Annotated in this window: 209 protein-coding genes (2 of these 209 cut by a window edge); 125 read left to right on the top strand and 84 right to left on the bottom strand. The window is 68.1% G+C overall.

The window, feature by feature from the left end; translation table 11 throughout:
* From hemL to hemE, 7 genes are all read right to left on the bottom strand, one after another.
* Positions 1–1,143: the 5' portion of a glutamate-1-semialdehyde 2,1-aminomutase gene (gene hemL, locus PU630_RS15140; RefSeq protein ID WP_275277888.1), read on the bottom strand. It extends 171 nt beyond the left edge of the window; only the first 1,143 of its 1,314 coding nucleotides appear in the window; the start codon lies at positions 1,141–1,143; its stop codon lies off the left edge, out of view.
* Positions 1,140–2,126 (bottom strand): porphobilinogen synthase, encoded by a 987-nt coding sequence (gene hemB / locus PU630_RS15135; protein WP_275277887.1) that lies wholly within the window; start codon positions 2,124–2,126, stop codon positions 1,140–1,142. Before hemB ends, hemL begins: the two co-directional genes overlap by 4 nt.
* 36 nt (positions 2,127–2,162) lie before the next feature.
* Positions 2,163–3,083, bottom strand: coding sequence for a hydroxymethylbilane synthase (hemC, locus tag PU630_RS15130; RefSeq protein ID WP_275277886.1), 921 nt, complete (start codon positions 3,081–3,083; stop codon positions 2,163–2,165).
* The gene (locus tag PU630_RS15125; protein ID WP_275277885.1) at positions 3,080–4,171 is read right to left on the bottom strand and encodes a ferrochelatase; all 1,092 of its coding nucleotides are present in this window, start codon (positions 4,169–4,171) and stop codon (positions 3,080–3,082) included. Before PU630_RS15125 ends, hemC begins: the two co-directional genes overlap by 4 nt.
* Positions 4,168–4,881, bottom strand: coding sequence for a hydrogen peroxide-dependent heme synthase (gene hemQ, locus PU630_RS15120; protein ID WP_428981963.1), 714 nt, complete (start codon positions 4,879–4,881; stop codon positions 4,168–4,170). The genes PU630_RS15125 and hemQ overlap by 4 nt, the downstream gene beginning before the upstream one ends.
* 97 nt (positions 4,882–4,978) lie before the next feature.
* Complete coding sequence (locus PU630_RS15115) at positions 4,979–6,361, bottom strand: protoporphyrinogen/coproporphyrinogen oxidase (protein WP_275277883.1); 1,383 nt, start codon at positions 6,359–6,361, stop codon at positions 4,979–4,981.
* 142 nt (positions 6,362–6,503) lie between these two features.
* Positions 6,504–7,634, bottom strand: coding sequence for a uroporphyrinogen decarboxylase (gene hemE / locus PU630_RS15110; RefSeq protein ID WP_428982010.1), 1,131 nt, complete (start codon positions 7,632–7,634; stop codon positions 6,504–6,506).
* A 114-nt stretch (positions 7,635–7,748) separates the two neighbouring features.
* Here hemE and PU630_RS15105 point away from each other — a divergent pair, with 114 nt between their 5' ends.
* Positions 7,749–9,068, top strand: a complete 1,320-nt coding sequence (locus tag PU630_RS15105) for a glutamyl-tRNA reductase (RefSeq protein ID WP_275277881.1) — start codon at positions 7,749–7,751, stop codon at positions 9,066–9,068.
* A gap of 31 nt (positions 9,069–9,099) precedes the next feature.
* On the opposite strand, the gene PU630_RS15100 is transcribed toward PU630_RS15105, so the two are convergent.
* A complete protein-coding gene (locus tag PU630_RS15100) occupies positions 9,100–10,971 on the bottom strand; it encodes a CocE/NonD family hydrolase (RefSeq protein WP_275277880.1) in 1,872 nt (623 codons plus the stop codon).
* Between the two features lie 248 nt (positions 10,972–11,219).
* On the opposite strand from PU630_RS15100, the gene PU630_RS15095 reads away from it, so the two are divergent.
* Complete coding sequence (locus PU630_RS15095; RefSeq protein WP_275277879.1) at positions 11,220–11,639, top strand: hypothetical protein; 420 nt, start codon at positions 11,220–11,222, stop codon at positions 11,637–11,639.
* 92 nt (positions 11,640–11,731) lie between these two features.
* Here PU630_RS15095 and PU630_RS15090 read toward each other — a convergent pair whose 3' ends face one another.
* Both PU630_RS15090 and PU630_RS15085 read right to left on the bottom strand, forming a co-directional pair.
* Positions 11,732–13,114, bottom strand: a complete 1,383-nt coding sequence (locus tag PU630_RS15090) for a DUF2252 domain-containing protein (protein ID WP_275277878.1) — start codon at positions 13,112–13,114, stop codon at positions 11,732–11,734.
* 73 nt (positions 13,115–13,187) lie between these two features.
* Entirely contained in the window at positions 13,188–14,081 is an 894-nt protein-coding gene (locus tag PU630_RS15085) for a formylglycine-generating enzyme family protein (protein WP_275280118.1), read from the bottom strand.
* 73 nt (positions 14,082–14,154) lie between these two features.
* On the opposite strand from PU630_RS15085, the gene PU630_RS15080 reads away from it, so the two are divergent.
* Positions 14,155–15,243 (top strand): AI-2E family transporter, encoded by a 1,089-nt coding sequence (locus PU630_RS15080; protein WP_275277877.1) that lies wholly within the window; start codon positions 14,155–14,157, stop codon positions 15,241–15,243.
* Here the strand turns inward: PU630_RS15080 and PU630_RS15075 are convergent, their stop codons facing one another.
* On the bottom strand, positions 15,244–15,828 hold the full coding sequence (locus PU630_RS15075) for a hypothetical protein (RefSeq protein WP_275277876.1): 585 nt from the start codon (positions 15,826–15,828) through the stop codon (positions 15,244–15,246).
* 141 nt (positions 15,829–15,969) lie between these two features.
* Between PU630_RS15075 and PU630_RS15070 the strand changes: the two genes are divergently transcribed.
* Positions 15,970–17,151 carry a glycosyltransferase gene (locus PU630_RS15070; RefSeq protein WP_275277875.1) on the top strand — a complete coding sequence of 394 codons (1,182 nt, stop codon included), beginning with the start codon at positions 15,970–15,972 and terminating at the stop codon, positions 17,149–17,151.
* Positions 17,151–18,251: a glycosyltransferase family 4 protein gene (locus tag PU630_RS15065; protein ID WP_275277874.1), complete on the top strand. Its 1,101-nt coding sequence runs from the start codon at positions 17,151–17,153 to the stop codon at positions 18,249–18,251. The genes PU630_RS15070 and PU630_RS15065 overlap by 1 nt, the downstream gene beginning before the upstream one ends.
* Before the next feature lie 136 nt (positions 18,252–18,387).
* Here the strand turns inward: PU630_RS15065 and PU630_RS15060 are convergent, their stop codons facing one another.
* Together PU630_RS15060 and PU630_RS15055 are read right to left on the bottom strand one after the other, a co-directional pair.
* The gene (locus PU630_RS15060; RefSeq protein ID WP_275277873.1) at positions 18,388–18,801 is read right to left on the bottom strand and encodes a type II toxin-antitoxin system VapC family toxin; all 414 of its coding nucleotides are present in this window, start codon (positions 18,799–18,801) and stop codon (positions 18,388–18,390) included.
* The gene (locus PU630_RS15055; protein ID WP_275277872.1) at positions 18,798–19,061 is read right to left on the bottom strand and encodes an AbrB/MazE/SpoVT family DNA-binding domain-containing protein; all 264 of its coding nucleotides are present in this window, start codon (positions 19,059–19,061) and stop codon (positions 18,798–18,800) included. Before PU630_RS15055 ends, PU630_RS15060 begins: the two co-directional genes overlap by 4 nt.
* A gap of 163 nt (positions 19,062–19,224) precedes the next feature.
* Here PU630_RS15055 and PU630_RS15050 point away from each other — a divergent pair, with 163 nt between their 5' ends.
* Positions 19,225–21,423, top strand: coding sequence for an ATP-dependent Clp protease ATP-binding subunit (locus tag PU630_RS15050; protein ID WP_275277871.1), 2,199 nt, complete (start codon positions 19,225–19,227; stop codon positions 21,421–21,423).
* A gap of 360 nt (positions 21,424–21,783) precedes the next feature.
* On the opposite strand, the gene PU630_RS15045 is transcribed toward PU630_RS15050, so the two are convergent.
* On the bottom strand, positions 21,784–23,157 hold the full coding sequence (locus PU630_RS15045; protein ID WP_275277870.1) for a glucose-6-phosphate dehydrogenase: 1,374 nt from the start codon (positions 23,155–23,157) through the stop codon (positions 21,784–21,786).
* A gap of 63 nt (positions 23,158–23,220) precedes the next feature.
* Here PU630_RS15045 and PU630_RS15040 point away from each other — a divergent pair, with 63 nt between their 5' ends.
* Positions 23,221–25,017 (top strand): glycoside hydrolase family 15 protein, encoded by a 1,797-nt coding sequence (locus PU630_RS15040; protein WP_275277869.1) that lies wholly within the window; start codon positions 23,221–23,223, stop codon positions 25,015–25,017.
* Between the two features lie 255 nt (positions 25,018–25,272).
* Here the strand turns inward: PU630_RS15040 and PU630_RS15035 are convergent, their stop codons facing one another.
* The 4 genes from PU630_RS15035 to PU630_RS15020 form a co-directional block, all read right to left on the bottom strand.
* Positions 25,273–26,364, bottom strand: coding sequence for an ABC transporter permease (locus PU630_RS15035; protein ID WP_275277868.1), 1,092 nt, complete (start codon positions 26,362–26,364; stop codon positions 25,273–25,275).
* Positions 26,361–27,245 carry an ABC transporter ATP-binding protein gene (locus PU630_RS15030; protein WP_275277867.1) on the bottom strand — a complete coding sequence of 295 codons (885 nt, stop codon included), beginning with the start codon at positions 27,243–27,245 and terminating at the stop codon, positions 26,361–26,363. The genes PU630_RS15035 and PU630_RS15030 overlap by 4 nt, the downstream gene beginning before the upstream one ends.
* A 106-nt stretch (positions 27,246–27,351) precedes the next feature.
* Positions 27,352–28,095 carry a response regulator gene (locus PU630_RS15025; protein ID WP_275277866.1) on the bottom strand — a complete coding sequence of 248 codons (744 nt, stop codon included), beginning with the start codon at positions 28,093–28,095 and terminating at the stop codon, positions 27,352–27,354.
* The gene (locus tag PU630_RS15020; RefSeq protein ID WP_275277865.1) at positions 28,082–29,329 is read right to left on the bottom strand and encodes a sensor histidine kinase; all 1,248 of its coding nucleotides are present in this window, start codon (positions 29,327–29,329) and stop codon (positions 28,082–28,084) included. Before PU630_RS15020 ends, PU630_RS15025 begins: the two co-directional genes overlap by 14 nt.
* 160 nt (positions 29,330–29,489) lie before the next feature.
* Here PU630_RS15020 and PU630_RS15015 point away from each other — a divergent pair, with 160 nt between their 5' ends.
* Both PU630_RS15015 and PU630_RS15010 read left to right on the top strand, forming a co-directional pair.
* On the top strand, positions 29,490–30,074 hold the full coding sequence (locus PU630_RS15015) for an NADPH-dependent FMN reductase (protein ID WP_275277864.1): 585 nt from the start codon (positions 29,490–29,492) through the stop codon (positions 30,072–30,074).
* Between the two features lie 279 nt (positions 30,075–30,353).
* Positions 30,354–31,250, top strand: coding sequence for a LysR family transcriptional regulator (locus PU630_RS15010; protein ID WP_275277863.1), 897 nt, complete (start codon positions 30,354–30,356; stop codon positions 31,248–31,250).
* 26 nt (positions 31,251–31,276) lie between these two features.
* Here PU630_RS15010 and PU630_RS15005 read toward each other — a convergent pair whose 3' ends face one another.
* The 4 genes from PU630_RS15005 to PU630_RS14990 form a co-directional block, all read right to left on the bottom strand.
* Complete coding sequence (locus PU630_RS15005) at positions 31,277–32,119, bottom strand: exodeoxyribonuclease III (RefSeq protein ID WP_275277862.1); 843 nt, start codon at positions 32,117–32,119, stop codon at positions 31,277–31,279.
* 178 nt (positions 32,120–32,297) lie between these two features.
* Complete coding sequence (locus PU630_RS15000) at positions 32,298–32,867, bottom strand: YbhB/YbcL family Raf kinase inhibitor-like protein (protein ID WP_428981962.1); 570 nt, start codon at positions 32,865–32,867, stop codon at positions 32,298–32,300.
* A 142-nt stretch (positions 32,868–33,009) separates the two neighbouring features.
* Positions 33,010–34,422 carry a Re/Si-specific NAD(P)(+) transhydrogenase subunit beta gene (gene pntB / locus PU630_RS14995; protein WP_275277861.1) on the bottom strand — a complete coding sequence of 471 codons (1,413 nt, stop codon included), beginning with the start codon at positions 34,420–34,422 and terminating at the stop codon, positions 33,010–33,012.
* Positions 34,419–35,966: a Re/Si-specific NAD(P)(+) transhydrogenase subunit alpha gene (locus PU630_RS14990; protein WP_275277860.1), complete on the bottom strand. Its 1,548-nt coding sequence runs from the start codon at positions 35,964–35,966 to the stop codon at positions 34,419–34,421. Before PU630_RS14990 ends, pntB begins: the two co-directional genes overlap by 4 nt.
* Before the next feature lie 240 nt (positions 35,967–36,206).
* Here PU630_RS14990 and pyrE point away from each other — a divergent pair, with 240 nt between their 5' ends.
* From pyrE to PU630_RS14960, 6 genes are all read left to right on the top strand, one after another.
* Positions 36,207–36,785, top strand: a complete 579-nt coding sequence (pyrE, locus tag PU630_RS14985; protein ID WP_275277859.1) for an orotate phosphoribosyltransferase — start codon at positions 36,207–36,209, stop codon at positions 36,783–36,785.
* Positions 36,786–37,087: 302 nt separating this feature from the next.
* The gene (locus tag PU630_RS14980; RefSeq protein ID WP_275277858.1) at positions 37,088–38,122 is read left to right on the top strand and encodes a LacI family DNA-binding transcriptional regulator; all 1,035 of its coding nucleotides are present in this window, start codon (positions 37,088–37,090) and stop codon (positions 38,120–38,122) included.
* A gap of 111 nt (positions 38,123–38,233) precedes the next feature.
* A complete protein-coding gene (locus PU630_RS14975) occupies positions 38,234–39,523 on the top strand; it encodes an ABC transporter substrate-binding protein (RefSeq protein WP_275277857.1) in 1,290 nt (429 codons plus the stop codon).
* Positions 39,524–39,592: 69 nt separating this feature from the next.
* Positions 39,593–40,483, top strand: a complete 891-nt coding sequence (locus tag PU630_RS14970) for a carbohydrate ABC transporter permease (protein ID WP_275277856.1) — start codon at positions 39,593–39,595, stop codon at positions 40,481–40,483.
* On the top strand, positions 40,480–41,415 hold the full coding sequence (locus PU630_RS14965; RefSeq protein ID WP_275277855.1) for a carbohydrate ABC transporter permease: 936 nt from the start codon (positions 40,480–40,482) through the stop codon (positions 41,413–41,415). Before PU630_RS14970 ends, PU630_RS14965 begins: the two co-directional genes overlap by 4 nt.
* The gene (locus PU630_RS14960) at positions 41,412–42,338 is read left to right on the top strand and encodes an ROK family protein (RefSeq protein ID WP_275277854.1); all 927 of its coding nucleotides are present in this window, start codon (positions 41,412–41,414) and stop codon (positions 42,336–42,338) included. Before PU630_RS14965 ends, PU630_RS14960 begins: the two co-directional genes overlap by 4 nt.
* Positions 42,339–42,460: 122 nt before the next feature.
* Here the strand turns inward: PU630_RS14960 and PU630_RS14955 are convergent, their stop codons facing one another.
* Entirely contained in the window at positions 42,461–43,147 is a 687-nt protein-coding gene (locus PU630_RS14955; protein ID WP_275277853.1) for a hypothetical protein, read from the bottom strand.
* Between the two features lie 177 nt (positions 43,148–43,324).
* On the opposite strand from PU630_RS14955, the gene PU630_RS14950 reads away from it, so the two are divergent.
* Together PU630_RS14950 and PU630_RS14945 are read left to right on the top strand one after the other, a co-directional pair.
* The gene (locus PU630_RS14950) at positions 43,325–44,413 is read left to right on the top strand and encodes a sensor histidine kinase (RefSeq protein ID WP_275277852.1); all 1,089 of its coding nucleotides are present in this window, start codon (positions 43,325–43,327) and stop codon (positions 44,411–44,413) included.
* Complete coding sequence (locus PU630_RS14945; protein ID WP_275277851.1) at positions 44,410–45,060, top strand: response regulator; 651 nt, start codon at positions 44,410–44,412, stop codon at positions 45,058–45,060. Before PU630_RS14950 ends, PU630_RS14945 begins: the two co-directional genes overlap by 4 nt.
* A 116-nt stretch (positions 45,061–45,176) precedes the next feature.
* Here PU630_RS14945 and PU630_RS14940 read toward each other — a convergent pair whose 3' ends face one another.
* Positions 45,177–45,953 carry an HAD-IIA family hydrolase gene (locus tag PU630_RS14940; protein WP_275277850.1) on the bottom strand — a complete coding sequence of 259 codons (777 nt, stop codon included), beginning with the start codon at positions 45,951–45,953 and terminating at the stop codon, positions 45,177–45,179.
* A gap of 174 nt (positions 45,954–46,127) precedes the next feature.
* Between PU630_RS14940 and PU630_RS14935 the strand changes: the two genes are divergently transcribed.
* Positions 46,128–47,102 carry an SDR family NAD(P)-dependent oxidoreductase gene (locus PU630_RS14935; RefSeq protein WP_275277849.1) on the top strand — a complete coding sequence of 325 codons (975 nt, stop codon included), beginning with the start codon at positions 46,128–46,130 and terminating at the stop codon, positions 47,100–47,102.
* 100 nt (positions 47,103–47,202) lie between these two features.
* Here the strand turns inward: PU630_RS14935 and PU630_RS14930 are convergent, their stop codons facing one another.
* Complete coding sequence (locus tag PU630_RS14930; RefSeq protein ID WP_275277848.1) at positions 47,203–47,838, bottom strand: metal-dependent transcriptional regulator; 636 nt, start codon at positions 47,836–47,838, stop codon at positions 47,203–47,205.
* Positions 47,839–47,856: 18 nt separating this feature from the next.
* On the bottom strand, positions 47,857–49,125 hold the full coding sequence (locus PU630_RS14925) for an Nramp family divalent metal transporter (RefSeq protein WP_428981961.1): 1,269 nt from the start codon (positions 49,123–49,125) through the stop codon (positions 47,857–47,859).
* A gap of 243 nt (positions 49,126–49,368) precedes the next feature.
* On the opposite strand from PU630_RS14925, the gene PU630_RS14920 reads away from it, so the two are divergent.
* Positions 49,369–49,992, top strand: coding sequence for a TrmH family RNA methyltransferase (locus tag PU630_RS14920; RefSeq protein ID WP_275277847.1), 624 nt, complete (start codon positions 49,369–49,371; stop codon positions 49,990–49,992).
* A gap of 80 nt (positions 49,993–50,072) precedes the next feature.
* On the opposite strand, the gene PU630_RS14915 is transcribed toward PU630_RS14920, so the two are convergent.
* Complete coding sequence (locus tag PU630_RS14915) at positions 50,073–51,395, bottom strand: MATE family efflux transporter (protein WP_275277846.1); 1,323 nt, start codon at positions 51,393–51,395, stop codon at positions 50,073–50,075.
* Between the two features lie 205 nt (positions 51,396–51,600).
* On the opposite strand from PU630_RS14915, the gene PU630_RS14910 reads away from it, so the two are divergent.
* The 3 genes from PU630_RS14910 to PU630_RS14900 all read left to right on the top strand — a co-directional run bounded on the left by PU630_RS14910 (position 51,601) and on the right by PU630_RS14900 (position 55,148).
* Positions 51,601–52,965, top strand: a complete 1,365-nt coding sequence (locus PU630_RS14910) for an ABC transporter substrate-binding protein (protein WP_275277845.1) — start codon at positions 51,601–51,603, stop codon at positions 52,963–52,965.
* Positions 52,966–53,037: 72 nt separating this feature from the next.
* Positions 53,038–54,180, top strand: coding sequence for a carbohydrate ABC transporter permease (locus tag PU630_RS14905; RefSeq protein WP_275277844.1), 1,143 nt, complete (start codon positions 53,038–53,040; stop codon positions 54,178–54,180).
* Positions 54,181–54,182: 2 nt separating this feature from the next.
* Complete coding sequence (locus tag PU630_RS14900; RefSeq protein ID WP_275277843.1) at positions 54,183–55,148, top strand: carbohydrate ABC transporter permease; 966 nt, start codon at positions 54,183–54,185, stop codon at positions 55,146–55,148.
* A gap of 6 nt (positions 55,149–55,154) precedes the next feature.
* On the opposite strand, the gene PU630_RS14895 is transcribed toward PU630_RS14900, so the two are convergent.
* Positions 55,155–55,709 (bottom strand): isochorismatase family protein, encoded by a 555-nt coding sequence (locus PU630_RS14895; protein WP_275277842.1) that lies wholly within the window; start codon positions 55,707–55,709, stop codon positions 55,155–55,157.
* Positions 55,710–55,817: 108 nt separating this feature from the next.
* On the opposite strand from PU630_RS14895, the gene PU630_RS14890 reads away from it, so the two are divergent.
* The 4 genes from PU630_RS14890 to PU630_RS14875 all read left to right on the top strand — a co-directional run bounded on the left by PU630_RS14890 (position 55,818) and on the right by PU630_RS14875 (position 60,994).
* Complete coding sequence (locus PU630_RS14890) at positions 55,818–57,782, top strand: M13 family metallopeptidase (protein WP_275277841.1); 1,965 nt, start codon at positions 55,818–55,820, stop codon at positions 57,780–57,782.
* Between the two features lie 208 nt (positions 57,783–57,990).
* Positions 57,991–58,797 carry a serine hydrolase gene (locus PU630_RS14885; RefSeq protein ID WP_275277840.1) on the top strand — a complete coding sequence of 269 codons (807 nt, stop codon included), beginning with the start codon at positions 57,991–57,993 and terminating at the stop codon, positions 58,795–58,797.
* Positions 58,798–59,022: 225 nt separating this feature from the next.
* On the top strand, positions 59,023–60,507 hold the full coding sequence (locus PU630_RS14880) for an MFS transporter (RefSeq protein ID WP_275277839.1): 1,485 nt from the start codon (positions 59,023–59,025) through the stop codon (positions 60,505–60,507).
* Between the two features lie 58 nt (positions 60,508–60,565).
* Positions 60,566–60,994, top strand: coding sequence for a nuclear transport factor 2 family protein (locus PU630_RS14875; protein ID WP_275277838.1), 429 nt, complete (start codon positions 60,566–60,568; stop codon positions 60,992–60,994).
* 1 nt (position 60,995) lies between these two features.
* Here PU630_RS14875 and PU630_RS14870 read toward each other — a convergent pair whose 3' ends face one another.
* The 6 genes from PU630_RS14870 to PU630_RS14845 all read right to left on the bottom strand — a co-directional run bounded on the left by PU630_RS14870 (position 60,996) and on the right by PU630_RS14845 (position 68,312).
* On the bottom strand, positions 60,996–61,922 hold the full coding sequence (locus tag PU630_RS14870) for a LysR family transcriptional regulator (RefSeq protein ID WP_275277837.1): 927 nt from the start codon (positions 61,920–61,922) through the stop codon (positions 60,996–60,998).
* 77 nt (positions 61,923–61,999) lie between these two features.
* Positions 62,000–63,016 (bottom strand): ABC transporter permease, encoded by a 1,017-nt coding sequence (locus PU630_RS14865; protein ID WP_275277836.1) that lies wholly within the window; start codon positions 63,014–63,016, stop codon positions 62,000–62,002.
* Positions 63,009–64,619 (bottom strand): sugar ABC transporter ATP-binding protein, encoded by a 1,611-nt coding sequence (locus PU630_RS14860; protein ID WP_275277835.1) that lies wholly within the window; start codon positions 64,617–64,619, stop codon positions 63,009–63,011. Before PU630_RS14860 ends, PU630_RS14865 begins: the two co-directional genes overlap by 8 nt.
* A complete protein-coding gene (locus PU630_RS14855) occupies positions 64,616–65,758 on the bottom strand; it encodes a sugar ABC transporter substrate-binding protein (protein WP_275277834.1) in 1,143 nt (380 codons plus the stop codon). Before PU630_RS14855 ends, PU630_RS14860 begins: the two co-directional genes overlap by 4 nt.
* 350 nt (positions 65,759–66,108) lie before the next feature.
* A complete protein-coding gene (locus PU630_RS14850) occupies positions 66,109–66,906 on the bottom strand; it encodes an SDR family NAD(P)-dependent oxidoreductase (protein ID WP_275277833.1) in 798 nt (265 codons plus the stop codon).
* Positions 66,903–68,312, bottom strand: coding sequence for an FAD-binding oxidoreductase (locus PU630_RS14845; protein ID WP_275277832.1), 1,410 nt, complete (start codon positions 68,310–68,312; stop codon positions 66,903–66,905). The genes PU630_RS14850 and PU630_RS14845 overlap by 4 nt, the downstream gene beginning before the upstream one ends.
* A 216-nt stretch (positions 68,313–68,528) precedes the next feature.
* On the opposite strand from PU630_RS14845, the gene PU630_RS14840 reads away from it, so the two are divergent.
* From PU630_RS14840 to PU630_RS14830, 3 genes are all read left to right on the top strand, one after another.
* A complete protein-coding gene (locus tag PU630_RS14840; RefSeq protein ID WP_275277831.1) occupies positions 68,529–69,293 on the top strand; it encodes an SDR family NAD(P)-dependent oxidoreductase in 765 nt (254 codons plus the stop codon).
* Positions 69,294–69,359: 66 nt separating this feature from the next.
* On the top strand, positions 69,360–70,280 hold the full coding sequence (locus PU630_RS14835; RefSeq protein ID WP_275277830.1) for a LysR family transcriptional regulator: 921 nt from the start codon (positions 69,360–69,362) through the stop codon (positions 70,278–70,280).
* Between the two features lie 123 nt (positions 70,281–70,403).
* Positions 70,404–70,823 carry a hypothetical protein gene (locus tag PU630_RS14830; RefSeq protein WP_275277829.1) on the top strand — a complete coding sequence of 140 codons (420 nt, stop codon included), beginning with the start codon at positions 70,404–70,406 and terminating at the stop codon, positions 70,821–70,823.
* A gap of 14 nt (positions 70,824–70,837) precedes the next feature.
* Here the strand turns inward: PU630_RS14830 and PU630_RS14825 are convergent, their stop codons facing one another.
* Entirely contained in the window at positions 70,838–71,761 is a 924-nt protein-coding gene (locus PU630_RS14825) for a LysR family transcriptional regulator (RefSeq protein WP_275277828.1), read from the bottom strand.
* Positions 71,762–71,981: 220 nt separating this feature from the next.
* On the opposite strand from PU630_RS14825, the gene PU630_RS14820 reads away from it, so the two are divergent.
* Genes PU630_RS14820 through PU630_RS14795 form a run of 6 tightly spaced genes read left to right on the top strand, consistent with a single transcriptional unit; the run spans position 71,982 to position 78,434 of the window.
* Positions 71,982–73,001, top strand: a complete 1,020-nt coding sequence (locus PU630_RS14820) for an ABC transporter substrate-binding protein (RefSeq protein ID WP_275277827.1) — start codon at positions 71,982–71,984, stop codon at positions 72,999–73,001.
* Between the two features lie 16 nt (positions 73,002–73,017).
* Positions 73,018–73,839, top strand: coding sequence for an ABC transporter permease (locus PU630_RS14815; RefSeq protein ID WP_275277826.1), 822 nt, complete (start codon positions 73,018–73,020; stop codon positions 73,837–73,839).
* On the top strand, positions 73,832–74,668 hold the full coding sequence (locus PU630_RS14810) for an ABC transporter permease (RefSeq protein WP_275277825.1): 837 nt from the start codon (positions 73,832–73,834) through the stop codon (positions 74,666–74,668). Before PU630_RS14815 ends, PU630_RS14810 begins: the two co-directional genes overlap by 8 nt.
* Before the next feature lie 35 nt (positions 74,669–74,703).
* A complete protein-coding gene (locus PU630_RS14805) occupies positions 74,704–75,537 on the top strand; it encodes an ABC transporter ATP-binding protein (RefSeq protein ID WP_275277824.1) in 834 nt (277 codons plus the stop codon).
* Positions 75,530–77,878: an arylsulfatase gene (locus PU630_RS14800; RefSeq protein ID WP_275277823.1), complete on the top strand. Its 2,349-nt coding sequence runs from the start codon at positions 75,530–75,532 to the stop codon at positions 77,876–77,878. The genes PU630_RS14805 and PU630_RS14800 overlap by 8 nt, the downstream gene beginning before the upstream one ends.
* Positions 77,856–78,434, top strand: coding sequence for a MarR family winged helix-turn-helix transcriptional regulator (locus PU630_RS14795; protein ID WP_275277822.1), 579 nt, complete (start codon positions 77,856–77,858; stop codon positions 78,432–78,434). The genes PU630_RS14800 and PU630_RS14795 overlap by 23 nt, the downstream gene beginning before the upstream one ends.
* 31 nt (positions 78,435–78,465) lie before the next feature.
* Here the strand turns inward: PU630_RS14795 and PU630_RS14790 are convergent, their stop codons facing one another.
* The 3 genes from PU630_RS14790 to PU630_RS14780 all read right to left on the bottom strand — a co-directional run bounded on the left by PU630_RS14790 (position 78,466) and on the right by PU630_RS14780 (position 80,634).
* Entirely contained in the window at positions 78,466–79,182 is a 717-nt protein-coding gene (locus tag PU630_RS14790) for an IMP cyclohydrolase (RefSeq protein ID WP_275277821.1), read from the bottom strand.
* Positions 79,183–79,370: 188 nt separating this feature from the next.
* Positions 79,371–80,339 carry a fumarylacetoacetate hydrolase family protein gene (locus PU630_RS14785; RefSeq protein WP_275277820.1) on the bottom strand — a complete coding sequence of 323 codons (969 nt, stop codon included), beginning with the start codon at positions 80,337–80,339 and terminating at the stop codon, positions 79,371–79,373.
* A 1-nt stretch (position 80,340) separates the two neighbouring features.
* Positions 80,341–80,634: a putative quinol monooxygenase gene (locus tag PU630_RS14780; RefSeq protein WP_275277819.1), complete on the bottom strand. Its 294-nt coding sequence runs from the start codon at positions 80,632–80,634 to the stop codon at positions 80,341–80,343.
* Positions 80,635–80,820: 186 nt separating this feature from the next.
* On the opposite strand from PU630_RS14780, the gene PU630_RS14775 reads away from it, so the two are divergent.
* Together PU630_RS14775 and PU630_RS14770 are read left to right on the top strand one after the other, a co-directional pair.
* On the top strand, positions 80,821–81,060 hold the full coding sequence (locus PU630_RS14775; RefSeq protein ID WP_275277818.1) for a CopG family transcriptional regulator: 240 nt from the start codon (positions 80,821–80,823) through the stop codon (positions 81,058–81,060).
* On the top strand, positions 81,054–81,401 hold the full coding sequence (locus PU630_RS14770; RefSeq protein WP_343075844.1) for a type II toxin-antitoxin system PemK/MazF family toxin: 348 nt from the start codon (positions 81,054–81,056) through the stop codon (positions 81,399–81,401). Before PU630_RS14775 ends, PU630_RS14770 begins: the two co-directional genes overlap by 7 nt.
* 36 nt (positions 81,402–81,437) lie before the next feature.
* Here the strand turns inward: PU630_RS14770 and PU630_RS14765 are convergent, their stop codons facing one another.
* From PU630_RS14765 to PU630_RS14755, 3 genes are all read right to left on the bottom strand, one after another.
* Positions 81,438–82,205: a cyclase family protein gene (locus tag PU630_RS14765; RefSeq protein WP_275277817.1), complete on the bottom strand. Its 768-nt coding sequence runs from the start codon at positions 82,203–82,205 to the stop codon at positions 81,438–81,440.
* A gap of 217 nt (positions 82,206–82,422) precedes the next feature.
* On the bottom strand, positions 82,423–82,842 hold the full coding sequence (locus PU630_RS14760) for a VOC family protein (protein ID WP_275277816.1): 420 nt from the start codon (positions 82,840–82,842) through the stop codon (positions 82,423–82,425).
* Between the two features lie 10 nt (positions 82,843–82,852).
* Positions 82,853–84,469, bottom strand: coding sequence for an FAD-binding oxidoreductase (locus PU630_RS14755; RefSeq protein ID WP_275277815.1), 1,617 nt, complete (start codon positions 84,467–84,469; stop codon positions 82,853–82,855).
* A 181-nt stretch (positions 84,470–84,650) separates the two neighbouring features.
* Between PU630_RS14755 and PU630_RS14750 the strand changes: the two genes are divergently transcribed.
* Complete coding sequence (locus PU630_RS14750; protein ID WP_275277814.1) at positions 84,651–85,340, top strand: TetR/AcrR family transcriptional regulator; 690 nt, start codon at positions 84,651–84,653, stop codon at positions 85,338–85,340.
* On the opposite strand, the gene PU630_RS14745 is transcribed toward PU630_RS14750, so the two are convergent.
* From PU630_RS14745 to PU630_RS14710, 8 genes are all read right to left on the bottom strand, one after another.
* Positions 85,329–86,543 carry a multidrug effflux MFS transporter gene (locus PU630_RS14745; RefSeq protein ID WP_275277813.1) on the bottom strand — a complete coding sequence of 405 codons (1,215 nt, stop codon included), beginning with the start codon at positions 86,541–86,543 and terminating at the stop codon, positions 85,329–85,331. The genes PU630_RS14750 and PU630_RS14745 overlap by 12 nt on opposite strands.
* Before the next feature lie 8 nt (positions 86,544–86,551).
* A complete protein-coding gene (locus PU630_RS14740; protein ID WP_275277812.1) occupies positions 86,552–87,571 on the bottom strand; it encodes a dihydrodipicolinate synthase family protein in 1,020 nt (339 codons plus the stop codon).
* 103 nt (positions 87,572–87,674) lie between these two features.
* Positions 87,675–88,682 carry an ornithine cyclodeaminase family protein gene (locus PU630_RS14735; protein ID WP_275277811.1) on the bottom strand — a complete coding sequence of 336 codons (1,008 nt, stop codon included), beginning with the start codon at positions 88,680–88,682 and terminating at the stop codon, positions 87,675–87,677.
* Complete coding sequence (locus PU630_RS14730; RefSeq protein ID WP_275277810.1) at positions 88,679–89,398, bottom strand: GntR family transcriptional regulator; 720 nt, start codon at positions 89,396–89,398, stop codon at positions 88,679–88,681. The genes PU630_RS14735 and PU630_RS14730 overlap by 4 nt, the downstream gene beginning before the upstream one ends.
* Complete coding sequence (locus tag PU630_RS14725; protein WP_275277809.1) at positions 89,395–90,189, bottom strand: ABC transporter ATP-binding protein; 795 nt, start codon at positions 90,187–90,189, stop codon at positions 89,395–89,397. The genes PU630_RS14730 and PU630_RS14725 overlap by 4 nt, the downstream gene beginning before the upstream one ends.
* A gap of 9 nt (positions 90,190–90,198) precedes the next feature.
* Entirely contained in the window at positions 90,199–90,960 is a 762-nt protein-coding gene (locus tag PU630_RS14720) for an ABC transporter permease (protein WP_275277808.1), read from the bottom strand.
* Complete coding sequence (locus PU630_RS14715; RefSeq protein WP_275277807.1) at positions 90,957–91,790, bottom strand: ABC transporter permease; 834 nt, start codon at positions 91,788–91,790, stop codon at positions 90,957–90,959. The genes PU630_RS14720 and PU630_RS14715 overlap by 4 nt, the downstream gene beginning before the upstream one ends.
* Before the next feature lie 4 nt (positions 91,791–91,794).
* Positions 91,795–92,784 carry an ABC transporter substrate-binding protein gene (locus PU630_RS14710; RefSeq protein WP_275277806.1) on the bottom strand — a complete coding sequence of 330 codons (990 nt, stop codon included), beginning with the start codon at positions 92,782–92,784 and terminating at the stop codon, positions 91,795–91,797.
* Between the two features lie 293 nt (positions 92,785–93,077).
* On the opposite strand from PU630_RS14710, the gene PU630_RS14705 reads away from it, so the two are divergent.
* The 6 genes from PU630_RS14705 (at position 93,078) to PU630_RS14680 (ending at position 99,742) form a co-directional block, all read left to right on the top strand.
* Positions 93,078–94,655, top strand: coding sequence for an ABC transporter substrate-binding protein (locus PU630_RS14705; protein ID WP_275277805.1), 1,578 nt, complete (start codon positions 93,078–93,080; stop codon positions 94,653–94,655).
* Positions 94,656–94,702: 47 nt separating this feature from the next.
* Complete coding sequence (locus PU630_RS14700) at positions 94,703–95,938, top strand: ABC transporter substrate-binding protein (RefSeq protein ID WP_275277804.1); 1,236 nt, start codon at positions 94,703–94,705, stop codon at positions 95,936–95,938.
* Between the two features lie 87 nt (positions 95,939–96,025).
* Positions 96,026–97,276 (top strand): acyl-CoA dehydrogenase family protein, encoded by a 1,251-nt coding sequence (locus PU630_RS14695; RefSeq protein WP_275277803.1) that lies wholly within the window; start codon positions 96,026–96,028, stop codon positions 97,274–97,276.
* Positions 97,276–97,788 carry a flavin reductase family protein gene (locus PU630_RS14690; protein ID WP_275277802.1) on the top strand — a complete coding sequence of 171 codons (513 nt, stop codon included), beginning with the start codon at positions 97,276–97,278 and terminating at the stop codon, positions 97,786–97,788. The genes PU630_RS14695 and PU630_RS14690 overlap by 1 nt, the downstream gene beginning before the upstream one ends.
* A 13-nt stretch (positions 97,789–97,801) precedes the next feature.
* Positions 97,802–98,800, top strand: a complete 999-nt coding sequence (locus PU630_RS14685) for an amidohydrolase family protein (protein WP_275277801.1) — start codon at positions 97,802–97,804, stop codon at positions 98,798–98,800.
* An 18-nt stretch (positions 98,801–98,818) separates the two neighbouring features.
* Positions 98,819–99,742 carry a LysR substrate-binding domain-containing protein gene (locus PU630_RS14680; protein ID WP_275277800.1) on the top strand — a complete coding sequence of 308 codons (924 nt, stop codon included), beginning with the start codon at positions 98,819–98,821 and terminating at the stop codon, positions 99,740–99,742.
* Between the two features lie 41 nt (positions 99,743–99,783).
* On the opposite strand, the gene PU630_RS14675 is transcribed toward PU630_RS14680, so the two are convergent.
* The 4 genes from PU630_RS14675 to PU630_RS14660 are packed head-to-tail and all read right to left on the bottom strand — an operon-like array spanning position 99,784 to position 104,917.
* Positions 99,784–100,590, bottom strand: a complete 807-nt coding sequence (locus PU630_RS14675) for an ABC transporter ATP-binding protein (protein WP_275277799.1) — start codon at positions 100,588–100,590, stop codon at positions 99,784–99,786.
* The gene (locus PU630_RS14670; RefSeq protein WP_275277798.1) at positions 100,587–102,380 is read right to left on the bottom strand and encodes a dipeptide/oligopeptide/nickel ABC transporter permease/ATP-binding protein; all 1,794 of its coding nucleotides are present in this window, start codon (positions 102,378–102,380) and stop codon (positions 100,587–100,589) included. Before PU630_RS14670 ends, PU630_RS14675 begins: the two co-directional genes overlap by 4 nt.
* The gene (locus PU630_RS14665) at positions 102,377–103,324 is read right to left on the bottom strand and encodes an ABC transporter permease (protein ID WP_275277797.1); all 948 of its coding nucleotides are present in this window, start codon (positions 103,322–103,324) and stop codon (positions 102,377–102,379) included. Before PU630_RS14665 ends, PU630_RS14670 begins: the two co-directional genes overlap by 4 nt.
* 42 nt (positions 103,325–103,366) lie before the next feature.
* The gene (locus PU630_RS14660) at positions 103,367–104,917 is read right to left on the bottom strand and encodes an ABC transporter substrate-binding protein (protein WP_275277796.1); all 1,551 of its coding nucleotides are present in this window, start codon (positions 104,915–104,917) and stop codon (positions 103,367–103,369) included.
* 219 nt (positions 104,918–105,136) lie between these two features.
* Between PU630_RS14660 and PU630_RS14655 the strand changes: the two genes are divergently transcribed.
* Entirely contained in the window at positions 105,137–106,096 is a 960-nt protein-coding gene (locus tag PU630_RS14655) for a LysR family transcriptional regulator (RefSeq protein WP_275277795.1), read from the top strand.
* Positions 106,097–106,162: 66 nt separating this feature from the next.
* On the opposite strand, the gene PU630_RS14650 is transcribed toward PU630_RS14655, so the two are convergent.
* Complete coding sequence (locus PU630_RS14650; RefSeq protein ID WP_275277794.1) at positions 106,163–107,575, bottom strand: aminomethyl transferase family protein; 1,413 nt, start codon at positions 107,573–107,575, stop codon at positions 106,163–106,165.
* Between the two features lie 135 nt (positions 107,576–107,710).
* Between PU630_RS14650 and PU630_RS14645 the strand changes: the two genes are divergently transcribed.
* Positions 107,711–108,352, top strand: a complete 642-nt coding sequence (locus PU630_RS14645) for a TetR/AcrR family transcriptional regulator (RefSeq protein WP_275277793.1) — start codon at positions 107,711–107,713, stop codon at positions 108,350–108,352.
* A 49-nt stretch (positions 108,353–108,401) separates the two neighbouring features.
* On the opposite strand, the gene PU630_RS14640 is transcribed toward PU630_RS14645, so the two are convergent.
* The 4 genes from PU630_RS14640 to PU630_RS14625 form a co-directional block, all read right to left on the bottom strand.
* A complete protein-coding gene (locus tag PU630_RS14640) occupies positions 108,402–109,523 on the bottom strand; it encodes an FAD-dependent monooxygenase (RefSeq protein ID WP_275277792.1) in 1,122 nt (373 codons plus the stop codon).
* Positions 109,524–109,586: 63 nt separating this feature from the next.
* Positions 109,587–110,501: an NADP-dependent oxidoreductase gene (locus PU630_RS14635; RefSeq protein ID WP_275277791.1), complete on the bottom strand. Its 915-nt coding sequence runs from the start codon at positions 110,499–110,501 to the stop codon at positions 109,587–109,589.
* 28 nt (positions 110,502–110,529) lie between these two features.
* On the bottom strand, positions 110,530–111,045 hold the full coding sequence (locus PU630_RS14630) for an RpiB/LacA/LacB family sugar-phosphate isomerase (protein WP_275277790.1): 516 nt from the start codon (positions 111,043–111,045) through the stop codon (positions 110,530–110,532).
* A gap of 42 nt (positions 111,046–111,087) precedes the next feature.
* A complete protein-coding gene (locus tag PU630_RS14625; RefSeq protein WP_275277789.1) occupies positions 111,088–112,023 on the bottom strand; it encodes a VOC family protein in 936 nt (311 codons plus the stop codon).
* A gap of 112 nt (positions 112,024–112,135) precedes the next feature.
* Here PU630_RS14625 and PU630_RS14620 point away from each other — a divergent pair, with 112 nt between their 5' ends.
* From PU630_RS14620 to PU630_RS14590, 7 genes are all read left to right on the top strand, one after another.
* Positions 112,136–113,050 (top strand): LysR family transcriptional regulator, encoded by a 915-nt coding sequence (locus PU630_RS14620; RefSeq protein ID WP_275277788.1) that lies wholly within the window; start codon positions 112,136–112,138, stop codon positions 113,048–113,050.
* Positions 113,051–113,154: 104 nt separating this feature from the next.
* A complete protein-coding gene (locus PU630_RS14615) occupies positions 113,155–114,282 on the top strand; it encodes an FAD-dependent oxidoreductase (protein ID WP_275277787.1) in 1,128 nt (375 codons plus the stop codon).
* Positions 114,279–114,932 carry a cupin domain-containing protein gene (locus PU630_RS14610; protein WP_275277786.1) on the top strand — a complete coding sequence of 218 codons (654 nt, stop codon included), beginning with the start codon at positions 114,279–114,281 and terminating at the stop codon, positions 114,930–114,932. Before PU630_RS14615 ends, PU630_RS14610 begins: the two co-directional genes overlap by 4 nt.
* A gap of 2 nt (positions 114,933–114,934) precedes the next feature.
* A complete protein-coding gene (locus PU630_RS14605; protein ID WP_275277785.1) occupies positions 114,935–115,351 on the top strand; it encodes a VOC family protein in 417 nt (138 codons plus the stop codon).
* Positions 115,348–116,127 carry an SDR family NAD(P)-dependent oxidoreductase gene (locus PU630_RS14600; protein ID WP_275277784.1) on the top strand — a complete coding sequence of 260 codons (780 nt, stop codon included), beginning with the start codon at positions 115,348–115,350 and terminating at the stop codon, positions 116,125–116,127. Before PU630_RS14605 ends, PU630_RS14600 begins: the two co-directional genes overlap by 4 nt.
* Before the next feature lie 32 nt (positions 116,128–116,159).
* On the top strand, positions 116,160–117,338 hold the full coding sequence (locus PU630_RS14595; protein ID WP_275277783.1) for an alpha/beta hydrolase family protein: 1,179 nt from the start codon (positions 116,160–116,162) through the stop codon (positions 117,336–117,338).
* 1 nt (position 117,339) lies between these two features.
* Positions 117,340–118,308 (top strand): fumarylacetoacetate hydrolase family protein, encoded by a 969-nt coding sequence (locus PU630_RS14590; protein ID WP_275277782.1) that lies wholly within the window; start codon positions 117,340–117,342, stop codon positions 118,306–118,308.
* A 136-nt stretch (positions 118,309–118,444) separates the two neighbouring features.
* Here the strand turns inward: PU630_RS14590 and PU630_RS14585 are convergent, their stop codons facing one another.
* The 6 genes from PU630_RS14585 to PU630_RS14560 all read right to left on the bottom strand — a co-directional run bounded on the left by PU630_RS14585 (position 118,445) and on the right by PU630_RS14560 (position 126,061).
* Complete coding sequence (locus PU630_RS14585) at positions 118,445–120,154, bottom strand: long-chain-fatty-acid--CoA ligase (protein ID WP_275280114.1); 1,710 nt, start codon at positions 120,152–120,154, stop codon at positions 118,445–118,447.
* A 187-nt stretch (positions 120,155–120,341) separates the two neighbouring features.
* On the bottom strand, positions 120,342–120,947 hold the full coding sequence (locus PU630_RS14580; RefSeq protein WP_275277781.1) for a PadR family transcriptional regulator: 606 nt from the start codon (positions 120,945–120,947) through the stop codon (positions 120,342–120,344).
* Between the two features lie 248 nt (positions 120,948–121,195).
* Positions 121,196–122,599: a vanillate/3-O-methylgallate O-demethylase gene (gene ligM, locus PU630_RS14575; protein ID WP_275277780.1), complete on the bottom strand. Its 1,404-nt coding sequence runs from the start codon at positions 122,597–122,599 to the stop codon at positions 121,196–121,198.
* Positions 122,600–122,650: 51 nt separating this feature from the next.
* The gene (gene purU / locus PU630_RS14570; protein WP_275277779.1) at positions 122,651–123,526 is read right to left on the bottom strand and encodes a formyltetrahydrofolate deformylase; all 876 of its coding nucleotides are present in this window, start codon (positions 123,524–123,526) and stop codon (positions 122,651–122,653) included.
* Positions 123,527–123,538: 12 nt separating this feature from the next.
* The gene (locus PU630_RS14565) at positions 123,539–124,345 is read right to left on the bottom strand and encodes a methylenetetrahydrofolate reductase (RefSeq protein WP_275280113.1); all 807 of its coding nucleotides are present in this window, start codon (positions 124,343–124,345) and stop codon (positions 123,539–123,541) included.
* A gap of 333 nt (positions 124,346–124,678) precedes the next feature.
* Positions 124,679–126,061: an alpha/beta hydrolase gene (locus tag PU630_RS14560; RefSeq protein WP_275277778.1), complete on the bottom strand. Its 1,383-nt coding sequence runs from the start codon at positions 126,059–126,061 to the stop codon at positions 124,679–124,681.
* Between the two features lie 520 nt (positions 126,062–126,581).
* On the opposite strand from PU630_RS14560, the gene PU630_RS14555 reads away from it, so the two are divergent.
* The 6 genes from PU630_RS14555 to PU630_RS14530 are packed head-to-tail and all read left to right on the top strand — an operon-like array spanning position 126,582 to position 131,614.
* Positions 126,582–127,796 (top strand): ABC transporter substrate-binding protein, encoded by a 1,215-nt coding sequence (locus PU630_RS14555; protein WP_275277777.1) that lies wholly within the window; start codon positions 126,582–126,584, stop codon positions 127,794–127,796.
* Positions 127,796–128,557 carry an ABC transporter ATP-binding protein gene (locus PU630_RS14550; RefSeq protein WP_275277776.1) on the top strand — a complete coding sequence of 254 codons (762 nt, stop codon included), beginning with the start codon at positions 127,796–127,798 and terminating at the stop codon, positions 128,555–128,557. The genes PU630_RS14555 and PU630_RS14550 overlap by 1 nt, the downstream gene beginning before the upstream one ends.
* Entirely contained in the window at positions 128,554–129,231 is a 678-nt protein-coding gene (locus PU630_RS14545) for an ABC transporter ATP-binding protein (protein ID WP_275277775.1), read from the top strand. Before PU630_RS14550 ends, PU630_RS14545 begins: the two co-directional genes overlap by 4 nt.
* A gap of 1 nt (position 129,232) precedes the next feature.
* Positions 129,233–130,087, top strand: coding sequence for a branched-chain amino acid ABC transporter permease (locus PU630_RS14540; protein ID WP_275277774.1), 855 nt, complete (start codon positions 129,233–129,235; stop codon positions 130,085–130,087).
* Positions 130,084–131,151: a branched-chain amino acid ABC transporter permease gene (locus tag PU630_RS14535; RefSeq protein WP_275277773.1), complete on the top strand. Its 1,068-nt coding sequence runs from the start codon at positions 130,084–130,086 to the stop codon at positions 131,149–131,151. Before PU630_RS14540 ends, PU630_RS14535 begins: the two co-directional genes overlap by 4 nt.
* The gene (locus PU630_RS14530; protein WP_275277772.1) at positions 131,141–131,614 is read left to right on the top strand and encodes a MarR family winged helix-turn-helix transcriptional regulator; all 474 of its coding nucleotides are present in this window, start codon (positions 131,141–131,143) and stop codon (positions 131,612–131,614) included. The genes PU630_RS14535 and PU630_RS14530 overlap by 11 nt, the downstream gene beginning before the upstream one ends.
* A gap of 357 nt (positions 131,615–131,971) precedes the next feature.
* On the opposite strand, the gene menE is transcribed toward PU630_RS14530, so the two are convergent.
* The 5 genes from menE to PU630_RS14505 all read right to left on the bottom strand — a co-directional run bounded on the left by menE (position 131,972) and on the right by PU630_RS14505 (position 137,124).
* Positions 131,972–133,492 (bottom strand): o-succinylbenzoate--CoA ligase, encoded by a 1,521-nt coding sequence (menE, locus tag PU630_RS14525; protein WP_275277771.1) that lies wholly within the window; start codon positions 133,490–133,492, stop codon positions 131,972–131,974.
* 65 nt (positions 133,493–133,557) lie between these two features.
* Positions 133,558–134,010 (bottom strand): MaoC family dehydratase, encoded by a 453-nt coding sequence (locus PU630_RS14520; protein WP_275277770.1) that lies wholly within the window; start codon positions 134,008–134,010, stop codon positions 133,558–133,560.
* Between the two features lie 32 nt (positions 134,011–134,042).
* Positions 134,043–135,233: an acyl-CoA dehydrogenase family protein gene (locus PU630_RS14515; RefSeq protein ID WP_275277769.1), complete on the bottom strand. Its 1,191-nt coding sequence runs from the start codon at positions 135,231–135,233 to the stop codon at positions 134,043–134,045.
* A gap of 1 nt (position 135,234) precedes the next feature.
* Positions 135,235–136,122 (bottom strand): amidohydrolase family protein, encoded by an 888-nt coding sequence (locus PU630_RS14510; RefSeq protein ID WP_275277768.1) that lies wholly within the window; start codon positions 136,120–136,122, stop codon positions 135,235–135,237.
* 84 nt (positions 136,123–136,206) lie between these two features.
* The gene (locus tag PU630_RS14505) at positions 136,207–137,124 is read right to left on the bottom strand and encodes an SDR family NAD(P)-dependent oxidoreductase (protein ID WP_275277767.1); all 918 of its coding nucleotides are present in this window, start codon (positions 137,122–137,124) and stop codon (positions 136,207–136,209) included.
* A 127-nt stretch (positions 137,125–137,251) separates the two neighbouring features.
* Between PU630_RS14505 and PU630_RS14500 the strand changes: the two genes are divergently transcribed.
* From PU630_RS14500 to PU630_RS14490, 3 genes are all read left to right on the top strand, one after another.
* The gene (locus tag PU630_RS14500; RefSeq protein ID WP_275277766.1) at positions 137,252–137,713 is read left to right on the top strand and encodes a MarR family winged helix-turn-helix transcriptional regulator; all 462 of its coding nucleotides are present in this window, start codon (positions 137,252–137,254) and stop codon (positions 137,711–137,713) included.
* 113 nt (positions 137,714–137,826) lie between these two features.
* The gene (locus PU630_RS14495; RefSeq protein ID WP_275277765.1) at positions 137,827–139,032 is read left to right on the top strand and encodes an MFS transporter; all 1,206 of its coding nucleotides are present in this window, start codon (positions 137,827–137,829) and stop codon (positions 139,030–139,032) included.
* A gap of 61 nt (positions 139,033–139,093) precedes the next feature.
* Positions 139,094–141,007, top strand: coding sequence for a M3 family metallopeptidase (locus PU630_RS14490; RefSeq protein ID WP_275277764.1), 1,914 nt, complete (start codon positions 139,094–139,096; stop codon positions 141,005–141,007).
* 156 nt (positions 141,008–141,163) lie between these two features.
* Here PU630_RS14490 and PU630_RS14485 read toward each other — a convergent pair whose 3' ends face one another.
* Both PU630_RS14485 and PU630_RS14480 read right to left on the bottom strand, forming a co-directional pair.
* On the bottom strand, positions 141,164–142,351 hold the full coding sequence (locus PU630_RS14485) for a 4-hydroxybenzoate 3-monooxygenase (RefSeq protein ID WP_275277763.1): 1,188 nt from the start codon (positions 142,349–142,351) through the stop codon (positions 141,164–141,166).
* 231 nt (positions 142,352–142,582) lie between these two features.
* Positions 142,583–143,329: an IclR family transcriptional regulator gene (locus PU630_RS14480; RefSeq protein WP_275277762.1), complete on the bottom strand. Its 747-nt coding sequence runs from the start codon at positions 143,327–143,329 to the stop codon at positions 142,583–142,585.
* Between the two features lie 268 nt (positions 143,330–143,597).
* On the opposite strand from PU630_RS14480, the gene PU630_RS14475 reads away from it, so the two are divergent.
* The 8 genes from PU630_RS14475 to pcaC all read left to right on the top strand — a co-directional run bounded on the left by PU630_RS14475 (position 143,598) and on the right by pcaC (position 151,231).
* Positions 143,598–145,478, top strand: a complete 1,881-nt coding sequence (locus tag PU630_RS14475; protein ID WP_275277761.1) for an FAD-dependent monooxygenase — start codon at positions 143,598–143,600, stop codon at positions 145,476–145,478.
* A complete protein-coding gene (locus tag PU630_RS14470; RefSeq protein ID WP_275277760.1) occupies positions 145,475–145,918 on the top strand; it encodes a MarR family winged helix-turn-helix transcriptional regulator in 444 nt (147 codons plus the stop codon). Before PU630_RS14475 ends, PU630_RS14470 begins: the two co-directional genes overlap by 4 nt.
* A 395-nt stretch (positions 145,919–146,313) precedes the next feature.
* Positions 146,314–147,072 (top strand): IclR family transcriptional regulator, encoded by a 759-nt coding sequence (locus tag PU630_RS14465; protein WP_275277759.1) that lies wholly within the window; start codon positions 146,314–146,316, stop codon positions 147,070–147,072.
* Between the two features lie 83 nt (positions 147,073–147,155).
* Positions 147,156–147,977 carry a protocatechuate 3,4-dioxygenase subunit beta gene (pcaH, locus tag PU630_RS14460; protein WP_275277758.1) on the top strand — a complete coding sequence of 274 codons (822 nt, stop codon included), beginning with the start codon at positions 147,156–147,158 and terminating at the stop codon, positions 147,975–147,977.
* Positions 147,977–148,531 carry a protocatechuate 3,4-dioxygenase subunit alpha gene (gene pcaG / locus PU630_RS14455; protein WP_275277757.1) on the top strand — a complete coding sequence of 185 codons (555 nt, stop codon included), beginning with the start codon at positions 147,977–147,979 and terminating at the stop codon, positions 148,529–148,531. The genes pcaH and pcaG overlap by 1 nt, the downstream gene beginning before the upstream one ends.
* Positions 148,532–148,740: 209 nt before the next feature.
* The gene (locus PU630_RS14450) at positions 148,741–150,072 is read left to right on the top strand and encodes a lyase family protein (RefSeq protein WP_275277756.1); all 1,332 of its coding nucleotides are present in this window, start codon (positions 148,741–148,743) and stop codon (positions 150,070–150,072) included.
* Positions 150,069–150,848, top strand: a complete 780-nt coding sequence (locus tag PU630_RS14445) for an alpha/beta fold hydrolase (RefSeq protein ID WP_275277755.1) — start codon at positions 150,069–150,071, stop codon at positions 150,846–150,848. The genes PU630_RS14450 and PU630_RS14445 overlap by 4 nt, the downstream gene beginning before the upstream one ends.
* Positions 150,845–151,231 carry a 4-carboxymuconolactone decarboxylase gene (pcaC, locus tag PU630_RS14440; RefSeq protein ID WP_275277754.1) on the top strand — a complete coding sequence of 129 codons (387 nt, stop codon included), beginning with the start codon at positions 150,845–150,847 and terminating at the stop codon, positions 151,229–151,231. Before PU630_RS14445 ends, pcaC begins: the two co-directional genes overlap by 4 nt.
* A gap of 424 nt (positions 151,232–151,655) precedes the next feature.
* Here pcaC and PU630_RS14435 read toward each other — a convergent pair whose 3' ends face one another.
* Positions 151,656–152,879 carry a cobalamin-independent methionine synthase II family protein gene (locus PU630_RS14435; protein ID WP_275277753.1) on the bottom strand — a complete coding sequence of 408 codons (1,224 nt, stop codon included), beginning with the start codon at positions 152,877–152,879 and terminating at the stop codon, positions 151,656–151,658.
* 189 nt (positions 152,880–153,068) lie between these two features.
* Here PU630_RS14435 and PU630_RS14430 point away from each other — a divergent pair, with 189 nt between their 5' ends.
* The 12 genes from PU630_RS14430 (at position 153,069) to PU630_RS14375 (ending at position 163,620) form a co-directional block, all read left to right on the top strand.
* Positions 153,069–153,824, top strand: coding sequence for a 3-oxoacid CoA-transferase subunit A (locus PU630_RS14430; protein WP_275277752.1), 756 nt, complete (start codon positions 153,069–153,071; stop codon positions 153,822–153,824).
* The gene (locus PU630_RS14425; RefSeq protein ID WP_275277751.1) at positions 153,821–154,495 is read left to right on the top strand and encodes a 3-oxoacid CoA-transferase subunit B; all 675 of its coding nucleotides are present in this window, start codon (positions 153,821–153,823) and stop codon (positions 154,493–154,495) included. The genes PU630_RS14430 and PU630_RS14425 overlap by 4 nt, the downstream gene beginning before the upstream one ends.
* 2 nt (positions 154,496–154,497) lie before the next feature.
* The gene (locus PU630_RS14420) at positions 154,498–155,673 is read left to right on the top strand and encodes a thiolase family protein (protein WP_275277750.1); all 1,176 of its coding nucleotides are present in this window, start codon (positions 154,498–154,500) and stop codon (positions 155,671–155,673) included.
* Between the two features lie 96 nt (positions 155,674–155,769).
* A complete protein-coding gene (locus PU630_RS14415; protein WP_275277749.1) occupies positions 155,770–156,072 on the top strand; it encodes a type II toxin-antitoxin system VapB family antitoxin in 303 nt (100 codons plus the stop codon).
* A complete protein-coding gene (locus PU630_RS14410) occupies positions 156,069–156,473 on the top strand; it encodes a type II toxin-antitoxin system VapC family toxin (protein ID WP_275277748.1) in 405 nt (134 codons plus the stop codon). Before PU630_RS14415 ends, PU630_RS14410 begins: the two co-directional genes overlap by 4 nt.
* On the top strand, positions 156,470–157,237 hold the full coding sequence (locus tag PU630_RS14405) for an IclR family transcriptional regulator domain-containing protein (protein WP_275277747.1): 768 nt from the start codon (positions 156,470–156,472) through the stop codon (positions 157,235–157,237). Before PU630_RS14410 ends, PU630_RS14405 begins: the two co-directional genes overlap by 4 nt.
* Before the next feature lie 167 nt (positions 157,238–157,404).
* A complete protein-coding gene (locus tag PU630_RS14400) occupies positions 157,405–158,724 on the top strand; it encodes an MFS transporter (RefSeq protein WP_275277746.1) in 1,320 nt (439 codons plus the stop codon).
* Positions 158,725–158,752: 28 nt separating this feature from the next.
* Complete coding sequence (locus PU630_RS14395) at positions 158,753–159,871, top strand: LLM class flavin-dependent oxidoreductase (protein WP_275277745.1); 1,119 nt, start codon at positions 158,753–158,755, stop codon at positions 159,869–159,871.
* Positions 159,871–160,464 (top strand): TetR/AcrR family transcriptional regulator, encoded by a 594-nt coding sequence (locus PU630_RS14390; RefSeq protein WP_275277744.1) that lies wholly within the window; start codon positions 159,871–159,873, stop codon positions 160,462–160,464. The genes PU630_RS14395 and PU630_RS14390 overlap by 1 nt, the downstream gene beginning before the upstream one ends.
* Complete coding sequence (locus PU630_RS14385; RefSeq protein ID WP_275277743.1) at positions 160,461–161,465, top strand: amidohydrolase family protein; 1,005 nt, start codon at positions 160,461–160,463, stop codon at positions 161,463–161,465. Before PU630_RS14390 ends, PU630_RS14385 begins: the two co-directional genes overlap by 4 nt.
* Entirely contained in the window at positions 161,462–161,965 is a 504-nt protein-coding gene (locus PU630_RS14380; protein WP_275277742.1) for a flavin reductase family protein, read from the top strand. Before PU630_RS14385 ends, PU630_RS14380 begins: the two co-directional genes overlap by 4 nt.
* 176 nt (positions 161,966–162,141) lie before the next feature.
* A complete protein-coding gene (locus PU630_RS14375; RefSeq protein WP_275277741.1) occupies positions 162,142–163,620 on the top strand; it encodes a C-glycoside deglycosidase beta subunit domain-containing protein in 1,479 nt (492 codons plus the stop codon).
* Between the two features lie 60 nt (positions 163,621–163,680).
* On the opposite strand, the gene PU630_RS14370 is transcribed toward PU630_RS14375, so the two are convergent.
* Complete coding sequence (locus PU630_RS14370; protein WP_275277740.1) at positions 163,681–164,625, bottom strand: LysR family transcriptional regulator; 945 nt, start codon at positions 164,623–164,625, stop codon at positions 163,681–163,683.
* 233 nt (positions 164,626–164,858) lie between these two features.
* Between PU630_RS14370 and PU630_RS14365 the strand changes: the two genes are divergently transcribed.
* From PU630_RS14365 to PU630_RS14325, 9 genes are all read left to right on the top strand, one after another.
* Positions 164,859–166,127, top strand: coding sequence for an ABC transporter substrate-binding protein (locus PU630_RS14365; RefSeq protein ID WP_275277739.1), 1,269 nt, complete (start codon positions 164,859–164,861; stop codon positions 166,125–166,127).
* Between the two features lie 67 nt (positions 166,128–166,194).
* Positions 166,195–167,154, top strand: coding sequence for a carbohydrate ABC transporter permease (locus tag PU630_RS14360; RefSeq protein ID WP_275277738.1), 960 nt, complete (start codon positions 166,195–166,197; stop codon positions 167,152–167,154).
* A 3-nt stretch (positions 167,155–167,157) separates the two neighbouring features.
* Positions 167,158–167,994: a carbohydrate ABC transporter permease gene (locus PU630_RS14355; protein WP_275277737.1), complete on the top strand. Its 837-nt coding sequence runs from the start codon at positions 167,158–167,160 to the stop codon at positions 167,992–167,994.
* Positions 167,995–167,998: 4 nt separating this feature from the next.
* Positions 167,999–168,370, top strand: a complete 372-nt coding sequence (locus tag PU630_RS14350; RefSeq protein WP_275277736.1) for a nuclear transport factor 2 family protein — start codon at positions 167,999–168,001, stop codon at positions 168,368–168,370.
* Between the two features lie 11 nt (positions 168,371–168,381).
* Entirely contained in the window at positions 168,382–169,953 is a 1,572-nt protein-coding gene (locus PU630_RS14345; RefSeq protein WP_275277735.1) for a GMC oxidoreductase, read from the top strand.
* 30 nt (positions 169,954–169,983) lie between these two features.
* The gene (locus PU630_RS14340; protein WP_275277734.1) at positions 169,984–170,394 is read left to right on the top strand and encodes a C-glycoside deglycosidase beta subunit domain-containing protein; all 411 of its coding nucleotides are present in this window, start codon (positions 169,984–169,986) and stop codon (positions 170,392–170,394) included.
* On the top strand, positions 170,391–171,515 hold the full coding sequence (locus tag PU630_RS14335; protein ID WP_275277733.1) for a sugar phosphate isomerase/epimerase family protein: 1,125 nt from the start codon (positions 170,391–170,393) through the stop codon (positions 171,513–171,515). The genes PU630_RS14340 and PU630_RS14335 overlap by 4 nt, the downstream gene beginning before the upstream one ends.
* Positions 171,512–172,720, top strand: a complete 1,209-nt coding sequence (locus tag PU630_RS14330) for a Gfo/Idh/MocA family protein (RefSeq protein WP_275277732.1) — start codon at positions 171,512–171,514, stop codon at positions 172,718–172,720. Before PU630_RS14335 ends, PU630_RS14330 begins: the two co-directional genes overlap by 4 nt.
* 30 nt (positions 172,721–172,750) lie before the next feature.
* Positions 172,751–173,752: a sugar phosphate isomerase/epimerase family protein gene (locus PU630_RS14325; RefSeq protein WP_275277731.1), complete on the top strand. Its 1,002-nt coding sequence runs from the start codon at positions 172,751–172,753 to the stop codon at positions 173,750–173,752.
* A gap of 3 nt (positions 173,753–173,755) precedes the next feature.
* On the opposite strand, the gene PU630_RS14320 is transcribed toward PU630_RS14325, so the two are convergent.
* The gene (locus PU630_RS14320; RefSeq protein WP_275277730.1) at positions 173,756–174,364 is read right to left on the bottom strand and encodes a TetR/AcrR family transcriptional regulator; all 609 of its coding nucleotides are present in this window, start codon (positions 174,362–174,364) and stop codon (positions 173,756–173,758) included.
* A gap of 88 nt (positions 174,365–174,452) precedes the next feature.
* Between PU630_RS14320 and PU630_RS14315 the strand changes: the two genes are divergently transcribed.
* From PU630_RS14315 to PU630_RS14290, 6 genes are read left to right on the top strand one after another with little or no spacing between them, the layout of a single operon-like run.
* A complete protein-coding gene (locus PU630_RS14315; protein ID WP_275277729.1) occupies positions 174,453–175,250 on the top strand; it encodes a TIM barrel protein in 798 nt (265 codons plus the stop codon).
* Between the two features lie 24 nt (positions 175,251–175,274).
* On the top strand, positions 175,275–176,243 hold the full coding sequence (locus tag PU630_RS14310) for a sugar phosphate isomerase/epimerase family protein (protein ID WP_275277728.1): 969 nt from the start codon (positions 175,275–175,277) through the stop codon (positions 176,241–176,243).
* Positions 176,240–177,211 carry a sugar phosphate isomerase/epimerase family protein gene (locus PU630_RS14305; protein WP_275277727.1) on the top strand — a complete coding sequence of 324 codons (972 nt, stop codon included), beginning with the start codon at positions 176,240–176,242 and terminating at the stop codon, positions 177,209–177,211. The genes PU630_RS14310 and PU630_RS14305 overlap by 4 nt, the downstream gene beginning before the upstream one ends.
* 1 nt (position 177,212) lies before the next feature.
* Positions 177,213–178,475: an ABC transporter substrate-binding protein gene (locus PU630_RS14300; protein WP_275277726.1), complete on the top strand. Its 1,263-nt coding sequence runs from the start codon at positions 177,213–177,215 to the stop codon at positions 178,473–178,475.
* Between the two features lie 53 nt (positions 178,476–178,528).
* The gene (locus tag PU630_RS14295) at positions 178,529–179,305 is read left to right on the top strand and encodes a nuclear transport factor 2 family protein (RefSeq protein ID WP_275277725.1); all 777 of its coding nucleotides are present in this window, start codon (positions 178,529–178,531) and stop codon (positions 179,303–179,305) included.
* 10 nt (positions 179,306–179,315) lie between these two features.
* Positions 179,316–180,188 (top strand): ThuA domain-containing protein, encoded by an 873-nt coding sequence (locus PU630_RS14290; protein WP_275277724.1) that lies wholly within the window; start codon positions 179,316–179,318, stop codon positions 180,186–180,188.
* Positions 180,189–180,240: 52 nt separating this feature from the next.
* Here the strand turns inward: PU630_RS14290 and PU630_RS14285 are convergent, their stop codons facing one another.
* From PU630_RS14285 to PU630_RS14275, 3 genes are all read right to left on the bottom strand, one after another.
* A complete protein-coding gene (locus PU630_RS14285) occupies positions 180,241–181,239 on the bottom strand; it encodes an apurinic/apyrimidinic endonuclease family protein (RefSeq protein ID WP_275277723.1) in 999 nt (332 codons plus the stop codon).
* The gene (locus tag PU630_RS14280) at positions 181,236–181,610 is read right to left on the bottom strand and encodes a hypothetical protein (RefSeq protein ID WP_275277722.1); all 375 of its coding nucleotides are present in this window, start codon (positions 181,608–181,610) and stop codon (positions 181,236–181,238) included. The genes PU630_RS14285 and PU630_RS14280 overlap by 4 nt, the downstream gene beginning before the upstream one ends.
* Positions 181,611–181,685: 75 nt before the next feature.
* Positions 181,686–182,951 (bottom strand): ROK family protein, encoded by a 1,266-nt coding sequence (locus PU630_RS14275; RefSeq protein ID WP_275277721.1) that lies wholly within the window; start codon positions 182,949–182,951, stop codon positions 181,686–181,688.
* Between the two features lie 116 nt (positions 182,952–183,067).
* Here PU630_RS14275 and PU630_RS14270 point away from each other — a divergent pair, with 116 nt between their 5' ends.
* From PU630_RS14270 to PU630_RS14230, 9 genes are all read left to right on the top strand, one after another.
* Complete coding sequence (locus PU630_RS14270) at positions 183,068–184,111, top strand: Gfo/Idh/MocA family protein (RefSeq protein WP_275277720.1); 1,044 nt, start codon at positions 183,068–183,070, stop codon at positions 184,109–184,111.
* Positions 184,108–184,917 (top strand): hypothetical protein, encoded by an 810-nt coding sequence (locus PU630_RS14265; protein ID WP_275277719.1) that lies wholly within the window; start codon positions 184,108–184,110, stop codon positions 184,915–184,917. The genes PU630_RS14270 and PU630_RS14265 overlap by 4 nt, the downstream gene beginning before the upstream one ends.
* A 108-nt stretch (positions 184,918–185,025) precedes the next feature.
* Positions 185,026–186,042 carry a VOC family protein gene (locus tag PU630_RS14260; protein ID WP_275277718.1) on the top strand — a complete coding sequence of 339 codons (1,017 nt, stop codon included), beginning with the start codon at positions 185,026–185,028 and terminating at the stop codon, positions 186,040–186,042.
* Between the two features lie 67 nt (positions 186,043–186,109).
* Positions 186,110–187,246 carry an FAD-dependent oxidoreductase gene (locus PU630_RS14255; protein ID WP_275277717.1) on the top strand — a complete coding sequence of 379 codons (1,137 nt, stop codon included), beginning with the start codon at positions 186,110–186,112 and terminating at the stop codon, positions 187,244–187,246.
* Entirely contained in the window at positions 187,243–188,253 is a 1,011-nt protein-coding gene (locus PU630_RS14250) for an amidohydrolase family protein (protein ID WP_275277716.1), read from the top strand. Before PU630_RS14255 ends, PU630_RS14250 begins: the two co-directional genes overlap by 4 nt.
* A 148-nt stretch (positions 188,254–188,401) precedes the next feature.
* Positions 188,402–189,910 (top strand): MDR family MFS transporter, encoded by a 1,509-nt coding sequence (locus PU630_RS14245; RefSeq protein WP_275277715.1) that lies wholly within the window; start codon positions 188,402–188,404, stop codon positions 189,908–189,910.
* Complete coding sequence (locus tag PU630_RS14240) at positions 189,907–191,499, top strand: GMC oxidoreductase (RefSeq protein ID WP_275277714.1); 1,593 nt, start codon at positions 189,907–189,909, stop codon at positions 191,497–191,499. Before PU630_RS14245 ends, PU630_RS14240 begins: the two co-directional genes overlap by 4 nt.
* Positions 191,492–191,893 (top strand): C-glycoside deglycosidase beta subunit domain-containing protein, encoded by a 402-nt coding sequence (locus PU630_RS14235; RefSeq protein ID WP_275277713.1) that lies wholly within the window; start codon positions 191,492–191,494, stop codon positions 191,891–191,893. Before PU630_RS14240 ends, PU630_RS14235 begins: the two co-directional genes overlap by 8 nt.
* Complete coding sequence (locus tag PU630_RS14230) at positions 191,890–192,792, top strand: sugar phosphate isomerase/epimerase family protein (RefSeq protein WP_275277712.1); 903 nt, start codon at positions 191,890–191,892, stop codon at positions 192,790–192,792. The genes PU630_RS14235 and PU630_RS14230 overlap by 4 nt, the downstream gene beginning before the upstream one ends.
* Positions 192,793–192,795: 3 nt before the next feature.
* On the opposite strand, the gene PU630_RS14225 is transcribed toward PU630_RS14230, so the two are convergent.
* A complete protein-coding gene (locus tag PU630_RS14225) occupies positions 192,796–192,972 on the bottom strand; it encodes a hypothetical protein (RefSeq protein ID WP_275277711.1) in 177 nt (58 codons plus the stop codon).
* A 73-nt stretch (positions 192,973–193,045) separates the two neighbouring features.
* Positions 193,046–194,509, bottom strand: a complete 1,464-nt coding sequence (locus tag PU630_RS14220) for a peptide MFS transporter (protein WP_275277710.1) — start codon at positions 194,507–194,509, stop codon at positions 193,046–193,048.
* A gap of 231 nt (positions 194,510–194,740) precedes the next feature.
* On the opposite strand from PU630_RS14220, the gene PU630_RS14215 reads away from it, so the two are divergent.
* From PU630_RS14215 to menC, 3 genes are all read left to right on the top strand, one after another.
* Positions 194,741–195,454, top strand: a complete 714-nt coding sequence (locus tag PU630_RS14215) for a GNAT family N-acetyltransferase (protein WP_275277709.1) — start codon at positions 194,741–194,743, stop codon at positions 195,452–195,454.
* Positions 195,455–195,637: 183 nt separating this feature from the next.
* Positions 195,638–196,018 carry a hypothetical protein gene (locus PU630_RS14210; RefSeq protein WP_275277708.1) on the top strand — a complete coding sequence of 127 codons (381 nt, stop codon included), beginning with the start codon at positions 195,638–195,640 and terminating at the stop codon, positions 196,016–196,018.
* A 202-nt stretch (positions 196,019–196,220) separates the two neighbouring features.
* Positions 196,221–197,354 carry an o-succinylbenzoate synthase gene (menC, locus tag PU630_RS14205; protein ID WP_275277707.1) on the top strand — a complete coding sequence of 378 codons (1,134 nt, stop codon included), beginning with the start codon at positions 196,221–196,223 and terminating at the stop codon, positions 197,352–197,354.
* Positions 197,355–197,464: 110 nt separating this feature from the next.
* On the opposite strand, the gene PU630_RS14200 is transcribed toward menC, so the two are convergent.
* A complete protein-coding gene (locus PU630_RS14200) occupies positions 197,465–198,058 on the bottom strand; it encodes a class I SAM-dependent methyltransferase (protein WP_275277706.1) in 594 nt (197 codons plus the stop codon).
* A gap of 152 nt (positions 198,059–198,210) precedes the next feature.
* Between PU630_RS14200 and PU630_RS14195 the strand changes: the two genes are divergently transcribed.
* From PU630_RS14195 to PU630_RS14185, 3 genes are all read left to right on the top strand, one after another.
* Entirely contained in the window at positions 198,211–199,545 is a 1,335-nt protein-coding gene (locus PU630_RS14195; protein WP_275277705.1) for an alpha-hydroxy-acid oxidizing protein, read from the top strand.
* A 186-nt stretch (positions 199,546–199,731) separates the two neighbouring features.
* The gene (locus PU630_RS14190; RefSeq protein ID WP_275277704.1) at positions 199,732–200,052 is read left to right on the top strand and encodes a nucleotide pyrophosphohydrolase; all 321 of its coding nucleotides are present in this window, start codon (positions 199,732–199,734) and stop codon (positions 200,050–200,052) included.
* Positions 200,039–201,802 carry a DUF2075 domain-containing protein gene (locus PU630_RS14185; protein WP_275277703.1) on the top strand — a complete coding sequence of 588 codons (1,764 nt, stop codon included), beginning with the start codon at positions 200,039–200,041 and terminating at the stop codon, positions 201,800–201,802. Before PU630_RS14190 ends, PU630_RS14185 begins: the two co-directional genes overlap by 14 nt.
* On the opposite strand, the gene PU630_RS14180 is transcribed toward PU630_RS14185, so the two are convergent.
* Genes PU630_RS14180 through PU630_RS14170 form a run of 3 tightly spaced genes read right to left on the bottom strand, consistent with a single transcriptional unit; the run spans position 201,790 to position 206,238 of the window.
* Positions 201,790–204,333 (bottom strand): DEAD/DEAH box helicase family protein, encoded by a 2,544-nt coding sequence (locus PU630_RS14180; RefSeq protein ID WP_275277702.1) that lies wholly within the window; start codon positions 204,331–204,333, stop codon positions 201,790–201,792. The genes PU630_RS14185 and PU630_RS14180 overlap by 13 nt on opposite strands.
* A complete protein-coding gene (locus tag PU630_RS14175; RefSeq protein WP_275277701.1) occupies positions 204,326–205,945 on the bottom strand; it encodes an Eco57I restriction-modification methylase domain-containing protein in 1,620 nt (539 codons plus the stop codon). The genes PU630_RS14180 and PU630_RS14175 overlap by 8 nt, the downstream gene beginning before the upstream one ends.
* Positions 205,942–206,238, bottom strand: a complete 297-nt coding sequence (locus tag PU630_RS14170) for a hypothetical protein (RefSeq protein WP_275277700.1) — start codon at positions 206,236–206,238, stop codon at positions 205,942–205,944. Before PU630_RS14170 ends, PU630_RS14175 begins: the two co-directional genes overlap by 4 nt.
* 291 nt (positions 206,239–206,529) lie before the next feature.
* Between PU630_RS14170 and PU630_RS14165 the strand changes: the two genes are divergently transcribed.
* The 4 genes from PU630_RS14165 to PU630_RS14150 are packed head-to-tail and all read left to right on the top strand — an operon-like array spanning position 206,530 to position 212,267.
* Positions 206,530–207,945: a tyrosine-type recombinase/integrase gene (locus PU630_RS14165; protein ID WP_275277699.1), complete on the top strand. Its 1,416-nt coding sequence runs from the start codon at positions 206,530–206,532 to the stop codon at positions 207,943–207,945.
* On the top strand, positions 207,942–209,756 hold the full coding sequence (locus tag PU630_RS14160) for a hypothetical protein (RefSeq protein ID WP_275277698.1): 1,815 nt from the start codon (positions 207,942–207,944) through the stop codon (positions 209,754–209,756). Before PU630_RS14165 ends, PU630_RS14160 begins: the two co-directional genes overlap by 4 nt.
* Positions 209,753–211,858 (top strand): hypothetical protein, encoded by a 2,106-nt coding sequence (locus PU630_RS14155; protein ID WP_275277697.1) that lies wholly within the window; start codon positions 209,753–209,755, stop codon positions 211,856–211,858. Before PU630_RS14160 ends, PU630_RS14155 begins: the two co-directional genes overlap by 4 nt.
* Positions 211,851–212,267, top strand: a complete 417-nt coding sequence (locus tag PU630_RS14150; protein WP_275277696.1) for a hypothetical protein — start codon at positions 211,851–211,853, stop codon at positions 212,265–212,267. Before PU630_RS14155 ends, PU630_RS14150 begins: the two co-directional genes overlap by 8 nt.
* Before the next feature lie 21 nt (positions 212,268–212,288).
* On the opposite strand, the gene PU630_RS14145 is transcribed toward PU630_RS14150, so the two are convergent.
* Positions 212,289–212,930: an NYN domain-containing protein gene (locus PU630_RS14145; RefSeq protein WP_036295197.1), complete on the bottom strand. Its 642-nt coding sequence runs from the start codon at positions 212,928–212,930 to the stop codon at positions 212,289–212,291.
* Between the two features lie 213 nt (positions 212,931–213,143).
* Between PU630_RS14145 and PU630_RS14140 the strand changes: the two genes are divergently transcribed.
* From PU630_RS14140 to PU630_RS14100, 9 genes are all read left to right on the top strand, one after another.
* The gene (locus PU630_RS14140; protein ID WP_269268607.1) at positions 213,144–213,425 is read left to right on the top strand and encodes a helix-turn-helix domain-containing protein; all 282 of its coding nucleotides are present in this window, start codon (positions 213,144–213,146) and stop codon (positions 213,423–213,425) included.
* A 72-nt stretch (positions 213,426–213,497) separates the two neighbouring features.
* On the top strand, positions 213,498–213,878 hold the full coding sequence (locus PU630_RS14135) for a hypothetical protein (protein ID WP_275277695.1): 381 nt from the start codon (positions 213,498–213,500) through the stop codon (positions 213,876–213,878).
* A gap of 47 nt (positions 213,879–213,925) precedes the next feature.
* Positions 213,926–214,333, top strand: coding sequence for a hypothetical protein (locus PU630_RS14130; protein ID WP_275277694.1), 408 nt, complete (start codon positions 213,926–213,928; stop codon positions 214,331–214,333).
* On the top strand, positions 214,326–215,135 hold the full coding sequence (locus tag PU630_RS14125) for a hypothetical protein (RefSeq protein ID WP_275277693.1): 810 nt from the start codon (positions 214,326–214,328) through the stop codon (positions 215,133–215,135). The genes PU630_RS14130 and PU630_RS14125 overlap by 8 nt, the downstream gene beginning before the upstream one ends.
* Positions 215,136–215,183: 48 nt before the next feature.
* Positions 215,184–215,366 (top strand): helix-turn-helix domain-containing protein, encoded by a 183-nt coding sequence (locus PU630_RS14120; RefSeq protein ID WP_275277692.1) that lies wholly within the window; start codon positions 215,184–215,186, stop codon positions 215,364–215,366.
* A 70-nt stretch (positions 215,367–215,436) separates the two neighbouring features.
* Positions 215,437–219,036: a helicase-related protein gene (locus tag PU630_RS14115; RefSeq protein ID WP_275277691.1), complete on the top strand. Its 3,600-nt coding sequence runs from the start codon at positions 215,437–215,439 to the stop codon at positions 219,034–219,036.
* Between the two features lie 44 nt (positions 219,037–219,080).
* Positions 219,081–221,861 (top strand): DUF1156 domain-containing protein, encoded by a 2,781-nt coding sequence (locus PU630_RS14110; RefSeq protein WP_275277690.1) that lies wholly within the window; start codon positions 219,081–219,083, stop codon positions 221,859–221,861.
* Positions 221,862–221,866: 5 nt separating this feature from the next.
* Positions 221,867–225,256 carry a DUF499 family protein gene (locus PU630_RS14105; RefSeq protein WP_275277689.1) on the top strand — a complete coding sequence of 1,130 codons (3,390 nt, stop codon included), beginning with the start codon at positions 221,867–221,869 and terminating at the stop codon, positions 225,254–225,256.
* 68 nt (positions 225,257–225,324) lie between these two features.
* A protein-coding gene (locus PU630_RS14100) for an AAA family ATPase (RefSeq protein WP_275277688.1) crosses the window boundary here: on the top strand, positions 225,325–226,912 show its 5' portion. It continues 431 nt past the right edge of the window; only the first 1,588 of its 2,019 coding nucleotides appear in the window; the start codon lies at positions 225,325–225,327; its stop codon lies beyond the right edge, outside the window.

Genomic DNA, 226,912 nt, shown 5'->3' with positions numbered 1-226,912 from the left:
CGCCTCTTGCCGCTGTACACCCGCGTAGTCGGTCGCACGCGTGGACTGGAATTGGATGCTGAAAAGATTGCCCGCGCGTGAGATGACGTGCTCGACACCCGCCGCGTTCAGCGCCTCATCGACCGCGTTCGAGATCGTATCCGCGACGAGATCGACCCGCTCGTACACGGCGGCATCGGCCGTGCGCAGCGTCGCGAGGCCCGCGGCCACCGCGACCGGGTTTCCCGACAGCGTGCCGGCCTGGTAGACCGGGCCCAGGGGTGCGAGCTGCTCCATGATCTCGCGCCGCGCGCCGAGGGCGGCCAGCGGCATCCCGCCCCCGATCACCTTGCCGAACGTGACGATGTCGGCGGCGACCGGCTCGAGTCCCAGCCAGCCGGCCGCGGACTCGCGGAAGCCGGTGAGCACCTCGTCGACGATGAGCAGTGCGCCGTTGGCGTGTGCGACCGACGCGAGGAACGCGTTGAAACCTTCGCGAGGCGCGACGACGCCCATGTTCGCCGCGGCGGCCTCGACGATGATCGCGGCGATGCGGTCGCCGTACTCGGCGAAGGCGGCGGTGACGGCATCCGGATCGTTGTACGGCAGCACCAGCGTCTGCGCGGCGATCTCGGCGGGCACGCCGGCGGAGGCGGGCAGGGCGAGCGTGGCCAATCCGCTGCCGGCGTCGGCGAGCAGGCCGTCGGAGTGCCCGTGGTAGTGCCCGGCGAACTTGATGACGAGCGAGCGTCCGGTCACGCCGCGCGCCAGCCGGATCGCGGTCATCGTCGCCTCGGTGCCGGTCGAGACCAGGCGCATCTGCTCGACGACGGGGCGGCCCTCGACGGCGACCGGCGCGAGCCGCGCGATCACGGCCTCGGCGAGCTCGGTCTCGGTGGGCGTCGATGCGCCGAACGACAGACCGCGGTCGACGGCGGCATGCACGGCGTCGAGCACCGCGGGATGCGCGTGCCCGAGCAGCAGCGGGCCCCACGAGCACACCAGGTCGACGTACTCGCGGCCCTCGACGTCGACCACGTACGGGCCGTGGCCCGACACGAGGAAGCGGGGCGCCCCGCCCACCGAGCGGAACGCCCGCACCGGCGAGTTCACGCCGCCGGGAATGACGGTGGATGCCGCCTCGAACGCCGTCTGATTGCTCATGCCTGTCCTTCCGATGCGGCCAGCTCGAGCGCCCAGTACGTGAGCACGGCGCCGGCGCCCGCACGCAGGATGCCGGTCACGCTCTCGCGGATCGCCCGGTCGCGGTCGATCCAGCCGTTGGCGGCGGCGGCCTCGATCATCGCGTACTCGCCCGACACCTGGTAGGCCCACACCGGCACCTGCGCGGTCGCAGCCACGTCGGCGAGCACATCGAGATAGCTCATGGCCGGCTTGACCATGAGCACGTCGGCGCCCTCGGCCTCGTCGAGCGCGGCCTCGCGCAGGCCCTCGATGCGGTTCGCCGGGTCCTGCTGGTAGGTGCGCCGGTCGCCCTGCAGCTGCGAGTCGACGGCCTCACGGAACGGGCCGTAGAAGGCCGACGCGTACTTGGCCGCGTACGCGAGGATCGCTGTGTCGGCGAAACCGGCGTCGTCGAGCGCTTCGCGCACGGCGGCGACCTGGCCGTCCATCATGCCCGACAGGCCGAGCAGCTGCGATCCGGCGCGGGCCTGCGCCACAGCCATGTCGCGGTAGCGATCGAGCGTCGCGTCGTTGTCGACCGCGCCGCGCTCGTCGAGCACGCCGCAGTGTCCGTGGTCGGTGAACTCGTCGAGGCACAGGTCGGTCTGCACCACCAACGCGTCGCCGGCCTCGACTGCTGCGACCTCGGTCGCACGGTTAAGGATGCCGGAGGCCGAGGTCGCACCGGAACCGGTGGCGTCGCGGGTCGCCGGGATGCCGAACAGCATGATACCGCCGAGCCCTGCGGCCGCGGCATCCCGCACCGCACCCTTCAGCGAGTCGAGCGTGTGCTGCACGACCCCCGGCATGGAGGTGATCGGCGCGGGCTCGGTGATGTCTTCGCGCACGAACAGCGGCAGGATCAGCTGCGCGGGGTGGATGCGGGTCTCGGCGACCAAGCGTCGCATCGCCGGGGTGGTGCGCAGGCGACGGGGGCGGATGACGGGATGCTGGGTGCTCATCGGTTCACTTCCTCACGCGGGCGGCGGCCCGCGTCATCAGTTGAGTTCGTCCGCGCCGGTGTCACGCAGGGCGGTGACGACCTCGCGGGCCGCGCGCTCGCTCGCGTCGGCGCCGCTCGCGGTCACGGTCGTCGAGATCTGGCGCTGTCCGTCGAGGCTGTACACGGCGGCCGAAAGGGTCAGGGCGTCGCCGTCGACCTGTGCCGTCGCGCCGATCGGGGCCGAGCAACCCGCCTCGAGCCCCGCGAGCACACCGCGCTCGGCGGTGGCGCACGCGGCGCTGGCAGGGTCGGCGATCTGCGCGAGCGCAGTGGCCAGGGGCGTACCGGCGGCGTCGGCCTCGCGCACCTCGACGGCCAGGGCTCCCTGCGCGGGGGCCGAAGGCCAGGAGTCGAGGGGCATGGGCTCGGCCGGAACCTCGGTGCGGCCCAGACGGTTGAGCCCGGCGGCCGAGAGCACGACCGCGTCGAGCCGATCGGCGCCGGCGGCGTGCAGGCGCGCGAGGCGCGAGTCGACGTTGCCGCGGATATCCACGACCTCAAGGTCGGGTCGCACGGCGCGTACCTGGGCGATGCGCCGCGGCGAGCCGGTGCCGACGCGGGAGCCTGCGGGCAGGTCTTCGAGTGGGGTGCCGTCGCGGGTCACGACGACGTCGCGGGCGTCTTCGCGTGGCGGGACGGCGGCGACCACAAGACCCGGCGAAGGCGCCGTGGGCAGGTCTTTGAACGAGTGCACGATGACATCGCACTGGCCTTCACGCAGCGCGTCGCGCAGTGCGGTGGCGAACACGCCGGTGCCGCCCAGGCTCGACAGCGACGCGCGCGAGGTGTCGCCGTGCGTCGTGATGCGGATGATCTCGACGTCCACGCCGCCCAGCGCCGCTGCGAGCGCATCGGCGACCTGCTGCGTCTGGGCGGTCGCGAGGGCGCTGCCCCGGGTGCCGACGCGCAGGGTCATCGGACCACCGCAGGCTCGGCGTCGGCTGTCCCCCGCTGGGACGCGCCGACCGTCGCATGATCGGGCCATGGTCCGAGCGCGGTCAGGTGCGGACGCTCGGCGTCGGGCACGTCGTTCAGGCGCTCCTCGATGAGGTCGACCAGGCCCGACACGAACGCCGGGTGCACGCCCGGGGTCGCGACGCGCGAGAAGCCGATGCCCACTTCGGCGGCGGTCTCGGCGGCCTCGGTGTCGAGGTCCCAGATGACCTCCATGTGGTCGCTGACGAAGCCGATCGGCACGACGACGACGTGCTGCACACCGCTCGCCGCGAGCCGGCGGATCTCGTCGTTGACGTCGGGTTCGAGCCACGGCGTGCGCGGGTCGCCGCTACGCGACTGGTACGCGAGCGAGTACGCGACACCGGGCGCCGCAGACGCGGCGATCACGTCGGCCACGGCGAGGTGCTGGGCGACGTACGCGCCGCCGGGGCCGTGTTCGGGACCGGATGCCTCGGCCGCCGTGTTGGGGATCGAGTGCGTCACGAAGAGCACATGCGTCGGGGTTGCGGCACCTGCACTGAGCGAGCCCGCAGGGCGAGACGAAGTGTCCCGAACCGCGTCGCGCACGCCCTCGATGAAGGGAGCGACGAAGCCCGGGTGGTCGAAGAACTCGCGCAGCCGGTCGATGGTGACGGTGCCCTCGAGGCCCGTGTCGGCCAGAGTCTGCTCGAAGTTCTCGCGGTACTGACCCACGCCCGAGTACGAGGTGTAGGCGCTCGTGACGACGGCCAGCAGCCGGTCATCGCCGGCCGCATGCGCTTCGCGCACGGCGTCGGCGAAGTACGGGTTCCAGTTGCGGTTGCCCCAGTACACCGGCAGCTCGATCTCGCGGGCGGCGAGCTCGGTCTCGAGCGCGGCCTTCAGGGCACGGTTCTGGGCATTGATCGGGCTCACGCCGCCGTTGTGGCGGTAGTGCACGGCGACCTCTTCGAGCCGCTCGTCGGGGATGCCGCGACCGCGGGTGACGTTGCGCAGGAACGGGATGACGTCGTCCTGGCCCTCGGGACCGCCGAAGCTCGCGAGCAGAATCGCGTCGAACGCGGTCACGAGAGCACCTCGGCGACCTCGGCGGTCGAGACGACATGACCGGTGAAGAACGGTGTCTCTTCGATGACGTGGCGCCGGGCGTCGACGTAGCGCAGGTCGCGCATCATGTCGACGAGGTCGACGAGCTCGTCGCTCTCGATCGGCACGACCCACTCGTAGTCGCCCAGTGCGAACGCCGCGACCGTGTTGGTGAGCACGCCGGTGTAGCCGGCGCCGGCACGGCCGTGCTCGGCGAGCATGCGGCTGCGCTCGGAGTCGCGCAGCAGGTACCAGTCCTTGCTGCGCACGAACGGGTAGACGGCCAGCCACGGCTTGGGCTCGACGCCGCGCACGAAGGCGGGGATGTGCCGCTTGTTGAACTCGGCATCGCGGTGCACGGCGACGAAGGTCTGGCGCGGGGTGAGAGCGGCGATCGCGGGCACGCGGCGGAGCGTGCGCAGCGCGGCCTGGAGCTCGCGGGGCGTGGGGCCGTGCAGCCAGAACAGCAGGTCGGCGTCGGCGCGGAATCCTGAGACGTCGTAGGTGCCGCGCACGGTGACCCCGGCGGCCTCGACCTCGGCGATGGCCGCGTCGAGGTCGGCGGCGGCCGTGCTCAGCGCTTCGGTGGGGACGGCGGCGCCAGCGGGGCGCGCGAACGCGGCCCAGAGGGTGTAGACGGTGGGGGCGGATTCGGGGGAGGACGCGACACGATCGGACACGACGTCAATCATCCGTCCGTCGGTTGTGAAACCCCAAAAAAGCTTCAGGTCATCTGCAAGATCTGGCGCGCTTCTGCGCTGGGCGGCTGTGACGTGGCAGCGACGCGGCTCAGCGAGCGACGGCGCGGGATGCCGCGGCCCGCGCGTCGGGCACGACCGAGGCGAGTCCCGTGCCGGCGACCCAGGTGCCGGCGACCTCGAGCCCGGGCACCGCGGCCACGGCCTCGCGCACGGCGGCGACGCGCTCGGCCTGCCCGCGTGCGGCGAGCGAGACGGCGTTCGTCCAGGTCGAGCGGGCGAACCCGGCGAGCTGCGCGGCTTCGAGGCGCACGCCGAGGAGGGCCGCGGCATCCCGCATCGCCAGCTCTTGGAGCGCAGCGTCGTCGATGTCCGCAGCCTGGCTGCGATGCCCGGCCTGGCCGTACGAGAGGCGCACGACGTGGCGGCCGGGGCCGGCCTGCTGGGCGACCCAGGCCCACTTGATGCTCGCGTGGGTCAGGGCCTTCGCCGCGACCACGTCGTGCGCGTCGTCGGCGACGAGCAGTCCGGTGCCACGGGGCGCGGCGTCCAGCGCGGGGGCGTCGAGCACGAGCGTCGCGAGGTCGACGCGGGTGGGTGCCGGCCACTCCGCCGACGGAATCAGCCCACCCAGCAGCCGCACCGCCGCCGACTGAGCGGTCGCGACGATGACCGCGTCGGCGCGCAGGGTCTCGCCGCGATCGACGTCGACCAGCCACGTGTCGCCGTCGCGATGGATGCCGCGGACCGGCGCGTCGACGAGCACCTGGCCGCCGCGCGCGCCGATGTCATCGGCCAGCGCTGACATGAGGGTCCACATGCCACCGCGCAGGCCGCCGGCCGCAGCCCCGGGTTTGGCCGCGATGCCGCCGCGCAGCTCGCGCACGGCCCGCGCGAGCGAGCCGGTGCGGGTCAGGGCCGCGCGCAGCCCGGGGGCTATGGCGTCGACGGCGAGGTCGTCGGCCGGCGTCGAGTACACGCCGTTCGCGACCGGGGAGACGAGCCGGTCGAGCACGGCCTGGCCCATCCGCACGCGGACGAGCGCGCCCAGCGTTGCCGGCGCGAACCCGGCGGGCAGCGGATCGTCGAGGTCATGGGCGGCGCGGGCTGCGGCATCCACTCCGATCGCGGCGACGACTTCCGGCGACTGCGGGTCTGTCGGAATGCCGAGCATCCCGCCCTTCGGCGACGGCACGGTGCGGTCGGGCAGGTGCAGCCACGACCCGGCGATGTGCGGCCAGACGATGCGGTCGGAAAGATCCAGCTCATCAAGCAGCGGGGCGACGGCTCCGCCGCGGGTCGCGAAGCTCTCGGCGCCCGCGTCGAGGGTGAGGGCGGCGACGTCGTGGCGGGCGATGCTTCCGCCGACGGATGACTTCGCCTCGAGGGCGGTCACCTCGGCGCCGGATGCCGCGGCCTCACGCGCTGCGACCAACCCGGCGGCGCCCCCGCCGATGACGATGAGGCGGGTCATCGGGCCGACCCGGTGCGGGCTGGCTGAGGCTCCGGTCGTTGAGCGAGGAGCGGAGCGACGAGTCGAAACGCGTCGGGCATCCCGGAGCGGCGTTTCGACTCGCTGCGCTCGCTCAACGACCGGGGGCCCGCCGTGCGCTCGCTCAACGACCGGCTCCGGTGGCCTCGTCCGCACCGAGCTCGTGGACGAGCGCTGCCAGGCGCGTGAGCACGGCGGGATCCGTGTCGGGCGGCACGCCATGGCCGAGGTTCACGACGTGTGCGGGGGCGCTGCGGCCGCGGCGCACGACATCGCGGGTGTGCTCCTCGAGCACGGCCCAGGGCGCGGCCAGCAGCGCCGGGTCGATGTTGCCCTGCAGCGGCACCGACCCGCCGAGGCGGCGCGAGGCCTCGTCGAGCGGCAGGCGGTAGTCGATGCCGACGACGTCGGCTCCGGCATCCCGCATCTCGGTCAAGAACTCTCCGGTGCCGAGGCCGAAGTGCACGAGCGGGGCGCCGAGATCGTGCGCGTGCGCGAGCGCACGGGCCGACGCAGGCGCGACGTGGCGGGCGTAGTCGGCGCGGCTGAGGGACCCGGCCCACGAGTCGAACAGCTGGCCCGCACTGGCGCCGGCGAGCAACTGAGCGCGCAGGAACGCTCCGGTCACGTCGGCGCACCAGGCGAGCAGGCGCGCCCACGCGTCGGGTTCGCTGTGCATGAGGCGGCGGGCGGCGAGGTGATCGCGCGAGGGGCGTCCCTCGGCGAGGTACGCGGCCAGGGTGAAGGGGGCGCCGGCGAACCCGATGAGCGGCGTCGACCCGAGCTCGGCCACTGTGCGGCGCACGCCCTCGCGGATCGGGTCGAGCGCCGCGTCGTCGGCGCGCAATGTGCCGGTCTCGATGAGCGCGTCGACGTCGGCCGCGCTGCGGACGGCGCGGTCGAAGACGGGTCCGATGCCGGACTGGATCTCGACGCCGATGCCCGCCAGCCGCAGCGGGATGACGATGTCGCTGAAGAAGATTCCCGCGTCGACACCGTGGCGGCGCACCGGCTGCAGCGTGATCTCGCTCGCCAGTGCCGGGTCGAGGCACGTGTCGAGCATGCCGAGGCCGGTGCGCAGTTCGCGGTACTCGGGCAGTGAGCGTCCGGCCTGGCGCATGAACCAGACGGGCAGCGTCGCGCCGCGCACGCCGCGATACGCCTGCACGAGGGGGGAGGTGGATGTCGCCCCCGTCGACAACGGATGGTCGGCGGGCAGCGGGGCGCGGTCGGGCTGAGCACTCACCCGGCCGATTCTCTCAGACCGTGATGAGAACGGCTCTCGGGCGGGCCGTGGCAAAGGCGCCGGCGTGACGCCCCGCGACGCCTCGGCCGGATCGCACAGGTGGGCGGGGTATCCTTCAATCCCGTGCTCCTCTGCTTCTCGTCCAGCCACCGCTCCGCCGCCCTCGACGTCGTCGAGCGGCTCGAGCGTCGTGCCGACGAGGTGACCGCGCGGCTGTCCGATCCGGCACCCGGAGTCGAGGGCAGCGTGATCCTGTCGACGTGCAACCGGTTCGAGGTGTACCTCGACGTGCGGGATGCCGCGACCGACGCGCTGCCGTGGGATGCGGCATCCACTCGTCTGGCCGACACGGTCGCCGCGGCGACCGGACTTGCGCGCGACGAGGTGCGTGAAGCGGGCATTCTGCTGCACGGCGAGGCGGTCGCCGAGCACGCGATCTCGGTGGCCAGCGGCCTCGAGTCGATCGTCGTGGGCGAGGGTGAGATCGCCGGCCAGGTGCGGCGCGCGCTGGAGGGTGCGCGTGAGCGCGGCACCGCGACGCGCGAGCTCGAGCGGGTGTTCCAGCTGGCGTCGCGCACCTCGCGCGGCGTGAAGAACCGCACCGAGCTCTCGAGTGCCGGCCGATCGGTCGTGCGTCTCGCACTCGACATGGCCGCCACGCGCATCACCGACTGGGCGCAGGCCCGTGTGCTGCTGGTGGGGACCGGCCGCTACGCCGGCGCGAGCCTCGCGGCCCTGCGCGACCGCGGCGTCACCGACGTGCGTGTGTACTCACGCACCGGCCGGGCGGCAACCTTCGCCACGAGTCATGGCATCGCCGCGGTGCCTGCCGGTGGGCTTGAGCGGGCCCTCGCCGACAGCGACGTGGTCGTGGCCTGCAGCGTCGCGCCGCAGGTGATAGTGGATGCCGCGATGCTCGCCTCCGCACGCCAACTGCCGGGCGCCCTGGAGCGCCGGCTCATCATCGACCTGGGTCTGCCGCGCAACGTCGCCCCCGAGGTCGCGGCGGTGCCCGAGACCGAGCTGCTCGATCTCGAGACCCTCCGCGCGCACGCGCCGCTGCCCGAGTTGGGTGCGACCGCCGAAGCGCGCACGCTCGTCGACGAGGCGCTCGCGGAGTACCGCCGCGCGACCGCCGAAGACGCCGTGACCCCCGCACTGGTCATGCTGCGCTCTCATGTGTTCGACGTGCTCGACGGCGAGATTGCCTGGGCGCGCAAGCGCGGCGACACGACGCCCGAGACCGAGGCCGCGCTGCGACACCTGGCCGGGGTGCTGCTGCACGGCCCGTCGGTGCGCGCCCGCGAGCTGGCCGCCGACGGTCGCGCCGGTGAGTTCGCCGACGCCGTCACCGCGCTGTTCGGCGTCGAGACCGTCGCAGCGCGCCCGGTGGCCGAGTTGCGGCCCGACGCCCTCGAAAAGGCCGACGAAGCGGCGTCCTGACCCGAGCGGCCGCGCTGCGGCATCCTTCCCGTCACTCCGCGAGCGTCGGCAGTGCGAGCGCCTGGGCCTCCGACCCGGTCGTGACCGTCACCGCGTGCGCGAACAGGCCGCCCCGGTAGTTCGCCGACCCGGCAGCGACCACGACGCGGATGCGGTGCCCGGCCTCGAATCGGTGCACGAGCCCCGGCAGCCGCGTCGTGAACGACTGTGAGACATCGGGAATGCGCGCGGGCGCGACCTGCCGGCCCACCAGGGTGGCGCTGCCGTCGGGCGCGACATCGAGCACCTTGACGAAGAGGACCAGCTGGCCGCGCGTGCCGAGCGCTTGCGTCAGCTGAGCACCGGGCGACGAGACTTTGAGATCGAGGGTCGGCGAACCGGCGATGTCGAGCGGTTCGTCGAGCGTCCGCGTGGTCCACTGCAGGCTGGTTCCCGGTGCGTCGGCCTCGGTTCCGGTGCCGAGGCTGCCGTCGAGCAGATCGTCGAGGATGTCGGTCGGGTCGGCGCTGGTCGGCAGTCCGAGGGCCGGTGTCACGAGCCCCCAGGTGCCGTCGACGATGTCGCGCGGGTCGTTCACGAAATGGCCGCCGCTGGACAGGTACAGCGGGTCGGCATCGGCGACGGGAAAGACGTCGGATGTCGCAAACGCCGTGGCCCCGGTCGGATCGCTGTCGTCGTCGGCCCAGTCGCGGTAGTACGCGAACAGGGGTCCGGTGGCCACGCGGGTGCCGCGCACGTAGCGCTCGATCCAATCGACCATCCGGCCGGTGGCGTACTGGGCGGGATCGGGCGCGCTCCAGTCGATGTCGCCGGGGGCGGGCTCGGAGTCGGTGTGCCCCGAGCGCTGCCAGATCATGGCGGTGGGCGTGCCCTGCGCGCGGAGCGTCTCGAACGTCGCGGTCGCCTCGTTCAGGTTGAAGAGCGTGTCGCGTTCGCCCTGGATCAGAAGCGTCGGGGCGCGGACGTTCTCGAGGTACGACGCCGGCGAGACCTTGCGCAGAGCCGCGAGGTCGCTTGAGGAGGGGTAGCCCTGGACCGCACCGTGAATCAGCGTCTGGCACACCGCCGAGACGGTGTGCTCGCAGCCGAGCAGAGCGACCGGCTGGGTGTCGTCGACGCCGGTCCCGGTCGCCGAAGCCAGCAGCCCGAGGGTGAGTCCCCAGTGGATCTTCATCGCGCCCGGGGTCGAGCTCGTCACGCCGGACGTCGTCGCCGTGCCGTTCGGGAACAGCGAGTAGCCGAGGTCGTTCCAGGTCTCGGCCGGCACGATGGCGTCGATGCGCGGGTCGACGGATGCCGCGGCCAACTGCACGGCGCCGCCGTAGGAGCCGCCCACCATCCCGACCCGCGGGTCGTTCTGGTGCCGGACGCCGTCGTGTGCACGGCGGTCGATGGCCACGGTGTCGAGAGCCGGCGCCGCAACAGTGTGTGCGGCGTCTTCGTACGCGATCCCGTCGGCACCGCCCAGGTAGCTGACGAGGTCTTGGGCCGCCTTCCCGTCGAGCTGCGGATCGTCCATCGAGACCGGGCAGGTCGATCCGCCGAATCCCAGCCCTGAGTACGCGAGCACCGCGTAACCGAGCCCCGCGAACATCGTGGCCATCGGCGCGACACCGTCCTTCGATCCGCCGAAGCCGTCGGTCATGAGCACGGCCGGCACGCGGCTGCTCGACGAAGCACCGGCCGGCATGTACAGGTCGCCGACGACATCGCAGGACGTCGCATCGTCGGCACCGACGGTGACGGCGAAGTGGAGCGTGGTGAGGGATGCTGCGGCCGTGCCGGTCGCCGCGCTCGCGGTCGTCACGGGCGCGGCGTACGCGGGCGCAGCGACGGAGATGACCGTGGCGAGGGATGTGAGCCCGGCGAGAGCGAGCAGACGGGACAGGGGACGAGCAGGCATCGGCACCTCCGGTGATCCGGACCCGCCGCGGTGCGGGCCCCGACGAGCGTAGCGCAAAATAGACCAACTGGTAGATTTAGTGTGCCGCCCGCCTCGATTTCGGTGAAAGTGCAACTGGTCGCCGAGAGAGAGGGAACCAACCGCTCCCTCGTCCACCAGCTGCACTCTCACGGGGCAGGCCGGGCGGGGCGGGTGGGCCGGGCGGACGGACCTGGACGCGGCCGCGGCGCGGGAGGACAATCGCGGGTATGGCGACGCTCGACGATGTGCGCGCGATCTGCGCCGAGTTCCCCGACGTGACCGAGTCCGTGAACGGGCACGGGGGCGGTGCATCCTGGCGCACGAAGGCCGGACAGGTGGTCTGGGAGCGCGGCCCGCGCAAGGCCGATCTCGCCAAGCTCGCTGCCCTCGGCCGAACCTGGCCCGACGGCGTCGTCGTCGCCATCCGCACCGACGGCCTGGACGGTAAGGCAGGGCTGCTCGAGACCTTTCCGAACGCGTTCTTCGACATCCCGCACTTCGAGGCGTGGCCGGCGGTGCTCACCGAGCTCGGCGGCGTCGACCTGCAGCTCCTGCGCGAGACGATCACCGACTCCTGGCTGCTGCAGACCACGGCGACCACGCGCGACGCGTGGCTCGCGGAGCACGGCCCGCCTCCCGCTTCATGAACCGGTGAGAGAACAACTGGTCGCCGAGAGAGAGGGAAATACCCGCATCCTCGTCCGCCAGGTGTTCTCTCATCGATGTGTGCGGGGTGAAGTCAGGGCGCGGACGCCGCGGCCGCGGCATCCAGGAACGCGTCGTAGTCCTCGCGCGAGAGCGCGGCGTACCCGTACGCCCACTCCAGCACAGGCTCGGCGACGGCACGTCCGCCGCCGACGTACCCCGCCACTGCGGCCGCCGCCGGCGACTGCGCGTGTGCGCGAGCGAGCACGGCCGCGCAGGCCTCGGCGTAGCGGGCGAACGGCACGTCGTCGAGCGTCTCCATGTCGATGCCGCCCTTCATGTCGTGGAACTGCCGCACGTACAGGTCGGCACCGCCGCCGAGCGAGTCGGCTGACGACCGCAGATAGCCGAGGAAGGGGTCGGATGCCGCCTGCAGAATCCTCTGCAGGGCGACCACCCGTCCGCCCTGGCCATGCTCAGCCGTGAACGCCTCGACCTCTTCCGGCTGTGCGACGCCGCCGTGCTCGACGAGCACGCTGCGCCCGGCCTCCTTGGCCTGCAGCAGCAGCGTGCCGCCGTCGCCGTCTTCGAGGAGGATCAGGAAGCAGCGGGTGCCGACGCTGCCCACACCGACGACACGGTGCGCGACATCGGCGACGCGGTACCCCTGCAGCAGCACGCGGATGTCGACGTTCGCCGAGTCCACGTACTGGTCGACGAGGGAGTGGATGCTGCGCACCAGCGCCGGCTCGACGTGCGTCAGCGCCGGCGGGTTCTCGACGAAGACGCGTCGTCCGTCGGCGTTGGTCCCGGTGGTCCTCCGGGCGGCGCGCTCGCCGGTGCGCTTGCGCGCATCGCGGGTGGCCGATCGCAGCGCCGTGCGCGATGCCTTGTCGAGTCCGGCGACGGCGGCCTCGGCGGAGAAGTGGGTGAAGTATCGCTGCACGGGGGAGAGCTTCAGCCCTGCGCGCAGTGCGCGTGCATACACGCGGACGGCCCGGCGCGCGGCATCCTGCACCACCTCATCGTCGCGCGCGGTGGCCTGGCCGGCGATCACGACGCTGGCGACGAGGCGCTTCACGTCCCACTCCCACGGCGCCCAGGCCGCTTCGTCGAAGTCGTTGAGATCGAACACGAGCTCGCGCGCCGGAGACGCGTAGAAGCCGAAGTTCGCCACGTGGGCATCGCCGCACGAGGCGACGCGGATACCACTCGAGGGTCCCTGCGCGAGATCGGCCGCCATGAGCGCGGCGGTGCCGCGATAGAACGTGAACGGGCTCGCGCTCATCCGCTCGGTGCGCAGCGGCACGAGGTCCGCGACGCGCGTCTCGTTCTGCCGCGCGAGGATGCCGATCGGATCGCGCGACCCGTCGCCGAGTCGCGCGAGCTCGCGGAGCGGCGTGCGAGCGCGGAGCGCGCGCCCGGCCGCGATGCCTTCGGCAGTGGATGGAGCCTTCGGCACCTCGGAGTGCGTCATGCGCTCATCATGCCACCGAGGTTGCGCCGTCCCCATCGCCGACGCCTCATCCCCAGCGGGTGAGGGCCCCGCGTCACGCGTCGCGGGCGCAACGGAAGCCGATGTGCGACATCCCGGTGTCTTCCGCCTGCGGGGAGCGGGCCGCCGGGCGGAACCGCAGACAATAGTCGGGGGAGCACAGGTGTGAACCGCCTTTGAGCACGCGACGCGGGATGTCGGGGAAGCCCTCCTGCGCGCTCGCACGCGCGAGCAGATTCGTGCGCTTGCCGGCGTCGACGGGTCGATCAGCGAGGCGCAGGTGCCGGGGCGTGTAGAAATCGGTGGTCCACTCCCAGACGTTGCCCGTCATGTCGTACAGGCCGTACCCGTTGGGAGGATACGAGCCCACCGGGGCCGTGCCGCCCACGCCCTGGTTGTCGTACGGGAAGCGCCCCAGCCACGAGTTCGCGAGCGCTGTGGCGCCGGGGTACGGCTCGTCACCCCAGGCGAACTTCGCGCCGACGAGCCCGCCGCGGGCCGCGTACTCCTGCTCGGCCTCCGTGGGCAGGCGCAGTCCCGCCCACGACGCGTAGGCCGCGGCGTCCTCATAGGCGATGTGGACGACGGGATGCCGCAGCTTCTCGTCGATGCTCGAGCCGGGGCCCTCCGGCCGCCGCCAGTACGCGCCGGGTTGCCACCGCCACCAGTTGCGCCAGTCGCTCAAGTCGGTGGGTCCCGCCGTCGGCGTGAACACCATCGACCCGGGGACGAGGTCTGCCGGGTCGGCACCGGGGAACTTCGCCGGATCGAGCTCGCGCTCGGCGACGGTCACGTACCCGGTGTCGTCGACGAACGCGGCGTAGTCCTCGTTGGTGACCTCGTATCGGTCGATCCAGAAGGCTGCGACCTCGTGGTCGTGCGCCGGGCGCTCATCGGGATAGAAGTCTTCGGAGCCCATGCGGAATGTTCCACCGGGCAGCTCGACCATGTTGCGTTCGCTCACACGGCCACGGTAGCGGTGCCAGCGCTGCATGATGAGTGACGCCCGCTACGCTGGCCAGGTGAAATCCCGCGATCAGCCCGCCGTGCCGCCGGCCGCCGCGCAGCCGGCCGCGCTCGGCCCCGCATTGCGCGTCCTGCTGATCCTGGCGGCATCCGTCGTGGCCCTCGCGGGGCTCTGGTTCGCTCGTGATCTCGTCGGCCCGCTCGCACTCGGGGCGGTCATAGTGATCATCTGCCACCCGCTGCGCCATCCGCTGGAGCGCGCCGGCTGGCCGCGATGGCTTGCGACCACGGCCGTGATCGCCGTGGCATACATCGTGCTGATCTTCCTCGTGCTGCTGCTCGTGTTCGCCGGCCTCCAGTTCGCGCACCTGGTCGCGGATTACGCGAAAGACCTGGAGGCCACCGGCGAGAACGTCGTCGCCTGGCTCAGCTCGCTGGGGCTCGACGAGCAGATGTCGGATGCCGCGGGCACCTTCCTCGACGCCTCGAAGATCCTCTCCTACGTGACCTCGCTGGGCGGCACGGTGATCAACGTGCTCATGGCACTGTTCTTCGTGCTCGCCTACATCATCTTCATGGCCGTCGACGGAGCGCGGTACGCGCGCGCCGACGCGGAGTTCGGCCGCAGCATCCGCCCCACCGTCGAGCGCTTCCAGCGCTTCAACATCGGCGTGCGCCGGTACTACATCGTCAACGCGAGCTTCGGCGCCGTCGTCGCGATCCTTGACGGCCTCGCGCTCTGGTGGCTGGGGATCCCCGCGCCGATCGTGTGGGCGATCCTCGCCTTCGTGACGAACTTCATCCCCAACATCGGGTTCATCATCGGCCTCATCCCGCCGGCGCTGCTGGCGCTCGTGGTCGGCGGCTGGCCGATGATGCTCGCCGTGATCGCGATCTACTGCGTCGTCAACGTCGTGCTGCAGGTGCTCGTCCAGCCGAAATTCGTGGCGGACGCCGTGAACCTGAGCCTCACGCTGAGCTTCTTCTCGGTCATCTTCTGGACGTTCATCATCGGGCCGCTCGGGGCGATCCTCTCGATCCCGCTCACGCTGCTCGTGCGCGCCCTCGTGCTGGAAGGCGACCCCGGTGCGCGGTGGCTGCGCTGGCTCTCGGGCGAGGCCGTCGTTGCCGGCACGACGGACTGATCAGCTCGGGTCGAGCCGCAGCACGTTGTTCTCGTCGACGGTGAGGTCGTCGACGACGCGCAGCGTGCGTGCCAGGTCGTCGAGCGAGCCGTCGACCGTACCGAAGCGCTCGCGATCGGCACCGACGGCGGTGAGGATCACGATGTGCGTTCCCAGGTCCCACGTGTACGTGGCGAACGGCGGCTTGGTCGTGTCCTTCGGCACCTTCATGACGAGCTTCTCACCCTCACCGAGATGCGGGTTGCGGAACGAGACGGTGTCGTCGTACTCCATCGGCATCATCGCCCGCGCCGTGCGCATCTGCGGCGTCGCCACCTGCAGCTGCGCCATGGCCACGACGAGGCCGGGGTCGTCTTTCCACATCCACACGAGCACGCGGCCGTCGGCCTTGCGCATCATCGCCGGGGCGGCCTGACTTATCAGCCATGCGAAGACCTTGCCGCCGGTCTGCACGCCGGTCGAACCGCTCGCCTGCTGCATGAGCATGCGGATCGCCGCCTTGCGATGTCGCCGTCCCTTGAACCCGAATGAGCGGGTCACCGGTACCCAGAGAGCGGAGGATGCGTCGGCTTGAAGTCGCGCCATGGCATCAGCGTAGGCGGCGGGGCTGGAGATGCGCCTGGAAGGGCGGCCGGGTTCCCCGGCAACGTCGCAGGGCGGGGTTAGAGTGGTGGACGGCGTGCGGCCACCGCCGTGCGTCAAGCAGAGAGAGGCACCCACTTCACCGTGACTCCCGCCGCACCCGCGCGTCCGCTGACGATCCTGATCGGCGCAGACACCTTCACTCCGCATGTGAACGGAGCCGCCCGGTTCGCCGAGCGCCTCGCTGCGGGGCTGGCCGCGCGCGGTCATGACGTCCACGTCTCCGCCCCCAGCAACGGCCACCGCAACCGCGGCACGTTCGTCGAGCGGATCGAGGGTCAGCCGATCACCGTGCACCGGCTGCCGTCGTGGCGCTGGTATCCGCACGACTGGCTCACCTTCGTGCTGCCGTGGCTGAGCAAGCACTATGCCCGCAGGGTGCTCGACGAGGTCAAACCTGACGTGGTGCACATCCAGTCGCACATCGTGATCGGGCGCGGGCTCGCTCGCGAAGCGCGTAAGCGCGGCATCCCGATCATCGCCACCAACCACGTGATGGCCGAGAACATCATCGACTTCACGACGCTGCCGCCCCTGCTCGACAAGGTGTTCCTCAAACTCGCTTGGGACGACGCCGAGCGCACTCTCAAGATGGCGCGCGCGGTGACCACGCCGACGCGCAAGGCCGCCGACTTCCTCGAGTCGACGATCGACATCCACGGCGTGATCCCGATCAGCTGCGGCATCGACAAGGCGAACTACACCCCTGATCTCAGCCCGCGCGAGCACCGCCGGGTGCTGTTCGTCGGCCGGCTCACCACCGAGAAGCACGTGGATGTCACGCTGCAGGCGATCGCGAAGCTCGTGCCTGAGCTCGACGTCGTGTACGACGTCGTCGGTGGGGGAGACCAGCGGCACCGGCTCGAGCAGCTGGCGGCCAAGCTCGGCATCGCCGACCGCGTGACGTTCTACGGCAAGGTGCCCGAAGACGAACTGCGTGCCGCGTACTCGCGCGCCGATGTGTTCGTGATCTCGTCGATTGCCGAGCTGCAGTCGATCGCGACGATGGAGGCCATGGCCTCGGGCCTGCCGATCATCGGCGCCGACGCGGTGGCGCTGCCGCACCTCATCCATGACGGTGAGAACGGCTATCTCTTCCCGCCCGGCGACGTCGATGCTCTCGCCGACCGCATCCGCACAGTACTCACCGCCGACGATGCCGAGTACCTGCGGATGCAGCGCGCCTCGCTGGACGGCGTCGAGATCCACGACATCCAGAACACGCTCGACACCTTCGAGAAGCTCTATCGGGGCGACCCGCTGTAATGCGCCTGTTCTTCGACGCCCGTTACATCCGCACCGACTTCCATGACGGCATCAGCCGGTACTCCGCCGACCTCGCCGCCGCGGTCTTCGCGCAGGCGCCCGAGCGAGGGGTCGACGTCGTCTTCCTCATCTGGGACGAACGGCAGAGGATGCTGCTGCCCGACGGTGCGCGGGTGTTGAAGATCCATGCGCCCACCGCCCTGCGCGAACCGCTGACCGCGCTGATCCTGAACCGGCACAAGCCCGACGTCGTGTTCTCGCCGATGCAGACGATGGGCACGGTCGGGCGACGCTTCTCGTTGGTCCTCACCCTGCACGACATGATCTACTACCGGCACCGCACACCCCCGCGCGACCTTCCCGCGTTCGTGCGGCTGGGGTGGCGGCTGTTCCACCTGTCGTACGCTCCGCAGCGCCTGACGCTGAACGCCGCCGATGTGATCGCCACCGTCAGCAAGACGAGTAAACGGCAGTTTGCGCAGGTGCGGCTGACCAAACGCCCCGTCGTCGTGGTGCCCGATGCGCCGCAGCAGCTGCGCACACTCCTGCCCGAGGGCGTCCAGACCATCGGTGGAGCTCGCAATCTCGTGTACATGGGCTCGTTCATGCCGTACAAGAACGTCGAGACGCTCATCCGGGGCATGGCGCGACTGCCCGGCCGCACGCTGCATCTGCTCAGCCGCATCACTCCGGCAAGGCGCGCCGAGCTCGAGACGCTCATCCCCGCCGGTGCCGAGGTCGTGTTCCACGGCGGCGTGACCGACGCCGAGTACGCCCGCCTGCTGGCCGACCGCGCGGTGCTCGTGACGATGAGTCTCGACGAGGGCTATGGCCTGCCGATCGCCGAGGCGTTGGCGATGGGTGTGCCGGCGGTGGTCAGCGACCTCGAGATCTTCCACGAGGTCGCCGGACCCGGCGCGCTGTACGTCGATGCCGAAGACCCCGCGGGCTTTGCGACGGCGGTGGCCGCGCTCGACGACGCCTCGGCGCGAGGCGCCATCGTCGCAGCCGGTGCCGATCACATCGCGCAGTTCAGCTGGCCGCGCTCGGCCGAGACGCTGCTCGATGTCGTGACCAAGCTCGGCGCCTCTCGGCGCTGAGCTGCTGCGGGCCGGCTTCGATCAGGTGATCACGAGAGCGAGCCGGTGATGAGCGCGCCGAGTGAGGCGGCCACCACAGCTGGCCTCCTCATGGCTTCGGTCATCGTTCTGAGGCGGTCGACAGACGGCATCGCTGTCAGGCGAGCAGCTCCCAGCCGAGGTGCTGGGCGGCGGCCTTGTCGAAGGTCACGACGCGATCGGTGCCGAACAACGTCATCGTCGTCGCGATCAGGGCGTCGGCGAAGTCCGCGCCGTCTTCGGCGAGGGCGAGTGCACGCACGACGCCCTCGCCGTCTTCGAACTCGATCTCGTCCGCCTGGATCAGAGCGCGCACGATCGCGAGGCGCGCTTCCTTCGACATCTTGTACGTTCGCGCGAGTGTCCACGACAACTCAGCGAGACTCACGTGTGTGACCAGTCCGGGGCTGTCGGGAGTGAGCGTTGCGATGACGGCCGCAGCGGCTTCGTACTGTGCCGGATCGTCGCGAACAAAGAATCGTGCCAGGACATTCGTGTCGAGGCCGGTCAGCGAGGCATCGAGACCGATCACCTCTGCATGCTCCGCATCACGTGCTCCGCTGCAGCATCCGCGATGTCATCGTTCATCTGCTCGATCGAGATGGGCGGCTGGTCGGGGTTGTAGAGCACGCCCGCGAGGTCCATGATCGACCCGGTCTTCGGCACGATCGTGTAGCGCCCGTTCGGCAGCTTGACGAACATCACGCGCGAGCCCGCGACGAGCTTCAAGTCGTCGCGCACCTCCTTCGGAACGGTGATCTGTCCCTTGCTGGTCATTGTGGCAGTAGGCATGAAAATCCTTTCTGGCTCCATTTTTCCTTACCAAATGGGCGAGGACAAGGGAGTTGGAACCGCGTTCGGCACCCCTTGCCGCAACATCCACCCGCTGGTAAACTTGAGCCAGAACGACTCAAGTTTTAAAACGACGTGAGTCCCGCAGGTTTCAAGGAGACACATGAACGCACAAGCCCAGGCCGGACAGGAGGAGCAGCAGAGCCCCCTCGAACAGTTCGGCATCAATCTCACCGACCGTGCCCGCCAGGGCGGGCTCGACCCCGTCATCGGGCGAGACAGCGAGATCCGCCGCGTGAGCCAGGTGCTGACCCGGCGCACGAAGAACAACCCCGTCCTCATCGGCGAACCGGGCGTCGGCAAGACCGCCGTCGTCGAGGGTCTCGCGCAGCGCATCGTCGCCGGCGACGTCGCCGAATCCCTGAAGGACAAAGAGCTGATCGCGCTCGACATCTCTGCGCTCGTGGCCGGTGCCATGTACCGCGGCCAGTTCGAGGAGCGCCTGAAGAGCGTGCTCAAAGAGATCACCGAGTCCGAGGGGCGCGTGATCACCTTCATCGACGAGCTGCACGTGCTCATGGGCGCCGGCGGCGGCGAGGGTTCGGTCGCAGCATCCAACATGCTCAAGCCCATGCTCGCTCGCGGTGAGCTGCGCCTCATCGGAGCCACGACACTCGACGAATATCGTGAGTTCATCGAGAAGGATGCCGCGCTGGAGCGCCGCTTCCAGCAGGTGTACGTCGGCGAGCCCAGTGTAGAAGACACGATTGCGATCCTGCGTGGCCTCAAGGGCCGGTACGAGGCCCACCACGGGGTGACCATCAGCGACAGCGCACTCGTGGCTGCGGCATCCCTCTCCCATCGGTACATCCCGAGTCGCCAGCTGCCCGACAAGGCCATCGACCTGATCGACGAGGCGATGAGTCGGCTGAAGATGGAGATCGACTCGAGCCCTGTCGAGATCGACCAGCTCAAGCGGTCGGTCGACCGGATGCGGCTCGAAGAGCTGGCCCTGAAGAAGGAGAAGGACGAGGCCTCGAAGGAGCGCCTGGCGAAGCTGCGCGAGCAGATGGCGGTGGCCTCGGAAGAGCTCGAGGGTCTCGAAGCGCGCTGGGCGAAGGAGCGTGCGAGCCTGAATCGCGTCGGCGAGCTGAAGAAGCAGCTCGACCAGGCCACGATCGACCGCGACCGCGCCCTGCGCGAGGCCGACTACGCCAAGGCGTCACGCCTGGAGTACGAGACGATCAAGAAGCTGCAGGCGCAGCTGGCCGAGGCGGAGCAGGCCGAAGAGCAGCCGACCGAACCGCGCATGGTCAACGAGCAGGTGACCGACGACGACATCGCCGCCGTGATCGCCTCGTGGACGGGCATTCCCGTGGGGCGTCTGCTGCAGGGCGAGAGCGAGAAGCTGCTGCACCTCGAGTCGGAGCTGGGCAAGCGCCTGATCGGACAGAAGGAGGCCGTGAAGGCCGTCTCCGACGCGGTGCGCCGCTCGCGCGCCGGCATCAGCGACCCGAACCGTCCGACCGGCTCGTTTCTGTTCTTGGGCCCGACCGGTGTCGGCAAGACCGAACTGGCGAAGGCCCTGGCCGAGTTCCTCTTCGACGACGAGCACGCCATGGTGCGCATCGACATGTCGGAGTACGGCGAGAAGCACTCGGTCTCGCGTCTGGTCGGTGCCCCTCCGGGATACATCGGGTACGAGCAGGGCGGCCAGCTGACCGAGGCCGTGCGGCGTCGTCCGTACTCGGTCGTGCTGCTCGACGAGGTCGAGAAGGCGCACCCCGAGGTGTTCGACGTGCTGCTGCAGGTGCTCGACGACGGGCGGCTGACCGACGGCCAGGGGCGCACGGTCGACTTCAAGAACGTCATCCTGATCTTGACCAGCAACATCGGCTCGCCGATCCTCATCGACCCGCTGCTGTCGACCGACCAGAAGCGCGAGCAGGTCATGAACCTGGTGCGCTCGGCGTTCCGGCCCGAGTTCCTGAACCGGCTCGACGACATCGTGATGTTCCAGGCGCTCTCCGAGGACGACCTCGCCCAGATCGTCGAGCTGTCGGTCGACCAGCTGCAGAAGCGACTGCACGAGCGGCGGCTGACCCTCGCGGTCACGCCCGACGCGCGTGCGTGGCTCGCCCGACGCGGATACGACCCGGCGTTCGGCGCCCGTCCGCTGCGGCGGCTCATCCAGAGCGAGATCCAGGATCGGCTGGCCATGGCGCTGCTGTCGGGCAATGTGCACGACGGCGACGTCGTGCGGGTGGATGTCGCGGCCGACGACTCGCAGCTGGTGCTGACGTCGTCAGGTCCGGCCGCGGGGTCGGGCGACGACGTGATCGAGGCTGAGCTCATCGACTGATCCGGGGTGGGCGCGCGGCTCGGGCTTGGGCGCACGGCTCCGGTTTGGGCGCGTGGCTCGGGCTTGGGCGCGCGGCTTGGGCCGCGGCATCCACCCCTCCCCTCCCTCCGCGAGAACACGCTTGTGCACGCCTCAACGCGAAAAATGCGTGCACAAGCGTGTTCTCGCGGAGAGGGCCGTCGCGTCTCGGGCACCAGGGCTCGGGCCCCAGGGCGCGGCGCCGTGCGCGCGACCGCTTGCGGCGCGCAGAACTCAGCTCATCTGCGCGGCGCGCAGTGCGAAGCGGCGGGTTCCTGCGGTAATGCGCACAGATCGGATGAGTTCTGAACGGGGATGCCGGATCCGTGCCGCGCCGGTGGCTCAGATCTGCGATGTCGCCCAATCCGCGGGGCCGGTCGAGCCGGCGGGGTAGGTCTCGAGGGGCACCTCGCCGCGTGCCCATGCGTCGCGGACGGGTTGGATGATGCGCCAGCACTCCTCCGCGGCATCCGCCCGCACCGACAGGGCGACATCGCCGTCGAGCAGCTGCGAGAGCACCTCGGTGTAGGCCAGCAGCGTGCTCTTGCCGATCTTCGTCGACAGCGACTCGCGGCGCAGCGCGAACGGGTCGTCACCGCCGTTGACGTTGAGCACGAGCTCGATGCGGTCAGGGCTCAAACCGATGCGCAGCACGCCGCCGTCGGCCGGCTGGCCGGTGAGCCCGTCGGGGATGTGCCGCACCGGCTTGAAGGTGACGACGATCTCGGCGGTCTTCTCGCCCAGCGCCTTGCCGCTGCGCAGGGTGAACGGCACGCCCGCCCAGCGCGAGGTGCGCACCTCGCACACGATCTCGGCGAGCGTCTCGGTCTCGCGCGACGGATCCACGCCGTCCTCATCGACGTACGACGGCAGCGTCCGGTCGCCGATCGTGCCCGCCGTGTACCGGGCGCGGCGCGAGTTCCTCGCGGCGTTGTCGTCCCAGATGTGCGTCGCGCGCAGCGCCGCGCTCTTGGCGTCGCGCAGGTCGATCTCATCGAGGTCGACGGGCTCCTCCATCGCGAGCACGGCGAGCACCTGCAGCAGATGGCTCTGGATCATGTCGATCATCGCGCCGGCCTTGTCGTAGTACCGGGCGCGGCCCTCGAGCGCGAGCGACTCGTCGTAGCGCACGAGCACCGACGCGACGTGGTCGGCCGACCACACCGGCTCGATGAGCCGGTTCGCGAACCGCACACCCAGGATGTTGAGCAGTGTCGACCGACCGAGGAAGTGATCCACCCGGAAGATGTGGTTCTCAGGCACCAGTGTCGTCAACGTGGCGTTCAGCTCGCGCGCGCCGGCCTCGTCACCGCCGAAGGGCTTCTCGAGGGCGAGCACGGTGTCGTCGGGCAGCGACAGCTGCTGCATCGCTTCGCACGCGGCGACGGTGACCGCCGGAGGCACCGCGAAGTACATGACGAGCGGGCCGTCGATGTCTTCAAGCAGCCTCTTCAGATCGGCGGCCTTGGTGATGTCAGCCTGGGTGTAGGTCGTCGTGCCGAGCCGTTCGACCATGTCGGCGGTGTCTGACGAGGCGAAGGAGTCGTGCACCGTCTTGTTCCAGCGAGTGGTGCTCCACGCGTCGCTGCCGGCCCCGTGCAGGGCCACCTGTCGGTCGGGCTCTCGCTTGAGCAGCTGGCCGAGCGCGGGAAGGAGCAGGCGCGACGTGAGGTCGCCGGACGCTCCGAAGATGAGGAAGGTCGTTGTCTTCGGCATGGCCTTCACGATAATCCGCCTGGGTGCAGACGCAATGGGGGTTGCGGTGACAGACTCGAGACGATGTCGATTCCCATCGAAGATTACGCACTCCTGAGCAATTGCCGCACCGCCGCGCTGGTCTCGCGCGAGGGCAGCATCGATTGGCTCTGCGTGCCCAGACTCGACTCCGGTTCGGTGTTCGGTGCACTGCTCGGTGATGAAGACCATGGATGCTGGGGCCTGCGCCCCGTCGACGCGACGGCGACGGCGACCCGACAGTACGACGGCGACACGCTCCTTCTTGTGACGCGCTGGGAGGGCTCCAGCGGCGTCGCCGAGGTGCACGACATCATGCCGATCGGCAAGCACGGCAGCGTCGGCGAGGATCGCGTCGACATCGTCCGTCGGGTCGTCGGCATCAAGGGACTGGTCGAGTTCGACCACACCCTGCGCATGCGCTTCGACTACGCACGGGCGATGCCGTGGGTGCGCCAGATCGGCACCGACGAGACACCCGAACTGGTGGCGATGGCCGGGCCCGATGCCATTGTGTTGCGCGGGGCGCGGGCCGTGGCATCCGATCACGTCCACACCGGCAAGATCGCCGTCGCCGAAGGGCAGAGCGTCGACCTGATGCTCACGTGGTTCCCATCGCATCACCAGCCACCCGAGAGGCTCGATGTCGACGATGCCGTCGAGCACACGCGCACCTGGTGGCAGGAGTGGGCCGACAAGATCGTGCACGATGGACCGCATCGCCCCGAGGTCGTGCGCTCTCTGCTGATCCTGCGCGGGCTGACCAACCACGTCACCGGTGGCATCGCCGCGGCCGTGACGACGTCGCTGCCCGAGGACTTCGGTGGTGTGCGCAACTGGGACTACCGGTACGTGTGGCTGCGGGATGCCGCGCTGACGCTCGAGGCGCTGCTCGACCACGGCTTCATCAAGGTCGCCGCGCACTGGCGCGAGTGGCTGCTGCGGGCGGTGGCCGGTGACCCCGCCGATCTGCAGATCATGTACGGGCTCGCGGGCGAGCGCGACCTGGCCGAGCGCGAGATGCCGAGCCTGCCCGGATACGCAGACTCGGCGCCGGTGCGCGTCGGCAACGGTGCGGCGCTGCAGTATCAGGCGGACGTGATCGGCGAGGTGCTCGTGACGCTGGCAGCGGCGCGGGATGCCGGGCTCAACGAGTCCGCGTTCTCGTGGCCGCTCGAGAAGAAGCTCGTCGCCGAGGCCGCCCGACAGCTCGATCGGCCCGACAACGGGCTGTGGGAGATCCGCGGCGAGCCGCACATGTTCACGCACTCGCGGGTGATGGTGTGGGCGACGTTCGACCGGGCGGTCCGCGCCGTCGAGGTGCACGGACTCGAGGGGCCGGTCGAGAAATGGCGCGAGCTGCGCACGCGGGTCAAGAACGAGATCGACGAGCACGGCGTGACCGACGGGCACTTCACCCAGTACTACGGCACGACGGAGGTGGATGCCTCGCTGCTCCTCCTGCCCCAGGTCGGGTTCTGCGCACCCGATGACCCGCGCATGCTCGCGACGGTCACGAAGATCGAGAGCGACCTGCTGCAGCACGGACTGTTGCGCCGCTACCGCAACGCGACCGGTGTCGACGGGCTTCCGGGTGCGGAGTATCCGTTCCTCGCGTGCTCGTTCTGGCTCGTCGAGCAGTACGCGGCCACCGGTCGCCTCGACGAAGCGCGTGCGCTGATGGACCGGCTGTGCGGCCTCGTCAATGACGTCGGGATGCTCTCCGAGGAGTACGACATCGAGAACCGCCGGCAGGCCGGCAACACCCCGCAGGCGTTCTCGCACCTGGCGCTGGTGCGCGCCGCCGACGCGCTCAGCCGCGCACGGCACAAGCCGCGGTAGGTCTGCGGCGCGGCGCCGGCGCCGACGGCTGAGCGTTGAGTGGGCTTAGGGGACACCGGCCAAAACGGCATTGAACTTCCGGCTCACATACCGCCGCAGGGGCTGTGTGAGCCGAAAGTTCAATGCGTATTCGGGAGGGTGCGGTCCCGCTTGGGGCGTGCGGTCTCGCCTGGGGGCGTGCGCCGCTCGAGGTGCCGATCTTCCCGGGGGCCGCGCGGCGCCGTGGATGCCGCGCCGACCCGCGGCATCCACTCGCTACGCCTTCAGAGCCTCGCCCAGCTTCACGCGGGCACCCATGCGCAGCAGCGAGTTGCGGTAGATCTTCGACCCGACCAGAACCGCCGCGATACACGTGACGACCAGCAGCACGAGCGACACGAGCGGCTCCCACCACTGCGCCGACCCGAGGTACAGGCGCAACGGCATCGCCACCGGGGCCGAGAACGGCACGTACGACATCACGGTGAGCACGACGGGGTTGTCGTTGAACAGAATCACCAGGATGTACGGCGCGAGGATCAGCATCGTCAACGGCATGGTGGTCGACCCGATGTCCTCCTGGCGCGAGACCATGGCGGCCGCCCCGGCGAACAGCGCCGCCAACAGAATGAACCCGAACAGGAAGAACACCGCGAACCACACCATCGGTCCGCCCAGGCCCGCCAATACCGCGTTCTGACCGCTGACCGACAGGCCGATGATCGCGATCGCGACGAGCACGATGATCTGTGCCATCGCGAGGATAGTGTTGCCGATCACCTTGCCGGCCATCAGGGCCCGCACGGGGATCGCCGAGATGAGGATCTCGACCACGCGGGTCTGCTTCTCTTCGACGACGGACTGGGCGATCGTCGACCCGAACATCGACGCCGACAGCAAGAAGACGATTCCGAAGCCGATCGCGACGAGGTAGCGCAGCAGGGCGTCTTCGGGGCTCGAATCGAGCAGCTGCACGGGCGGCGAGACGCTCAGCGCCGCGACAAGCTCCTGCGGCATGGCGTCCTTCGCCACGATCTTCACCTGCACCGGGCTGTCGGCGTCGGGGACTATGGCGGCATCCACGTCTCCGCTCTTCACGAGCGCAATGGCGGCGTCGGCCGAGTCGGCGGTGGTGACGTCAAGATTCGACATGCCCGAGACGACCGACGCCGACTGGCTCGTCACGGCCACCGGCGTCTGCGACGGATTGGCCGCCGAGAAGCCGCCCCAGATGACGCCCGCCAGGGCGAAGGCGAACATGATCAGCGTCGAGATGACGAACGCCTTGCTGCGCAGTTTCGAACCGATCTCGCGCTCGGCGACGAGCCAGACGCTCTGTGCCAGTGTCGGCGATGCGGGGGTGCTCACTGGATGACCTCCTTGAAGATCTGGGCGAGGGTGGGATGCCGCGGTGCAAAGCTCTTCACGTGCGAGCCGTCGACGGCCCGCCGCAGCACGCGCTGGGCCGTCTCGTCGTCGTCGACGTCGAACACGGCCGACCCTGCAGCGAAGTCGACGACCGAAACGCCCGGCTCGTCGCGCAGCCAGCCGGCATCGCCCGAGGTGTGCAGCTCGTACCGGTGCCCGGCGTGCGCGGCGCGCAGCTCGTCGGCCGAGCCCGCCGCGCGGATGGTTCCCGCCGCGATGATGACGAGGTCGTCGCACAGGCGCTCGACGACGTCGAGCTGGTGCGAGCTGAACAGCACCGCCACGCCCTGCGCTGCGCGCTCCTGCAAGACCCCCGCGACCACGTCGACGGCCAGCGGATCGAGACCCGAGAACGGCTCGTCGAGGATCAGCACCTCGGGGTCGTGCACGAGCGCCGCGGCGATCTGCGCGCGCTGCTGGTTGCCCAGCGACAGCGTCTCGACCTTGTCGTCCAGGCGCTCGCCGAGTCCGAGCTGCTCGAGCAGAGCGGTGGCGTTCTGGTCGGCATCCGCCTTCGAATAGCCGTGCAGGCGCGCGAGGTAGGCGATCTGCTCGGCGACCTTCATCTTCGGGTACAGGCCGCGCTCTTCGGGCATGTACCCGAAGCGCCGCCGGTCGCCGTCGGAGATCGGTGCGCCGTCGAGCTGCACCTGGCCGCCCTCGGACTCGAGCACGCCCAGGGCGATGCGCATCGTCGTGGTCTTGCCGGCGCCGTTGCCGCCGACGAACCCCGTCAGCCGCTTCGGCGCGACGTCGAACCCGACGTCGTCGAGCACCCGGCGGCCGCCGTAGCTCTTGGTGATGCCGCGCAGTTCGAGCATCTGTCCTCCTCGTTCGGTGTGCTTCCACGCTACGGAGGGCGGGATGCCGCGGCATCCCCCGCGCGACGGGTTTCGCGCTCTCCGCCTGGCGGGGGAGGAGCCGCGCTCAGGCGAGCCCGCGCCGATAGGCGAGCACGACGGCCTGCACCCGGTCGCGGGCACCGAGCTTGGCCAGCACGTTCGACACGTGCGTCTTCACCGTGGCCTCGCCGATGAACAGGCGCCGCGCGATCTCGGCGTTGCTGAGCGCATCGGCCATCAGCCGCAGTACCTCGGCCTCGCGCTCGGTGAGGTCGACCGGCGCGGGTGCGGGCCCGGCGTGTTCAGCAGTCGGTTTCTGCGGGTCGCGGGCGGTTGCAGAAGGTGACTGCGGAACAGGGGCGGAGGGGGTGGATGCCGCACTCGCGGCCCCGTCGGCGGTGAAGCGCGCGATCACCCGGCGCGTGACCTCGGGCGAGAGCAGGGCGTCGCCGGCGGCGGCCACGCGCACCGCGCGCACGAGCTCTTCGGGTCCGGCGTTCTTCAGCAGGAATCCGGCCGCGCCCGCCGTGAGCGCCTCGAAGAGGTAGTCGTCGCGGTCGAAGGTCGTCACGATCAGCACGGCCGCGCCGAGCTCGCGGTCGGCCACGATGCGGCGGGTCGCCTCGAGGCCGTCCATGTCGGGCATCTGCACGTCCATACAGATGACATCGGGCTGCAGCCGGGCCGCCGCCGCGACGCCCTCGGTGCCGGTGGAGGCCTCGCCGACCACGTCGATGTCGTCGGCCGCCTCGAGGATCAGCCGGAACCCCGCCCGCATCATGGCATGGTCGTCGACGAGCAGCACGCGCAATGGCTCAGGCACCGGCATCCCCCGTCATCACGAGCTCCCCGGAGACGAGCGGCACCGTCGCACGCACCAGGAACCCACCGCGCTCGCGCGGTCGCGCCTCGACCGTGCCGCCGACCGCGAGGGCGCGCTCGCGCATGCCGACCAGGCCGAGGCCCCGGCCCACGCGGGTGACGCGGCGGCCGGTGTTGGTGATCTCCACCTCGATGCCGGCGTCGTCGTATCGCAGTCGCAGGTCGGCCGTGGCATCCCGCCCCGCATGTCTGCGCGCGTTGGTCAGGGCCTCCTGCGCGATGCGGTAGAGCGAGACCTGCACGGTGTCGGGCACCGGGTGTGGCTCGCCGATCACGGTGAGCGTCGCGGGCAGCCCCGCCGACGCCGACTCGGCGACGAGATCCGCGAGCCCGGCCAGGCCCACGGTGCTGGGCGCGTCGGCGTCGCCGTCCGAGCGCAGGGTCTCCAGCAATTGCCGCAGTTCGCGCAGCGCGTCGCGGGCGGAGCCCTCGACCTGGCCGAGGGTGCGGGATGCGGCATCCCGGTCTTTGTCCATCACGGCGCGCGCGGCCCCGGCCTGCACCCCCATGAGCGAGACGTGGTGGGCGACGACATCGTGCAGCTCGCGGGCGATGCGCACCCGCTCGAGGGCGACGGCCTGCGCCGCGGTGCGTTCGCGCTCGCGCTCGAGTTCGGCCGTGCGCTCCTCGAGGGCGCGGCGCTGCCGGGCGGCCGCCCACGCGCGCTCGCCGAAGAGGTAGGCGCCGCCGAAGTACAGCGCGTTGACCAGGATGTTCAGCAGCGCATACGCGACGAACGGCGAGAACGCTCCGGCACGCGAGAGCGAGTCGTCGGCGGGATGGGTCGACTCGATGAATGTGACCGTCAGGAGCCAGACGAACATGCCGAGCGTGATGCCCGCGCGCACCCAGAAAGCGCGGCGGCGATCGGATGAGATCGCACCGACCGTGTAGAAGCCGATGAACATCGCGATGTTGCCGGCGTACAGCTCGGGCACGTGCCAGGTGACGGCCGCGAAGTACGAGGTCGCGGTGATGACGGCGACCGTGCCGGGCCGGCGACGCCGCACGGCGATGGCCGCGGCGAGCACGACGGCGTAGACCACGGCCGCCCACATCGGCGCCTGCTGGCCGCCGTAGATGCCGGCGACCATGCCGAGCGCCGCGCTGATGATCGTGCCGATGCCGATCGCGGCGGCGAGGGCGATGTCCTGTCGCTGCAGGCGGGTTTCCACGCGCATCCCTCCACCGTAGGAGGGAACCGCCCCGGGTGCCTCCCCCGGCCGGCGGAGATCGGGAACAACACCATTCGCGGGAATACATCATAGGAACATCGGATTGACTGTTCGCGGGGCGCCCGACCCGGGGCGCCCGTTTCCCAGAACAGAAGGACGCTCAACCGTGCCCCAGTACACGATCGGCTACATCGTCGGCAGCATCTCGTCGACCTCGCTCAACCGCAAGCTCGCGAAGGCGCTCGCCGCCCTCGCCCCGGCCGGCGTCGAGCTCGTCGAGATCACCATCAAAGACCTGCCGTTCTACTCGCCCGACCACGACGGCGACTACCCGCAGGTGGCGCGTGACTTCAAGCAGGCCATCGCCGACGTCGACGGTGTGATCATCGTGACTCCCGAGTACAGCCGGTCGATCCCGGGTGTTCTCAAGAACGCGCTCGACTGGGCATCGCGTCCGTACGGACAGGGCTCGTTCGACGGCAAGCCGACCGCTGTCATCGGCACCTCGGGCGGCGCGATCTCGACCGCCGCGGCACAGCAGCACCTCAAGGCGATCCTCAGCCACTACAACGCGCCCACGCTCGGCCAGCCCGAGGGCTACATCCAGGCCGTTCCAGGCCTGTTCGGCGACGACGGCGAGGTCTCGAACGAGGGGACGGCCGCCTTCCTGCGCGCGTACCTCGACGCGTTCGTCGCGCTCATCGACCGCTACGTCGACGTGACCGCGAGCGACGAGTCGGCGGCCGCCTGACGACTGCTTCTTGACAAGGAGGGCCGGGATGCCGCATCCCGGCCCTCCTTCTTTGCGCACCCCACCGACAGTCGCTCTCCACCGCGTGTCCCCGTGCAGGGCGTCGGGGATCTTGCCCGACACGCCGGCGCCCCACCGCCGTGCACGGCCGCGCCCCACCGCCGTGCACGGCGCGTCACCGAAGATCCCCGACGCTGTGCACGCGGAGAGCGCGACCTATCATGAGAATCGACTCCTCGTGGCGGGGATCGTTCGGCATCATCGACGAAAGGCTGACGCGTGTTCGAGCTGCGACGATTGCGTCTGCTTGCCGAACTCGCGCAGCGCGGCACGATCGCCGACGTCGCGGCGCGGCTGTCGTACAGCCCTTCCACCGTCTCGCAACAGCTCAGCGTCCTCGAGCGCGAAGCCGGCGTCCCGCTTCTTGAGCCTGACGGACGGCGCGTGAGGCTCACACCGCACGGGCGACTGTTGGCCGAGCACGCGGTCCGAGTGCTCGAGCTCGACGAGGCTGCCCGCGAGGCACTGCGTTCTGCGCAGTCCGGTCAGGTCACGGTGCGCATCGCCGCGATGGCCACGGCTGCCGAGGCGCTCGTGCCGCGCGCGCTGGCAGAGCTTTCGGCATCCACTCCCGAGATCCGCGTGGAGATGCGCGAGATGTCGCCCGAGGAGGCGCTCGTCGAGCTCGCGGCACGCAGCTTCGACCTCGTCGTGGCCGAGCAGTACCCCGGCCACACGCGCGAGCTGCATGCCACCGTCGACCGCACGCTGCTGGGCACCGATCCGGTGCGGCTCGCCGTTCCTGCCGCATCGACGGCGATGAGCATCGGGGATCTCGCGGACGCGGCCTGGATCATGGAGCCCGCCGGCACCGCCGTGCGCCAGTGGGCGGTGCAGCAGTGCCGTCAGGCGGGGTTCGAGCCCGACGTCCGTTTCGAGGCCACCGACCTGGGCGTGCACATCAGCATGGTCGCCAGCGGTCAGGCCGTGGCGATCCTGCCCGATCTCGTGTGGACCGGCGACCGGCACGGGGTGCGCAGCATCGACCTGCCGGGCTCGCCGGTGCGCGAGCTGTTCGCGGCGACGCGTGCGGCCTCGCGCGGCAGCGAGCCCATCGGACGCGTGCGCGCGGCGCTGGCCGATATGCTCGCCGCCCGGCGGCCCGCGGAGGGGTGAAGGCGGCGGCCGTCAGCAGGCCACCGTCAGCCGAAGATCATCGGCACGTCATCGTCGTCGTCGGCCCGGAAGTCGGTGTCGACGACGACCGGCACGTGGTCGCTGGGAATCTCGCCCTTGCGCTCTTCGCGGTGGATCGATGCCCCGGTCACGGCATCGGCGAAGGCCGGCGACCCGAGGATGAAGTCGATGCGCATGCCCTCGTTGCGGGGGAAGCGCAGCCGCTTGTAGTCCCAGTACGTGAACCCTGCGGGCACGAGCGGCCGCACGACGTCGGCCAGCCCGGCCTCTTCGAGCGCGTGGAAGGCCTCGCGCTCGCGCGGTGACACGTGGGTGGAGACGCCCTCGACGACCGCGGGGTCGCCGTTGTCGGCATCCGTCGGTGCGATGTTGAAGTCGCCCACGAGCGCCATCGGCAGGTGCGGGTCGCGGGCGAGTTCGGCCTGCACGTGCCCGCGGAGGGCGGCGAGCCAGTCGAGCTTGTACAGGTAGTGCGGGTCGTTGAGACTGCGACCGTTCGGCACATACAGGCTCCAGACGCGGACGCCGTCGACCAATGCGCCGATCGCACGGGCCTCGAGCGGCCGGTCGGGGCCTTCCATTCCCTTCGCGAACCCGGGCATGCCGTCGAACGCGGTCTGCACGTCATCGACGGGCAGCCGGCTGGCGATGGCCACGCCGTTCCACTGGTTCAGCCCGTGCGCGTGCACCTCGTAGCCGGCGTCTTCGAACGGCCCGTACGGAAACTGGTCGGGCCGGCACTTGATCTCCTGCATCGCGAGCACGTCGACGTTTTCACGCACGGCGAACTCCACGGTGCGGGCGACGCGGGCGCGGATCGAGTTCACGTTCCAGGTGGCCAGGCGCATGCGTCCAGCCTACGGCCGTCCACCGACATGCTCAGGACGGCGAGGGATGCCGCGAGCGAGTCTCCGCCGTGCTCACCCCGCCGGATTCATATGGATTTGTCTCGTGCACATCAAACCGTCCCGCAGTTTGATGTGCACGAGACATTTTCATATGACTTTGACCAGGGTGCCCGTGCGGTCAGTCGCTCGAGGCGGTGCCCACCAGGATCCCGCGCGCCAGTGCGTGGAAGTGCCGATTGAAGCCGAGCACCGCCGGCGTCGACCCGGGCGCGAGGTCGAGGTGTGAGACGTCGAGCGCGTCGACGACGAAGAAGTAGCGGTGCACGCCCGTGGTCTGCGGGGGAGCGGCGCCGATGTAGTGCTCGACGCGCGCCTCGTTCGGCAGCGTGACCGCCCCGGCCGGTAGCGACCCGGCCCCGCCGTCGCCCGCGTTCGCGGCGAGCTCGGTCGTCGACGGATCGATGTCGTAGACGGCCCAGTGCCAGAAGCCCGAACCGGTCGGCGCGTCGGGGTCGAAGCACGACACCGCGAAGCTGCGGGTGCCCTCGGGTGCTCCCGACCAGCTCAGCTGCGGTGAGCGGTCGGCACCGCCCATGCCTGAGCCCCAGCACTCCTTCGGCAGCGCCTCGCCCTCCGCGAAGTCGGCGCTCGTGAGCGTCATCCGGGGGAAGTCCTTCAGCCGTGCAAGCTCCGCATACGGGTCGTACTCGAACATCGCGTCCTCCTTCGTCGCAGTCCTGTCGCCCACGGTACCCGCTCGCTCCGGTCGTTCGATTGTCGACGAAGTGGTGGCAGGTGTCGTCGACATGCTGAAGTGTGCGCTGCATCGCTCGGGGGGTACCTCTGGGCCATTTCAGCATGTTGAAGGCACAGCGCGGCGTGCGTGCACCTCACAGCGCGACAAGGATGTCCTGCACCCGCTCCTTCGCGTCGCCGAACAGCATCCATGCGTTGTCGCGGAAGAACAGGGGATTCGCCACGCCTGCGTATCCCGACGCCATCGAGCGCTTGAACACGACGACCTGACGGGCCTCCCACACCCGCAGCACCGGCATGCCCGCGATGGGCGAGCCCGGGTCTTCGGCGGCGGCCGGGTTCACCGTGTCGTTCGCGCCGATCACCAGCACCACGTCGGTGTCGGCCAGGTCGTCGTTTATCTCGTCCATCTCGAGCACGATGTCGTACGGCACCTTCGCCTCGGCCAGCAGCACGTTCATGTGCCCGGGCAGACGCCCGGCGACGGGATGGATGCCGAACCGTACCTGCACGCCCCGTTCGATCAGGCGGCGCGCCAGGTCGGCGACCGCCGACTGCGCCTGGGCGACGGCCATGCCGTACCCGGGGGTGATGACGACGGTGGAGGCCGCTTCCAGCATGTGCGCCACAGATGCGGCATCCGTCTCCTGATGCTCGCCCTGCTCCTCGTCACCAGAGGCCGGTGGGGCGATGCCGAAGCCGCCGGCGATCACCGAGATGAACGAGCGGTTCATGGCCTTGCACATGATGTACGACAGATAAGCACCCGACGACCCGACGAGCGCGCCGGTCACGATGAGTAGGTCGTTGTTGAGAAGGAAGCCGGCGGCGGCCGCCGCCCATCCCGAGTAGCTGTTGAGCATCGAGATGACCACGGGCATGTCGCCGCCGCCGATCGAGGCGACCAGGTGCCAGCCCAGCGCGAGCGCGAGGATCGTCACGACCACCAGCAGCCACAGCTGCGGCGTGATCACGTACCAGGCGGTCAGAGCGATGAAGACGACGATCGCGCCGATGTTCAGGGCGTTCTTGCCGGGCAGCATGAGCGGGCGAGAAGACATCTTCGCCGACAGCTTGAGGTAGGCGACGACCGAGCCGGTGAGGGTCACGGCGCCGATGAACACCCCGATGAACACCTCGGCGTGATGGATGCCGAGCAGGTTCGCTGCCACGCCCTCGTCGCGCAGCGCCCCGTTCCACCCGACGAGAACGGCGGCAGCGCCGACAAAGCTGTGGAAGAGGGCGATGAGCTCCGGCATCCCGGTCATCTTCACGGTGCGCGCCTTGTACAGGCCGATCGCAGCCCCCACCACGACCGCCACCACGAGCAGGATCAGCCCGAGCATCGCGTTCGGTTCCCCCCACGCGTTTGCGATCATGAGCCACAGCGTCGCGAGCAGGGCTGTGGCCATGCCGATCATGCCGTAGACGACGCCGCCGCGGGCGCGTTCGTGCTTGCTGAGACCGGCCAGGCTCAGGATGAACAGGAGGGCGGCGACGATGTACGCCGCGCCTGCGACGGCCCCGGCCACTGCTGCCGCGGTCACCTCTGCGGTCCCTTGACGAACATCGACAGCATCCTGCGCGTGACGGCGAAGCCGCCGAACACGTTGATGCTGGCGACGAGCACCGCCACCGCGGCGAGGATCTGCACGGCGACGCTCGGCACCGTCAGCTGCATCATCGCGCCGACGATGATGATGCCGCTGATCGCGTTGGTCACGCTCATGAGCGGCGTGTGCAGCGCATGCGTGACGTTGCCGATGACGTAGAAGCCGACGACGACCGACAGTGTCAGCACGAGGAAGTGCTCGGGCAGCGGCGGCGGCGCGAACGCGCAGATTGCGAAGAGGGCGGCCATGCCCAGGGCGATCAGGCCTCCTCGCGCGGTGCGCGACATCGGTCGCTTCTCGGGAGGGGTGGATGCCGCGGCCGCCGCCTCCGGCGCGGGCTTGGGAGCCGGCGTGGCCGACACCGAGACGGCCGGCGGAGGCCAGGTCACCGTGCCGTCGCGGGTGACGGTCACAGCGCGCTGCACGACGTCGTCGTCGTCGACGGTCAGCTGCCCGTCCCTGTCTGGCGTGAGCAGCGCCAGCAGATTGACGAGGTTCGTGCCGTACAGCTGCGAGGCCTGCGTCGGCAGACGCCGCGCGAGGTCGGAGTAGCCGAGGATGATGACGCCGTTGTCGGTGACGATCCGTTCGTCGGCCACCGATCCCTCGACGTTGCCGCCCTGGGCCGCGGCCATGTCGACGATGACGCTGCCGGGCTTCATGCTCGCGACATCGGCCGCGGTGATCAGGCGCGGCGCCGTGCGCCCGGGGATCTGCGCCGTCGTGATGATGATGTCGACGTCGCGCGCCTGCTCGGAGTAGATCTCGGCGGCGCGCCTGTCGTACGCCTCGCTCGTGGCCTTCGCGTAGCCGTCCGTGGACTGCTCCACCGCGGCATCCACCGCCAGATAATGGCCGCCGATCGAGGCGACCTGATCAGCGACCTCGGGGCGCGGATCGGTGGCGCGCACGACGGCGCCCAGGCTCGAGGCGGCGCCGATGGCGGCCAGGCCCGCGACGCCCGCTCCGGCGACCAGCACCTTCGCGGGCGGCACCTTGCCGGCCGCTGTCACCTGCCCGGTGAAGAAGCGGCCGAACTCGTGTGCGGCCTCGATGACGGCGCGGTAGCCGGCGATGTTGGTCATCGAGCTGAGCACGTCCATCGACTGCGCGCGCGAGATGCGCGGCACGGCGTCGAGGGCGAGGGCAGTCACCCCGCGGGCGGCGAGCCTTTCGAGCAGCTCGGGGCTGTGCGCGGGGCTCAGCAGAGCGGCGAGCACCGCGCCCGGGCGCAGCAAGGCGATCTCGTCGTCGGTGGGGGCAGCGACCTTCAGCACGACGTCGGCCGCCCACGCCTCGGCGGTATCGACGAGCGCGGCGCCGGCAGCGGCGTAGGCAGAGTCGGGGAAGCTGGATGCCGCTCCCGCCCCGCGCTCGACGACGACGTCGTAGCCCAGCCTGCGGATCTTCTCGACGGTGATCGGGGTTGCGGCGACGCGCGTCTCCCCGCGGTGTTCGGCGACGATGCCAAGACGCATGGATGCTCCGTGATCGGGTCGGGTCTCTGCGACCGACTATAGGACGGCCCTGTGCCCTGTGCCCTTCTCGCGGGGTCGTACCTTGTTTCGCGAGGTCGCACCTCATCTCGCGAGGTCGTACCTTGTTTCGCGAGGTCGTACCTTGTTTCGCGAGGTCGTACCTTGTTTCGCGAGGTCGTACCTTGTTTCGCGAGGTCGTCGGCAGCGGGCCGCGGCATCCCGCCCCGTAGACTTCTTCGCATGACCGCCGCCTCCACGCCCGCGCTCGAAGCCGACCGCCAGACTCTCATCGGCCTGATCACCGACGAGGCCGTGTTCCACGGCGACTTCACGCTGTCGAGCGGCAAGAAGGCGACGTACTACGTCGACATGCGCAAGCTCACGCTTGATCACCGCGCGGCGCCCGCGATCGGGCGCATCATGCACGACCTGATCCGCGAGGTCGACGGCATCGTCGCTGTCGGCGGGCTGACCCTCGGCGCCGACCCGATCGCGAACGCCGTGATGCACGAGTCGGTGCGCACGGACCGGCCGCTCGACGCGTTCGTCGTGCGCAAGGAGCCGAAGGATCACGGCCGGGGCCGCCAGATCGAGGGGGCGGATGTCGCGGGCAAGCGCGTCGTCGTGCTCGAAGACACCTCGACCACCGGTCAGTCGGCCCTCAAAGCGGTCGAGGTGTTGCGGCGCGAGGGCGCCGAGCCGGTCGCCGTCGCGGTGATCGTCGACCGCAAGACCGGCGCGCAGGCCGCCGTGGAGGCGGCCGGGCTGCAGTGGCTGGCCGCGATCGACCTCGACGACCTGGGGCTCGAACCGCAGTAACGGCCCGCCCGTCTGCTCCGGCCCTGGCGGGATGCTCTGCCAGCACGCCGACGCGCACCGTCTCGCCGATCGGGCCATCACGCGGTGGTCTGAAAGTGCATTGAACTTCCGGTTCACACAGCCGAATGCAACTGTGGCGTCGCCTCACCTCTTGATGCGCTCACGACATCAAGAGGTGAGTGCGTGCGATGCCTTCGCGTGTGAACCGGAAGTTCACTACGTCTGGAGGATGTGTCGACTCGCGTCGCGCCTGGCGGCGCTGGTTTGGTAACGTTGCCGAAAACGCGCCAGATCGGACCGCCATGGAAGACGAACCGACGCTCGACAAAGCGCCCCGCCGCGCGACGATGAAAGACGTCGCCGCGCGTGCCGGCGTGGGTCTGTCGACCGTGTCACGCGTCGTCTCGGGCAAGGGCGGTGTCGCCGCCGCAAAGGTCCGCGCGGTCGAGAAGGCCGTGCGCGAGCTCAACTTCAGCCGCAACGACTCCGCGCACACGCTGCGCACGGGGTCGTCGGCCACGGTCGGCATGGTGGTCACCAACATCTCCGACCCGTTCTTCTCGGCGCTGATCAAGGGCGTGGAGGAGCGGGCTCGTGAGCGTGACCTCGTGGTGCTGGTGACATCGGTGACGGATGCCGCAGACGAGGCCGAGCGCGTGATCAGGCGCCTGCTGCGCCGCAGCCTCGACGGGCTCATCCTCGTCGCTCCCGAGGGCAGCGACCTGGGCTTTCTCCAGGAGCAGACCGGCACCCCGGTCGTCTTCGTGGACCAGCCGCCGAGCGACCATGTGACAGCCGACCTGGTCCTCGTCGACAATGAGGGAGGCGCGGTCTCGGCGGTCGAGCACCTGTACGGCGCCGGTCACCGGCGCATCGCGTGCTTCGCACACGAGAGCGGTCGCTACACGTCCGTGCGCCGCGAGGCGGGGTACTATCAGGCGCTCAGGCGGCTCGGTCTGCCCTCCGATCGCGCGCTCGTCGTCTCGGTCGAAGACGACGTCAACGTCTGCGCCGAGGCGCTGCTCGAGCTCTCCCGTCTGCCCGACCCGCCGACCGCGATCTTCTCTACGAACGGGCGCACGACGCGGGCGCTCCTGGGTGCACAGCGGCTGCTGGGCTCCCGCCTGGCACTCGTCGGCTTCGATGACTTCGACCTCGCCGAACTCATGGATCCGCCCACTACGACGATCGCTCAGGACCCGGTGGCAATCGGCGCGGCGGCGGCGGATCTTCTGCTCAGCCGCATCGACGGCAGAAGCGGTCCCACCCAGCGCATCATCCTCGGCACGCGCCTCGTCGAGCGCGGCTCGGGCGAGCTGCCTCCCCATCACGATTAGGTCACATCACGGGCGGGTCATGCGGTCTCGTCTTGCGTCTGGCAACGTTTTCAGATTTCATAGCATTCAGCCGGCGAAATGCGGGCTGAACAACATCCAACGGAGGATCACATGCGCAAAGCACTTGCAGCAGTCGCGGGGCTGGCGGTCGCCGGTCTCGCACTCGCCGGCTGCTCCGGTTCCAGCGACAACGGCGACAACGGCGACAGCGCGAACGACGACAGCCAGGTCGAGGTGTTCACCTGGTGGGCATCGGGGTCGGAGAAGGCCGGTCTCGACGCGCTCGTCAAGGTGTTCAACGAGCAGTACCCGAACACCAAGTTCGTCAACGCAGCCGTCGCCGGCGGTGCCGGCTCGAACGCGAAGAACGCGCTCGCGTCGCGGCTGAAGGCGAACAACCCGCCGGACTCGTTCCAGGCCCACGCCGGAGCCGAGCTCACCGACTACATCGAGGCCAAGAAGATCGAAGACCTCAGCGGCTTCTACGACGAGAACGGGCTGACCGACGTCTTCCCGTCCACGCTGCTGGACCGCCTGACCGTCGACGGCAAGATCTACTCGGTGCCCAGCAACATCCACCGCGCGAACGTCACCTGGGTCAACACCGACCTGCTGACCAAGGCGGGCATCGACCCGAAGGTCGCCCCTGCCGACCTCGACGCGTGGCTGGCTGATATGCAGAAGCTCAAGGACAACGGGGTCGAGACCCCGTTGTCGGTTGCGACCGACTGGACGCAGGTGCAGCTGTTCGAGAACGTGCTGCTCTCGGTGCTCGGCGCCGACGGCTACCAGGGCCTGTGGGACGGCACGACCAAGTTCGACTCGGCCGATGTCACCACGGCGATCAACTACTACACGAAGCTGCTGAGCTTCGCGAACACCGACGGCACCGGGCAGGACTGGCCCGTGGCCACCGACATGGTGGTCGACGGCACCGCGGCCTACAACGTCATGGGTGACTGGGCGCTGGCCGAGTTCGACGCCAAGGGCATGACGTACGGCAAGGAGTACACCACCTGGCCGACGCCGGGCACCGACGGCACGTTCGACTTCCTCGCCGACTCGTTCACGCTCCCGGTGGGCGCTCCGCACGCCGCAGGCGCGAAGAACTGGCTGAAGACGATCAGCTCGGCCGAGGGGCAGAAGGCGTTCAACCTGGCGAAGGGCTCGATCCCGGCGCGCACCGACGCCGACCCCGCCGACTACCCGGTGTACCAGCAGGGTGCCATGGCATCGTTCGCGAAAGACACCGTCGTCAGCTCGCTGGCGCACGGCGCCGCGGTGAAGGTGTCGTGGCTGAACGACATCACCTCGGCGATCGGGCAGTTCGTCTCGACCAAGGACGCCGGCACGTTCCAGGACGCGCTCGTCCAGGCGCAGACCAAGGGTCTGGGTCAGTAACAACCACGGAACGCGCGGGGCGGCGTGCTTGCGCCGCCCCGCGCGTATCCTCATCTCTGGAGGACACCGATGCGCAAAGGCATCCGCAACTGGGGACCGCCGCTGCTCCTGATCTCGCCGACGATCATCCTGGTCGGCATCTTCGTCTACGTCCTCATCGGCGTGAACTTCTCCACGGCCATGACGAAGGACTCGGCGCTGACCGCGTCGGAGTTCGTCGGGCTGCAGAACTTCGTCGACCTGCTCACCGAGCAGCGCTTCCTGCATTCGCTGGCCAACCTCGGCATCTTCACCCTCTTCTTCATGGTGGGCACGATGCTCTTCGGGTTTCTCTGGGCGTGGATGCTGGACAAGGGCGTCACCGCTGAGGGCGCGTTCCGATCCATCTACCTCTTCCCGATGGCTGTCTCGTTCGTGGCGTCGGGTGTGGTGTGGCGCTGGCTGCTCAGCTCGGCGCAGGGCGATCGCGCTTCGGGGCTGAACCGCCTGCTGCAGTCGATCGGCCTCGGCGGCCTGCAGAACGACTGGTACAACGCGCCGGGGTGGGGAATGGCCGCCATGGCCATGCCCGCCATCTGGCAGCTGGCCGGCTATGTCATGGCGCTGTTCCTGTCGGGCTTCCGCGGCATCCCCGAAGAACTCCGCGAGGCGGCACGCATGGATGGTGCCTCCGAATGGAAGCTCTACCGGTACGTCATCTTCCCGCAGCTGAGCCCGGTCGCACTCTCGGCGCTCGTGATCGTCGCGCACATGTCGCTGAAGGTCTTCGACTTGATCATGGCGGTCACCGGCTCGGTGTACATCACCGAGGTGCCCGCGACCTACATGTGGGTTGCCCTGACGGGGGCCGAGTACGGCAAGGCGTCCGCGATAGCGACGATCCTGCTCCTGCTCGTGTGTGTGTTCATCGTGCCGTACCTGATCTACACAGCCCGCGCGGAGAGGAAGGCCCGGCGATGAGTGAATCGGCAACCATGGCGGTCACCACCGGCATCGAACGACGCAGCGACCGCCTCAGCAACGCCCCGTCGGGCAGCCGCGCGAGGCGTCGGCTGAGCCGCACGGCCAAGTACGTCATCCTCATCCTGTTCGTCGTCATCGTGCTGATGCCGGTGTACGTGCTGCTGGTCACGAGCCTGAAGGGACCGTCGGATGTGTCGGCGGTGACCTCGTGGCGCCTGCCCAGTCGCTGGCCGTGGCAGGCGGGACCCGACGGCGCGACCGGCTTCGACAACTGGGCCACGGCCTGGAACACCCTGGCCGCGCCGCTGGGGCGCACCTTCCTGCTCGCGATCCCGGCGGCGATCATCTCGGCGATGCTCGGGTCGATGAACGGCTTCGTGCTCTCGCGCTGGAAGTTCCCCTACGCGAACGTGGTGTTCACGCTGATCCTGTTCGGCATGTTCATCCCGTACCAGGCGATCATGGTGCCGCTCGTGCAGATGAAGACGACGCTGGGCATGCCCAGCAGCATCGTCACGCTGCTGTTCGTGCACATCATCTACGGTCTGCCGATCTGTACGCTGATCTTCCGCAACTACTACGAGGGTGTGCCGAACGAGCTCATGGAGGCCTCGCGGGTCGACGGCGCCGGCATGCTCTCGTCGTACTGGCGGATCATCCTGCCGCTGTCGCTCCCCGGTTTCGTCGTGACGATCATCTGGCAGTTCACCTCGGCGTGGAACGACTACCTTTTCGCGCTGTTCCTCTCCGATGCGAACCAGGGACCGGTCTCGCTGTCTCTGGTGAACCTGTCGCAGGGTGCTCAGCTGTCGAACTACGGCGCGTCGATGGCCGGGGCGCTGATAGCGTCGCTGCCGACGCTGCTGGTGTACATCATCCTCGGCAAGTACTTCATCGGCGGCCTCATGAGCGGGTCGGTCAAGTCGTGACCGACCTCGCTCTGGCCGTCGACCTGGGCGGCACGAAGGTCGAGGCCGCCCTCGTCGACAGTGCCGGCGCTGTCGTGCCGGGCTCGCGCGCGCGCCGTCCGACCGGGCCCGGCGCCACCCCCGATCTGCTGCAGGGCGCTCTCATCCAGGTGGTGCGCACGGTGCTCTCCGGAGCGGGAGCCGGAGCGGGCGACGGCGTGGTCGGCGTCGGCATCGGCAGTGCGGGACCCATCGACCACGCGGCGGGGACGATCGCGCCCGTCAACATGCCGAAACTGCACGGGATGCCGCTGCGCGACGTCGTGGCCGACGCCGTGGCTCGCGTCGGCCACCGCGAGGTGCCGGTGTGTCTCGGCCACGACGGCGGCTGCCTGGCGCTGGCCGAGTCGTGGGTCGGTGCGACCCGCGACGCGCGTGTGTCGCTGGCATTCGTGGTGTCGACCGGGATCGGTGGCGGCTTCCTCGTCGACGGGCGCCTGTTCGCCGGCACCACCGGCAACGCCGGACACCTCGGTCAGATGCACTCCGACGACGGGCTGTCGCTCGAGCGGGTGGCGTCGGGACCGGCGAGTGTCGAGTGGGCGCAGAAGCAGGGGTGGGCGGGGACCACCGGCGAAGAGCTGGCGGCGGCCGCGGCATCCGGCCACTCCGTCGCCCGCGCCGCGATCGAGCGCTCGGCGCGCGCGATCGGCCGTGCGCTCGCCGACATCGCGGCGCTCGTCGACGTCGAGCTCTTCGCCGTGGGCGGCGGGTTCTCGCACGTGGCCGACGACTACGTCGACCTCATCGGCGCGGCTCTGCGGGAGGCCGCCGCACTGGACTACGCGCGCGCGGCGCGCATCGTGCGCAGCGGACTGGGCGGCGACGGGCCGCTGATCGGTGCGGCTGCGCTCGTGCTGCGCCGCGAGACCGCCGCGGTGTAGCTGCGCGGTTCGTTCAGAACTCAGCTGATGTCGGCGCTTCGCGTCGCGATCATGCCGGTTTCGTGATTCTGCGGCACAGACGTGCTGAGTTCTGAACGCCCCCGGCCGCATCGCGGCAGCGCTCACGCCCCCGTGGTGACCGACCGCCGCGAGCCTGACCGCACGCGCCGGGCCGGCGCGGCGCGCAGGAGCGCGACGGCTATCCAGGTGAATGACGCGAGCAGCACGAGGTGCGAGATGACCGGACCGGGACGTGCGGGCAGCGCGAGGTCCACGAGCGGGAACAGCAGCAGCAGCACGAGCGCGCCGATCGGCACCCGGTGCGAGCGCCACAGCGCGATCGCAAGCAGGACGGTGCCGACGACGGTTCCGCCCAGGAACGCCACGGTGAGTGCGAGCGCAACCGCCGTGCCCGTGCTCGCGTCGAACAGCGCGGCCGCGTCGGCGCGCGGCATCCCGCTCCGCGCCAGGGCGTATTCGAAGCCCTGCGCCATCCGCACGCCGGCGAACCCCAGCGACGATGCGCCGATCGCGATGGCAGCGAGCAGAGCCAGCACCGGCGAACGGTCGGAGCCTCGGCGGGCCAGTCCCAGCAGCGCGGGCAGCAGCAGTGCGGTGCCGAGCAGGCCGATCAGCACCGAAGCCATGAATCGGCCGGGCGCCGCGGCGATCGCCGCGAGATCGTCGGCGGTCGTCCCTCCGGTCAAGGGTGAGAGCACCTGCTCGATCGTCTCGGCGAGCGGTGCGGCGATGAGGCACACGCACAGCAGAGCGGTGCGAGGCCGGTCGATTACAGGGGTGTCGGGCATAGGTTCCTCCGTGGTGGCCCGGGACATCGCCCGGATGTCGTCACGGTAGGTGCGCGCATCGTCGCGCCGCATCGCCCGCGCGGTGGGTATCGATCAACGCACCTCGCCCGGACGGGCGAGCGGAACTCGGCCGTACAGCCGAGGCGGAGCGTCGGCGCGCGGGTCTATCGTGTGGGCATGCAACGCCGCATGCGCGTTCCGTGGGCCGACGCCGTCATCGCCATGGTGCTGGCCATCGGCGCCCTCGTCTCGACGGTGATGGATGCCGCGGCCGCCCACCCGCTCGCCGACATCATCGCGGTGCTCGTCGCCGGCAGCGTCGCGCTGCGCACCGTCGCGCCGTGGGCGATGGCGATCGTCGCCTCGCTCGGCGTGGTCGCCATCTCGTTGCTGCCGGACCCCTCCACCCCGCTCTGGGCATTCGTCACCTCGCTCGTCGTCGCCTTCTCGCTCGCCTCTCGGCTGACCGGGTGGCAGATGTTCGCGGCGCTCGGGATGCTGCTCGTGGCCGAGTACGTCATCCAGGTGCGGACGAGTACCTCGACCGTCGAAATGCTGCTGACCCCGCCGGTGCTCGTCGCCGCGCCTGCGGTGGCCGGATGGCTGCTCGCGCGCTCGCGGGCGCAGGCGCAGCGTCTGCGCACTCTGTCGGCCGAGCTCGCGGCCTCCCGCTCGCATGTGGCCGCGCTGTCGGCGGACGCCGAGCGGATGCGCATCACTCGCGATCTGCACGACGCCCTCGGGCACACGCTGTCCAGCATCGCGGTGCAGGCGGGAGCCGCGGGCTCGCTGCTGGAAGAAGAGCACCCCGCCCGCGCCCCCGTCGAGCGGATCAGGCTCGCGGCGCACGACGGACTCGACGACGTGCGGCACGTTCTCTCCGCACAGCGGCCGGCCGACGACGGTCTCACCCGGGTCGCCGAGCTGGCTCTGCACAGCGGGGCCGAGCTGACGGTGACGGGTGCCCGCCAGGTCGTCGCCGGCGATCCGGGCGACGCGTGCTTCCGGATCGTGCAAGAGGCGCTGACCAACGCGCGCCGGCATGCGCCGGGTGCGCCGGTGCGAGTGCTCGTCGATCACCGTCCCGGCGAGCTGGTGCTCGAGATCGTCAATGGCGGCCCCATCGGCACCGTCCGGCCCGACGGACGCGGCCTCATCGGCATGCGACAGCGCGCACTCGCGTGCGGAGGCCGGGTCGAGGCATCCCCCGCCGGTGACGGCTGGTGCGTGCGGGTGTGGATGCCGCTTCCCGAGGCGGCGACATGATCAGCGTCGTCATCGCCGACGATCAAGACCTGGTTCGCGGAGGCCTGCGGATCATGCTCGAGCAGCAGGATGACATCACCGTCTGCGGCGAGGCGGCCACCGGCGCGCAGGCCATCACCGCGGTGCGCGAGCACCGGCCGGACGTCGTGCTCATGGACGTGCGGATGCCCGAGTTGGACGGGCTCGACGCGATGCGGGTGATCGTCCGTGAGGACGCGTCGGTGCGGGTCCTCATGCTGACCACCTACGACCTCGACGAGTACGTCGTGGCGGCGCTGCGCGAGGGGGCGAGCGGCTACCTGCTGAAGGACGCCGCGCCGTCGGAGCTCATTCGCGCCGTGCGCTCTGTGGCGGCGGGCGAGACGGCTCTTGCGGCATCCGTCGTGGATCGCATCGTCGACAGCTACGTGCGCGCGGCGCCGGCCCGCGGCATCCCTCCCGCTCTTGACACGTTGAGCGCGCGCGAACGTGACGTTCTGCAGGCGCTGGCGCGCGGGGGCACGAACGTTGAGATCGCGGCTGAGCTCTTCGTCAGTCCCGCCACCGTGAAGACGCATGTCGCGTCGATCCTTGCGAAGCTCCGGCTGCGCGACCGCGTTCAGGCGGTGATCCTCGCCTACGAGTCGGGCTTCGTGTCGCGCGGGTGACGTGTCAATCGCGGTGGTTGCGGAAGTACTGCACGACGAACACCACGAGTGTGCCGGCGATCACCAGCGTGGTCACCGCGAACAGCAGAGTCTGCTCGAGCGCGGTCATGTGCGGATCAGCGATCCACGAGATCGGCGACCGAGTCGACGATCTCGTCGGGGCGGAACGGATACCGCTCGATCTCGGCGCGGTCGGTGATGCCGGTCTTCACGAGAACGGTGTGCAGGCCGGCCTCGATACCGGCGACGACGTCGGTGTCCATGCGATCGCCGATCATGCCGGTGTTCTCGGAGTGGGCGCCGATCTGGTTCATGGCCGAGCGGAACATCATCGGGTTGGGTTTGCCGACCACGTACGGCTCCTTGCCGGTGGCCTTGGTGATGAGGGCCGCGAACGAGCCGGTGGCCGGAACCACGCCCGCCGACGTCGGGCCGGTCGAGTCAGGGTTCGTGATGATGAAGCGTGCGCCGGCGTTGATGAAGCGGATGGCCATCGTGATCGCCTCGAACGAATACTGCCGGGTCTCGCCGACGACGACGTAGTCGGGCTGCGTCTCGGTCATGATGAACCCGGCCTCGTGCAGTGCCGTGGTCAGGCCTGCCTCGCCGATGACGAACGCCGCGCCGCCGGGCATCTGCGACTTCAGGAACTGCGCGGTGGCCAGCGCCGAGGTCCAGATGCGGTCCTCGGGCACGTCGAGCCCCGAGCGCGCCAGTCGCGCCGAGAGGTCGCGTCGCGTGTAGATCGGGTTGTTCGTGAGGACCAGGAACGGGATGCCGCGGTCCCGCCACTGCGCGAGCAGCTCGGACGCTCCGGGGATCGGGCGGTTCTCATGGACCAGCACGCCGTCCATGTCGGTCAGCCAGCACTCGATATCGGCTCGGGTCCGCATGCGCCCAGCCTAGAGCAGACCCTCCTGGTGATAAGGACGGGAGGCCAGGAGAGAAGGCGTCCTCATTCCCAGGAGGGTCGCGAGAGAGGACGCTGCCCCATGCGGTCGTGCGATCCTGATCGGCGCCGCGCGCGCCCCGCCTGCCCGATGCTCCGGCGGGAATATGCTCGAAGGGTGGCGCGGACGGCCTGGGATCCCCGACGCCTGCCCGACCTGAGCGGCAGGCGCTACCTGGTGACCGGTTCCACCCGGGGCCTGGGGTATTTCGCGACCGAGCAGCTCGTGCGCGCAGGAGCCCATGTGATCCTCACAGGCCGCAACCCGAACCGGCTCGCCGCCGCGCACGCCGCGGTCGAGCGCCGAGTGTCCGGCGTCGGGGGAGACGAGGCCGGCAGCCTCGAGACCCTGCTGCTCGACACCAGCAATTTCGGCTCGATCCGGGCCGCGGCGGCCACAGCCCGCACGCGCGGGCCGCTGCACGGCCTGCTACTGAACGCGGGGATCGTCCATCCTCCACGGCACCGTCAGACCGTCGGCGGGCACGAACTCGTGTTCGCGACAAACGTTCTCGGTCACTTCGCCCTTGCCGGAGAGCTGCTGCAGAACCTCGCGGTCGTCGGCGGGCGCATGGTATGGCTCGGCAGCCTCGCCGCGCTGTCCGGCGATCGTGAGCCGGCCGACCCCGAGCTCGTCGAGGGGTACACCCCCTGGCGCGCGTACGTGCAGTCGAAGGTCGCGACCACCGTGCTGGGGCTCGAGGCCGATCGGCGGCTGCGCGACGCGGGCGTGCCCGTGACGAGCGTGGTCGCCCATCCCGGCTACTCCATCAGCGGCCGTACCCCCGGTGTGCGCGGCGTGAACGAACCGAGCCGGATGACCCGCTTCGTCGACAACCTGCAGACGCCCATCGCCCAGTCGAAGGAGCACGGTGCCTGGGCGCCGGTGCGCGCCCTGATCGACCCCGTCGTGGAGGGCGGACAGTTCTGGGGTCCGCGATTCGCCGTGTACGGCGAACCGCACAGGGCGACGCCCGCGAAGGCGACGCGCGACCCCGCGTTGGGCACGCGCCTCTGGGAGTACTGCGAGAACGCCACGCGCGTGCGCTGGCCGTTTGAGAAGGCCGCCCGTGCCCGCCGGCGGCTTCGGTGACCGAGGTCACGGCAGGGCGACGCCGGTGGTGGGATGCCGGCACGCTGCGCTCGTCGTCGTGTCGCTGATGGCCGGTCGGCTGCTGTTCTGACCTCGGTGCTCACACCGTGAGCCACACGGCCTCTTCAGCGCCGGCGGGCACGGTCCGGGCTGCGCCCGCCACGCGCACACAGCCGGCCGCGTCGACCTCGAGTTCTGTGCCGATGTCGAGTCCGGCATCCTGCACCGCACGCAGCAGCACCGGGTCGCGGTCGCTCACCCGCAGCACGCGGCCCCGGTGACCGACCGGCGCATCAGCGAGCAGCACGAACTCCTCGCGGTGTACGCGGCCGTCGGCATCGGGGATCGCATCGCCGTGCGGGTCGAAGTGCGGATGCCCGAGCCGCTCGTCGATTCCCGCCAGAAGTCGGTCGCTCAGCGCGTGCTCGAGGATCTCGGCCTCGTCGTGCACCTCGTCCCACGCGTAGTCGAACTCGCGCACCAGCCAGGTCTCGATCAGCCGGTGTCGGCGGATGATCGCCGCTGCGCGCCGGGCGCCCTCCGGGGTCAGTGCTATCGGCCCGTACGGACGGTGCGAGACCAGTCCCTGTGCAGTGAGCTTCTGCACCATCTCGGTGACGCTCGACGGCGCCAGCGACAGCTGTGCGGCCAGCTGCGACGGCGTGATCTGCTCGACCTGCCACTCGGTGTGGTGGTAGATCGTCTTCAGATAGTCGTCGACGGCGGGGGAGGGCATCATCCCAGGGTAGAGGGGTCAGGCCTCCGCGGCGACGAGGACCAGCAGCATCCCGTTCAACACTATGAGGGCGAGGGATGCCGCGGCGCCGAGCACGGTCGTGGCGACGCGGTTGCGAAACCGGCCCAGTACCGACCCGCGAGCGGTCAGCGACACCAGTGGGATCAGTGCGAACGGGATGCCGAACGACAACACGACCTGGCTGAGCACGAGCGCTCGGGTGGGATCGGCCCCGATGCCGAGAAGCAGGAGCGCCGGCAGCACCGAGATCAGGCGGCGCAGCAGCAGCGGGATACGTGCGTGCAGCAGGCCATGCATGATCTCGGCGCCGGCATACGCGCCCACCGAGGTACTGGCCAGTCCGCTGGCGAGCAGTCCGACCGCGAAAAGCGTGGCGATCGCCGGCCCGACGCCGGTGTGCAGTGCCGCATACGCGCCCTCGAGCGAGTCGGTGCCGGCGACGCCGGCGAGGTTCGCGGCCGCCAGCAGCAGGATAGCGACGTTCACGGCGCCCGCGATGAGCATGGCCAGTGAGACGTCCCAGCGGGTGGCGCGCAGCAGCCGAGGGATCGGCGTGGTGTCGGTGCTGAACCGGTCGCGGGTCAGGGCCGAGTGCGCGTAGATCGCGTGCGGCATGACCGTCGCGCCGAGGATGGATGCTGCGAGCAGGACCGATCCGGAATCCTCGAAGCGGGGCACCAGACCCCCGGCGACGCCGGCGACGTCGGGCGGGGCGACGAAGACCCCCGCGACGAACCCCACGGCGATGATGGCGACCATGCCGATGATGACGAACTCGAAGGTGCGGGCTCCGTGTCGCGTCTGCGCGACCAGGAGTGTGAGCGACACGAGCGCCGTGATCGCCCCGCCCCAGATCAGCGGCAGCCCGAACAGCAGCTGCAGCGCGACCGCGCCACCGATGACTTCGGCCACGTCGGTGGCCATCGCCACAAGCTCGGCCTGCAGCCAGTACGCGCGGCGCGCCCACGGGCGCCGGATGCGCTCGCCGAGCAATTCGGGCAGGCTACGGCCGGTGACCAGGCCCAGCTTGGCCGACAGGTACTGCACGAGCCACGCGATGAGGTTCGCAAGCACGACGACCCAGACCAGCAGATAGCCGTATTTCGCCCCCGCGGTCATGTTGCTGGCCACGTTGCCGGGGTCGAGATAGGCGACTCCCGCGACGAGCGCGGGTCCCAGCATCCACACCCCTCGGGACGGGCGTGCACCGCCGTGCGGCGCCGGGCGCGCCGGTGCGCTCAGCGTGTCGAGCCCATCTTTCGGCATGCCGAAATCGTAGCGCTGATTTCGGCTGACCGAAACCCCGCGAGGAACAAACCGACCGGTCGGTGCGTGCGGGTTCCGTGCGGCCCTCGCCTCGGGCGAGGGGAATGGACGAGCCGAGGGCCGAATCGCGTGAAAGGGCCCTCTGCTCGGCAGATCCCCTCGCCCCGGGCGAGGGCCGGGAGAGAGGCGGGGCGAGGGTGGGCGGCCGGGCCGAGGAGTCCTTGGCGCGACTAGCCTGGAGCGGTGAGTGAGCCCGAGCCCGAGATCCCGTACGGTGTGGGCCCGTGGCCCGGCGGGCAGGCGGAGTGGCCCGACGACCCACGGTACGACCCCGAGCTGCTCGCCGGCGGCGACCGGCGCAATGTCATCGACCGCTACCGGTACTGGAGCATGGACGCCATCGTCGCCGACCTCGACACGCGACGGCATCCGTTCCACGTCGCCATCGAGAACTGGCAGCACGACATGAACATCGGCTCGATCGTGCGCAGCGCCAACGCGTTCCTCGCCGACACCGTGCACATCGTCGGCAAGCGGCGATGGAATCGGCGCGGCGCGATGGTGACCGATCGGTACCAGCACGTCATGCACCACGAGGACGTCGCCGCGTTCGCCGCATGGGCGGCCGCGGCATCCCTTCCGATCATCGCGATCGACAACGTGCCCGGGTCAGTGCCGGTCATCGATGCGAAGCTGCCCGAGCACTGCGTGCTCCTGTTCGGTCAAGAGGGCCCGGGGCTGTCGTCGGAGGCGGTGGATGCCGCAGCCGCCGTCCTCGAGATCACCCAGTACGGCTCGACCCGGTCCATCAACGCGAGCGCGGCCGCCGCCGTCATCATGTACGAGTGGTGCCGCCGCTGGGCGTGAGTGCTCAGCCCTGATCGGCGCCGAACACGCGCATGGTGATCGCCGGTGCGCACGCCTCTGATCTCGGCGGCGAGGAGTCGCTACGCCGGTTGCGTCATCCACTGTGGCCGGCGTATGCGCCAGCCCAGCGTCACCAGCCGCGCGAGCATGTACACGCCGAAGAACGCAACCGCCAGCCACGCGAGGCCCGCGGCGCCGCCGGGATGCCACAGCGACAGCCCGACGAGCACGGGCACGTACACGACGAGGTTGAGACCGCCGGCCAGCGCGAGATAGCGGGCGTCGTTGGCACCGATCAGCACTCCGTCGAGAACGAACACGATGCCGCAGACAGGCTGCGCGACGGCGAGCACGATCAGGGCCGGCTGCACGAGCGCCGCCACGTGCGCGTCGCCGGTGAACAGCATCCCGATCCATCCCGACAGCGCGCCGATCAGCACGCCCACGGCGACGCCGAACCAGACGCCCCACGCGAGCGTGCGCCGCAGCACCAGGCGTACTTCGCGAGTGGAGCCCGAGCCGAGTCCCTTGCCGATGAGCGCCTGGGCGGCGATCGCCAGGGCGTCGAGCGCGAACGCCGCCGTCGAGAACATCGTGAACGCGACCTGCCAGCCCGCGAGCTCCTGCGTACCGAAAGCGGTCGCCACGGCCACCGTCGCCAGCAGCGCGGCGCGCAGCGACACCGTGCGCAGAAACATCCACACGCCCGAGCGCACCGAACCGCGCACGCCTTCGCGCTGCGGCCGTACGGAGGCCTGATGGCGGCGCGCGAGCCGCCCGATCACCACCACATAGGCGGCGACCATGCTCCACTGCGCCACCACGGTGCCGGTCGCCGACCCGGCGATACCCCAGCCGAGGCCGTAGATGAACAGCGCGTTCAGCAGGGCGTTGGCGGCGAAGCCGGTGCCTGCGATCCACAGCGGCGTCACCGTGTCTTGCATTCCACGCAGCAGTCCGGTCGCAGCGAACACGATGAGCATCGCCGGCAGCCCCCACATCGAGATGCCCAGGTACGTCTCGGCATCGGCGGTGACCTCGGGCCCGGCGCCGAACAGCCCCACCAGCAGCGGCGTGCCCAGGTACCCCGCGAGCGCCAGCACCGCGCCGAGCCCGAGGGCCAGCCACATGCCGTCGATACCGACCGAGACCGCACGGGTCGGATCGCCCGAACCGAAGCGCCGCGCCACGGCAGGCGTCGTGGAGTAGGCGAGGAACACCATGAGCCCCACGATCGTCTGCAGAATCGCGGATGCCACCCCCAGGGCGGCCAGCGGCACCACGCCCAGGTGGCCGACCAGGGCCGAGTCGATGATGAGGAAGAGCGGCTCGGCGATGAGCGAGCCGAGCGCCGGGACCGCGAGCCGCAGGATGTCGCGGTTCAGGGTGCCGGGGGTACTCACGAGTCGAGCCTATGGGCAGGGGCCGACATCGCTGTTCATGCGCGTTGTCTGGATGTCTGTTCAGAGACCGCTGACAGCGGCATCCACCCTCCACTGACACGACTACCGTCACAATTGCGAACTGGCACCAGTCCGTCCTCGCCACGCCGGCCGTCCATCACCCGAGTCGACGCGACACAGGCAAAGAGAATGCGAGGAGTGCATCATGCGCGTGCACGTGAACGGTGGAAGATCATTCGGACCTGTGCGGCAGGCCGCCGTGCTGGCGGTGGCGGCGGCATCCGTCATCGGGCTCAGCGCCTGCAGTTCGGGCGGAGGGAGCTCGGGCGGCAACGCGAGCGGGAGTGTCAAAGGGGCGACCGTGACCATCTATGGTCCCGACACCGGCACGGAGGCCACCGAGCTCGAAGCATCGTGGTCAGCCTGGGCGAAGCAGCAGGGCATCACGATCCAGTACACCGGTGACAAGAACTTCACCGCGAACATCGCCACGAAGATCCAGGCGAACTCGCTGCCCGACATCGGCATGTTCCCACAGCCCGGTCTGCTGTCGGCGGCGGTCCAGACCGGAAAGGTCAAAGAGCTGGACTCCGCCACCGCGACCAGCGTGAAGAACAACTTCTCCACAGACTGGCAGGGCTACGTGACTTCTGGTGGAAAGCTCTACGCGACCCCCATGGACGCGTCGGTGAAGGGCTACATCTGGTACTCGCCGGCCGACTTCAAGAAGTGGGGCGTGTCAGTGCCGACGACGTATGACCAGCTGCTGCAGCTGACCAGTACCATCCGCCAGAAGACGGGGCAGCCGCCATGGTGCGCGGGGTTCAACTCAGGTGACGCCTCCGGATGGCCCGGTGCCGATCAGCTTGCGGAGCTCGTGCTCGCCGACTCGGGACCGTCTGTGTATGACGCCTGGGTGAAGGGGACCACGAAGTTCACCGACCCGGCGATCGGCAGTGCGTTCGACACGCTCGGCAAGACCCTGCTGAACCCGCAGTACGTCAACGCCGGGTTCGGCGATGTCAAGTCGATCAACTCGACCGCGTTCGGAGACGTCGCAACGCCGCTTGCTTCCGGTAAGTGCGCCTTGACCAACCAGGCCACCTTCCTCGAGGCGAGTTTCGCCACCGTGAAGACCGCGGCGGGGAACACTCCGAAGGTCGCGCCCGACGGCGACATCTGGGCGTTCCCACAGCCGGGTCCGACTGCGGGGAAGAACGCGGTCGTCGGCGGAGGTGACTTCGCGGCGGCATTCGACGCGAACGCGGCCACCCAGAAGGTGATGCAGTACCTCTCCAGCGCGGAGTGGGCCAACAGCCTGATCGCGGTGCCGAACGCCTCCTTCATCAGTGCGAACAAGGGACTGGATGCCACCAAGGAGCAGGACGCGCTGCTGGCAAGTGCCATCAAGATCCTGCAGGATCCGGCCACCGTGTTCCGCTTCGGTGCGGACGACGCGATGCCCAACGTCGTGGAGACCGCCTTCTGGACCGGAATGGTCGACTGGATCAACGGGAAGTCCACGTCGGCGGTGCAGGCGCAGATCCAGGCGGCCTGGCCCGCCGGCTGAACCGGGCGCCGGGACGGGGCCCGTGGGCGCCCGTCCCGGCCATCACCGTTCCCCGTGAAAGGGAGAGTGTCGATGTCCGCGTTCTTCTCCTGGCTGGCGGGCCTGCCTCCGTTGGCCCAGATCCCGGTCGTGATCGTCGCGTTCGGGATCGTGATGGTGCTCGTTGTCTTCTTCATCGAAGTCGCCCCCCGCTCCGGGCGTGGCTACTCGATCATGCGGTTGTGCGTCGCGATCGGCGTGCCGCTCGCGGTGCTGCTGATCCTCGGCATCGAGGCGGGCGCGTTCTGGGTGCTGATCATCGCGGCAATTCTCGGCGGAGGCCTCTTCTGGCTCGACTACCGTGCACGCGGCGGCTCCGGCTACGTGATCCAGCTTTTCGCATTCCTGTCGCCGGCGCTGCTGCTGCTCCTCATCGGCCTGGTGTACCCCGCCGTACAGACGTTCGTGAACGCGTTCCGCAGCAATGACGGTACGCACTTCGTCGGGCTCGACAACTTCGTCTGGGTGTTCTCGGGCGGCAGCACGGGGCTGATCGCCTTCATCAACACGATCGTGTGGGTGATCATCGCACCCGTGTTCGCCACCGGGATCGGGCTCTTGTATGCGGTGTTCGTCGACCGCAGCCGCGGCGAGAAGGTGCTGAAGGTCTTCATCTTCATGCCGGTCGCGATCTCGCTGGTGGGCGCCTCGATCATCTTCAAGTTCTTCTTCGACTACACGCAGGATCCGCAGATCGGCCTGCTCAACCAGGTCGTGGAGTGGTTCGGCGGAACGCCGGTGGCCTGGCTGCAGAACTACCCGCTGAACATGGTGATGCTCATCATCATCCTGATCTGGACGCAGACCGGCTTCGCGATGGTGCTGCTCTCGTCGGCGATCAAGGGGGTGCCCACCGAGCAGGTCGAGGCGGCCGAACTCGACGGCACGAACGCGTGGCAGCGGTTCTGGAATGTGACGGTTCCGGGCATTCGCCCCACCATCATCGTGGTGTGGATCACGATCTCGATCGTCTCGCTGAAGGTGTACGACATCATCGCCGCCACCACGGGCGGCCAGAACGACTCGACAGTGCTCGGGTACGAGATGGTCAAGCAGTTCGAGATCCTGCCGCCGCAGGCCGGGCACTCCGCCGCGCTGGCCCTGCTGATCTTCATCCTGGTGACCCCGTTCATCTGGTACAACGCGCGCAATCTCAAGCGTCAGCGGGAGGAGTAGCGATGAGCACCAGCACCCGCGCCATCGCCGGTACCCGCCCGGGCCCCAGTGCCGACTCGACGAATCGCGGCGCACTGCGGCGCACGAAGCTGCGCCTGTCCAGCCCGTGGGCCACCGTCGGTGCGATCGTCATTGCAGTGATCTGGACGATCCCGAGCTTCGGCCTGCTCGTCACCTCGTTCCGGCCGCCCGCCGACATCACCACCAGCGGCTGGTGGACGGCGTTCGTCAACCCACAGTTCACGCTCGCCAACTACGTCAACACGCTGAACTTCAACGACACCATCACGGTCGGCCAGTCGTTCGTCAATTCCCTGGTCATCACCATCCCCGCGACCGTCTTCCCCATCACACTCGCGCTGTTGGCCGCGTATGCGTTCGCCTGGATCGACTTCAAAGGTAAGGACTGGCTGTTCATCGCCGTTTTCGCGATGCAGGTGGTTCCGCTGCAGATGGCGCTCGTGCCCCTGCTGAGCATGTATTCGAACGGGCTCACCATCTTCGGCACCCAGATCTTTCCGGGCCTGAATCTGAACAGCCTCACCTCCACTTACGCCGAGGTCTGGATCTCGCACACGATCTTCGCGCTACCGCTGGCCGTGTTCATCCTGCACAACTCGGTCTCGGCCATCCCGCGCGATGTCATCGAGGCGGCGAAGGTGGACGGCGCCGGGCACGGCCAGACCTTCTTCCGCATCGTGCTGCCCCTGTCGATGCCGGCGATCGCGTCGTTCGCGATCTTTCAGTTCCTGTGGGTGTGGAACGACCTGCTGGTCGCGACCGTTTTCGCCCCCGGCGCGAACGCGCCGATCACGAAGCTGTTGACCGACCTGTCCGGCACGTACGGGCAGCAGTGGTATCTGCTCTCGGCAGGAACGTTCCTCGCGATCATCGTGCCGCTGATCGTGTTCTTCGCGCTGCAGCGCTTCTTCGTGCGGGGCCTGCTGGCCGGAGCGACGAAGGGGTGACGCGGCTCAGGCGAAGTCGACGTCGGCGGCGTCGACGACCGCGGCCGTGCGCCCTGGCGCACCCTGGAACGACCAATACAGGTTCGTGTGCGCGATGACCTGGTCGACCGGGGGCGCCCCCCATGCGGTCTTGTCACCCGCGGTGTGCGCGTCACCCACGAGGGTCGTGTCGTAGCCCCGAGTGAACGCGCCGTGGATCGTGGAGCGGATGCACGCGTCGGTCTCGGCGCCGGTGACCACCAGCCGCCCGACGCCCAAGCGGGCGAGGACCTCTTCGAGGTCGGTGCCCTCGAACGCGTCGCCGTACTCCTTCTGCACTATCGCCTCGTCGCCGGCCGGCTCGAGCTCGGCGACGATGCGCCAGCCCTCGGTGCCGGTGACGAGGTCGTCTTCGGCGTGGTGCTGCACCCACACCACCGGTGTCTGCGCGGCACGCGCGCGGCGCACAAGATCGTGGATGCGCGTCACCACGGCGTCGCGCGCATAGGCCTCACCGACCACGTCGTTCTGCACGTCCACCACCAGCAGCGCCGTGCCGGGACGGTCTGTCAAAGTCGTCATGTTGAACCTCCTGCATCCACCGTAGGGCCGGGCTCCGACATCCCATCTTCTCGTCGTCTCGGCTGACAGACGGTGTGATCGCGAGGGCGACCGCCTATTCTGGAGAGCATGACCGACACCCCCCGTTCGGGCCTGGAACTCGACGCGTTCAGCGCCGACATCCGCCCGCAGGACGACCTCTTCCGTCACGTCAACGGCACGTGGATCGATGCGACCGAGATCCCTGACGACAAGGCGCGCTGGGGCTCCTTCCATTTCCTTGCCGAGCAGGCCGAGAAGGACGTCCGGGCCATCGTCGAGGAGTCGCAGAGCGCAGAGCCGGGCACCGAGGCCCGCAAGATCGGCGACCTCTATGCGAGCTTCATGGACACCGAGCGCATCGCCGAGGTCGGCACCACGCCGCTGGCCGACCAGCTCGCCGTGGTCGACGCCATCGACTCGATCCCTGCATTCCTCGCCGCGGTCGGCCGTCTGGAACGCGACGGCGTCGGCGGCATCATCGACCTGTACATCGAACCCGACCCGGGCAACCCCGAGCGGTACGTGCCGTTCTTCATCCAGAGCGGCATCACGCTGCCCGACGAGAGCTACTTCCGTCTCGACAACTTCGCCGACACCCGCGAGGCTTACCGCGATCACATCGCCCGCATCCTCGAACTGGCCGGCGTCGGCGGCGCCGATGACGCCGCCGCGAAGATCCTCGCGCTCGAGACCGAGGTCGCCTCGCACCACTGGGACAATGTGCGCAGCCGCGACGCGGTCGAGACGTACAACCTCAAGACCTGGGACGAGACGCAGGAGCTGGTCGGCGTCGACCTGACGCCGTGGCGGGATGCCGTCGCCGGCGGGCGTGACGACGCCTTCGCCGAGCTCGTCGTCAGCCAGCCGAGCTTCTTCGAAGCCCTGGGCGGCCTGCTGACCCAGGAGCGTCTCGAGGACTGGAAGGCGTGGCTGCGATTCAAGGTCGTGCACGCCGCCGCCCCCTTCTTGGCAGACGCGTTCGTCGACGAGAACTTCTCGTTCTACGGCACCCAGCTGACCGGTGTGCCGGTGAATCGCGAGCGGTGGAAGCGCGGAGTCGGCATCGTCGAGGCAGCGCTGGGTGAGGCCGTCGGGCACGTCTACGTCGAGCGACACTTCCCGCCCGCGGCGAAGGAGGCCATGGACGAGCTGGTCGCCAACCTCATCGAGGCCTACCGCCAGTCCATCTCGGCACTGCAGTGGATGAGTCCCGAGACGCGGGAGCGGGCGCTGGCCAAGCTCGACGCGTTCACGCCGAAGATCGGCTACCCGGTGAAATGGCGTGACTACTCGTCGCTGCAGATCGATGCGGGCGACCTTGTCGGAAACGTCCGCCGCGCGCACGTGTTCGAGCACGACCGCCAGCTCGCCAAGGTCGGGCAGCCGATCGACCGCGACGAGTGGTTCATGACACCGCAGACGGTCAACGCCTACTACAACCCGCTGATGAACGAGATCGTGTTCCCCGCCGCGATCCTGCAGTACCCCTTCTTCGACGCGGATCGGGATGCCGCGGCCAACTACGGCGGCATCGGCTCGGTCATCGGACACGAGATCGGACACGGATTCGATGACCAGGGCAGCCGCTTCGATGGCGCCGGAAAGCTGTCGGACTGGTGGACCGACGCCGACCGCTCCGCGTTCGAGGAACGCACGAAGAGCCTCATTGCGCAGTACGAGGCGCTCGTGCCGGTCGGGCTGAGCGACGAGCACCACGTCAACGGCGCTCTCACGATCGGCGAGAACATCGGCGACCTGGGCGGCCTCGGCATCGCGATCACGGCGTACGCGTTGTCGCTGGGCGAGACCGATGCTCCCGAGATCGACGGGTTCAGCGGCATCCAGCGTCTGTTCCTCAGCTGGGCGCAGGTGTGGCGGCAGAAGGGACGGGATGCCGAGACCATCCGTCTCCTCACGATCGATCCGCACTCGCCGAACGAGTTCCGTTGCAACCAGATCGTCCGCAACCTCGACGCGTTCTACGAGGCCTTCGACGTCAGCGAGTCAGACGAGCTGTGGCTGCCGAAGCCGGAGCGGGTGACGATCTGGTGACGACTGGGTCGATCGCGGCCACGTCGTAGCCTTCATGGCGCACAATTGAAGACGTCGCGCGCTCGCTGCGCGCGACTCCCCCCTGGATGATCGCGGAAGGACACGAGTGGGCACGCCCCCAGATATGGCGCCGCTTCGGGGGACGCGGCGTGGTAACAGTCGACGGCCGAGGAGGGCGGCGGTCGGCAGACGCAGCTTCACGTCAACGATGAAGGCGCTGGATGACCTCGCCCGTTCGGGGGCGCAGGTGTCGGTGCGCATCGACGACCTCGACCGCGGCAGTGCCGTGCTCACCGGCGACGACTTCGTCACGCTCCCGGTGGCCGGGCTCGGCGTCGTGCCGTTGCTGATCGAGGTCGCCGCACAGATCGAGACGGGAGCCCTCGACGGGCTCGAGATCGTCGACCGCAACATCATCGACCGCGTCGAGAACGGCGGAGTGTGGCAGCATCTGAAGGCGCCGGCGCTGCCGGTCGTCGACCTCGCCGTGCTGGCCGCGGCCGCGGGTGACGGCACCGCGGCGAACGCGCTGATCACCCGGGTCGGGCTGCCCGCCGTGCGGGCGCGCATCGAAGACCTGGGATTGGCCCGATCTGCGCTACTCGACCGGTTCCGCGACAACCGCGGACCCGACGATGCGCCGCACGTGGCGCTGGGTACCGCGCGGGAGCTGGCTCAGCTTTTCGCGGCGCTGGTCAACTCCGAGGTGGTGAGTGCAGGCGTGAGCGCCCAGGTCGCCGAATGGCTGAGCCTGAACCATGACCTTTCCCTGGTTGCGTCGGCGACGGGGCTCGACCCGTTCGCGCACTTCAACGACCGGCATGGCCTGCTCTTCATCAACAAGACCGGGCGTGCCGACGGTGTCCGCTGCGAGGCCGGGGTGCTCGCCGGCCCGCGCGCAGGCATCGCCTACGCGCTGACCGTGTGCTTCGACGACCTGTCGATCGCGCACCGGCTGCGCGCACACGACGCGTTCCGCACCCTGGGCGTCGAGCTCATGGAGTACGTGTTCTGACGCGCCGGGGAGGCCGCGGCATCCCGCCCCTTCCCGAGAACTTGCCGCTGATCTGCGCCATTACGCGCGGACGGTGGTAAGTTTTCGACCGCCTGGCAGCCTCGGTGCCTGCCTGCGATGCCCGAACCCACACCGCGTATGCGACACCGTCCTGACGGACCTCATCACGACGCAGTGAAAGGGGAACGACATGTACGGCACCGTCTCGAATTCGAGGAAGGCATCATGAGCGGCTCGGCCGGCACGGCCGGCAGCCGGCGGGAGTACCAGCGCCAAGGACCCGAACTCGGCGAGCCGATCCCTGAGGCATCGCGTCAGGTCATGGCGCGTCTCGACCGGATCCGCACCTGGTCGCTCTCGCCCGCGTTCCTGATCATCATCGGTCTGGGATTCCTGTTCACGTTCTACGACATCTTCGACATCAACGTGTCGTTCGTGCAGACGTGCACGCAGCTGGTCCCGGGGTGTACGCCCGAGACGGCACTGAACTACCTGGCGCTGCCCACGATCATGAACCTGCTCGGCTACGTGGTCGGCACGCTCGTGCTCAGCCCGCTGTCGGACCGCATCGGGCGCCGCAACATGCTGCTGATCACGATGCTCATCACCGGGCTGGGGTCGCTGTACACGGCGCTGGCGCCCGACTACGCGAACTTCGTGGTCTCGCGGGCGATCACCGGCATCGGCATCGGTGCCGACCTCGCCATCGTGAACACCTACGTCGGCGAGGTGGCCCCGAAGCAGTCGCGCGCGAAGTTCACGACCGTGGTGTTCATCATGTCGGCCGTCGGCGCATTCGTGGGTATCTGGCTGGGGCTCATCCTGACCACCGAGGCCACACCGTGGCCGACCGGGCTGCCGTTCGCGGCCGGTTTGGAGAACGGCTGGCGCTGGATGTACGTGGTCGGCGCGGCCCTGGCCATCATCGCGATCTTGCTGCGGTTCCAGCTGCCCGAGTCGGTGCGCTGGCTGCTGCAGAGGGGACGGACGGAGGATGCCGCGGCGATCGCCGACGACATGGAGCGACGTGCATTGCGGCGCGGCGCTCTGGCGGAGCCCTCGCTCGCCGAGGTTCCCACGCACTGGCCGCCGGCCCCCCGCGTGCCGTATTCCGATATCTTCGGCAACCCCATCTACCTGCGGCGCGTGATCCTGCTGTTCTTCATGTGGTTCGTCGGCTACATCACTGTCTACGCCTACGCGGCCGGTCTGACGTCGGTGCTGACGTCGTTGACGTTCACTCCGCCCGAGGCGGGCATCATCGCCGCGGTCGGATCGATCGGCTTCATCATCGAGGCCGTCGTGATGTCGTTCATCGTCGAAAAGCTCGAGCGCCGCTACTGGCTGCCGATCGGCACGGTGGTGACGTTCATCGGAGCCATAGTGGTCGCCGTCGGCAGCAGCTCGCTCGCTGTCACGTTCATCGGTGCGATGATCATCTTCGCCGGATTCAACCTGTGGGTCTCGCCGAGCTACGCGATGACGATCGAGAGCTTTCCGACCCGGGCGCGTTCGACGGGCTTTGCGATCGTGGACGGTGTCGGCCACGTCGGCGGCGGCATCGGCATCCTGATCCTGGCTCCGCTCATTCCGCACCTGTCGGTGTTCTGGTCGCTCATGCTGATCTCGTCGTTCCTGATCATCGCGTCGATCCTCGCCCAGTTCACCCCGCACACCCGCAACCGCGTGTTCGAGGAGGTCTCGCCGTGATGCCAGGTATGGCTCCCGCGCTCTGTTCACCGAGCGCGCGCTCGGTGAGTCTGGAGGCATGGAAGAAGCACGGTTCCGGGAGTACATCCGCCGATTCAACGAAGAAGACGACACCGCGTTCGAGGACTACCTCGCACCTGACATGCACATGCGCAACGGGACGCTCGAGTTCACCGGCGTCGAGGGGATGAAGGACCACTACAACGGCAACATCTGGGGGCGCTTCCGCGAGCAGCTGACGGTGCCGCGGTTCGTCACCGACGGTCCGACGATCGCGATCCGCATGCTGACGCTGTTCACGACGTTGCACGACGACGCACACACGATCTTCGGGGCCGTCAGGAAGGGCGAGACGTTCCAGTTCGACGGGCTGATCATGTACGAGGTCGACGAGACCGATCGGTTCAAGGACATTCAGGTGGCGTACAACGCCTTCATCCACACGGACCTGGACGGGGTGCAGCGCGACCTCGGCATTCCGCACTGAGTCACGTGTCGGCGCCGAACTCCACGAGCTCGGAGGCCGCACGCAGTTGCGCGACGAGCCAGGTCAGCGCGGGATCGCCGGATTTCGAGGGATGCCAGTGGGCGGCCTCCACGAGGACGCTCGGGGCGATCTCGGTTCGGGCGATCGTCAGGCCGAGCCGCTCGGCGTAGCGACGGGCGGTGCGCTCGGGGACCCAGCCGACCCACGGAGTGCCGGTGACAGTGAACGGCACCTGCATGAACCCCTGCACGGTCACCGCGACGCGCGGCGTGATCTCGGCGGCGCTGAGCATGTCGTCGATCTGGGTCGAGGCGTGGGCGCCGAAGACCGAGCGCACATGTCTCAGCCCGTGCAGGGCCGACAGGGACAGTGCCCCATCCCGGAGCGCCGGGTTCGCGGCATCCACGATGCACACGAATCGGTCCGAGAACAGTGACGTGCGCTTCCCGGGCACGCCACGGCCGGCCGCAGCGATGGTGATATCGCGTCGCAGCAGATCGATGGGTGAGACGACGTCTTCCGTGGGCAGTCCGTCGAACTCGATGTTGGTGTGCGGCGCGTCCCGCTCGAGGATCGACAGCAGCGGGCTCGTCAGCTCGGACAGCACATAATCCGACGCCGCCAGGAGAAACGTGCGCGTCGAGTTCGCCGGGTCGAACTCGGGCAGCACCTCGAACATCCGGTGCACCTCGGCCATGCATTCCGACACAGCCGGCAGTAGCGACTCCGCAAAGGGCGTGAGGGCGAAACCGCGCCCCTCGCGGACGAGCAGCGGATCGTCGAGTAGGCCGCGCAGTCGTGAAAGGGCGCCGCTGACCGCCGGCTGCGTCATACCCACGAGTTCAGCTGCTCGTGTCAGATTGCGTTCGTCCAGCAGTGCATCGAGCACGACGACGAGGTTCAGGTCGAGTTTGCGGACATCGGTCACGGTGCGCTTTCTGGGCCTGTGGGCGCGGTCTGGTCGAACGGTGGGCAAGTGCGCCCAGTCTAGACTCCGCGGCGCGATCACCCCTTGCGTTTGCTGCGCCCGAGGTACGTCGACAGGGCTACCGCCGCCAGCAATGCGACGCCATTGAAGACGCTCGATGCCCAGCCACTCGCCCCAGAAAGCGCCAGACCGCTCACCGACACCGACACGAACACCGCACCGATGATCGTGCCCCACACGTTGAAGAAGCCGGGTCGGATGGCGGTCGCGCCCAGGAACACTGCGGCGAGCGCGGGGAACAGCAGCGTGCCGCCGTCGGATGCCGCGGCGCTGCCCACGCGCGCCAGCTGCAGCACGCCCGCGGCGCCCGCGATGAACCCGGCGGCGATGAAGCTCCACCAGACGTTCTTGGTCACCGGCAGGCCGACGAGCGTGGCCGCGGTGGGGTTCGAGCCGATCGCGTAGAGGGAACGACCGAACGGTGTGTGAGTGAGCAAGTACCACGCCAGCAGTGCCACCAACAGCGTGATGAAGAAGACGAGCGGGACGCCGGCGATCCGGGTGGAGCCAAACGTGATGAGCGCAGGGTCGATGCCGCTTGCCAGTGTCTTGCCGCCGGTGAACCAGCTGAGCAGTCCCGCCAGCAGCATCGACATGCCCAGCGTCGTCACGAACGGGCTCATGTGCAGGCGGGTCACGAAGAAGCCGTTGACCACGCCCACCAGGGTTCCCAGCATCAGTGATACCACGATGGACAGCCACAGCGGCATCCCGAACGTCGACATGAAGCCCGCGGTCATCACCTGCGTCATCACCGCGTTGGCGCCCAGCGAGAAGTCGAAGTAGTTGCAGATGAGCGGAAACAACGCGGCGATCGAGATCAGTGCGATGACCGCATTGCTGCCCAGGATCACGTTGAGGTTGTTCATCGTCGGGAACGCGGCCCTCGACAACGGGAAGAAGCAGAAGAACGCGTAGACGAGCACGGTGAGCAGCGGCAGGGCGTAGCTCTCCAGAAGCCGGAGCACCGTCGGGGTCTGCTTCACCGGGATCGAAACGGTCGCCGAGGCGGGAGGGGTCTTCGTGTCAGTCATGGGTCGCCTCCGGGTGGGCATCAGGGATGGTCTTCTCGCGCAACACGAGGCTGGTCAGCCCGTCGACGTCGAGCGCACCTGCGGCGACCTCGTCGGTGATCTTCCCGTGGCTGAGAATGAGGGTGCGGTCGCAGAGCGCATGGATCTCGGCGAGGTCGCTCGAAGCGACGATCACCGCGCAGCCTTCGGCTGCGGCGTGACGGATGCTGTTGTAGATGTCGGCGCGGCTCATCACGTCCACGCCCTGGGTGGGCTCGTCCAGGAGCAGCAGATGCGGCTGCCGCTGCATCCACCGTGCCAGCACGACCTTCTGCTGGTTGCCGCCCGACATCGACGAGAACAGCGCGTCGGGTCCGCCGACCTTGACGCCGAAGGTCTCGATCAGCCGGCGAGCAGTGGCGCGCTCGCGGCGGCGCGGCATGAAGCCGGCCGTCCAGTTCTCGGCGAGGGTCGCCAAGGCGAGGTTCTCGGACACCGTCTGATCCATGAAGGATGCCTCGCGAGCGCGATCCTCGGGGACAAATGCCACGCCCGCGGTCATGGCGTCGCCCACGTCGCGCGGCTCGAACGCCGAGCCTTCGAGCGACATCGTGCCTGCGTCGGGGGCGTGCTCACCGAAGACCATCTTCAGCACGCTCGACCGGCCTGAGCCCACCAGGCCCGTCAGGCCCAGGATCTCTCCGCGGTGCACGGTGAAGTCGATGCCACGGACCGGGCCGCCGCGAAGTCCGGTGACCGAGAGGACCGGAGTGTCGTCGGCGGCCGTGACGTCACCGGTGGGCCGCAGCGCCTGGACGGCACGGCCTGCCATGATCTCGATGAGGCGGTCTTCGGTGGGCGACTCGGCGACCAGCTCGCCGACGACGCGGCCGTCGCGATAGATGGTGAAGTCGTCGGAGACGGCGAGCACCTCGCGAAGCCGGTGGCTGACGATGAGCACTGTCTGTCCCTCGTCGGCGCGGCGTCGCACCCGCTCGAGCAGCAGTTTGGATTCGTGCGCGGCCAAGCGTGCTGTCGGCTCGTCGAGCACGAGGATGAGCTGTTGATCAGCGTCTTGATCCTGGAGGGCGCGCGCGATGGCCACCATTGTCTGATCGGAGGGACGCAGCGTACGGATCGGCGCGCGCGGGTCGATGTCGAGTTCGTACTCTCGCAGCAGCGCGGTCACGCGACGTCGGAGTGCGCGCCAGTCGATGCCGGCGCCGCGACGCGGATAGCCGGCGTCGAGTGCGAAGTTCTCCTCGATCGAGAGGTCGTCGAACAGCCCGAGGTCCTGATGCACGAAGCGCAGCCCTGCCTGTTGGGCCGTCGCCGGGGAGTATCCCCGAAGATCATGCTGCTCATCGAAGATCGTGAGCTCACCGCCGTCGGCGGGGTACACGCCGGCAAGGATCTTGATGGTCGTCGACTTTCCCGAGCCGTTGCCGCCGAGCAGGGCGTGCACGGTGCCGCGGCGGACGACGAGGGAAGCGTCGTTGAGCGCCCGGGTTCCGGCGAAGTCCTTGTCGAGGTGCCGCACCACGAGTGCGAGGTCGGAGGTCGACGCGCCGGGAGCGGCAGGGGTCGACCCTGCCGCTCCCGGGTTCGTCGTCACGTCGGTCACTTGCCCCACGCCGTGAGGAACTTGCTCTTCCAGTCGATGCTGCCGTCGTACGGGCCCGACTTCGGCATATTGTGGTCGGCGTCGACCGCCTGCAGCGACTGACCGATGTACTGGGGGTCTTTGCCGTCGAGCACGCGGATTGCGGTGTCGACTGAGCCCCAGGCCTCCCAGATCTGCGCCTGGCCGATTGTGGCGGTGATGCCCGGCTGGCCGTCGCGGATCATGTCGATCGCTGCCTCCGAGCCGAATCCGCCGACCACGGTCAGCTTGTCTGCCAGTCCGGCCTGGGCGACGCCCGCGGCCAGGCCGTTCACGAGGTAGGCGTCGGTCGGCATGACGAGCGCATTGGCGTCGGGGTGCGCCAACAGGACGCTGACGATCTTCTGGATGTAACTGCCGTCGGCGCTCTCAGGGTCTGAGATATCGACGGTGGCGACGACCTCGCCGCTGCCGAGCGCCTTGACCTCATCGGTGTAGCCGGAGGTCACGAGGGACCCCCACGGGTTACTGGTCATGTTCACGACGACGGCCTTCAGGTCGCCGTTCGTCTTGCCCCAGGTGTAATCGGCCTGCAGCTTGCCCATTGTGCCGAAGGGGGTTGGCACCGGCGGGTTCTCCAGCCACAGACGGTCGGTGTTCCACTCCTTCGGGTCGCAGTCGTCGACGCCGCCGCCTCCGACGATGACGACTCCGGCATTCTTCGCCTCCTTGAACGCCGCCGCCGCGGCGCTGCAGCTGATGCCCACAGGGACGAGCACGTCGGCGCCGCCGGCAACGGCCTGGCGGATAGCGGTCGCGAAGCCCTCGGGGCTCAGCTTGCCGTCGACGACCGTGGTCTTCCACCCCGCGGTCTTCGCCGCATCTACCATCGCCGCGGTGGGTGCAGCGCAGGTGGAGAGCGACTGGCCGCACGACATCACGTAGAAGTTGATGTCGGACTTGGGGGTGGCCGGTGTGAGGTCTTCGAGAGTGGAGCCGACACCCGTGTAGGCCGTGTCGAGCGCCTTCTGCGCAGCGGCGCTCAGCGAGCTGGAGTCGGAGGGCTTCGCGGCATTGCCGCCATCCGTCGTACATGCGCTCACGGTGAGCGCGATCGCGACCATGGCCGCGGCCATGGTGATCTTTCGTGCAGTTCTCACGGATACTCCTGCTGTGTATCAGGAGGGGGGATGCCTAAGGCGCCCTCGCCTCATCTCGGGTCTGGCGGCTGTGCCAGCCCTGTCATCACACCAGACCGTGCCGGCGATCGGAACGCCGAGCGGAAGATGCCTTGCATCGCACGGGCCGATGTGTTGCGGCATCCCTGGTCCCGGTGACGGGCGGCCGCAGAGCCCGCCCGTCGAAATGGGGCCCTGTCCGGCAGGCACCTTCTGCGGGTAGCCGCGGCCGAGCGTTGCAGAAGGCGACTGCTGAACGAGTGGGGTGGATGCCGCGGCCGGCGTGTACGCGTCAGATGCGCCTCTCGGTGCCGGTGACGATGGCGACGCGCTCAGTCGGCGGCAAGGGTGCCCCCGTCGATCACGATGTTCTGCCCGCTCACGAACGCTCCGGCGTCAGAAGCGAGCCACACAACCGCGCCCGCGACCTCTTCGGGGCGTCCGAAGCGGCCCAGCGGCGTCTTGGCGAGGCGCACGGTTGCGGCATCCGGATCGTCGGTGATGGGACGCGCGAAGTCGGTGGCTATCACGCCGGGAGACAGCGCATTCGCGCGGATTCCGCGTGGGCCCCACTGCACGGCGATGTTGCGGGCCAGTTGGGCATTGGCTGCCTTGGTGATGCCGTAGCCGCCGATCGCGCGGTTGCCGCGCAGGCCCGACAGACTCGACATGACCAGGAACAGCCCGCCGCCGCCGTCCGCCATGACCGGCAGCGCAGCATCGGCCAGGCGCAGCACCGAGCGCACGTGCAGGTCGACCATCCGGTCGAAGCGCTCGAGCGCCTTAGTGGTGCCCGGGTGTGCGGCGTCTTGTGGGGCATCCATCGCTGCTCCCGCGTTCGCGAAGACGACGTCGATGCGCCGGAAGCGGTCTCGTGTCTCGGCGACCAGCGCGGCGGGGGCCGATGCATCGGTCAGGTCGCACTCGACGCCCACCGCGCTCATGCCGCGATCGACCAGACCACGGGCGGCGCCGGCGGCATCACCGAGCCCGGCCAGCACCACGTGGGCGCCGGCCGCGGCCAGCGCCTCGGCGGTGACCAGGCCCATGCCGCTGGTCGCACCGGTGACGATCGCGACGCGGCCGTCGAGCGAGAACAGCGATGACGGCGAGAGCGGCGAGTCGATCATGCCCGTGTCAGTTCCCAGTGGTTGTGGTTCACGGTGGCATCGTCGGCGGCGAGATAGCGGTGGAAGCGGCCCTCGGGGTCGCGCTCCGTGATGATCCGCTGCAGCTTCTCCCAGTTCTCGGCCGCCATGAACCGCAGTTGGCGGTTCGTCATGTCGCTGTCGCCGAGGTACTGGCCGGCGGTGACCGGCTCGGCGTATGCGAACACCTCGTCCATCCACGCGCGGTTGCGCTCGTACTCGGCGGGGTCCTCGTACACGGTGTAGGCGGCGACGTACGCGTCGGTGTGCAGCGAGAACGCCATGTCGGGCAGTGGGCGGCGCGGTGCGTTGCTCATCCAGATCGCGAAACCGCGGTCGGTGGGGTTGGTCGTGAACAGGGGACGGATCCCTTCTATCATCGCCGCTATGCCCTCGGGCGTGTTCTCGCCGTCGACCCACGCGTTGTCGGTGATGTACTGCCAGTGCTCGGGGTTCTGCCGTTCCTGCTCGGCGCGCTGCTCGGCCATCGACGAGGGCGCGGCATCCTTCACGAAGACGGCGCGCTCCAGCGCCGGGCACTCGTTGAACGCCGCGAGCGAGGCCTGCGCGTGCGCGAGGTCGTCGCCGAACGCGAAGCCGGTGACCAGCAGCAGTCGGCGCTCCGCGCCGTCGGGCGCCGGGGTGGTCACCGAAACGCATACGATCTCGACGTTGTCGGGGATGCTGCCGTGCACCTGGTACATCCAGGTCATCACCTCGGTGAAGTCGTCGAGCTCGTAGCCCTGCACGGTGTGCGCGACGGCGCCGGCGGCCGCCCGCGTCGCGAGGTGGAAGCGCACGACGATGCCCGGGAAGCTCGGGCCCGCCCCGCGGGCAGCCCAGTACAGATCGCTGTTCTGCTCCGCATCGGCGCGCACGAGCTCGCCCGAAGCGGTGACCACGTCGATCGCGACGATCGACTCGGCCGCCCAGCCCCAGCCGCGCTGGTTCCACCCCTGGCCGCCCTGCAGCAGGAATCCGCCGATGCCCACGGACGGGCAGTGACCGCCGTTGAAGAATCGTCCGCGCTCTTCGAGATACGGCGAGAGCACCTCACCGCCCTTGACCGCCGGGCCGGCCGCGACGATGTGCGTGGTCTCGTCGTAGGTGATGTCGTCGAGTGCGCCCAGGTCGATGAGCAGCCCGCCCTCGCGCACGCTCCACGCCGCCCAGGCGTGCCCGCCCGAGCGCACCGCCACCGTCCAGCCGCGCTCGGCGGCCAGGCATACACCGCGCTGCACGTCGCCTACCGATGCGGCGATCAGCACCGCGTCGGGCTGCCGGTCGGGCCGGCGTCCGTTGAACACACGCCCGACACGGGCCTGGTCCCAGTCGGGGTCGGTAGGCAGCACGAACCGGCCGTCGAAGTCGGTGGTGGCAGACGTCATCGTCGAACTCCTCGCAAAGAGATGGTGATCCGATCCGACAGTACGATTCGGGATGCCGTCACACAGCGCCTGCTCGGGCATACCAGCTATCGCGGCATCCCGCCCCGCCCGGCGGCACCGCGCCGGATAGGAGGTATGCGGCCGCACGGATTCCCGGGACGGCGAGAGATCCCTACCGTGGGAGTGCACGACTCAGCGACGAGAGAAGGAGGCCGTATGGGACGGCTGGACGGCAAGATCGCACTCATCACCGGCATCGGCGGCGGCATGGGCCGTGACGCGGCGCGCCGGTTCGCCGCGGAGGGTGCACAGGTGGTCGGCTGCGACCTGAACTCCGACACGCTCGACGAGACCGTGCAGATCGTGCGCTCCGAAGGTGGCGAGATCACCGGGTTCGGCGGCGTCGACCTGAGCGACCCGCAGACCACGGCGGAGTGGGTGGATGCCGCCGCCGGCGTCTACGGCGGCATCGACATCCTCTACAACAACGCGGGGATCCAGCGCTTCGCACCGATCGACGAGCTGTCGGTCGACGACTGGGAGCTGAACCTGCGCGGCGAGCTGAGCATCGTGTTCTACGCGGTGCGCGCAGCCTGGAAACACCTCAAGGAGGGTGGCGGGGTCATTGTCAACATCGGCTCGATCGCGGGGACGCGTGGCGTCGAGTTCATGCCGCAGAACGTGCACGGCGCAGCCAAGGCCGGCGTCATCAACCTCACGCAGCATCTCGCGGTCGAGGGCGGCCCCCTCGGCATCCGCGCCGTGTGCATCTCGCCCGGGTTCATCCAGACCCCGGCGACGGAGTTCCTTGTCGAAAATCCACCCGCCGAGCTCAAGGCGACCTGGGACCGCATCCCGCTGCGTCGCGTCGGCCAGACCTCCGACATCGTGAACGCTGCCGTGTTCTTGGCCTCCGACGAGGCGACCTGGATCACGGGCGTGAACCTCGTGATCGACGGCGGCGGGTCCGTCCTGGGGTGAGCCGTCGAAAGGTCACGGTGCCCGAGGGTGGCCGGCAACGCTAACCCGGCCCGCTACGATGCGAGCATGGCCGTCGGACACGATCTCAACCTGCTGCTCCCGCTGCGGGCGCTGCTCGAAGAGGCCAACGTGACGCGCGCCGGCCAGCGCGTGCAGATGGGTCAGTCGTCGATGAGCACGGCACTCGCGCGCCTGCGCACGGTGTTTCACGATGAGCTGCTCGTGCGCGTCGGACGCGAATACGAGCTGACCCCGCTGGCGCGCCTGCTGCTGCCGCAGGTGCAGGAGACGGTGCCGCTCATCGAGCGCGTGCTCGCCGGAGAGACCGGTTTCGACCCGTCGTCGCTGCGCCGCGACTTCACGCTCATGATGACCGACTACGGCACCATGCGCTTGCGGGGGGCGATTGCGGCTGTACTCGAACGAGCCCCGTATCTCCGCGTTGACGTCGTGCCGTTGCCCGAGCGGCCCATGGAGAGCGCCCGTGACCTCATCACGCACGACTTCGTCGTGACGGTGCCGGGCATCGGCATCGAGGGGCGCCGCGCCGACGTGCTGCGTGACGAGTACGTGTGTGTCATCGACCCGCGCAACCCTGCGCTCGTGGACGGACGGCTCTCGCTCGAGGCGTTCGTGTCGCTGCCGCAGGCGGTGGCCCAGTTCGGTCGTCTGCACTTCACGCCCGCCGATCGCCGGCTGCGTGAGCTGGGCATCGATCGGCGCGCGCCGCGCGTGACCGCGGAAAGCTTCTTGCCACTCCCGTCGATCGTGGCGGGCACCGATCTCGTGGCGGTCGTGCCGGGCGCGGTCGCCGAGGTGCTTGGCCCGTCCGACGGCGTCATCGGGGTACCCGCGCCGTTCGGGAGCGTCGGCATCGACCTGAAGCTCTGGTGGCACGAGAGCCACGATGGAGACCCCGTGCACGTGTGGTTCCGGCAACAGCTGATCCAAGAGATCAGCGACGACGAGTCTCTGCGCACGCGATAGCCACCGACCTCCCCGCGGGAGAAATGGCTTGCATCGCCCGGTGGACGTTCCGCCGCGGCATCCCGCCCCGTAGTTTCAATCTCGCAGCGGAAATGCTGTGCAGCTTCGACGTCAGGAGTGCCGATGACGGGTGCATCCGGCTTGGTCGTCGGCGCCGGCGCCGCAGGCGCGGTGGCGGCGCTTGCGCTCGCGCGTGCGGGTCTCGACGTGATATTCGCCGTCGGAGGCGATGACGCGGTGCTGGACATCCAGGTCGCCTTGCGTGCTCTGGGAGAGGAAGACGCCGAGACCGACGCGTTCGCTGACCGGCTGCGTCTGTGGGGGGTCGAGGTACGGCCCGACACCGAACTCGTGGGGTCGGTCGTGATCGACCGTCACATCGAGGTGGAGCTCTCCGACGGGCGTGTGGAAAACCACGACCTCGTTGTGGTGGTGGCGCCGGGGGTGGATGCTGCGCCCTGGCAGATCCTCGCGAGCGATTCGGCGCCGCATCCCGACGCCGTCGATCAGGCGATAGCGGCGCTGGGAATGCTTGCGGGCTGAACCCCCGCGCTCTGTCACTCGTCGGTGCCGTCGGCGAACTCGATGCGCTCCGAAACGGTGCGCAGCACGCCAAGGAGCCAGCTCAGTGCGGGATCGTCCGTGCGTGAGGGGTGCCAGTATGCCGATTCCACGAGCACCGGCAGGCGCAACGGGAGTTGCGCGATGGCAAGCCCCAGTTCGTCGGCATACAGCTCGGCGAGCCGAGTCGGTGCGAACCCGAAGAACGCGGTGCCGGCCACAGTGAACGGCACCGGCAAGAACCCGGGGACGATGCGCGCCACGGAGGGACTGACGCCTGCCTCGGTCAGCGCCTCATCCGCGAACATCACTACTCCTTGTGCGAGCGCGACCTGCACGTAGGGCAGTTGTGTCAGGTCCTCGAGCGTGAGCGCCCCGTTGCGGAGTCGCGGATTGTCAGCGGAGATGATGCACGACATAGTGTCCGAGAACAGGGCCTGGTGTTTGCCTGGGATGAGCCGCGTCGCCGAGGCGACGACCACGTCTTCGCGGAGCAGGTCGATGGGCTCGACGTTGATGAGCGGCGAGAATTCGACCGAAACGCCCGGCGCCTGCTCTTCGAGCACGTCCAGCAGCGGTGCGGTCATGACCGAGAGCGCGTAGTCAGACGCCGTGATGCGGAACTGGCGGTCGGTGGTGCGCGGGTCGAACATGGGCCGCATGTTCAGGGTGCGGGCGATCTCAGCCATCGCCTCGCGCACGATCGGTTGCAGCTCGAGCGCCTTCGGGGTCAGCTCCGACATGCGTCCGCCGCGCACGAGCAGGGGATCGTCGAACAGCTTGCGCAGTTTTGCGACAGCGCCGCTCACCCCCGGCTGTGTGAGGCCGATGGACTCTCCCGCGCGAGTCAGATTTCGTTCGGTGAGGATGGCGTCGAGAACGACGAGCAGATTGACGTCGATGCCGCGCAGATCGCTCATACGGCGAGCTTAGACAATGCGTTCTCGGCCGTCCGCCGGTCGAGCGAGTGTTTCGCTTGTGCATTATCGCCACGGCAAGGTCGGTCTCAGAAGCGGGTTGGCCGATAACTAGTATCTGTTGACAGAACCATTCTGCGCCTAGAAGCATGTCGACCAGGTCCTCTGCCGGAGATGCCGCCCACGCCGGGCGCACGACGCGGAGAGTGCGAGGAGGCACAACATGCACGCTCGAGTACGTCGTTACGTCGCCGTCGGTGCCGCCGTTGCGGCGGCAGCTCTGGCTCTGTCGGGATGTGCGTCATCCGCATCGGGGACGCCGGCGGGCGCGACCACCGCCACCCTCGATCCGGCGCACCCGGTGAAGATCTCGGTCATCCGATCGGCCGGCGCCCAGTTCGAGCCACTCGAAATCGGCATCAAAGAAGGCTTCTTCGCGGACGAAGGTCTAGACGTCGATGTGAAGGCGGGGACCGGCAACCCCGCGACGCTCGCACCGCAGCTGGTGAGTGGCCAGATCCAATTCGCCATGATCGACATCGCCACCCCGATCGCTGCGGCCTCGCAGGATGTGCCGATCTCGCTGATCTCGGCCATCTACAATGACGACCCATCGAACAAAGCCAGCTCTGGTCTGCTCGTCCCCCCGGGGAGTTCGATCACGTCGATCGCGGATCTGAAGGGCAAGACGATCGCGACCAATCAGCTCGCTGGGTCGCCGGTCGTCTCCGTGAACAAGGCTCTCAAGGACGCCGGCGTGCCGCTGGACTCTATCAAGTGGGTTCAGCTGACCCCGGATTCACTCGCGGACGCGGCCCTTGGGCACCAAGCCGACGCGATCCTGACGTTCGGTGCGTTCTTCCAAGGAGCGATCCAGAAGGGTTTTACCTTCCTAGACGCAACGAGTGGCGGTATGACGTTCCCGAGAGTGACGCAGGTTGCCTGGGGAGCGGCGAACAAGTACATGGCCAGCAACCCGGCAGTCGTTGCGGCGTTCATCCGTGCTAACGAGCGGGCTCAAGAGTTCGCAAACAAGAATCCGGACCGCGTTAGAGAGATCGACACGCGACTCACCAAGCTCCCCGCGGACTACATCGCGAAGCGGCCGATTGCGCCGTTCGGGGGACCCTTCCATGTAGATGTCATCCAGCAGATGGCAGATGCGATGTATGCCCAGGGGTTCATCAAGAAGAAGGTGGACGTCGCCTCTCAGCTGCTGTGGCCGGACGCGGAAAAGAACTGACGAAGCGAACGGGCACATGACACTCTCTGCAACACTGCACCGCACGGGCGAGGCGCGCCACGCCGACTCCGAGCGCAGCAAGATGTCGCGCGTGGCCGCCCAGATCGGTGTGATCGCCGGAGCGATCATCCTCTGGGAGGTCATCGCCCGCAGCGGCGTTCTGCCGGCATCCCTTCTCCCGCCATTCAGTGAGGTCGCCGTGGCGCTGGTCTCGCTGCTGGGCCAGGCATCGTTCTGGGGCGACGTAGGGGCCACACTCGGCGGGGCGATGCTGGGTCTTGTGACCTCGGCCGTGATCGCCATTCCGATCGGACTCCTGGCGGGCCTGTCGCCGTTCGTGGAGAGATCCACGCGGATTCTCGTCGACATCGGGCGGTCGTTCCCCTCGATCGCTCTCCTGCCGGTCATCATCCTCTTCTACGGAACGACGCTGCCCACAAAGTTGATCGTCATCGTTCTCGCCTGCAGCTTCCCACTGATCGTGCAGACGATTTACGGCGCTCGCGGGATCGAGGAGTCGATCATCGAGACCGCGCGTTCGTACCGCATACGCTTTCGCCTGTACTTCCTCCGGGTGGCATTGCCGACCGCGACCCCGTCGATCATGACGGGGGTGCGGCTGGCGACCACCGTCGCCGTGCTCGTCGCCGTCGGCGCCGAGGTCATCGGCGGACTGCCCGGTATCGGCCAGGGGCTGGCCCAAGCGCAACTGGACGGGGCATCTGCGACGGCGTTCGCGTACTTCGTCGTGGCCGGCACGCTGGGCTTCGTCGTCACGCGGCTTGCAGAACTCCTGGAAGCCCGTTTTCTACGCTGGAGGCCCTCGGACAATGACTGATGCACACGCCCCCGTCACGGCATCCGCTCGCATCGGCCGAGTCGTCACGCTGCTCTGGCTGCCGGTCGTGCTTCTGATCGCGGTGTTCTGGCTCACCGCTGGAAGTACCAACATCTACTTTCCGCCGGCGACGAGCGTCGTCAGCACTATCGTCGACGGATTCGCCGACGGCGAGCTGGGAGCCGCCCTCGGGTACAGCATGACGAACTTCGCTCTCGGTCTCTTCATCGCCGGGATCGTCGGCATCGCAGGGGGCCTGTTCCTCGGTGAGCGCCCTGCCATCCGTGGGGCGTTCGAGCCGATGCTGAACTTCGTGCGCGCGCTGCCCTTCGTCGCGCTCGTGCCGATCTTCATCATCGCGCTCGGAATCTCGGCGGCGCCGAAGACCGCACTGATCGCCCTGGGCTGCCTCTGGCCGGTGCTGCTGAACACCACCGACGGCGTGCGCGCCATCTCGCCGGCGATCCTGGAGACCTCCCGCAGCTATCGCGTCGGCAGCGCGCTGCGCCTGCGACGCGTGACGCTGATGGGGGCGCTGCCGCAGATCTTCGCCGGGCTGCGCGTGGCGCTCTCCGTCGGGATCGTGATGGTGGTCGTCAGCGAGATGTACGGGTCGACAGAAGGCATCGGCTACTACATCCTCTTCAGCGCCCAGCGCTTCGCGATCGCCGAGACATGGGCCGGAACGTTCGTGCTGGCGGCAGTCGGGTATCTGCTCAACGTCGTGTTCGTGTGGATCGAGCACCTCACCCTCGGCTGGTACGAGCGGCGCGCACCGCGCGTGCGCGGAGCGCGCACTGCCCGCAGTGCGCAGAAGGTCCTCGCATGAGCGCGGCCCCAGAACATCACGCAAGGAGAACCGATATGTCACTGGCTGAGACCATCGCCGCGCCGGAGGTCCCACCGCGGGCCCGGGACGCACTGACAGTGGAGGGCCTGACGAAGACGTTCGGCGACCACCGCGTGCTCGAGGGGCTGGACCTGGTCGTCCAACCCGGGGAGTTCGTATGCATCGTCGGCCCGTCCGGTGCGGGCAAGACCACACTGCTGCGGTGCTTGTCTGGGCTCATGCCACCGACGAGCGGCACGGTGAGTTACGGCGACACGCGCGTGAACCGGCCGCTGGCCGAAATCGCCGTCGTATTCCAGGACTATCGCGGCTCGTTGATGCCGTGGATGCGCGTGTGGGACAACGTCGCCTTCCCACTGCAGAGTCGTGGGATGCCCAAGGCCGAACGGCGAGCCCGCGCGCTGCGTGCACTCGAGTCCGTCGGGCTGGCGGACGTCGCCGACCAATACCCATGGCAGCTCTCCGGCGGCATGCAGCAGCGGGTCGCCATCGCACGTGCACTCGCATACGACGCTCCGATTCTGCTGATGGATGAGCCGTTCGGCTCCGTCGACGCACAGACACGCTTCGAACTGGAAGATCTGATCCTCCGACTGCGCGCCGAACTCGGACTGACCATCGCACTGGTGACACACGACATCGATGAAGCCGTGTACCTCAGCGACCGCGTGGTCGTGGTGGCCGGGCGCCCGACGCGGGTGATCGACGACGTCGCCATCGACCTGGGGCCCGCGCGCGAGCAGATCGCGACCAAGGCGACACCCCGGTTCGGACAGTTGCGGAGCCGCGTGATGCGGGAGATCATCGACCCGCGTTACCGGGGCTCGCAGGAGGAGCGCAATGACTGAGCAGGGCCAGACCGAGGTGCCGTCGTTCGCGCGCGGCTACGAGCACTTCGAAGGTCAGATCGGACGCACGTACTCTCAGTCGCGTCCGTGGTGGCCGACCGAGCCGGAGTCTCCGGCCGGGGCGCCGAATGTGATCGTCATGCTCGTCGACGATATGGGTTATGCCGACATCGGCCCGTTCGGGGCCGAGATCGACACGCCGAACCTCGACCGGCTCGCCGCCGGGGGTATGCGGCTGACCAACTATCACACGACCCCGGTGTGCTCGCCGGCACGCGCGGCGCTGCTGACCGGCATCAATTCGCACCGCGCGGGATTCAGCACCGTCGCCGGTTTCGACCCGGGTTTTCCGGGAGCGACGTTCGAGATCGCCGATGATGTGGTCACGCTTCCGGAAACTCTGCGGGGCGCGGGTTACGCGACGTTCATGGTGGGCAAGTGGCATCTGAGCCGCGGGTCGGCAACCAACGACGGGGCCGCCAAGAAGTCGTGGCCCCTGCAGCGCGGGTTCGACCGGTACTACGGCTGCCTCGAGGGTTTCACCCCGTTCATGGCGCCGAATCGTCTCGTCCGTGACAACAGCCCTGTCGAGGTCGAGCGGTATCCCGACGACTACTACCTCACCGACGACCTGACCGACGAGGCGATCGGCATGATCCGGGGCCTGCGTGCGCATGATGCCCGCAAGCCCTTCTTCCTCTACTTCGCCCACCACGCCATGCACGCCCCGTTCGCGGCCAAGCCCGACGACATCGCCAAGTATCGGGGGCGATATGACGAAGGGTGGGATGCCGTGCGGCAGCAGCGCTTCGCACGGCAGCAGGAGCTCGGCGTGGTGGACGAGGGCGTGCGTCTGCCGGACCGTAACAATGAGGGGCCAGCGCTGGACGTGCCGCCGTGGGACGACGTTCCGGCCGACGAGCAGGAGAAGACGGCACGGATCATGGAGGTGTACGCCGCGATGGTCGACAATCTCGACCAGAACCTCGGCCGGCTGCTGCAGACCCTCGAAGACTACGGCGAACTCGACAACACGATCATCGTGTTCACGAGCGACAACGGAGGGGCGAATGACGGGGGGCGGCTCGGCACCCGCAGCTACCTGGCGAACTTCCTCGGATTCATGAGCGGCATCCCCGACGACTGGAATCGTGACAGCGATCTCGATCTCGATCTCATCGGCGGTCCGCAGACGATGCTGCAGTATCCGCGCGGATGGGCGATGGCCTCGAACACACCGTTCCGGCTGTACAAGGGCTCGACGTTCGCGGGGGGTGTGCGCACGCCGATGATCGTGCACTGGCCGGCGGGGCTGGATCGTGATGCAGCTGATGATGGATTCCGTCGGCAGTATGCCTTCGTCTCCGATGTGGCCCCGACGATCCTCGAGGCCGTAGGTGTGGCGGCGAGCCGGGAGCGCAACGGCCGTGCAGCTCAGCAGATGGATGGCCAGAGCTTCCTGCCGCTGCTTGCCGATGCCGCACACCCCGGCGTGCGTTTCGAGCAGTACACGGAGTGGAACGGCAATCGCGGCATGTACCGCAACGGATGGAAGGCGCTGACCTTGCACCGGCCTGGCGCTCCATTCGAACCCGGCGAGTGGCAGCTGTACGACACACGCGTGGACCCCACCGAGATCGACGACGTGGCAGCGTCGCATCCCGATCTGCTGCACGAACTGGCAGACGCGTGGGAGCGCGAGGCCTGGCGCAACACGGTCTTCCCTCTGGAGGATGCCTCGGGGATCCTTACGCATGTGCACCGCCCCGCAACCGATGCGTTTGCCGATCCCGTGCGCCTCTTCCCGGGTACACCACAGCTGGAGCGTGAGCGATCGGCGGCGCTGATCAATGAGAGATCGTTCGAGGTGGTCGCCGAGCTGGACGCGGCGGAGGGCGATGAGGGCGTGCTCTTCGCGCACGGAGACCAGAACGGAGGCTATGTCGTATACGTCGAAGACGGTCGGGTGCACTTCGACTACAACGAGTACGGCATCCTCCACCAGGCGCGGGGATCCCGCCTCGAGCCGGGGGAGCATCGGGTGCAGCTCACGGCGTCGTGGCTTCCGGGTCTGCGCTGGGACTTCGCGCTCAGCATCGATGGTGACGAGTGTGCACGGGTGGACGGTGTGCAGATGATGGTCGGACTGGCGCCTTACACGGGCATCGATGTCGGGATCGATCGTGGCGGCCCGGTGTCGTGGCCCATGCATGTCGCGCACGGCGCCTACCGGTTCACCGGAGCCTTGCGGCACGTGACATTCACACCGGGCGAGGTGGCCGACTACAACCGGGATGAGTATTTCCGGGCGTGGCGGGATGCCGCGGCCGTCTTCGACTAGGAGCCAACGGGTAAAGTCGGGGAAGGCATCGGACGGCGAACGATCGGTGGATGTAGTGCAGGAACAGTTGCCGATGGCACAAGACCAGGACGCGGCTTGGGCGCTGACGGACATCATCATCCGGATCCGCCGGATCCTGCGCGCGAGCGTGCGCGCGGAGATCCCGTGGGAGGCGTTGCCTATGGCGCAGGTAGAGATCCTCCAGAGGCTCGCCGACGAGCCGGGGCTCCGCGTCAGCGACCTTGCGCGGCGGCACCGTCTGGCGACCAACACGGTGAGCACGATAGTGCAGCAGATGGTCGTCGGAGGGTTGATCGTGCGCGAGCCCGTGCCCGATGACCGCCGCGCCGTCAGTCTTCATCTGACGGATCAGGGGCAGGCGAGTCTCGATGGGTGGTTACAGGCCAACTACGCGCGCGTGGAAGTCGCCTGGGGAACGCTGGCGCCGCGGGAACGCGAGAAGATCGCCGAAGCGCTCGCCTCTCTGCGCACCCTCGTGGACAACCTCGACGTGGTGCCGGAATCGGGCGACGTGCCGGCAATCAACGTGGTGTGAGGTCGGTGGCGGCGCTCCCGCACGGCGGAGCTCAGTCGCCCGCGGGACGTGCGTGAACGACCGCGGTGCCCAGTCCCTGCGCGATGTCGAATCCGATGAGGGCGACGCGGTACTCCGGGTTCAGGGCGGTCCACAGCTTCTCGGCGACGGTCTGCCATGCTTCGTCGACCGAGGCGTTGAGCGCGATGCCGCTGGGAGCCGGCGTTGTCGCGTCGCCGGTATAGGTCGTGATTGCGAGGCTCTGCCCGGACTCGAGCGCCGAGGCATGCACGGTGCGCTGCTGCGCCTGCGCAGGCCAGCCGGGCACCGGAACGGCGCCCGAGACGCAGACATCCGTCATCCCGCCCTCTTCCGACAGAGACGCGTACGCGGTGATCCGCGGAGTGAAGATCGGCGGGTCGGGCTCGAAGGCGATGTCGCGCACGGCGGCCTCGAACGGCGTGCCGGCGGTGACGCGCTCGAACAGCGGCGTCACCTGGTCGCCGTTGCCGACGACGAGGTGTGCGACGGATTGGCGGACGGCGGTGTAGTGGCGCAGTGCGTCCAACGGTCCGCCCGAGGCGTCTTTGACCTCGACGGCTTCGGCCTGCACGTCCAGGAAACGCTCGCGCGATGCAGCGCTGCGGCCGGTCAGCCAGTACAGCGCGAAGCCGGTGCCGCTGACATCGCGGCCGAGGACGACGCCCCGGCCCGGATAGTCGCGTTCGGAAAGCACGTCCACCAGACCCGGTGCGGAAGAGTTCGCCACCCTGCGATTATCCCATCTGCGGCTATGCGCGCCGGGGCGGCAGTCGCGAAATGTCCGACCGGCGACCCCGTCACGACCGACGACCCCGTCACGACCGCGAGATCGCGCCTATGCACGCCCAGAGTGCGGCGAAGCGTGCACAAGCGTGAGCTCGCGATCAGTGGCGGGTCAGAGCCGGTCCCGCGGCGTCAGAGCCGGTCGGGGCCGTAGGTGCGACGCGCCGGCGGCACGGTGTGCCCGGGACTGCGCTGCTCGACGATGCGGTTGGAGATCGACCCCAGCCCCTCGACGGTCATGGTCACGACGTCGCCCACCTGCAGCGGCGGGATGACGAGCTCGCCGCCCGCGCGCGCCCAGCGCTCCGACAGCGCGCCCTGGGATGCGGTGCCGGTGGCCAGCACATCGCCGGCGCCCACCACCGCGTCGCGCGAGGCGTGCACGAGCATCTCCTCGAACGACCACGACATGTTGCGCAGGTTGTCGGTGCCGACGACCTCGCCGTTGATCGCGACGCTCATCTCGAGCGCGTAGCGGTCGCCCTCGCGGTACTTCTCGAGCTCGTCGGGGGTCGTGATCCACGGGCCGAGCGTATTGGCGAAGTCCTTGCCCTTGTTCGGCCCCAGCCCCACGCGCATCTCATTGCCCTGGATGTCGCGCGCACTCCAGTCGTTGAACAGGCAGAACCCGGCGATGTGCTCGGCGGCCTCTTCGATCGGCACGTCGCGCACGGTGTCTTTGACGATCATCGCGACTTCGAGCTCGAAGTCGAGCTTCTGTGTGAACGGCGGCATCGGGATGTCGGCGCCGCTGGGCACGACCGACCACGGGTTCATGAACAGGAACGCAGGCGCCTCGTACCACTGCGGGGGCACGCTGCCGTCGCCGGGCTCACTCTTCTTCATGCCGGCGATGTGCGCCTCGAACACGAGGAAGTCGCGCATCGCCCGCGGCTCGACGGGCACGGCCAGCGTGGCGTCTGCAATGGGCAGCTTCTGCGACCTGCCGGCGCGCACGTCCAGGTCGCGACGCTGCGCTTCGGGCATCGTCAGCAGGTCGAGGATCTCGGGGTCGCCGGGGATGTCCTGGATCTTGCCGTGCTGCAGCCGCCCGGTGTGGACGATCCCGTTCGGGCCGACGTAGCGCGCATACTGCGCCATGTCAGAAGTCCAAGGTCTCGTAGAAGTCCTTCTGCCGGATCTCGAGCTGAGGGACCGCCTGCCCGGCCGCCCACTGCTCGAAATGCGGGTAGGTGCCGTGCTTCTTGAAGGCGTCCTCGTCGGTGTACACCTCGAAGATGCGGAACGTGGTCGGCTCATCCGCCGACTGATACACCTGGTAATACAGGTTGCCGGGCTCGTCGCGCGATGCGGGCGAGAGCTTCTCCAGCGCGTCGCGCACGGTATCGGCCTGCCCGTCCTTTGCGATCCACGTGGCACTGCAGACGAAAGCCATGGTGTTTCCTCTCTCAACGTCGTTGTCGAGGGACATCGCCCCTCTGCCCATCACGCTACGGACGGGGGATGCCGCGGGCCACGTCGCTGCGTCGATGACAGGCATCGCGCGAGCCGCGGCCCGCGGCATCCACTCGTCACTCGTCGAAGATCGCCCTGAGACGGTATAACGAGTTATACTCGAGGAATGAAGACAGCCATTTCGGTTCCCGACGGCGACTTCGAACGATTCGAGCGCACTGCGCGCAAGCACGGCATGAATCGGTCGGAGTTCTATCGGCTCGCCGCGCAGAAGCTCGCGGACGAACTCGAGGGGGAGTCCGAACTCACGGCGATCGCGAATGACGTGATCGAACGTGTCGGTCAGCCCGCCGACGCCGAGTTCCTCCGCGAGTCACATCGGGCCATCCGGGGCACCGAGTGGTGATCGCCCGTGGCGACGTGGTGTGGGTCGACTTCGGCGAGCCGAGAGGGTCGGAGCCAGGAAAGGTCCGCCCGGCGGTGATCCTTCAGGATGATTGGCTGCTCGCCTCGTCGATCGCCACTGTCGTCGTCGTCCCGCTCACCTCGAACACGCGGCTGGCTGCTTTCCCGGGCAACGTGCTCATCCCATCTGAGGCATCAGGACTCGAGAAGGACTCGGTTGCTGTGGTCTCGCAGATCGGTCCGGTCAGTCGCGAGTACATAGTTCCGTATCCTGTCGGGGCCCTCGCCAACTACTTGTTGAGCGATGTCGCGGCCGGAGTACGGCTCGTCATCGGACTCTGATGGATGCCGCGGGCCGCGGGCCGCGGCATCCACTCGTCACTCGTCGAAGATCGCGACGGCCCGGGTCCAGCCGGCCGACGCGCCGCGCACCTTCGCGGGGAAGCAGGCGACGGTGAAGCCGAACGCGGGGATGTCTTCGAGGTTCTGCAGCTTCTCGATCTGGCAGTAGCCGACCTCGGCGCCGGCCTTGTGGCCCTCCCACACGATCGAGGGGTCGCCGGTCTCTTCGAACTGCTTGCGGTTGATCGAGACGGGGAGGTCCCAGCCCCATGCGTCGGTGCCGACCACGCGCACGCCCTTGCCCGTCAGGTGCAGCGTCGCCTCGCGGCCGAAGCCGATGCCGGTGTCGATGTAGTCGTCGCGGCCGTACGCATCGGCGGCGACGGTATGTGCGAGCACGATATCGAGCGGCTGCAGCTCGTAGCCGATGCGCTCGAGCTCGGCGTCGATGTCGGCCGGGGTCACGAGGTGCCCGTTGGGCAGGTGGCGCAGGTCGAGCTTGACCCCGGGGCGGAAGAACCAGTCCAGCGGCACCTCGTCGATCGTCCACGCGCGCTCGCCGTTGTTCATCGTGGGGTGGTAGTGCCAGGGGGCATCGACGTGGGTGCCGGCGTGGGTCGTGATCGTGAGCGTCTCGGCGGCCAGGCCCTGCCCGTCGGGCAGCTGCTCGCGCTCGATGCCGTACATGGCGTGCATGTCGGCGAGGCCGGCGATGTGGTCTTTGTACTCGATCTTGGGCCGCAGGAACGGCGGGTCCACCGGGATGACGTCATCCAGCGGCATCGACAGGTCTACGAAACGCATTCCAACTCCTTCGTGGGTATGCCCCATCCAACGCTGGACCGCTGAGTTCTCGCGCCCCGCTTGCGCGGATGGTAGGCATCGATGCGCGAGCCGGCTTCGGAGCCCGGACGCGTGGGGCGTCGCTCTCCTCCGCGAGATCACGCCTCTGCGCGCCGTGAGGCACCAAAACCGTGCAGGAGCGTGATGTCGCGGCGGGTGACGGGATGCGGTGTCGCCCTCACGGGGAGGGAAGGTCGCGGTCGATCAACTCGATGAGGTTGCCTTCGGGGTCGGCGACGTAGGCGAGCTGTGCTCCGGCACGTCGGGCCGCGCGCGGCGGCAGAAGCGAGGCGGCGCCGGCGGCGACCAGCGCGTCGTACGCGGCTGCGGCGTCATCGACCCGCAGACACACGTGGCCATACCCCTGCGTGAGCACGGCGGCATCCGGATCGGTGGGGCGCGGCATCCCGACCGACCCCTCTCGATGCAGCAATTCGATCCCCCACGCGCCCTCACTGTCGGCCAGCAGTACGGTCCGGATGCCGACGCCCGGAATCGTCCCGGACTGGCGGACGTTGAGCCCGAAGGCGCCTGCGTACCACTTGGTCATCCGGTCGAGGTCGGCGACCGAAATGCCGATGTGATCGATGTGCGGCATCGGCGCCCCGTCAGGATTCGGGCGTGGCATGCTGCTCACGGAGGGCGGCGGGCCAGATGCCGTGGCGACCGGGGTTGAGGATGCCGTGCGGGTCCACGGCGTCCTTGATCTTCTCGACGAACCGGCGATACGCGTGGTCGTTGAACGCGAACTGGTCCTGCGCCAAGTCCATGAAGTGCAAGTGGGCGCGATACTCGCCGTAGCCGATCTTTCCGGCCTCGCGCACCAGCTCTTGCATCACGCGGTAGCCGCTCGCCGTCGCCTCTTCGTCGTCGATGTCGAAGGTGATGCCGGCAACGCTGCACAGCGAGCGCTCGTTGACCACGATGAGGTCGGCCGTGTGATCGATGCCGTTCTTCTCGAATTGGGATTTGAGCCACATCTGCAGCTCATAGACCTTCTTGCCCGTCAAGGGTGCGACGGGGGTGAACGACATGTGGCCGCCGTGCTCGCCGCCCCGCCACCCGGTCATCGTCGTCCAGTCCTGATTCGGCACACCGGCGTACACCTGGTCGGAGGGGTCCTCCAGACTCGCCCACTGGTCCGGGCCCGTGGTTGTGCTGCGGATCTTCACGTCGGGGATCTCGCCGAACGCCCGCTCGACCTTGGCCAGGTTGTGCTCGTTGACGGCCCGGTCGCCATAAAGCGCGAGACGGAGGTGCCAGCGGCCCATGCCGATCTTCTCGGCGATCTCGTCGATGACCTCGTCGGGGATCACGCCCTCCTCGGGCTCGTACCAGTGCGAGCGCGGCGCGATCGTCGAGGCGATGAGCAGCGTGTTCAGGATGCAGGGGATGCCGTCGACGGTGCCGTCCAGGCGCAGCCGGCGCAGGATGTCGACCAGAGGGATGAGGTCTTCGTTCCGCTTGACGTCGATGTGCACATGCGTGATCACCTCGGGCTTGGGCATGAGCCAGACACCGAGCTTGGTCACGACGCCGAAGTTGCCCTGGAAGAACAGCGGCTCGATCGTCGGGCCGAGGTTGCGTCGGTAGAGGTTCCAGGACTCGTTCCCGTCCATCGCTCCCATGCCGGTGCGAAGCATCTCGCCCTCGCCGGTCACTACCTCCAGCCCGCAGATGTTGCGCCAGTCCTTGCCATACGGCAGGTAGGTCAGGCCGTTGTCCTGCTGATTGCCTCCCACCGATCCCCAGCCGAGGTCGGGCACGCTGATCATGAAGTCGAGACCCGCGGCCTCGATCTCGTCGTAGAGATCCTTGAAGGAGACCCCGGGTTCGATGAGCGCATATCCCAGCTCCGGGTCGATCGACAGCACGCGGTTCATTCGACGGAAGTTGACGGTGATCCCGCCCGACACCCGCGGTGCGGCTCCTCCGTAACCGTTGTTGCGCCCTTGACCCTGAGCCCAGATCGGCACTCCGTGCCGCCCGGCGATCCGCACGATCTCCTGGACCTGCTCGGCGGTGTCGGGCAGGACGACGGCCGCTGTCGCGAAGGCGTTCCAACCCGACGGCTCGTAGGGGTCGCGGTACTCGCCGTCGCCGTCGCCGGCGAGGACGCGGTCGTGCCCGAGGACGGCCGCGATCTCGCGAAGCGCGGCTGTGAGGTCGTCGGCGGTGATCCGCGCTTTGACCGTGGGTAGGAAGTCAGGGGCACCAGTGCTCATGTCGTTCTCTCCTTCGAAGGGTGCATGATCGCTCCCGAGGAGCGTGCAAAACCGTAGCGGTCGCTATAGTTCTTTCATAGTCCTCTTCCTCGCCCGGCTGTGAGATCAGGAGGCAGATAAGAGGTATCGGTCGCGGCCGGATTGCGACGTCGCCGACGTCCGTTGGAAGAGAGCACGGGGAATGGCTGAGCTGGAGATACGGCCGCCGAGGCAGGAGCGCACGCAGCTGGCATGGGAACGGATCCTGGATGCCGGAGCATCGCTCCTGGAGGAGACCGGCTACGACGGCTTCACGATCGCCGCCATTTGCCGGCGCGCACAGGTGAGCCCACCGGCTATCTACGCGCGCGTCAACGGCAAGAGGTCCTTGTTCCTCGCCGTCTTCGAGCATGGTTTCGCCCCCGTCCGGCGAGGGCAGCAGCAGGCGCTGGATCCGGCCCAGTGGCAGGACTGCAGTCCGGAAGACCTGGTGCGCGGTGCGATAGGAGCGGTGGTGCGGACCTCGCTTCCGCACGCAGGATTTCTGCGCCCGGTCATCTGGCGTGCCGAGCGTGACGCCGAGGTCGCCGCGGGAACGCGGGAGGCGCGCGCGGGCATCGCGGCGCGATTCCGCACGCTCATGCTCCGTATGCCCGAAGCCTCGCGGCATCCCGATCCGGATCGTATCGACATGTGCTTTCGCGTCGTCTTCGCGGCGGTGATGGCGCGTATCGCGTTTCCGACGGTGCTGGATACGGGCCGTCAGCTCTCGGGCGACGAGTTCGTGGCAGAGCTGCAGGAGCTGGGGGTCGGTCTGATCCTGCGCCCCGGCGGAGAGCAGGCGCGTCATGCGCACCGCGCACGCGGCCGCGGCGCCGGTTCACGAAACTGAAACCCGCTTGGGCCGGAGCAGCCACCAGGACAGAGAAGCGAGCGACACCCCGACGGCGATGACGATTGCGAAGGGAGCGATCGTCATCGTGCCGCCCAGGGCGACCAGGGGCGGGGCGAGACCGGCGACCAGCCACTGCACCGCCTGCAGGATTGCTATCGATGTCCCTGAGGCATGCCTGAGATCGTGGACGGCATAGGCGATTGCCGGGCCGATGACGAAGCCCATGGGGGAGTTGACCAGGATCATGCCCGGCAGGAGCAGCCACGGCGAGGCGCCGACCAGCGCGGCCACGCCGATGAGTGATGCGCCGAGTGCCTGGATGATCAGTCCGATCCCAATGAGCCGACGCTGCGAGAAGCGCCCCGCGAGTTTCGCCGCGAGCAGGCTGCAGATGACAAGGCCGACTCCTCCGGCCATGAACACGGCGGCGTAGCCGGCAGAAGAGAAGCCGAGAACGCTCTGCACGACGAACGGAGACCCGCCCACGTAGGCGAACAGAGCGAAGAAGCTGAACCACACCGTCATCGCGCCGCAGAGAAAGTGACGCGAGCGGAACGCTTGAACTGCGACGCGCAGGATGACACGGACGTCAGCAGGCAGGCGGTGCTGCGGCGGATGCGACTCGGGAACCCAGGCCACGAGCAGCGCGGTGCACAATACCGCGAACACGGCCAGCCCGAGGAAGATCGCGCGCCATCCACCCACCCACAGGAGCGTCACGCCCAGGACCGGACCGATGATGGGTCCGAGCGACATCATGGTGCCCAAGATGGCGTAGCCGCGCGTGAGCACGGCGCCTGTCGCCAGGTCTGAGACCACGGCGCGCGCGACCGAGAGACCCACGGATCCGGCCAGGCCCATGACGATACAGGCGGCGACCAGGAGGGGCACCGAGGGCACGGTGGAGCCCAGCCCGGCCGCGACCGCCATCAGACTGCTGCCCGCGAGCAACGGAGCCCGTCGGCCGATGGTGTCTGACAGCGGCCCCGCGACGAGCTGCCCGACCGCCATGCCCACCGTGAAGCCGGTGAGCGCCAACTGCACAGCGCTCACCGCAACACCGAAGTCATCGGCCATCGCCGGGAGGGCAGGCAGGAAGGTGTCGGTTCCCAGTGGGCCGAGGATCGTCAGCATCCCGAGCGCGGCCAAGGAGCTGCCGGCGATCCCCCGCCCCACGGAGCGGTCCGAAGATTCGACCATCGTCGCGCTCAGGCGGGATTGCGGCCGACGAAGAACTCGCTGAACGGGTCCATGCTCGGCTCGAAACCCGCGTCGAGCAGCCCCTTGCGCAACGCGTTCATCTGCGGGTCGTGGATGCGCTGGGTGGGCAGGCGCAGCGGCCCGCCGTTGTAGCCGCGCAGCCAGCCCTGGAACTTCCACAGCTGCCGATCGATGAAGTGGCCGCCGTTCAGCTGCTGAGCCGCGGCCTGCTTGGCCTTGCGGGCCGGGTGCATCTTCCAGTACAGCTCGGTGACTTCATCGAACCGCTGTTCGCGCAGCAGGCGCATCGCCTCGGGAATCGTCGGCCCCCAGAACTCATGGTCGCTCGTCGCCGACAACTGGATCGGGATGAGCTGGCCGAGCGGCAGCAGCTCCCCCTCGATCGGGCAGGAGATCACGACCTCGTCGCCGAACAGTCGGTGGCACTCGACGAGGCCCATGATGCCCGGGAAGCCGCCCTCGGCCTTGATCACGGCGATGTTGGGGATGTCGTCGAGCATGCGGCGGATGAGGCGCGCAGGGATGTCGGAGGGGTGGATGCGCGAGCTGAACCCCCACAGGAACATCGGGAACACGATGACTGCCAGGTTCGTCGCGTCGCAGACGGCCTTCGTGTAGTCGTAGATCTCCTGCTCGGACTGCGGGTAGAAGTTCGGGGGATACGACAACAGCACGAGTTCGGCCCCCGCGGCTTCGGCCCCTTTGACCGCCTCGATGTTCTGCTCGAGCGTCGACCAGCTGCCATGGTGCACGATGACGAGGTCGGAGCCCGCCTCGTCCTTCATGATCTCCATGAACTCGAGATACTCAGGCAGCGTGATGTTCACCTCCGAGACGGCGAGCGAACCGAGGAACCCGTGCTCGATGGCCAGGCGGGTGTCGTGCCGGATGCCGCGCTCGTTGATCGCGGTCAGGTCGTTCGTGAACGACGGGATGGTGCAGTTGACGGCCCCGACGAGCCGCTCGCGCGCCCAGTCGCGGGCCTCCGCCTTGGTGTAGTCGCTCATGGATGTTCCTTTCCTGTGGTTCCGGTCGCCCCGCGAGCGAATCGCGTCGAGACGTGCAGGCTGTGGCGTTTCGTCGCGTGGCGCCTCGCGGAGCGACCGGAAGTCATTTGCGGATGGTGAGGATGCCGACCGGCAGCGTCGTGCCGACGCCGTGTTCGAGGGCCCGTTCGTAGAGCAGCTCGGCCAGCACGATGTCTTGGAAGCCGCTGCCGGTGGACTTGTAGATCGCGATTCCCTCATCGGGGCGCGTGGCCTGTCCGCCGAGCAGGTCGTGCAGCGAAACCGTGACGGCGTCGGGGTCGATTCCGGCGTGGCGCGCTGCGATCATGTCGCCGGAATCGTTCAGCACCTCTTCTCGTGCATCGGCGACGACGAGGGCGGCTCGGCCGATGAGAGCGGGATCCAGTTCGTGCTGCGTGGGGGTCGTCGAGCCGACGGACACGACGGTCGCGGCATCCCTCACCCATTCGGCGCGCACCGTCGGCGTCTCGTCGCGAGAGCGCGCCGCGCACAGCACGAGATCGGCGCCGCGCACCGCCTGCTCGGCGGTGGCGGTGGCGGTGATCGGGATGCCGAGATCGGCGCCGAGATCGGCGGCGAACCGTTCTCGGTTCTTCGGTGTCGGACTCCACACTCGTGCTGCCGTGATGTCGGCCACGCGGGATGCCGCGCGCAGCTGCGCGCGTGCCTCGAACCCGCTGCCGACGACGGCGGCGGTGACCGGCTGCGGGGGCAGCAGTGCTGTGAGCGCGGCGGCGGCCGTCGCGGCGGTGCGGATGCCGGTGATCCGGTTGCCGTCGATGAGGGCCGCCAGGCGCGAGTCGTTCTGGTCGAACAGCGTGATCAGATAGCTCGCCAGGCCGTTGCTGATGGAAGCGGTGATGGTCTTCGACCCCGCGAAGCGGCCGCCGGCGGGAGCCGACGGCATGACCCTCTGCCAGCCGGCATCGGTGACCGCGACGGCGCGCTCCGGCGTGCGGCGGGGCTCGTCAGGTCGAGAGTAGGCCGCGCGCAGTGCGGCGATGGCAGCATCCTCGTCGACGAGAGCGGCCACGTCCTCGTCCGTGAGGAAGAGTGTGGGAGTGTCGGGGTGGAACCCGGTGTCGGTCACGAGTGCTCCTCGGTCAGAGTGAGATCCGTCTCCCGCAGCACAGTGCTCAGGATCCCGGTGGCGGGGTCGGAACGGTCGGCGGTGTACGCGCGCGCGGCGAGGATGTGGCGCCGCATGAGTTCGCCGGCGGCCGGCCCATCATGCCTCTCGCACGCCTCGAGGATCGCGCGGTGGTGCGGGGCCGAGGCGGTGTGGTCGAACCGCGAATGCAGTCGCATGCGGTCGGCTTCGGCCGTGAGGATCTCGATGAGGCGGGCCAGCACCGGCGCCCCGGCTGCCTGAGTGATCAGGTGATGGAAGCGGTGGTTGAGCTCGTTGAACGTTCCCAGGGCGAAGTCGGACTCGCGTCCGCGCGCCTCGATCTCGTCGAGGATCGAGCGCATCTCGGTGAGGTCGTCGTCGTTCAGCCGGGGGGCGCCGAGGTGCGCGGCAAGGCCCTCGAGTTCGATGCGCAGCGCGGTGACCTCCGCGAAGCGATCGGGATCGACGGCTGAGACGATGGCTCCGCGGTAGGGCAGACGCTCGGCCAGCCCCAGGCCCTCCAAACGGAGTATGGCTTCGCGCACGGGTGTTCGGCTGATCCCGAACTCCTCCGCGATCGCCTCGATGTCGATCCGTGAGCCGGGCGGCATGGTGCCGTCGATGATGCGTCCTTGCAGAATGCGGGCGACCTCATCGGTGGCGCGTCCGAAACCCGGGCGGGCTGCTGCGCTCATGATGCTCCCGCCGGCGCGCTGTCCTTCGAGCGCATGATCATGCCGTGGATCTCTGCACGCAGACGCAGGAACTCGGGCTCCGCCTTGGTCGCGAGTTGATCGCGGTGCGGACCCAGCACGACGGGGACGGATGCCGCGACCCGCGCGGGGCTTCCGGAGAGCACCACCACCTTGTCCGCCAGGTAGACGGCCTCATCGATGTCGTGCGTGACGAGGACGATCGTGACGCCCAGTCGATCGCGCAACGACAGCGTCAGGTCCTCGAGGTCTGCGCGGGTCTGGGCATCCACCGAGGCGAACGGCTCATCCATGATCAAGACCTCAGGGCGGTAAGCGAGCGCGCGCGCGATCGCAACGCGCTGCTGCATCCCGCCCGACATCTGCCAGGGGTACAGCTCGCCGGCATCTGGCAGCCCGACGGCCGTCAGCGCTTCGGTGACGCGCGCGGCACGGTCGGCTCGCGACATCCTCATCCGTCGCAGGGGAAGCTCGACATTGGCCGCGACGCGCATCCACGGCATCAGTGATCGGCTGTAGTCCTGGAAGACGACGGCCATCTCGGCGGGCGGTCCGTTCACCGCGCGCCCGTCGATGAGGACCTGTCCGGAGTCGGCAGGGCCGAGCTGTGCGAGGCACCGCAGAAGCGTGGTCTTTCCCACGCCGGAGGGTCCGACGATGCAGACGAGCTCGGCCGCGGCAGCACTGAAGGTGATGTCGGCGAGGACGTTCTTCGCGCCGAAGCTCTTCTTGAGGTGTTCCGCAGCGAGGATCGGGGTGGTGGTGTCAGACATGTCTTCCTTTCACGCCCTCGACTTTCGGTGCCACGCGAGCACGCCGTGCTCGATGATGGCGAAGATGACATTCAACAGGTACCCGATGATGCCGAGCAGAACCATGCCGGACCACATCTCGGGGATGGAGAACTGACGCTGGGACTCCAAGATGAAGTAGCCGATTCCGGCCGAAGAGCCCAGCAGTTCGCTCGCGACCATGAGGACCACGGAGACCGCGAGACTTGCGCGGATACCGCTGAAGATCTGCGGGCTCGCCGCCGGCAGGACGATCCGGAAGATCCAATCGCGTCGGCGGATCCGGGTCGACTTCGCAACGTCGCGGTAAGAGGGGTTCAGTGCACGCACGCCGTCCATGGTGTTCAACAGGATCGGCCAGATCGCGCCGAGGACGATGATGGTCACCCGCATCCAGATACCGATCCCGATGAGCTGGATGGCCAAGGGGAGGAGTGCCACGGCGGGAAGGTACCGAAGGAACTGCAGGACGGGGCTGGTCATGCTGCTCAGGAACGGCGAGAGACCCAGTGCGACACCGATTCCGATCCCGAGGACGATCGACACGCCCAATCCGATGCCAATGGCTTCGAGCGAGGGGACGACGTGCACGGGGATGAGGTCGAACACCCAGAGCTTGGTGAACACCTGCATGATCTTCTGCAGGGGTGGGAAGTAGAAGCTGGTGGAGCCCGCGCTGCCGAACCACCAGAGCACGATCAGAAGCACGGGCACGACGATCGCCAGCCCGGTGTGTGCGGCCACGCGCTTCATCGGGACTCCTCGCGGTGCGTCGGGTGCCACGCCAAGACCACGTGCTCAAGAGCGACGAACACGGCGTTGATGGCGACGCCCAGCAGACCGGCGAGAACGATGTACGCGTACATCTCGGGGATCGCCCCGCCGCTCTGCGCGAGCATGATCTCCTGCCCGATGCCCGGGGAAGGAATGATGATCTCGGCGCTGAGGGTGATCAGCAGCGCGACGGCAGCCGCGAGCCGGAGGCCGGTGGCGATGTACGGCGCGGCGCTCGGGAGGATGAGTCGGAACACGACGTCGATTCGCCGCACGCGGTACGACCGGAAGGAGTCTCGTGCCACCGGATCGACGTCTCGAACGCCATAGATCGTCTGGAGCAGGACGGCCCACACCGCGCCGATGACCGCAAGGACGACCGTGCCCTGCATCTTCGCGCCGAAGACCAGGACGATCAGCGGCATGAGCCCCAGCGCGGGGATGGTGCGGCAGAAGTCGAGCACGAACACCGAGAGCCGGTAGGCGAGGTTGCTGGCACCGAGCAGGAATCCGACGGCGACTCCGATAGCCGTCGAGACGGCGAAAGCGAGAGCCGCGGCAGCGAGCGTCACGCCCAGCGGCGCCCAGACCTGGCCGTTGATGAAGACGACCAGGATGGCGGCACCGACATCGACCGGCGTCGGCACCGCACCGAGGTCACCCGCCGCCGCCGCAATCTGCCAGACCAGCAGCGCCGCAACGACGAAGCCGATCTTCGACAGGACGCGTACGGCGGCCGTGCTCGCCGGGCGCGGGCGTCGGGAACGCGTCGCTCCCCGCCTGCCCACGCTGATCTCGGTGGTGGTCATCGCGTCACGGCTTCCAGATCAGATCCGAAGGGTCGTATGCGGTGTCGATGAACCCGTACTGGAGCATCGTGTCAGCCCAGTACTTCATGTCGTCCGCGGTGATCGACGAGTCGAAGACCGGCAGCACCGTGGCCTTGATGGCCTCCTTCGACGACTTGGTGTACGTGGACATGATGTCGCGGACGGCGTCGGGATTTTCCGCGGCGTAGTCGACGGCTTTGGTGATCGCCCGCTGGAACGCGGCCGCCGCCTCGGGGTTCTGGTCGATCCAGTTGCCGCTCCCGATCCAGAGGATTCCCGCCTTGCCGGGCATCGCGTCGATGTACGGCTGGCTGATCACGGTGAGGCCCTTCTCTTTGGCCTGCGAAAGGAACGGATCGGTGATGAGCGCGGCATCCACTCGTCCGGACTCCAGAGCAGAGACCATGTCAGGGTAGGCGATCTCGACGAACTTGACCTTGCTGTCATCACCGCCGGCTTGGTCGATCGCGACCCGCATCACCAGTTCGGGCCCGGACTTCAGCCCGACGACCGCGACTGTCTTTCCGTTCAACTCCGAGATCTTCGTCAGTCCGCTCCCCTTGGCGGCGACCAGCGCCGCGCCGTCGGTGGCGGAGGCATCGTCGTTGTAGCGATCGTCGCCGGACACGACACGCAGAGGGAGCCCCTTGGACGTGGCAGTGATCGTCGGAGTGGACGAGACCTCGGCGAACTGCAGGTCGCCGCTCTGCAACAGCGGAACGGCAGCCCCGGCCGAAGCCACGATCTGTGGTGTGACGTCGAGGTTCTCGTCGGTGAAGTAGCCGAGCTTCTCCGCGAGATACAGCGGCGCGGCGTTGGGGATCGGAGTGACGCCCACGCTGACCTTCATCGCTGCGGAGTCACCCGAAGCGCCCGCGTCTGGAGAGGCGGAACCGCTGCATCCCGCGAGTGCGATCGTCGATGCCACCGCGAGCGCGAGCAGTGTGCTCACGCGCCGTCGTGATCCGTTCATGAAGTCTCCCTGCTTCGTCGGAGGGTGACGGCGTATGACGCCGCCGATCTCGGTACGAATATCCAATATCCAATGTGCGGAAGAGTCCATCCGCTGGCGGCGATAGGTGGTATCAGAAGAGCGCTTCGCACTGGCTCCGCCGCATCCAGTCCTCCACGTGATGGTTCGCATCATCAAAGAGCCCCGCAGCGGCCGATGCCGGTACCTAGCCTGTTGGTCATCGGATGAGGCCGGCCGGGAGCCGGCTCGTGGGGGCGACCCAGCCCCGGGCCGCGACGACAGAGGAGTCCACCATGCACACCGACAGATACAACGGTCCCGTCATGACACGGCGCACACTGCTGGGTGCCACGGCCCTCGGGATCGGCACGCTGATGCTGACCGCCTGCACCACGCCGGGCACGACGAAGGGCGCTGCCACGGAAAGGGCCGGCCGTGCAGCCCGGATGACCATCGGTACTCGCCCCCAGAACAGTCTCAACCCCGCGCTGGTGAACCATGTCGCCATGGTGCAGCGGCTTGTGTACGACGGGCTGCTCGGCTTCGACGCGGCGGGCAAGATCGTCGGCGTCCTGGCGGATTCGTTCGAGTGGGCCGACGACGCGTTCACCACCGTGGATCTGACGCTGAAGCCCGGGCTGCTGTTCTCGGACGGCGATGCGCTCGACGCCGACGCGGTGGTGAAATCCTTCACGTACTTCCAGAAAGCCGCGGGGCCGGAGGCGTCCCTCTACCGAGGGATCGCGGCGAAGAAGACCGGAGACATGAGCGTTCGTTTCCGCTCCGAGACGTCCAACCCGGATCTTCCGTTCATGCTGACGAATGTGTACTACGGCGGTTCGGTCATCAGCCCCACCGGTGTCAGCAACCCGGGTTCACTCGAGACCGAGTCGCACGGCATCGGCCCGTATGTGTACGGAACGATGAAAGCCGGCGTCGAGTACCAGCTCGTCGCCAACGACAAGTACTTCGACGCGTCTCGCGTCCATTTCGACAAGATCGTGCTCCCGATCCTCGACACGGAGGCAGCCCAGACGCAGTCGCTGATGGCCGGGCAGTGCGACCTCACGTATGGCGGAACACTCACCGCCTCCTGGACGTCGGTGACGACGAGCTCCTCGCTGACGCTCACACTGGGGACACCGGCCTGGGCCGGGCTGAATCTCTTGGATCGGACCGGGCAACTGGTGCCGGCGCTCGGGAACCAGAAGGTTCGCCAGGCGATCATGTACGCCCTCGATCGGAAGGCGATCACCGAAGCGGTCTACGGGTCCGACGCCTCGCCGCGGGTCCAGCCGGCGAACGAGAGCTGGCTCGGATTCGATTCGTCGCTGGAGTCGACCTATGGGTACGACCTCGAGAAGGCCAAGAAGCTGCTGGAAGAGGCCGGCTATGCCAAGGGGTTCACGCTGCCGGTCGCCGTCGCGGCGGGAGATGTCGGTGAGACGCTCTTACAGGCCATGGACGGCTATCTGCGCAAGGTGGGCATCTCGCTCGACATCAAGACGACGACAGACATCTCCGCGCTGATCACCCTGCTCAACTCCGGCAGCATAGCGGGCACCAGCTTCCCGACGAACGGCCAGTACAGCGTCGCGCAACTCATCGACTCGTACTTCACCGAGAACGCGGGTCTCAACCCCCTGCATCAGGTCGACGACCGGCTGCTCGCGCTGTACACGGCTGCGCGCCAGAGCAACGCGAAGGAGGACTGGACGGCGGTGATCGCCTACCTCAACGAGCAGGCTCTCACGATCCCGATCAGCAACACCCCTGATGCCTGGATCTCGCGGGACACGGTCGACGTCGGCGGAGCCTACAACAGCAAGGCCGGCATCTTCGACGTCACGCAGATTGCAGCGGCGCAGTGATCGAGAGCATGCGCCGTGACGCGTCCGGCGACGGACCGAGCGAACGCATGACTCCGTCCGCGGACTCCCGGCTCGCCGCGGTAGCCGACTATCTGGAGACTGACCTCGTCGGTGAGGCGGACCCGCACCTCGAACCGGTGGTGCTCGGGTGGGTCACGGCCGGGGATGGGCCCTTCGCCGAGCATGACGTGGATGCGACGATGGCGGCCGCGGTGCGTCTGCTGAATGAGCGCTTCGGCGGCATCGGCGGGCACCCGGTGGTCGTTCGCCGGTGTCTGGTCGACGGTACCGATGCGCAGAGCGAGTCGGCAGCCGCCCAACTGGCCGGTGATGCCGAGGTCTGCCTGGTGCTGCAGGGCAATCTGCCCGAAGGGGCAGAGGCCCTCCATCGGATGTTGGGGGATCAGCTGGCCGTCGCGGTGGTCTCACCCATCGGGGCGCAAGACACCGCTGCCCGGAATGCCTACTGCATGACGACCGGAACCGCCGGCGCAGAGTTCGCGTTCGGGCACTACCTCGCCGAGGTGCTCGGGTTCCGAGAGGTCGGTGTCTCGAGGGTCGCGTTCGACCGCGTGTCGGATCCGATCGAGGCGGATCTTCGGTCCTCACTCGAAGCTCGGGGCGGCGTCGCCCGCGTCGGCTACTTCGGAGCGCTCGACCGCTCGCCGAAGGGCTGGTATGAGCAGGCCGGCGTCGAACGGGCACTCGTCGACTGCCAGGCTGCCTCGGCCGATGCGCTTGTCGTGCTGGGCGTGCCGCATCCCGATCCCGTCATCCACACCGCCCGCGCTCTGAAGGCGCTGGGTATCGAGACACCCGTCTACGCGATCGGCTTCGGCCTGACCGAGAAGGTCCGTGCGGAACTGGGAGACTTCCCGCGCTGGACATACATGAGTCCGGATCCGATGATGGGTGCCCCCGATCCCAGCGGTCACGTCGATGCCTATCGCGCCGCGCTCGCCGAGTACCTGCCCGGCCGGCCCCCGGAATCGCTCTTCCTCACCTCGATGGCGGCGTTCGGGTCGGTGATCACCCTGGCGCGGGTCCTGGCTCCTGTCGTCGCAGCTGAGGGTATCGATCGGAGACGCGCTGAGGAGGCCCTCGCCGGTTTCCGGGGTCCGGTCTTCCTCGGGCCGGACACGACCCCGCGCCGAGACGATCCGGACCATCCGGCCGTCGGGAGTCGGGCGGTGCGGTGGTACCGCTACGAGGGCCAGGATCGCTGGGAACTGGCGGCCGATTGGATCGATCCCGTGCGACCACGACCTCGCCCGAGACCGTGATGCAACGTATCAAGAAGAACCCCCAGCCGAGCCCCTCGCGCGCTGCTTGACTGGCTGATATCCCCTACTGCGAGAGGTTGATCGAACATGGGTGCTGGACAGACGACCGCACACGACACCGAGCCGGATGTCGAGCGGAGCCCGCGCTCCCCGTGGCCGAGCCCTGAGACGGACGGACCTCTCGGTTCAGGCGGCGCTTCTGCGTGGGGCGGATCGACGCTCTCCGATCTCGATTCGAAGGTGGAGCCCGTTCTCGCCTTCCTCCGCGAGCACCGCAAGGCGCTGTTGGGGGCGGCCGCCGAATCGGAGGAACTGCGACATCCTGGCCCCCGCGCCAGGGAGATCCTTCGCGAGGCCGGCACTCCGCACATGCGGCTGCCCCGATCGGTCGGTGGGCTTGAGCTGTCGCTGTCCGAACAGATGCGCGTGCTGCGGGAGCTGGCGGAGATCGACGCGGCGACCGCTTGGTGCAGCATGGTCACCAACAACGCGACCGCGGTCTTCGCCAGGTCGCTGCCCGAGGAAACGTTCGTCGAGCTGTTCGTTGAGAACGAGGCGCCGATCGCAGTCGGCGTGATCGCATCGGGCGGTCAGGCGGAGCGGGTCGAAGGCGGCTACATCGTGGACGGCACCTGGAGCTTCTGCAGCGCGATCGACCTGGCGGATTGGGTCATGTGCAATCCGTTGGTCGACGGCGACCCGGCGCAGCCTCTGGGGATCGCGGTCCCCAAGCACGACGTTCGTGTCAACTCCTCGTCCTGGAACGTTGTCGGTCTGCGGGGCACAGGCAGCGCTGATTTCACCCTCGACAAGGTTTTCGTTCCAGATGCCCACCTGCTCGCCGCCGAGCCACGGCGCACCTGGGCGAACACGACTCCCCACTCGGACCCCGATGAGCACATCGCCATCGCGATCGGCATCGCGCGCCATGCCTTGGGGTCGCTGCGGGAGGGGTACCTCGAGGGGACGTACAAGTGGCGGGACCGCGAGGTCGTGCAGTCGGAGTTCAGCAGGCTCACCATCGCCGTGGATGCGGCGGAGCGGATGGCGTTCCAGATGTTCGAAGAGGTCGAACGCTGTGAGACCGAGACGCTTCCGAATGACTTCTGGCTACAACTGCGGGCGTTGGGCGCCTACGTCACCGAGCTCGCCGTCGAGTGCGCGGGGTTCGCACTTCGGCGTGGGGGCGGACGTGCGCTGTACATGCCGAACGCTCTCGAACGCACCCTTCGCGACGCGTTGGCGGCGCAGGCGCACATCCTCGTGAGCGACCAGAACTACGCAGCCCACGGCGCCGCGCTGCTGGGACTGGTATCGGATCGTCCTGGTCACCGGTGATGACGGCGACCGAGGCGGAGCCGTTCAAGGCGGCCATGTCTGCACTGGCGACGGCGGTGACGGTCGTCGCGTCGCGGGAGTCGGGTTCGCCGGTTGCCATGGTCATGGGCACGCTCACCATGGTCTCCGAGGATCCGCCCCTGGTGGCCGTGCTGCCGAAGCGCTCGTCGTCCACCTGGCGCCGGGTCGCGGCGACCGGCCGCTTCACCGCAAGCGTGCTCGCCGCCGATCAGCGCGAGATCGTGGCCGGACTCGCCGGGCGTTCCGACGCCCGCTTCTCACGCATCGACTGGGATGAGACCGAGGCCGGAGGGGCGGCTGTCGCCGGTTGCGTGTCGGCGTTGGACGCCGAGATCCAGGCCGAGCACGTGGCGGGCGACCACCTCATCGTGGTGGCCCGCGTGGTCGGATTGCGCGTGGACGAGGTCCCCAGCGCGCCGCTTCTGTTCTTTCGTCGCGCGTTCCATCGCACGATCCCCGTTCCCGACCTGCCCACCAGCCGTTGGCACTGACCAAGGAGGCGCCATGCGCATCGACGTCCATTCCCATTACCGTTCTCCCCGATTCATGGAGACGCTCACGCAGCTCGGAGCATTCGAGGAGATCGAGGTCTACCGGATGATGAAGGAGCAGACGCTGCGGCCCCGTGATGAGGCGACGCGGCGGCACGACGAAGACGTCTCCGAGCGCATCGCGGACATGGACGCCGGAGGAGTCGATCTCCAGGTGCTGAGTCTCGGCGGTGGGCAGCCCTACTTCCCGGACGCGGAGAAGGCGGTGATCGCCTCCCGGGTGTCGAACGATGACTTCTCCGAGTTGATGCGGCAGCACCCGACTCGACTCAACGCCTTCGGCACCGTGCCGCTGCCGCACGTCGACGAGACCCTCGCCGAGATCGAACGCTGCCTGGACGAGCTGTCGTTCCTGGGCATCAACCTGGGCTGCTCGGCCGAGGGCATCACTCTCGACGACGCGCGTCTCGCCCCGGTGTGGGAGGAACTCGACCGTCGCGGGGCGGTGGTGTACATCCATCCCGGTGCCTCCGTCGGCAGCATCACCGGTGCGGAGCAGTTCCACCTCGGGCCCGATTTCGTCAGCCCGTCCGAGATCGCCATCACCGCTGCCCGACTGGTCGTCACCGGCATGCTGGATCGCTATCCGAACGTCAAGATCATCCTCGCCACGCTCGGCGGCGCTCTTCCGTTCCTAGCGGGCCGTTACGATCATGGGCTGCGCCAGGAGTACCCCGAACTCCACGCCGAACTCGGTGGTTTTCCTCGAAATCTGCGACGCTTCTACTACGACACCAGCGTGCTGGAGGAGCCCGAGGCGCTGCGTCTTGCAAGCGAGCGCTTCGGCGCTGATCGCCTGATGTTGGGCAGCGACTTCCCCCGGGACGGCTCGTCGGCGACAGCTGCGGTATCGTACGTGGCGGAATCGCAGTATCTCGACAGCGATCAGAAGGTGGCCATCCTCGACCGGAATGCCGAGGCTTTGCTCACCGGACTGCTCGTGTCCGAGTGATCGGCTTGGCGAGGGGGTATGTCGGACGGCCTTGACACCCGCGTCGACGGCAACCTGGTCGTCGCGTTGGAGGCGTTGTTGGTGGAGCGCTCAGTTCCCCGGGTGGCTGCGCGCCTCCATGTCGGCGAGTCGACCGCGACCTCGGCGCTGAGACGGTTGCGCCGAATCACCGGAGATCGTCTTCTGGTGCGCTCCGGTGGCCAGCACGAGCTGACCCCGCTGGCTCGCGAGCTGTTGCCCCTGGTGCATGATGCGATGAGCTCGATCAACCGGGCACTCGAGGGCGGGCCCCACTTCGACCCGCGGCAGAGCGACCGGACGTTCTGGATCTCGGCGTCGGGATACGCCCAGGCGCAACTCGGTGCGGCGCTGGCGCGCCTCGTCCGCGGCCGTGCGCCGGGGGTGAGACTGCGCATGACGTCATTGGATGCAGACGGCTTCACGCTCGACACGCTGTTCAGTCGCGACATCGTGCTGGCCCACATCGGCGGGCACGTCACGGGCCCGCGGAAGATCCTGTTCGAGGACGAGCTGGTCGTCGTCGTGGCCGCTGATCATCCCGCCCTGCGCGACGGGCGGCTTGATCTGGCGGCGATCTCCTCGATGCGGTTGGTGTCGGGCACCGGCGGGCAGACGATCCCGCCCCTCGTCCAACAGATGTTCCAGGGGATCTCCGACATCCCGAGGATCGCCATCAATGCGGCATCGGATCAGGCGATCCCCGATGTCGTCGCGGGCAGCGATTTCCTGGGAGTCGTGCCCCGCCGGCTCGTCGAGATGACGGCGCGGCGACGCCACCTGGTGATCGCCGAGACTCCGCTTCGGAGGGTGCCGCTGATCGAGGCGGCGCACTGGCATCCCTCCAAGAAGACGGATCCGGCCATCGCCTGGCTCGTTGGGCTGGTACGAGACGCGGTCACGGCATCGGGACTGGGCGGCTGAGCAGCAGGATCGTCACCGATCGCCCCTGTGTCGGACGGCGCTCACGCCGCGGCTTCGATCCGCCGCCGCCGTTGGATCCGCGGATCCGGTACCGGAGCCGCCGCCACGAGAGCCTTCGTATAGGCGTGCTGTGGATCCTCACAGACCTGGCGGGCGGAGCCGATCTCGACGATCCGGCCGCTCTGCAGCACCGCGACGCGATCGGCGAACGACCGCACGACCGCGAGGTCGTGGCTGATGAACAGATAGCCGACAGAGGTCTGCTGCTGGATTTCGGCGAGCAGATCCAACACCTGACGCTGAGTCGACACGTCGAGCGCGCTGGTGGGCTCGTCGCAGACGATGAGCCTGGGGCGCACGGACAACGCCCGCGCGATGCCGATCCTCTGCCGTTGCCCGCCGGAGAAGCTGACCGGGAACCGCGCCCGGGTGTCGGGCGGCAGCCCCACCCGCTCCACGACGTCGGCGACGACGCGCGCCCGTTCGCGGGCGGAGACCCCCGAGCTCACCGAGAGCGGTTCGCCGATCGACACGCCGACCCTGAGCGAGGGGTTGAGCGATCGGTAAGGATCCTGGAAGATCGCCTGCATCGTGCCGGCCCAGCGTCGCCGCTCCCGCAACGACCGGATGGCCAGGTCGACGCCGTCGATGCGTACCCGGCCGGAAGCGGGCCGGATCATCCCGAGCACGGCGCGCCCGATCGTGGTCTTGCCCGAGCCCGACTCGCCGACGAGCGCCAGGGTCTCACCGCTGTCTATCGTCAGCGATACGTCATCGACGACACGGCGGGCGTGGCGCCCCCGGCCGTAGTCGACGCACAGTCCTTCGAGTTCCAGAAGCGGGTTCACGAGGCCTCCAGCGGTTCGCGATCGGTCGGTGACGATTCGAGCGGGACGAGCGAAGGGGTCGCAGCCAGCAGCTCGGCGACATAAGGCACCGTACTGTCGTAGAAGACGTGGTCGACGGTGCCGCTCTCCACGACGCGGCCGTCCCGCATCACCTCGACGCGGTCGCAGATGTCCGCGACGACGCCGAGGTTGTGCGTCACGAGCAGGACCCCCATACCCTTCGTCTGGGCCAACTGCCGGAGCAGGTGGAGGATGTGCGCCTGGACGGTGACGTCGAGGGCGGTGGTCGCCTCATCCGCGATGAGCACCTGTGGCCGACCTGACACTGCCATCGCGATGCACACCCGCTGCGCCATCCCGCCAGAGAGCTCGTGCGGGTAGAGCCGGCAGACGCGCTCCGGGTCCGGGAGTGCGACCTCGGCGAGCAGATCCAGCGTGCGCTCGCGCGCCGCTCGACGCGGCACCCCGTGACCGCGGACGATCTCGTCCATGAGCGTGCCCACCGTGAAGGCAGGGTCCAGCGCAGCCATGGGATCCTGAGCGATCAGCCCGATCTCGCGTCCCAGCACCTTCCGCATCCTGCGGTCGTCGAGCGAGAGCAGCTCCCGGTCGCCGAGCATGGCAGATCCGCCGATCACGCGGGCCGACCCGGGGAGGAGCCCCAGCAAGGCGACCATCAGAGTGCTCTTGCCGCTGCCGGACTCCCCGACCACCCCGACGACCTCGCCGGGTAAGACCTCGAGACTGACATCGCAGACGACCGGTTCCGGGCGGCCGTCGAAGCCCACCGAAAGGTCGCGGACGGTGAGCAGCGAGTTGCGCACGGGCGGGTGCGACGTCGATGCGGCGGTGGCCGCAACGAGCGGGACCTTCTGCCGCGGCGTGGCGCGGCGGCGTGGGAGGCGCTGCTCCATGGTGGAGAGCTCGGCCGCCGTGTCGCGTGCGGCATCGCCGAGCAGCGCGATGGAGAGGATCGTGACGGCGAGGATGCCGCCGTACGGCACGAACAGCCACTGTGAGCGGAAGATCACCTTCTGCGCCTCGGCGATCCCTCCACCCCAGCTGGGCTGGGGCTGCGGAATGCCCAGCCCCAGGTATGCCAGGCCGCCCTGCATGACGAGCGCGACACACGCGAAGAGGGCCAGCTGGACGATCAGCACGCCGGTGAGGCGGGGGAGGACGTGGCGGAGGATGATACGCAGATCACTGACCCCCGCCAGCTCAGCCGCGGCGATGAAGGAGTCCTGCTTGATCGAGCGCGTCGCGGTCCGCACGACGAGCGCTATCGGGGCGGCGCCGAGCACGCCGAGCGTGATCATCGCCGCATCGATGTTGGTCGGGAACACGGCAAGCACGGCCAGCAGAATGATGATGACCGGAATCGTGAGCATGGTGGCGATCGCCCCGGAGATGAGCCGGTCGACGATTCCTCCGAAATAGCCGGCGAAGATGCCGAGGAGGGGGCCGATGACGCCTGCAACGATGAGAGCGACCAGCACTGCTGAGAGCGTGAGCATGCCCCCGGAGAGAAGCCGGCTGAGCACATCCCGGCCGAGGGCGTCGGTGCCGAGAAGATGGGCGGCACTGGGTAACTGCAGAACCGCCGACAGATCCTGGGCCAAGGGATCAGCCAGCGGGAAGAAGGGCGCGCAGGCGCACGTCACGACGATGACCAGAAGCACCGCAGAGCTGGCGATCGCGATCGGCCGGCGGTACAGGCGCCACAGGAAGAGGCGAGAACTCGCCCGCTCGGTCACCACCGGCAATGTGAGCGTCGACGACTGTGTCATGAGGCACCTCCACGGAGTCGCGGATCGAAGAGCCCGTGCATCACGTCCACCAGCAGATTGACGATGCCGACGATCACAGTGAACAGGATCGCGACGCCCAGCACCTGATAGATCTCGTGCGCCGCGACGGCACTGACGACGAGGCTCCCCAGTCCGTTGAGCGCGAACACGTTCTCGATGAGCACGGCTCCGCCGAGGGACGCGATGAAGCTGACGCTGAGCGCGGGCAGGACCAGCAGCGCGCTGTTCTTCAACGCGTGTGCCCAGACGACGCGACGCTCCGTGACGCCGTTGGCGCGCAGGGTTCGAGCGAAATCGCTGTGCAGGGCGCGCAGCATCCCGTCCCTTGTGGTCTTGGCGATCAGGCCCACGCCTCCGACCGAGAGGGCGATCACCGGCAGCACGAGCGAGCGCGCCCAGTCGGCGGGCGAGTCGGTGAAGTCGGCGTACCCGGTTGCGGGGAACAGCGGGATCGCGACGGCGAAGCCCAGGATGAGCAGGATGGCGAGCCAGAAGTTCGGGAACGCCGTGCCGGCCAACGAGGCGACATCGGCGAGCGTGCGTGTCCAGCGCCGACCGCGTGCGGCTGCGACGCCGAGCAGTACGCCCAGGGTGCCCGACACGAGGACGGACAGGACGACGAGCGAGAGCGTGATCGGCAGACGGTCGATCAGCGTCTGCAGCACGGGCACACCTGTGGTCAGCGTCGTGCCGAGCGAGCCGTGGAAGACCTGTCCCCAGTACCCGAGGTACTGCTGCCATAACGGCGTGTCGAGGCCGAGCTTCTCGCGGAGCTGAAGATAGAGCTGTTCATCTCCGGACGACCCGAGGATCGCACGCGCTGCATCGCCTGGGACCAGCGATTGCAGCGCGAACACCAGCGCCGTGACGATGAACAGCAGCGCGACGATCTGCAGGGCGGTGCGACCGAGAAGTCGTGGCATCGGCGATCCTTTCTGGAAGCGGGCTCAGTACGGTGGGCGCCGTCAGCGCGCCGCCGTCACCTTTGTCAGGTCGAAGACCCCCGCCTTTGCGTTGTAGGCGCGGGAGAGATCGACGGTGCTCCGAGAGATCCAGATGTCGGGCGCATTGCTGATCGGGATGGTCAGGGCCTGGTCGTTCAGGTAGCGGATGATCGCGGCCCAGTCCGCCTGTGAATTGCTGTGCAGGGCGGTGTCGAGCAGGGCCTGAAGCTCGGGGTGCTCCTGCTTCATCGGGTTCAGGCCCGAATCGGGAAGGAAGAAGTCCGAGAGGAATTGGTAGACGCTGCGCTGCGCATTGGGGAGCGCCATGCCCGCGACGGTTCCCGAGTAGACGAGGCCGATCACCGCTCCGACATCCGTTGCGGTCTTGATGTCCAGGGTGATCCCGACCTTCTCGAGGTAGCCCGACATGGCCTGCAGCAAGGTCTCTCCCACATCGCCGGCGGTGATGGCGACGGGGATGACGATGTCGGAGTAGCCGGCTTCGTCAAGCAATTGGCGTGCGCGGTCGGGATCGTAGGGATAGGTCGACTCGAGGCCCTTGTCGAAGCCGAGCCAGGTGCTGTTCGCCGCCTGCACTCTCGCCTGCGCATCGGGACCGTAGACGGCGGCGGTGATGGCCTTGCGGTCAACGGCGTACATGATGGCCTGCCGCACCCGCTGGTCGGCGAGCGCGGGCACGACTTTGCCCTGGGTGTCGAGCAGCTCGAGCCCGTTCCATGCCGGCCCCGCGACGGTGATCGAGAGATCGGGGTTCGCCGCGACCGTGTCCGCCCAGGAGGCGGACACGGTCGAGAACGTCATGTCGGCCTGTGCGCCCATGATCGCTTGGGTCTGTGCGGCCTCGGTCGCGAGGACGGGGAAGTCGATGCTTTTGAAGTGGATGGCTGATTGGTCGTAGAAGTCGGGGTTCGCCTTCAGCGTGTACGTCACTCCGGTCTTCACGTCGCCGTAGACGTACGGGCCGATGCCATGGGATTCGGTCTCGAGCGAGTCCGGATGGTCGACCCCTGTCGGGCTGATGACAGTGCCGCCGTAGTCGACGTCCGTGAGAAGGAATTCGAGGTCGGGGTTCGGAGTCTTCGAGATGAAGCGCACGCTCATGTCGTCGACCTTCTCGACGGACACATCGCTGTAGAGGGCGCTCGTCGGCCCTTTTGCAGACTGGAAGTATGTGAACGATTTGACGACGGCGTCGGCATTCAGCGCATCCCCGTCCGAGAACGTGAGCCCGGTCTTCAGATCGATCTTCAGCGAGGTGAAGGTGTCGCCCTCCCACGCGAAGGATTCGGCGAGGACGCCGACGTACCCGCCGTCGTCGTCGACGCCGAGGAGGGACTGGTAGGCCAGACGGGGGAGCACGTTCATCTTGTCGACGAGTGCCGGGTTGAGGCTCTCCGGCTGGCGCACCGCGATCGTGAGAACGTCACCCCGGCTGCCGGTGGCCTCGGGCGAGGTGGCGCCCTCGGTCGAGCAAGCCGTGACGGTGCCGGCGAACAGCACCGTGGCAACCGCCAGGGCTGCGCCTCGGGCCAACGCGGAGAGCTTTACCATGGGTGACTCCTTCGTCAATGGTTCGGTGTCCCGGCCGCGAACGAGCAGTGTCGGACGCGAGCGACGACGGGTTTGCATCACCAGGCCGCATCGGGAGGCGCGGCGATTGATCCGAGGCTAATCGCGGTCGCAACGGCCCCGGGGAGTCATCTCGTGATGGGTTCTATCATCGGAAGCGCCTGGGCCGCGACGGTAGAGTCATGGCGGAGAGGTGAATCCATGTCCGCATCGACGATGCTCCCCGCGTCTCGGGACGTGAACATGCTCTTCGCCCTGCGTGCGCTGCTCGAAGAGCTCAATGTGACCCGGGCGGCGGAGCGGATGGGTGTGGGCCAGCCGGCCATGAGCGGCATCCTTTCCCGACTGAGGACCCACTACGGCGACGAATTGCTGGTCCGCTTCGGTCGCGACTACGAACCCACGCCGTTGGCTCGCGCGCTGCTGCCGCACGTGCAGGAGGCGACAGCCTCGATCGAACGGCTGCTGGGGGCGTCCCCGCGTGTGTTCGACCCTGCGCAGAGCGCGCGATCGTTCACGATCTTCACAGCGGGGTACGGCGCACATCTGCTCCACACGGTGCTGTCTCCCGTGGTCCAGAGAGCCCCGGCGATCCGCGTGGACGTGATCAATGGACAGACGGTTCCGACCGAGCCGCAGCGGCTCTGGCTCGACCACGATCTCGTGCTCGCATCGACCGTGGGTTTGCCCGAGTGTCGTTCGGCCTTGATCTTCCAGGACCGGTTCGTCTGCGTCGTCGGGCGTGAGCACCCGCTCTCCCGCCGAGGCGCGATGGAGTGGCCTGACTTCATAGAGGCCGAGTTCGTGCTCGGCGAGTGCGGAGCCGACATCGACGGCAGGCTTCGCCAGGCGCTGCTGCGCCGCGGGCATGAGATCCATCCGCGGGTCGAGGTCGAGAGCCCCGCGACGGCTCTGCATCTTGTCGCGGACACCGATCTGGTCGCCATCGCGCCCGAACGCCTCGCGCAGGACGGACCGTGGACCGACCGCATCACTGTTCTCGAACCGCCCTTCGGCGAGGTCCCCATCGCGCACTACCTCTCCTGGCACGCGATCAGGGACGCCGACCCCGGACTGCAATGGATGATCGCGCAGCTGCGCGAGCGTGCCGGGGCAGGCGAGCCGGACCCCAACGCACAGGACGGCTCTTCCGGGCTCTGATGCGGTAGCCCCTCCCGGTGGTCATGCCTGTTCTCTGCCGCGTCGGCGAGCGCCGCCCCACGGCGATCACCCGGCGCGATACTCCTCCCGGGCCACGCGGGCGAACGGCGCCGGGCTGACCGTCGCGCGGATCTCGAAGATGTCGGTGGCCGGCGTCACATTCGCTCCGTAGCCGCCGCCGGCCTCGCCCCATCCGATGACTACCTCGTCGCCGATCTGCACGCTGTCGTCGACGAGCGCCAGCGACAGGATCGACCGCTCATTTGCGGTGTACGCCGTGTAGGCGGAGTTCCCGACCGAGCGTCCGTCGAGGGTGAGGGTGTCGTAGTGCTTGTCGAGCTTGTCGCACATCGCCGGAAGGTGGAGGAAGCGGACATTGCGGCCGTCCGGAGTGAGCATCTCGGAGAAGAGGGATGCCGCGTCTTGCGGGTTCCACTGCAGCGTGACCTTGCGCAGCGCGGGCTCCTCCTGTCGCCGTCGCAGCGCATCGCGACCGATGAACTCATGTTCGAAGCGGATGAGCTTGCCATAGTCGAGGTCGAACGGTGTGCGGTGGTAGTCCTCGATGCGCGGGCACTCCTGGCTTCCCGCCAACCGGATCATCCCCTCGCCCTCGCCTGCCGGCAGCCACTCGCGGTAGCCGCGGAGCGCCGGTGCGGTGTAGATGGCGGGGAGAACCGCCTGGTACCACCCCGATTCAATGGCGCCGATGAGGTAGGCCATACCACCGACCACCTGAAGCCCGAACTCACGGCCGGCCTCGATGATGGCATCCCGAATCTGCTCCCGGTGCTCGTAGGGCCCCCAGACCTCCAGGCCGGCCGCCCCGGCCATGCCGTGGCGCAGCGCTCGGCAACGGTGTCCGCCGATTGTGATCTCGGTCATGTGGAAGAACTTCACGTCGCCGAGCGGACCGCCGTTGAGCTTTTCGATGAGGGCACCGGCGAGAGGCCCCTGAATCTGGTAGCGGCAGTCGGGTCGCGTGTTGGCGAAGCCGTTCGGATACACCGGCGCCTTCGCGTCGAATTCGGCGTGCACGTCGTAACCGCCCGTTTGCGCGTGGTACATCAGCCAGTTCTGCACGAAACCGGAGCCGTAGGTGGAGAAGCGTTCGTCGTCGAGGTGAAAGACGATGCTGTCGCCGATGAGGTCGCCGTCGTCGTTGACACAGACGATCTGGCGTGCGACGCCGGGCCGAGAGCTTGCGAAGTCGTTGATCGCGAGGTCGGACAGCAGGCGGCGGGCATCCGGCCCTTCCAAGAACAGTCCCGACATGTGATGCGTCTGGTCGAACAACGCCACGCTCTCACGCCAGGAGCGGGTCTCCCGTTCCCACAGTGAGAACTCCTGCGGCAGCACGGGAACGATCTGCTGAGGCCGGTACTCCGGCTTCGCATCGGGCCGGTCGAACTTGTGCGCACGCAACAGGTTCAGCGGCCCGCCGGCCTCCTGCAGCAACGACTCAAGGCTCTGGCTCATGACTGTCTCCTTCGACGTGGAACGGCGGGGGATGCCGTGGCCTGAGCCTATGAAACAGAATCCAGAGTCTGAACCCTGTTCCGGTGATGTGAGGTATCGGGTGTGACCAGGCGGACGCCCTGCGAAACTGAGACCATGCAGGAGTCCTCGGGCGTGCGGCCGCCTCGTCAGGCACGGTCGCAACGCACTCTCGAGCGGGTGCTCGACGCGGGTGCTGCCGTCTTCGCCGCCGGGGGTTACGACGGGCTCACGATCGCGGAGGTCTGCCGGCGGGCGTCGAGCTCCACGGGTGCCGTGTACACGCGTTTCGAGAACAAGGACGCTCTCGTGCGCGCCATCCACGACCACGTCATGACCGAAATGGTCGAGGCCGTCACCGCGATGTACTCACCGGGCCCGGCGTGGGACGCGCTGGCCACACCGGCGCTCATCGAGCGAGCCGTGCGCCTGCTGGCCGATCACATCAGAACACGCGCTGAGATCGTGCGCGCGATAGTGCTGCGTGCGGCCGTTGACCCCGTCATGCGCGCGTCGGGGGCCCGAGCGATCCGCCGGATGGCCGATGCGTTCACGACGCGTCTGCTCGATCGCGCAGTCGACTACCCGCACGCCGACCCCGACAGCGCCGTGCGGAGCGTGTTCGGCATGGTGTTCGAAGCGATCTCGTGGGATATCGCCTTCGGCGGTGAATTTCGCGAAGCAGGCGCCCTCGGCCCGCCACCGGACGAACGGATGCCGGCGGTCGCGCGCATGGTGCTGTTGACGCCGTCGGAGTGACGCCCGGCCGACGACGGCGCGACGGCCGCGATCGGTCCGGGCGCTGAGGTCAGGGCAGCTGTGTGAGTGTGATCATCGACTCGCCCATGAGGCGGCCCTGCAGACGCGGGTCTGGCGGCGGGTGCTGCTCCCACTCGGAGATCTGGCGGGAGTTCTCGACGACGAGCCGGCAACGCTCGAACCGACGTGCCATGAAGGCGGCCAGGGCCTGCGCAAGCGTGTCGGCAGCGGAGAGGATCTCGGCCAGGACGACGCCGTCCTCGACGGCGAGCCCCAGGCCGTAGGCCAGGTGCGGAGTGGTGGCGTGGGCGGCGTCGCCGATCAGCAGCACGCGCCCGCGATACCACGGGTGGGGGAGGAGCATGCTCGTGAGCGCACGGAAGTCGGCGCAGGGGAGGAGGCGGTCGGCGACCCCGGTCGCCGGCCCGGTGTATTCGGCCAGCGCGGCGCGCAGACCGGCATCCACGTCTCCGATCTGGTCCCGCGTGGGCACCGTCTCGAACGCCTTGAGCAGGTAGACGTACATCCGCGTGTCGCTCAGTGGCAGCATGCCGAGCTTGCCGTGCGGGCCGTGGAGCATCATGAGCTCGGGCACATCGCCGCGCTCGGCTTCGGCACGCCAGATGCACTGGCCGCTGTAGAGCGGACGTGGTGCATCGTCGCCGAAGACGAGGTCGCGGATCATGGAGTGGATGCCGTCGGCGCCGATGACGAGGTCATGGTCGGCATGCGTCCCGTCGGAAAGCGTCGCATGCACCGTTGCACCGGCATCCTCCAGCGCCGTCGCTGTGGTGCCGTACTGGACGGTCGCCCCGGCGTCGAGCGCCGTCCTCTCGAGGATGCGCGACAGCGTCTGTCGGTACAGCTCGACAGAGGCCGGGTAGCCCGGCACCAGAGACTCAGGTTCCAGCGGCGGCATGATCGGCGTGCCGTCCGCGGTGAGCATGTTGACACGGCCGGTCGTGTGGCCGTGGGCGACGACCTCGTCGATCACCCCGAGAGTCGCCAGCGCGCGCAACGGCGAGTTCTGGATGTTCACCGCCACGCCACGCGTGGTCAGCTCCGGCTCGATCTCCACGACGTGTACGCGGGTGCCCGACCGAGCCAGCGCGGTGGCCGCGACGAGACCGGCCGGCCCGCCGCCGACGATGAGGGCGGAATCGAGTCTCACCGTCATTCCTTTCCGCCTGTCGCCCTCCCACCTGCGTGAGATGGCGACACTGCCGCGTCGCCGTCAGGGCGTGACGACGACTTTTCCCGGGTCGTGCGACTCGTCCAGTGCCGTGTAGGCGGCGACCACGTCGTCGAGGGGGAAGGAGGCCGCGATCGGCAGCGCGAGCCGACCCGCCGCGACGTCGTCGGCGAGCTTCGCGAGGTTCTCCGCGGTGCGCGCCTCGCGTTCGGCTTCGAGGGTGCCCAGCTCTTCGGCGACGCCGTACGCGGCGATCGCCACCATGCGCTTCACGGGGACACCCAGTGCCACGCCGGCGTCGAGGGCTTCGCGGCCGTGCGCGTCGACGACAGCGGTCACCTGTCCGAGCGCCGCCACGCGGTCGGCGAGACCTTCTCCGTACGCGACAGGTTCCACACCGAGCGAGCGCAGCAACTCATGGTTCCGTTCGTTCGCGGTGCCGATCACCCGCGCACCCGCTGCGATGGCCAGCTGCGAGACGATCAGGCCCACAGCACCGGTCGCGCCGCCGACGAGCACCGTGTCGTCGGCGGAGACAGGGACGGTGACAAGGCACGAGACGGCGGTCAGCCCGGCCACCCAGAGACTGCCGGCGACCTCGATGCTCACGCCGTCGGGTCGACGCGTCACCTCGGCGGCCGCCGCGACCACCTGCTCGGCGACCGCGCCGGCGGCACGGCCCATCACCTCGTCGCCGACGGCGACATCAGTGCCGTCCGCGTATGAGGCGCCCGTCCCGACGGCGGTCACGGTGCCGGCGACATCGCTGCCCGTGCGCCGGGGAAAGGGCGCGTCCAGCGGAACGAATCCGCTGCGCATCTTGCTGTCGAACGGATTCAGGCCGGCGGCGCGCACGCGAAGCACGACCTCTCCGGGCCCGGGTTCGGCCTCGGGCACCTCGCCGATGTAGAGAACATCGGGTCCTCCGGTGTGGTCGTACAGTGCGGCACGGGGCATGTGAAACCTCCAGGTCTCTGGCGAAAGGTCAGTAGGTGCGCAGAATCTGCTCGGGCTCGAGCTGCACGGCCCATCCCTCGATGGTGCCGGCGTTCTCATACTCCTCGATCTGCAGGATCTGCCGGCCGCGCTCGACGGTCTGGTCCATGCCGCTCGAGACGAACGCGTAGATGTTCAGCCACGCCGACTCCTCGAACGCCACACCGTCGATCACGAGCACGTTGGCATCGACGACCGCGCGGGCCGTGGCCGCTGCACGCGGCGATGTCGTCGTGACGGCGCGCGCGCCGTTCACCTTGTTCGCGGCGACGACCCCGGCGAGGGCCTCGTCGACGACGAGCACCGCGAACGCGTCGATACCGGCATCCTGGTCCTTCACGACCGCCTGCGCGACGGCGATGGCGTACACCGGGTAGTCGTCACCCGGATCGAGCTCATCAGCGCCGTGCCAGACGACCTCGAAGCGGCCGTCGGTCGCCCGCTGCTCGAGCGCCCGGCCCAGTTCGTACCCGCCGTGGTCGACGGCGAAGTGGATGCGTGTCATTGTCGGTCCTCTTTCAACGAATGGGTGGATGCCGCAGCCCGGTCACACCGGCGGTGCGACGAACAGGCCCTTGTCGATGTCGTTGAACGATTCGCGGGCGACGAGCTCGCTCATCTCCTGGGCCGTGCCCCACTGATCCTGCGTGGACAACTCGCTGATGTCGTGGCGGTGGGCCTCCCACAGGTCGTCGTCGACCAGCGCCAGCTCGGTCGTGTACTCGATGGTGTTGCCGGCCGGGTCGAGGAAGTACGCGAACGTGTTGTCGCCCGCGTTGTGCCGACCGGGACCCCAGATCATGCGGGCGCCCGAGCGGAGGATCTTGCCGGCACCGCGCATCCACTCCTCGATGCCGCGCATCTCGAACGAGAGGTGGTGCAGTGAGTGGTGCGGGCCCATCGCCACGGCGATCGAGTGGTGGTTCGGATTGCAGCGCAGGAAATGCATCATCTCGGCGCCGTCGGGGCGCACGAGCGAGTCCGAGATCGTGAAGTCGAGATGGTCGATGTACCACCGCGCGGTTTTGTTGAGGTCCTGCGAGTTGAAGACCATGTGCGAGAGCTTGGCCGGGATGGGCTCGCGCTCGCGGATCTTGCGGGCTTCCCGCGTCTGGTACCCGGTCGAGAACTCGAGCACGCGGCCGTCGCCGTCGAAGATGCGGAAGCCGTAGCCGCCGCTGAACCCGGTCAGCTCCTGCGGCTCGTGCACGAACTGCACGTCGTCGGCGTGCAGTTTGGCGGCGAGAGCGTCGACGTCCGCGCGATTGCGTACGCCGAATCCGGCCAGGTCGACGCGCTTCTCGTCGCGACGCAGGCGCAGGATGAACGGCTCGGTCGAGCCCTCGGCGGCGAGGTAGCTCAGGCCGTCTTCGCCGTGCACCTCGGTCAGGCCCCAGTGCCGGATGAAGAAGTCGCGCTCCTCGTCGAAGTTCGGCACCGCGAGTGCCGCGTAGCGCAGATGTGAGACCAGTCGCTGTGTCATCGTCGACCCTTCATCGGAGGGGCGCGGAGGGATGCCGCGGCCCGAGGCTTGTGTCTCGAGAGTAAGTCGACCGCGGCGCGGCTGCCATGCGCCCACGGGATACCATGCATCTGTGGTCGATGATGAACCCGATCTGAACCTGCTCGTCGCCTTGCGCGCCCTGCTGGAAGAGTCCAACGTGACGCGCGCGGGCGAGCGGATCGGCATCGGCCAATCGACGATGTCGTCGGCACTGTCACGCCTGCGGGCGGTGTTCCACGATGAACTGTTGGTACGCGTCGGGCGTGATTACGAGCTGACGCCCCTGGCGCGGCAGCTGCTGCCGCAGGTGCAGCTCACGCTTCCGCTGGTGGCCACCGCACTCGGGCAGACGGAGCCGTTCGACGCGGCCACCGCGAAGCGACGCTTCAGAATGGAGATGACCGACTACGCCGCGATCGAGCTGCGGCCGCTGCTGGGACTGGCCTCCGCCGCGGCGCCCGGCATCAGCGTCGAACTCTCCAAGCTCGACGTGATCCCCGCCGAGGCGAACCGTGATCTGCTGGTGCACGACTTCGTCGTGGCCCCGCCGGCGATCGGCCTCGACCTCGACAGCGTCGAACTGTTCCGCGACGAGTATGTCGTCGTCGCCGACCGCGGCAACCCGGTCGTAGCGTCGGGCGAGATCTCAGCGGAGGATTTCGCTGCCAGCCCCTACGTGCGGTGCGAGTTCGGGCACGCGCACATCATTCCCGTCGAGCGGCGCATGCGTGAGCTCGATCTGTGGCCGGCTGTGCGCGTGACGACCTCCACGCTGCTGTCGATCCCGCTCGTCGTGCGCGGCACCCGGCTCATCGGCATCGTGCCGCGGCGATTGGCTGAGCAGAACGCGGCGGTCACCGGCACTGTCATCGTGCCCACTCCGTTCGCGCCCGTGGAGCTGATTGAACGGCTGTGGTGGCATCCCGCCCGCGCCCATGATCCCGCCCACACGTGGTTCCGCGCCCTTGTCGCGCGTGCCCGCGCCGATGGACTGTTCGCTGCGTGACCTCCCGATAGCAGTCATCGCGCACGACGATTGGTTTCGGCCGCCGTTCCCTCATACGTTCGAGCGGTGAGGCGTGATGACGCGCCGTGAGAGGAAGGGCGAGGATGTCGGTTCGGAATGTGCTCATCGTGGGCGGGGGATTCACCGGCTTGACCGCGGCCATCGCGCTGGCACAGCGCGACGTGCGGGTCACTCTCGTCGACAAGGCGCAGGCATGGGCCCGTGTCGGCCACGGCTTGACGATTCAGGGCAACGCGCTGCGTGTGTTCGCGCAGATCGGCGTCATCGACGAGGTGCTCGCCGTGGGGCAGCCCGAAGAGGGGCTGAAGCTGGCATTGGCCAACGGTCACGTGCTGGCCGAGATGCACACGCCCCGCACCGGCGGCGACGATCTGCCCCCCACCATCGGTGCGCTGCGACCGGATCTGCACGAGATCCTCGTCGCAAAGGCAGAAGATCTGGGTGTGGAGATTCGGCTGGGCGTCGAGCTGGCATCGTTCGAGTCTCATGACGACTCGGCCACCTCGGTGCTCACCGACGGCACGACTGCATCGTGGGACCTCATCGTCATCGCCGACGGCATCAAGTCGCAGAACCGCGCAAAGCTCGGCATCACCGAAGACCGGGCGCCCAGCGGTCTGGGGATCTGGCGGGCGGTCACGACCCGGCGCCCCGACATGAGCGGGGGAATAGCGTTCCCCACCGAGAACGACGGGCGAGCGTACAAGGTCGGTTACACACCGGTGAGCCCCACCCACTGCTACGTCTTCGTGCTCTGCCATCCCGATCGCCCCGACAACGGGCTTGAGGATTGGCAAGAGGTCAGGCGCCTCATGGAGAACTACCACGGGGAATTCGACGAGCTGCGCGAGTCGATCGGGCCCGACACGTTCTTGAACCATCAAGAGATCGAATGGATCTTCGTCGAGGGGCCCTGGCACTCAGGCCGCGTCGTCGCGCTCGGCGAGGCCGTGCACGCGGTTCCGCCGTTGATCGCCCAGGGCGCCGCGCTGTGCGTGGAGGATGCCCTGCTGTTCGCCGAGTACGTGACGGGCGAGGGTGATCTTCAGCAGCAGCTCAGCGACTTCCATGACCGACGCATCCCGCGCATCAAGGGTGTCGTGGACGCCTCCCTGCTCCTGGCGAAGTGGGAGCAGAACCCCGGCTCGCGCGACGCCGAACCCGAGCGGGTCATGAACGACGCGCTGGTCGCGCTGGTGCCCGCGCCATGACGGCACCACGGACCGGGGGGCGTGAAGACGGGATGCCGCAGGGCAACATCCCTCGCCGGGTGGTCACCGGCCACGATGCGAACGGGCTGTCGATCGTCGTCTCGGACGGCGTCGTGCCCGTCCACCGGGTCATGCCTGAAGACGGCGTCGGATTCTACGAGGTGTGGCAGACCAGTGGTGCGCCCGCCCCGATCTCTGCGGATGAGCCCGACCCCACGGTCGACGCGATCCGTGTGCCCCCACCGGTGGAGGGCACCAAGGTCCGGATCAACGAGTTCTTCCCCGGACACCTCGGTCCGGAGGGGCGTCAATCTCCGGTGCACCGCACGGAGTCCGTCGATTACGGGATCGTGCTCGAAGGAGAGATCGTGCTCATCCTCGACGAGAGCGAGACGACGCTGCGCACCGGCGACATCTGCATCCAGCGGGGCACAGACCATGCGTGGGCGAACCGGACCGATGAGGTGTGCCGGATGGCGTTCATCCTCATCGACGGCCGCTTCGACGAGGGCTTGCTCAGCACCCTGCCCGCCGACGTGCGCGACGAGTTGATGACGCAGGGACCGCACGATGTTCGGGCCGGCACAGGGGCGAAGCCGGCGTCGGACGCACCCGCTGGCGTCACCGTGTCCGCCGACCAGGGGGACTGACCATGCACGTCGACCACATCGGCTTGTCGGTGGGCGATCTCGACGCCCAGCGGGACTGGTATCAGCGCGCCTTCGGGTTCGGCACCGCGGGCGCGTTCGACGTGCCCGGCGCGGGACTGCGCGGGGTGTTCCTGCTCGGCCCCGACGGCATCTCCATCGAACTTCTTGAGCGCCGCGGGTCCACGCACCGGGCCCCGGCATCCACCCCTCCCGATGAGTTGCTCGCGCAGGGCTGGGGGCATCTCTGCCTGCGCGTCGCCGACATCGACGAGACGTTCGCGGGCCTGGTGGCTGCGGGCGCGCGGGTGGTGGCCGAACCGGGACCGTCACCCGAGCCCGGTGTGCGGTTCGCCTACCTGACGGACCCCGAAGGCAACTTCATCGAACTCCTCGATCGGAAAGGGCCGGTGACCGCATGAGCGAGTACCAGCTGCCGGGCATCGCCGGCAACCTCTTCGTCGTCACCGGAGCGGCCGGCGGCCAGGGCGCCCAAGAAGCGCTCCTGCTGGCGGCGCAGGGGGCCGATGTCGTGGCCGCCGACATCCGCGACGAAGCGCCCGAGCTTCTCGACGAGGCCGCACCGCTGCCCGGCACGGTGACCTACCGCACGCTCGACGTCACCGACGAGGCGGGGTGGCAGGCGCTCGCCGACGCGCTCGACGGGCGCCGGGTGAAGGGTCTCGTCAACAACGCCGGGGTGACCCAGCGCACGCGGATCGGAGCCGTCGTGCGCGAGGACTGGGATCGCGTGCTCGCCATCAACGTCACGGGCCCCATGCTCGGCATCCAGGCCCTCCTTCCGCTCATGGGTGAGGGGTCCGCGATCGTGAACGTCGGCTCGGCCGCCGGCATGACCGGCCACTACACGGCCGCGTACACCGCCAGCAAGTGGGCGATCCGCGGGCTGTCGCACTCGTGCGCGACCGAGCTCGGGCCGCGTGGCATCCGAGTCAACCTCGTGCACCCGGGTTACATCCACACCGACATGACCGCGAGCGCCCCAGCGGCGTTCCTCGCGGCCAACGAGGCCGTCTCTCCGCTCCACCGCGGCGGACAGCCCCAGGAGGTCGCGAACGTCGTGGCGTTCCTGCTGTCAGAAGCCGCGTCCTACGTGACCGGAGTCGACGTGCCCGTCGACGGCGGGCAGTTCACGTCGGGCGTGGCCACCTACCTTTCCGATGCCGTGCGCGCGTAGCTGCGGCATCCACCCCTCCCGAAGGAGTCCCCATGTACATGTACTTCCCGACCAACTATGTGTGGAGCATGTCGGTCGTTGCCACGCTGAACAACGGCGGGCTCATCGACGATGTCGACAAGGCCTCGCGGCCCGTGCTCGAGGCGTCGCAGCAGGGCGACGACGTCGGCACGGAGCTGCTGTACGGCTCGTGGCAGGCCGTCGCCGACCGGCTGCTCGCGTCGGCGCAGGAAGACGAGGCCCGCGGCTGGCGCAAGGGCGCCGCCGAGAAGTACTACCGCGCAGCGCTGTACACCTCGCAGGCCGAGCGGCTGCAGTCGCCCAAGTGGGAAGGCCGCAAGGCCGCCTACCAGAAGTCCATCGACCTGCTGCTCAAGCACGTCGAGCTGGGCGACGTGCCGCTGAGCACCGTCGACATCCCCTACACGGGCGACGATGCGCCTGAGGGCGCCGCGCTGCCGGGCTACTTCTACCGGGCGCCCGGCGAAGCGCCGCACCCGCTCATCGTGATCTGGAACGGCCTGGACTCGACCAAGGAGATGATGTACACCTCGGGCTTCCCTCAGGAACTGGCCGCCCGCGGCATCTCGACGCTCATGATGGACCCGCCCGGGTCGGGCGAGGCGCTGCGCATGCGCGATCTGCGCGCCCGCTACGACACCGAGGTGTGGGCCGCGTCGACGCTCGACTGGATCGAGGCGCACGCGGACGAGCTGGGGGTGGATGCCGCTCGCGTGGGTCTCGTCGGGTGGTCGCTGGGCGGATACTACGTGCCGCGCGCGACGGCGTTCGAGAAGCGCATCGCTCTGGCCGTGGCGTGGGGCGCGAACTACGACTGGGCTGCGGTGCAAGAAGCCCGCCGGAACCGCGAGGGTGAGAACCCCGTGCCGCACTACTGGGACCACGTGCACTGGGTGTTCGGCGCGAGCGACATGGACGACTTCATCGAGAAGACGAAGAACATGCGGCTCGAAGGCGTCGTCGAGAACATCACGGTGCCGTTCCTCGTCACGCACGGCGAGGGCGACCGGCAGATTCCGGTCGCGTACGCGCACAAGGAGTACGAGGCGGCTGTGAACTCGCCCAAGCGCGAGCTGCGCATCTTCACCCAGGAAGAGGGCGGCGCCGAGCACATCGGCCTCGACAACATGCCGTACGTGTCGCAGTGGACCGCCGACTGGGTGGCCGAGACCTTCGCCGAGCTGGCCTGACATGCGCATCGCGCGGTGGGAGACCCCGGTCGCTGAGCCGTCCGACGGCTTCATCATCGACGACCGCGTGGTGCCCTTCCCCGATGGGCTGACCGTCGCCGACGTGCTGGCGCAGGGTCTGGATGCCGCGCACGGCATATACGACCGGGTGAAGGATGCCGCGGGCACCCCGCTTTCGGACGTGCGGCTGCTCGCGCCCGTTCAGCCGGCCTCGATCCGCGACTTCGTGGCGTTCGAAGAGCACGTCGAGGGCGTGAGCGCCTCGGTGGACGGCAAGAGCGAGGTCGTGCCGGAGTGGTACAAGGCGCCCACCTTCTACTTCACCAATCCGCACACCGTGCTCGGCCCCGGCGAGCCTGTCTCGCCGCCGGTCACACAGCGGCTGGACTTCGAGCTCGAGATCGCCGTGGTCGTGGGAGCTGCCGCCGGTGTCGGCGAAGCGAACCTGACGGCGGCGGAGGCGGCATCCACTCTCTTCGGGTACACGATCATGAACGACTGGTCGGCCCGCGACCTGCAGTCCCGCGAGATGAAGGTGCGGCTCGGGCCGGCGAAGGGCAAGGACTTCGGGCTCAGCCTGGGCCCGTGGATCGTCACGGCCGACGAGCTCGAACCGTACCTGGATGCCGACGGGTTTCTTGCGGTGCGGGCCGAGGCGTGGGTAGGCGACCGGCTCGTGGGCGAAGACCTCGTCTCGAACATGGGGTGGCCGCTGCCCGAGCTGATCGCGTACGCATCGCGCAATTCGCGGGTCGTGCCCGGCGACGTGCTCGGCTCGGGGACCGTCGGCAACGGCGGGTGCCTCGGCGAGTTGTGGGGGCGGGGGTCTGAGCTGCCGGCGCTGCAGACCGGCGATGTCGTGCGGCTGGTCGTGGAAGGGATCGGCGAGCTGGTGGGTGCGGTCGGGCCGCAGGTCGCGGCGCCCGAGCTGCCGCCGGCGCGCGAGCGCAGCCGCGCGCGGCGGCGCTGAGGCTCCTCCTCGCGGACCCGGCCCCGCGGAGTGGGCGCAGATCTGCGTCCAGGCGTCCCTCGTACGGGATCGCGGCCACTCGAGCCGCGGCGCGCCGCTGCGTCGCGGTCAGAGACCTGGCCGCGGCATCCCGCCCCTACTCCTCGTCGGCCGCGCGCGTTGCCTTGCGGTCGGCGATGAGCGTGTCGCGCACCCGGCGGCGCAGCACCTTGCCGATCAGGGACTTCGGCAGCTCCTCCCACACCAGGTACGAGGTCGGACGCTTGTACTCGGCGAGGCTCTCGCGCGCGGCGGCGCGCGCGGCATCCTCATCGAACGCGGCACCGGGATCGAGCACGACGACCGCCGTGACGACCTCGGCTCCGCCACCGCGCGGCACGCCCACGACCGCCGACTCGGCCACGCCCGGCACGCCGTTCACGACCCGCTCGACCTCGCTCGGCGACACGTTGAAGCCGCCCGTGATGATGAGCTCCTTCTTGCGGTCGACGACGGTGACGAAACCGTCCTCGTCTTGCACGACGAGGTCACCGGTGCGCAGCCAGCGTCCGTCGACCATGGCGGCGGCTGACTCGTCGGGGCGGTTCCAATAGCCGCCGAAGACCTGGGGTCCGGCGATCAGCAGCTCGCCGACCTCGCCCTGCGCAACCTCGCGGGTGGGCTGCTCGGGGTCGACGACGCGGATGTCGGTGGAGGGGAACGGGATGCCGATGGCACCGATCTTGCGGACGTCGCTGAAGGGGTTCGCCAGCGCCACGGGGCTGGTCTCGGTCATCCCATAGCCCTCGTTGAGCATGGAGCCGGCGAGGTCTTCCCAGCGCCCCACGATCGCGGGGGTCAGCGTCATGGCGCCGGAGATCGAGTACACGACCTGGCTGAGGTCGAGCTTTCCGTCGCGGGCGACGCGGGCGAGCCGGTCGAACATCGGCGGGACTGCCGGGATGAACGTCGGCGGGAAGCGCCGGGCCGCCTGCGCCACCAGATCGGGGTCGAAGGTGGGGAAGAGTACGGCCCGCGAGCCGGTCTCGACCGAGTAGATCACCGACAGCAGCAGCCCGAACGAATGGAACATCGGCAGCAGGCCGTAGATGCTTCCGCTGCCGCGTTCGAACTGCGGCATCCACGCTGCTCCTTGGCGGGCGTTCGACCAGAGGTTGCCGTGCGTGATGATCGCGCCCTTGGGCGTGCCGGTCGTACCCGAGGTGTACTGCAGGCACGCGGTGTCGCTAACCTGCGGACGGGGATGGGATGCCGCAAGCGGGGCGCTGCGCTCGAGCCGGGCGAACGGCACCGTGCCGGGGGCGGGCGCGGTCAGTGTTGCACGCGATGCGCGGGCTTTGGCGATGGGCAGCCGCAGTGCCAGGCGGGTGCTGAACGCCATCGCGCGCGTGACATCGACCGAGACGACCGTGCGGATGCCCAGCTCGGCCGGCAGGGCCTGGATTGTGGGGGCGACCTTGTCCCAGGCGATGACGGTCTGGGCGCCGTGGTCGCGGAACTGCACCTCGAGCTCGTCGGGCGTGTACAGCGGATTGTGCTCGACGACGATGCCGCCCACGCGCAGCACGGCGTAGAACGCTATGACGTGCTGCGGGGCGTTGGGCATGACCAGTGCGACCCGGTCGCCGGGCTTGACGCCCAGCTCGCGCAGGCCGTTCGCTGTGCGCGCGACCCGGTCGGCGAGCTGCCGGTAGGTCACCGTGGCGCCGAAGAAGCTGATCGCATCGCGGTCGGCGAACTCGGCGACGCGCTCATCGAGCAGGTCGCACAGCGAGCCGGTCGCCGTCTCGATGTCGACGGGGGTTCCGGGGGCGTAGAAGCGGTTCCAGGTGCGCGCCTCGTTCATCTGCACCGGTCAAGCCTACGCGTCGGGTGCGGGGGCCCCCTCCCGCCCTCCCCTCGGCGGATTCATATGAATTTGTCCTGTGCACATGAAACCGACGGCCTGTTTGATGTGCGTTCGACAGATTCATATGAATTTGTCGAACGGGCGGGGGCGATGGCGGCGCACCGTGCCCGGCCGGCCGCCCCGCTCAGATGCCGGCCGCGGCATCCACCCGCGACGCGAGGCGGTCGACGAGCTTCAGCCCGCGGCGGGCCCAATCGATCTCGCCGCGGGCGCGCTCGGCGAGCCCCTCGTACGCGAAGCGCTTGTACTCGATGGTCGCCTCGCGCTCGCCGTCCGGGGTCACCTCGAGCCTGCGGTTGAGCATCGCGCTGTCCATCCGCTCGATGTGGTCGAGCTCACCCTGGAAAGCCTCGAGTTCGCTCTCCCAATAGGCGATGTGCCCGTGCAGAAAGTCGCGCGCCGCCTCGGGCGTCGTGTTCTCAAGATACGCGGCGCGCAGATGCGCGGGGTCGCGCACCCGCTGGTAGTCCAGCGGCGTGGCCATCCACTCCCGGTACGCGCGGTCGCCGGCCTCGGTCACGTGGTAGACCCGGCGCATGCCGCGCTCGCCGCGCCGCTGCTCCTCGCCCTCGATGAGCCCCTCGTTCTGCATCTTGCGCAGTTCGGGGTAGATCTGCGAATCCGGCGCGTGCCAGACGTGGCCGACCGACTGCGAGAACTGCTTCTGCAGGTCATAGCCCGAAAGAGGTCCGACCCGCAGGATCGCCAAGAGCGCGTAGCGCAGACTCATACCACTCCTTCCGCATCGAGGTTAGCGGTGTGCTCGCGAAGGCACCCGACCGTTACGCACCGCGTCGCCCGCGTCGCCCGGCACCAGCCTCGCCCCGCCCTTGACCCGTGAGAGTGCAGCTGGTCGCCGAGAGATAGGGAACCAACCGCTTCCTCGTCCACCAGCTGCACTCTCACCGATTCGGCTCGCTCGGGGTGAGGAGCAGCGAGGGAGAGTGGATGCCGCGGGCCGCGGCATCCACCTCCCGCTCAGTCCTGGTCGTAACCGGTGCGCCAGCCGCCGTGGTAGCTCTGGCGCGCGACCGTGGAGTACGGCACGGGGCTGACCACGGCGCGCATCGCGACCTGCTCGTGCGGCTCGACGGTGGCCTTGCTCGTGTTCGGGTCCTCGCCCCACAGCACCGTGACCTCGGCGCCCTCGGGCACGTCGGGGTTCACCGTCGCCAGCGAGAGCGCGCGGCGCTCGTTCGCGCTGTAGCCGGTGAACATCGAGTAGCCGACGACGGTGCCGGCGGCATCCGTCACGGCGTCGTAGTTCGCCGAGCCGTAGTTCGCCAGCGGCAGATCGAAGAACTTGTAGCTGGGGCCCTCGACGTCGAACAGCGACGCGTAGAGCTTCGTCATGTCTTCGGCGTTCCAGGCCAGCGTCACCTTGCGGCGCTGGGTGGCCGGGTCGATCTTCTCGAGCGCGTCGCGGCCGATGAAGTCGTGGTCGAACTTCACGAACGAGCCGTAGCCGAGCTCCCACGGTGTCAGGTAGTAGTCCTCGATATCGTCGGAGACGAACGAGCCGGCGAGGGTGCCGGTGGCCTCGTAGCTGTCGACGCCGAGCCATTCGCGGTAGCCGCGCTCGGCCTCGCCGGTGTAGATCGCCGGCAGCGGCGAGGGGATCCAGCCCGACTCGAGCGTGTTCGACGGGTACGCGCGCGACCCGACCGGCATCAGCCCGAACTCGGCCCCCGCCTCGAGGATCGCCGCGGCGATAGCGTCGTGGTCTTCATACGGGCCCCAGACCTCGAGACCGGGTGCGCCGGCCATGCCATGGCGCAGCGTGCGCACCGTCTTGCCGGCGATCTGCATGGTCGACATGCTGAAGAACCGCAGCTGCTCAAGCGGTCCGCCGTTGAGCTTCTCGATGACCTGCCACGCGGCCGGCCCCTGGATCTGGAAGCGGTAGTACTGCCGCGATACCGCGTGTCCGTAGGGTCGCGACGGTGAACGGCGGTCGACGGTGACGTCGAGGTTCGCATAGTCGCCGGTCTCGGCGTGGTACATCAGCCAGTTCGAGGCGGGGGCGCGGCCCACGTAGACGAACTCGTCCTCAGCCTGGTGGAAAAGGATGCCGTCGCCGATCACATACCCCTGCGAGGTCGTGGGCACGTATTGCTTCGCGCGGTCGACGGGGAAGGTCGACACCGAGTTGATCGCGGTGTCGCTGATCAGCCGGATGGCGTCCGACCCGCGCAGGAACACGTTGTCCATGTGGTGGGTCTGGTCATAGAGCACGGCGGTGTCACGCCACGCCTTCTGCTCCTTGATCCAGTTGGTGAAGTCCGCGGGCACCACCGGGTAGATGTATGACCCGATCTGCGAGTTTCGCAGCAGCTCGACGGGATTCGTCTCGTCGATCAGCTGTTGCAGGTTGTCAGCCATGGGAACCTCCTTGTTCGTGGATGGGTGGATGCCGCGGGCTGCGGCATCCCGTCAGGTGAAGACGATCGTGTGGTTACCCGATCGGATCACGCGGTCTTCGGCGTGCCACTGCACAGCGCGGGCGAGCACTTCGCGCTCGACGTAGGCGCCGCGCGCCTGCAGGTCGGCGGCCGTCATGGAGTGGTCGACGCGGGCGACGTCCTGCTCGATGATCGGGCCCTCGTCGAGTTCCTTCGTCACGTAGTGGCTGGTGGCACCGATGAGTTTCACGCCGCGCTCCTTCGCCTTGCGGTACGGGGCCGCCCCGATGAACGCGGGCAGGAAGGAGTGGTGGATGTTGATCACGGGCACGCCGACCTTGTCGAGGAAGTCCTCGCTGATGATCTGCATGTACCTCGCCAGGACGACGAAGTCGACGTTGCCGGTGACCAGCTCGAGGATCTTCGCCTCGGCGTCACTCTTGTCGGGGCCCTGCGAGGGAACGTGGAAGAAGGGCACACCGAACGTGCGCACGTCTTCGGCCGTGTTCGTGTGATTGCTGATGACCATCGGGATCGTCACGGGCAGCTCGCCGCGGCGGTGCCGCCAGAGAAGTTCGAGCAGGCAATGGTCGGAGGTGGAGGCCAGAATCGCCATCCGTTTGGGGATGGACTGGTCGGTGAGCTTCCATGACACCCCGTACGGGGAGAGCGTCGCGGTCAGGTCGGCGTCGATGTCGGGGGTTGCCGCGGCCAGATCGGGGCGGTGGAACACGACGCGCTGGAAGAATTCGCCGCCGGCGGGGTTGTCGGAGTACTGGTCGAGGGAGACGATGTTGCCCTCGTTGCGGGTGACCAGGGCGGTGACCGCGGCGACAAGGCCCGGCTGATCGGGGCCGTGCACGATGAGGCACGCGTGATCGCGCAGGGCTTCGTTGTGGACTGTCACAGAGGGGCCTCCTCAGGATCGTTCTGCGATGAAGCGGTCGGCCCACTGAGCCGTCGCCAGCAGTCCGCCGAATGTGTAGAAGTGGAGCTTGACGCTACCCGATGCCGAGTCCTGCGCGAGCAGGGCCGACAGGTCGGTCACGAACCGGTCGGGGCCGGCCGTTCCCATCAGGTTGGTCAGGCTGAATCCGTACTTCTTCACGATCATCGCATTCGCCCCGATGCCGAAGCGCCGGGCGAAGCCGAGGAGTCGCTTGATCCCCGCGGGTCCGGGGGTGCCGATGCGGATCGGCGTGTCGATGCCGCGCCCGCGCACGGCGTCGATCCAGGTCACGACCGGGTCGGTGTCGAACGCGAACTGAGTCAGGATGACGGCATCCAGCGCCTGCTCCTGCAACGCCGCCGACTTGTCTTCGAGGTGCTGCCAGAGCACATCGGTCGCGATGTCGGGGTGGCCCTCGGGGTACCCCGCGATCGAGACCTCCTTCACGCCGTACTCCGGAAGGATGCCGGTGCGGATGATGCTCAGCGCATCGGGGTACGGCCCCTCGGGCTCGGCCGGGTCGCCGCCCACGCAGAACACGTGCTCGATCGCGCCTGCCTCGCGCAGCGCGCTGAGGAACTCCTCCAGGTACTGCTGTGACGGGATGCGGCGGGCCGAGATGTGCGGCACCGGGGTGAAGCCGAGCTCGGCGACGCGCCGGGCCGCGGTCACGCGCATCTCGAGGTCTTCGTTGCCGAGGAAGGTCACGTTGATCTTCGTGCCGGCCGGGATGGCGCGGGCGGCCTCGTCGAGGGCGGGGACGTCTTTGCCGGTCATCTCGAGCGAGAAGCCGTCGACCAGTTCGATGGCTGCGGTCGTGTCGGGTGCGGGGCTGTGCGCTGCCACGGCGGATCCTTCCGGGTCACAGGAGCGCTGCTCTGCGCTCGTTCGCCACTTTAACTATGCCCATAGGTAAACACAAGAGGGAAAGTGGATGCCGCGGCCCGCGCTCTTCTTCGTTCGCGCTCACCGCGATGTGGCCCCGAGCCTGACCGGTATGCGCTGGCACTGTGGCCCGCGGCATCCACACCCTTCGTTCGGTCGTCACGGATCACCGTTTTCTCCCGCTGGGACGGTCATCCGTGACGACGCAACGCCGTCGGGTGACGCTCAGCGGCGCGACCACCCGTGGTGCCAAGGCGTGTAGCTGCGGGCATTGACGAACACCGGCGGGCGATAGTCGATGAAGCCGCTGTCGCCGTAGCCGGTCCTGTCGGCGGCGCGGGTGAGGGCCCGGGCCGTGGTGCTGGACCAGTGACCGGTCACCACGCGCGTGTGCAGCGTGTTCAGGGCGCCCACGATCTCGGCCGCCGTGAAGTTGCAGTGCCCGATCGACTGCGTGAACGCCTGGCGCAGCAGCGACGCGCGGCCGGCGCGCTGCACCTGCTTGCGGTACAGGTTCTCGTACGCGATCGGTGCGAGCTGGTCGCTGATGGTGTGCAGCGTCAGCTCGGGAACGGTGATCCGCCCCGTGACGGTCGATGTCGCGGTCAGCGACCGCAGCGCGTCCGTATCGGGTGCGACGTCGGCGGTGCGGGTCAACGTGCGCAGATCCTTGTCGAGGTTGAGCCCGGCCTGGCGGTACAGCGCCCGGATCTGCGTGTAGTGCTCGGACTTTCGGATCAGCTTCGCGTAGTCGACTCCGACGTTCCACGAGGCGTTGCCTCCGGCCGAGGCCTCGATCGAGGGTCGACCCGAGATCATGAAGCCCAGCATCATCGGCATCCAGGCAGCCTCCTGTGCCTCCTGCTCGGCGAAGGTGGTCGGCGGCTGGTCGCCGCTGATCCAGTCGGGCACCTGCATGAGCGCCGCCGCCAGTGCGATGCGGGCCCGGCCCTGAGCGGTCTGCTGCCCGGCGTTCACGGCATCCGTCAGTGCCGAAGCGGCGGACTGCGCCGCGGCCGCATCGGCATAGCCGACGAGCTGGATGTCGGGATCTTCCGCCAGCAGCTGCGCTATGGCGTGTTCGCCGTCGAGTTGATAGTTGTTCAGATTGACGCCGCCGCCGAGCAGACCGCACGTCGTCAGCGCTCCGTCGATGCGGCCGTGGCCGCGCTCGGCCTCTTGCGCACTGATCAGGCCGCCCATCGAGGTGCCGAGAGCCAGCACCTCGCGCGGGTGCCCGATCACCTTCTTGGCGGCGGTGAGGGCGGCGAACTGGTCGTCGGTCGCCGAGGCGAGGGCCCACAGCGTCGGTCCGCTGTACGACGAGCCGACGAGGGCGTATCCCGAGTCGAGCAGGGCATCCTTCGTGGCGTCGTTCGGGGCATCCGCCGGGCTCAGCGAACCGAACCCGTGGCTGTAGAGCACGAGCACCCCGTTCCAGTGCGCGGGTTTGTCGGCGATCCAGGTGGCGCCGTCCGCGAGGGCGCCACTGAAGTGGGTGGACGTATCGGCCGTCGTCTCGACAGCCTGGGCGGCGATGCCGCCGGTGAGCACGAGCGCCGATGAGGCGACGATCGTGGTGAGGGCGCGTGTGATCCTTCTGGTCATGCGAACTCCTTCGTCCGGTGGGTGACGCAGTCAGGAGTATCAGGCAACCTGATAATTGCGCAAGGGGTGGATGCTGCGGAGCGGCAGGGCAGCGTGCGCGCAGGGGCGCGGTGCGGTGCGCGCGGAGGCCTGGGGCGACCTGGCTCCCTCCGTTCGGCAGTCAGTGGGCGGATTCGGCAGTCGGATGGATGCCGCGGCCCGTGGCATCCCCCTCTCGTTCGGTCGTCACAGATGACCGTTTCCTCGCGCCAAGACGGTAATCTGCGACGACCCAAAAACTGCGTACGCGGTTCGGTCGTCACAGATGACCGTTTTCTCGCGCGCAGACCGTAATCCGTGACGACCGAATATGGCAGCCGGTCCTGCCCCTGGCCCGACGCCCGCCCGCGGCTCGATCACGTCCCGGCATCGATCGTGAATCAGGGGTTGACGGGGCGGAACCCGGCCTTCATACTTCCTGATAGTCAGGCAACCTGATACCCGCCCGGCTTCCTGCATTCAATGACGAATCGGAGTGACGATGAAGTCCAAGACCCTGCATGCCGCCGCGGCCCTCGCTGTGGCATCCGTCACGGCGCTCGCACTGGCCGGGTGTTCCGGCGGCGGCAGCGCCTCACCGTCCGGCAGCGCCGGCGGTCCCATCAAGATCGGCGCGGTCATGCCGCTGACCGGTCCACTCTCGGCTCTCGGCGCGGGCGACAAGGAGGCCGCCGAGCAGGCGGTCGCCGACATCAACGCGGCCGGCGGCATCAACGGACAGAAGGTCGAGCTGACGGTCGCCGACGACAAGACCGATCCGACCGAGTCGGTCAAGCAGTTCAATCAGATGGCCTCCGACTCGAGCTACTCGGCGATGCTCGCGAGCTCGATGACCTCGGCCGCTGCCGCCGTGAGCTCCAGCATCCTGCAGTACAAGGTCCCGACCATCGCACTCAGCCCGGTCGACCAGTACGTCGACGGCAGCAACGCCTACGCGTTCACCTCGCCCGGCAGCACGAAGATCTACGCGCAGGCCCTGGTCGACTACTGGAAGACCCAGGACGTGAAGACGGTCGCGGTCGCCTACACAGGCACCGATCTCTACGGGCAGACCGGCGAGAAGTCCACCAAGCAGCTGGCCGAGGCCGCCGGCATGAAGATCGTGCTCGATGAGTCATACGACCCGGCTGCCACCGACTTCACCCCGCTGATCACCAAGGTCGTCGCAGCCAAGCCCGACGCCTTCGTGCAGTGGGGCTCGGGACCGGCGCCAGTGATCATCACGAAGCAGATCGCGGGCAAGGGCGTCGACTTCTACGTGACCGGGTCGCAGGCATCGAACCTGTGGCTGGAGCCGTCGGGGGATGCCGCTGAGGGCGTCATCGGCGCGACCACCGCAGCTCTCGATCCTGATGCGCTGCCCGACGGCGCGTACAAGGATCTGGTGATGGCGGTCGCGAAGCCCTGGCGCGACGCGAACAAGGGAGTCAATCCGCCCGAGTTCGCCTACGGCGGGGCCACGGCGATCGAGCTCGTCAAGAACGCGATCGAGAAGGCCGGGTCGACCGATCGCGACAAGATCCGCGATGCGCTGGAGCAGACGGATCTGCTGACCCCGAACGGCCACTACCACTACAGCAAGACCGACCACATGGGACTGGACTCGAGCGCGATCGGCATCATGGTGGTCAAGGACGGCGTGTGGAAGGCCACCGACTGGCAGATCGACAAGTTCAAGACGGACGCCCCGAAGTAATGCTCGAGGTGGACCGGCTCTCGCGGGCGTTCGGTGGGGTGTACGCCAATCGCGACGTCACCCTCTCCGTCGCCGACGGCGAGCTGCGCGGGGTGATCGGCCCGAACGGGGCGGGCAAGTCGACGCTGTTCACGATGATCAGCGGACACCTGCACGCACAGTCGGGTCGTATCGTCCTCGACGGGCAGCCCATCGACCGGCTGCCCCCGCACCGCCGGGCGCGGCTCGGTGTGGCCATAGTCTTCCAGGGGGCACGCCTGTTCCCCGGAATGTCGGTGCTGGCCAATGTCGCGGTCGGCGCGAACGCGCGCACCCGCGCCGGTGCGGTCAGCGCCGCGCTGCGGCTGCCGCGGCATCGGCGCGAAGAGCGCGAGATCTTCGCCGACGCGCACGAGGCGCTGGCACGGGTCGGGCTTGAAGACTGGGCGGATCGGGATGCCGAGCAGCTGCCCCTCGGGCAGCAGCGGCGCCTGCAGCTGGCGCGCGCGCTGACCGCACGGCCGTCGCTGCTGCTGCTCGACGAGCCCGCCTCGGGTCTGCGTGCGAACGAGCGCCGCGACCTGGCGCACCTCATTCGCGAGCTGCGTCGCGACGGCATGACGATCATGCTGATCGAGCACGACGTGGCGATGGTGACGAGTCTGGCCGACCGGATCACGGTGCTCGACCTCGGCGAGGTCATCGCCGACGGCACGCCCGATGAGATCCGCCGCGACCCGCGCGTGATCTCCGCCTATCTCGGAAAGCAGGCTGCCGCATGATGCTCTCGGTGGACGACCTCGTCGTTCGCTACGGCGCGGCGACCGCCCTCGACGGCGTGTCGCTGCACGTCGACGACGCCGAGCTCGTCGCCCTCGTCGGCCCCAACGGCGCAGGCAAGACCTCGCTGGTGAACGCTGTCTCGGGGATCGTCAAACCCGTGTCGGGGCGGATCGAGGTCGGCGGCCGCGTGGCGCAGGTGCCCGAGGGGCGGCAGATGTTCGGTGAGCTCAGCGTCGAAGACAACCTGCGGCTGGGTGCCTGGCGGCACCGGCCCAAAGACCCGTCGCCCGTCTACGATTTGCTGCCCGACCTGCGCCGGTTGCGCCGGCAGCGGGCCGACACACTCTCCGGCGGGCAGCAGCAGATGGTCGCGGTCGGCCGCGCCCTGATGGCGCAGCCCGACCTGCTCGTCGTCGACGAGCTGTCGCTGGGCCTGGCGCCGATGGTCGCGGCGCAGCTCGTCGAGCATCTGGCCACGCTCAACCGCACGCGCGGCACGGCGGTGCTGCTCATCGAACAGGAGATCGGCTTGGCCTTCGAACTGTGCTCGCGTGCCTATGTGCTCGAGTCGGGACGCATCAAGGCGGAGGGCTCGACGGCCCAGCTGCGCGACGCCCCCGAGCTGCAGGACGCCTACTTCGGCGGGCTCGACCTCACGGGGACGGCGGACTGACATGCAGGCCTTTCTCACCTATGTGATCTCGGGGCTCGCCCTGGCGGGTTCGTTCGCCCTGATCGGCAGCGGCATGGTCGTCGTCTACCGGGTCACCCACGTGCTCAATTTCGCCCAGGGCATGCTCGCGGTCTTCGGCGCGATGATCTCGTACTCGCTGCTGGGCGGGATGCTGCCGCACGGTGTCGCCGAGTTGGTCGCCGTGATCGGCTGCGCGGTCATCGGTCTCGCGATCGGCGTGATCGCGATCGGCAAGCCGGGCACGCCGCCGATGATCTCGCTGCTGATCACACTCGGCATCGGCATGATCGCGCAGGCGGTGGTGGTGGCGATCTGGGGGCAGGACCCCGTGTCGCCGCCGGGCATTCGCGGCAGCATCCAGGTCCTCGGTGTCAACCTCGCCACCCAGCGCCTGCTCGTGTTCGTCGTGGCGCTGGTGACCTTCGCGCTGCTGAGCCTGTTCTTCGCGCGCACCGACATCGGCAAGGCCCTCACCGCCTCTGCGGCGAACCCGCGAGCGGCGCGGCTGGTCGGCATCCACCCGCTGGCCATGGGCCTGGTGGCGTTCGCCATCGCGGGCGCGCTCGGCGGTCTTGCCGGCGTGCTGGTCGCGCCGACGACCGCGGTCTCGGTGTCGTCGGACCTGCCGCTCGTGCTGAGCGGTTTCGCGGCGGCGATCTTCGGCGGACTGCGCAGCCCTTGGATGACGTTCCTCGGCGCCGTGATCCTCGGCGTGGTCGGGCAACTCGTCGCCGCCTACGGCAACGGGTCGTACCAGACGCCCGTCGCGCTGCTGATGATGCTCGTCATCATGATCGTGCGCGCGGGCGCCATGGCCACGGAGGAGGCGAAATGAGCACCAGTGCTGTTCGGGTGCGTCCGGGTCTGGGACGCGCACGCTGGATCGCGGCGATCGCCGTGTTCGTGGTCCTCGCGGTGGTCCCGCTGCTGCTGAACGACCTGACCTTCTTCGTGCAGACCGTGCTGGCGGCGGTCGTCGTGACCGGACTGTCGCTGTTCATGGGCTACGCCGGCCAGGTGTCGCTGGGGCAGAGCGCATTCGTCGCGGTCGGGGGACTGACGGTGGCCGCGCTCACCGTCAATCTCGGCCTTCCGCCGCTTCTGACGCTCGTGCTCGCACCGATCTTCGGGGCGGCGGTGGCGGCGCTGATCGGCTGGCCGCTGCTGCGGCTGCGCGGGCACTATCTCGCGTTCGGCACGCTGGCCGTGCTGCTGATCATCCAGACGGTCATGGCCACCGTGCCGTTCCTCGGCGGGGGAATCGGCATCTTCGGCATCCCGCCGCTGTCGGTCGGCCCTCTCGTGCTCAGCGGCCAGCTGCCCTACGCGTACCTGGCGCTCGCGGCGCTCGCCGGCGCCATGGCGGTCGCGCACAACCTGGTGAACTCGCGGTTCGGGCGCGGCATCCGCGCCCTTGCCGGCAGCGAGAGCGCGGCGGCGTCCAGCGGCGTGCCGGTGCTGCGCAGCAAGGTCGTCGTCTTCGCTATCGCCGGGGCCTTCGCGGGGCTCGCAGGTGGCATCGGGGCGTTCTTCACGCCGTTTGTCAGCCAGGACACCTACCCGCCCTTCGCCTCGTTCGGATACGTCATCATGGCGATGGTCGGTGGCCTCGGAACCCTGTGGGGGGGCGTCGTGGGAGCCGTCGCGCTGAGTCTGTGGCTGCAGCTGCTCAGCGCCGTGGCCTCGCTGCCAGGCCTGCCGCCCACGGCGGGGCCGATACTGCAGTACGCCGGCTATGGCGTGGTGCTCGTCGTTTTCCTGCTGCTGCTGCCGCGCGGTATCGTGCCGTCGGTGGGGGATGCCGTGGACCGGTGGGCCACGCGACGCCATCTGCCGCCGAATCCCGCCACCGATCATGAGGCCGACGAGCCTGAGGAGGAACGCGTCGATGCCCGATAGCGCACGGTCGACCGTCACCGCGACGACCGATGCGCCTCCGGTGACGCTGCTCTACCTCATCAAGCAGGTCGAGCTCGCGGTACGGTCGCGGCTCGACGAGCTCGCCGCCGCGCACGGGATCACGACGATCCAATACACGGCGCTGACCGTGCTCGAGCGGCACCCGGGCGCGATCGCGGCGCAGCTGGCCCGTACCTCCTTCGTGCGCGCGCAGAGCATGACGCAGCTGCTCGACGTCCTCGAGCGGCGCGAGCTCATCCAACGCACGCCCGATCCGTCGTCGCGACGGCAGCTGCGCATCTTCCTCACCGCCGCCGGGCACGAGCTGCTCGACCGCATGCGCGATCCCGCCGCCGAGATCGAGCACGACATGACGGCGATGCTCGACGCGGGCGATGTCGACGTCCTGAGCGCGATGCTGCAGTCGTGCCGCGTCGCGCTCGCCGACGCCGCGGGCCGCTGAGCGGGCGCTGGGAGCGCGGCGGGGCGGTCGGCGGCGGTGGCCGTCGGCGCTCGCCGGCGGTGCCGAACTCCGACGCCGGCGGCGTCTGCAGCGCCGTGAGGCGTGCCCGCGGCATCCCCTCCCTCGTTCAGTCGTCACGAATGACGGCTTTTCGGCGGCAGAACGGTCATCTGTGACGACCCAAAAGTCGACTCCGATTTCAGTCGTCACGAATGACGGCTTTTCGGCGGCAGAGCGGTCATCTGTGACGACTGAGTGATCGCTCAGTCGTCGTGCCGCGTCCGCCCGGTGGGTTCCCGGCGCGACAACACCCTCGTCCCACCGCGCGCAGACGAGTGGATGCCACGGCCCGCGGCCTCAGCGCGCGTACTGCTCGCGCAGGTCGCCCTTGCGGATCTTGCCGCTCGCGGTGCGCGGCAGCTCGTCGACGAACACCACATCGCGCGGGATCTTGTACTTCGCGAGGCGCCCGTCCAGGCGCGCGATCACGTCGGCCGCCGTCAGATGCGCGCCCTCGTCGAGCGTCGCCACGGCCAGCGGCACCTCGCCCCACTTGGGATCGGGCACTCCGATGAGCGCGACCGCTGAGATCTCGGGGATCTGCATGATCGCGCCCTCGACCTCGGCCGAGTAGATGTTCTCACCGCCGGAGATGATCATGTCCTTGAGCCGGTCGACGATGAACAGGTAGCCGTCCTCGTCGAGGTAGCCGAGGTCACCGGTGTGCAGCCAGCCGTCGACGATCGCCTCAGCCGTCGCCTCGGGGCGCCGCCAGTACTCGCTGATCACGTTCGGTCCGCTCACGAGGATCTCGCCGACGTCGCCGGGCGGCAGCATCCCGCCCTCCGGACCCACGATCTTCACGTCGGTGAAGAACTGCTTCAGACCCGACGACCCCATCTTCTCCATACTCATGTGCGGCGGCATCGCCGTGGCACCGGGTGAGGTCTCGGTCATGCCGTAGCCGCAGGAGAAATGCAGGCCGCGCTGTTCATAGGCCTCGAGCATCCGCTTGGGCATCGACGAGCCGCCGCAGGTGAGGTGCCGCAGGCTCGACAAGTCGGTCGTGGCCCAGTCGGGATGCTCCTCGATGAGCTGGTAGGTCGTCGGCACCCCCGAGAGCATGGTGACCTGCTCGCTCTGGATGGCATGCAGCACCTCGCCCGGGTCGAAGCGCTCGTGCAAGATCACGGTGCCGCCCTGCAGCAGGATCGGCAGCGCGCCCATGCCGAGCGAGGCCACATGGAACATCGGCGAGATCAGCAGCACCCGCTCGCCCGACCCGATGCCGTAGTCGACGAGCGCGTTGAACGTGTTCCAGGTGAGGTTGCCGTGCGTGAGCACGGCGCCCTTCGGGTACCCGGTCGTGCCCGACGTGTAGAGAATGAGCGCCGCATCGTCGAGCGTCACCGGCACGTCGACGTACTCGTCGGCGCCTGAAGCCACGACCGCGTCGTAGTCCTCGACGCCCGGGATGTCGTCCCCTCCGACGCAGATGCGTCGCTGCGCGGACGTCGACCAGGTGCCGGCGCGCGCCAGGTCGAGCAGCACGTCCTGGAAGATGAGCGTCGTCGCACCCGAGTTGTCGACCGCGAACTCGATCTCGGGGGGCGCGAGCCGCGTGTTCAGCGGCACGAAGATCGCGCCCAGCATCGTGGTGGCGAACAGCGACTCGAGGAACGAGGGGTGGTTGTTGCCCAGGTACGCGACGCGGTCGCCGGCGCGCACGCCCCGTGTGCGCAGCGCGTCAGCGAGGCGCAGGATGCGCTCGTCGAGCTCTTCGTAACCGATGCGCCGGTCGCGGAACGCGATGGCGCTGTCTTCGCGCATGCGCTGGGCGCGCCGGTTCACCCAGGTGCCGATGCCGTGGTTGAGCATGTGTCTCCTTCGTCATTGAAGAGGGGATGCCGCGGGCCCGCGCGGCCGGCGCAGCCCGAGCCGGATCAGGCGTAGAAGCGGCTGAGCCCGCGCGCGACGACGGCGGGCTTGGTGCCCCCCTCGACCTCGATGGTCTGGTCGACGGTGATCTGGTACCCGCCGGCGACCTCGGCGACATCGGCGATGACCGCGTTCATGCGGATCCGCGCGCCGACCTTCACCGGCGAGACGAACCGGACCTTGTCGAGGCCGTAGTTGACCTTCGTCGTCACGCCGGTGACGTCGAGCAGCTCGGTCCACATCGGAATGGTCAGCGACAGCGTGAGGAACCCGTGCGCGATCGGACCGCCGAAGGGGCCGTCTTTGGCGCGCTCGGGGTCGGTGTGGATCCACTGGTGGTCGCTGGTCGCGTCAGCGAAGGTGTTCACCTGATCCTGCGTGATCTCGCGCCATTCGCTGTAGCCCAGGTCCTTGCCGACGAGGGAGGGAAGGTCGGCGTAGTCGACGGTGGTGGTCATGGTGTTGTCTCCGTTCTCCGGTGGATCAATTGTCAGACGAATGCGGATGAGCCGGTCAGGGCCCGGCCCACGATCAGGGCGTTCACCTCGTGCGTGCCCTCGTACGAGTACACGGCCTCGGCGTCGGCGAAGAAACGCGCGACGTCGTTCTCGAGCAGGATGCCGTTGCCGCCGCACACCTCGCGGCCCAGCGCCACCGTCTCGCGTGCGAGACGGGCGGTCTGCATCTTGGCCAGGGCCGAGTTCTCGTCGGAGAAGACGCCGGCGTCTTGCCGGGCCGACAGCTGCACGGCCATCGCCAGCGACGCGGTGAGGTTGCCGGCCATGCGGGCGAGCTTCTCCTGCACGAGCTGGAATGCCCCGATCGGGCGGCCGAACTGCTCGCGCTCGCGCACGTAGCGCACCGCCGCCTCCACGGCCCCGGCCTGCAGACCCGCGGCGATCCACGACACGTCCGAGCGCATCACGCGCAGGATTCCCGCGACATCGCGCCATCCGTCCACGCGCTGCAGCCGGGCGCGCTCCGGCACCCGGACGCCCTCGAGCGTGATCTGCGCGTTCTGCATGGGGCGCAGTGAGACTTTGCCGCGAATGGTCGAGACGGTCACGCCGTCCGCGTCGCGCGGCACGACGAAGACCTTGACCTGCCCATCGGCATCATCGCGCGCGAACACCGCGATGACATCTGCGCTGACGGCGCCGCCGATCCACCGCTTGGCTCCGTCGAGCACCCATTCGTCACCGTCTCGGCGAGCCGATGTGGCAAGGCCTCCGGCGATGTCCGAGCCATGCTCGGGCTCGGTCAGAGCGAACACGCCTTTCAGGTCGAACGAGCGGATGCGTGGCTCGAGCTCGGCCGCCTGCTCGGGTGAGCCGCCGAGCGCCACGGCCGCACGGAACAGGCCCGACTGCGCGTTGTACATCGTCGCAACCGACACGTCGGTGCGGGCGAGCAGGTAGGTGCGGAAGCCCGAGAACATGCTCGAGGCGGCTTCTGCGGCATCCACCCCGTCCGGATCCATGAGATGCAGGGGGATGAGTGCGCCGAGCACGCCGTCGGGCATGCTCGCCGTCTCCCACGCGTCGTTCATGAGCGGGCGCACGTCGCGCTCGAGCACCTCTCGCAGCTCGGTCAGCGCGGCACGGGCCGGCGCGCTCAGGTGCGTCTGCGCGAAGCCGTAGGGGTCGATTCCGATCGTCGGGTCCAGCTCGAACGCGGCCATCTCAGCCGCCCAGTTCCAGCAGCCGTACGGCGTTGGCCTTCATGATCCCCGGCAGCACCTCGGGCTTGAACAGGGCGGCCTTCTCGGCGTCGGCGATCCAGCGGTCGGGTGTGATGAGGGGAAAATCCGAGCCGAACAGGACCCGCTCGCGCAAAAACGAGTTCGCCGCCCGCACGAGCTCTGCCGGGAAGTACTTCGGGCTCCAGCCGGAGAGGTCGATCCAGGTGTTGTGCTTGTGCGTGGCGACCGAGATCGCCTCGTCCTGCCACGGCACCGAGGGATGGGCCATGATGATCTGCAGATCGGGAAAGTCGGCGGCGACGCCGTCGAGCAGCATGGGGTTCGACAGCGCGAGGCGAAAGCCGTAGCCCCCCGGCATCCCGGCCCCGATCCCGGTCTGCCCGGTGTGGAACAGTGCAGGAACGCCGGCCTCGGAGATCGCCGCGTACAGCGGATAGAACTGTTCGTCGCTCGGGTCGAAGCCCTGCACCGTCGGGTGGAACTTGAAGCCGCGCACGCCGCTGTCGTCGACCAGCCGCCGGATGCGGTCGAGGGCATCCGGGCGGCGCGGGTCGACCGAGCCGTAGGGGATGAGGATGTCGCTGTTGCGAGCGGCGCCCGCGGCGATGTCGGCGCTGTCGACCGGCGCATGGTGCAGTTGCGTCTGGGCGTCGACGGTGAACACGACCGCCGCCGTCTTGCGCTCGCGGTAGTACTGGGCGATCGAGTCGAGGTCGGGACGCGGCCCACTCGTGCTGAAGTACTTCGACGCCGCCTCGCTCAGCTCGGCCGGCATCGACGAGTGGCCGTGCGCATCGACCTCGATGTGCACGTGCGTGTCGATCGCATCGATGCCGTCGACGTCGATTGTGGGTGCGTAGCGGGTCATGGGTACCTTTCCGGTCGTTGGCGGCGCAGTTTGAGCGGCGGCTCCGGTCGTTGAGCGAGGGTGGCGAGTCGAAACGCCCTCGCCCTACCGCTGCAGCTCGTCCGGCAGCGGCGGGAAGGTCTCGCCCACCGACTGGCGATGCGCATCGATGATGTCGCCGAAAGCCTCGTCGAGTGCGGCGACGCTCCAGCCGCCCTCGCGGTAAGCGCTGAACACGGGCTCGGGGTGCGACCAGACCTGCAGGCGGTCGCCGCCGACGCCGATGGCCTGACCGGTGACGCCGGCCGCGGCATCCGACGCCAGATACGCGACGAGCCCGGCGACGTCGTCGGCCGTGCCGAAGCCCAGGTCGTGCCGGAAGAACGGGGGCATCGCCTCGCCCTTCTGCTCGGCCTCGACCGCCGCAGCGAAGTAGGGCATGGTCGCCGTCATCGCGGTGGCGGCCACGGGGATCACGGCGTTCGCGGTGATGCCGGCCTTGCGCAGCTCCATCGACCAGGTGCGCACCATGCCCACGATGGCGGCCTTGACGCCCGAGTAGTTGGTCTGGCCGAAGTTGCCGCGCTGGCCGGCGGGCGAGCCGATGCAGATGATGCGTCCGGCGATCTCGTTCTCGCGCATGTACGCGGCGGCGGCGCGCACGCACGTGAAGGTGCCGCGCAGGTGCACGTTCACGACGGTGTCGAAGTCGTCGTCGTTCATCTTCCACAGCACCTTGTCGCGCAGCACTCCCGCGTTGGTCACGAGGATGTCGAGCCGTCCGTACGCCTCGACCGCAGCCTGCACGAGTTGTTCGGCGGTCTCGGTGGAGCCGACCGGCGCGACGACGGCCGTTGCGCGGCCTCCGTTGTCGGTGATGGATGCCGCGGCCGCCGTCGCGGTGTTCTCGTCGACGTCGTTCACCACGACCGCCGCGCCCTGGCGGGCGAGTTCCTGCGCGTATGCGAGACCCAGCCCGCGACCCGATCCGGTGACGATGGCGACCTTGCCCTCGAGTGACATCCCTGCTCCTTCGCTCGTGCTGCGCGTGTGCGCTCATGCAACGCTCTTGCGCTACACCGATGCAATCGCAGATCATTGAGATTGTCAATGATTGCCTTCTGGCAGGATAGGCGCACGAGGAGGGTGAATGGGCGAGACGACGCAGACGACGAGGTCGCCGCTGTGGGCGACCACGGTCGGCAGCGACCCGGCGTTCCTGCTGGCGCGGGCCAACGCGCTCTCGCTCGCCGACGCGACCGCCTCCCTCTCTCCGCTCGGGCTCAAGGTGCGCTCGTACTCGGTGCTCGCGCTCGCCGCCGCCGATGCGCGGCCCACGCAGCGCGAGCTCAGTGAGTTCTTGCGGCTCGATCCCAGTCAGATCGTGAGTGTGCTCGACGACCTCGAGCGCCGCGGATGGGTGCGCCGCGAACCCGACCCGCGCGACCGGCGGGTCAACGTCGTGGTTGCGACCGACGCCGGCCGCGAGGCGTGCGCGCGGGCGCGTTCGGCGGTCGAGGATGCGCAGCGCGCACATTTCGCCGTGCTCGACGCTGAAGAGGCTGAGATGTTCACGGCGCTGCTGCGGCGCCTCGCCGGCGCGGGGGAGTAGCGCGCCGCGGCGGTGCGGCCCGTGGGTGCATGGCGCGGTGGCGCGACCACGACCCGCCCGCCGATCACTACGCAGATAGTGAAACGCGCCGGGCGCGAGTACCGTTGCTGATCATGCCTGACCGCCCCGCAGCATCCCGCTCCCTCCCGGTGCTCATCGTCGTGATCGTGCTGTCGGCGGCGATGCTGCGCGGCCCGATCCTCTCGGTCGCGCCCGTCGCGCGCACGATCGGCGCCGATCTGAGCGTCGGCGCCGGCGTCATCGGGCTGCTGACGACGATCCCCGTGCTCTGCTTCGCCGTGTGCGCGCCGCTGGCGATCGCGATCATCCGACGGGCGGGGGCGGATGTCGCGCTGTCGCTGACCCTCGGCGGAGTCGTGCTGGGCAGCATCCTGCGATCCGTCGACGGCATCGCGATGGCCATGGTCGGCACGGCTGTGCTGGGCGCGTTCGTCACGATCGGCAACGTCGTGCTGCCGATCATCATCGCGCGTGAGTTCAGCGCGCGGCGCGCGCACACGATGACCGGCGTCTACACGGCCGCGCTCAACGTCGGCACGATGACGGTGACGCTCGGTACCGCGCCGCTGTCGGATGTGGTCGGATGGCGCTGGGCCATCGCCTCGTGGTCGGTGTTCGCGCTCATCGCGCTCGTGGTCTGGGTCGGTCTGCGCGGCGTACGTGCGGCCTTCGCCCCGAGGCCAGGCCCCCGTCGTGACGCCGACGCGCCGCGCGTCTCGGTGCTGCGGCATGGACCGACCTGGCTGCTGGCGGCCGCCTTCTGCGGGCAGGCGTTCGCGTTCTACGCGATCACGGCGTGGCTGCCGACGCTGCTGGGCGACCAGGGCTTCAGCAGCAGCGCCGCCGGCGCGATCGCGGCGCTGTTCCAGGTCGGCGGCATGATCGGCAGCCTGCTCCTGCCCGTCGTGACACTGCGCTCGTCGATCCTCATCGGCGTCCTCTGCGTCGGCATCGGGTGGCTGACCGTGCCCCTCGGCTTTCTGTTCGCGCCCGGACTGTGGCTGGCGTGGTGCGTGATCGGCGGTCTCGCCCAGGGCGGGGGCGTGACGATCGTCTTCATCATGATCAATGCGTTCGGCGACGACGAGCACACCACCGCCGGGCGCTCGGGCATCGTGCAGGGGCTGGGCTACGCGGTCGCAGCGTCGGGTCCGCTGCTGCTGGGCGCGCTGCACGAGGCGACCGGCGCATGGACCGTGCCGCTGCTCGTCGAGCTCGTGGCCGTGCTGCTGTTCCTCTTTCCGGGTCTTGCCGTCGCGCGGCATCTGCGCACGCCGGCGCGCGGTTCCGCCCGGTGAGCGAGCTGCAGCGGAAACGACCGCGCTCGCCGCTGTCGGCGCCCTGACGTAGTCTCGTCCGGTGACGACTCCCGAACCGCTGACGCTTCCCGCCCCTGCTGACACCCTCGACTGGATCCGCTCCCGGTGCGACGGCCAGCTCGACCGGGCCCGCGAGCTCGTCACACAGCTGCGCGCCGACCGGCCGACCGACGCGCTCGCCGTGCTGAACGCCTGGAACGACATCGAGATCGCCGTATCGAACGCGGCGGCCGCGGCGTCCGTCTCCTCCCAGACCAATCCTCACGAGGCGGTTCGGGATGCCGCAGACGAGGCCGAGCAACGCATCGATGCCTTCCACACCGAGCTGGCGCTCGACCGCGAGCTGTTCGAGATCGTCAGCGCGGTCGACGGGTCGGGGCTCGACGCCGACGCGTCGCGGCTGCTCGAGCGGGTGCTGCGCGACTTCCGCCGCGCAGGCGTCGACCGAGACGAGGCCACGCGCTCGCGCCTGCGCGAGCTTGCGCAGGAAGAGCTGCAGGCCAGTCAGGAGTTCAGCCGCAACATCCGTGCGGGCGTGCGCACGATCCGGGTGCGGCCCGAAGAGCTGGCCGGCATGCCCAGCGACTGGATGGCGGCGCACGAACCCGACGACGACGGACTCATCGCCGTCTCGACCGACTATCCCGACTCGGTGCCGTTGGCGACGTACTGCTCCGTGGCATCCACTCGCCGTTCCATGACTCACGAGCGCCAGAACATCGCCTGGCCCGAGAACGATGCCGTGCTGCACCGCCTGCTCACGCTGCGCGCCGAGCACGCGCGGCTGCTCGGCTACGCTAACTGGGCCGACTACGACGCCGAGGTCAAGATGATCGGCGACGGCCGGGCGATCGGCACATTCATCGACAGGATCGCGGATGCCGCCGCCGACGCCGCGCAGCGCGACAAGAGGGTTCTGCTGCAGCGTTTGCAGCAAGACGTGCCGGGCGCGACCGACATCGACACGGCCGATGTGCCCTACTACTCCGAGCTCGTCCGCAAGGAGCAGTTCGCCGTCGATGCGCAGCTGACGCGCACGTTCTTCGCGTTCGAGAAGGTGCGTCAGGGACTGCTCGATGTCACCGGGCGCCTGTTCGGCCTGAGCTGGCAGCGCGTGGACGCGTCGACCTGGCACGAAGACGTCGCCTCGTACGACGTGCTGCGCGACGGCGAGCGGATCGGGCGTATCCACCTCGACCTGCACCCGCGCGAGGGCAAGTACAAGCACGCCGCGCAGTTCGACCTGGTCTCAGGAGTGCGCGGTCGCCAGCTGCCCGAGGGCGTGCTTGTGTGCAACTTCGGCACCGGGCTCATGGAGCACAGTCAGGTCGTCACGCTCTTCCACGAGTTCGGGCACCTCATTCACCACGTGCTCGGAGGTGACCAGCAGTGGGTGCGCTTCTCAGGCGTCGCCACCGAGTGGGACTTCGTCGAGGCCCCGAGCCAGATGCTCGAAGAATGGGCGTGGGATGCCGCGGTCCTGGCGACTTTCGCGACGAACGAGGCCGGTGAGGTCATCCCCGCCGACCTGGTCGAGCGCATGCGCACGGCCGACGACTTCGGCAAGGGCTTCCACGCGCGCACGCAGATGTTCTACGCGGCGCTGTCGCTGCGCATCCACGAGCAGGTGCCCGACGATCTGACCACGACCGTGCGCGAGACGCAGGCGCAGTACTCGGTGTTCCCGTACATCGACGACACGCATTTCCACTGCGCGTTCGGTCATCTCGATGGATACAGCTCGGGCTACTACACCTACATGTGGTCGCTCGTGATCGCGAAGGACATGTTCAGCGCCTTCGACCGCGCCGACCTGTTCGCGCCGGACGTGGCGTCGCGCTACCGCGACCGCGTTCTCGCCCGCGGCGGATCGGGAGATGCCGCCGACCTCGTCGCCGACTTCCTCGGTCGCCCTTACACCTTCGACGCCTACGCGGCCTGGCTGGCGGAGTAGGGGAGGCGTGCTCCCGGTCGTTGAGCGAGCGAAGCGAGTCGAAACGCGCCTCGTTTCGGCTCGGCGGCTGCGCCGCCTCGCTCAACGACCGGCGTGTGTCTGCTTCCGGCTGTTGAGCGAGCGAAGCGAGTCGAAACGACGTTCGCGCCACCTCGCTCAACGACCGATCGGCTCCATCGGCCAGCCCGTGTACGCCTCGGCGAGGTAGGTGCGCCCGGCGTGCGAGTCGGTGACGCTGCGCAGCTCGCCGAGCTGCCGCATCCGGTCGAAGTCCGACGCATCGGGCATCTGGTGCAGCATGCTCGTCATCCACCACGAGAAGTTCTGCGCCTTCCAGATGCGGTGCAGGGCCGTCTCTTCGTACCCGTCGAGCAGTCGCGCGTCGTTCTCGAGCAGGAACGCCCGCAGGGCGCCGGCCAGCAGCAGCACGTCGGCGATCGCCAGGTTCATGCCCTTCGCGCCTGTCGGGGGCACGGTGTGCGCAGCATCCCCCACCAGCACGATGCGATCGCGACGCAGCTCACGCGCGACGAAGCTGCGGAACTGCAGCACGTCGCACTGGAAGATCGGCCCCTCGTGCAGCGTCGTGCCCGGCACGCGCGACTGGAGGGTCTCCCATAGCTGCTCCTGTGTGTAGGCCTCGGGGTCGACGTCGGGGTCGCACTGAAAGTACATGCGCTGTACGGTGTCGCTGCGCTGGCTGATCAGCGCGAAGCCGTTGGGCGAGTTGCTGTAGATGAGCTCGGGGGCGCTCGGGGGCGCCTCGCAGAGAATGCCGAACCACGCGAACGGGTACTCCCGGTACAGGCCGGCGCGCGGCCCGGACATGGCCTTGCGCACGACCGAGTGCGAGCCGTCGGCGCCGATCACGATCTCGGCGGCGATCTCGGTCTCGGCGCCCTCGGCGTCGGTCACGACCACGCGCGGGCGGTCGCCCGTCACATCGTCGACGCGCACCGCCGTGTGCTCGAAGCGGATGTCGGCACCAGCCGGGACGAGGGTGGCCAGCAGATCCTGCAGCACGAGGTGTTGGGGGTACAGCCATACGCCCCGACCGACGAGGTCGGCGAAGTCGATGCGGTGCCCGACGCCGTCGAAGCGCAGCTCGATGCCGTCGTGGCGCATGCCCACCTGGTGCGCGTGCGTGTCGACCCCGGCGGCCACGAGAGCCTGGACGGTGCCCTCTTCGAGGATGCCGGCGCGAATGGTCTGCTCGATGTCATCGCGCGAGCGGCTGTCGACGACGATCGAGTCGATGCCGGCGTTGCGCAGCAACTGCGCGAGCAGCAGCCCGGCGGGCCCGGCTCCGACGATGGCGACCCGGGTCTGGACGGTGGTGGTCATGTGCGTCTCCCTCGACTTCGCTCCCCATTGTGGATGAGGCGAGATGCCGAGGGCCTGTTCTTCCCGTTGAATAGGAGTCACGGCCGGTCGTGGCAAGGCTCCTCGCCTGAGCCGAGGGGATCTGTCGAGGCGAGGATGGAATCGGGTGGATCGGCCCTCGCCCGGGCAGATCTCCTCGCCTCGGGCGAGAGCCATCGCAGCGAGGGTGCGGGCGCCGGATCAGGAACCCCGTCAGGCCCCGAGAGTGGAGTGGATGTCGCGGGCCGCGCGATGCAGCGCGGCAAGCGGCGCCTCGACCGCCGCATCGCGCGCGACCACCACCGACAGTGCCGCGACGCACCGGCCCGCGGCATCCCGAACCGGCACGGCCAGACCCGTCGCGACATCTTCGATGGATCCGGGGGCCACGGCATGCCCGAGCCGGCGCACCTCGGCGAGCTTGCGGCGCAGAGCCGTCGGATCGGTGATGGTGGCGCGGGTCAGCCCGTGCAGGGGTCCGGCCAGCACCCGTTCCTGCAGGTCCGGCGGTGCGTACGCGAGCAGGACGAGTCCCGAACTCGACGCGTGCAGGGGAAGGCGCCCGGCGATGCGGGTGATGTTGGAGGTGGCATCGCGGCTCGACAGCCGCTCGAGGAAGAGGGCCTCGTCCTGCTCGAGGATCGCCAGCTGGGTGTGCTCGCCGACGGCTGCCTGCACGCGCTCCATCGCGGGCATCGCCGCCTGGCGCAGACGCAGTGCGGCGGAGGAGCGCGTCGCGAGCTCCCACAGGCGCATGCCGACGCGGATGCGCCGGTCTTCATCGCGCTCGAGCAGGCCTGTCTCGACGAGTTCACCGATGAAGCGGTGCACGGTGGATGAGGGCAGACCCGCGCGCCGCCCGATCTCGGCGGCGCTCTGCACCGTGCGCGTCGGCGTGAAGGTCTCGAGCACCCGCAGCAGCCGCTCGGTGACCGAGTCGCCGGTGGGGGAGTTGGCCATGCGCCCACCCTCTCACGCCGAGGTCGCACGTGTTCTCGCGAGGTCGTACGTGTTTTCGCGAGGTCGTACGTGTTTTCGCGAGGTCGTACGTGTTCTCGCGAGGTCGCACCTCGGCCGGCCGTGGCGCGAAGACGACCTGGCGAGATCCGGCACGACCTCGCCAAATCGCACAGGTCTGCGGCATCCCCCACTAGAATCGTTGGGGTACTGACGATATAGTGGACACGCGCACAGGAGCGCACCTCACGTCGGGATCGAAGGAGATCGCATGCAGTACTACCGCGACGGGTATCGGCCCGGGGACCCCGACCTGCAGCCCGCGGCGCCGGAAGCGGCATCCCGCACCGCCGACATCCCCTCCGACGTCGACGTCCTCATCGTCGGCACGGGCCCCGCCGGCACGGTGCTGGCGGCTCAGCTGTCGGCCTTCCCCGACATCACCACCCGCATCGTCGAGCGCCGCGATGCGCCTCTCGCCCTCGGCCACGCCGACGGCGTCGCATGCCGCACGGTCGAGATGTTCGAGGCGTTCGGTCTGGCCGACGAACTGATGCGCGAGGCGTACTGGGTGAACGAGGTGCGCTTCTGGGGTCCGAGCGACGACGATCGCTCGAAGATCGTGCGCACCGGTTGGGTGCAGGACACCCCCGACGGGCTCAGCGAGTTTCCGCACGTCATCGTCAACCAGGCGCGCATGCAGCACTTCCTGCTGCAGCACGCCGCGCGCTCGGCGAGCCGCCTCGAGGCGGAGTACGGCGTCTCCTTCGTGACCCTGACGGTCGGCAGCGGCGACGATCACCCGGTCGAGGTCGTGCTGCAGCGCGGCGACGAGCAGTTCACCGTGCGGGCGAACTACGTGGTCGGGTGCGACGGGGCGCGCAGCAGAGTGCGCAGCGCGATCGGACGGGAACTGGCGGGGGATGCCGCGAACCACGCGTGGGGAGTGATGGACGTGCTCGCGACCACCGACTTTCCCGACTGGCGCACCAAGAACGTCGTGCAGTCGGCCGGCAAGGGCAGCCTGCTGATGATCCCGCGCGAGGGCGGCAACATGGTGCGCTGCTACGTGGATCTGGGCGAGATTCCGGCCGGCGACAGCACGATCCGCGCCACCACCGCCGAGCAGCTCACCGCGACCGCGAACGCGATCCTGCATCCCTATGCGATCGACGTGAAGCAGGTCGCCTGGTCGAGCGTCTACGAGGTCGGGCAGCGCCTGACCGACCGGTTCGATGATGTCGAGGATGACGACGGTCGCACCCCGCGCGTGTTCATCGCGGGCGATGCGTGCCACACTCACTCGGCGAAGGCCGGTCAGGGCATGAATGTGTCGATGCAAGACGCGTTCAACCTCGGTTGGAAGCTCGCCGCCGTGCTGCAGGGTCGCTCGGCACCCGCGCTGCTGCACACCTACTCGGGCGAACGGCAGACGGTCGCGAAGGACCTCATCGACTTCGACCGCTTCTGGTCAGACTTCATCGCTCAGCCGAGCGTCGACCCCGAGCATCCCGAACGCGGCGGTGTCACCGCGGCGCAGATGCAGGCCGAATTCGCCCGGCAGGGGCGGTACACCGCGGGGCTCGCGACGAGGTACGAGCCGTCGTCGCTCACCGGAACCGACGAGCACCAGGCTCTGGCATCCGGGTTCGAAATCGGCACCCGCTTCCACTCGTCACCGGCCGTCCGCGTCGCCGACGCCTCTCGTGGCGAACTCGGCCACGTGCACCGCGCCGACGGACGCTGGCGCCTCTACGCGTTCGGCGACGAGGGCGGCCGGCGTCTGAGGTCGCTGGCGCAGTGGCTGACGGATGCCGCAGACGCCCCGACTGCGCGGTTCACCTCGGCGGATGCCGACGTCGACAGCGTGATCGACGTGCGTGCGGTGCTCCGCACGGACCATCACGACGTCGAGCTGGGCGCTCTGCCCGAGATCCTGCTGCCGCGGACCGGGCCATTGGGTCTACAGGACTGGGAGAAGGTCTGGGCCACCGGCGAGGACGCCGACATCTTCGCGGCGCGCGGTATCGCGCCCGAAGGTGCCATCGTCATCGTGCGCCCCGACCAGTACGTCGCGCACGTGCTGCCGCTGGAAGCACGCGAAGAGCTCACGGCGTTCTTCGGCGGATTCCTGCTCGAGGCCGCGCGATGAGCGAGCCGGTCGACGTGCTCGATGTCGAACCGCAGCGCCACCTGGGGTATCTGATCCGCCGGGCGCAGCAGCGGCACGTCGCGACCTGGGCGCGGGTCGCCTCGACCGAGACGACGAGCGTGCAGTATGCGATTCTCGCGGTGCTCGACCGGTGCGGCGAGGCGAGCCAGCGGGAGCTGTGCGACGAGGTCGACCTCGACCGGTCGACGGTGGCCGATCTGCTCGCCCGCATGGAGCGGCGCGGCTTGGTCACGCGGCAGCGGGCCGCGGGCGACGCGCGGCGCAATGTCGTGACGCTGTCCGTTGCTGGTCTCGCCGAGCGCCGTCGCCTGCGCCCGCTCGTCGAGCAGGTGCAGCAAGAACTGGCTGCCGGTATGACGGGCGAAGAGGTCGCGGCGCTCGAGGCCGCGCTGCGCGCGTTGCTGTCGGCGGGTGCTTGAGCCGCGGCATCCCGCCCCCGCCCCCCCCTTCCCCTTTCCCGCGAGGTCGTACGTGTTTTCGCGAGGTCGTACCTATTGCGCGCGAGGTCGTACGTGTTTTCGCGAGGTCGTACCTGTTGCGCGACCTCTGGGCCGGGGCGTTCCGTCGCCGGGCCGCGCCCACCGACGCGAGCTTTCGCGAGATCACGCCCGTGCACGCTCCTGCGGCTCAGAAGCGTGCAGAGACGTGTTCTCGCGAAAGCGGGGAGACGGGGTCGGCTACGACCTCGCGAGATTGGCTACGACCTCGCGAGATTGGCTACGACCTCGGCGCAAGCGCAAGCGCAGCGCGCGCAGGCGCGCGCAAAAGCGCACGCGCGCACACACGCGCTACCCTCGAGCCCTGGGGAGGATGGATGCCGGACGACGGAATGCTCACGCGCATCATGCGCGTGCTGTCATGCTTCTCGGCCGATGAACCGGCCGTCGGTGCCGGCGAAATCGCCGTGCGCAGCGGCATCCCGATCTCCACGGTGCACCGGCTGCTCGCCGACCTCGTCGCGGAGGGGCTGCTCGCTCGCGCACCCGGCCGCACCTATACGATCGGCGCGCGGCTCTGGGAACTCGGCGAGCTCTCGCCGCTGTCGTTGCGTCTGCGCGAGACCGCGCTGCCGCACATGGCGCGGCTCTACGAGGCGACCGGCGAGAACGTCCACCTCGCGGTGCTCGACGGGGTGACTCCCGAGGCGTCGGTCGCGCTGTACGTCGGGCGGGTCACCGGTTCGGGCTCCATCCCGACCCTGAGCCGCATGGGCGGGCGCCAGCCCCTGCACACGACCGGCGTGGGCAAGGCGCTGCTGTCCACCCGCGACGCGGTCTGGCTCGAGCGATACTTCCGAATTCCTCTGCAGCGCGAGACGACCCAGTCGATCGTCGACGAGCAGCGGCTGCGCAGCGAGCTGCGGCGCGCGCAACTGCGCGGCTACGCGACCACGCGCGAGGAGATGACTCTCGGCAACGTGTCGGTCGCCGCCCCCGTCTCGCATGTGCAGGGGCTGCCGTCGATCGCGATCGGCGTCGTCGTGCATCTCGACCGCGCCGACGAGCGCCGACTTGCACCGATGGTCGTGCAAGCCGCTCGTGACCTGCACCATGACCTGCGATCCTCTCACTGAGTGCGACATCCATCCGTCGCGTGGCCGGGTTCCTGCGACGCTGGAAGGGTCCGTCACCACGTGGACGGTCAAAGGAGACACCCATGACAGACACTCAGTCCACGGCAGCCGCGCCGGAGAGCCTGCTTGCGTCCGCCGACTTTCCGCCGCAGTCGCAGATCACGCGTGAGATCCAAGAGATCCACGCCGACTACGCGCGGCGCGAAGCAGACGGCGAGAAGCTGCCGGCGACGATCTACGACTTCCCGCCCTACCGCTCGAGCCTGCTGCGCCACCCCACCAAGAATCCGCGCCTGGTCGACCCCGAGACGATCGAACTGTACTCGCCGGCCTACGGACAGCGAGACGTCGCGGCCATCGAGTCCGATCTCACGCTGCAGCACGCGGGCGAGCCGCTCGGCGAGCGCATCACGGTGCGCGGGCGCGTGCTCGACTCGTGGGGCCGCCCCGTCGCGAACCAGCTGCTCGAGATCTGGCAGGCCAACTCGGCCGGCCGCTACATCCACCAGCGCGACCAGCATCCGGCCCCGCTCGACCCGAACTTCACCGGTGCGGGCCGTACGGTCACGAACGATGACGGCGAGTACCTCTTCACGACGATCAAGCCGGGCGCCTATCCGTGGAAGAACCACCAGAACGCGTGGCGCCCCGCGCACATCCACTTCTCGGTGTTCGGCAGCGCGTTCACGCAGCGCATCGTGACGCAGATGTACTTCCCCGGCGACCCGCTGTTCGCGCTCGACCCGATCTACAACTCGATCCATCGGCAGTCCGACCGCGACCATCTGGTCAGCACCTACGACCACGACCTCACGGTGCCGGAGTTCTCGATGGGCTACCGCTGGGACATCGTCGTCGACGGCCCCGACGCCACCTGGCACGAGCCCGAGGAGGGCGAGCACTGATGCCCGACAAGACCCTGGACCCCACGCCCGGCCAGACCATCGGCCCGTTCTTCGCGTACGGGACCGTCTTTCCCAAGATGCACGAGATCGTCCATCCCTTCAGCCCCGGCGCCATCGTGCTGGGCGGCACCGCGTACGACGGCAACGGATCGCCGATCCCCGACGCGATGATCGAGATCTTCGGTGCCGACAGCGATGGCACGGTGCCGAGCACGCGCGGAACGCTCCGCCGCGACGACCACAGCTTCACCGGGTTCGGCCGGTCGTTCACGGGCGACGAAGGGCACTTCGAGTTCTGGACGCGCAACCCCGGAGCCGCGGCGGGCAAGGCGCCGTTCTTCGCCGCCATCGTGTTCGCCCGCGGGCTTCCGAACAAGCTGCACACGCGCATCTACCTGCCCGATGACGAACAGGCGCTCGCCGCCGACCCGCTGCTGGCCTCGCTCGACGCCGACGAGCGCGCGACCCTGGTCGCCACGCGCCTGCCCGACGGTTCGCTGCAGCACGACATCCACCTGCAGGGTGAGGGCGAGACGGTCTTCCTCACGTTCTGAGGGGGAAGAGTGGATGCCGCGGCCCGGTGGGTCTGCGGCATCCGCCCGCCCCGCCCCACCGAATTCATATGGATTTGTCCCTTGCACATCAAACCGGCGTCGGGATGATGTGCGTTCGACAGACTCATATGAATTTGCCGCGGTAGAGGTCGGGTCGGGGCACACGACACGCATGTCCACCGTTCGCTACGCTTCGCAGGGGAGGTGCCATGACCGCCATCGATGAGGGGCTGCTCAGCCCCGTGAGCACCGGCCACGACGACCTCGTGAGTGACCGACTGTTCCTCAACGCGCTCGTGCGCGCCGAGGGAGCTCTGGTCGGCGCGTATGCGCGCGTCGGGGTGGCGCCGCCCGAGGTCGAGCGCGACGTCGACCACGTTTTCGGCCTCGACGAGAAGTACCGCGCGGTCAGCAAGGGCTTCAACGTCGCCGAGATCGCCGAGGCCGCCACCGGCGGTGGCAACCCGGTGATCCCGATGGTGTCGCGGATCAAAGACGCCGTGCCCGCCGAGGCCCGCGTCTGGGTCCACCGCGGTGCGACCAGTCAGGACATCTGGGACACCGCGATCATGATGGTCGCCCGACGCGCGACCGAGCAGGTGCGCGCGTCGCTCGGAGACGCCGCACAGCGGCTGCGAGAGCTGGCGCATGCCCACCGCGACGACCTCGCCGTTGCGCGCACACTCACCCAGCACGCCGTGCCCACCACGATCGGGCTGCATGCCGCGACCTGGGCGCGCGGCCTCGACCGCGCGATCACGCGGCTCGAGGCGCTCACGTTCCCCGCACAGCTCGGCGGGGCCGGCGGAACCCTGGCCTCGTTCGTCGAGATCACCGGATCGGTGGATGCCGCGGAGCGCCTCGTCGCCGCGTACAGCGGCCGCGCCGGCCTGGCCACGCCCGACGCGCCCTGGCAGGTCACCCGGTGGCCGGTCACCGAGCTGGGCGACGCCCTGGTGCAGGCGGTGGATGCCGCGGGGAAGCTCGCGACGGATGTCGCCACCCTCAGCCGCACCGAGATCGGCGAGGTCGTCGAAGGGACCGGCGGCGGCTCTTCGGCCATGCCGCAGAAGCAGAACCCGGCCGAGGCCGTGCTGATCCGCTCGGCGGCGCTGCGCGCGCCGCAGCTCGGCGCCACCTTGCACCTCGCGGCCGCGCTTGCCGGAGACGAACGCCCCGATGGCGCGTGGCATGCCGAGTGGCAGACGCTGCGCGAGCTGCTCCGGCTCGCGCTCGGCGCCTCGTGGCACGCCTCTTCCCTCGCCGCGCACCTGCGCGTCGACGTCGACGCCGCCCGCCGCAACCTCGATCTCACCGGCGGCCTCGTGCTGTCGGAGCGCCTCTCGCTCGTCCTCACCCCGCTCATCGGCAAGGAGCGCGTCACCGCTCTGGTTCGGGATGCCGCGGCCGGGGGCGACCTCGCCACCCTCGTGCGGGCGTTGCCCGAGGCATCCACTCTCGACGTCGACGCGCTGCTCGACCCGTCGGGCTACACGGGCCTGGCGGGCCCGCTCGTCGACACCCTCCAGGAGGAGAAATGACCGTCCCCGCCCTCGCCGTCACCGAACCCGTCGGTCCCGCCGGCGCTCCGCTGCTGCTGCTCGGGCCGTCGCTGGGCACCTCGACGATCCTGTGGGACGAGGTCGCCGCTCAGCTGTCCGAAACCTGGCGGGTCGCTGCGTGGGATCTGCCCGGTCACGGTGCGTCGCCGAAGGCCACGGCGGCATTCACGGTCGCCGACCTCGCCGATGGCGTCGCCGACGCCGCCGCAAGGCTCGGGGCCTCGCGCATCCTCTACGCCGGGGTGTCGCTGGGCGGCGCGGTCGGGCTCGAACTAATGCTGCGGCACCCGGATCTCGTGGCCGCAGCATCCATCATCTGCTCCGGAGCGAAGATCGCCGAGACCGCCGGCTGGCACGACCGGGCCGCGCACGTGCGCGCGCAGAGCACCTCGTCGCTGGTCGTGCCCTCCGCGCAGCGCTGGTTCGCACCCGAGTCGCTGTCGCGGCATCCCGTCATCACGGGGCGGCTGTTGCATGCCCTGCAGGACGCCGACGACGAAAGCTACGCCCTGTGCTGCGAGGCGCTGGCCGCCCACGACGTGCGCGACCGGCTCGGGCGGATCACCGCACCGGTGCTCGCTGTCTTCGGCCACTTCGACCAGGTGTGCCCGGAGGCGAGCGCCGTCGAGATTGCGCGAGGCGTGCAGAACGGGGACGTGGCGGAGGTGCTGGATGCCGCGCATCTCGCCCCCGCGGAAGACCCTGACCTGACCGCGCGACTTCTGCGCGACTTCTTCACCGGGAGCATGAGATGACCGACCGCCTGTCTGACCAGGAGCGCTTCGACCAGGGGATGGTCGTGCGCCGCGAGGTGCTCTCCGATGAGCATGTGGATGCCGCGAACGCGAAGATCAGCGACCTGACGGCTGACTTCCAGGACTTCATCACGCGCACCGCGTGGGGCGATGTGTGGTCGCGGCCCGGGCTCGATCGCCGGTCGCGGTCGATCGCCGTGATCACGTCGCTCATCGCGCACGGACATCACGAGGAACTCGCGATGCACCTGCGTGCCGGACTGCGCAACGGCCTGACCGCCGATGAGATCAAGGAGGTCATCCTGCAGTCGGCGATCTACTCGGGCGTGCCCGCGGCGAACACGGCCTTCCGCATCGCGCAGCAGGTCTTCGCCGAGGCCTGACGCCGCCCTGCCCCGCCCTCGCCCCGCCCCGCCCCGCCCCGCCCGCCCCGCGAGGTCGTACCTTATCCCGCGAGGTCGTACCTTCTCCCGCGAGGTCGTACCTTTTCTCGCGAGGTCGTACCTTCTTTCGCGAGGTCGCACCTTGTTTCGCGAGGTCGTACCTTGTTTCGCGAGGTCGTCATCCACCTCGCGAGTTCGACCCCATCCCTCGAGTTCGACCCCATCCCGCGAGGTCGGCCCCTTTCCGCGAGAACACGGCTGTGCACGCCTTTTCGCGCTCAGAGCGTGCACAACCGTGTTCTCGCGAAGGGGGCGGAAGGCACCGAAGTTGCCCGGGGCCCCGAGGCCACCGAGCACGCCGAAGACGCCGAGCCCGCGCGGCCAAGCGCAGCAGCCCGTGCGGTTGGTGGATGCCGCAGCCCCGTCAGACGCCCGCGCGCCGCGCGCCCTCGCCCAGCGCCTCGAGCTTCGCCCACGCGATGTCGGGGTGCACGCGCCCGCCCAGGCCGCAGTCGGTCGAGGCGATGACCCGCTCCGGTCCCACGATCGAGGTGAACCGGCCGATCCGCTCCGCGACCAGGTCGGGATGCTCGACGACGTTCGTCGCGTGGCTGACGACACCCGGAACCAGGACGAGGTCTGCCGGCACCGCGGCATCCCGCCACACCGCCCACTCGTGCTCGTGGCGCACGTTGCCCGCCTCGAACGAGATCGAGCCGACGTTCGCCTGCAGCACGACCGGCAGGATGTGCCGCAGCTCGATGTCGGTGGTGTGCGGCCCGTGCCACGACCCCCAGCACAGGTGCAGCCGCACCTGCTCGCGCGGCAGCCCCTCGATGGCCCGGTTCAGCGCATCGATGCGGATCTTCGTGAACGCCTGGTAGTCCTCGACCGAAGGCTCGGGGTTGATCTGATCCCAGTTCTCGGCGAGCGACGGGTCATCGATCTGCACGATGAGGCCCGCGTCGGTGATCGCCGTGTACTCCTCGCGCAACGCGTCGGCCCACGCGTCGATGTGCTCCTGCTCGCTCCCATAGTGCGTGTTCACGACGCGGGCGGCGCTGCCCGGTGAGATCGCCGTGAGAAAGCCCTGCTCGCCCGGCTGCAGCGCGGCCGTGAGGTGGCGGATGTCGGCGGCAACGGCATCCTGTCCGCGATACGAGATCGCCCCCGTCGTCGTGGGAAACGCCGTGGCGATGCGCCCCTGGGGCACCGTCTCGGCGTCGTGATACACGGCGGGGAACCGCTGCCGGTCGCGGCGGTCGACGAACGAGGTGAGCCGGATCTTGCCGGGCTCTGACCGCACGGCCCGCTGGCCGGCCATGTCGGTGCCCTCGGGCGCCGCGATGATCGGGTTGACGTCGGTCAGCGACAGACCCGTCACGCGCTGGAACGAGTACGACCACCACGCGCCGTAATCGACCGCGCTCGACATGGCCTTGCCGAACTCTCCGTCACCGACCAGCGTGATGCCGGCGGCGCGCTGGCGTGCGACGACGTCGGCGACCGCGGCTGTGACCAGCTCGTCGAACTCGGGAGTGGTCTTCAGGGTGAAGCCGTCGTCGGCGAGCTCGCGCGCGCCGTTCGCGGCGATGAGCGCCTGCGTGCGGGGCAGGCTGCCCGCGGTGGTCGTCGCGATCTGTGCCATGGTGCGCCTCTCGTGGTCGAACAGCGGTTCGCTCGCGAGCCTACCGAGGGACGGGATGCCGCGGCCCGCGCATGTCGCGCCGTGACAGCGACATCCGGCCCTCCCCGAAACGCGCCAAGCGCGCTAAGATGTACACAGGACGCACATCCGTTCGCAGAGCGAACCAGGCGCAAGAGCCGAGGAGGACCCGTGATCGACAAGACCGTGGCGGATGTCGCAGCCGCCGTGGCCGGAATCCCCGATGGCGCGACCGTCATGATCGGAGGGTTCGGCCGTGCCGGTCAGCCCGTCGAGCTCATCGACGCGCTCATCGAGTCCGGCGCTAAAGACCTGACGATCGTCAACAACAACGCGGGCAACGGTGACGTCGGCCTGGCGGCGCTGCTGGCGAAGAAGCGCGTGCGCAAGATCATCTGCTCGTTCCCACGCCAGGTCGACTCGTGGGTGTTCGACGGCCTGTACCGCGCCGGCGAGATCGAGCTCGAGCTCGTGCCGCAGGGCAATCTCGCCGAGCGCATCCGCGCCGCCGGCGCCGGCATCGGCGGCTTCTACTCGCCCACGGGCGTGGGCACCCAGCTGGCCGAGGGCAAGGAACACCGCACCATCGACGGCCGCGAGTATGTGCTCGAGTACCCGATCCGCGCCGACTTCGCACTGGTCAGCGCACGCAGTGCCGACTGCTGGGGCAACCTCGTCTATCGCGAGACGGCTCGTAATTTCGGCCCGATCATGGCGTCCGCGGCATCCACCACCATCGTCCAGGTCGATGAGATCGTGCCGCTCGGCGACCTCGACCCCGAGTCGGTGATCACCCCCGGCATCTTCGTCGACCGCGTCGTCGCGGTGGGCGAGCGGCGCTGGCTGCGTGACGGAGAGTTCGTCGGCGGGGTCGACCTCGAGGGCAACCCGCTCGAAGACGCCGAGCAGCAGGAGGCAGCGCGATGACCACGATCAGCCGCAACGACCTGGCCGCGCGTATCGCGGCCGACATCCCCGAGGGCTCATACGTGAACCTCGGCATCGGCGCCCCGACCCTCGTCGCGAACTACCTGCCCGACGACCAGGAGATCATCCTGCACACCGAGAACGGGATGCTGGGCATGGGGCCCGCGCCCGAGCCGGGGCACGTGGATCCCGACCTCATCAACGCCGGCAAGCAGGCGGTCACGGCCCTTCCCGGCGCCGCGTACTTCCACCATGCGGACTCCTTCGGCATGATGCGCGGCGGCCACCTCGACGTGTGCGTGCTGGGCGCGTTCCAGGTGTCGCAGACCGGCGACCTCGCCAACTGGTCGACCGGCGCACCCGGGGCGATCCCCGCCGTGGGCGGCGCGATGGACCTCGCGATCGGCGCGAAGAGCGTCTACGTCATGACCGACCTGCTCACCAAGAAGGGCGAGTCGAAGCTCGTCGAGGCCTGCACCTACCCGCTGACCGGCGTCGGCTGCGTCACCCGGGTCTACACCGACCACGCCGTCTTCGACGTCACGCCCGACGGCTTCGCCGTGCGCGAGGCGTTCGGTGACACGACGATCGCGGGCCTCGAAGAGCTCACCGGACTGACCCTCATCGACGCGACGGGGGATGTCGCGGCATCCCCCCGCACAAAGGAGTGACCATGACCGCCACCTACATCTACGACGCCGTGCGCACCCCGTTCGGTCGTGCCGGCGGGGCACTGTCGGGCGTCCGGCCGGACGATCTCGCCGCGGTCGTCATGAAGGCGATCGTCGAGCGGACGGGGGTGGATGCCGCATCCATCGACGATGTGATCTTCGGTGACGCGAACCAGGCGGGAGAAGACAATCGCAACGTCGCCCGCATGGGCGCGCTGCTGGCCGGCTTTCCGACGAGCGTGACCGGCGTCACCGTCAACCGGTTGTGCGCGTCGTCGCTCGAGGCCGTGGTGCAGGGCTCGCGCGCGATCGAGGTCGGCGATGCGCGGTTCGTGCTCGCCGGCGGCGTCGAGTCGATGAGCCGTGCGCCGTTCATCGTCGAGAAGTCGGCGAAGCCGTGGCCGGCGACCGGCAACCAGACGATGTGGAACACCTCGATCGGCTGGCGCATGGTCAACAAGAACCTGCCGGCGGCCTGGACGATCTCGAACGGGCAGTCAGCCGAGAAGGTCGCCCGGCAAGCCGGGCTGACGCGCGAGCAGCAGGACGCTTTCGCGCTGCGCTCGCACCAGCTCGCCGCCAAGGCCTGGGCCGAGGGCGTCTACGACCGCGAGATCGTGCAGGTGCCGGGCGCCGAGTTGGCGCGCGACGAAGGCATCCGCGACGACAGCTCGCTCGAGAAGCTCGGAAAGCTGCGGGCCCTGTTCGCGAACGATGACGCGGGCACGGTCACCGCCGGCAACTCATCATCGATCAATGACGGCGCCTCGGCCGTGCTGCTCGGCGCCGAAGGCGCGCTCGACGTCGAACCGCTCGCCCGTATCACCGGGCGCGGCGCGCACGGCGTCGACCCCGACGTCTTCCCGCTGGCGCCCATCGAGGCCGCGAACAAGGCGCTGAAGCGCGCTGGCCGCACCTGGGCCGAGGTCGACGTCGTCGAGCTCAACGAAGCGTTCGCGTCGCAGTCGCTCGCCGACATCAAGGGCTGGCCAGAGCTCCACCCTGAGAAGGTCAACATCCACGGTGGGGCACTGGCCATCGGGCACCCGCTCGGCGCGTCGGGCGGGCGCATTCTCGGACACGCGGCTCACGAGCTCGCGCGCCGCGGCGGTGGGGTCGCGGTCGCCGCGATCTGCATCGGCGTCGGGCAAGGCCTCGCCGTCGTGCTCGAGCGGTAGAACCCGGTCGCCCCGCGAACGCGGCGAGTCGTACGACAACATCCTGAACACGGTAGAACGGTAGAATCAAAACTTCTACCCGGGTAGAATGGCGCCATGAGTCTGAACATCAAGAACGAGCGCACGCACGCGCTCGTAAGGGAGCTCGCCGAGCGCACCGGTATGAGTCAGACGAGTGCGGTCGAATCCGCGGTGCGCCTGCGCCTCGAGCAGCTGAATGCGGCCGAGCAGCACACTGGCCGGCCGGCGCCGCGATATTCTCCCGAAGAGGCCGAACGCCGCCTGAAAGACATCGAGCGGATCGCAGAACACTTCAGATCGATCACCACGGCGGAGCAACGCGAGGCCATGAGTGATCACGGTGACTGGCTGTACGACGAGCAAGGGCTGCCGGTGTGATCGTCGACACGTCCGCGCTCATCGCCGTCATGGAAGATGAACCTCAGGGCGCAGCCATCCGGCGGCTTCTGAGCGACTACGGCGGCCGCATCTCGGCAGCCACGCTCGTCGAAGCGCGGATGGTGGCTTTCGGCAAGGGCGGCCCCGCGGCCGTACGCGAACTCGATGGCCTGATACGGCGCGCTCGCCTCGACGTTGCTGCTGTCGACGTCGAATCCGCTGATGTCGCCACCGGTGCATTCTTCGCATACGGTCGCGGCTCGGGGCATCCGGCCCGGCTCAACTTCGGCGACACGTTCAGCTACGCCCTCGCCTACATCGAGAACGACCCGCTGCTCTACGTCGGCGACGACTTCTCGCACACCGACATCCGCTCCGCCCTCGAGGAGTACGGGGAGTGAGCGAACCGGCCTCGCCCGACTTCGTCCAGTCGCTCGCGCGCGGGCTCGCGGTCATCCGTGCCTTCGACGCCGACCACGCGAACCTCTCGCTCAGCGAGGTCGCGGTGCGCGCCGACATGCCGCGCGCGGCGGCCCGGCGCTTTCTGCGCACGCTCGAGACACTCGGCTACGTGCGCAGCGACGGTCGATCGTTCTCGCTCACCCCGAACGTGCTCGAGCTGGGCTTCAGCTATCTGTCGGGACTGTCGCTGCCCGAGGTCGTCCAGCCGCACCTCGAGCAGTTGTCGCACCGGCTCGACGAGTCGGTGTCGGCGGCGGTGCTCGACGGCACCGACATCGTCTACGTCGCCCGCGTGCACACGCGCCGCATCATGAGCGTGCGCATCACGATCGGCACCCGGTTCCCTGCCCACGCCACGAGCATGGGTCGGGTACTGCTGGCCGGGATGACGGATGCTGCGCGCGAGGCCGCGGTCGCGGCATCCACTGATCTCCACCCCACCGCGAAGACGCTCACCGGGCAGGCGCTCGCCGCCGAACTCGATAGCGTGCGCACACAGGGTTGGGCGATGGTCGACGGTGAGCTCGAGCCGGGGCTGCGGTCGGTCGCCGCGCCCGTGCATGATCGGTCGGGCGCGGTCATCGCGGCGTTGAACGTCTCGACCAGCACCAATCGGGTCAGCGAAGAGCGCATGCGCGATGAGTATCTGCCGGCGCTCTTGGAGACCGCCGCTGCCGTGGACGCCGAGGTGCGGCTGGTCTGAGACCCCGCGGCCCTGGGGTCGAGGCGTCACTCGATCGCGTCTCCGACGTGTCCACATCACTCGCGTCTATGTGAGGCATCACAGATCTCTGATTGCCAGGCATACCATTGCGCGGCACTCTTGAATAAAACTACTTCGCAGTATGTTTATCGACAAAGGAGTCGCACATGAACTCAACCCCTCCCGATCCCGCGGACACCGTGCTCTCCGCTGTCGGTGACGCCCCCGGCCCCCGGCGCGTGAGCGTGGGGTTCATCGTGGCCCTCGCCGTGGCGAACTTCGGTATCTGGATCGCCCTGCTCACTCCCGTGATCGTGACCTTGCAGCTGAAGGTTGTCGAGTTGGTGTCAGATGCCGCGGCCCGGCCGCGAGCTCTTTCGGTCATCCTCGTCGTCGGCTCCGTCGCAGGCATCGTCGTCAATCCGATCGCCGGGCGTCTTTCGGACCGCACCACCTCGCGATTCGGGATGCGTCGACCCTGGTTGCTGGGCGGTGCAGTGCTCCTGGTCATCGGCGCGGTGATGATTGGCGTATCGAGCGGCCTCGGCCTCGCCATCGCCGGCTGGCTCGTCACGATGGTGGGGCTCAACATCCTGCTAGCCGTGCTTACTGCCCTCGTTCCCGACCACGTTCCTGAAAGGCGGCGCGGTCTCGTGTCGGGGATGATGGGCGTGGGCCAAGCCCTCGGCGGGCTCATCGGCGCCGGCCTCGCCTTCGGGCTCAGCCAGGCTCCGACTCTGCTGCCTGCGTTCCTTGTTCCCGCGCTGATCGCCGCCGTCACCATCGTCATCGTGCTGTTCGTCCTCAAAGACCGCCGGATCACGCGGGCTGAGCGTCCTCCGTTGGACCTCGCCGCGTTCTTCGCCAGCTTCTGGGTGAGCCCGCGTCGCGCGCCAGACTTCGCGTGGGCCTGGGCCAGCCGGTTCCTGATGTTCCTGGGGCTTGCAACGGTGATCAACTACCAGCTGTATTACCTCGTCGCCCAGCTCGGCTTCACCGAAGCAACCGCCACAGCGCTGGTGCCGGCGGGCACGGCTGCCCAGACGATCGCTGTCATCCTCGTCAGTGCCATCTTCGCGCCGCTGAGTGACCGGATCGGCCGGCGAAAGATTTTCGTCACGCTTGCAGCATTGGTGGGTGTCGTCGGGTTCACACTGATGGGTTTCGCCACAGCACTGCCGATGTACTTCGTCGCCATGGCGCTGGTGGGAGCAGCCCAGGGCGTCTACTTCTCGGTCGACCTTGCGCTGGTCACAGACGTGCTGCCTAGCCGCGAACGCGACGCCGGTAAGGACATCGGCGTGTTCAACCTGTCGAATCTCATCCCGCAGTTCGTCGGTCCGGCTATCGCACCGTTCTTCCTTGCAGTGCCGGTGCTGTCGGTCTCAGGACAGGCAAACCAGAACTTCACCGTGCTGTATATGGCTGGCGCCGTGTTCGCGATCGCCTCGGCCATCACCGTCCTTCGCGTGCGCGGTGCCCGCTGACACGTCATCCAGACAAGGAGAATCCATCATGCATCTTTCCGTTTTTATGGGGCCCATCTCGCTCGGACCCACGTTCGACAAAGCGATGATCGATCTGTGCATCGACGAGGCCATCGCCTGCGCCGATGCCGGCTACGCGATGGTGACGTTCGGCGAGCAGCACCTCAACGACTACGAGCCGTATGCCAACCCGTTCCTCATGGGTGCACGCCTGGCACCGCACCTGGGTGACACCTGGTTCGGCACGACCGTCGTCCCGCTCGTGTTCCACCATCCCCTGCGTGTGGCAGAAGACTCGAACGTCATCGATCTGCTCACTCGCGGCCGCTTCATCATGGGGTTGAGCTCGGGCCGCGGCGGCCCCGTGCCGGATTTCCGGGTGTGGGACCTGCCGATGGAGCGTAAGGATGAGATCTTCAACGCCAAGCTCGACGACGTGAATCGCATCCATGCGCTACGTACGGGGGATGCTCCGCTCCAGCTGGGTTCGGAGTGGGACCACGGCGAGCTGGCCGGGCGGATGATGCCGGCCTCATGGCGCGTCCGCGGACCTCTCAAGGCGATCGGCACGAACACCGATGTCAAGATCGACGGCGTCGCGCGCCGGGGCTACCCGCTGTTCCTCGGCCCCTGCTTGCCCGAGGCGGCGGCCGAGAAGCTCGCCCGGCATCGCGCCGCGATGGAAGAGGCCGGCATTCCTGAGCAGCAGCGGAGAGAAGCCGCCCGCCTGTCGCTGGTGACCCGTCACGTGTTCTGCGGCCGCACGGAGGAGCGCGCGTGGGAGATCGCCGAGGCACTGGCCGGCCGCAACCCGATGATGGACCGCTCCGTCGACAGGCGCAGTCTGCGCGAGCTGTCGAAGGCGGATCTGACAGGCGACCCGGCTCCGCGGAACTCTCGACACGTGCAGGAGTGGATGGCCGGAGGAACCCCCGACCAGCTCATCGAGACGTTCCGAGGGTATGCGGCCGCGGGAGTCGAACATGTCAACATTCGGTTCACCGCGGGAACCGCCGACCCGGCCTTGGTTGCCGAGTCGTACGAGCTGTTCACCCGGGAAGTGCTGCCCAACATCGGCCACGAGTTGTTCCCTGCGCTGCGCGATGACGAGGTCGACCCGCTGCATCTGGCGAAAGGGGTCGCCTGATGGCCCGGCCGCGCCGCGGCCACGAACTCGCAGCCGAGACGGTGATCGATGCGGCAGCTGAGGTGTTCGCCGCGAACGGATTCTCGGCATCGACGCTAGACCAGGTCGCCGAGCGGCTTGGCGTGACCCGACAGTCCGTGCTCGGACGGTTTCCCAGCAAACGGGACCTGTTCCGTGCCGTGCTCGACCGCGACCGTCACTGGGCCGATCAAATGCTCATTGCGGCGGCATCCATCGACGACGCTTCGCCGTTCGCCTCGCTGATCCGGTTCCTCGGACTCGGAGAAGAGGGGCGGGCGCGCATTCGGCTGCAGCACGTGCTGCAAGGGGAGGCAATCGCCGGCGACGCAGACACCCGGGCGTTCATTCTCGAGCGTAACCGCGTCATCCATGACCAGATCTTCCAGCGTGCGCAGCGCGCCGATGCACTGGGCATCCTCGCGCCGGGATGGACCGTCGCCTCGTCCGCGACGGCGATCATGGCGCTCATCAACGGACTGCAGACGTTGATTCTGCTCGATCCCGACGCTCCGGTGAAGGATGCCTTCGACCGTGCGATGGCGGGGTTCATTCTGAAGGGAGAAGAAGAATGAGGATCGACGTGCACGCGCACTACTGGGCGCGCTCGTACATTGATCTGCTCGTCGCCGCAGGTCGTCGCGACCTCGCGTTCGCCGGACAGGAGAACGATCTCGGCGAACGGCTCGCCGAAATGGATCGGCTCGGTGTAGACGTACAGCTCTTCTCTGCCGTCGGATTGAACACCGAGGTTGAAGACGCCGCGGCATCCCTCGCCGCCACCCAGCACATCAACGACCTATACGCGACGATAGCTATTCAGTCCGGCGGTCGGTTTGGGGGCTTCGCGTCGCTGCCGCTACCGCATGTCGACGCCGCGATCGCTGAGGCCGACCGTGCCATCGACGAGCTCGGGCTCGCGGGCATCGCGCTGCCGTGCTTGGTTGGCGGTGTGCCGATCGACGACGCGGCGTACGCGCCGCTGTGGGAACACCTCGGGCGCAAGCCTCGCTCGGTCGCCGTCTATGTTCACCCGGTCGGGACCGACTCGAACGCACATCCGGGGCTCGAGCAGTTCGGTCTCAACATGTTGCTGGGCTCGACCACTCAGATCGCCATGGCGGCACTGCGGGTGGGTCTCTCGGGCATCACGACGCGACATCCCAACATCTCCTTCATCTTCGCTCTGTGCGGCGGAACACTGCCGTACCTCTGGCAGCGGTACGAGCGGAACCTGCATCGCGGACTGGACATGTCGGCGGTCAAAGCCGTCGGTGCCGGCCTGTTCGCGTGGATGGATGAGCTGCCCTTCGAGCGCGACGACCCAATGGGCCTGTTCCGGCGCAACACCTACTTCGACACCTCAGTGCAGGACATACCCGCGGCGCTGCGTCTGACGAAGCAGGCGCTCGGAGTCGAGCGGATCCTGCTCGGTTCCGACGCCATCTTCGCCAGCCTCACCGAGGCCGTCGAGATGGTGCAGGGCTGCGCCGATCTCACCGATGACGACAAGCACCGCATCCTCGACGTGAACGCACAAGAACTGCTGCGCCTGCCCATTCCGGAGGGACGATGATCACCGTGGCAGAGATTGACGCCGAGCATCTCCGAACGGTGATGTCCCACTTTGCGACCGGCGTCGTGGTCATCACCGGCATCGACGAGGTGGGCGAGCCGGCGGGCATGACCGCCCAGTCATTCGTTTCGCTGTCACTGGACCCACCGCTGGTGATGGTCAGCCCCGCGCGCGATTCGAAGAGCTGGGGGCGCATCGCGGCCGGCGGCCGGTTCGCCATCAATGTTCTCGGTGGACACCAGCATGAGCTCAGCAGTCGTTTCGCCCAGCACAGGGACGACAAGTTCTCCGGCGTCAGGTGGCTTCCCGGGCAGCTCGGTCTTCCCCTGCTCGACGGGGCCATCGCCCACATCGAGTGCGAGATCGCCGACGTATTCCCGGGCGGCGATCACTACATCGCCGTGGGGCACGTGCGCACCCTCAACTCCGTCGTTGACGACCCAGAACCGCTGCTGTTCTTCAGAGCAGGTTATCGCTCCCTCGATCGCAAGGGGCGGTGAGGATTCCAAACCGCACCGGGAGTGGCCTCTTCCTGGCTGTCATGTATGTGTCCCGGGCCAGCCAGACGCGCAATCGACCAGGGTTATGTGTCCATCTAGCAAACTTATGCCCAAAAAGAACATAGAAGTTGCTAGTGTTAGCAGCCGGACCACCCGTGCTCAATGAAGGAGCGATCATGCCCAACGGACTCATCGCTGAAGACAGTCTGCGCATCCACCCCGAAGGGTTCGCGATCTCACTCACCATCCCGTGGTACCGCAGCCTGTGGCTGTCGTCGGTCACGACGATCCGGTTGAGCATCGACGGTGAGGACGTGCCGGAGGATGACCTCACTTTCGAGCTCGCCGGTACGCGCTATGCACTCAGTGAGCTGCCCGGGCAGAGCGAGGTGCTCTGGTATCTGCAGGAGCACCCGCTGTTGATCGTCCGTCGTGAGGCGCCGCTCTCGCTCGGTGAGCAGCACGACATCACGATCCATGGCGAACTCCGCCTGCCGTACATGCAGATTGCCCCGGGTGAGAACGGCGGCCCGGGCATCTACGTGCCCAACATCGTGCACCAACAGCTCACTCTCACCGCGACCGATCACGATGCGCCGGCGCCGGCGCTCGTGTCGGATGTCACACCCCCGCCGCCCGCGTCCGAGGACGATCCGTTCCGGCTCGGGCTGACGCTGTACTCGGCCAGTGCCGAGTTCCGCGCCGGCTGGTTCGACTTCGACGGCCTGCTCGACCGCGTCGCCGAACTGGGAATCGGTCCTGGCATCGAGATCGTGGCATCCCAAGTCCTGCCGACCTACCCGCACGTGTCGGACGACTTCGTGCGCACCTGGCGCGCCGCCTTCGACCGCCATGGCTTCAATGAGAGCTCGTTCGGAGCGAATCTCGACATGGGGCGTCGTCGCGATCGCGACATGACGCCCGATGAGGAGTTCGAGTTCTCGAAGCTCATGTTCGAGGGCGCGAAGAAGCTCGGGTTCCCCCTGGTGCGCATCCAGTCGGCCAAGCCCGACCTTCTGCGACGGCTGCTGCCGGTCGCAGAAGACCTGGACTTGAAGCTCGCCTATGAGATCCACGCGCCCATGGGGCCCAACGCGCCGGAGATCCTGCGCGTGCGCGAGACCTACGCCGATCTCGACTCGCCGCTGCTCGGCTTCGTCACCGACTTCTCCGCGACGATGCACGCTATGTCGCCGACCATGCTCCGGGCCCTGCAACGGGCCGGTCTCGACGATGAAGCGCTCGGGACCCTGCAGCGCATCTGGGCGACGGATGCCACCATGCGCGACCGGCAGGAGGAGTTCATCGGCTACCTGCGCGGACGTGGCTTCGAACCGGGCCGCCTGGGATCGTTCGCCCACCTCGCCTTCAACATGCACGGTCACGTCGATCCGCACGAGTGGGCCGACATCATGCCGCAGATCCTGCATGTGCATGCGAAGTTCTACGACATCGACGAGAACGGCCAGGAGCCGGCCATCGACTATCCGGAGCTGGTGCGCGTGTTCGTCGACGGCGGGTACCGCGGGTACTGGTCGAGCGAATGGGAGGGGCACGCCTTCGCCGAGCTCGGCGAGGTGGACCCGCTGCTGCTCGTGCGCAAGCAGCACGACCTCATCCGCTCGGCGATGCGTTCCGTGGGTCAGCCGGCCTGACGGCATCGTCCACGGGCGCCGCGCTTCCGGAAGGTTGCGCGACGCACCGACCCGCGGTGATCAGCCGGTGGCGCCCGGCAGGCTCGAAGCGACGATTCTGCCGGCTTCGACGAACAGATCGCGCATCCAGGTGTGCTCGGGGTCCCGGCTGTGCGCGGGGTGCCACCACAGGGCGTTCATGAGCGACGTGGGTTCGAAGGGCAGCCCGACAACGCGGACGTCCTCGGTGCGCACCGCGTGCGGGGCGAGTGCCGCCTGGATGATGCCGACGCGCTTGGTTCCCTGGATGAAGTAGGGCATCGCCAAGAAGCTCTCCACCACGACCTCGACGTGCGGCTCGATGCCGAGTTGCTGCACCTGCCGCTCGGCGGAGGTGAACGCCGAACGCGTCTGGTAGTTCATGACCCACGGCATCTGCGCGAGCTCGGCCAGAGACAGTTCGTCGCCCACCTCGGCGTTGTCGCGGGCGACGATGGCGACCCAATCGTCGCGCCACAGGTCCGCATACGACAGGTCGGAGAGGAAGCCGTGGGGGATGACCATCCCGTCCACGGAGCGCAGCCGATTGGCTGCGTCCTCGACGACCACGGGGTTGTGCAGCATGAACCGGAAGCGCACCCCGGGCGCCCGCTCTGCGGCGAGCTCGGAGACGACACGGCCGAGCGTCGTGAAACCGTAGTCGGAGCCGTAGATCGAGAACTCGCGCGTCGATTCTGCGGGCTCCCATGTGGCCTGGCTCTCAAAGACCCTGCGGGCCGCCTCGAGGGCGGTGGCCGTGTGATCGATGAGTCGCAGAGCGAAGGGGGTGAGCTCGTACGTGTTGCCACGGCGCGCAAGAATCGGGTCGCCGAAGTGCGCGCGCAGTCGGGCGAGCGACGCGCTGAGTGCCGGCTGGCTCAGATGAAGCCGTTCGGCAGCACGTGTGACGCTGCGCTCGATGAGAAGCGCGTCGAGTGAAACGAGCAGGTTCAGATCAAGTCGGGAAAGGAGCGCGTCATCAGCCACGTCGTCGTGATCCTTCGGGTGCGGATAGGGACGAATCTATCAGTCGTATCGATACGGCACCGGGAACGCATGCGTGCGACGGATAAGGGCAGGACCATCCATTCCCTCGCAGGCTTATGCCGCATATCGATAAAACTTATGTGTAAATCCGTCGCATCTAGGTCATACTGATGCATACGGCGCGGATTCTTCCCGAACGCGCCGCCGACAAGGAAGTCAGAAGGGCTTGCATCATGTCACAGCATCACCGCTCCCGCGTGGTTCGCACCGGCCTCGTCGCCGCTGCGGCCGCAGGCGCACTCATCCTCGCCGGATGTTCCGGCGCCGGGGACGACAACGCAGCATCCACCGGGTTCACGCTCTCATACGCTGTCACCAACAGTGCCGTCGTCGCGCCGTACAAGGCCCTCGCCGAGGCGTATATGAAGGAGAATCCCGACGTCAAGATCACCCTCAACGAGGTGCCGAACGATTCTTACGGGCAGACGCTGACGACGCAGCTGAATGCGGGCAACGCGTCCGATGCGTTCCAGACGGCGCCGGGCGTGGGGCAGACCTACAGCACCGTGACACTGGCCAAGGCGGGTCTGCTCGAGCCGCTCGCCGACAGCGCGACCAAGGTCATTCCGAGCGGATCCGAGTCGCAGTTCGAGGTCGAGGGTGACACCTTCGGCGTCGCCCTCGGGCTCACCTTCGTCGGTTCGGTACTCAACGCCACGACCGCGAAGTCGGCCGGATTCACGTACCCGACGGACTGGGACGGGCTCATCTCCTCCTGCAAGGATGTCGCAGCGAAGGGCAAGTCGCTCTTCGTCCTCGCCGGCTCCATGCCGCCGAACACCGGCCTCATGGCGATGTCGATCTCGGCGACGCGCGTCTACGCCGATGACCCGACCTGGAACGAGGAGCGTGCGGCCGACAAGACGACGTTCGCGTCGTCGCAGGGCTGGAAGGACACCCTCGAGGACATCGTCGACATGAACAAGGCGGGCTGTTTCCAGAAGGGCGTCCAGGGGGCCGGCTTCGACTCCATCACCTCGAACATGCTCCAGGGTTCGTCGCTCGCCGCGTTCGTGCCGAGCGGATCGGCCTCTGACCTGAAGCAGAACGCGAAGGATCAGGAGTTCCAGATCCAGGCGATCCCGCCGGCGGCCGGGGGCGAAGCGTTCGGCATCGCCGGAGCCGACTATGCGCTGTCGATCTCGAAGAAGTCGAAGAACAAGGCTGCGGCACAGAAATTCGCCGACTGGGTGGCCACGGCCGACGGGCAGAAGGTGTTCGCCGACGCGGCGGGCTCACTCCCGGTGGGACAAGACCTGTCCGATACGCCGTTCGCGCCCGTCGCGGACATCGTCGACAAGGGCGACTTCGTCCCGCTGCCGAACGCGAGCTGGCCGAACGCCGCGGTGTACGACGCGCTCGGCAGCGGCGTCCAGGGCCTCCTCACGGGGCAGAAGACCGTCGATCAGGTGCTTGCCGACATGGACAAGGCCTGGGGATAAGCCCGACCTCGCGCCGTCGGCCGGCTCGTCGGCCGACGGCGCCTTCCCGAGAAGATCACGAGGAGAAATGAGCGCGACGATGTATTCCGAGACCGAAGTGGTGATCGTCCCGAAGCGACGCCGCAGGGAACAGCGTCAGGGTACCCGCCCACGTCGTGCCGGAGTGTTGTCGTTCGGCCATTGGTGGTGGGCCCTGCCGGGAATCGTCCTCGTCATCGGCATCCACTACGTGGCCACGGCCGTGGGCGGGGCGTACGCCTTCACTGACTGGACCGGAATCGGCGCGTTCCACTGGATCGGGCTCGACAATTTCGTCGCGATCTTCCAAGACCCGACGAAGATCGGAGCTCTGGGTAACACGCTCTTCCTGGCGATCGCCTCCGTGCTGTTGACGAACGTCATCGGACTCGGTCTCGCGCTCGGCCTCAACCGGCTGATCAAGACCCGCTATGCGCTGCGAGTGCTGTTCTTCATGCCGGTCGTGCTCAGCCCCCTCGCGGTCTCGTACATCTGGAAATTCATCTTCGACTTCAACGGGCCCATCAACGCGATCCTGAACTCCCTCGGTCTCCAGTCGTGGGTCCGGCCCTGGCTGGCCGACCCGTCGTTCGCGATCTGGGCGGTGCTGGTGGTCATCGTGTGGCAGCAGACCGGGTTCGCGATGGTCATCTACATGGCGGGTCTGGCCGCCGTGCCGCCCGAGATCGAAGAAGCCGCCGCCATCGACGGCGCCGGCCTGTGGCAGCGATTCTGGCATGTCGTGCTTCCCGCCATCCGGCCGGCCGTGGCGATCGCGACAACCCTCGGCATCGTCAACGGGTTGCGCATCTTCGATCAGATCATGGCGCTGACCAACGGCGGGCCTGCCGGTGCCACCGAGACTCTCGCCACCCAGGTGTACAAGCAGGCATTCTCGCTGGGCAACTTCGGCTACGGCGCCGCGCTCGCGCTGCTTCTTGCGCTCATCATTCTCATCTTCGCCGTCATCCAGCAACGGTTGACGGCGAGCCGCCCCGAGGAGGCATGAACCGTGTTCCGCTATACGAAGCGCACCGCTCTGCGTGAGATCGGACTATGGGTGCTCGCCCTGATCTTCCTGCTCCCGTTCTACTTCCTCATCGCGATGGCGCTGAAGCCCGACAGCGAGATCTACAGCACCTCGACGCTCGCGTGGCCGCAGCATCCGTCTCTTGAGAGCTTCGCGACGGCGCTGAACGGCCAGGGCAACGCCGACATCGTGCACGGTCTGATCAACAGCATCATCATGACCGCCGGGTCCATTCTCGGTCTGGTCCTTCTCGGTGCACTCACCGGCTACGTCATCTCGCGCAGCACGCGGCGATGGTCGCGCGGCGTCTACTACCTCTTCCTCGTGGCCATCGTGCTGCCCACGCAACTCGGCACCGTCCCGCTCTATATCGGCGCCCGCACGATCGGACTGACCGGCAGTGTCTGGGGCATGATCGTGCTCTACACGGGGATGCTGCTGCCACTGTCGATCTTCCTGTACGCTGGCTTCTTCCGCGGGCTCGGGACGGAGTACGAAGAGGCCGCCGCCATCGACGGCGCCAACCGTACGCAGATCTTCTTCCGCATAGTGCTGCCGCTGATGTCGCCGGCGACAGGCACCGTCGCGATCCTCGCGGGCCTCATCGTCTGGAACGACTTCTTCACGTCGCTGATCTTCCTGGGCGGATCGGAGAACCAGACGCTGCCGGTGTCGATGTACTTCTTCATCGGCTCGCTCGTCTCGAAGTGGAACTCCATCTTCGCGATCGTCATCATCTCGATGGTCCCGATCCTGCTGTTCTATCTGTTCGCACAGAAGAAGTTCATCCAGGGCTTCGCCGGCGGGCTCAAGGGCTGAGGCGATGGCAGACCAACGTGCCGCCTTCGAGCGGTTCTGCGACCTGTTCTACACGCAGAAGCGGGTGGCGGACGCCTTCGCCTTCCTCGTCGCCGACGGCTACCGGCAGCACAACCCGACGATTGCCGACGGGCCGGCCCCGGCGGTCGAGATGCTGACGCCGAAATTCGACGGCTCACCGGACGCGCGCTTCGAGATCCAGCGCATCCTCGTCGATGGGGATCTCGCGATGGTGCATGTGAAAGCCTCCAGGCCGGGTGCGCCCGACGCCGCCGTCGCAGACATCTACCGGTTCGAAGACGGTCGGATCGTCGAGCACTGGGACGTTCTGCAGCCCGTCCCCACGTACGCCGCCCACGACCACCCGATGTTCTGAACGGGAGAGCCATGAGTACACGCTCCTATCCGCACGACGTGGACGTCGTCATCGTCGGCAGCGGACCGACCGGCGCCGCCTATGCGCGCATCCTCAGCGAACGCGCGCCGCGCGCCCGCATCGCGATGTTCGAGGTGGGCCCGACGGTCTCCGATCCGCCCGGATCGCATGTGAAGAACATCGTGGATGCCGCGGCCCGCGCGCGCGCTCAGGAGCGCTCCGAGGGCCCGGGCGCGGGAGAGGCGACCGTGAACTCGCCCGGTGCCGTGAAATCGGGTGATCGACTCGCCCGGCCCGGCACGTACCTGCTGGCCGACGGCTTTCGACAGCCGGACGAGGACGGGCTGCCCGTCGCCGCGTTCTCGAGCAACGTCGGGGGCATGGGCGCGCACTGGACCGCGGCGTGCCCGCGGCCCGGTGACAGCGAGCGCATCGACTTTCTCGACGATCTCGACGAGCTGCTCGACGAGGGTGACCGCCTGCTCGGCGTCACCACTGACGCATTCGACGGCGCGCCCTACACCGAACTGGTCCGTGAGCGGCTCGCGGCGGCCGTCGATGACGGGCGCGCACCCGACCGCAGAGTGCAGCGGATGCCGCTGGCCGTGCACCGGCGCGCGGACGGCCGGCTCGTCTGGTCGGGGTCCGACGTCGTCTTCGGCGACGTGACCCGCGCGAATGAGAACTTCACGCTGTACGACGAATCGCTCGTGACGCGTGTTCTCGTCGACGCCGGTCACGCGGCCGCCGTGGAAGTACGCGATCTGCGCACCGGCGAGGCCCACACCGTGGGTGCCCGGTTCGTCGTCGTGGCCGCCGACGCGCTGCGCACACCGCAGGTGCTGTGGGCCTCCGGCATCCGTCCCGCCGCACTCGGTCGCATGCTCAACGACCAATCGCAAGTGGTCTTCGCTTCGCGCATCCGAGAGACGCCGCCGGGTGTGCCATCCGGCCCCGCCGGCCAGTCCGACGAGCACGATGTCGTCGGCGGCGCGCTCAGCGAGCAGAGCGGCGTCAGCTGGGTGCCGTTCACTGATGCCGAGCCGTTCCATGGGCAGATCATGCAGCTGGACGCATCGCCCGTGCCGCTCGCCGACGACGATCCGGCCGTACCGGGCTCCATCGTCGGTCTGGGCCTGTTCACTGCGAAGGATCTGCAGTGGGACGATCGCGTCGTCTTCGCCGACGATGAGACCGACTCGTACGGTATGCCGGCGATGCGCCTCCATTACCGGCTCACCGAACAGGATCACGAGGTGTTGGACCGTGCCCGCGCCGAGATCGTGCGGCTCGGGCACGCGGTGGGCGAGCCGCTCGACGAGCGCCCCTTCACGATGCCGCCCGGCGCGTCGCTGCACTACCAGGGCACCGTGCGCATGGGCGAGCGCGACGACGGGCGCAGCGTATGCGGGCCGGACAGCGAAGTGTGGACTGTCCCAGGCCTCTTCGTCGCCGGCAACGGCGTGATCCCCACCGCGACCGCCTGCAATCCGACCCTCACCTCGGTGGCGCTCGCGGTCCGCGGTGCGCGTCACATCGTCGCTGAACTCTTGCTTATGTCTAAATCCGACATTAAGCTGTAGAAACAAAGAATAAGTCTGAAGGAGGTCGCGGTGATTCCCGACCGCATCATCGAGCAGGGCACGCTCACGACCGACGGCACCCGTAGTGCTGTCGAGGTGCGCATCCCGTGGTATCGAGCCCTGCCCGGATCGTGCATCTCGGAGGTGTCGTTCTCCGTCGACGGCGTGCCGGCCCCCGCCGAGTCGTTGCGCTGGACCATGAACGGCCGCACCTTCCGCCTCGCCGACCTCGCCGACGACACCGAGCAGTGGTGGTTCCCGGTGGACTCGGCTGTCGTCTCCGGCGACATCCCGGTGACGATCGGCGCCGACGACCATCGGGTCGACGTCGAGCTCAAGCTCTACATCCCGTACATCGTCATCGATGGTGATCAGGTGCTGCGCATCGAGGAGCGCGACTCCAAGACGATGCCGGCGACGACGACGGAGGTGGCGGCATGAGCCTCGGCGCACCGATCCAGGGAGTCACGCTCTACAGCTTCACCCGCGCATTCCACGGGCGCGAGTACGACCTCGAGCAGCTGCTGCGCAAGGTCGCCGACGACGGGTACGGGCCGGGCCTGGAGATCGTCGGCTTCTCGAGCTTCCGCGGATTCCCCGCGATCGACGATGCGTTCGCCGAGCGTTTCCGTGAGCTCGTCGACGAGCTCGGGCTCGTGCAGACCTCGCTGGCCATCAACGCCGACATCGGCATCCACCGCGATCGTCTGCTCACCGACGACGAACTCATCGAATACATGCGTCCGCAGATCGAAGCGGCCGCCAAGCTCGGGTTCCCGATCGCCCGCGTGCAGATCTCGCTCGAGCCCGACTCGATGGAGCGCCTCGCACCGCTCGCTGAGAAGAACGGGGTTACGCTCGCGCTCGAGGTGCACGCCGACCAGTACGCGTCGCACCCGCGCATCCTCGCGCTGCGCGACCGGTACGAGAAGGTCGGGTCGCCTTTCCTGGGCTTCACCGCCGACTGGGGCGCCACCACGTCGGGGTTCGCCCCCTCGCTCATCGAGGCTTATCGGCGCCGGGGGGCCTCCGATGAGCTGCTCGCGCAGGTCGTGGCGCTGTGGGATGAGTTCTCGCAAGAGGGCCCGCCGGCCGATCAGGCCGACCACGGGCAGCGGTTCGGGCGGTTCATCGCCCTCGGTGCGCAGGGCGGCCGGCCCGATCTGGGCATCGACTTCGCTATCAACGGCACCGGTCTGTTCGGCCCTGCGCGTGTGGACGACTGGCTCGAGATCATGCCCTGGATCCGTCATATCCACGGCAAGTTCTTCGGTATCGACGAGACCGGCGAAGAGCCCTCGGTGCCGGTGCGCGACCTCATCCGACTGTTCGTGGAGAACGGCTACAACGGCGCGATCTCGAGCGAGTACGAGGGCTGGCACTGGAACAACTGGCAGAGCGCCTTCGAGATCGTCGGGGGCGAGCAGGCCGTGCAGCGGTCGGCGGCACGAGATGCCGGTTCGCAGATGGTGACGGATGCCGTCACCGCTCGCCCGCAACTCCACAGGTGGCTGAGCGAGCGAAGCGAGACGAAACCCACCACGACGGGAGCACGCGCATGAGCGACGGCAACGGTGCCCGGCGGCCCTTGCGGGTCGCTATGATCGGCTACGGATTCATGGGGGCGACCCATTCGGTGGGATGGCGCCAGGCGCCGCACGTGTTCGATCTTCCCGAAGGCGTCGAGATGGCGGTCCTCGTCGGTCGCCGCCCGGATGCGGTGGCGGATGCTGCCGCCCACTGGGGCTGGGCGGAGTCGGCGACGGACTGGCGTGAGGTGATCGGGCGTCCCGACATCGACATCGTCGACATCGTGACCCCCGGCGACGCGCACGCCGAGATCGCCATCGCAGCTCTCGACGCAGGCAAGCACGTGCTGTGCGAGAAGCCGCTGGCAAACTCGGTCGCCGAGGCCGAGGCGATGCTCGCAGCCGCCGAGCGCGCGGCCGGGCGGGGAGCCAAGGCGATGGTCGGGTTCACCTATCGGCGTGTTCCCGCCGTCACATTCCTGCGCGATCTGATCGCGCAGGGGGCCGTGGGCACGGTGCAGCAGGTGCGTGCCGCGTATCGGCAGGACTGGCTCGTCGATCCGCAGGCACCGATGGCGTGGCGGCTGCAGAAGGAGCACGCGGGCTCGGGGGCGCTCGGCGACATCGGCGCGCACATCATCGACATGACGCAGTTCGTGACCGGCCAGAGGGTCGAAGCCGTCTCGGGCACGGTCGAGACGATCGTCACGCAGCGCCCGCGGGCGGCTGCGGCGTCGGGCTTCACCGGCACGGCGGGCGAGGGGTACGACGAGGTCACCGTCGACGATGCGGCGATCTTCACGGGCCGGCTGTCGGGCGGCGCGCTGGTCTCGTTCGAGGCGACCCGGTTCGCGACCGGCCGCAAGAACGCTCTCACGATCGAGGTGTCGGGAGATCGCGGGGCTCTCGTGTTCGACCTGGAAGACCTCAACAGCCTGCAGTTCTATGACCGCACGGCGCCCGCGGATCGGCAGGGCTTTACGAAGATCCTGGTGACCGAGCCGCAGCATCCCTACCTGTCCTCCTGGTGGCCCGCGGGACATATGCTCGGCTACGAGCACGGCTTCGTCCACCAGGTCGTTGACCTCGTGCAGGCGATCCACGACGACCGCCAGCCACATCCGTCGTTCGCCGAAGGCCTCAGCGTGCAGCGGGTGCTCGCTGCGGTCGAGCGCAGCGCCGCGAACGACTCGGCCTGGGAGCGCACAGAGGTTCCGGCGCTCGCCACGGGCCATTGAGCGCAGACGAAACGCGAAGGAGCGAAGAAGATGACACGTCCGATCACGCTGTTCACCGGTCAATGGGCCGATCTGCCGTTCGACGAGGTGTGCCGACTTGCGGGTGAGTGGGGCTACGACGGTCTCGAGATCGCCTGCTGGGGCGATCACCTCGACCCGAACAGGTGGGATGACGACGCCTACGTGCAGGGAAAGCTCGATGTTCTCGAGCGCAACGGCCTGAAGGTGTGGACCATCTCGAACCACCTGAAGGGGCAGGCGGTGTGCGACGACCCCATCGATCAGCGTCACCGCGAGATCCTGCCCGACTCGGTGTGGGGCGACGGCGACCCGGAGGGCGTGCGGCAGCGTGCCGCCGAAGAGCTGAAGAACACGGCGCGGCTGGCCGCGCGGCTCGGTGTGAAGACGGTGACCGGATTCACCGGGTCGTCGATCTGGAAGTATGTGGCGATGTTCCCGCCCGCCTCCGATGAGATGATCGCGGAGGGGTACCGCGACTTCGCCGACCGATGGAACCCCATCCTCGACGTGTTCGAGCAGGAGGGCGTGCGCTTCGCGCTCGAGCCGCACCCGTCCGAGATCGCGTACGACTACTGGACGGCCAAGGCCACGCTCGATGCGATCGGGCACCGGAAGAGCTTCGGGTTCAACTTCGACCCCTCGCACTTCATGTGGCAGCAGCTCGACCCGGTGGCCTTCATCCTCGACTTCGCCGACGACATCTTCCACGTGCATGTGAAGGAATCGGTCACGAATCTCGACGGTCGCAACGGCGTGCTCGGCTCGCATCTGCCGTGGGCCAACCCGCGCCGCGGCTGGACGTTCGTGTCGACGGGGCACGGTGAGGTGCCCTGGGAGCCGATCTTCCGCGCCCTGAACGCGATCGGTTACACGGGCCCGACGTCGGTCGAGTGGGAGGACGCCGGCATGGAGCGCCTCCAGGGCGCGCCCGAGGCGCTCGGCTTCGTGCGCGACCTGAACGCCATCACTCCGCCGGAGGCCGCGTTCGACGCCGCGTTCTCGACGAAGTGAGGTTCACCGCGTCGTTCTGACGGCGACGCCGGTGAGCCGCTCGATCGCGGTCGCCAGTGCTGCTGCCGGGTGTATGGTGCCCGGCAGCAGCAGCGCCTGGAGCGATAGTCCGTCTTTCAGAGCGATGATCTCGCTCGCCAGCTCGTCTGCCGGCAGATGCGCGGGCAGTTCTCCCGCGATGCGCATCACCTCGAGCGCCTCGGTGAGGTTCGCCCGCAGACGCCCGTACAACGTGGCGAAATATTCGTGAGCGGGATGCCGCGGGTTGGTCGCCTCCGCTGACAAGACGGCGTACAGCTCCGTGAGGCCGGGGGTCTTCGCGTTCTCGGCGGTGATGTCGACGAGCGCCTGCAGCGGCGAGGTGGATCGGGCGATCGCGGCGGTGAACGCCTCGCCGTCGATCTGATCACGTCGTTCCAGGACCGCGGTGAGCAGCGCTTCCTTGCTGTCGAAATGATGGAGCAGGCCCGGCCGGGAGATACCGCACGCACGAGCGATCTCGGTGAGCGTCGCGGTGTGGAAGCCCGACTGGCCGAACGCGGCGATCGCTGCGTCGAGCAGCCGTTCGCGGCGCGCGCGCCCGGTCACGTATCCGTTGCTGCGGTCTGCCACGCGGCAATCAAATCACAGAATGAAAACGTTCACCGAAGTCGGTAATTAATACTTACGGAAGAGTCGGGATTCGTGCTACGGTCCCCGCATGACGTACCAACTGGCCCCGAACATCGAACTGCTCTTCACCGAGGCAGGTGACTACCACGACCGAGTGCGCGCCGCCGCGGCCGCGGGCTTCGACGCTGTGGAGATGTGGGGGCCGACCGGTGTCGACGCACCCGCGACGCCCAAGGATCTGCCCGCGCTGAAGGCGGCGCTCGAAGAGACCGGCACGCAGCTGACGGCGCAGCTCGCAGAGCCGCGCACGCAGTTCATGATCCCGCCGTGGGATCACTCGGAGTTCTTCCGCAAGCTCGACGAAGGCGTGGCCATCGCGCAGGATCTCGGCTGCCCGCGCATGGTCGTCGGCAGCGGTACCGGCTTCGGCGGCTGGAAGCGGCAGGTGCAGCTGGACAAGCTGGTCGAGATCTACCAGAAGGCGATCGCGCAGATCGACGGGTCGGGCATCACGCTCGCGCTCGAGCCCGTGAACGTGCGGGTCGACCACCCCGGTTCGCTGCTCGACCGCACGGCCGAGGCGGTGTACGTCGCGCGGGGAGTGGATTCACCGTTCTTCGGCGTGCTCTACGACATCTATCACTCCGCCGTCGAGGGCGAAGACATGGCCGCCGAACTGAAGAACGCCGCCGATGTGCTGGCCTACGTGCAGCTCGCCGACGCCCCCGGCCGCGGTGAACCGGGAACGGGAGAGCTGGACTGGGCCGAACGTCTGCGCATTCTGCGCACCGTCGGCTATGACGGGCCGATCGGCCTGGAGTACTACCCGACGCAGGAGTCCGCAGCATCCACCGCCCTCATCCGCGAGATCGCGGCAGCGGCCTGACCCGGCACCGGAAAGGAGATCGACATGGCCTGGAGCAAATGGTCGTACATGGATCACTGGGTGACGCAGACGCCCCAGGGGCCGTTGCCGCCGCAGTTCAACCGTGCGCACATGGACCGGTACCTCAAGCAGCTGGCGGCGGCCGGTTTCACCGGATTCGACACGTTCTTCTTCACCCTGCCCGCGCTCGCCGCGATGTACGGGTCGCTGCAGGGCTTCGAGGCGAAGCTGAACGAGGTCGGCATGGAGAAGATCACCGGCGTCTTCACCGCCTACCCGTCGGCGACGCCGTACACGGCACCGCACGTGCGTGAGACCCACGACCGGATCTTCGCCGACTCGCTGCGCACCGTGCAGGCACTCGACGGACTCGCCGTCGAGAACTTCATCGTCATGCCCTCGAGCACGTATCACCAGACCGAGCCCGTGACCGACGACAAGATCAAGGCCATGGCCGAGCTCTGGTCGCGGGTGGGCGCCATGACACGCGAGCACGGCATGAAGACGACGTGCCACTTCGAGTTCTGGGGTGCTGTGCGCACGCGCGAGCAGCTGGCCACGTTCTTCGACTACAGCGATCCGGAGGCGGTGTTCTTCTTCTGCGACACCGCGCAGCACACCATCGCCGGCGTCGACCCCGTCGAGCTGTTCCGCGAGTACGGCGACCGGTGCACGGGCTTCCACTTCAAGGACACGCACGACGTCGATCGGAATGAGGCCTACCGCACCCCACCCGACCCGGAGGTCATGTCGCCGGGGATCGACCGCTGGTTCTACGAGATGGGCACCGACGGCGGCCTCGTCGACTTTCCCGCGCTGATGAAGGAGATAGTGACGTCCGGCTACGACGGATGGCTGACGGTCGAGCACGACAAGGCCGACACGTTCGGGGGCAGCTACGCCGAAGCGACGTGTGTGGCCAAGTGGTACATCGACAACGTCCTCGCCCAGGCCCAGGCAGAGGTCGAGGCGACGGAAGGGGCGGCCCGATGAACGACGCACTCCGGTGGGCGTACGCCCTCAATCAGTGGAACTACCGCATGGACGTCTTCATCCGCCATGACCACCAGCAGCGCGCGCTCAAGACCGTGTCGGCGCTCGGCTTCGACCACATCGAGCTCGCCGCGGGCATGGGCGGACGCTGGGACAACATCGGCCGGCCGGAGGTGATCCTCGACAATCACGGGGATGCGGCGGGCTTCGGCCGCTTCCTCGCCGAGGCTTCTGTGCGTGGCGTCTCCAGCCACTTCTGGGACCCGGGGCTGCCCGCGGAGGAGACCGGATTCGCCTTCTTCATGCCGCTCGACCCGAGCCAGCACGATGCCATCGTCGCCGCCGCCGACCCCTTCATCGCATTCCTCGCCTCCGTCGGCGGGGAGCAGCTGGTGGTCCGTCCGGCTCCGTCGGCATGGATGACGGGGCCGCTCGACGACGGCGCGATTCGACTGCTCGGCTCATTGTGGAACCGCGTGGGCGCCCGGGCGCAGGAGGCCGGCGTCGGTCTCGCGCTGCACTACGACTGCCTTAGCGGCATCCACTCCCGAGAGCAGCTGGAGACGCTGCTCGACGCGACCGACCCGGCGGTGGTCGGTCTCGCCCTCGACACGGCCGAGTTCACGATCGGTGGCATCGACCCGATCGCGTTCTACCGCGACCACTCCGACCGCGTCACGCACGTTCATCTCAAAGACGTACGCGAGGCAGACACGGGCGAGGAGTACCTGACTCCCGGCGCCGAGCAGACGATGCTGCAGGGCGGGGCCGGGCGCCGCATCGAGCGCTGGTTCTACGAGCTCGGCACCGAGGGTGGCCGTGTGGGTGTGAAGGGCTTCGTCGCCGCCCTTCGTGAACGGCAGTACGCCGGCTGGGTCGTCGTGGAGAGCGACCACGCGGGCGAGCCCGCCGAGATGGCGATGCTCAACTCCTGGTATGTGCGACACGAACTCGGTCAGAAAGGCTGAAATGAACCACTTCCGACACCCTCGTGCGATCGGCATCGGCGCCGTCGCAGCGGGCGCGCTGATCCTTGCGGGCTGTTCCGGCTCCGGGGGAGGCGCAGCGACCGGCGACGAGGAGTTCTCGCTCGCCTACGCCGTCAGCAACAGCGCGGTCACGAGCCCTTACAAGGTGCTCGCCCAGACCTATATGAAGGCGCACCCCGACGTCAAGATCACGACCAACGAGATCCCGCTCGACTCTTACGGTCAGACCCTCACCACACAGCTCAATGCCGGCAGCTCGTCGGACGCGTTCCAGGCGGCGCCCGGCGTCGGGCAGACGTACAGCATCGTCACCCTCGCCGAGAACGGGCTCCTCGCGCCGCTGGGGCCGTCGGCCGAGGCCGTCATCCCGGCCGGCTCGAAGTCGCAGCTGCAGGTCGACGGCAAGACCTATGGGACCGCGCTGGGGCTCACCTTCGTCGGCACCGTCCAGAACAACACCACTGCCGAGAAACTGGGCGCCACGGCCCCGACCGAATGGGACGCGCTGCTCTCCGAGTGCGGGTCGCTCACCCAGCAGGGGGCGTCGATGTATGCGCTGGCGGGAGGCATGCCGCCGAACACCGGCCTCATGGCGCTCGTGATCTCCGCGACGCGCGTGTACGCGGCGGACCCGACCTGGAACGAAGAACGTGCCTCCGGCACGGTCACGTTCGCCGACAGCCAGGGCTGGAAGGACACGCTCCAGGCGGTCCTCGACATGAAAGACGCGGGTTGCTTCCAGAAGGGCGTGCAGGGCGCCGGCTTCGACGCCATCACCAACGGCATGCTGCAGGGGACCTCGGTGGCCGCGTTCGTGCCCGCCAACAGCGCGTCGGATCTCAAGCAGAACGCAGCCGATCAGACCTTCTCGATCAACGCATTCCCGCCTGCCGCCGGTGGCGAGCCGTACGCGATCGCCGGCGCGGATTACGCGATCTCGCTGGCAAAGTCGTCGAAGCACGCCGACGCGGTGAAGAAGTTCCTCGACTGGGCGGCCACGAAGGAGGGGCAGAAGACCTTCGCCGATGCGGCAGGCTCGCTTCCCGTCGGCAGTGACCTCTCCGGAACGATCTACGCACCCGTCGCCGACATCGTCGAGGCGAAGCACTACATGCCGCTCCCGAACTCCAGCTGGGCGAACGCGGCGGTCTACGACGCGCTCGGGTCCGGCGTGCAGGGGCTGCTGACGGGGCAGCGGACGATCGACGACGTCTTGAAGGCGATGGATGCCGCCTGGAAGTGAGTGCACCGCGGGTCACTTGCGAATCAGAACCAATTCCACGAAGGAGAAACACCATGTCTGACACCGTCGTCAGCACCGCCGACCTGACCGCTGAACTCGCACGTCTGCGCGAGGAGGTGGCGATCGTCCGCTCTCTCGCTCGCCGCGCTGCCGACCGCGGCGAGATCGAGAACCTGTTCAGCCGCTACATGCACCTGCACAACGCCTTCGAAGACGAGCAGATCATCCCGCTGTGGGTGGCTGAGGGCACCGAAGGGATCCGCGCCCGCTATACCAACGCGGGCCAGTACACGACGTGGGAGAGCGTCGTGCGCTACCACCGCGGGCGCCCGCATCCCGAGGGCAAGCTGATCCTGCACACCACCTCGACGCCGGTGATCGAGGTGGCCGGCGACGGCGAGACCGCCAAGGGCGTCTGGCTCATGGCGGGTACCGAGTCGGGACTGACCGATCCGGAGGTCGCGAAGGCCTTTCCCGACATGTACTCGGAGGGCGAGGTCCTCGGCCAGAAGGTCTGGGCACACTGGGTCTGGTGCAAGTACGCTATCGACTTCCTGCGTCAGGACGGCGAGTGGAAGATCTGGAAGTTCCGTTGCTATGAGCTGGCGCGTGCACCGTTCGACGAGAACTGGGTGAGCTTCGGGCTGAAGAATCAGGCGGCGTTCGATCTCGACCTCATGTACTTCGGCGAAGACGGCAAGCCGGTCTTCATGCCGCCGGCCGACGAGCCGGTCCCGACCGAGAATCATCCGTACAGCCCGACGTCGGTGCAGCGGCTCGATCCGGTGCCACCGGTGCCGCACGAGACCTTCTCCGATACCTTCCGGTAGGAGCGCGACCATGCCCGAGATACTGAACGTTCTCATCCTGTCGGGACACATGACCCGCGAGCACGACAACGAGGTGCGCAGCTTTCGTCAGCACAACGACTGGCTGACCACGCTCCTCGAGAACACGGGGCGCTTCCGCGTCCGCGTCGTCGAAGACCCGCGCGGTCTGGGCGCCGAGATCATCGACAAGTACGACGTCGTGCTGGTCGTGTTCGAAGGGCGCGACGGCTACCACGACAAGGCGATCGGCTTCGGGGCCGAGACCGACGCGGCGCTGCTGCGATTCGTCCACGACGACGGCAAGGGCATCGTCTGGTTCCACGGGTCAGCGGCGCAGGAGGACTCCTGGGGCTACCCCGAGGAGTACAACGTCATGCGCGGGGCGAAGCTCAGCGCATGGGAGACCGGCCTCCGGCCCCGGCCGTGGGGCGAAGCGCAGCTTGACACGGTCGAGCCGCGGCATCCCATCACCGAGGGAATCAGCGCGCGCTGGACGGTGGCCGGTGACGACATCCTCACCGGGGTCCAGCTCTACGACGGGGCGCAGGTGCTTCTGACCACCTTCGACGATCTCGAGTCCTACGAGAACGCGCCTGTCTGGCCGATGTCGCACTACCCCGTCGACATTCCTCCAGAGGGCATCGCGGCGCTGCCGGGGATGAACACCGACCAGCCCATCGCGTGGATCAACGAGTACGGCAAAGGTCGGTCGTTCACGATCACTATCGGGCACGACATCGACACGTTCCGACGGATCGAGTTCATTCGGATGTTCCCGCGCGGCGTCGAGTGGGCGGCCACCGGCGACGTGACGCTCGAAGGTCCGGATCGCCGGGGCGAGCGCCGCTTCTTGCCGTGGCCCTACTACAACCTCGAGGGGTGATCGGGGGCGTCCCTCGTCGAGGTGGGGGTTCGCTCGGCGAGGGGCGCGGGGGCTATGCGCTGAGGGCGCGGGATGCCAGGGCCAGGTGCTCCCTTGTCATCTCGGTGGCATCGGCCTCCAGCCATTCGTGCCCGCCCCACTCGCTGCACAGGGTGCCGGTGAAGGCGCTCGCGCGCAGCAGCGCACCCAGATCGCGCATCGGCTTCGACACCCGAGCGTCGGTGTCATCGAGGTCCCAGAACTTGAGATGGAAGCCGCCGACGAGCGGCAGGATCTCGCGCAGGTCGGCGGCATCCGACCGACCGAATCGCACGACGAGATCCATGAACAACGTGTGCACGCCGGGCGGTACGGAGCCGGCCCGCAGCGCGTCGAACACAGCAGCCTGCGTCTCGGGAGCACGCCATTCGGTCTCCAGCAGACGAACCAATGCGGGATCGACGCCGCCTGCGGTGAGCGCCGTGAGGTAGCTCACCGGCAGCGCAGGCATGAGCATGCTGATGTCCACGAGAAGCCGCAGACGCGGATCGTCGAACCGCGCCACAACCTCGTACGCGTCGGCGTACGCGGGATCGTGCGGGGTCTGGCGCCCCTGCACCTCTTCGTACAAGACGAGGTCGAGTTCGTACAGCAGCGGCATGGTGCGCTCGAGCAGGGCGGCGCCGGCCTGGCCGATGGGCAGGCGCACGCCCGTGGCGCCGAGGTCGTGGGCGGCGCTCAACTGCGGGACGAGGAATGCGAGGCGCTCGTCCTCGGTGCGCCGCCGGGCCGCGCCGTCGGCGGACAGCTGCCAGTCGTCGAGCGAGATCCCCACGATCGAGATGCCTCCGCCGACCGCGTTGAGCGCTGCACGCAGGGCTCGCACCTCGGTGGCGTCCACATCCGGAAAGGTCCGCAGCGTCTGACCCAGTTCGATCTCGATGGTCGACGCGATACCCGACCCCGGTATCGCGCTCGCGATCTCGTGCGTCGAGTGCTCGGCGCGCAGCACGTCGGGGGTCCAGTTGAATGCCGACGCCGCCAGCGTCCACGTCTCAGGCAGCGCGGTCACGCGATGTCCTCCGAGACGCTCGTGAGCGCGGCATCCGTCTGCAGCGTCCGCTGCTCGTGGAACGGGAGCCGCAGGGGGCCGTCAGGCCCCATCTGCAGATAGGGGACGAGAAGAGCGAAGTCGATGATGACATCGTGGGGGCCGGGTGCCACCGGCTCACCGCCCCGCAGGACCACACGATCCTGTGCGGGCCACCACCGCTCACTCGCATCGGGGAAGCGCAGATCGCCGACGGCCGTGCCGTCGAGCTGCACCGCGACATCGTGCAGGCTCTGCAGCGGGAGAGCGCGGATCCAGGGCAGCGACAGCCGCAGCTCGAAGCCGCCGGGCGTCGTCGAGAGCGCATCGGCGCGCAGAGCAGTGAGAGTCATCGTGGTCCTTGTGATCGACGTGAGATCACAAGATACACACTTTCGTCGGATTTCGTAAGAAGTGGAGGAGAGGATTCAGGATGCCGCGCGCACGCCCTCGATCGTGGGGCGCCCGTCAGCGAACCACCGGGGGAACGTCGCGTCGAACAGCTGCTCGCGCGCCAGCTCGGCCCCACCGCGCAGCGGTTCACGCTCGTCATCCATCGAGTTCACGATCGACAGGTCTCGCGTGGCCAGCGGCAGCGACAGCTCATAGACGCGCTGGCGCACCTCGGCGAGAAACATCTCGCCCGCGGCCGCCACGGCGCCGCCGATGACGATGACGCCGGGATTGAACATGTTGACCAGCGCGGCTATCGACTCGCCCACGACCCGTGCCGAGCGCTGCACGAGCGAGATCGCCAGGGCGTCACCATCCTCGGCAGCGCGCGCGATGCGCTCGGGTGTGGGGGACTCGCCCTCGGCGGCTGCCCGCGCGAGCACGCCCGTGGCCCCGTCAGCGATGGCGGCTTCTGCATCGCGCACGAGAGCCCACCCACCGGCGACCGCTTCGAGGCAGCCCACCTTGCCGCAGCGGCAGGGCGTGTCAGAATCGCGCACGCGCACATGACCGATGTCACCCGCGGCCCCGTTCGCGCCGCGATGGATCCGGCCCTGCGAAAGCAGGCCCGCCCCGATCCCGGAGCCGACCTTGCAATAGATGAGGTCGACGTGCTCAGACCCGCGGCGGGCCCGCTCGCTGAGGGCGAGAAGATTCACGTCGTTGTCGACCCAGACAGGGGCGTCGAAGCGCTGCTCGAAGCGGCGGCGCACGTCGAAGCCGTTCCAGCCGGGCATGATCGGCGGCGCGACCGGTCGGCCGCTGTCGAAGTCGACCGGGCCGGGAATGCCGACGACCACCGCCCACACAGGTGTCTCTCCGTTGCGAGCTGACAGCTCGTCGATGAGCGTCATGACGGTGTCGATCGTCTCGGCGGGGCCCCGCGCGATGTCCCAGTCCTGATGCGTCTGGTCGATGATGTCGCCGTCGAGGGCGGCGAGGCCCACGTGCACATGCAGCGCACCGAGGGCGCAGACCACGATCCGCGCCTGCTCGGAACGGAACCGGAGGGTGCGCGGGGCGCGACCGCCCGAGGAAGGACCGAACTCGCCGTCCTCAAGAAAGCCCATGTCGATCGCCTGATCGACGCGCTGTGTCACCACGCCCCGGCCGAGCCCGGTGAGGCGGCCGATCTCGGGGCGGGTCGTCGCCTCGGCGGTGCGCACGAGGTTGACGATGCGCAGGAGGCTCGTCACCTCGTCGGTCTGAGCGCCGAAGCGCAGGGTGGACTCGGTGGCCATGGACTGATTCTGACACAACCGCGGGAGCTAGGCGGAGAAGTCACCGCCTCGTGCGCCGCCGAGGGCACTCACTTAGGTATGCCTTAGACATAAGTCTCGAAGGAGAGGGTGCGAACATGGCGGCAGGAGTCGGTGTCATCGGTGCCGGGCCGGGTGTGGCGGCCCTGCACCTGCCCACTCTCGCGCGCCTTGCCGAACACTTCACGGTGACGCATCTCGCGGATGCCGGCAGTGGGCGGGCTGCGGCGCTGGCGAGACGGACGGGTGCCCGTTCCTCCGCGGGGACGGCCGAACTGCTGGCCGACCCGGCCGTCGATGTCGTGGCCATCTGCAGCCCGCCCACGCAGCACGCCGCGCAGATCCTCGCGGCGATCGCGGCGGGCAAGCGCGCGATCCTCTGCGAGAAGCCGATCGCCTGCACTCGGCAGGAGGCGAATGCCGTCGTCGATGCGTGCCGTCGCTCCCACACCGCGCTCGTGGTGGGTACGAACCACCACTTCGACCCCGCCTGGGCGCGCGCGAAGCATCATCTCGTCGCGAACGAGGGCCGTGTTCGCACGGTCGAGATCACTATCGCGCTTCCTCCGAACGGGCGGTACCACGACGTCGTCAGCGAACTCGCTCCGGCCGGGCAGAATGCGTCGCGGCCCCGTCCGGACTGGAGCGACCCTGACCTGGCCGCCGCGATCGTCCGGGAGCTGGTGCTGGGTCTGGGCATCCACGATCTCCCCGCACTGCGCGACCTGGCGCCGCACTTCGAGCGGGTGGTGTTCGCCCGCCCGGTGCCGCCGATCGGCTACGTGATCGGCCTGATCGCGAGTGGCGTGCTGGTGCAGCTGTCTGCCGTCATGCTTCCGGGCGGGCCCGACGCCCGCTGGCGGATGACGATCGGCACCGCGACCGACGAACTCGAGGTCGACTTCCCGCCGACGTTCGTGCACGCGGGCAGCGCCGATGTCCGGGTGCACGCCCCCGACGGCCGCATGACCGAATACCCGCCCGAGCCGGAAGACGGCTACGTCGCCGAGTGGCGGGCTCTGGCATCGGCGCTCGAAGACGGTGAGCCCGTCGAGTACGACGAGATCCTGCACGACGCGCTCTACGCCATCGACATCGCAGATGCGGCCGCGGCTGCAGTGCGAGCGGGGGTGGCGGCATGACCCGGCCGCAGGCGCATGCCGTGGCTCTCCAGGGCGATGCCGGCGTGGGCTGGGAGGGCGGCCTGGCCGCCGCGGTCGCCGAACTGCCGCTGCAGGCGCAGCTGGCGTCGACGGCGGCTGAAGCCGTGGTCGTCGTCGCCGGGGCCAAGGGCTGGTCGGCCACCGCGGCGCGCGCGCTCGCTGAGGGTGCGCGCGCGGTCATCGTCGTCGAGCCGGCGACCGAGGACACCGCTGCCCTGCGGGCCTTGGACGAGCGGGCGAAAGGGGCGCCGATCATCCTCGACCGCATGCGACTGCGATGGGATGTCGCATCCGACGCGGCGGGCAGCGCGCCGGCGCCCCTGACGACAGCGCGCTGCGCGGCTGCGTCCCCCGTCCTCGCCGATGCGATCGCCGACACCGTCGGCTGGCTGCGCGTTCTCACCGGGGGGACGCTGCGACTGCGCTCTGCCACGGCCACGTCGCGGGGAGCCCTCGCGCTGTTCGACACGGCTTTCGGCGCGCCGGCCACGCTGACGGCGACGGCGCTCGCCGGCGCGGGCGAGCTCCGCACCGACCGTGGCCGGATCTCAGCGTCCGCATTCGGCACGGAGCGCACCGAAATCGAACTCGCCGCGGGAAGGAGCGCACGGGTGATCCACGACGAGGGGCAGGGCGCCCGGGTTCTCCCGCCGCGCTGGGAGACGCGGGGCCGCCTTGCGCTGCGCCGGGCGATCGCCGCCGTGCGAACGGGTGAGCGCACGACTGATCTCGCCGACTTCGCACACGACGTCGGCCTGGCCGCGCGGATCCTCACGTCTGCATAAACAACGGTGATCTCCGGCATTGTCAGAATCGGCTTCCCCGATGACGTCGCGCGACCCAGACTGGGATCGGTCGGGAGACCCGCCACCCTCGGAAAGGAACGATCGACGATGATCAAGCTGCTGGCCCATCTCTCGTACGTGGCAGTCACGAGCCCGGACGTCGAAGCGTCCGTGCGGTTCTACGAGGAAGAAGTCGGTCTGACCGTCGTAGACCGCATCGATGACGCGGTCTACCTTCGCTGCTGGGGCGACCACTACGCCTACTCCGTGGTCGTCCTTCCCGGCGAACAGCCCGCGATGGACACCATGGCCTGGCGCACCTCGAGCCCGGAGGCGCTCGACGAAGCCGTCTCCCGCATCGAGGCGGCCGGTGTGACCGGAGAATGGGTCGATGTGCACCGGATCGGTCGGGCGTACCGCTTCACCGGGCCGTGGGGGCACACCATGACCTTGCACTGGGACGTCACCCGTCACCAGGCGACCGCGGCTGCGGCATCCTGCTATCCTGACCGTCCCGAGCGACGCAGCAAGATGGCCGGCGCCCCGCGCCAGCTCGATCATGTGACCCTCGCATGCAGCGACGTCGACGCGTTCGCTGCGTGGTACAGCGACGTCTTCGGCTTCCGGATCATGGCGCGCACTCTGCTCGACGAGGCCCCCATCTCGGTCTTCTCTGTGCTCACGACGAATGAGAAGTCGCATGATCTCGGCGTGGTGCTCGACGGGTCGCAGACGCCGGGGCGCATCAACCACTATGCCTTCTGGGTCGACACCCGCGAAGAGCTGCTCATCGCCGCCGACACGCTCCTGGAGCGCGGCATCCCGATCGAGTACGGGCCGTCGATCCACGGCATCGGCGAGCAGAACTTCCTCTACTACCGTGAGCCGTCGACCCTGCGCATCGAGCTGAACACGGGCGGGTACCGCAACTACGTGCCGGACTGGGAGCCGAACACCTGGCGCCCCTCGCAGGGGTCCAACAACTTCTACCGCAACGGCGCGATGCCGATGTCGATGACCGAGTCGTTTCCGCCCGCTGACGGTCCGAGCGCGACCGAAGAGGGCGTGCCCGACGAGATCCGCGATGCGCTGCTGAACCCGTACGCGAAGCAGGGGCGCGGCTGACCTGCGCCTCGACGCCACGCGGCGTGCTCGCGTCACCATCAACTGCACAGAACAGAGAGGTTCTTCCATGAGCGCGGTAGCTTCCGTCGCCGTCGTCGGCGCCGGCATCACCGGCCTCGCCGCCGCCATCCGCCTCGCCCGCGCGGGCATCGATGTCGAAGTGTTCGAGGCCCGGCCCGAGCTGAACCCGTTGGGCTCGGGCATCACCCTGCAGGGCAACGCCCTGCGCGCCTTCGACACGCTCGGCGTGTGGGACGACGTGCGCGCCGCGGGCTTCGCGTTCGAGGGTCTCACGCTGCGTGCGCCCGGTCCGGGCGCACCGGTGGTCGCTGAGCTCGGCGACGTGAAGACCGGGGGACCCGACTATCCGGCCGGCATGGGCATGTATCGGCCCGATCTGGCGAAGATCCTGCTCGCCCATGCTGAGCAGGCGGGCGCGAAGATCCGCTTCGGCGCGACCGTCAGCGGCATCCGGTCGGTGGGGGAGGCGGTCGAGGTGCTCGCCGATGACGCCGTGGCGGGCACGTATGACCTGGTCATCGGGGCTGACGGCCTGCACTCTGCGGTGCGCGGCCTCATCGGCATCGACACCGCGCCGCAGCCCACCGGGATGGGCATCTGGCGGTCGTTCGTCTCGCGCCCCGCCGAGGTGCAGCGCAGCGAGCTGTACTACGGCGGGCCGGTCTACATCGCCGGCTACACGCCGACCGGCGACGACACCATGTACGCGTTCCTCGTCGAGAAGGCGCAGGACCGCTTCGGCGTCACCGACGCGGAGGCCGTGCAGATCATGCTCCACGATTCGTGGGCCTACGAAGGGCCGAGGAACTCCATCCGTGCCGACCTCGGATCTGCCGACGCGCACGTGAACTACACCTGGTTCACACAGCACATCGTCGAGGCGCCCTGGAACCGCGGGCGCACCGTGATCATCGGCGACGCTGCGCACTCGTGCCCGCCCACCATCGCGCAGGGAGCCGCGCAGGGGCTGGAAGACGCGGTCGTGCTCACCGAGCTGTTGATCGAGCGGGATGCGGTGGACCAGACGCTGTGGGACGAGTTCCACGCCCGCCGCCTGCCGCGTGCACGGGCGGTGGTCGACGCGTCCGTGCAACTCGGACAATGGCAGATCGACGGCAACCGCGACGCCGACGCCGGAGGCCTGATCTTCGGCATCGCCCGGCAGATGGCGCAACCGGCATGACCGTCACCGACGTGCATGCGCACCTGCTGCTGCCGACCCTGCAGGCCGAGGTGCGCCGGCGCGACCCCGACGGGTTCGAGGCAGCCGATCGGCTCGAACTGCGACGCAACGGGGCGAGCAGCCAGGCCGTCTCCGGGCCGATGGTCGGAGCGCGCATCCCGCAGCTCACCGACGTGGGCGAACGCCTGGCGGCAATGGACGCCCAGGCCGTCGACCGGCAGTGGGTGAGCGCATCGCCCAGCCACTTCTCCCCCTGGGCCGGCGAGCAGCTGGCGGTCTGGATCGCGTGCGAGGCCAACCGGCAGGTGGCCGAGCACGTCGCTCAGGCTCCCGACCGATTGAGCGGGCTGGGATTCGTGCCGCTGCAGCATCCCTCCCGCATCGTGGAGTGCCTCGACGACGCCGTCCTCGGTCGCGGCCTCGCCGGTGTCGAGATCTCGTCGTTCGCCGGCGACGTCGAGCTCTCCGACGAGCGACTCGAACCGTTCTGGGCGCGAGCCGAAGAGCTCGACGCGATCATCTTCCTGCACCCGTTCGGCTGCAGCCTCGATGAGCGACTCGACCGCTTCTATCTCGCCAACACCGTGGGCCAGCCCGTCGAGAACGCCGTCGCTCTGTCGCACCTGATCTTCGCAGGCGTGCTCGACCGGCATCCCGAACTGAAGATCGTTGCGGCGCACGGCGGCGGATACCTGCCCACCGCGATCGGCCGCAGCGACCACGCCTGGCGGGTGCGGCCCGACGCGCAGGGGTGCGCGCACGAGCCGTCGAGCTACCTGCGCCGGATCTGGTTCGATACCGTCGTGCACGACCATGCCGCGCTGCGGCACCTCATCGCGGTCGTTGGAGCGTCGCAGGTGGTGCTCGGCAGCGACTTCCCGTTCGACATGGGGCTTGATGACCCGGTCGGGTTCGTGCGCGGTGCCCTGCTCGACGACGGGGTGACCGAGCTCATTCTCAGCGGCAACGCCGACGCGCTGCTCGGACACGCTTCTTCTCCTTCTTGACGAAACTTCCACACTTATGTTGCTTTAGTGCGTAAGTGGGCATACAATGGAGGTGACGTTGGGGCCGTCCGGCCCGTTCCTCACCGTGATGCTGCGGCGAGGGCACATCCCGTCGCGTCGACGGCCCGATCTATCGGGTGATCCCGGCATGCCGCTTTCACCGTTGAAACTCCGCTTCCTCGTCATCTCTCTTCTGACCGTCTCGTTCCTCGGCGCTCTCGACAACACCGTGGTCTCGACCGCCCTCGCGACGGTCGCGGGGCAGCTGGGCGCGCTCGAGCAGATGAGCTGGATCGTCGTCGGCTACACCCTCGCCAGCACGGTGCTGCTGCCCGTGCTCGGCAAGCTCGGCGACATCGTCGGCCCGCGTGCGGTGTTCCTGATCTCGCTCGTGGTGTTCATCCTCTCGTCGCTGGGGTGCGGATTCGCGCCGTCGATGGGCTGGCTCATCTTCGCCCGCGTCGTGCAGGGAATGAGCTCGGCCGGCCTTCAGCTGATGTCGCAGACGATCATCGCGTTGACCACGACACCCCGGCAGCGCCCGCAGTACATGGCGATCATCGGTGCGGCCTTTCCGATCGCCATCCTCGTCGGACCGGTGGTCGGAGGCCTGATCACCGACTACTGGAGCTGGCCGTGGGTCTTCTGGGTGAACGCGCCGGTGGGGATCATCGCGCTGGTCCTGGCGGCCGTGGCCGTCCCGCACATCGAGGGTGTCGGCAGTTCGCGGTTCGACGTCGCAGGCGCCGCCACGCTGGGAGTCGCGGTGGTGGCGCTGGTGCTCGCCGTGACCTGGGTCGTCGACCGCGAACAGCTCGCCGCTGCCCTCATCGCGTTCGCTGTGACGGCGGCGTGCCTGGCGGCGTTCATCCTGGTCGAGCTGCGCGCCGCTGACCCGATCGTCCCTCTCCGGCATCTCGCCAACCGCACCATCGGCGCCGGGATCGTCATCTCGGCGATCGTGGGCATCGGCCTCTTCTCCATCACCTCGTACCTCCCCACCTACTTCCAGATGGCCTACCGGACGAGTGCCACTGTGTCGGGACTGGTTCCGATAGCGACGGTGTTCGGGATGCTGGTGAGCAATCTGATCAGCGGCTGGCTGGCCAGCCGCACGGGGCACTATCGTGTCTTCCCGATCGCCGGCACGATCCTCGGTGCTGCCGGCCTCGCCGTGATGGCGGTGCTGCCGGTCGGACTGCCGCTCTGGGTGCCGATGGTGGTCATGGCCATCGTGGGGCTGGGCACCGGAGCCTTCATGAGCCTGATCGTCACCGTCGTGCAGAGTGCGGCCCCGGTCGGCGAGACGGGAGCCGTGACGGCGACCGTGAATCTCGTCCGGCAGGTGGGTGCCACCGTCGCCACCGCGCTCATCGGCGGGGTCATCGGATTCGCTGTCGCCGCCGGATTGCCGGCGGGATTGGATGCCGCGACCCTGACGCCCACCACGGTGCACGCCGCATCCCCCGCCGTGCAGGCGCAGATCGCGGCCCTGTACCGCGATGTGTTCGCGCCGATCTTCATCGCGCTCGCCGCGACCTACCTGGTCGGCGTCATCGCGTCGCTGCTGCTGCCACCCGGACGACTGTCAGACGAATCACCCGACCTTCCCGCGGCGACCGAGCCGCGGCATCCCGTAAGGAGTGCCCGATCATGAGCAGAGTCCCCACCATCGCCGTCGTCGGCAGCGGGCCGATCGGCGCCGCCTACGCGCGGGTGCTCCTCGAGCAGCTGCCCGATGCCCGCCTGATCATGTTCGAGGCGGGGCCCCAGCTGACCGAGGTGCCCGGCGCGAGCGTGCGCAACATCGCCGACCCTGACGAGAAAGAGCGCGCTCGCGAGCGGTCGCAGGGGCCGCAGGCCGGCCGGTATCGCGAATCGCTCGGCATTCCCGAGTCGGTCGTCGCCGAGGGCATGTTCACCGCCCGCGGCGGCACGTACCTGCTCGACTTCGGCGGTCCCGGGGCAGCGCACGCGACGCAGTTTCCTGCGGGAGCGGCCTCCACCAACGTCGGAGGCATGGGCGCCCACTGGACGTGCGCGACTCCGTCGCCGTCGTTCAGCGAGCGTGTGCCGTTCATCGGCGATGAGGAGTGGGCAGGCCTGCTCGCTGAAGCCGACCGGCTGCTGCACGTGCGCACCGACGCCTTCGCCGACTCGGCCATCTCACGGGCGATCTCGACGCAGCTGGCCGACGAGTTCGCCGGCGAACTGCCCGCGGGCTTCGGACCGAGCACTCTGCCGGTCGCCGGCGACCCGCAGGCTGACGGCACCATGGTGTGGGCGGGGGCCGATTTCGTGCTGGGGCCGCTGATCGAGCCCGGCACGTCCGAGTCGTCGCGGTTCACCCTGCGCGATCTCACGCTGGTGCGGCGGGTCGAGCACGACGGAACCCGCGTCACCGGCGTCACGGTCGAAGACCTGCGCACGCATGAGCAGGAGACGGTGCCGGCCGATGTGGTCGTCGTCGCCGCGGACGCCTTCCGGACGCCGCAGCTGCTCTGGGCCTCGGGCATCCGCCCCGCGGCGCTGGGCCGCTATCTCACCGAGCACCACGTGATCATCAGCACCGTCGCTCTGGACGGGGCACGGATGTCGCGCCTGGTCAGCGACGACGAGCTCGCGCAGGAACTCGCACGGCGCGCGCAGAACCCCACGGATCCGGTGGCGGCCGTCAACCGCATCCCGTTCTCCGAACCCGACCACCCGTACTCGCTGCAGGTGATGTATGCCGAGAACCCGCCGTTCGCGCTCGACCCCGAGCATCCCGCCGCCGGCAACCGATGGGGATACGTGAACATGGGGTACGGGGTCCGCAAGCATCCCCGTGTCGAAGACGGCGTGCGGTTCGATGAAGACGAGCTCGACTACCGCGGGCTGCCGAACATGACGATCGAGTACGCGCTGACCGAGCGCGAAGAGAGCGAGATCGAGCAGGCCACCGCGCTGCTCCGTCGCGCGGGAGGCGCGCTCGGCGAGTTCGTCGCCCAGCCGCGCCTGCTGCCGAACGGATCGAGCCTGCACTACATGGGCACGATGCGGATGGGCGAGAGCGACGACGGCACCTCGGTCGCCGACCCCTACTCACGGGTGTGGGGGTACGAGAACCTCGTCGTGGGCGGCAACGGGCTCATCCCGACCGCGAACACCATGAACCCGACCCTGACCAGCGTCGCCCTCGCCGTGCGCGGTGCACGACAGCTGGCCGACGACCTCACATCGAACAGAGAGGAAGAGCATGCTTGAAGAACCGCTCATCCAGGCCGCGGGGTTCCACAACACCGGACCTGAAGACGCCCCCACGGGGTTCCAGCTGCGCGTGCGCAGTCCCTATTACCGCGGCATGTGGGGCAACCTGCTCGACAAGCCGACGGTCATCGTCGACGGTGAAGAGTTCGACGGCGACGACATCCGCTGGACCCTGCCCACCGGCGACTACTCGTTCGCCGAGCTGCAGACCTCGACCGACGCGCGCTGGCCGATGGACGAGGCGGCCGTGCTCACGGTTCCCAAGGCCGGGGGGCTGGCCCGCGGCATCCATGATGTGACGTTCGTGCTGCGCGTGCGGATGTCGTACATTCCCGAAGAACTGCAGCCGTCGATCTGGACGGCGAAGCGAAAGGCGGTGATCGTCCGATGAGCACCGACAACCTGCCGTTCGGCCTCGGAGTCTCCCTGTACAGCTACACCGAAGACATCGGCGTGACGATGACAGTGGAGGACTGCATCGAGGATGTCGCGGATCTGGGCGCCAGTGGATTGGAGATCCTCGGCGAGGCGCACATCCGCGACTACCCGAACCCGTCGACCGCGTGGATCGACGCGTGGCATGCCCGCAACGAGCGGCTCGGCCTGACGCCGACGCTGTACGGCTCGTGGCTGGACACGCGCCGCTTCCCGGGACGCGGGATGACCGTGGCCGAAGGGGCGCAGCAACTCGAGCTGGATCTGCGCCTGGCCGCGCAGCTCGGCTTCTCGTTCGTGCGGCCGAAGATCGGCGTGATCAGCGAGGACCTCCGCGTCGACCCGATCTGGTCCGAGGCCGTCGAGCGCAACCTCGAGCTCGCCGGCGAACTGGGAATCGTCATCTGCCCCGAGATCCACTGGCCCACGGTCATCAAGTCTCCCGTGGTGGAGGAGTACCTCGAGTTCAAGGAGCGCACGGGCACCACCCAGTTCGGCCTGCTCATCGACACCGGCGTCTTCGACGTGCAGCGCTTCGCCCGCCGCGGCGGCGGCGCGGCGTTCCAGATGGGCACGGGGTCGGCGCGACCCCCGGAGGTGCCGTTCGTGCCCGTCTCGGACCTTGCCGAGGTCATGGAGCACGTCGTCTACTTCCAGGCGAAGTTCTACGAGATCGAGGACGACCTCACCGATCTCTACATCCCCTGGCGACAGATCCTCGATGTCGCTCTGGACGCCGGCTACACCGGCTGGTTCTCGAGCGAGTACGAAGGACACCACGAGCTGTACCGCGCGGCCGACCAGCTGCGTCGCCAGCACGCGCTGATCCGGCAGGTCGCCGCCGAGCGGGGGTGAGGCCTACTCGTCTTCGTCGCCCTCGGCAGCAATGCGGTCGGCGTCGGCGCTGTCGATGAGGTCGTCGTTGGCGTCCTCATCGAGCACCTCTTCGCCGTCCTCTTCGCGCAGCGGCGCATCTTCGTGCGGGTCGCCGTCGGCGTCGAAGGGGAGTGGGGGAGGGAACGGTCCGGTAGACATGGTGTCTCCTTCTGTCGGTGCCACAGACGCTAGACCCGCGGCATCCACTCTCCGACGGGCTTGACAAACGCGTCTAGCGCACGCCCTTCATGAGGGCGAGCACCGGCTTGCTGCCCAACCACAGCCCGATGCCGACCAGCACGGCGATGAGGCCGAGGATCGAGAAGTACGGCACTTCATTGTTCGGGTCGTAGAACTGCACGAGCCAGCCCGAGATCGCCGTGCCCAGCGCCACCGAGAGGAAGAACAGCGCGACCATCTGCGTCTGGAACGACGCGGGTGCGAGCTTGGTCGCCACCGAGAGTCCGACCGGAGACAGCAGCAGCTCGGCGACCGTGAACACGAACAGGATGCCCACGATCGCCAGCAGCGGCGTCGAGTTGGGCCCGCCGCCGGCGAACGGGAGGAACAGGAGGAACGCGCCGCCCATGATGATGGCGGCCAGCGCGAACTTCACCGGGGTCGACGGCTGGCGGTGGCCCAGGCGCGTCCAGATCGCGGCGAACACACCCGACAGGATGATGATGAAGATCGGGTTGATCGATTGCACCCACGAGACCGGCATCTCGAAGCCGAACAGGTTGCGGTCCAGACGCTTGTCGGAGTAGACGGTCAGCACCGTGAACTGCTGCTGGTACAGCGACCAGAAAGCGACGCTCGTGATGAACAGCGGCAGGAAGCCCCAGACCCGCGAGCGCTCGGTCGCGTCGATGCGACGGCTCGACAGGATCACCGCGAAGTAGGCGATGGCGGCGACCACCGTGCCCATGATCACTATCGTCGAGAGGTTCTCGGCGCGGATGACCCCGACCAGCACCAGCACGGCGATCAGGACGATCGCGACCGCGGCGATCGCCGCGACCCACACGTAGCGGTTGCGCGGCAGCGGGTTGGGCACATGTCGCGCCTGCTCGGGCAACTGCTTGCGGCCGAACGAGTACTGGACGAGGCCGAGGGCCATGCCGACCGCGGCCAGGCCGAAGCCCCAATGGAATCCGAGCGTCGACTGCAGCAGACCGGTGAGGATCGGACCGAAGAACGCGCCGAGGTTGATGCCGAGGTAGAACAGTGAGAATCCGGCATCCCGTCTGTCGTCATCCGTGTCGTACAGCGTGCCGACCACGGCCGTCGCATTGGCCTTCAGCCCGCCCGATCCGACCGCGACCAGGATCAGGCCGACGGCGACGCCGGCCAGTCCCGGGAGCAGGGCCAGCGCGATGTGCCCGCACATGATGACGATCGCGCTGATGAACAGCACGCGTTCGGAGCCGAGCATGCGGTCGGCGATCCACGCACCCAGGATCGTCGACAGGTACACGGCCCCGCCATAGGCACCGACGATGCCGCCGGCGACGCCCTGGTCGATGCCCAGACCCCCGCGGGTGACCGAGTAGTAGAGGTAGATGAGCAGGATGCCCTGCATGCCGTAGAAGCTGAACCGCTCCCACATCTCGACGCCGAACAGGTGGGCGAGGGCCCAGGGCTGTCCGAAGAAGCGCGTGTCGGTGCTCCCGTGCGATTCCTTGGTCTCGCTCATGGGACAACGGTAGCGAGGCGTGGTGGCGGGCGCCTCCCCCTCTTCGGCGGACAGGCGCCGCGCGTCATTCCGGGAGGGAGGGATGCCGCTCCGCGGCCTCGCGCGCGGCGGGAATGAACATCGCGACCACGAGCGCGATGACCGCGGCCGCCCCGCCAGCCCGAAGGAGGGCTGGAACGCCGCCGCGCTCGGGCACTGGTCGGCATGCTCGGGCGGTGTCACACTGGGTTCATGGTGGGGGTTTCGGTTCCCGTCGATGTGCGGATCGAACCGCTGCAGACGGTCGAGCAGGTGTTCGCGGCATCCGAGGTGCTCAGCGAGGTGTGGGGCGGCGACCGGTCGGGCATGCCGCCGAACCTGCTGCGCGCCCTGGCGCACTCGGGTAACTACGCCGTCGGGCTCTACGACGGAGACCTGATGATCGGGGCATCCGTCGCTTTCTTCGCCGCGCCCGCTGCGCGGTCGATGCACTCGCACATCACCGGGATTCTGCCGCCGTATCGCGGGCACGAGCTGGGGCGCGCGCTCAAGCAGCACCAGCGTGAATGGGCGCTGGCGCGCGACGTCGGTCAGATCACGTGGACCTTCGACCCGCTCGTCGCCCGCAACGCGCACTTCAACCTGCGCGTGCTCGGCACACGGGTCACCGAGTACCTCGTGAACCACTACGGGCCCATGGACGACGGGGTGAACCGCGGCGACGAGTCCGACCGGATCATGGTGACCTGGGTGCTCGCCGCGCCGCCCGTGCCGACTCCGGCCGATGCCGACGTGGCCGCGGCCGTGCGCGTGCCGCGCGATGTCGAGTCGCTGCGGAGCGAGTCGCCGAGGGATGCGGCGGCCTGGCGCCTGCGCGTGCGCGAGGAGTTCGAGGAGTGCCGCCTCGAGGGCCTGGTCTGCCGCGGCTTCGACGACGAGCGCGGCTACCTCTTCGTGCGCGCGTGATCCCCCACCCTGCGCGTGCACACCCCTCGCCCCCGCGCACCCGTCGCCGGCGAGGTCGTACCTTGTTTCGCGAGGTCGTACCTTCTTTCGCGAGGTCGTAGCTCTTTTCGCGAGGTCGTAGCTCTTTTCGCGAGGTCGTACCTGATCTCGCGAGGTCGTCTTCGTGCTCGATAGGGTGGACGGATGCTTCCCGCAGACTGGACGCCCCACCGCCGCGACGACGGCGAACTGCTCGGCTGGATCCACCCGGCCGGCGATGACTGGGTCGCCGTGGACCTGCTCGGGCGCGCAGCATCCACCCCCGTCGACTGGCTCGAGGCCGAAGAAGCCCTCGAAGAACGCGGCATCGCCTGGCTCGCCGACATCTGGATGCTCGAGAGAGTGGATGCCGCGCCCCTGCGCGTGCGCATGGTCGAGGTGACGCCCGACCATGTCGTGGTGCAGACCGACGACTTCGGAGCGATCGACGCCCCGGTCGAGAGGTTCGAGCTCGAGTGGCCGGCGCCGGCCGCGCTGCGTCCGCGTCGTGCCGATGACCCCGACGGGCGCATCTTCACCCGCTGACGCGTACGACCTCGCGAGAAGAGCTACGACCTCGCGAAAACAGATACGACCTCGCGAGAAGAGCTACGACCTCGCGAAAACAGATACGACCTCGCGAGAAGAGCTACGACCTCGCGAAAACAGGTACGACCTCGTGAGATTAGGTACGACCTCGCGAGATCAGGTACGACCTCGCGCAGGGGCGGCGGCGTAGCCTGTGGCCATGCCCATCACCCGGCCCGCGGCATCCATTCGCCTTGACGGCTTCGAGCTGCGGGTGCTGCACCTCCCGCTCGTGGCGCCGTTCACGACGTCGTTCGGCACCGAGGCGGTGCGTGAGGTCATCATCGTGCGCGCGCTCACGCCCGACGGCGACGGCTGGGGCGAGATCGTCACCGGGAACGCCCCGCTCTACTCGAGCGAGTACACCCAGGGTGCGTGGGACGTCGCCTGCCGCTTCCTGATTCCGGCGCTGCTCGACGCCCACACGGTGGCCCCCGAGCAGGTCGCGCCGACGCTCGAGCCCTTCATCGGGCATCGCATGGCCAAGGCCGGGCTCGAGATGGCCGTGCTCGACGCCGCGCTGCGCGCCGAGGGCCGCCCGCTCGGCGAGTACCTCGGCGCGATCGTCGACAGGGTGCCGAGCGGAGTGTCGGTGGGCATCCAGCGTGATCCGGCCGCGCTCGTCGACACGGTCGCCGGGTACCTCGACGAGGGCTACGTGCGCATCAAGATCAAGATCAAACCCGGCCGCGACGTGGCCGAGACCGCCGCCGTGCGCGACGCGTTCGGCACCATTCCGCTGCAGGTCGACGCGAACTCGGCCTACACGCTCGCCGATGCCGACACGCTCGCCGAGCTCGACCGCTTCGACCTGCTGCTCATCGAGCAGCCGCTGCAGGAGGACGACCTCGTCGACCACGCGGCGCTGGCCAAGCGCCTGCGCACCCCGCTCTGTCTCGACGAGTCCATCGTGTCGGCAAAGGCGGCGCGCGACGCGATAGCGCTGGGCGCGGCATCCATCATCAACATCAAGGCGGGACGCATCGGCGGATACCTCGAGGCCGTGCGCATCCATGATCTGTGTCGGGATGCCGCGATCCCGGTCTGGTGCGGCGGCATGCTCGAGACCGGGCTCGGCCGTGCCGCGAACGCCGCGCTCGCCGCCCTGCCCGGATTCACGCTGCCCGGAGACGTGTCGGCGTCGAGCCGCTTCTACGAGCGCGACATCGTCACCGAGCCCGCCGTGCTCGAGAACGGGCACATCGCGGTGCCGACCGCGCCGGGCCTGGGCGTGGGGGTGGACTCGGTCGCGCTCGACGACTTCACGGTCGAGCGGGTCGAAGTGCGGCGCTGACGGCGGGTTGCACGCACCTCACGTGTCGAAGACATGCTCAAACGCTGATGTGCGCGCGGTTCGCGGTCCCCGACGCCATCTGAGCATGTCGACGGAACGCGCGCGCCGTGTCACACCGGCGCAACCCCCTCGTACAGCAGGATCGACTCGGGCGGCAGCGGCCGATCGTGTACGCGCCGGTGCTGCACGTCGACGTCGGCGAAGCCGGCGGCGCGCAGCGCGGGGAGCGGATCGCGGTCCTGGTGGCATCCGCCGCACCACCGCCGCGTGAACGGGGTCGCGACGCGCTGCAGGGTGCGCAGCGTCGCGCTGTGCGGCGCGAGGATGTGCTCGACCAGCAACACGCGCCCACCGGGAACGAGCACGCGCCGCGCCTCGGCGAGCGCGGCGGTGACGTCGTCGACGGTGCAGAGCACGTACGTCGCGACGACGGTGTCGATGGATGCCGCGGCCAGCGGAACGTGCTCGGCGACGGCGTCGAGCGGCTCGGCGGCATGGCTCCACTCATGTGCGCGGCGGGCGAGCTCCTCGCGCCGCTCCGCGTCGGGCTCGAGACCGTGCCAGGTGATGTCAGGGTCGAACGCGCCGAAGTTCTCCCCGCGTCCCGCGCCCAGCTCGAGCACGCGACCGCGGGCGCGACCCATCAGTTCGCGCTCGAGGTCGTCGAGCGCGTCGTCATCGATCATCGGGGGTTTCGTGGGCATGCCCCCAGTCTGCAACGTCCCGATCGCGGTGTCTTATGACAGGCGGCCCAGCCGAGCGTGACAGTCGCCGGGTGGCCGGGACGTCTTGACCCGCTGTACTCACTCAACGACCGGGCCCGCGCCGCCACGCCGGCACCCGTAGGCTGACCCCCATGAGCAGCGTCGCCCCCGAAGACCCGGCCGCCGCCGTGCGCGGCATCGGCCGACAGGTGCAGTCCGACATCTACCGCGCCGGCATCGGCGGGGCGAAGCCCGTCGTGCCCGTCGAGCCCGCGGTCCTCGAGCGGTTCGCGCGCAAGGCCATGAGCGCCGAGGCGTTCGCGTATGTCGCCGGGGGAGCAGGCTCTGAGCACACCATGGCCGCCAACCGCGCGGCGTTCGACCGGTGGCAGGTCTGGCCGCGCCCGTTGCGCGACGTGTCAGAGCGCGACCTGTCGGTCGAGTTCCTCGGCGCGACGCGGCCGACGCCGCTGATCCTCGCGCCGCTCGGCGTCATGGAGATGGTGCACCGCGACGCCGACATCGCCGTGGCGCGGGCCGCGGCATCCCTCGGTCTTCCCTCCGTGCTCAGCAACCAGGCTTCCGTCGCGATGGAGCAGGTGGTGGATGCTGCGCCCGCCGGTCCCCGGATGTTCCAGCTCTACTGGTCGAGCTCCGACGAGCTGAACGCGTCGCTGCTGCAGCGCGCCGAGCAGCTGGGCTGCGAGGCCGTCGTGATCACGCTCGACACGCATCTGCTGGGGTGGCGCACGCGCGACCTCGATCTCGGATACCTGCCGTTCACCCGCGGCCTCGGTATCGCGCAGTACACGAGCGACCCGGTCTTCGCCGGGCTGGTGCGCGAGCGCGCGGCGACCGGCGGGCCGGCAGCGTCGGTGCGGATCACGCCCAAGACGATCGCCGCCGGGGTGTCGATCGCGCGCAAGGGGGCGGCGCTCACCGGCACCGGACTGCGCGAAAGCCTGCGCTCGCCGCTGCCGCGCGCGGCGGTCGAGACGTTCCTCGACGTGTTCTCGACCCCCGCGATCGCGTGGGAAGACATCGCCCGCGCCCGCGAGTGGACGAAGCTGCCGATCATTCTGAAGGGCATCGTGCATCCCGACGATGCGATCAGGGCGTTGGATGCCGGAGCCGACGGCATCTGGATCTCCAACCACGGGGGCCGCCAGATCGACCGGTCGGTGCCCACGCTCGAGGTGCTGCCGACCATCGCCGACCGGATCGCCGGCCGGGTGCCGATCGTGTTCGACTCGGGCGTGCGCTCGGGTGCCGACGCGGCGATCGCGCTAGCGCTGGGCGCGACGGAGGTGGCGCTCGGCCGACCGTATGCCTACGGGCTGGCGATCGCGGGGGAGGAGGGCGTGGCCGCTGTGATTCGGCACGTGCTCGCCGAGCTCGACATCTCGCTCGGGCTTGCGGGCCTGACCGCGGTAGCCGACCTCGACCGCGGCGCGCTCCGCGAGGTGGTCGCGGCTCCCGGTCGTTGAGCGCGCGAAGCGAGTCGAAACGACGCTCACCCCGCGTCGACTCCCGGTCGTTGAGCGCACGCAGCGAGTCGAAACGCGCGCCGCGCGCCGGCTCCCGGTCGTTGAGCGCGCGAAGCGAGTCGAAACGACGCTCGCCGCGGCGCACGCACAGGCCCACGGTCGACGCCCTCCTGGTACGGTCGCATCGTGGTGACGGAGAACGTGAGGCAGACGCTTCGGGAGTTCATCGCCGAACGTGACTGGGCGCAGTTCCACTCGCCTGAGAATCTCGCGAAGAGCGTCGCGATCGAGGCCGGCGAGCTTCTCGAATGCTTTCAGTGGGGGCCGGATGCCGACACCGGCCGGGTCCGTGAAGAGCTCGCCGATGTGCTGACCTATTGTCTGCTCCTCGCAGATCGGCTCGACGTGGACCCTGACGCGATCGTGCTCGAGAAACTCGAGCTCACGCGGCGTAAGTACCCCGTCGACAGGGCGCGGGGACGGAGCACGAAGTATGACGCCCTTTAGCATCGAGCCGATCGATTTCGACAGAGCAGCCGTCGGGGTGTGGGCCGAACTGAGCCCGCGGCACCGCAATTGGCCGGTCGTCTACGTGATCGACGGTCCCGGAAGCGGGGCCGGCGCTGTCTACGTCGGTGAGACCATCAATGCCGCGGCTCGCATGAAGCAGCACCTCGACGGACCGAAGCGAGGCATGGGCCTTCGCGACGTGCGCGTGATCATCGACGACGAGTTCAACAAGTCGGCCTGCCTCGACCTCGAATCGCATCTGATCCGATGGTTCGCCGGTGACGGCATCCGGTCGGTCCTCAACGGCAACGAAGGCATCACCGATGCGCAGTACTACAACCGCGATCGCTACCGTTCGTCGTTCCGTGCGGTCTTCGACGAGCTGCACGCGCGTGGCCTGTTCACGCGTTCGATCGCGCAGATCGAGAACTCCGACCTGTTCAAGCTCTCACCGTTCAAGGCGCTGACCGAGACGCAGGCGGTGGCCGTCGAGCAGATTCTCGAAGCGCTGCTGGCCGATCTCGAACAGCCGAGCTCGACGACGCAGTCGGTGGTCGAGGGGCAGCCTGGCACCGGCAAGACCGTCGTCGCGATCTACCTGATGAAGCTCATCGCCGACATCGCCGAGAGCACCGATACCGACACCGATCCCGATGGGCGTTTCGCGGAGTTCTTCGCGGAGGGTTACCGAGAGATGCTCGCGGGCATCCGGATGGGGCTGGTCATTCCCCAACAGTCTCTCCGCGAATCCGTCAGACGGGTCTTCAAGAAGACACCGAAGTTGCGCGCGCAGATGGTCCTGTCGCCGTGGGAGGTCGCCGATGCCGGCGAGCCGTTCGACTTGCTCATCGTCGACGAGGCGCATCGTCTGAGTCAGCGGGCCAGCCAGGGCTCGGGCCCGATGAACACCCGGTTTGCCACTGTCAACGAGCGGCTCTTCGGCGCGGATGACGTGCGGTACACGCAGCTCGACTGGATCACCTCGCGCAGCCGGCATCAGGTGCTCCTGATGGACGCCGAGCAGACGGTGCGTCCGGCAGACCTTCCGTACGAGACGGTCGCGACGATCCTGCGGGAGGCCGGGCGTGCGCATCGCCGGTTCCGACTGCTGACCCAGATGCGGGTGAAGGTCGAGGCAGACTATGTCGGGTACATCCGTCGGCTGCTGCGTGGTGACGCCGTGCCGGTGCCCGATCTCGGTGAGTACGACCTCCGATTCTTCGATGATGTCGGCGCGATGCGGCGCGAGATCCGACGAATGGATGCCGCGCACGGACTGGCCCGCATGGTCGCCGGCTACGCGTGGAAGTGGCGTTCGAAGAAGGACAAGACCGCCTTCGACATCGAGCTCGACGGGGAGCGGATGCGGTGGAACAGCGTACCTACCGACTGGATCAGCGCACCCGGCGCGATCGACGAGGTCGGCTCGATCCACACCGTGCAGGGGTATGACCTCAACTACGCCGGCGTCATCATCGGACCCGACCTGCGCCGTGACCCGGCGACGGGGCGGATCTTCATCGACCGTGCGTCGTACATGGATCGCAAAGGTAAGGAGAACAACGGGTACACGAAGAAGACGTACACCGACGATGAGCTCCTCGTCTACATCCGCAACATATACGGAGTCCTTCTCACCCGCGGCATCCGCGGTACGTTCGTGTACGTCAGCGACCCGGGCTTGCGGGAGTGGATGCGAACACGCCTGGCTGACCGCCCCTCAGACGTTGCGTCTCACGCCGGCTGATCGACGGCGACGACCGTGTCGTACAGCCCGTAGTGGGTCAGTCCGTCGTGCGAGTCGATGCCGGTGTATGACAGCGAGGCGTCTTCGTACCGACGGAATGCGAACACGGCCTGGTTCATGTGTCCGGCGTTGAAGACGCCGAGTGAGACCAGCAGGTTGAAGTCTTCGACTGTGAGCCCCGTGACGGCTTTGAAGAGCCCGGGCTCGATCTTGGTGATGACGTCGTAGAGCGTGTTCTCGCGATAGTCCGTGAGGTACATGAACGCGGGGATCCGGGTCGCGAACTTGATCAGCTTCTCCTGGATCTGCTTGCGCTTCGACTTGTACTCCTTCTCTTCGGCCGAGAGCTCCTTCTTCTCGCCGGAAGTGAGGTCGTCGCCCTTCTCCTTCTTGGTCTTGCTGACCGCTTCGCTCTTGTTGACGACAGTTTCGAACACGTTCGAGCCGAGGGCGCGGAAGCCCTCGATGTTCATCACGGCTTCCATGGCTTCGGCTGAGCCCATGATCCTCTTCAGCGTGAGGTTGTCGACGTTGACGAGCACTGCCGACTCCCACTTGCGCGCAAGCAAGGTCGCGGAGGTTCCCGACATGGCGATGTCGAGGATGCCCCCGGCATCCACCTGCGTCATGTTCGACCCGTCGTAGGCGAGCACCGGCAGGAACTTCACCAGCTCTTCGACCGCGTGCTCGGGGTTCGGCTCATCGGGCGCGAGACCGGTGCCGTACTCACTGATCTGCCGCAGCGCCCGGGTCGGTGCGAAGTCGAAGACGAAGCAGACGGGCTTGAGGATGTCTTCGGCATGCGGGTCGTCGCCGTTCGGGTTGCGGATCACCCACGGCGACTGCACGCGGAACGCGGCCTGGAAGTACGACTCGGGCGCGCTGAGGTTGCGCAGCATGAGAATCGATGACCACTGCGGCACCGTCACCCCGGTGGTGAGCTTTCCCACCGTGAGCGTGATGGTCTTCGTGTCGAACCCGCTGCCGATGGCCTTGCGCACCGGCGGCAGGGCGTCGAGCCCGACGCCGACATCGGGCGCAGAGACGTTCATGACTCGGTAGTCACGCCAGAACGCGTTCTGCGGTTCGGCGAGCAGGTTCTTCATCGCCGCGCACGATGCGGTGCGCGGCAGCATCCAGATCGAATGCTGCAGGTAAGGAAGCAGCCGTGTGTCGGAGTAAGGGAACGGCGGCTTGGTACCTGCCTTCAGCGCATCGACCTGCGTCGGCAGATACGCACCTCGGATGATGTCGAGCCACTTCTGCACGTCGTCCTTGTGCGCGAACTCGGCCTCAGCCCCGTCGCCCTTCGCCTCGAAGAACGCGTTCAGGTCGAACTCATCGAACTCGCCCTGACTCGCGATGGAGATGAGCTCGTCGGGCATCTGGTAGGTCAGCAGCCGCATCTCGGGCAGCGCGGCGTACGGATTCGGGTCGCCCGGGTGATCGATGACGAACTGCGCCTTCGCGCGCTGCTCGTCGGTGTAGGTCCAGTTGAAGATCTGCTCTTCGATGAACCGTCCCGTCGCGAGCGCCTTGAACGGCGTACCTGACAGATACAGGTACGCGCCGGCGCGGATCGGCACGAACGCGTCTTCATCAGCGTTCTGCACCTCGAGCTCGTCGGCGAAGGTCTCCTGCGCGTCACTGAACTCGAGCTTCATCTCCTTCTTGCGCGATGCCTCGTCTTCGCCCTCAAACAGCTCTTTGGCTGTGTCGCGCCATGCGCCGAAGTGGTACTCGTCAAAGATCACGAGGTCCCATTCGACGGCCGTCAGCCACTTGTGCTTGGCCTTGAAGTTGCCGGCGGTGTCACGGCCCAACAGGTCCTGGAACGAACCGAAGAAGACGAGTGGATGCTGCGCATCGACCTTGCTCGGATCGACTCCGGCCTTGTGCGACATGTACGTCCACCCGTCGAAGTCGACGTGCGATTCGAGGTCGGTCTTCCATGAGTCTTCGACCGCAGGCTTGAACGTCACGACGAGGATACGCTTCGACCCGAGCTTCTTCGCGAGCTGGTACGCGGTGAACGTCTTGCCGAAGCGCATCTTCGCGTTCCAGAGGAACTCCGGAACGGCATCGGTGTCTTCGGCCCACCGGGACTGGAAGTACCAAGAGGTCTTCTCGACCGCCTCGCGCTGCTCGTCGCGCATGGCGAAATCGAGGTGGTGCGTGCCCGAGTACGCCTTGTTCACGCGCAGCTCAGCGATGGCCGTGCGCACGTCTTCCACCGTGCATCGCATCCACTCGAGTGTCGTCTTCTCGAAGCCCTTGGCTCTCAGGCGGTCACGCACTTCGAAGTCCGTGAAGATGCTGCCGTCGGGCCGGTCAGCGGGCTCATCGAGGACTATCTCGAAGTTCTCGATTGCTGCGGTCTTGAGCTGCTGCGCGACGCGGGCCTTCACGAGCTGCGTCGTCTGCCCGACCTTCAGCAATCCGGCGTGCGCATCGTCGTGGATCGCATAGGCGTAGATACGCGGCCGCCGCGTGTGCTTCTCGGGGAGGAGCTCATCGACGGATTTAGGCATCGGCGGGCTCGCTTGCTCGCATGGCCGACTCGATGTAGGAGACCTCGATGTCGCTGAGCGCGTACTTCTCGTACAGCTCCTGGTCGGTCCACACCCGATCCATCGGGAGGTCGGGGACGAAGGCGAATCGCTCGCTGTACAGGTGATGGGTGTTCGTGCGCACTGAGACGAGGAAACGAACGAACTTGGTCCTGATGTAGTTCGCGAACCGCGTCGCATCCTGCTCGGTGCTGAAGCGGTTTGCCACGAGATAGGTCTCGGTACAGGCGGTTCCCGGCGCGAGAACCCGAATGCCGATCAGTCCGTAGAGCTGGCCACGAGCATCGGGTCTGCCCCCGGCGGGCACAGCGCCGCTGACGATGACTTTCCATTGATCGACCCATTCGACGTTCCTCGGGATCGCTGTCCGTTCGATCCAGCCGAAACCGCCGTTCTGGTAGATCTTTACGGGATCGACCATTTCAGCTGAGGTCTCTGCTCCTCGGAAATTGGTCCGGATGCTGAACGGCTGGATCGGCGCAACGACGCTGGCTAGGCTCGCGAACTCCGCGCCTGCAGAGACTGTGAGCACCTTGTGGAGTATAGATACCGCACGGTTGCTTCTTACCAGCAGATCGTATTCATCCAGATAGCGTGACATCGGCGTTTCCGCGACTCCGTCGATAACCGTCGAGACTTCGCAAGCACCATCCCACGCTCGATCCCAGAGAAAATAAGACACCCCGCCCGCGATATCCACGCCCGCGAACACGTCACGCGAGTCGGGGTAGTCAACGAGCGCCTTGAGCCGCCGGTCTCCGAGCATTTCCGCGCGGAATTCAGCCAATCCTCGACCACCGGCAAACCACCGGGACGGTGTCACCATCTCGAGGAAGCGAGGCTCGAGCTGCTTGGCCACGTCGACGAACTTCTGGTACACAGGCATCGCGAAGCTTCCGACCGCCTCCCCGCCGCTCTCCCCCAGCTGGTAAGGCGGATTCCCGATAATGACGTCGAACTGCACGTCGGCTCCAAACATGTGCGCGAGGCGCTTCTTGATATCGGTGGTGTGGATGAAGGCGTAGGCGTGGGTCTCGAGATCACCCGCGCGGTCATACGCCTGCTTGCTGGCTCCGCAATACGCACACTTGTCGCCAGCCCAGGTGTGCTCGGTGCGCTCGAACCAGATGTTGCCCCAGTCGCGGTCGAACGAGGTCGCGATCGAGTGCTCGCCCGTGGCATCCTTCGAGCAATAGACGCTGCGTCGCGCGAGCAGTGCCGTCAGCCGCGTGATCCCGATGCCGTAAACCTGCTTCGTAAGAATGTGGTCGACGCGCTTCCAGAGATCAGGGATCTGCTCTGCAAGCCCCTCGGTGAGACGCCGCGTGATCTCGCGCAGGAAGACGCCCGACTTCGTGAATGGGTCGAGGAACGTCACGTCGGGATCGCTCCAGATACTTGCGCCGTCGTGCGCCTCAGCCCAGGCGTCCGCCACCGTGTCGAGCATCTGGTTCGCCAGCTCGGGTGGGGTGAATACCTCGTCGTTGGAGAGATTCGCGATGCAGGTCAGTACGTCGGGGTTGTGGCCGCGAAGAGCGAAGGAAGCCTTGCCGTCGATGACGGGGACGCTCATGCGCCGGCCTCGGTCGTTTCGACTCGCTGCGCTCGCGGGGCGACCGGCACAGCCGCGAGGTCGGCCACCGACATCGGCGGGTATGTGCGCACCGGCGTGAAGATCTCGTGTTCTTCGAAGTGTGCGAACAGTCCCTTCGACGCGGCGGCTCGCTGCGTGAGGCTGTCGTAGCGGAAGTCCCGTCGCTGGTAGCGGCCACGTCCGAGGTAGCCCCACTCGGGGAAGACGATCGGCTGGCCCGCGGCATCCATCATCTTCAGGGCATCGCCCTGCACGATGTTCGCGGCGAGCACGGTATCGGCCGCACGGAGCCATTGCTCCGAGGGCGAAAGAAACCGGGCGAAAGTACCCTTAAGGTTCTCGCGGCACTCCGCTGCGTTGTCTGGCAGCAACTCGATGCCGTAGATGCACATCAGTGCGAACAGCGCGTAGTGCTGCTTCTCGAACTCGCTACGCCCGTGCCGGGCCCGTACCGCGGCGAACTTGCGCTCGAGGACGGGAATGAGGAAGTTGCCCGACCCGCAGGCCGTTATGTGTACGTTCGGTCAGTGTCTCAACGACCCACCCGACTGCACCCCCGGAGCATGATGCATCTGCGTTTCATCGACCACCAACTCGCCCCCTCCGCCGACTTCGACGCGCGCGCCATAGACATCTGCTCGCGCACCCGTTCGCTCCCCGCGGGGATGCCGATCCTTCTTGACGATCGGTGGCGGCCGGTTGAGCCGTGGTTGACGTACTTCCGGATCGTCGCAGCGTCGACAGACCCGGCGACGCTTCGCGCGTACGCATACGACGCCATGCGGTTTGCGTCGTTCCTCGCCACGCGACAGACCGACGTCATCCATGCGTCGAGCGACGACATCGTCGCGTTCCGCGAATGGCGGCTGAGCGGTTCCGAGCGCCCGGTGTCGCCGGCGACGTGGCGACGCGACGTGGTCGTGATCCGCGGGATCTATCAGCTGCTCACTCAGACCGGGCAGATCCAGCGCGAACCGTGGATCACCATCGGAAGGTCGTCGCCGCTCCGGATGCGTTGGAGGAGCGAGCCCGACATTCGGCCGCTGACGCAGGCGCAGTGGCGCACGTTCCTCGACGTCGGTCTCGGCGGACGAACCGCCGCGGGCGATCTGGACGAGAGTTGGCGGGGCACAACGAGCCTGCGTTCAAAGGCGGGCGCGCAGCTGGCCGTGACGACGGGGATGCGCCTCGGTGAGTTCTCCACACTGCTCGACGCTGAAGTCCCGCCGCCGACGGGCACCGGCATCTCCGTCTTGCTCGAGGCGTGCGCGAAGTACCAGAAGCGTCGACGCGTCCACGTCCCCCTCACGACGCTTCGGGCGGTCGATCTCTACCGGCAGACGGAGCGCCGAGCAGTCGTCCGCGCGTCAGCTGCCTCCCTCTGGCGACGCCGCTCCGAGCTCTTCATCGTCGACGAGATCGACGTGTCGGCAGGCGTCCTGCGAGGCCGGGTGAATGGGCGGCGATCGAGATGGCGGCTGCACCAGCTGCCTCCGCACCTGCGACGAATTGCCGTCATCGAGCGGGACCACGGGCTGGAGGCGCTGGGGCTGTTCGTCGGTCGAGGCGGTTTGCCGATCAGCCGCAGGCAATGGCACGCGACGTTCGAGGCTGCAAGCGGGCGTGCTCTGAGGCTCGCTCAGGACGAGATGGGCGGTCGCCGTGCACGGATCACCCCGCACGATCTGCGCCACACTTTCGCTGTCGTGCTCCTGAAATCGCTGACCGATGTGGCGCTGGCCCGCGAGGCGGAGCGACGGGCAGGCAACGTGGGACCAGCCACGATCTCCGAACACATCGCCATCAACCCGCGACTTACAGTGCAGCGGCTGCTGGGGCACTCGAACCCGGCGACGACAATGGTCTACCTGCGCTACATCGAGGACACCGATGCGCTCATCCAGGACGTATTCGAGAGCTGGAGCGACGAGGGCATGACATACGCCGACGCAGTCCTCGCTGATCGGAACGTCGTGTGACGAACATCGACCTCACCCCGCGGCAGATGCAGTTCGTTCTTCCGACCGCGAACGTCGATGGAACACTCGCCCCGCTCGACTTCGCACACGCCGTCCTTGCGGCTGAGCTCGCGGATGCGCTGATCGACATGCGTCGAGCCATGGGTCACACCGACGGCACCGCGTATCAGTACCGCCGGGCGCTGATGAGCCTCCTGCGCGGTCTACCTGACGCTTGCCCGCGAACTGTGAGTCTCGCAACACCGGGACTCGCCCTCATCGACGCGTTGCACGCGTGGGAATCCGCGTTGGCCGGCAACTACCCGCCGGAGAGCGCGATCCCGTACAAGTACGGCAGACAGATCCGCGCTCTCGTCCGCGTCCACGCAGCGAACGGTCGTGACGTCAGCGACGCCACGCTCCGTTGGGCGCAGGCGCACGTGCTGCACCAGGGCGGCGACTCCACGCCGCTCGATGAGTTCTCGAACGCGGAGCGACTCGCGATTCGCAACGCCTGCCGCGCCCGAATCCGCGAATTGGAGGCTCGTCTGGCAGTCGGACGTCGGCTGCTCGCCAGCGCAGACGATCCCCGAAGCACAGGGTGGGAACGAAGCGCCGATGTCCTGTGGGGCATTCGCCATCTCGGACGACGTCCCGGAGCGTCGATCGAGGCTGATGTCCTCCGCGCGTGCGCATCAGGTGTGCTCGACGACCTCCACGACGACTTCGCGCTCGAACAGTCACCGGTCCGCGCCAATGCCGGCCGGATCACGCGACGACTACTGACCCACCTCTATCCGTCCAGCGAGGACCTCGTTGCGTTTCGCACACTCCTGCAGTTGGAGAGTGGTGCGGCGCCGGAAGAGTGGTCGGACGTTCGACTCACAGACATCGAGCACACGACAGACTCGGTCCGCGTACGGCTCCACAAGGCGCGAGCCCACCGAACTCGAACCGTGCGATGCGCGATCACCGGGTCTCGCGATGGCACCGGGTGGAGAGCAGGGGATCTCATACTTCGCCTGATCGCTGTCACCGAGGCAGCTCGGGAGGAGGCAAAGGAGGTGGGCTGCTCCGACGCGGACGCCTTGTTCATCACCGTGCAGCGCACCGCGTCCAGGCATCTCGTCGCGCGCCAGGAGTCATTCTCGCGCCGCCCCTTCACGTCGCTTCTGATGTCGATCTCGCCCGAGATATCAAAGCCATACGATTCCCGCCGGCTACGTAAGACAGTGAAGAGTGTTCGTGCAGCAGTGCTCCGCAGCGCTGACGCCGCGGCGGGAGACGACCACAGCATCGCTGTCTACCAACGCCATTACGCGCAGTCGACAACCGTGCATGTTCTGGCCGGCAACGCAGTGAACGCGGCGCAGAGTCAGGTGTTCGATCGAGTACGAGGGCCGGTCTTCGTTCGTGCTGCGGCCAGCACCGTCGACGACGCAGCAGGCGACCTGGGTGCTGCCGCAGCCGCCGAGTTGGCCTCGAGCGCCACCGACCAGGGAATCAACGTGACTCAGTGCACGTCACCGTACGAATCGCCCTTCACGCCGGCGGGGCGGCTCTGCGAGCATCGGCCATCGATGTGCTTCGCGTGCCCGAACGCGATCGTGTTCGCAGATCACCTGCCGCGAGTCCTCGCGTACCGAGAGATTCTCCGCGGTCACGAGAACGAGATGCCCCCGGCCCAGTTCGCGGCGGTACACGGTCAGCAGTTGGTCAACGTCGAACGCATCCTCCACGAGTTCTCCCCGACGGAGATCGAGAACGCGCGGACGGCGTGCGAGACCGCCTCTGTCCATGTGCCGCTCTCCCAGAGAGGAGTCCACCTGTGAGCGTCGATCGCGAGTACTCTGCCGAGCCGGTGTCGCTGTTCGCGAGCGACTACTGGGCGAGCGACACGGCGGTCATCTCAGATCGACACCTCGAACATGACTTCCCCATCCCCTTCTTCGGAGATGAGGATCGCTGGGACCTCAGCGCCCTGGGGTGGAACCCTGCTGCGGGCCGCCATTCCGCGGTGCTGTTGTTCGACTCGTTCATCGGTGAGTGGAACCTTCGTGCTCGCGAACTCGCAATGGCACTTCTCAACCCCGTGCATCCCGTGCTGCGCGGGCAGATGATCTATCTGCGAGCAACGCCCGCCCATGTGAAGACGATCCGTTCCAAGCTCGAGGGCCTGAAGCGGTTCGCCGCGTGGTACGCCGACAACCTCCCTGACACTCCACTCCGTGATCTCCATCAGTCGCACCTCGACGGCTTCCTCACTGAGGTCAAGACGATGGGGATCCCCTCCAGAACGCGACAAGCAGTCGATGCTGTTCGCGAACTGCACACCTACGCGGCAGTCCTCTCTGGCGGAGGCATCCCATTCCGTCCATGGGGAGATCTCCACACGATCGCGCTCAGCGGGCAGAAGTCCAGCGCCGAGCTGAGCACGCCGGTGATTCCACCGCAGGTGTGGTGGCCGCTCCTGCGGGCGTGTTGGCAGTACATCAACGTGTTCTCGCACGACATCTTTGCGGCCGCCGCGGAATGGTCGGCGCTCGACCGCCCCAAAGCCGAGCGCGTGAAGGTACGACACCCCGAGGACACGCTCGCGCGATGGATCGTAACGCCCGGAAATCGGGTGCCCCTGCATCGGATGACGTACGGCAGATTCCGCGAGGGCGAGATCCACTGGACACTTCTTTCCTTGCTCGTCTCCGATGGGCACAGCAAGCAGATGTTCTCCGAGTTGGACCGTCCTGACGTCCTCCGCCGACGTCAGGACATCGTCGACGCGATCGGCTCCGGCACGCTCGCGACCGCGCGCGGTGGGCTCGCCACGCAAGCGACGGCGATCGAACGCGCCGATGGATCCGTCGGTCCGTGGATCGACGGATTCGACCCGGCGACGATCCGAGTCCAACTGAAGCTCCTCCGCAACGCGTGCTACGTCTTCTGCGCGGCTCTCACGATGATGCGCGACTCGGAACTGCTGAGCATCAAGAAGGGAGCGCTCACCACCTCGTACGGGGCGCCCGCCGTCACCTCCCAGCTCCGGAAGGGTCGGCGTGGGACCCAGCGACGCAACTGGTGGATCATCGAACCCGTTGCGCAAGCAATCGCCGTCGCGGAACGACTTGCTCTCGGCGACGACGTCTTCAGCTCTGTTCGACGTGAACATCGAGCGCACGACGGAGCAGGTCGGTTCGATCGTCACAGCGAGCTGAAGCAGTTCATCTCTCAACTCAATGGTCAATCCGCGGATGCCGGTCTCGAATCGATCCCCGCGTTCCATCTTGCGCCGCACATGTTCCGGCGGACGATGGCCGTGATCACCGCGCAACAGCCAGACGGCGAGATCGCCCTCGGCATCCAGCTCAAGCACGCAGCGCGACGCGCCGTCGCGAACGGCACGACCTCCGGGTACGCGAGCGAGACGCCGGAATGGGCCGCGGAGTTCGAGCATGAGCTTCAGGAAGCTGTCGCGTCACGGTTGGTCGGCGCCTGGTCTTCTCACCAAGACCACGAGATGAGGCTCGCAGGCGCAGGCGCACAGCGCTTCCGAGGCGAGCTCGAGAAGGTCGAGGCCGTCGCAAGCAACGAGGTCAAAGTCGGCGACGAGCGCACACTGCGCGCACTCCTGCGCGATCGCTTCAGCACGCTCCGATGGGGAACCGTCAACCACTGCCTCGGCATCCCTGAGCAGGCGGCGTGCTTGAAGGGGCTGCCCGCCGAAGCAGCCGCAGGAGGCGTCATGCCTAATCGCTGCCGACCCACCGCCTGCGGCAATTCCGTCGTCACCGAGGAGCACGCGCCGATCTGGATCGCGGAGGAACGCGACCTCGTCGCGAAGCTGCGCGACCGAAAGATGGCACCACACAATCGCGAACAACTCGAGACAGAACTTGAAGACGTTCGCCGTATCACGAGGAAGTTCACGGATGCCTGAGATCTCTGCCGCGACCGAACGCCGACTGCGCGACGCGATGGAGCGCCTGCTCGCCGGCGCGGCGATCCGCACCGACGGACGCCTCATCAAGGAGAACCTCTATCGCGAAGCTGGCGTCAGCCGCGCCACCATGAACCGTGCGACTGCGGTCATGGATGAGTGGGCACGTCGCGTCGACGGGTCCCAGCCGCGAGATCGTGAGATCGAGTCGTTGCGAAGCTCGCTGGCCGATCGTGCAGCCCAGATCAAACAGCTCCGCGAGCGAGTGAGCAGCCTCGAAGCACAGCTGACGATCGCCGCGACCGCCATCGCCGAGCTGCACGTCGAGAACCAGTTGCTGCGTGGCGACGACCCGAGCCACAACGTCACTCCGATGAAGCGCCCGAACGCGGACTCACGCCGGGGATGACGGGCGCTGCTGCTGCTCGTGTCATCGCCACTTCGGAGGTCGGGTGTACGTGGTCGCGCCGACGGTGAAGCTCTCGGGCAGAAGAGCCTGGCGGATCTTGTCGCGACCGATCTGCGACGACGCGGGCATCAGCTGCTTGAGTTCGCTCGAGAACCGCTTGGGTGGGAAGGCGGCGCCGATGAACATGTGCGGGCGGAATTGTTTGGCCGCCCTGACCGCGGGCGCAAGATCGCTGTCGGCGCTGATGATCAGTGCCGAGTCCATCGCGTTCGCAGCGGCGTCGCCCACAAGAGCAACGGCGATGTTGACGTCGGTCTCCTTCTCCTCGTGCACCGTACGCGTTGCGCGACAGTTGAAGCACGTCACGGTCTTCGCTTGATATCGGCCCTGCGTGACGCTGAAGACGTTGGTGTGACGCGCAGCGACGGCTGCCTGATGGTAGGCCTGACGACTGGCCGCGCCCGCATCGCCCAGCACAGGTGCGGTGAAGTACTTCACCGCGACGATGTGGCTGCGTGGGCGCAGGCTCTGCGCGAGTGCGACGAAGTCGATCCAGAGCGTCGAGCGTCCGAACTTGTCGTGCATGCCGTGATAGAAGTTGAAGCCGTCGATGTAGACGATGAGGCGCTCGTGCGGCGGTCCAGGAACGGGTGAGGCTGACAACAGACGACTCCAAATCGGTGCACGAGGTGATCACCTTCCTACCAGCGATCGTGTGTATAGTGTGGATACACCCCGCCCGGTTGTTCATCCCAACCGTGGCCCGACGCCCTCCCTCGTGGAGGGCGTCTTTGTGTCCGAGCCGGATCATAGAGCCATCGAGATTGCCATACAGATTAGGCCTTACTGCAGAGGCCTAATCGTGACGCTTGAGGGGTGCCTTCTCCCGCGACCTCGCCTGATGCGTGGGACCACTACGCTCGCGAGCTCGGCCAGAACATCCAGCGGGAGCGAGCGCGTGTCGGGTACAGCCAGGACCGTGTGGCGTACGAGTCCAACCTGAGCCGCTACACGTACCAGAAGCTCGAGAAGGGCGAGTCGAAGCCCGGAACTCCCGCGAATCCGACCGTCAAGACTCTGCTGGCGGTAGCTCAGGTGCTCGACGTTCAGCTCACGGACCTCTTGCCCAGCGCGACGCCCGACCTCACGATCCGCTGAGGCACTTCGGCGTTGCGGGTGACAGTCCGCGACTACCAAGAGAGGCCTAATCTGTATGGCATTCTGCACTGTATGGGCGCTGCGGAACTCAACCAGGAGTCGTTCGTCATGGCGGTGGAAGATCCCTACCTCACCGCCCTGATCGGAACGATCGAGGAGCCCGCCGGATCCAGCACCGCAGCCCAAGCCGGCAGGTTGACGATCGCATGGTGGGACACACATGGCACTGGGCCGTCGTGCACCGAACTCTTGAACGCGATGTTCACGAGCATCGCGTGGGGCGACGTCATCGAAGACCCGGGACGGACACTCCTCGAACGCCGCGAACAGACCGAGCTCATCCAACGCTGGCTGATCAGCTACTGGACCCGACTGGGCGCGATCGCCTTCATCCCCGGACACGACGACGTCGTACGGCCGGGACGAATCTATCCCGAGCCGGAGACTGACTGATCCATCACCGCCTGATAGGTTGGCCGGTTCTACGTCGAGGAGGAAGCATGCGCGAGATCTCAATCGCAGGCCGTACGGTCACGGTCTCGCTCGTCGCTACCACGCACGGCGAGGATGGCGATATCCAGCGCTACCTCGTCGAGGTGTCGGGCTCGGACGCCGCGACCCACCTCTCGGTTCTCCGCATGACCAGCGCAGTTGATGCACGCGCAATGGCGTCGGCGATCGAGACCGAGCTCCTGCTCGACTATCCGGGCAGTCGTGACGACGGAGTCCTGCGCGATCCGAGCGTTCGCGCCTGGCGCGACGAGCATCGGACCGCGATCGAGGCCGCTCTCGGTCAGCTGCGTGACGAGATCGCTGGGATGCCGCCGGAGCCGGTCAGCGACCTCGAACGAGCGCTGCTTCGAGCCTTCGAGATGGATCCCGACGCCCCGGATCCTGGCGATGCGTGAGTACCCCTGGTTCGACTTCGACCAAGTCGACTTCGTGACCTCTGACACCCACTTCAGTCATGCCCGCATCAGCGAGCTCGCCGACCGTCCCTTCTCAACCGTCGCGGAGATGGATGCCGCGCTGATTGGCCGATGGAACGACGTTGTCGCTCCTGACTCCGTCGTGCTGCACCTGGGAGATCTCGCGCTCGGAGCGATCGCTGAATCCCTTCCGCTCACCGCGCACCTGCACGGACGCCGACTCCTCGTCCCCGGCAACCACGACCGCGTCTCGCCCGCGACGCAGTCGAAGAGAGCCATCGAGCGATTCCTGCCCATGTACGAAGCGGCGGGCTGGGAGATCCTCCCGGAGGTCATCGAGGGAACCCGCCACGGGTACAGGATCATCGCCTCGCACTATCCCTACGCGGGCGACAGCCAGCCCACCGATCGTCACACATCACATCGCCCCCGCTGGGACGACGGCATCCCGCTCCTCCACGGGCACACCCACGCGCGCGACCACGGCCCGAACGGTCATCAGTTCCACGTGGGCGTCGACGCTCACGACTTCGCGCCGATCCCGTTCAGCGTGATCGACGCCTGGATCCGCGGCTTGCCTGAAATCGAGACGCGGCTGCAGACTGCAGTCCGCGAGGCACGGGAGGTCATCGCCGACCTGGACGACACGCCGCCATCGAGCATGGACTTGATGTTCTTCATGCAGGCCTTCGACGAACTTCACATGCACCTCGAAGAACTGCTGGCCGCCGTCGACGACGTCGAGCAAGTCAAAGGCGACGACGGTCAGGGTTCCCGATAGGATCGGCCATACCCGGATACATCCGGCTCAATCCGCATGGGGGCGTGAATGTCCGAGCCGTGGCTCTCTGCCGACGACATCGCTGAGCACTTGGGCGTGACCAAAGACACGGTCTACGCCTGGATCTCCGAGAAGGGGATGCCGGCGCACAAGGTCGGGCGTCTGTGGAAGTTCCAGGCGAGCGAGGTCGACGACTGGGTGCGCAAGGGGGATGCCGGATCGCCGGATTGACTCTGCCGGCCGAGATGTCGGCGGCGCGACGTATCCTGATCGACTTGCCATTTTCCAGGGGAGGAACCACGTGGATGAACCTGCGGTGACGCTCGCCTCGCTGCGCGCTGGGCAACGCCTGCGTGGCGTCATGCCCGGGCAGCCGGTGACGCTCGTCGGCGTGACGCCGCTGGATGATGCACTCGTCGAGATTTTCTTCCGTGACGACTCCGGCCGCACCGGTGAACGCATGGTCACCGATGCGGATGCCGGCAAGCTGGAACTAGTCACGGAGCTGGGTAACGCACCCGCGTTCGACGGCGACCCTCACGAGTTCCGGCTTGCGGCCGAGGCGCTGCGCATCAAGTACGCCGCGCTCTACGACCCGATGGCGGCGGTGAATAGTTCGGACGTCGACCCACTGCCACACCAGATCCGCGCGGTCTACGAAGAGCTCCTCCCACGGATTCCGCTGCGGTTCCTGCTCGCCGACGACCCCGGCGCCGGCAAGACGATCATGGCCGGGCTCTATCTGAAGGAGCTCATCCTCCGTGCCGATTGCGAGCGTGCGCTGATCGTCGCTCCCGGCGGCCTGGTGGAGCAGTGGCGTGAAGAGCTGTCGCAGAAGTTCGATCTCTCGTTCGAGATCTTCAACCGCCAGATGGTCGACGACGCGCAGGGCCGGAACGTTTTCGCGGAGCACCCGTTCCTCATCGCACGGATGGATCAGCTCTCACGCAGCGACGACCTGATCGAGCAGCTCTCCGACGTGACGTGGGACGCGGTCGTTGTAGACGAGGCGCACCGCATGTCGGCGCATTACTCCTCCTGGGCGGGTCAAGTCGACGAGACGAAGCGGTTCCGGCTCGGCCGACTGCTCGCTGAGACCGCCCACAACTTCCTCCTGATGACCGCGACACCGCACGCCGGGAAGGAAGAGGACTTCCAGCTGTTCATGTCGCTGCTGGACCGGGATCGGTTCGAGGGACAGTTCCGCGCCGGCGTTCATCGGACCGACACGCGTGGACTGATGCGCCGAATGGTGAAGGAGGAGCTCCTCACCTTCGAGGGCAAGCCTCTGTTCCCGGAACGCCGCGCCTACACGGTCGAGTACGAGCTCAGCGACGCAGAACGCGAACTGTACGAACTCGTCACCGGCTACGTCCGCACCGAGATGGGCCGCGCGGAACGCCTCGCGCAGGCGGGCGACAAGAAGCGCGGCAACAACGTGGGGTTCGCACTCACCGTTCTGCAGAGACGCCTCGCCTCGAGCCCCGAAGCGATCCTCCGATCGCTTGAGCGACGCCAGGTGAGACTTGAGACGCGTCTGCGCGAATGGCAGCGCGCGACCGACGAGGCACGGTACAGCACCTCGATGACCGCGACCATCGACCAGTGGTCGACGGGCCGCGTGACTCTCGACTTCGAGGACGCGTCCTACACGATTCCGAGCTTCGATCCCGACCTGTTCGACGACCTCGACGAGGAGGTCGCCGAGGAGGAGCGCGCACAGTTCGAAGCGCGCGTCGACGAAGTCGTGGACCTCGCCACCGCCGCGGAGTCGATCGGAGAGCTCCGCGCGGAGATCGCGATCCTCGAAGACCTCATCCGTGTCGCCCGTCGAGTTCGACTGCTCGACGACGACAAGAAGTGGGTGCAGCTGCGCGCGATCCTCGACGACCAGCTCCTCGTCCACGACGACTCCGGCGAGCCGCGCAAGATCATCATCTTCACCGAGCACAAGGACACGCTGGACTACCTGCGGCAGAAGATCACGACACAACTGGGACGCCCCGAGTCAGTCATCACCATTCACGGTGGCACCCGCCGCGAAGACCGCAAAGCTGCGCGCGAGCAGTTCACCTACGACCGCAACACCGTCGTACTGTTGGCGACGGATGCAGCGGGCGAAGGCCTCAACCTGCAACGCGCACATCTCATGGTCAACTACGACCTTCCGTGGAACCCGAACCGCATCGAGCAACGCTTCGGACGCATCCACCGCATCGGCCAGCGCGAGGTCTGCCACCTGTGGAACATGGTCGCCAAAGACACCCGCGAAGGAGATGTCTTCACACGCCTGCTGTCGAAGATCGACCAGATGTCGATCGCGTACAACGGCAACCTCTTCAACGTCCTCGGCGAAACGGATGCCTTCCAAGAGAAGTCACTCCGCGAACTGCTGATCGAAGCGATCCGCTACGGCGACCAGCCCGAACGGAAGGCCGAACTGGACCGCGTCATCGACGCGAGCGTCGCTCACGGCCTCGACACGATGGTCGCCGAGCGCGCACTGCACCCCGAGATGTACTCCTCACTCAACCTCGAAGACATTCGCGGGCGCATGGAGAAGGCCCGAGAACGGCGGCTGCAACCCGGCTACATCGCAGCCTTCTTCATTCCCGCCTTCGAACGCCTCGGCGGCCGCATCCGCCGTCGCGAGAAGGGGCGCTACGAGATCACTCGCGTGACCCAGCGTGTCATCGACACCGCCCGCAGGCTCAACCGGTGGGCGCCCGTGCCGGAGCGATATGAACGGGTCACGTTCGAGACCGCGCATGTTCGCCCCGAGGGCCAGACTCAGGCGGCGCTGCTCGCACCCGGCCACCCGTTGCTGCAGGCCATTATCGAGCTAACCATTGAGGACCTCGGCCCGGTCCTCAAGCGGGGCACAGTGTTCATCGACCGTCGTGAACAGCAGTCCGACCGAACCGCACTGCTTTACGCGGTCGAGCAGCGCATCCAGAACGCCACCCCCGACCCCGACACCGTCTCGCATCACTTCGACTACCCCGTCCTCGACACCGCAGGCGACGTGACGTTGGCCGCCGCGCCTCCCTACCTCGACTACGACGCACCAGACGCCGACGAGGCCGATGCAATCGCGGCGGTCCTTGACGCCGAGTGGTCGAAGAGCGATCACGAACGATCCATCCGCGCGTGGGCATACCGCGACGGACTCGCACCCCGCATGGAGGAGCTCAGCGCGCGGATCGCCGTAGACGTCGACCGCACCCGCGTGCAGGTCAAAGAGCGACTGCTCGCCGAGATCAACCACTGGGATCGCGAGCACAACCGCCTCGAAGCCCTCGAACGCGCCGGCACCATCGGCCGCATCCGCGCAGAAACCGCGCTCCAACGAGCTCGACAGCTCGACGAACGACTCGAGAAGCGGCTCCGCGCGCTCGACGAAAGCACGCAACTCGTCGCGTTGCCCGCGGTCATCCGCGGATCAGCGCTCGTCGTGCCGAGTCAGCATCTCGCTCGGGGTGGTGAGGATGCCGCCCCCCAAACCTTCGCGCGCGATACCGAGATCGTCGAGCGACGCGCAGTCGAGGCAGTTCTCGCCGCTGAGCGCGTGCTCGGCCGCACGCCTCATGAGATGCCCCGGAACAACCCCGGCTACGACATCCAGTCGTATGACGACGAGGGACGCATCCACTACATCGAGGTGAAGGGGCGGATCGCGGGATCCGACACGTTCACCATCACCACCAACGAAGTCACCTTCGCCCAGACGCAAGGCGACCGCCACCGACTAGCACTCGTGCTCGTGTCGCCCGATGGCGAGGGGCATGACCAGTTGCGCTACGTGCTAGATGCGTTCACACACATAGAGCCGTCTGCGACGACTCGGTCGTACAACGAGGAATGGCGCGACTATTGGGACCGCGGAGGCCCGCCGCAATGAGTAGCCCGGTCGAGCCGACCAACCTAGCCACGAGAGATGCACCAGTGAACGCAACGCCAAAGAAGAAGCTCATCGAGACATCTCTGCCGCTCGAAGCCATCAACGCCGAGGCATCGCGAGAGAAGTCCATCCGTCATGGGCATCCTTCGACCCTGCACCTTTACTGGGCGCGCCGCCCACTAGCGGCAGCACGCGCAGTCCTGTTTGCGCAACTCGTCGACGACCCCGCGTCTCGACCAGAAGAGTTTCCCACCGTCGAGGAGCAAGACGCCGAACGTGCCCGACTTCACAGACTTCTCGAGCAGCTGGTCGTGTGGGAGAACAGCGACGATGAGACCCTCCTCAGCCAAGCACGACACGAGATTCGCAGGAGCAACGGGGGCGAGCTGCCACCTTTGCTCGACCCGTTCGCAGGCGGTGGCGCGATTCCCTTTGAAGCGCAGCGGCTCGGCTTGGACGCTTTCGCGAGCGATCTCAACCCGCTCGCCGTCCTAATCAACAAAGCGCTGATCGAGTTTCCACCCAGGTTCGCCGGCCGACCGCCGGTCTTTCCAGGCGCCGCTGCGACTCGCAATGGCTGGGCCGGGTCAGACGGCCTCGCCGAAGACGTGCGCCGATACGGAGAGTGGATGCGAGACGAGGCACAGCGGCGCGTCGGACACCTCTACCCAAAGGTCACCGCACCCGACGGGACCGAGCACACCGTGATCGCCTGGATCTGGGCGAGAACTGTAGCGAACCCGAACCCTGCCAACCCGATTGAGGTCCCACTTGTAAAGACGTGGTGGCTGAGTAAGAAGAAGGGAAAGGAGGCGTGGGTTCACGCGTCGGTCGTCGATGGCGAAGTCCGGTACGAGGTGAGGCATGACGCCAACGGTCCTCTCGGAGACGAAGATGGGACGGTAGGGCGTAAGGGCGGCCATGCCGTCGGCGACGGTACCCCAATGTCACTGAACTACATCCGCGAAGAGGGCCGGGCAGGGCGAATCGGTGCACGCCTCATTGCCGTCGTCGGAGAGGGGATCCGCAGCCGCCTCTATGTGTCGGCCTCGAAGGTTCAGGCAGATACCGCAGACGTGAGTCGACCCGAGAACGTTCCCGATGGGAAGATCGGCTACTACCCACGGGACATCAAGACTCAGACCTATGGGATGACGGAGTGGGCTGACCTGTTCACCAACCGGCAGTTGGTTACGCTCACGACACTCAGCGACTTGGTGACCGACGCGCGTGCGAAAGCTCTCAACGACGCTCTGGAGGCCGGAGACGCGGCGGGCTCGCGACTCGAAGATGGTGGTGACGGCGCCGAAGCATATGCGGATGCTGTCGCAACTTACCTCGCACTCGGGGTGAGCCGCACGACGGACTACTCGTCCAACCTCTGCAGTTGGCACAACACCGGCGAGAAGATGCGGAATGTCTTCGGTCGACAGGCAATCCCGATGGCGTGGGACTTCACTGAGAGCAACCCGTTTTCATCGTCCACGGGGAACTTCCTCGGGCAGGTGGAGTGGGTCGCAAAGGCGTTGGCCAAGGCACCGAGCAAGGGTCTTGGAGTCGTCAACCAGGCTGACGCCGCCACCCGCGACTACGCAGGGTTCGTGATTTCGACGGATCCCCCGTACTACGACAACATCGGCTATTCCGACCTCTCAGACTTCTTCTACGTCTGGCTGCGCCGCACCCTCGGGACGATCCAGCCGAGCGCCGTCGCGACACTACAGACGCCGAAGTTGGAGGAGCTAGTCGCGAATCCCTATCGCCACGCAGGCAAGTCGGGTGCCGAGAAGTTCTTCATTGATGGGTTCAATGCGGTCTTCGCTCGCATGCGCCAGGGAGCCAACGCGCAAGTTCCCCTCACCGTCTACTACGCCTACAAGCAGCAAGATTCGAGCGGGGCAGGCACAACGTCCACCGGATGGCACACGCTGCTGGATGGCTTGATCGAGGCTGGTTGGGAGATCACCGCGACGTGGCCAATGCGGAGTGAAATGTCTAGTCGGATGATGTCTCAGTCGATGAATGCCCTTGCTTCCTCGATCGTTCTCGCGTGCCGCCCTCGAGCGGCCGACGCGCCCGCAACCACACGCCGCGCGTTCGTCGCAGCTCTGAAACACGAGCTACCGACAGCGCTGCGAACACTGATGCAAGGAGCGATTGCCCCGGTCGATCTCGCCCAGGCTGCGATCGGGCCGGGCATCTCGGTGTTCTCGCGCTACTCTCGCGTGCGAGAAGCAGACGGCTCTGACATGTCTGTCAAAGATGCGTTGCTGCTCGTCAACGCAACCCTCGATGAAGTGATCGGCGAGCAGGAGGCTGACTTCGACCCGGACACTCGTTTCGCGGTCAAGTGGTACCGCCAGTACGGCTGGACGCAGGAGAACTCCGGCATTGCTGACCAACTGGCACGCTCGTCCGACACTTCGATCGGGGCACTTGAGCGCGGTGGCATCTTCGAGGCGAAAGGCGGCAAAGCACGCCTTCTCTCGCCGACTCAGCTGGAAGACGCGTGGGATGTGGGCGCCGACGAGCGTGTCAGCGTCTGGGAGGCGACCGTGCGTTTGGCTGCGGTGATGACGAAGCACGGTGCCGATCAAGTCGCCGGATTGCTTCCGTCAGTGCAGACACGGGTGAACCTCGACGCGGTGAAGGAGCTCGGCTTCCTGCTCTTCCATGAGGCGGAGAAGAAGCGCGACACCAAGGACGCAATCCTGTTCAACGGGTTGGTGAGTGCGTGGGGTGACGTGAACGAGCAGGCGCGGAAGCACGCCGGTTCGCCGCGGGCCGTTCAGCAGGCGTTCGACTTCGATGAGGATGGGGACTGAGTTCGATGGCGATGAACAACCGTGACCGCGTGGGCAAGGCCTTCGACCTGTTGTCGGAGGGACTGCTTGATTCCGTCGATGAAGTGATGACCGCCGCCTACGGCACGTCGGATTGGCCCGCCGCGTGGGCGCAAGAAGACGCTCAGCGACGGGGTGGGCCCGCCCGAACGTTTACGAAGCACGATGTCCAGGTGCAGCTTCGCGCGATCACCGAGCAGGGCTACCGTTTCAAGGACGTGCTGTCGCGTGCGCAACAGGGTTTCGGCTCCGAACTGCGCGAGACGCGAAATTTGTGGGCGCACAACGAGCCGTTCAGTTCTGATGACGCGGCGCGCGCGCTCGACACGATCGAGCGACTGCTCCATGCCGTCGGCGCGGTCGACTCCGCTGAGGACGTCCGCAAGCTCCGCGTCGACCTGCAGCGCACCGTCTTCGAGGATCAGACGCGCAAGCAGGTCAAGCGGACGACAGTGACCCTCGACCCGGGTTCGGGTCTGCGGCCCTGGCGCGAGGTGATCCGCCCGCACGACGATGTGGCACGCGGCGAGTTCACGGCATCCGAGTTCGCTGCCGACCTGCATCTCGTGCGAACAGGTCAGGCGACGAGCCCCGAGTATGGCGACCCGGTCGAGTTCTTCACCCGTACGTACCTCACGGAAGGTCTGCGGGATCTGCTGTCGCGCGCGCTCCGACGCGTGGGCGGCGGAGACGGCAACGCGAGCCCGGTCGTCAACCTGCAGACCAACTTCGGTGGCGGCAAGACGCACTCGATGCTCGCTCTCTACCACCTCTTCAGCGGCACACCCGCGAAGGACTTTCCGCAGGAGCTGCAGGAGCTCATCGCCGAGACGGGGAACCCCGACCTTGCGACGCTGGGCGTGAAGCGCGTCGCGCTCGTCGGCACGTACTTGAAGGCGGGATCGCCGCTGATTAAGGACGACGGGACCGAGGTGCGTACGCTCTGGGGCGAACTCGCCTGGCAGCTCGGCGGCCGCGAAGCGTACGACCTCATCGCTGAAGACGACCGCGCCGGGACGAACCCAGGCGAAGCCTTGCGGACGCTGATCGCGAAGTACTCGCCGGCGCTGATCCTGATCGACGAATGGGTCGCCTACGCGCGGCAGCTGGTCACAGACAAGGAGCTTCCGTCTGGTTCGTTCGAGACGCAGTTCACGTTCGCGCAGTCCCTGACCGAAGTCGTCCGATCGGTGCCCGGCGCGATGCTCGTCGTCTCGATCCCAGCATCCGACACCGGCGAAGCGGGCAGCGGAAGCGATATCGAGATCGGTGGCGCAAACGGCCAGCTCGCGCTGGAACGACTGCAGAACGTGATCCGCCGCGTAGCCGACCAGTGGCGGCCGTCGAGTAAGGACGAGTCCTTCGAAATCGTCCGCCGCCGGCTCTTCCAGGCACCGAACGCTGAGGGTCTGACCACGATCTCCGCCGTTGCGCGTAGCTTCGTCACTCTGTACCGGAGCAACACTGCACTGTTCCCACGGGATGCCGCAGCCCCAAGCGACGACTACGAACAGCGCATCCGGGCTTCGTACCCGCTGCACCCTGAGCTGCTGGACCGCCTGTACGAGGACTGGTCCACGCTGGAGCGGTTCCAGCGCACTCGCGGCGTGCTCAAGCTCGTGTCGTCGATCGTGCACGAACTGTGGGCATCCAACGACACGTCCCCGCTGATCCTCCCCGGCAACGTCCCGCTGGAGGCGACGACCGTCAACACGGACCTCACCCAGTACCTCGAGGACCAGTGGAAGCCGATCATCGACTCTGACATCGACGGCCCTGGGTCGATGGCGCAGCAGATCGATCTGGATCGCCCCAACTTGGGGCAGCGGTTCGTGACGCAGCGGATCGCGCGAACGATCTTTATGGGCGCTGCCCCACGAATCAAAGCGTCGCGGAAGGGCCTCGACAAGCAGTACGTCTGGCTCGGCACCGCCATCCCAGGCGATACCCTCGGGAACTTCGGCAGCGCGATCGAGTTGCTCGCGCAGAGGTCGACGTACTTCTACGAGGAGCAGGGCCACTACTGGTTCGACACGCAGCCGTCGGTGACGAAGACCGCGAACGACTATGCCGAGCGACTCCGCGAGGACGTCGAAACTGTGTGGAACGAGATCACCGAACGACTCCGCAGCGAAGAACGGGCGCGCGGCGTGTTCGATCGAGTGCACGTCGCGCCGGCATCCAACGCCGACATCCCCGACCTCGAAGACGCGCGCCTGGTGATCGTCCACCCGCGCCACTCGCGGCGGAAGTCCGACGGCGCCAACTCCTCAGCCCACCAGTGGGTGCGCGACGCGATCGAGACCAAGGGCGCCAGCCAGCGCGTGCACCGCAACACTCTCGTGTTCCTGGTGGCCGATAAGAGCGAGCTGGAGAGCCTGGAGGCCGCCGCGCGCAGCTACCTCGCGTGGAAACGCGTGCAGGCGACCAGCGAGAGCCTCAACCTGTCGGTGCAGCAGCGAAAGCAGACCGACGACTGGGTCACGCGCCTGGATCGGACCGTCTCGGACCGCATCCGCGACACCTTCGTGTGGGCGGTCTACCCCGAACAATTCGACGCCACCAAGCCGTTCGAGCTGATCGCGGACAAGGTGCCCGACTCGAGCGGCCGCTCCCTCGCCGAGCGCGTCGCCGCAAAGCTGTCCCGCGACGATCAGCTCGTCACCGAGCTTGGAGCGCCGATCCTCGGAGCGACCCTCCACCAGGAGCTCGGGCAGCTGTGGCGCGACAAGGGCGAGATCAGCGTCGGCGAACTGTGGGGCTACTTCACTCGTTACGTCTATCTGCCCCGACTCGTTCGCCGCGAGACCCTCGACTCCGCGATCGAGCGCTCGCTGAACTCCGTGCTCGTCGACGGCGAGAAGTTCGCGATCGCGACGGCGAAGGACGCCGAGTCCGGTCGCTACCGCGGACTGATCGTTCCGCCGGCGCACACCGCCGCGCTCCAGGTGACAGACAGCACGCTCCTCGTGGACTGGAACACGGCAGATGAGCAGGTGTCCGCCGATCGTGCCGCTGCCGCTCGAGAAGCCGCCCGGCGCGCAGCAGAGGAGGGCGCCGCAGAGATCGGCCCAGTGGACATCGTCCTGATCGATGACGACGGAGACGGGGAGGGATCGAGCGAAGAGAGCTTCGCGCCGCGACCCCCGAGCCGCTACTTCGGCTCCGTGAAGGTCGATCCCGACCGGTACTCGCGCGACATCGGAAACGTGACTCGCGAGATCATCGACCGCCTCGCCGGCGCCGGCGCCAAGCTCGAGATCACCATCGACATCCAGGCCAGCAAGGGAGACGGCTTCGACGAGGGCGAGGTGCGCACGATCTCCGAGAACGCGCGCGTTCTCAAGTTCGACCCGAGCTCCGGTTTCGAGAGTTGACCGCGCAAGCCGCAAATGGCGCATGAGCTGTGCGTCGAACCAATATCAGAACGGAAGGAGCCTCGGGGATGAGGATCGAATCAGCAGTTGTAACCAACTATCGCTGCATCGTCGATAGCGGAGAGTTCGGCGTTGAAGCGGACAAGACAATCCTGGTCGGGATCAACGAGGCAGGTAAGACAGCGCTGCTGAAAGCGATCCAGCTCGTCAGCCCGACCCCAGACACCCCCGACATCGACTGGCTATTTGATGCACCAGCACCGATGGTTGACGACATCCGACGTGGGAATCTGGAGCGCGCGGAGATGGCAGTCGCGAAGGTCGTTCTGACGCCCGATTCAACCGACCTCGAGGGACTTGCTCTCGCGAACAGCACCGAAGTCCGGTTTGAGATGACGGTATGGCTCAGCGGCAAGCGCACATACCGCGTCACGGGGCTGCCGCCTTCGCCCTCGCTCGGGGACGTTGACAAGAGCATCGTTCGGCTCACGAGTGCGATGTCGAAGCAATCGAGCGAGGACGCGAAAGCGGCCGCGCAGACACTGACTGCCTGGCGGGCAGATCGGAGCCAAAGCGATCGGATCAGTGGAGAGATCGCAGATGAACTCCGCAGCCACCTCGATGCGCTCCTGCCGCTGTTCGCGGACGGTTCTGCCGCCGAGGGCTACTGGGATGCGCTGGACTCGGTCGTCAAAGAGGCGACGGGACGGGACGCTGTTGGCAAGCACCTTCTGTCCAAGTTGCCACCGTTCGTCTACTTCTCCTCGTACTTCTCTGTGCGTCCACGCATACACCTGAATCGCCTTGCGGAGCGTGAGGAATCCGGCGAGATTGACCTCGACTACGACTTCGGCAACCTCCAGCTACTGAAGTTCCTCGGATTCACAGCTCGCGAGCTGTCGGACATGGACTCGGACGCTCCTGAGAAGGGCGTCAATTATGACAGCGATGTTCAGGAGCAGGAGCGATACAAGGCCGCACTTGCCGCGCATGAACGTAAGCTCACCGAACGCAAGCGTGCGCTGCAGACGGCTGGTGCTCGCCTTACAGCTGATATTCGTCGCGTGTGGAACGACGACTCGCTGACGCTCCGACTCGACGTCGACGGGCAATACCTTCAAACGCTCGTCGAGGATGAGCTCGGCATTCCCGTCGAACTCGACCAGCGCAGCGAAGGCTTCCGTTGGCTCGTATCGTTCTTCGTCGTCTTCCATGCGCAGGCAAAGGACGATCTCCGGAACGCAGTCCTGCTCCTCGATGAGCCGGGCCTCAGCCTTCACGCGCTCAAACAGCAAGAGTTCCGCAAGACCGTGTCCGCCTTGGCGGAGGGGAACCAGATCATCTATACGACGCACTCCCCCTTTATGGTGGGGGCGGACGAGCTGGACCTCGTCCGGGTGGTCGAGATGGTAGACCGCAAGGTCGGGACTAAAGTTCATACTCGCCTTGCGGTCGACGATCCAAAGTCCATCTACCCGCTTCAGGCTGCACTCGGCTACGACCTCGCGCAGAGCATGTTCACACACCAGCGAAACCTGGTCGTGGAAGGCATCACCGACCTTCTCATCATCGAGGCGCTGAACTCCGCGTTCTCCTCGGACGGCGGACCGGCACTGGACAGCGACATCGCAATTGTTCCGGCCGGAAGCGCAAGCA

The sequence above is a fragment of the Microbacterium horticulturae genome, assembly GCF_029094505.1.
Lineage (GTDB): Bacteria > Actinomycetota > Actinomycetes > Actinomycetales > Microbacteriaceae > Microbacterium > Microbacterium horticulturae.
This window is presented reverse-complemented; position numbering and strand designations above follow the sequence as displayed.

Excerpts from the sequence above, each read along its gene's own strand:
- PU630_RS14135 (WP_275277695.1), top strand. The coding sequence starts at position 213,498 with ATGGGCGCTGCGGAACTCAACCAGGAGTCGTTCGTCATGGCGGTGGAA.
- PU630_RS14365 (WP_275277739.1), top strand. The coding sequence starts at position 164,859 with ATGTCACAGCATCACCGCTCCCGCGTGGTTCGCACCGGCCTCGTCGCC.
- PU630_RS14785 (WP_275277820.1), bottom strand. The coding sequence starts at position 80,339 with ATGGCGCAGTATGCGCGCTACGTCGGCCCGAACGGGATCGTCCACACC.
- PU630_RS14615 (WP_275277787.1), top strand. The coding sequence starts at position 113,155 with ATGTCGGTTCGGAATGTGCTCATCGTGGGCGGGGGATTCACCGGCTTG.
- PU630_RS14820 (WP_275277827.1), top strand. The coding sequence starts at position 71,982 with ATGCACGCTCGAGTACGTCGTTACGTCGCCGTCGGTGCCGCCGTTGCG.
- PU630_RS14260 (WP_275277718.1), top strand. The coding sequence starts at position 185,026 with ATGATCAAGCTGCTGGCCCATCTCTCGTACGTGGCAGTCACGAGCCCG.
- PU630_RS14680 (WP_275277800.1), top strand. The coding sequence starts at position 98,819 with ATGTCGGACGGCCTTGACACCCGCGTCGACGGCAACCTGGTCGTCGCG.
- PU630_RS14240 (WP_275277714.1), top strand. The coding sequence starts at position 189,907 with ATGAGCAGAGTCCCCACCATCGCCGTCGTCGGCAGCGGGCCGATCGGC.
- PU630_RS14315 (WP_275277729.1), top strand. The coding sequence starts at position 174,453 with ATGACGTACCAACTGGCCCCGAACATCGAACTGCTCTTCACCGAGGCA.
- PU630_RS14345 (WP_275277735.1), top strand. The coding sequence starts at position 168,382 with ATGAGTACACGCTCCTATCCGCACGACGTGGACGTCGTCATCGTCGGC.
- PU630_RS14125 (WP_275277693.1), top strand. The coding sequence starts at position 214,326 with ATGCGTGAGTACCCCTGGTTCGACTTCGACCAAGTCGACTTCGTGACC.
- PU630_RS14130 (WP_275277694.1), top strand. The coding sequence starts at position 213,926 with ATGCGCGAGATCTCAATCGCAGGCCGTACGGTCACGGTCTCGCTCGTC.
- PU630_RS14850 (WP_275277833.1), bottom strand. The coding sequence starts at position 66,906 with ATGATCGACTCGCCGCTCTCGCCGTCATCGCTGTTCTCGCTCGACGGC.
- PU630_RS14565 (WP_275280113.1), bottom strand. The coding sequence starts at position 124,345 with ATGACCGGCAAAGACGTCCCCGCCCTCGACGAGGCCGCCCGCGCCATC.
- PU630_RS14955 (WP_275277853.1), bottom strand. The coding sequence starts at position 43,147 with ATGCCCGACACCCCTGTAATCGACCGGCCTCGCACCGCTCTGCTGTGC.
- PU630_RS14765 (WP_275277817.1), bottom strand. The coding sequence starts at position 82,205 with ATGCGTTTCGTAGACCTGTCGATGCCGCTGGATGACGTCATCCCGGTG.
- PU630_RS14815 (WP_275277826.1), top strand. The coding sequence starts at position 73,018 with ATGACACTCTCTGCAACACTGCACCGCACGGGCGAGGCGCGCCACGCC.
- PU630_RS14810 (WP_275277825.1), top strand. The coding sequence starts at position 73,832 with ATGACTGATGCACACGCCCCCGTCACGGCATCCGCTCGCATCGGCCGA.
- PU630_RS14585 (WP_275280114.1), bottom strand. The coding sequence starts at position 120,154 with ATGAACGAGGCGCGCACCTGGAACCGCTTCTACGCCCCCGGAACCCCC.
- PU630_RS14470 (WP_275277760.1), top strand. The coding sequence starts at position 145,475 with ATGAGCGAGCCGGTCGACGTGCTCGATGTCGAACCGCAGCGCCACCTG.
- PU630_RS14300 (WP_275277726.1), top strand. The coding sequence starts at position 177,213 with ATGAACCACTTCCGACACCCTCGTGCGATCGGCATCGGCGCCGTCGCA.
- PU630_RS15005 (WP_275277862.1), bottom strand. The coding sequence starts at position 32,119 with ATGCGCCTGGCCACCTGGAACGTGAACTCGATCCGCGCCCGCGTCGCC.
- PU630_RS14120 (WP_275277692.1), top strand. The coding sequence starts at position 215,184 with ATGTCCGAGCCGTGGCTCTCTGCCGACGACATCGCTGAGCACTTGGGC.
- PU630_RS14210 (WP_275277708.1), top strand. The coding sequence starts at position 195,638 with ATGCTTCCCGCAGACTGGACGCCCCACCGCCGCGACGACGGCGAACTG.
- PU630_RS14480 (WP_275277762.1), bottom strand. The coding sequence starts at position 143,329 with ATGGCCAACTCCCCCACCGGCGACTCGGTCACCGAGCGGCTGCTGCGG.
- PU630_RS14980 (WP_275277858.1), top strand. The coding sequence starts at position 37,088 with ATGGAAGACGAACCGACGCTCGACAAAGCGCCCCGCCGCGCGACGATG.
- PU630_RS14250 (WP_275277716.1), top strand. The coding sequence starts at position 187,243 with ATGACCGTCACCGACGTGCATGCGCACCTGCTGCTGCCGACCCTGCAG.
- PU630_RS14275 (WP_275277721.1), bottom strand. The coding sequence starts at position 182,951 with ATGGCCACCGAGTCCACCCTGCGCTTCGGCGCTCAGACCGACGAGGTG.
- PU630_RS14630 (WP_275277790.1), bottom strand. The coding sequence starts at position 111,045 with ATGACACGCATCCACTTCGCCGTCGACCACGGCGGGTACGAACTGGGC.
- PU630_RS14940 (WP_275277850.1), bottom strand. The coding sequence starts at position 45,953 with ATGCGGACCCGAGCCGATATCGAGTGCTGGCTGACCGACATGGACGGC.
- PU630_RS14645 (WP_275277793.1), top strand. The coding sequence starts at position 107,711 with ATGCAGGAGTCCTCGGGCGTGCGGCCGCCTCGTCAGGCACGGTCGCAA.
- PU630_RS14865 (WP_275277836.1), bottom strand. The coding sequence starts at position 63,016 with ATGACTGACACGAAGACCCCTCCCGCCTCGGCGACCGTTTCGATCCCG.
- PU630_RS14750 (WP_275277814.1), top strand. The coding sequence starts at position 84,651 with ATGGCTGAGCTGGAGATACGGCCGCCGAGGCAGGAGCGCACGCAGCTG.
- PU630_RS14720 (WP_275277808.1), bottom strand. The coding sequence starts at position 90,960 with ATGAAGCGCGTGGCCGCACACACCGGGCTGGCGATCGTCGTGCCCGTG.
- PU630_RS14350 (WP_275277736.1), top strand. The coding sequence starts at position 167,999 with ATGGCAGACCAACGTGCCGCCTTCGAGCGGTTCTGCGACCTGTTCTAC.
- PU630_RS14740 (WP_275277812.1), bottom strand. The coding sequence starts at position 87,571 with ATGAGCGACTACACCAAGGCGGAGGCCCGCGACTGGGCGCGCGAGCGG.
- PU630_RS14175 (WP_275277701.1), bottom strand. The coding sequence starts at position 205,945 with ATGAGCGTCCCCGTCATCGACGGCAAGGCTTCCTTCGCTCTTCGCGGC.
- ligM (WP_275277780.1), bottom strand. The coding sequence starts at position 122,599 with ATGGCTGACAACCTGCAACAGCTGATCGACGAGACGAATCCCGTCGAG.
- hemQ (WP_428981963.1), bottom strand. The coding sequence starts at position 4,881 with ATGATTGACGTCGTGTCCGATCGTGTCGCGTCCTCCCCCGAATCCGCC.
- pcaH (WP_275277758.1), top strand. The coding sequence starts at position 147,156 with ATGACAGACACTCAGTCCACGGCAGCCGCGCCGGAGAGCCTGCTTGCG.
- PU630_RS14540 (WP_275277774.1), top strand. The coding sequence starts at position 129,233 with ATGCAGGCCTTTCTCACCTATGTGATCTCGGGGCTCGCCCTGGCGGGT.
- PU630_RS14625 (WP_275277789.1), bottom strand. The coding sequence starts at position 112,023 with ATGACACAGCGACTGGTCTCACATCTGCGCTACGCGGCACTCGCGGTG.
- PU630_RS14775 (WP_275277818.1), top strand. The coding sequence starts at position 80,821 with ATGAAGACAGCCATTTCGGTTCCCGACGGCGACTTCGAACGATTCGAG.
- PU630_RS14835 (WP_275277830.1), top strand. The coding sequence starts at position 69,360 with ATGGCCGTCGGACACGATCTCAACCTGCTGCTCCCGCTGCGGGCGCTG.
- PU630_RS14880 (WP_275277839.1), top strand. The coding sequence starts at position 59,023 with ATGAGCGGCTCGGCCGGCACGGCCGGCAGCCGGCGGGAGTACCAGCGC.
- PU630_RS14905 (WP_275277844.1), top strand. The coding sequence starts at position 53,038 with ATGTCCGCGTTCTTCTCCTGGCTGGCGGGCCTGCCTCCGTTGGCCCAG.
- PU630_RS14885 (WP_275277840.1), top strand. The coding sequence starts at position 57,991 with ATGAAGGCGCTGGATGACCTCGCCCGTTCGGGGGCGCAGGTGTCGGTG.
- PU630_RS14690 (WP_275277802.1), top strand. The coding sequence starts at position 97,276 with ATGACGGCGACCGAGGCGGAGCCGTTCAAGGCGGCCATGTCTGCACTG.
- PU630_RS14270 (WP_275277720.1), top strand. The coding sequence starts at position 183,068 with ATGGCGGCAGGAGTCGGTGTCATCGGTGCCGGGCCGGGTGTGGCGGCC.
- PU630_RS14265 (WP_275277719.1), top strand. The coding sequence starts at position 184,108 with ATGACCCGGCCGCAGGCGCATGCCGTGGCTCTCCAGGGCGATGCCGGC.
- PU630_RS15055 (WP_275277872.1), bottom strand. The coding sequence starts at position 19,061 with ATGCCTACTGCCACAATGACCAGCAAGGGACAGATCACCGTTCCGAAG.
- PU630_RS14950 (WP_275277852.1), top strand. The coding sequence starts at position 43,325 with ATGCAACGCCGCATGCGCGTTCCGTGGGCCGACGCCGTCATCGCCATG.
- PU630_RS14200 (WP_275277706.1), bottom strand. The coding sequence starts at position 198,058 with ATGCCCACGAAACCCCCGATGATCGATGACGACGCGCTCGACGACCTC.
- PU630_RS15075 (WP_275277876.1), bottom strand. The coding sequence starts at position 15,828 with ATGGCGCGACTTCAAGCCGACGCATCCTCCGCTCTCTGGGTACCGGTG.
- PU630_RS14840 (WP_275277831.1), top strand. The coding sequence starts at position 68,529 with ATGGGACGGCTGGACGGCAAGATCGCACTCATCACCGGCATCGGCGGC.
- PU630_RS15030 (WP_275277867.1), bottom strand. The coding sequence starts at position 27,245 with ATGCTCGAACTGCGCGGCATCACCAAGAGCTACGGCGGCCGCCGGGTG.
- PU630_RS14550 (WP_275277776.1), top strand. The coding sequence starts at position 127,796 with ATGCTCGAGGTGGACCGGCTCTCGCGGGCGTTCGGTGGGGTGTACGCC.
- PU630_RS14515 (WP_275277769.1), bottom strand. The coding sequence starts at position 135,233 with ATGGCCGCGTTCGAGCTGGACCCGACGATCGGAATCGACCCCTACGGC.
- PU630_RS14595 (WP_275277783.1), top strand. The coding sequence starts at position 116,160 with ATGTACATGTACTTCCCGACCAACTATGTGTGGAGCATGTCGGTCGTT.
- PU630_RS14545 (WP_275277775.1), top strand. The coding sequence starts at position 128,554 with ATGATGCTCTCGGTGGACGACCTCGTCGTTCGCTACGGCGCGGCGACC.
- PU630_RS14310 (WP_275277728.1), top strand. The coding sequence starts at position 175,275 with ATGGCCTGGAGCAAATGGTCGTACATGGATCACTGGGTGACGCAGACG.
- PU630_RS15065 (WP_275277874.1), top strand. The coding sequence starts at position 17,151 with ATGCGCCTGTTCTTCGACGCCCGTTACATCCGCACCGACTTCCATGAC.
- PU630_RS14805 (WP_275277824.1), top strand. The coding sequence starts at position 74,704 with ATGTCACTGGCTGAGACCATCGCCGCGCCGGAGGTCCCACCGCGGGCC.
- PU630_RS14635 (WP_275277791.1), bottom strand. The coding sequence starts at position 110,501 with ATGCCCCGTGCCGCACTGTACGACCACACCGGAGGACCCGATGTTCTC.
- PU630_RS14255 (WP_275277717.1), top strand. The coding sequence starts at position 186,110 with ATGAGCGCGGTAGCTTCCGTCGCCGTCGTCGGCGCCGGCATCACCGGC.
- PU630_RS14235 (WP_275277713.1), top strand. The coding sequence starts at position 191,492 with ATGCTTGAAGAACCGCTCATCCAGGCCGCGGGGTTCCACAACACCGGA.
- PU630_RS14435 (WP_275277753.1), bottom strand. The coding sequence starts at position 152,879 with ATGGCACAGATCGCGACGACCACCGCGGGCAGCCTGCCCCGCACGCAG.
- PU630_RS14605 (WP_275277785.1), top strand. The coding sequence starts at position 114,935 with ATGCACGTCGACCACATCGGCTTGTCGGTGGGCGATCTCGACGCCCAG.
- PU630_RS14825 (WP_275277828.1), bottom strand. The coding sequence starts at position 71,761 with ATGAGCGATCTGCGCGGCATCGACGTCAATCTGCTCGTCGTTCTCGAC.
- PU630_RS14215 (WP_275277709.1), top strand. The coding sequence starts at position 194,741 with ATGGTGGGGGTTTCGGTTCCCGTCGATGTGCGGATCGAACCGCTGCAG.
- PU630_RS14220 (WP_275277710.1), bottom strand. The coding sequence starts at position 194,509 with ATGAGCGAGACCAAGGAATCGCACGGGAGCACCGACACGCGCTTCTTC.
- PU630_RS14685 (WP_275277801.1), top strand. The coding sequence starts at position 97,802 with ATGCGCATCGACGTCCATTCCCATTACCGTTCTCCCCGATTCATGGAG.
- PU630_RS14295 (WP_275277725.1), top strand. The coding sequence starts at position 178,529 with ATGTCTGACACCGTCGTCAGCACCGCCGACCTGACCGCTGAACTCGCA.
- PU630_RS14710 (WP_275277806.1), bottom strand. The coding sequence starts at position 92,784 with ATGAACGGATCACGACGGCGCGTGAGCACACTGCTCGCGCTCGCGGTG.
- PU630_RS14945 (WP_275277851.1), top strand. The coding sequence starts at position 44,410 with ATGATCAGCGTCGTCATCGCCGACGATCAAGACCTGGTTCGCGGAGGC.
- PU630_RS14375 (WP_275277741.1), top strand. The coding sequence starts at position 162,142 with ATGCCCAACGGACTCATCGCTGAAGACAGTCTGCGCATCCACCCCGAA.
- PU630_RS14780 (WP_275277819.1), bottom strand. The coding sequence starts at position 80,634 with ATGGCTTTCGTCTGCAGTGCCACGTGGATCGCAAAGGACGGGCAGGCC.
- PU630_RS14425 (WP_275277751.1), top strand. The coding sequence starts at position 153,821 with ATGACCACGATCAGCCGCAACGACCTGGCCGCGCGTATCGCGGCCGAC.
- PU630_RS14225 (WP_275277711.1), bottom strand. The coding sequence starts at position 192,972 with ATGTCTACCGGACCGTTCCCTCCCCCACTCCCCTTCGACGCCGACGGC.
- PU630_RS14655 (WP_275277795.1), top strand. The coding sequence starts at position 105,137 with ATGTCCGCATCGACGATGCTCCCCGCGTCTCGGGACGTGAACATGCTC.
- PU630_RS14180 (WP_275277702.1), bottom strand. The coding sequence starts at position 204,333 with ATGCCTAAATCCGTCGATGAGCTCCTCCCCGAGAAGCACACGCGGCGG.
- PU630_RS14830 (WP_275277829.1), top strand. The coding sequence starts at position 70,404 with ATGACGGGTGCATCCGGCTTGGTCGTCGGCGCCGGCGCCGCAGGCGCG.
- PU630_RS14590 (WP_275277782.1), top strand. The coding sequence starts at position 117,340 with ATGCGCATCGCGCGGTGGGAGACCCCGGTCGCTGAGCCGTCCGACGGC.
- PU630_RS14845 (WP_275277832.1), bottom strand. The coding sequence starts at position 68,312 with ATGACGTCTGCCACCACCGACTTCGACGGCCGGTTCGTGCTGCCTACC.
- PU630_RS14390 (WP_275277744.1), top strand. The coding sequence starts at position 159,871 with ATGGCCCGGCCGCGCCGCGGCCACGAACTCGCAGCCGAGACGGTGATC.
- hemB (WP_275277887.1), bottom strand. The coding sequence starts at position 2,126 with ATGAGCACCCAGCATCCCGTCATCCGCCCCCGTCGCCTGCGCACCACC.
- PU630_RS14910 (WP_275277845.1), top strand. The coding sequence starts at position 51,601 with ATGCGCGTGCACGTGAACGGTGGAAGATCATTCGGACCTGTGCGGCAG.
- menE (WP_275277771.1), bottom strand. The coding sequence starts at position 133,492 with ATGCTCAACCACGGCATCGGCACCTGGGTGAACCGGCGCGCCCAGCGC.
- PU630_RS15095 (WP_275277879.1), top strand. The coding sequence starts at position 11,220 with ATGGCGACGCTCGACGATGTGCGCGCGATCTGCGCCGAGTTCCCCGAC.
- PU630_RS14185 (WP_275277703.1), top strand. The coding sequence starts at position 200,039 with ATGACGCCCTTTAGCATCGAGCCGATCGATTTCGACAGAGCAGCCGTC.
- PU630_RS14395 (WP_275277745.1), top strand. The coding sequence starts at position 158,753 with ATGCATCTTTCCGTTTTTATGGGGCCCATCTCGCTCGGACCCACGTTC.
- PU630_RS14195 (WP_275277705.1), top strand. The coding sequence starts at position 198,211 with ATGAGCAGCGTCGCCCCCGAAGACCCGGCCGCCGCCGTGCGCGGCATC.
- PU630_RS14990 (WP_275277860.1), bottom strand. The coding sequence starts at position 35,966 with ATGCGTCTTGGCATCGTCGCCGAACACCGCGGGGAGACGCGCGTCGCC.
- PU630_RS15045 (WP_275277870.1), bottom strand. The coding sequence starts at position 23,157 with ATGCCGAAGACAACGACCTTCCTCATCTTCGGAGCGTCCGGCGACCTC.
- PU630_RS14445 (WP_275277755.1), top strand. The coding sequence starts at position 150,069 with ATGACCGTCCCCGCCCTCGCCGTCACCGAACCCGTCGGTCCCGCCGGC.
- PU630_RS14965 (WP_275277855.1), top strand. The coding sequence starts at position 40,480 with ATGAGTGAATCGGCAACCATGGCGGTCACCACCGGCATCGAACGACGC.
- PU630_RS14700 (WP_275277804.1), top strand. The coding sequence starts at position 94,703 with ATGACTCCGTCCGCGGACTCCCGGCTCGCCGCGGTAGCCGACTATCTG.
- PU630_RS14500 (WP_275277766.1), top strand. The coding sequence starts at position 137,252 with ATGGGCGAGACGACGCAGACGACGAGGTCGCCGCTGTGGGCGACCACG.
- PU630_RS14505 (WP_275277767.1), bottom strand. The coding sequence starts at position 137,124 with ATGTCACTCGAGGGCAAGGTCGCCATCGTCACCGGATCGGGTCGCGGG.
- PU630_RS14580 (WP_275277781.1), bottom strand. The coding sequence starts at position 120,947 with ATGAGTCTGCGCTACGCGCTCTTGGCGATCCTGCGGGTCGGACCTCTT.
- PU630_RS14520 (WP_275277770.1), bottom strand. The coding sequence starts at position 134,010 with ATGACCACCACCGTCGACTACGCCGACCTTCCCTCCCTCGTCGGCAAG.
- PU630_RS14760 (WP_275277816.1), bottom strand. The coding sequence starts at position 82,842 with ATGCCGCACATCGATCACATCGGCATTTCGGTCGCCGACCTCGACCGG.
- PU630_RS15025 (WP_275277866.1), bottom strand. The coding sequence starts at position 28,095 with ATGCCGGTGCCTGAGCCATTGCGCGTGCTGCTCGTCGACGACCATGCC.
- PU630_RS14485 (WP_275277763.1), bottom strand. The coding sequence starts at position 142,351 with ATGACCACCACCGTCCAGACCCGGGTCGCCATCGTCGGAGCCGGGCCC.
- PU630_RS14330 (WP_275277732.1), top strand. The coding sequence starts at position 171,512 with ATGAGCGACGGCAACGGTGCCCGGCGGCCCTTGCGGGTCGCTATGATC.
- PU630_RS14420 (WP_275277750.1), top strand. The coding sequence starts at position 154,498 with ATGACCGCCACCTACATCTACGACGCCGTGCGCACCCCGTTCGGTCGT.
- PU630_RS14930 (WP_275277848.1), bottom strand. The coding sequence starts at position 47,838 with ATGCCCTCCCCCGCCGTCGACGACTATCTGAAGACGATCTACCACCAC.
- PU630_RS14335 (WP_275277733.1), top strand. The coding sequence starts at position 170,391 with ATGAGCCTCGGCGCACCGATCCAGGGAGTCACGCTCTACAGCTTCACC.
- PU630_RS14325 (WP_275277731.1), top strand. The coding sequence starts at position 172,751 with ATGACACGTCCGATCACGCTGTTCACCGGTCAATGGGCCGATCTGCCG.
- PU630_RS14105 (WP_275277689.1), top strand. The coding sequence starts at position 221,867 with ATGGCGATGAACAACCGTGACCGCGTGGGCAAGGCCTTCGACCTGTTG.
- PU630_RS14970 (WP_275277856.1), top strand. The coding sequence starts at position 39,593 with ATGCGCAAAGGCATCCGCAACTGGGGACCGCCGCTGCTCCTGATCTCG.
- PU630_RS14150 (WP_275277696.1), top strand. The coding sequence starts at position 211,851 with ATGCCTGAGATCTCTGCCGCGACCGAACGCCGACTGCGCGACGCGATG.
- PU630_RS14705 (WP_275277805.1), top strand. The coding sequence starts at position 93,078 with ATGCACACCGACAGATACAACGGTCCCGTCATGACACGGCGCACACTG.
- PU630_RS15020 (WP_275277865.1), bottom strand. The coding sequence starts at position 29,329 with ATGCGCGTGGAAACCCGCCTGCAGCGACAGGACATCGCCCTCGCCGCC.
- PU630_RS14385 (WP_275277743.1), top strand. The coding sequence starts at position 160,461 with ATGAGGATCGACGTGCACGCGCACTACTGGGCGCGCTCGTACATTGAT.
- PU630_RS14800 (WP_275277823.1), top strand. The coding sequence starts at position 75,530 with ATGACTGAGCAGGGCCAGACCGAGGTGCCGTCGTTCGCGCGCGGCTAC.
- PU630_RS15040 (WP_275277869.1), top strand. The coding sequence starts at position 23,221 with ATGTCGATTCCCATCGAAGATTACGCACTCCTGAGCAATTGCCGCACC.
- PU630_RS14450 (WP_275277756.1), top strand. The coding sequence starts at position 148,741 with ATGACCGCCATCGATGAGGGGCTGCTCAGCCCCGTGAGCACCGGCCAC.
- PU630_RS14555 (WP_275277777.1), top strand. The coding sequence starts at position 126,582 with ATGAAGTCCAAGACCCTGCATGCCGCCGCGGCCCTCGCTGTGGCATCC.
- PU630_RS14875 (WP_275277838.1), top strand. The coding sequence starts at position 60,566 with ATGGAAGAAGCACGGTTCCGGGAGTACATCCGCCGATTCAACGAAGAA.
- PU630_RS14560 (WP_275277778.1), bottom strand. The coding sequence starts at position 126,061 with ATGACCAGAAGGATCACACGCGCCCTCACCACGATCGTCGCCTCATCG.
- PU630_RS14305 (WP_275277727.1), top strand. The coding sequence starts at position 176,240 with ATGAACGACGCACTCCGGTGGGCGTACGCCCTCAATCAGTGGAACTAC.
- PU630_RS14610 (WP_275277786.1), top strand. The coding sequence starts at position 114,279 with ATGACGGCACCACGGACCGGGGGGCGTGAAGACGGGATGCCGCAGGGC.
- menC (WP_275277707.1), top strand. The coding sequence starts at position 196,221 with ATGCCCATCACCCGGCCCGCGGCATCCATTCGCCTTGACGGCTTCGAG.
- PU630_RS14665 (WP_275277797.1), bottom strand. The coding sequence starts at position 103,324 with ATGCCACGACTTCTCGGTCGCACCGCCCTGCAGATCGTCGCGCTGCTG.
- PU630_RS15085 (WP_275280118.1), bottom strand. The coding sequence starts at position 14,081 with ATGGTCGAGCTGCCCGGTGGAACATTCCGCATGGGCTCCGAAGACTTC.
- pcaG (WP_275277757.1), top strand. The coding sequence starts at position 147,977 with ATGCCCGACAAGACCCTGGACCCCACGCCCGGCCAGACCATCGGCCCG.
- PU630_RS14535 (WP_275277773.1), top strand. The coding sequence starts at position 130,084 with ATGAGCACCAGTGCTGTTCGGGTGCGTCCGGGTCTGGGACGCGCACGC.
- hemC (WP_275277886.1), bottom strand. The coding sequence starts at position 3,083 with ATGACCCTGCGCGTCGGCACCCGGGGCAGCGCCCTCGCGACCGCCCAG.
- PU630_RS14725 (WP_275277809.1), bottom strand. The coding sequence starts at position 90,189 with ATGTCTGACACCACCACCCCGATCCTCGCTGCGGAACACCTCAAGAAG.
- PU630_RS14510 (WP_275277768.1), bottom strand. The coding sequence starts at position 136,122 with ATGACCCGCTACGCACCCACAATCGACGTCGACGGCATCGATGCGATC.
- PU630_RS14165 (WP_275277699.1), top strand. The coding sequence starts at position 206,530 with ATGATGCATCTGCGTTTCATCGACCACCAACTCGCCCCCTCCGCCGAC.
- PU630_RS14360 (WP_275277738.1), top strand. The coding sequence starts at position 166,195 with ATGAGCGCGACGATGTATTCCGAGACCGAAGTGGTGATCGTCCCGAAG.
- PU630_RS15090 (WP_275277878.1), bottom strand. The coding sequence starts at position 13,114 with ATGACGCACTCCGAGGTGCCGAAGGCTCCATCCACTGCCGAAGGCATC.
- PU630_RS14530 (WP_275277772.1), top strand. The coding sequence starts at position 131,141 with ATGCCCGATAGCGCACGGTCGACCGTCACCGCGACGACCGATGCGCCT.
- PU630_RS14670 (WP_275277798.1), bottom strand. The coding sequence starts at position 102,380 with ATGACACAGTCGTCGACGCTCACATTGCCGGTGGTGACCGAGCGGGCG.
- PU630_RS14400 (WP_275277746.1), top strand. The coding sequence starts at position 157,405 with ATGAACTCAACCCCTCCCGATCCCGCGGACACCGTGCTCTCCGCTGTC.
- PU630_RS14245 (WP_275277715.1), top strand. The coding sequence starts at position 188,402 with ATGCCGCTTTCACCGTTGAAACTCCGCTTCCTCGTCATCTCTCTTCTG.
- PU630_RS14975 (WP_275277857.1), top strand. The coding sequence starts at position 38,234 with ATGCGCAAAGCACTTGCAGCAGTCGCGGGGCTGGCGGTCGCCGGTCTC.
- PU630_RS14475 (WP_275277761.1), top strand. The coding sequence starts at position 143,598 with ATGCAGTACTACCGCGACGGGTATCGGCCCGGGGACCCCGACCTGCAG.
- PU630_RS14900 (WP_275277843.1), top strand. The coding sequence starts at position 54,183 with ATGAGCACCAGCACCCGCGCCATCGCCGGTACCCGCCCGGGCCCCAGT.
- PU630_RS14745 (WP_275277813.1), bottom strand. The coding sequence starts at position 86,543 with ATGGTCGAATCTTCGGACCGCTCCGTGGGGCGGGGGATCGCCGGCAGC.
- PU630_RS15050 (WP_275277871.1), top strand. The coding sequence starts at position 19,225 with ATGAACGCACAAGCCCAGGCCGGACAGGAGGAGCAGCAGAGCCCCCTC.
- PU630_RS14895 (WP_275277842.1), bottom strand. The coding sequence starts at position 55,709 with ATGACGACTTTGACAGACCGTCCCGGCACGGCGCTGCTGGTGGTGGAC.
- PU630_RS14290 (WP_275277724.1), top strand. The coding sequence starts at position 179,316 with ATGCCCGAGATACTGAACGTTCTCATCCTGTCGGGACACATGACCCGC.
- PU630_RS15100 (WP_275277880.1), bottom strand. The coding sequence starts at position 10,971 with ATGCCTGCTCGTCCCCTGTCCCGTCTGCTCGCTCTCGCCGGGCTCACA.
- PU630_RS14380 (WP_275277742.1), top strand. The coding sequence starts at position 161,462 with ATGATCACCGTGGCAGAGATTGACGCCGAGCATCTCCGAACGGTGATG.
- PU630_RS14280 (WP_275277722.1), bottom strand. The coding sequence starts at position 181,610 with ATGACTCTCACTGCTCTGCGCGCCGATGCGCTCTCGACGACGCCCGGC.
- PU630_RS14755 (WP_275277815.1), bottom strand. The coding sequence starts at position 84,469 with ATGAGCACTGGTGCCCCTGACTTCCTACCCACGGTCAAAGCGCGGATC.
- PU630_RS14795 (WP_275277822.1), top strand. The coding sequence starts at position 77,856 with ATGCCGCGGCCGTCTTCGACTAGGAGCCAACGGGTAAAGTCGGGGAAG.
- pyrE (WP_275277859.1), top strand. The coding sequence starts at position 36,207 with ATGACCGCCGCCTCCACGCCCGCGCTCGAAGCCGACCGCCAGACTCTC.
- PU630_RS14230 (WP_275277712.1), top strand. The coding sequence starts at position 191,890 with ATGAGCACCGACAACCTGCCGTTCGGCCTCGGAGTCTCCCTGTACAGC.
- PU630_RS14650 (WP_275277794.1), bottom strand. The coding sequence starts at position 107,575 with ATGAGCCAGAGCCTTGAGTCGTTGCTGCAGGAGGCCGGCGGGCCGCTG.
- PU630_RS14465 (WP_275277759.1), top strand. The coding sequence starts at position 146,314 with ATGCCGGACGACGGAATGCTCACGCGCATCATGCGCGTGCTGTCATGC.
- PU630_RS15115 (WP_275277883.1), bottom strand. The coding sequence starts at position 6,361 with ATGACCCGCCTCATCGTCATCGGCGGGGGCGCCGCCGGGTTGGTCGCA.
- PU630_RS14600 (WP_275277784.1), top strand. The coding sequence starts at position 115,348 with ATGAGCGAGTACCAGCTGCCGGGCATCGCCGGCAACCTCTTCGTCGTC.
- PU630_RS14890 (WP_275277841.1), top strand. The coding sequence starts at position 55,818 with ATGACCGACACCCCCCGTTCGGGCCTGGAACTCGACGCGTTCAGCGCC.
- PU630_RS14925 (WP_428981961.1), bottom strand. The coding sequence starts at position 49,125 with ATGCCGAAAGATGGGCTCGACACGCTGAGCGCACCGGCGCGCCCGGCG.
- PU630_RS14660 (WP_275277796.1), bottom strand. The coding sequence starts at position 104,917 with ATGGTAAAGCTCTCCGCGTTGGCCCGAGGCGCAGCCCTGGCGGTTGCC.
- PU630_RS14415 (WP_275277749.1), top strand. The coding sequence starts at position 155,770 with ATGAGTCTGAACATCAAGAACGAGCGCACGCACGCGCTCGTAAGGGAG.
- PU630_RS14495 (WP_275277765.1), top strand. The coding sequence starts at position 137,827 with ATGCCTGACCGCCCCGCAGCATCCCGCTCCCTCCCGGTGCTCATCGTC.
- PU630_RS14730 (WP_275277810.1), bottom strand. The coding sequence starts at position 89,398 with ATGAGCGCAGCAGCCCGCCCGGGTTTCGGACGCGCCACCGATGAGGTC.
- pcaC (WP_275277754.1), top strand. The coding sequence starts at position 150,845 with ATGACCGACCGCCTGTCTGACCAGGAGCGCTTCGACCAGGGGATGGTC.
- PU630_RS14715 (WP_275277807.1), bottom strand. The coding sequence starts at position 91,790 with ATGACCACCACCGAGATCAGCGTGGGCAGGCGGGGAGCGACGCGTTCC.
- PU630_RS14695 (WP_275277803.1), top strand. The coding sequence starts at position 96,026 with ATGGGTGCTGGACAGACGACCGCACACGACACCGAGCCGGATGTCGAG.